Genomic DNA, 230,686 nt, shown 5'->3' with positions numbered 1-230,686 from the left:
CCAAAGCTTTTACTTTTTCATTAAGCTCTTCATCAATTTCAAAGAGCTTAATTTCAGATTTCTCTTTGCCGACTGCTGCAACAATTTCTTCTTGGAATGCAATCAGGCGTTTAATCTCTTCATGGCCGAACATAATGGCCTCAAGCATGATTTCCTCAGGAACTTCGTCCGCTCCCGCTTCTACCATGTTAATCGCATCTTTCGTGCCGGCAACGACAAGATTGATGTCGCTTTTTTCAAGCTGATCGACTGTCGGGTTAATGATAAATTGATCATCAATGCGTCCGACAGTAACCCCTGCAATCGGTCCTTCAAACGGAATATCCGATACAGAAAGTGCAAGAGATGAACCGAACATGGCAGCCATTTCTGAAGAGCAGTTTTGGTCAACACTCATGACAATGCTGATGACTTGAACTTCATTACGGAATCCATCGGCAAACAAAGGACGGATCGGACGGTCAATTAAACGGCTGGCAAGAACCGCTTTTTCACTTGGACGTCCTTCTCTTTTAATAAATCCGCCCGGAATTTTCCCTACCGCATATAATCTTTCTTCATAGTTTACAGTAAGAGGGAAGAAATCAAGCGGTTTAGGTTCTTTTGAAGCGGTTGCTGTACTAAGTACTGCTGTATCACCGTAGCGGATCATCACAGCACCATTTGCCTGTTTGGCAAGCTGGCCGGTTTCAACAGTAAGCGTTCTTCCGGCCCAATCTATGGTAAAGACATGTTTTTCTTGTCCCATACAATTACGAACTCCTCTCTTCGTTGTGTGAAATAATCAATTACTCCTATTATGAACGAAATGAATTGAACATATCAATGTCAAAGTAGTATGTAAAAGGATTTCAATGATTTGTTATAAGAAATTTCGCTTTAATACGATAAAAAAGCGGGAATCCTCCCGCTTTTTACGATTATCGACGTAAGCCTAGTTTGTTAATTAACTCACGGTAACGAGTTACGTCTTTATTACGCAGATACGTAAGAAGATTACGACGCTTACCTACCATTTTAAGAAGACCGCGACGTGAGTGGTGGTCTTTCTTGTGAGTACGTAAATGCTCGTTCAAGTTGTTAATTGAGTCAGTTAGGATAGCGATCTGAACTTCTGGAGATCCAGTATCAGATTCGTGTGTTTTGAACTCATTGATGAGTTGGTTTTTACGCTCTTGAGTAATTGCCATCCTGTTTCACCTCCAAATCATATTTAGCCCCAGTTACCTAGCAACCGTCGGTGACTTCGGATTGCCAAGCAATGGTTTTAAGACTACGAAAACTATCATACTAAAAATCGTGCCTATATGCAAATATTTTAGAATAAAATTTGCGTGCGTTGCAAGTTATTTCCGTAAATTGCTGAAATAACGGATGGCTTGCTGCTTATCTTTCTCAATTTGCTCTGTTAATTCTTTGATGCCATTGAATTTCCGCTCGCTCCGAATCCGTTTGTACCATTCGATTTTTATAGCGGCTCCATATACCTCTTGATCGAAATCAAACAGATTGACCTCGATGGAAGGCTGCTCAGGGCGCTTTTCATAAAACGTTGGCTTATAGCCAATATTGCAAACGCCATTGTAAACTTCGCCGTTCACTTCCGCTTTTACGGCATATACACCTGTGGGCGGGACGATATAGCTGTTATTTAAACCGACATTCGCTGTCGGAAACCCGATGGTCCGCCCTCTTTTATCACCATGAATGACAATTCCTTTAATAAAATAAGGTTGTCCAAGCAAGACATTCGCCAATTCAACATCTCCGTTTTGAAGCGCGGTACGGATATACGAAGAACTGATTTTTTTATCCTGCTCCGTTAATTTTTCTACCATTGTGCACCCAGCTTTTCCGTCTAAATCATCCGGCATGGTCTTCATTGTTCCCTTGCCGTATTTGCCGTACGTAAAGTCAAAGCCTGCCACTGCGTGCTGCACATTAAGGCCGATAATATACTGGTCTATAAACTGCTTAGGAGAAAGAGAAGCAAACACTTCATTAAATTTAACGACATACAGAACTTCTGTACCTAATTGTTCAATTTGATTTATTTTGTCTTCAAGAGGCGTAATCAGATCCTTAGGTTCCTTATCTCTGCCCAACACGTGAGAAGGATGGGGATGAAAGGTCATCACAGCCAATGTCAGACCTTTTTCTTCGGCTATTTGCTTCGCTGTGCAGATTACCTTTTGATGCCCGAGATGAACGCCGTCAAAATATCCTAACGCCATCACTGATTTTGCCTGCTCCTCTTTTATTAAATGATGAGGATGTGTAATATGTATCGTCTTCACAGAACGGTCACCTTTTTTCTATTGTTCGCTTTTTTGCATCAATACTTTTGCCGGCTTTAACAGCCCTTTTTTTGCAGGATGAGGGAAATAGATCGCCAAACAGGTTCCGGATTCAGTAAAGACGGCGATACGGTCTTCACTTGTCATTTCAGAAAACTGCTCGGGCGTCTCAAGCAAAGCCCCATTTTCTACTTTCTTAGCTAATGTATCACTTATGATCCATTTCGGCAAATGATTGAGCGCACGTTCAATAGGAACTGTATGCTCTTCCACGGTTCCGGATTGGGCCTGTGCTTCGAGCTCATCAAAAGTAAAGCATTCGTCGAGAGAAAAATCTCCGGATGCCGTACGGATTAAATGAGACATATGAGTCGGATATCCGAGCTTTTCTCCGATCATGACCGCCAGCGTCCTTACATAGGTCCCTTTGGAGCAAGTCACTGTAAACCGGAAGCTTGCGGTTTCTCCATGATGTTTAATCTCTGTCGTCAGGGCAATGTCTTCAATGGTTATCATACGTTTTGGACGTTCTACTTCAATCCCTGCTCTTGCGTATTCGTATAATTTTTTGCCGTTTACTTTTACAGCGGAATACATGGGCGGAATTTGTTCTTGTTTCCCCTTTAAACTGTTTAAAACCTTTTCTACATACGCTTTATCAATGTCGTGATTGACAGGCTTTGTTTCCACCGTTTCTCCGGTTTGATCCTCTGTAGTGGTTGAAAAGCCAAGCGTTATTTCTGCATCATACGTTTTAGATTTTTCAGTTAAGTATTCGACTATTTTTGTCGCTCTTCCTACACAAATCGGAAGCACGCCTGACACTTCCGGATCGAGCGTTCCTGTATGTCCTACTTTTTTTGTTTTTAACAGCTTTCGGATCTTCATGACACAGTCGTGCGATGTCATGCCAACAGGTTTATGTAAAAGGAGAACTCCGTTAACCATTTGCCTTTCACTCCTTCTTTTGAGCTTTTTTCTTTTAAACGAAGAAAGAGGACAGACGATATACGCCTATCCTCTCATTTTTTATTCAGATGGTTTCTCTGAATGTAATTCGTGAATCAGTGTTTCGATCCGATTCCCGTAATCGATTGATTCATCGAACTCAAATTCAATTTCAGGCGTTTTTCGAAGTCTGATGCGGCTGCCGATTTCGGATCGGATAAATCCTTTCGCTTTTGCCAGCCCTTTCAGCGCTTCTTCCCGTTTTTTCTCGTCACCGAGAACCGAGATATACACCTTTGCAATTTGCAAATCACCTGATACACGTACATCCGTTACTGTCAGAAAACCAATTCTCGGGTCTTTCAGCTTGCGGCTGATAATATCACCGAGTTCTTTTTTCATTTGCTCGCCGACACGGTTTGCTCTCATACTCAATTCAATCACCTCTAAGTTAAAACCACTCTGTCCTAGTGATCGTCCGTTCAATTTCAGGAAAAGAATCGATAAACGCTAGGACGCGTTGCAGTTCTTTTTCTGTTTGAACGCGAGAGGAAGAAACAGCGGCGATTCCGAAGCTGGTTCTTTGCCAGGTGTCCTGATAGCCAATCTCCGAAATCGAAACATTGAACTTGTTTTGAACCCTGGTTAAAACCCGCTTCAGAACGGCACGCTTTTCTTTTAGCGATCCTGCATCATAAATGATGCATTCACACTCCGCAAATCCGATCACGTTCTTTCAATTTCTTGCATGACAAACGCTTCAAGGATGTCACCTTCACGAATGTCATTGTATTTCTTAATTGTAATACCACATTCATAGCCTTGTGAAACTTCTTTCACATCGTCTTTAAAGCGTTTCAGAACATCTACTTCGCCTTCAAAGATGACGACGCCGTCACGAATTAAACGGAGGCCGCTGTCGCGCGTAATGGTTCCTTCAGTAACATATCCGCCGGCAATTGTACCGATTTTAGATACTTTGAATGTTTGGCGTACTTCTACTTGACCAATTACTTTTTCTTCATATTCAGGATCAAGCATACCTTTCATGGCAGCTTCAATCTCGTCGATTACTTTGTAAATGATACGGTGAAGTCGAATATCTACATTTTCAGCTTCAGCCGTACTCTTAGCATTTCCGTCCGGTCTCACATTAAACCCGATAACAATTGCATTGGAAGCAGATGCCAAGATAATGTCTGATTCAGTAATCGCACCAACGCCTGTATGGATGATTTTCACTTTAACGCCTTCTACTTCAATTTTTTGAAGTGCAGCCGTTAAAGCTTCAGCAGATCCTTGAACGTCAGCTTTTACGATGAGGTTGATGTCTTTTACATCACCTTGCTTAATTTGCTCGAATAAATCATCAAGACTGAGCTTCGCTTTATCGCTGCGCTGCTCTTCAAGCTGTTTCGAAGCACGGGCTTCACCGACAGAACGAGCTGTTTTTTCATCCTTAAAGACAAGGAATTGGTCTCCCGCTTGAGGGACATCATTCAAACCGGTAATTTCAACCGGAGTTGACGGGCCGGCAGTTTTCACACGGCGGCCAATGTCGTTAACCATTGCACGGACACGGCCAAATGTATTGCCGACTACGATCGGATCACCGACATGCAGTGTTCCAGTCTGTACGAGCAATGTCGCGACTGACCCTCTGCCTTTATCGAGTTCAGCTTCAATAACCGTTCCTTTTGCCTGACGGTTCGGATTCGCTTTCAGTTCCTCTACCTCACTGACAAGCAAAATCATTTCAACGAGCTCATCAATGCCTTTTCCAGTTAAAGCGGAAAGCGGCACAAAAATGGTTTCTCCGCCCCAAGCTTCAGGGACAAGTCCGTATTCCGTCAGTTCTTGCATCACACGGTCAGGGTTTGCGGATTCTTTATCTATTTTATTCACAGCAACGATGATTGGAACCTCTGCTGCTTTTGCATGGTTAATCGCTTCAACTGTTTGCGGCATGACACCGTCATCGGCAGCTACGACAAGAATCGTAATATCAGTTACTTCTGCACCGCGTGCACGCATTGTTGTAAATGCGGCGTGGCCCGGTGTATCCAAAAACGTGATTTTCTTGCCGTTCTCTTCAATTTGATAAGCGCCGATATGCTGAGTGATTCCGCCTGCTTCTCCTTCAACAACCTTTGTTTTACGGATGCTGTCAAGAAGCGTTGTTTTCCCATGGTCAACGTGGCCCATGATTGTCACGACAGGAGGACGAATTTCAAGATCCTCTTCATTATCAGGCTCTTCGTATTTTTCCAGCTCTGTTTCTTCAAGCACAATGACCTCTTCTGTTTCAACACCATATTCTGATGCAATGAGTTCGATTGTGTCTTTATCAAGCTCTTGGTTAATAGTTGCCATTACGCCAAGAAGCATCAGCTTTTTAATGATTTCTGAAGGCTCTTTGCCAAGCTCTTCAGCAAGTGCGCCAACTGTTAAAGTGCCAGAGAATGTAATTTTCTCAGGAAGCTCTTTTTTCGGCTTTACAGGCTTTTGCTGATGTTGGTTTTTATTATTGTTGTTGTTGCGTTTATTTTTTTTGTTGTTGTTATTCTTCTTGTTTTTGTTAAATTGATTATTCTGCACGTCATTCTTCTTTCCGTCTCGAATTTTATTTGGTTGATTTCCAGCTGATTGCTGATTAACCCCTTGTGGCTGTTTGTTTTTGTTCGTTTCTGCTGGCTTTTGAGATTTAGCAGCTGCGCCGCCTTTTTTATATTTGGCATCTAGCTTTTTAATGGCCTTTTCTTCAAGCATGGCCATGTGATTATTCACTTCTAAATCCATGTTCTTCAGTGCGGTCAAAATTTCCTTACTTGAAACATTTAACGCTTTTGCATATTCGTATACTCTCATTTTAGCCATTCGTTCACCCCCAAAAATATTAATCGAGCAAGCTGATCAGCTTATTCGCAAAACCTTGGTCAGTGACGGCGACAACGACACGGGCTTCTTTACCGATAGAGCGTCCAAGAACCGCGCGACTCTCGACTTTTTTATAAGGGACTTTATAATAATTGCACTTGTCAGTTACTTTTTTTGCTGTGTTAGATGATGCATCCTCTGTAAGCAGGACAAGCTTTGCACGCGCATTCCTGATTTCTTTTATTACCAAGTCTTCGCCTGACACGACCTTACGAGCTCGATTGGCCAGACCCAGCAAGGGAAACCATTCCATTCCAGACATTTTATTTTTTCACCTTTTCCGCCAGTTCCAGCAATTCATCGAAAATCTGGTCATCGATTTGTGATTGAAATTGATTTTGCAAAGTGTTTTTCTTTTTTGCTGCTAAGATGCACTCTTTATCCAGCGTTAAATAAGCACCCCGCCCATTCTTTTTTCCGGTCGGGTCTACTGAGATTTCGCCTTCTTTTGACCGTACAACTCGGATCAGTTCCTTTTTAGGCTTCATTTCACCAGTCACTACACATTTGCGTAATGGGATCTTTTTGTGTTTATTCACCTAAAGTCACCTCTTATTCATCCGATTCAGCAGTTTCAGGCTCCGTAAAGAGCGGCTCATCATCTTCTTCAAGTTCTCTCGGATAGATTCCAAGTTCTCTTGCGTCCGTTTCGCTCTTAATATCAATCTTCCAGCCTGTCAGTTTAGCAGCTAAGCGTGCGTTTTGTCCTCTTTTGCCAATTGCCAGAGACAGCTGGTAATCAGGAACAATAACAGTTGTCGCTTTTTCTTCTTCATTAACGATGACATCAAGCACTTTGGAAGGGCTGAGCGCATTCGCGACAAATTCTACAGGATCACTGGACCAGTTGACAATGTCAATTTTTTCACCTTTTAATTCATTGACGATTGCTTGCACACGCTGGCCTTTAGGCCCTACGCATGAACCGACAGGATCCACGTCAGGATCATCTGTGCGAACAGAAATTTTCGAACGGTCGCCGGCTTCTCTGGCAACAGATTTTAGCTCGACAGTTCCATCATAAATTTCAGGCACTTCAATTTCAAACAAACGCTTTAACAGGCCTGGATGTGTTCTTGACACATAAATCTGCGGGCCCTTCGTTGTTTTTTCTACTTTTGTGATATATACCTTAATGCGGTCATGGGGCTTGTAGCTTTCATTCGGCATTTGCTCATTAACCGGCAGCAAGGCTTCTATTTTGCCTAAAGACACGTAGATAAATTTATTGTCCAGACGCTGGACGATCCCTGTCATGATGTCTTCTTCACGGTCGATAAATTCAGAATAGATCACGCCGCGCTCAGCTTCGCGCACACGCTGTGTGACGACCTGCTTCGCTGTTTGAGCAGCTATGCGCCCGAAATCCTTAGGTGTAACTTCGATTTCGACGACATCGCCGACCATATATTCCGGATGGATGCCCTGTGCCTCTTCAATTGAGATCTCTAATCTCTGGTCGTATACTTCGTCAACGACATCTTTTCTTGCAAATACACGGATGGAGCCAGTTTCACGGTTTAGATCCACCCGTACATTTTGCGCTTGATTAAAATTCCGCTTATAAGCAGAAATTAACGCAGCTTCGATTGCTTCGATGATAATTTCTTTACTGATGCCTTTTTCTTTTTCAAGAATCGTGAGAGCATCTAATAATTCACTGCTCATTTAACGGTCTCCCCCCTTAAAACATTTGTATTCATTAGAATGTAACAGCTAATCTTGCATTAGCTATCTTTTCATACGGAATATTGATCCGTTTCTTTCTTGTTTTGATCGTGATCTCAACTGTCACTGTTTGTCCATCAAATTCAGCCAGTTCACCTTCAAACACTTTTACGCCGTCAATAGGCTCATACGTCTTAATGTATACGTTTTTTCCTAGTGATTTTTCGAAATCGGCTTTTTTCTTTAGCGGACGCTCAGCTCCTGGAGATGAGACTTCAAGAAAGTAATTTTGGCTGATTGGGTCTGCCTCATCAAGCTTTTCGCTTAAAGCTTCGCTTACTTTGGCACATTCCTCAATATCCACACCGTCATCGGAATCAATAAACACGCGAAGGAACCAGCTTTGGCCCTCTTTGACAAATTCAATGTCAACGAGTTCCAGCTGAAGGCTGTCTACGATTGGCTGAGCCATTTCTTGAACGGTGTCAGTCATTTTTTTGCTCATGTTCTTCCTCCTTGTGCTGTCGATCTCATATTCGTCTCGTCACTCTGCATAAAAACCCTGCTTCAAAAGAGCAGGGGCTAAAAAGTAAACGATGAACATGTCGAGACAAAATTCTCCTGTTCAATACAAAAGAGCGGGTTTCCCCACTCTTTGCCTCGGTAATCGTTAGCATTTCCAATAAAACTATACCATAACCATATTTTTATTGCAAATGGATATACGCTTACCTTCATACCTAAGCAAGTGACAGAAACTCTAATATTACGATGGCACTTTTTGCGCTTATGTATGCATAGAAGCAGAATTTCTGAGAAATTCTGCTTTCCATATTAGAACAGTGACAATTGGTTTTGATCAGGCAGTGATTCCAGACAGCCGTGGCGATCTAAGTACTCTAAAATCGTTTTTGATACTTTCCCTCTCTTTTGCAAATCTTCTTTTGAGAGGAATTCGCCTTCTTCGCGAGCTTTTACAATGTTCAAAGCAGCGTTCGTCCCTAACCCTGGAATAGAGTTAAACGGCGGAATAAGACTGTTGCCGTCAATAATAAACTCTGTAGCGCTGGAGCGATATAAATCGACTTTTTGGAATGAATAGCCTCTCTCACACATCTCAAGCGCTAATTCTAAAACAGTCAGAAGGTTCTTTTCCTTCGGTGAAGCATCGAGTCCTTTAGCGTTTATATCCTCCATTACCGCTCTGATTGCTGTAGAGCCCTTGATCATTGTATCAATATCAAAGTCATCTGCACGAACGGTAAAATAAGCCGCATAATACAAAAGAGCATGATGCACTTTAAAGTAAGCAATGCGGACTGCCATTAAGACATATGCCGCGGCGTGGGCTTTCGGGAACATGTATTTAATCTTTTTACAAGAATCAATATACCAGTCTGGGACATTGTTATTTTTCATTTCTTCTTCCCATTCAGGCGTTAATCCTTTTCCTTTACGCACGAATTCCATGATTTTAAAGGCAAGGGACGGCTCAAGGCCTTGATAGATTAAATAAACCATAATGTCATCACGGCAGCCGATAACCTCACTCAGCTCACAAATATTATTGTGGATGAGCTCCTGTGCATTGCCAAGCCATACATCAGTTCCGTGAGACAAGCCTGAAATCTGAACGAGCTCAGAAAAAGTGGTCGGCTTTGTATCTTCAAGCATCTGCCGGACAAATCGGGTTCCGAATTCAGGAATTCCAAGAGTGCCCGTTTTACAGCCAATCTGTTCTTCAGTCACACCGAGTGATTCGGTTCCCTGGAAGATCTTCATCACTTCAGGATCATCCGTCGGAATTGTTTTCGGATCTATTCCGCTTAAGTCTTGAAGCATCCGAATAACGGTCGGGTCATCGTGTCCAAGAATATCAAGTTTTAACAGATTGTCATGGATGGAGTGGAAGTCAAAATGAGTCGTTTTCCACTCTGAACCTGTGGCATCTGCCGGGAACTGGATCGGTGAAAAATCATAAATATCCATATAATCCGGAACTACGATAATACCGCCAGGGTGTTGTCCAGTTGTACGTTTTACACCTGTGCATCCCTGTACGAGCCGATCTATTTCGGCACCGCGCATATGAAGATTGTTGTCTCCGGCATAGCCTTTTACATAACCGTAGGCTGTTTTTTCTGCCACCGTGCCTATTGTTCCCGCACGATATACATTGTCTTCTCCGAACAATACTTTTGTGTAATTGTGTGCTTGCGGCTGATATTCCCCTGAGAAGTTCAAATCGATATCAGGTACTTTGTCCCCTTTAAATCCTAAGAACGTTTCAAATGGAATATCATGACCGTCTTTTTTCAAAGGCGTTCCGCAATGAGGACATGTCTTGTCAGGCAGGTCAAAACCAGAACCGACAGAACCGTCATTAAAGAACTCAGAATGCTGACACTCAGGACAAACATAGTGCGGCGGCAGCGGGTTTACCTCAGTAATCTCAGTAAGTGTCGCAACTAATGAAGATCCTACGGAACCACGGGAACCAACGAGATACCCGTCATCTAGTGAACGTTTTACAAGTTTGTGAGAGATCAAGTAAATAACAGCAAATCCGTGGCCAATAATACTCTTTAACTCTTTTTCAATCCGCGCTTCGACAATTTCAGGCAGCTCTTCCCCGTAAATGCTTCTTGCACGCTGATAGCTCATTTCTCTGATCTCTTCATCAGCGCCTTCGATTTTCGGCGTATATAAATCATCTTTAATCGGCTTGATGTCATCAACTAAAGAAGCAACCTTTTGGGTATTGGTGACTACGATCTCCTTCGCTTTTTCTTCACCTAAGAAAGAAAAAGCTTCAAGCATTTCGTCTGTCGTTCTGAAATGCACTTTCGGCAGTTCATGCCTATTCAGCGGATTTGCCCCGCCTTGTGAGGATATTAAAATCTTTCTGTAGATTTTATCCTCATCATTCAAGTAATGAACATTTCCCGTAGCAACAACCGGTTTATTAAGCTTTTCCCCCAGCTTCGTGATATTCGCAATAATTTCTTTCAGCGCTTTTTCATCACGGACCAGTTCAAGCTCCAGCAAGTGACGATACACTTCAGGCGGCTGAACCTCAAGGTAATCATAGAATGACGCGATATCTTCCACCTCTTCAGGCGATTTTTGCATCATTCCCTCAAAAACCTCTCCCCTGTCACAGGCAGAACCGATCAGCAGCCCTTCCCTGTATTTCTCAAGCTGAGATCTCGGAATACGCGGCACTCTGTAAAAATAATGAATATGAGAAAGTGACACAAGCTTAAATAAATTTTTAAGTCCCGTGCTGTTCACGGCAAGTAATGTTGCATGATACGGTCTTGATCTTTGATAAGCATTGGACTGACCCATATTTTCATTCAACTCATCATGGTACTGAATACCTTTTTCAGCCGCGTCTTTCAGCATTTTCAGAAGCAAATAAGCGGTTGCCTCAGTATCATAGATCGCACGGTGATGCTGTGTGAGTTCGATATCAAACTTTTTACAAAGTGTGTTCAACCGGTGGTTCTTAAATTCCGGATAGAGAAAACGTCCTAGTTCTAGCGTGTCAATGACTGGGTTTTTAGCTTTATCGACTTCAAGAAGCTTTTTATAGGCTACATTTAAGAATCCCATATCAAAGCTTGCATTATGAGCGACAAGGATATCATCGCCAATCCATTCTCTGAAATCTCTTATTACATCTACGACATCTGGAGCGTCTTGTAGCATATCATCAGTGATCCCTGTCAGCTCTATGATTGTGGCGGAAAGCGGACGATGCGGGTTCGCAAACGCCTCAAATTTATCAATAATTTCTCCGCCTTTTACTTTTACTGCAGCCAGCTCAATAATGGTATCGTATACAGCAGACAATCCTGTCGTCTCAACGTCAAAAACAACATATGTTTCTTCTTCGAGCAGACGATGTGCGGCATTATAAGCAATTGGCACGCCATCATCCACGAGATTCGCTTCCATCCCGTAAATCATTTTAATTCCATGCTTTTTGGCCGCAGAATACGCATCAGGGAAGGATTGAACGACAGCATGGTCGGTCAAAGCGATGGCCTCATGCCCCCATTTTTTCGCCTGTTCGACAAGCTTTCCGATACCCGTAACAGCATCCATTTGGCTCATTGGGGAATGAAGATGCAATTCCACTCTTTTTTCTCCTTCAGGTGCTGAATCTTCACGGGTTTTTGCTTTTATTTCGTTTACGTCATTAGCGATCATGACAAGGTCTCTGACAAATGTATCATTTTGAATGCTTCCGCGTGCTTTTACCCACATTCCTTTTTTCAGAGACTTCATCAGTGCCGCATCTTCTTTTTCACGTGCAAACATTTTGATCAAAATACTATTTGTATAGTCTGTAATTTTGAAGATACACAGCGTGCGCCCGCTTTTCAGCTCGCGCGTCTCCACATCAAACACATAACCTTGGACCGTAATTCTTCGTTCTTCGTCCATGATGCTGTCAAGTGTCCGGATTTCCTCGTTATCTTTAATTTGATAACCGATAACAAGAGGACCAGATGGTGCTTGGTCTTCATCACTTTCTTTATCTTTCTTCTCCATTTCAATCAAGGCCTGCATAGCCCGCTCTTGGTCTTCTGCAAGCTTTTGCTCCCGAAACTTTTGAACTTCCTGCTCGGATACAAATATTTCAGCATCAAGCTGAAGATCTGGAAAGCCAAATTGACGGTAGCCTGCTTGTATCATGGAACTGTATTTGTTCTTTAGCGCAGCCGCTTCTGTATCCGTTTTGGTTTTGACAATCAGTTTATTGCCCTTCAGCTTCGGTTTTTGCTGGTTTAAAAGACTAATAATCGGCGGCGAAATGCCCTGCAGTTCTTCAATGCAGCGTGACCAGTAGTCTTGAACGATACTTTCACTGACATCGGCATCCTGAACTTCAATTGAAGATGTCACTTTTGCTATGTGGGCAAACGATTGCGTCAGCCTCGTTGTTAATATGTCATATATTTGAAAAGGCAGCAAAGATTTAAATTGAAAATGAAAATGCCAAGACTTAGAAGCTTTGTGAATTGTCAGCTTTTTAATCTCGCCATGTTCAAAGTATGTCATGAAGGTATCATCTGTCATATTAATCTGCTGCAGAAGAATTTGAAACTGCCTTCTGTTTACTGATAACTGTTCCATTAAGACAGTATCCCTCCCTAAAAACATCATAAGTGAAGGTACCTCAGGCAATGAGGTACCTTCTATTATTTCTATTTTAACATGTTTTTTGATAAATCGTTATGGTGATTACTGCTTGCTGATAAACGCAGATAATTCGTCTACTGAAATCTCAGTTGACTCACCAGTTTGGCGAATTTTCACTTCGACGATTCCTTCGTCAGCCCGTTTTCCGACAGTGATGCGGATTGGAAGGCCGATTAGATCTGAATCAGCGAATTTTACGCCGGCACGCTCAGCACGGTCGTCATAGAGCACTTCATAGCCTTCCGCTTTTAAATCGGCATACAGCTTTTCAGCAAGCTCTCTTTGCCCATCGTTTTTCATGTTCAATGCAAGAATATGAAGATCGTACGGGGCAACGCTTTTTGGCCATATTAATCCTTTTTCGTCGTGATGCTGTTCAGCAATAGCAGAAAGCGTTCTTGACACACCGATTCCGTAACAGCCCATCAGCATTGGCTGCGCGCGTCCGTTTTCATCTAAATATGTCGCATTCATCGCTTCTGAATAGCGTGTTCCGAGCTTAAAGACTTGTCCGACTTCGATTCCCTCAGCAAAACGGATCGTTCCCTTGCCGTCTGGTGAAGGATCACCTTCTTTAATAAAACGAAGATCAGCAAATTCTTTAATTTGCGCGTCACGATTCACATTGACATTTTTATAATGATGATCTCCTTCATTTGCCCCGGCAACAGCATTAACCATTGCTTTCACAGCTTGATCGGCATATACTTCCACATCCTGATGAATACCGACAGGGCCTACAAAGCCTGGCTCTGTTCCGAGCTGCTGAATGACCTCTTCATGTGTGGCAAGCTCTACAACTTCTGCATGAAGCAAGTTTTTCACTTTAATATCGTTAACTTCATGATCCCCTCTTACAAGCACTAAGACAAAACGGTCATCAGCTTTAAACAATACTGACTTAATGCACGCTTCAGCCGAAACCTGCAAGAACGCAGTCAGTTCTTCGATTGTTTTCACGTTAGGCGTATGAACCTTCTCTAGAGCTTTAGGCTCTTCATCTGAAGGAACTTCCTGGTGAAGAACTTCAGCCATCTCGATATTAGCCGCGTACTGTGATTCATCAGAATACGCAATCGTATCCTCTCCGATCGCAGAAAGTGCCATAAATTCGTGCGTATCCTTTCCTCCCATTGCGCCTGAATCAGCGATAACAGGTCTTACATTAATGCCGCAGCGGGCAAAAATATTAGAATAGGCCTCGTACATTTTTTGATACGTTTCATCCAGGCTCTCTGCAGATGCATGGAAAGAGTACGCATCCTTCATAATAAATTCGCGGCCTCTTAACAAACCGAAGCGAGGACGTTTTTCATCTCTGAACTTAGACTGAATTTGATAAAGAGTCAGAGGGAGACGCTTATAAGATTTAACCTCATCGCGAACAAGCGAAGTGATAACCTCTTCATGCGTTGCCCCTAAAGCAAATTCACGGCCATGACGGTCTTTTAGTCTCATTAGTTCGGGACCATACGTATACCATCTGCCTGATTCCTGCCATGTCTCCGCCTGCTGCAATGCGGGCATGAGCATTTCTACGGCATCAATTTTCTCCATTTCCTCTCGAACAATCTGCTGAATGTTTTGAATCACCTTATACGCAAGAGGCATATAGCTGTATACCCCGCTCGTATTCTGTCTGATAAATCCTGCTCTCAGAAGAAGCTGATGACTTTTTGCTTCGGCATCAGCTGGAACTTCACGGAGCGTAGGAATAAGCGTCAAGCTTTGTCTCATTTCTTCGCACCTCTGATTGATTTACTTTTCGTTTACAAAAACAGCCGCTGGATATCGTTCCATGTGACAACCAGCATAAGAAGCATTAAGAAAGCTACTCCGATAAACACAACAAATGCTTCTTTTTCCCTGTTAATCGGTTTGCCCCGAATCGCTTCAATAAATAGAAACAACAGTCTTCCTCCGTCAAGTGCAGGAATCGGAAGCAGGTTGACAATCCCAAGATTAATGCTTAAAAACGCCGCAAACTGAAATAAGTTCACGATCCCTGTTTTCGCCACTTGGTCTGTCATGTCATATATGCCGACAGGACCTGACAACATATCGAGTTTAAATTGGCCTGTTACTAATTTGCTCAGATTGGTTAAAATGGCTTTGGTGACATCAACTGTTGATGTCGCGCCGTAAGCAACCGCTGAGAGTACGCCTTTTTCAGTCGGCGCATAGGAACCGAAACGTCCGATTGTTTTTTTGTTCTCATCTTTAACAGCTTCCGGAGTCACCGAAATATGAAGCGTTTTGTTATCTCTTTTTACCGCAACGTCCATTTCTTTCTCCGGGTTTTCTTTTACAGCGGAGACAATGTCAGTCCAAGACCTCATTTTCTCTCCGTTAATGCTTTGGATATAATCCCCTTCTTTTAGCCCTGCTTCAGCTGCCCGTCCATTGTCTGTCAGCTGCCCGAGCATAGGTTCATTTGACGGTACGCCTTGAATCAGCCCAAGCATCACTAAAATGACGTAAGCTAAAATAAAGTTCATAATCGGCCCTGCAGCAATTGCTTTAATCCGCTGCCATACAGGTTTGGAACCAAATTGGCGATTATACGGCGCAATCTGCACTTCTTCTCCGTCTACAATAAAAAAGGATGTTTCGCTGACAGTAAAGCTGGAAAGTTCGTCCTCTTTCCCCTGTTCATAACCGGTGATCTTCATGTCATGCTCTAGATCCGCTGTTTCCACTTCAATGACTAATGCATCCGGATATTTTTCCTTTTGATTGATGATGACTTTCTCAACTTGATCTTCCTTATTAAACAGAAGCCCGACCGTGTATCCGGGTTTCACCTCAATCATTTCCGGATCTTCGCCGGCCATACGAACAAATCCGCCGACCGGAAGCAGCCTGATCGTATAAACTGTTTCATTTTTTTTGAAAGAAAAAATCTTTGGACCGAAGCCGATCGCAAATTCACGGCAGAGAATTCCCGCTCTTTGGGCTAGCAATAAATGGCCCAGTTCATGGAAGAAAACGAGCGTTCCGAAAATAATGATAAACGCTATAACTGTATTCACGAACATACCACCTTATGTGAGTATTGAATTGACGTATCCCCGGGTATCTTTGTCCACTTCTTGAATGTCCGCCAGGCTCGGTTTTTTCAGTAATTGATGGCGGGTTAGTGCCTTTTCGATACAGTCTTCAATAGCCAAAAACGGTATCTTGCCAGCTAAAAAGGCAGCGACAGCTACTTCGTTTGCCGCATTTAGCACTGTCGGCATTGTTCCTCCTATTTTACCTGATTCAAAAGCAAATTGTAAGCATCGGAACCTGTCAAAATCAGCTTTCTCAAAATGAAGGCTGCCGATTTCCCATAATTCAAGCCTTTTCGCATCTGGTAATGGCAATCGGTCAGGATAAGTGAGCGCATATTGAATGGGGACTCTCATATCCGGAGTTCCGAGCTGTGCGATCACACTTTTATCATGGAACTCAACCATTGAATGGATGATGCTCTCCTTATGTAAAACCACATCAATTTGTTCATAAGGTATATCGAAAAGCCAGTGTGCCTCGATCACCTCTAATCCCTTATTCATCATTGTAGCCGAATCAATTGTAATTTTTGCACCCATTGACCAGTTTGGATGTTTTAATGCATCTTCAACTGTTACTGATTCGAGCTCCTCCCGCGTCTTGTCCCGAAAACTTCCGCCGGATGCCGTAATGATGAGGCGTTCAATGTTTTTAGCCTGTTCGCCTTGAAGAGCTTGAAAAATGGCTGAATGCTCACTGTCAACAGGCAGCAGCGGAACATCATATTTCTTAGCATGTTCTTTTACTATATGCCCTGCAGTGACAAGAGTTTCCTTATTTGCAAGCGCAATTGTTTTTTTCTGTTCAATTGCCTTTAATGTCGGGATAAGACCGACGCTTCCAAGCAAAGCGTTGACAACAATGTCAACCTCCTCCATCACTGCTGCTTCTATCAGTCCTTCTTCTCCCAGCCCGATTTGGCATTCAAAAGAAAAAGACATTTGTTTTAATTTATGATATGTATCCAGATCACCGACAGAGACAAACTTCGGCTGAAAGACCTCAATCATTGGAACGGCCTTATCAATATTTCTGCCAAACGACATAGATACCAGCTGAAATTGGTCTTGATGTGCACGCAGTACATCAAGAGTCTGTTCGCCGATTGATCCTGTTGCTCCTAAAAGACAAATATTTTTCAAAGTTGCCACTACTCCTATTCTTATTGCTGCATGATCAGTCTCATATTCATATTAGACTTTTTTATGAAAAAAGGGCAAGCAGAAAGTACAAGAAAGGCATGACAAACAAGAAACTGTCAAAACGGTCTAATATACCGCCATGCCCGGGAAGAATATTCCCAGAATCCTTTACATCGTAATGTCTTTTCAAGGCGGATTCCACTAAATCTCCCAGTTGTCCAAAAACAGACAAAAACAGCGTGATCAACAGCAGATAGATATAAGGAATCGGAAGTTGTGCAACAAGCTGAAAAATCGTCGCCAATACAAGTGCGATGACAATTCCGCCTGCAAACCCTTCCACTGTTTTATTCGGACTGATTTCAGGCCACAGTTTCCGCTTCCCAAGCGATTTACCGACAAAATAGGCACCGGAATCGGTGGACCAAATAACAACACACGCATAAAAAATGTATGTTAATCCGAATTGGTCAAGATTTCTGATTTCGATAAAATAATGAAAACACATTCCGATGTAAATTGCTGCAAGCGTAATAAACCCGACTTCATCAAAAGTAAAGGTGTTCTTGACCAACACTGTGTAAGTCAGCAATAGCAGTACCGCAAATAAAGCGATTTCCATTTTGGAAATCCCGTCCGCTTCAAAAAACGAATACTGGCTTGGCAATAAGAACATCCACAATAATAAAAGACCGATCAAACCCGGCAGTGAAACCAGCTTCAGCTTTTTCATCCGTAAAAGTTCAAAAAGCGCCACACTGCCCATAGCATAAATTAATATGGTGAACGGCAATTTCCCGACAATAACCAAAAATAAAAATACAATTGCTGCCAGAACACCTGTCAAAATTCTTTGTTTCATGTCCACCATCCTCTAAATTCCGCCAAACCTCCGGCCTCTCTGCTGAAACTCTCCTAACGCCTGCAAGAAGTGATCTTCTTTAAAGTCAGGCCACAAGACGTCAGTAAAGACAAATTCACTGTAGGCAACCTGCCATAGCATAAAATTACTCAGCCTTATCTCGCCGCTCGTTCGAATTAAAAGTTCAGGATCCTGCAAAGATTCAGTCATCAAATAAGTAGAAAAAAGCGATTCATCAATGTCTTCAATATTCAAAGAGCCTTCCTTCACTTTTTCCGCGAGTGATTTTGCAGCACTGACAATTTCAGTACGGCCTCCATAGTTAAGAGCAAAATTAAGGATCATTCCGTCGTTTTGCGCCGTGTCCTGTACAGCTTTTTCAATCGCACGTAATGTGTGCGCGGGCAAAGCCGTTTCATCCCCAATGATCCGAACCTGTACATTTTCCTCAACAAGCTCTGGAAGATACGTATTCAAAAATTCTTCCGGTAGCTTCATTAAAAAATCGACTTCCATTTTCGGTCTTTTCCAGTTTTCTGTTGAAAATGCATACAATGTCAGTACTTTGACACCTAATTCGTTTGCGAGCTTCGTGGTCCTTTTTACCACCTTCATCCCTTCATGGTGGCCTGCAATTCTGGGAAGAGAGCGTTTTTTAGCCCAACGGCCATTTCCATCCATGATAATGGCGATGTGTTCGGGAATTTCTCCCTTAAGTATGTCTTCTTTTGTATAACGTTCTAAGTTGGAAGCCGCAGTTTGCTGATTCTTCCAATTTTTGAGTATGTTGAGCATGAGATTCCTCCGTCACCCAAAAAGGTTACATTCCCTGCTGATAATCAATGTAATCAACAGTATTAACAAAAAAACCCCCTGTAAACATGAGAGGGTCTTTTCACTATTATCTATTGTACATAGTTTTTCATTAAACTTCCATGATTTCTTTTTCTTTGTCTTTTGTGACACTGTCAATTTTTGACACATATTCATCTGTCAGTTTTTGAACGTCTTCAGTGGAAGCACGCAGTTCATCCTCAGTAATGTCTCCGTTTTTCTCAAGTTTTTTGAGATCATCGTTAGCATCACGGCGAACGTTACGAACAGCTACTTTTGCTTCTTCAGCGTATTTTTTTACAACTTTCACTAATTCTTTCCGTCTCTCTTCTGTTAGTGCCGGAATTGCAATTCGAATCATATTGCCGTCACTTGTTGGTGTAAGACCTAAATCAGCTTTTAAAATCGCTTTTTCGATATCGCCGATTGCTGTTTTGTCGTATGGTGTGATAACGAGCATACGAGCTTCAGGCACGTTAATAGAAGACAACTGATTTAAAGGTGTCTGCGCTCCGTAATATTCAACCGTTACTTTATCTAATAATGATGGATTTGCACGGCCTGCGCGTACAGTAGCCAATTCGCGCTGATAAGCAGCAATTGCTTTTTCCATTTTTTCTTTTGTTTGAGTTAATACTTCTTTTGACACGTTATTTCCCCCTCACGATCGTTCCGATTGATTCACCGATAACGGCACGTTTGATATTTCCTTCTTCCATAATAGAAAAGACGATAAGCGGAATGTCATTGTCCATGCATAAAGAGGAAGCTGTTGAATCCATGACTTCCAGGCCGTCTTTAAGAACGTCAAGATAAGAAAGTGATTCATACTTAACAGCTGATTCATCTTTTCTAGGATCAGCATTATACACACCGTCAACGTTATTTTTAGCCATTAAAATAACGTCTGCCTCAATTTCAGCAGCCCGCAGTGCAGCTGTCGTATCAGTTGAGAAATATGGGTTTCCTGTGCCCGCAGCGAAAATAACGACACGTTTTTTCTCTAAGTGGCGTATCGCTTTTCTTCTTATGTACGGTTCAGCAACTTGTCTCATTTCAATGGATGTTTGCACTCTGGACTGGATTCCGAGTGTTTCCAAGCTGTCTTGAAGAGCAAGCGAATTCATTACTGTCGCCAGCATTCCCATATAGTCAGCAGTCGCGCGGTCCATGCCCAGGTCACTTCCTGTTTTTCCGCGCCATAAGTTGCCGCCGCCTACTACAACAGCCACTTCGACTTCAAGCTCAGCGATTTCCTTCACTTGCTTTGCAATGGATTGAATGACAGTCGGGTTAATTCCATTTCCCTGTTCTCCTGCCAATGCTTCCCCGCTAAGCTTTAATACGATACGTTTGTATTTTGGTTTTTCCATGATAACCTCCAAGTGTAAACATTGCCGTTTTCTATTATGCAAGAGAAAAAAAGGTTTGTAAATATAGTTTTAAAAATAGGGAACACAAAATGTGTCCCCTATACTGCCTGAAAAGACGCGACTTAGCCGCGAAATCTTTTCACCATTATTTTTTCACTTGGTTCATTACTTCTTCAGCAAAGTTTTCTTGACGTTTTTCGATGCCTTCTCCAACTTCATAGCGGACAAAAGTTTGAACAGTAGCGTTTTTCGCTGCAATAACTTGTTTCACTTTTTCATCTGGGTTTTTAACGAACGCTTGGTCTAATAGACAAATTTCTTCGAAGAATTTGTTCAGACGGCCTTCAACCATTTTCGCTACGATGTTTTCAGGTTTGCCTTCTTGGAGGGCTTGCTGAGTTAAGATTTGACGCTCATGATTTGTTTCTTCTTCAGATACTTGATCACGAGAAATGTAACGAGGGTTAACTGCAGCAACGTGCATTGCGATATCTTTCGCAGTTTCTTCATCAGTTGTACCGTTGAGAACAGTTAATACACCGATGCGGCCGCCCATGTGAAGGTACGCACCGAATGCAGAGCTGTCGTCTTTTGTGAGAACTGTAAAGCGGCGAAGAGTGATTTTCTCACCGATTTTAGCAACTGCGCTTGTGATATACTCTTCAACAGTTGAGCCATTTTCCATTTTTTGGCCCATTGCTTCTTCAACATCAGCTGGCGTGTTTGCAAGAAGGTGGTCAGCTAAAGTGTTAAGAAGCTCTTTAAAACCTTCGTTTTTCGCAACGAAATCAGTTTCAGAGTTTACTTCTAGGATAACGCCTTTGTTGCCGTCAGTTTTAATAAGAGTAGAACCTTCTGCTGCGATACGGTCAGCTTTTTTCGCTGCTTTTGCAATCCCTTTTTCTCTTAAAAGGTCAATTGCTTTGTCCATATCTCCGTCAGTTTCAGTTAACGCTTTTTTACAATCCATCATGCCCGCGCCAGTTTTTTCACGCAGTTCTTTTACTTGCTGTGCAGTAATTGCCATTTGTATTCCTCCTTATATGTTTAAACAAGAGTATGTATATTACACATTTTTCTTGAAAAAAGGTGATAAAAGGCAGTCCCTCTTATCACCTTTTGAATAGGTTACGCAGTTGTTGTTTCTGTTTCTGGTGCAGTTTCTTCAGCAACTTCCGCTTCTTCTTCGCCTTGCTTCGCTTCTAAGATTGCATCTGCCATTTTAGAAGTTAGAAGTTTAACAGCGCGGATAGCGTCATCGTTCGCTGGGATAACAACATCGATTTCATCTGGATCACAGTTAGTATCTACGATACCGATGATAGGGATGTTTAATTTGCGAGCTTCCGCAACAGCGATGCGCTCTTTGCGAGGATCGATGATGAATAATGCATCAGGAAGATCCTTCATATCTTTAATTCCGCCTAGGAATTTTTCAAGACGCTCTAATTCTTTTTTCAATTGAACGACTTCTTTTTTAGGAAGTACATCAAACGTACCGTTTTCTTGCATTTTTTCAATGTCTTTAAGACGTTTAATACGTTTTTGGATTGTTTCGAAGTTTGTTAATGTACCGCCCAACCAGCGTTGGTTGACATAGTACATGCCAGAGCGTTGAGCTTCTTCTTTAACAGAATCTTGAGCTTGTTTTTTTGTTCCGACGAAAAGGATTTTTCCGCCTTCAGCAGCAAGATTTTTAGTGAAGTTGTAAGCTTCCTCTACTTTTTTGACTGTTTTTTGAAGGTCAATGATGTAGATTCCGTTACGCTCCGTGAAAATGTAACGCTTCATTTTTGGGTTCCAACGGCGTGTTTGGTGACCGAAGTGAACACCAGCTTCAAGCAATTGCTTCATAGAAATGACTGACATGTTATTTCCTCCTAATATAATGGTTTTTTTCCTCCGCTTAGGTCATTTTTGTGCAGAACTGCCGCCTGCAGCACCCTCTGCATAAATCGTTAAGCGTGTGTATTTAACACCAAGACATAATATAACACAGCTTTATCCGACAATCAAGAATCCTTTACACCTTTGGAGCGAAATTTTAAAAATAGCTCGATTTCTGTCTTTCCGCTCTTCATTATCTGGGCAATTTGACTTGCCGAATATCCCTGTTCATATAATTCTATGACCTGGTCTTCAAATGATTGGACCTCACTGTTTACGAGCTCTTCCCGACGGTCAACCTCTGTAATCAGACCTTCAATATGTTCAGGAAGATTCTCTGCCTCTTGGACTGGATCCCGCTCTTGATATGTTTCAGAGGTCTGAAGGCCTGGCTTTTGGGATTCTTCATCTGATTGACTTGCAGATGAAGCTTTATTTTCTATCAGTTTCTCATTTTCTTCTTTTAATTCAAGCAGAAATGCCGCCAAGGTGTTTTCCGTCTCTTCAAGTATCTGTTTTTGCTGTTTTTCTGTTTCTTTCACTGCAGCGAGCCTCGTATACAGGATAATGACAGCGTACAGAAGAACGCCGTGGAGCGTAAAGCTTAAAAGCCATAATAGTGTTGACATGTTTTTCACTCGCTAACCATGAAATTCATTATTGTATCACTTTTTCCAGCAGATTCTTTAATTTAAATAATGCCTTTGAATGGATCTGAGATATGCGGGACGTAGAAAGATTTAATACTTGTCCGATTTCTGTCAGTGTCAACTCCTCTTTGTAGAACAAACTGACAACCAGCTGTTCTTTTTCAGAGAGTTCGTGAATTTTTTCCGCAAGCTGTGCAACCAGTTCATCCTTCATAATCTTTTCTTCAGGCGGAACATTTTTGTCATCTCTGATCATGACTTGAATGTTTTCCCCGTCATCTTGATCATGGAGCTTTTCATCAATTGACAGCAGATTTGCAAAAAAACCTTCATTCATTGTTGACACGACATCCTGTACCGTCATTCCGAGTTCCTCTGCAATTTCCGCGGGCGATACATTCCGAAGATACCGCTGTTCAAGTTTTTCAATTGCTGCTTCAACCTTTTTTGTTTTTTCGCGCGAGGTTCTGGGCAGCCAATCTTCTTTACGAAGCCCGTCTATGATTGCGCCGCGAATTCTAAACGAGGCGTAGGTATCAAATTTTAAGTCCCGGCTGGGGTCAAATTTTTCAAGGGCATCATATAAACCAAGCATACCAAGGCTCATAAGATCGTCTTTATGCACTGATTTCGGCAGTCCGACAGAAATTCTGCCTACATGATATGTGACAAGCGGCATGTAACGGCGCATTAAGTCGTCACCGGCTTTAGGATCTTTCCACTCTTTCCAGCGCGTCCAAAGCACCTGATCTTCATAATTCAAGGATTGCATTGTTATCCCCCTAATACCTTAATTAAATCGTTTTTTCACCTTGTTTAACAGTTCGAATATGCAGCATGCAGGACTTCGGTTCAAATTCTATCGTCCGGCCGCTTGAGCCGCCCGTATCTTCACTAATAATAGGAATATTAAATAAAGACAGCTGTTCTTTTATCGCTAATACATTTCTCGGTCCGATCTTCATCAAATCATTTGTCGATTTAAATTTAAACATCTCTGATCCGCCGGCCAGCTTTGCTTTTAATGCAAATTTCCGGCATCCCGCTTCTATCAGCATATCAATCGTGGTCTGTACGGCGGTGTCAGCGTACTTAGCCCGGTTGAGCTCGGCAGTTTTCGATAACGTCGAATCCGGAAGCATGACATGAACAAGACCCGCCGTTTGCTTTTCTTTATCATAAAGCACCAGCCCCACACATGAGCCCAAACCAGAGGTCCGGATGGTATCCGGGAAGCGGGCGATCTTCACGTCAGCAATCCCAACCTTTATAACAACAGCCTCAGTTGTACTCATAATGATGCACCTAAGGCGACAAAGAGCTTTTCAAATGAATCATAGTCCGGCAGCATAAACATATGCGCTTTCAGCTCCTGCTGATGGCTTTGGTCAAAAATTGACGTGTCGACAACAATGGCGTGTTCTCCAACCTGACTGAGCTCCATCAGCCCTTCGCTGATCACTGCTCCGAACATGTCCAAAGAGACTTCAGGAACACTTGGATAGAGCTGGAGTTTCGTCAAATCCGCCAAAGCTGTTAAATATGACCCCGCTAAAATATTGCCCAGTTCATGCAAAGCGGATGAGCTCATGTGGTCTTCACCTAAGTCCTCTATGTCAAAATCGGGGTTTCCAATCAGCTCTCTGATAAACTGCTCCGCCTGAAAAAAAGGCATTATAAAGAACATTGAACCCGTTAAATCGCCTTCCATTCTTAAAAAGATGCTGGCAACCGGGACATCGGCGCCGCCGAAAAAATCAACAAGCTCATCAAAAGACAGCAGCTTTGCAAATGGGACTTCCATATCTATCTTTCTATTTAACAGCTGGGCCATTGCAGAGGCGGAGTGGCCGGCGCCTATATTGCCGACTTCCCGCAAAATGTCCATCTGCTCTTCTTTGATTCCATTAAAAATACTCATGTCATAACCCCTTTAAGATTAAGCTTGATCGGGCACAGCGGACTGAGATGATTCTTTATCCAAAACCGCGTTCGCATCAATAATATTTAAGAGTCTGTTCTCTTGTTTCACAATCTGTTCGATCGACACATCCGTATCTTTCTGAACGCCTTCTGGAGCAGATTCTATTTCACTTTCGTGTACGGTAATCACATCATTCGCTTCATCCACAATCCAGCCGACTTCAATATCACGATAAGCAATAATGATAATTCGTGTTTCATCTGTAATTTCATACTCTGGCAAATTCAGGCGTTTTCTTAAATCAATAACCGGAGTCACCACCCCGCGTAAATTGATTACCCCGCAAATATATGGTTCGACGCCAGGTACCCTCGTTGGCTTTTGCCATTTTTCAATTGATTTCACCTGAGTGACGGAAATGGCATATTCTTTGCCATTTACCATAAAGACTATCATTTTTTCGCCTGTTTTAATTTCTGCAGTCATGTGAGACACCTCCTCGAATGGTTAAATAATCAGTGCATTACAATCAATAATGAGCGCTACTTCTCCGTCTCCTAAAATAGTAGCTCCGGAAATTGCAAAGACGTTTGTTAAATAATCTCCGAGTGATTTCAGCACAACTTCCTGCTGGCCAATAAAGGAGTCCACCACAAATGCAGTAGGTTTGTCGCCTTTTTTCACGACAATGATATGGAGCTGTTCCGCATCTTTTCTTGTATCTTCTATTTTAAACTCTTCTTTTAAATAAACGACAGGGACAATATGCCCTCTAAAGTCAATCACTTCACGGTCATGCGTTTGCAAAATGTCTTTTCTGTCAATAACTGCTGTCTCAATGATTGAAGAAATCGGAATGGCAAATGTCTCTTCTTCCAACTTAATCAGCAGAACTGAAATAATAGACAAGGTAAGCGGCAGCTGGATGCTGAATAGAGAGCCTTGACCCTCGGCTGATTTCACACTGACTGAACCGCCAAGAGACTCCAGTTTGTTTTTTACAACGTCAAGTCCTACACCGCGGCCGGAAATATCAGAAATTTGGTCAGCAGTTGAGAACCCCGGAGCAAAAATCAATTCGTAAATTTGGTTGTCTTCTAAGGTTTCAGCTTCTTTTTCCGTTATGACCCCGCGCTCAAGCGCTTTTTCCAGAATTTTTTTGCGATTAAGGCCTGCGCCGTCATCCTCTACTTCGATAAAGACATGGTTGCCGCTGTGATAAGCTTTAAGCACAACTTTTCCTGATTCCGGTTTTCCCTTTTGCAAACGTGTTTCCGGCGCCTCGATACCATGGTCAATACTGTTTCTGATCAAGTGAACGAGTGGATCTCCGATTTCATCAATTACTGTACGATCAAGTTCAGTTTCCGCACCGATGATCGAGAGTTCAATTTTTTTATTCAGCTCTTTCTGAAGCTGGCGAATCATTCTCGGGAATCTGTTAAAAACAGTTTCAACCGGGACCATTCTCATATTCAGAATAATCGATTGCAAATCTCCGGAAATTCTCGTCATTCGTTCAACCGTTTCAGTCAGTTCATTGTGCTCAAGCTCTTTCGCAATCTGCTCGAGACGCCCGCGGTCAATGACAAGCTCTTCAAATAAGTTCATTAAAGAATCAAGCCTGTCAATGTTGACACGAATTGTTTTAGATCCGCCGGCTGAATGCTTCGCCTGTTCATCGTTTTTAGCAGGCTGTTTTTGTTTCTCCTGCTTCGCAGGTACAGCTGCTGCTGGTGAATCTTCTTGCTTAGATTCTTCAGGCTTTTCAGCTGATGTTAAAGGAGCCCCTTGAATGACTTCAACATGCTCAATTTCCGACACGCCATTGATTAATTGTTCAATGTCTTCCGCTGATTGATGTGTTAAGAAACAAACTTGAAAGTCAGTTCCAAAATCTTCTGTTTCAAGCACTTCAGCACTTGGAATTGTTTTGGCTACTTCTCCGACTTCATTTAGTTTTTCAAACACCATATAGACACGAACTGCTTTTAACATACAGTTTTCGTTCAGAGAAATCTTGATTTCATATCGTTTGAAGCCTTGCTCCTCCGCTTCTTGTATAACTGTGCGTTCAAATTCATCATATTCCCAATCAGATGCTGAACTCTGTGCTTCTGCAGGTTCAGCGGAGGCAGCGGATTCAGCGTGTGCACCATTCACATCAAGCTTGGCACTCACTTCTGAGATATCTCTTTTACCATCCCCGCCATCAATAATAGACTGAACCATTGCTTCCAGGTGATCCAGAGCTTCAAACAAAATATCCAGCCAGTCTGAGGTGACTTCCATGTCTCCGTTTCGGATTGCATCCAGCACGTTTTCAAGCAGATGGGTAAGATGTGCTAAATCCGTGTAGCCCATCGTTGCGCTCATTCCTTTTAATGTATGGGCAGCCCTGAATATATCATGTACGAGCTGAAGATCAGTCGGGTCTTTCTCTAAAAGAAGAAGCTTTTCATTACATGTTTGTAAATGTTCTTTACTCTCATCAATAAAGACATCTAAATACTGATTCATATCCATTTGAATCACACCCTCTCTTTTTTCACACAGCTTGTGATGGATGCTGCGATATCTTCCACATGTTTAATCTCATGAATGAGACCCGCTTTAACAGCAGCTTTTGGCATCCCGTATACGACACAAGATTCTTCAGACTCCGCAATGGCTTTCACATTGCCGGCTGTTAGCATGTCCTTTAGCCCAGCAGTGCCGTCACTGCCCATTCCGGTCATGATAACCGCTACTTTTTCATAATCTGTCAGTTTCCCGACAGAACGGAATAAATAATCAGCAGATGGTTTATGACGGCTTGGTGTGTCATGGTTATCAAGCACAACCTGGAGTCCTTCGCTGTTTTTAATAACGGATATGTTTTTTCCGCCCGGTGCTATGTAAACACAGCCGTTAAGAGCTGCTTCACCATCTTTTGCTTCTTTTACCTGAATGTCAGATAAATGATTCAGCCGATCAGCCAAAGAAGCAGTAAACCCCTCAGGCATGTGCTGAACGACAACCACTGGTGCGTTCAAATCTTTAGGGAGCTTCGGTATCACCTTTTGTAACGCTCGTGGACCGCCTGTTGATGTGCCGATACACACAATTTGTCTGCCCGTGCCAGGTTTCGGTTTGCTTAATTCAGGCTTAACGACAGCACGCACAATAGGTTCGGGCCGAACTGTCTGGGAAACAGGACGTTTCCGCTTGCCGGAAAGTCCTGCCGCGACGACACGCTCAACTAATTGTTCTTTAATTTTGTATAGATCCAGAGATATTGAGCCTGATGGCTTTGTGATAAAGTCAAAGGCACCGATCTCCAAACAATTAATTGTGCATTCTTTACCTTTCTCGGTCTGGCTAGACACCATAATGACCGGCAAGTTATAAATCTCAATAATTTTGCGGAGCGTATCTGTCCCATTCATGACCGGCATTTCAACATCAAGAGTAATAACATCCGGTTTTAATAATTCAATCTTCTTAAGCGCTTCTTCTCCGTTTCTCGCAGTTCCGATTACTTCTATCTGCTTTTCCTCGGTCAGAAAATCACTTATCATTTTTCTCATAAAAGCTGAATCATCAACTACAAGCACACGAATCAAATTAAGCCCTCCTCATTAAAAAAGAAGATAATTTCTCAATAAATGTCTGTTTGTCTTCTTTGTGTCTCGTTTCTTCTCTTCCAAACAAGGCGTCCGCTAAAATACGGACTGACCGGCTGGCTTTTGCCTGAGGGTCTTTTATGAAAAAAGGAACCTGTTCGACAACCGCTTTGCTCACGATCACATCGTCAGAAACGGAACCGGCAAACTGAACCTGAACATCCAAAAACATATGAATTGTACGGGAGAGGCGGGCAAAAGCGTCAAGCCCTTCCTTTTGGTCACGGCACCGATTGACAGCCACCTTCATTGAAAGCTTATTTTCTGTCAAAACCAAGTGCTTGACAGCGCTGTATGCGTCCATAATGGCCGTCGGCTCGGGAGTTGTTATAATCAAAATATCTTCTGCTGATAAAATAAAAGGCAGTTGATCTTTTGATAAGCCCGCTCCCATATCAAACAGCACATAATCGAACTGGCTTAATGCATGAGAAAGTTCATTGGCAAAAAACGTCCATTTTCTCTGATCGAGCTGAAACATCACATCAAGACCGGTTCCCCCTGATATATACCGCAAACCCTTTGGGCCAATGGATAATGACTGGAGCAAAGGCTTACGATCGGTTAAAACATCAATTATCGTGGCAGACGATGAATTTCCTATTAATATATCAATGTTCCCCATCCCGATATCAAGGTCGATGAGCAGCACCTTCTTACCTTTATCCTGCAGCGCAAGTGCCATATTTAAGGTAATATTGGATTTTCCGACACCGCCCTTGCCGCTGATGACAGCAAGTGTCTTCGCTTTTTGTGAATAAACCATTGGCAGAACGCGCTCACGTTTTTCCATTTTCGCCCGTAAAGTTGCTGCTTGGTCATATCTGTTCATCTGCACAGCATCCTCACAAAACCAAGTGGAGATACAGTCTGTATATCCTCAGGCACATTCTGTCCGTTTGTCATAAACCCGACACCTATTTTTGATTCTGCCAGTATATTAAATACAGAACCTAAGGAAGTCGTTTCATCTATTTTCGTAAAAATATACTGATTGACAGGGACGGATGAAAACCGTTTGACAATATGCTTCATATCTTCATATTTTGCAGTCGCGGATAAAACAAGAAATGACTGAATGCTGCTCTCAAAAGGAATCGTTTCTTTCAGTTCATCAATGTATTGCGGGTCCTTGAAGTTTCTTCCGGCTGTATCAACAAACACATGATCATACTCAGAAAATAACTCCTTCGCCTGCTGAAATTCTTCTTTTGTATAGCAAACTTCCAGAGGAGCCTGCAGCAGTTCAGCGTATGTTTTCAACTGTTCAACAGCTGCAATACGATACGTATCTGTTGTAATAAAAGCGATTTTTTTATGTTTTTCAAGCATAGATATGGCTGCGAGTTTAGCCAGTGTAGTTGTTTTACCAGCCCCTGTTGAACCAAAGAGAACGATATATTTTGAATGAATTGGCTCCTGCCACTTGTCTGCTGAGGGCAGCATATCGCATAGTATTTCCTGAAGTTTGCCGACAACATTTTCTTCAGTCAAGCCGCCTGCTTCAACAGAGAAGCGAAGCAATTTTTTCAGAGTGTTCGTTTTCGTAGACTCTTTGATCCCTGTTTCTTGCAAAAGCTTTTCTGCTTTTCGCAGCGGCTCAGGAAGTACAGATTGATATGCTGAAAAATCACCTAGCTCCTGTTGCGCCGGAATTTGAGGGGGATATGTTCTCTCCTCTATTTTCGGACTGCTGACCGGAGTTTTTAATGTTTGTTTCGGTTCAGCTGCCTTCTGAGGCGTTTTTTTCTCAAGAAAGTCCTGATCCAATACAGCGATTACTTCAACAGCAGGCTTGTTGACGAGGCCAAACCATTTTCGCTTTTTAATTTTTTTTGAATTTAATATGACCGCTTCATTACCTAACTCTTTTCTGATGAGAAGTGCCGCTTCTTGCATTGAAGCAGCAGTAAATTTTTTTATTTTCATTAAATATCCACCACTCCAATGCTTTGTACCTCAACATTCGCCTCAAGTTCGTTATAAGAGAGTACCGGAAGATCAGGGAAGTACCGTTCCAGAAGCTGCTTCACATACATTCTGACAGGCGGCGAGCAAAGAAGAATCGCGGTTTCCTGACGTAATGAGAGCTGTTCAGCTTCTTTAGCGACAGAGCGCACTATACTTTCTGAAATATCTGGTTCAAGTGATAAATAGTTCCCGTGTTCCGTCTGCTGCACACCGTCTGCTATTGCTTTTTCTACACGGCCGGAACAAGTAACAACCTTCAACACTTCATTTTCTTTGGCAAACTGGGCTGTAATTTGTTTAGCAAGCGCTTGTCTTGTATACTCTGTCAAGAGATCAGAATCTGTTGTTAATTTCCCATAGTCAGCAAGTGTTTCAAAAATCGTTACTAAGTTTCGAATTGAAACTTTTTCTTTTAAAAGCTTAGCAAGCACTTTCTGAATATCACCGACAGACAATGGATTCGGCGTAACCTCTTCAACCAGGACTGGATACGTGTCTTTCAAGTGATCGATCAGCTGTTTTGTCTCCTGCCTTCCGATCAATTCGTGGGCATGCTGCTTAATTTTCTCCGTAATATGCGTTGAAACGACTGATGCAGGATCAACTACTGTATAACCAAGCATATCGGCTTCATCCTTTACCGCTTCGCTAATCCATTTAGCCGGCAGCCCGAATGAAGGCTCCACTGTTTCAATCCCTTCAATGAGATCGTCCTCAGGAGTAGGCGACATCGCTAAATAATGATCAAGCAACAGCTCGCCTTTTGCTACTTCGTTTCCTTTAATTTTCAATCGGTATTCATTAGGCTGCAACGCTATATTATCTCTGATTCGCACGACAGGAATGACAAGGCCGAGTTCCAAAGCCAACTGACGGCGTATCATAACAATTCGGTCTAATAAATCACCGCCTTGATTGGCATCAGCAAGCGGTATCAGGCCATATCCAAACTCAAATTCTATCGGATCTATATGCAGAAGCTGAACAACACTTTCAGGGCTTTTTAGCTCGTCCACCTCAGCCTCTTCCTCAAGAATCTCATCCACTTCTTCTTTTTCCTTACCTGATTTAGATAGTGTATATGCGCCAAAAGCAAGCAATCCCGCAAGCGGCCCCGTCAGAAGGATGCCGATCGGAGTGAAAATACCTAAAAGCATGATCGTAGCTGCTGCGACGTATAAAAGCTTTGGATACGCAAACAGCTGGCCTGTAATGTCATGCCCTAAGTTTCCTTCAGAGGCAGCTCTTGTGACCACAATACCCGTAGCCGTAGAAATTAACAGTGCCGGGATTTGCGAAACAATTCCATCCCCTACAGTCAGCATCGTAAAGTGTGAAGCAGCCTCTTGAATGGACATGCCCTGCTGAAGCATTCCGATCACGATTCCGAAAATAATATTGATCATCACAATGATGATTCCGGCAATGGCGTCACCTTTTACAAATTTACTGGCACCGTCCATTGCTCCATAAAAGTCTGCTTCTCTTGCCACTTTTTCGCGGCGATGCTTCGCTTCCTGTTCGGTAATCATCCCTGCGTTTAAATCAGCATCAATACTCATCTGCTTCCCCGGCATTGCGTCCAGCGTAAACCTTGCTGCAACCTCGGAAACACGTTCAGCACCTTTTGTAATGACGATAAACTGAATAATAATAAGGATGATAAATACAACGAGTCCAACTAATACATTTCCGCCGACAACGAAATTTCCGAAAGTCTCGACGACTTTCCCTCCTTCACCGTGTGAAAGAATTGAACGGGTAGTTGAGACGTTCAAGCCCAAACGAAATAGGGTCAAAAGCAGCAACAGTGACGGAAAAATCGAAAACTGAAGCGCTTCCTGCATATTCATTGTGGTGAGAAGCACGATCAACGCAAGAGAAATATTAATAATGATCAAAATACTTAACAGCCATGGAGGAAATGGAATCACCAGCATCGCCACAATGAGGACAACACTTATTAAAACGGATAAATCTCTTGTTGACATGCTGTTTTTTCTCTCCTTTTAAATCGAAAAATTCAATATACTTTTTGTTTTGTTTTATATACGTAAGCCAGAATTTCTGCTAAAACTTTAAAAAATTCTTCCGGCACTGCCTGGTCAATTTCCACCTGATCATATAACGCACGGGCAAGCGGTCTGTTTTCTACCATCATGACATCATGCTCTTTAGCAATTTTCCTGATTTTTAACGCCAGGTGGTCGACACCTTTTGCAACAATATAAGGAGCGTCCATTTTTTCTTCATCATATTTCAAAGCAATCGCATAGTGAGTCGGGTTTGTGATAATGACATCTGCTTTTGGAACTTCCTGCATCATCCGCCTCATAGCCATTTCCCGCTGTCTTTGTTTAATTTTAGACTTAATAATCGGGTCACCTTCAGATTTTTTGTACTCGTCTTTTATATCTTGTTTTGACATTTTGATATTTTTCTCATAATCAAATCTCTGATATAAATAGTCAAGACCAGCAAGAATCAACAATGCACCTGCACCGCTCAGTCCCATCCACAAAGTGAGTTTTGAAACGAAAGATAGTGCCTCTTCGGGTGTCAGGAGAGGAAGCCGGAGAATTTCTCCATAATGCAGCCAAAGCACAGCAAAAGCCGCAAAACCGACGACTACGATTTTCAAAATTGATTTAATCAGCTCTACAATCGCCCTCATACTGTATATTCGTTTAAAGCCTTTGATCGGATCCAGTTTTTCAAGCTTAGGCTGTATCACTTCAGCAGAAAATAAGAACCCAACCTGCATATAGTTGCTTACGACTCCTGCAACAAGAGCAACAAGCAAAATCGGTGCGAGTATTATGCCCATATCCTTTAATAAGCTGACAAACAATGTATGCACATTTGATTCTGAGAGCTTCATTGTGAGCGATTCGGTATAAAATGTTTCTATGAATGACAGCAGCCTGTCTCTCATATACGGACCAATTGCAATAAGCGAAAGGAATATTACCAGTAAAGAAACGGCGGTATTGACATCCGAGCTTTTGGCTACCTGCCCTTTTTTTCGCGTATCCTTCCGTTTTTTCGGAGTTGCTTTTTCTGTCTTCTCTCCCGCAAAAAACTGCAGGTCAACTCTAAGCTTCATTAAGAAACACCGACCAATGCTAAAAGATTCCGCATCGTTTCAATCGTTAAACTGAAAACATTCCGGACAACGACGAAGATAACGGACATACATACAATGAGCATGATGAAACTGACAGCGATCTTTAAAGGCAGACCGACCACAAATACATTTAACTGCGGAACAGTTCGAGCCACGATACCTAATGCTAAATCAACTAGAAACAAGCTGGCCACAACCGGCGCTGACATTTGAAAAGCGATAATAAACATTGCATTAAAGCTTTTCGCAATAAAATAGGCAAACTTTTCATCGCCGAAATTCGGAAATGCCTGATCAACTGAAATATACTGAAAGCTGTAGTAAATACCATCCAGCAACAAATGGTGGGCATTGACACTCAGCATAAACCAAAGTGCCATCGTATAGATAAACTGGCCAATCAACGGACTTTGTGCACCTGTTTGCGGATCAATAACGTTTGCTATTGAAAATCCCATTTGAAAATCAATAAACGAGCCGGCAATCTGCACTGCGGCAATCATCATATAAGCAATTAAACCCAGACATAGGCCGACCAAAGCTTCTTTAAACGCCAAAAGCATATAGTGCTCATCTATCTCCAAAGAGGGCGGTTTATCAATGGTGCTGAAACAAATGACCGCAAGAAAAAAAGCAAAACCTATGCGATGAACAGCTGGCACATTTCGATGTCCAAATAGCGGAATTGTTACAAAAAAAGCAGAGATTCTAATAAAAACCAATAAAAAAGCAGGAAATAAGTCAATAATTGAATTCATCTCTACATTACCCTGCAAAACGATTTAAATTAGAAAACAGCTCTGTTGTAAATGAAAGAATCGTCGACAGCATCCACGGACCAAAAAAAATGAGAGCCAGGAGAACCGCCACGATTTTCGGAATAAACGCCAAAGTCTGTTCCTGGATTTGAGTTGTCGCCTGAAATATGCTGACAATTAAACCGACCAGTAAAGCAATAGCCAATAATGGCCCGCTGATCATCAGCGTTACGTATACGGCTTTTTCCGCCATAGAAATTACAAATTCTGAACTCACGTTTAGCACCTACCCTAAAAGCTCTGAAGCAAAGATTTCACAATTAAATACCAGCCGTCTACCAAAACAAAAAGTAATATTTTAAAGGGCAGAGAAATCATAACTGGAGGCAGCATCATCATCCCCATTGACATCAAGACGCTCGCCACTACCATATCTATAATTAAAAAAGGGATAAAAATCATAAAACCTATTTGAAATGCTGTTTTAAGCTCCGATATGGCAAAAGCCGGAACCATTGTTGTTAACGGAATATCCTTTAATGATTCAGGTTTATCCATTTTCGCGTAATTCATAAACAGCGCCAGATCCTTCTGCCTTGTGTGTTTACTCATAAATTCTTTAATCGGTTCCTCAGCTTTCGTATACGCTTCATCCAAGCTGATTTTGTTGTCCATTAATGGGGTCAGCGCTTCTTTATTAATTTCTGAAAAAGTAGGAGCCATAATAAAAAATGTTAAAAACAGCGCAAGCCCGATAAGAACCTGGTTTGGGGGCATAGATTGCGTCGCAAGTGAAGTTCTGACAAATGACAGAACAATGACGATGCGAGTAAAACAAGTCATAAGAATCAATATTCCAGGCGCCACTGAAAATACAGTTAACAATAATAGTAATTTAACAGTCGAACTTACGTTTTCCGGATCGCTTGAACTGAAAATATTTATAAACTCATTCATGATGACGTGGGCCTTTCTTCTTTCCTTCAGAACGGTTTTGTTTTAACTCTTCAAGTTGCTCTTTTAATGCTTTTGAAAATGAAGGCAGTTTTTGCTGCGGCTGATGTTCAGAACTCTTAAGCGGCTTCACAAACTTTTGCCACTCTATTTTGCTTGACATTGCCTCTTCATGCTGACTGAGAATGACTTCAATCTCTTTTTCATCCTCAATTTCTTTCAGCAGCTGGATCGTCTCTCCTACACCGACGACGAGCACACTTTTCCCAACCTTGATCAATTGTATGGATCTGTTCTGGCCGACCGATGTGCCGCCAATATTTTCAACATATTGAAAAGGCTTTAGGAGCCGATTTCTTTTGTTCATGAGCTTAACCAGCCCGTAAATCAGCACGATAACAAACAATAAAGCGAAAATCATCTTTACAAAATCAAAAGCTGAGACAGAAGGAGCAGCCGCTCCCTCCGTCTCATCAGCAGTTTTTGTTGTTTTTTCTTTCTTTTGCTCTGACTTATCTGCAGTTTTTTCATCTTTCTTTTGAAACCATTCGTTTACAGTTGAATTATCAGAGTCTGCCGCGGCAGCAGCAATCGGATGTACACTCAATAAAACGAAAAAACAAATAAAAACGATAAAATATTGACTCTTTTTCAACAGTCGTACACCCTTTAACTTAATGTTTTGTTGATTGCTTCAAGCACACGGTCAGCTTGGAAAGGTTTCACAATGAAATCCTTAGCGCCGGCCTGAATGGCATCAATAACCATTGATTGCTGTCCCATAGCAGAACACATGATGATTCTTGCCTGCGCATCAATTTGTTTAATTTCTTTTAATGCTGTAATACCATCCATTTCTGGCATCGTGATATCCATAGTAACAAGGTCAGGTGAATGCTCTTTATATTTCTCTACCGCTTGTGCTCCATTTTCAGCTTCCGCCACAACTTCAAAACCATTTTTAACTAAAATATCTTTAATCATCATTCTCATAAATGCTGCGTCATCTACAATTAAAATTCTATGTGCCATAATCTATCTCTCTCCTTGTGTTTCGTTATTTTAAATTATTAATGCGCTCTGCCTGGCTTAAAATGTCAGTGACTCTCACTCCGAAGTTTTCTTCAATGACAACGACCTCGCCTTTGGCAACGATACGCTGATTAACTAAAATATCTACAGGCTCACCAGCTAATTTATCAAGCTCGATAATACTTCCGGCAGAAAGCTCTAAAATCTCTTTTACGCTTCTCTTCGTTCTGCCAAGCTCAACAGTAATCGAAAGCGGGATATCCAAAAGCATATCCAGATTATGAATAGGGGCTTGTACAGCTTCGTTTGGATCAAACGCGGAAAATTCCACCGGTGAAACCTGAACTGGCGCTGCTTTTTTTGCTGTTCCCTGCCTTTTTGGCGGCTGCTGCTGTTGCTTCGGTTCAATACGCGGCTCTGGCGTCACAGGCTCTTTCGGCTGTTCGTATGTAACTTCAGGCTGCACCGTTTCTTCTTCCTCTGCACTTTCTGAGTTCATAAGGCTTGAAATTAAATCTTTCGCAAATGTCAATGGGTAAAGCTGCATAATGCTGGAGTCTATTAATTCTCCCACCTTTAAGTTGAAAGAAACTTTCACCAGCATTTCATCATCAGGAATACGGTCTGTACCCTTTTCTTCAGTAACATCCAACAATTCAACCCGAGGAGGTGAAATATCAATTTTTTTACTGAATACAGTAGACATTGATGTGGCAGCCGATCCCATCATTTGGTTCATTGCTTCTTGAACCGCACTTAAATGGATTTCACCCAGTGAAGGGTCCGCACCTTTTCCGTCTCCCCCGATCATTAAGTCAGCAATGATCGCCGCGTCACTTTGTTCCACGACTAACAGGTTGCTTCCGCTGAAGCCCTCCGTATAATTCACTTCAATCGCTACATACGGTTCAGGAAACGCATCGCTGATTTTACTTCTTGGAATGACCGTTACGCTTGGAGTCGTAATATCGACCTTTTGATTTAAAAGCGTTGAAAGTGCTGTCGCAGAACTGCCGAATGAAATATTACCGATTTCACCGATCGCATCACGCTCCATTTCCGATAAGTCATCTACTTCCGGAACCTCTGGCTCATCAAGCGTGCTGCCAGTACCGTTAAGAAGCGCGTCAATCTCATCTTGAGATAATCTATTATTCTCCATCTTGTTCACCTCTTATGTCGTGATCTAAAATTTGCACTGCCTGTTTTCGATTCACCCGGCCGGCTTGTCCTAAAAATTTCGGCTTATCTCCGACCAATACAGTAAGAGGATCCGTGACTGATTTGTCCAAAGTTATGCAGTCTCCGACTTCTAAACTTAAAAACTCTTCTATCGTCAGTTCAGATGTGCCGAGCTCGGCCACGACAGGTATTTGTGCTGTCATGATACGTTTTTCAAGCGACTTTGTTTCCTCAGGCTTTGGCTCATTTCGGTCTGATTGCATCCAATAGTGGACTGAAAGCTTCGGTATGAGCGGCTCGAGTACGATATGCGGGATACAGAGATTAATGACACCGCTGATTTCACCAATTTGAGTATTGAGCGAGATCACCACGACTGTTTCATTAGGAGATACCATCTGAACAAATTGCGGATTCACTTCAAACTCAGTCATTTCCGGTTCAATATCAGCAATTGACTGCCAAGCTTCTTTATAATTACCCAGTGCATTTTCAAATAAATTAGAAATGATTTTTGTTTCAATTTCTGTCAAACTTTCAACCTTGTTATGACTGATTCCAATCCCGCCCATGACCCGATCCATCATCGTATAAGCTATCGTGGGGTTGACCTCCATCATAATTCTGCCTTCCATCGGATGGACATCAAATAGATTCAGAATCGTCATGTTCGGGATCGATCTGATAAATTCCTCATACGGGACCTGGTCAACAGAACTGACAGATATGTGAATATAGGTTCTGAGCTGAGCAGAAAAATGAGTGGTAAGAAGTCTTGCAAAATTGTCATGAATTCTCGTTAAACTGCGGATCTGATCCTTAGAAAACCGCAGCGCACGTTTGAAATCATAAACCTTGACTTTCTTCTCTTTTTCTTCTTTTTTCAGCTCTTCAGCGTCCATTTCACCTGTTGATATTGCAGAAAGCAGTGCATCTATTTCATTTTGGGAGAGAACTTCTCCTGACATTTTCCTCACCTCCGTATTCTGTCAAATTATGCTTTATTGCAGATTAAAGGAGGTAATATACACTTTTTCTACTTTTCCTTCTTGGAGGTAGCTATTTATTTTATCTTTTAGTTCCTTCTTAAAGGTTTCTTTTCCCTTGTCTCCCTCAATCTGATCAGCATTCGTATCAGCCAGCAGTGATATAACAGCGTCTTTCACTTGGAAATCACGTTTCTCAAGTTCTTCTTTTGATTTATCAGAATCAGTTTCAAGTTTAATAGCAAGACGGATAATGTTATCAGACTTTAAATTTGTTGTGATCTCTTCTACATCAACAGAAGACGCAACGATTTCATCAATACTTTTTTTCGTTTCACTTTTTTCGGACTTTCCGCCTAAAACAAAATAAGCCGCCGCCCCGAGAGCACCAATTACGATAAGAATAATTAGTAATATGATCATTAACTTTTTCTTCATTCCGGTTCCTCTATTCCTTGATCCATTGCAAATATTTGTATTTTTCGGTAGAAAGCTGCGATCTTTTCCAGAACAGCTTCTTCATCTTCTTTTACTACAAACTTCTTACCATTTGACAGAGTAATTGTAGTATCCGGAAAACATTCAATCTGTTCAATAAATAGCGCATTCAGTGTAAAGGGCTGCCCGTTCAAACGGGTTACTTTAATCATAAAACAGCGGAGAAGCGATTACTCGCCTCCCCTCCCTCCTTAACGTTTAAGGTTAACCAGTTCTTGAAGGATTTCATCAGATGTTGTAATAATTTTTGAGTTTGATTGGAATCCGCGCTGGGCTACGATCATTTCAGTAAATTCGTCAGTTAAATCGACGTTAGACATTTCGAGAAATCCTGATTTAAGAGCACCAGTTCCGCCGTCACCAGGCTGGTTCGCTGCACTGGCCGTTCCAGAGTTTAAAGATTCACGGTATAGGTTGCTTCCGATTTTATCCAATCCATCACTGTTGGCAAAAGTAACAATCCCGATTTGTCCCCCGTCTTGTGTTTTCCCCTCAGCATCAACAATTGACACCTTTCCATCAGAACCAATGCTAAAGCTTTGAGCATCAGTAGGAATTTTAATTGTTCCCCCATTCATATTTAACACATGGTAGCCATCACCTGTAACCAGTGTTCCGGTATTATCTAAATAGAAGTTCCCTGCTCTTGTATAAGCTGTCCCGTCACCTGTATCAATTCGGAAGTAACCGTCGCCGTCAATTGCTAAATCAAGTGTTCTTCCTGTACTTTGTGTCGCGCTTGTTGAATGAATTGTATCAATTGTGCCAGATGATGAACCTAAACCGATTTGCTTAGAGTTTGTTCCGCCGATTGTTGCACCAGCAGCAGAACCGCCGGCAATCGTTTGGCTTACCATATCTTTAAAGGTCACACGGCTCTTTTTGAATCCTACTGTATTTACGTTGGCAATGTTGTTACCGATTACGTCAAGCTTTGTTTGAAAGTTTTTCATACCGCTGATTCCAGAATAAAGTGAACGTAACATAATATATTCCCCCAGATGTTTTTATTTAGATGATTGTCCCACAGACATGACATTCGCAGGACTGATCTCGGTCCCATCATCAAGAACAAGATAATAATTTCCTTTAAAATGTTTAACAGAGCTTACTGTGCCTGTTTTATCTGTTGCACTTTTACCATCAGTCCAAGATACTTCTTTTCCCATCCAATCAACATACGTTGTAAACGGATCTTGGTTTTCAACGAATTGAGTCATTGTCGTATTCAGATTCATCATTTGCTCCAAGCTTGAAAAAGTCGCCATCTGGCTGATAAATTCTTTATCGTCAATCGGGTTAAGCGGATCTTGGTTTTGAACTTGAGTCATTAATATTTTTAAAAACTCGTCTTTCCCCAAGCTGCTGTTGTTCGTCGACACAGTGTTCGTTTTTTCAGGCAGTTTATATTCTGAACTTATAGAAGTCATTCTTCTTCCTCCATTTCAACCATCGACACTTCATCGAGCAGATCGCCAAAATCATTTGATTGCTTTTTCTGTCTTTGCTGTCTCTGCCCCTCTTGCTGCTGTTTCTGTTCATCAGCAAGCTGGCCGTATATCGGCTGATCCCCGCTTTGGACCGGAAGAGTAAAACGGTCAATTTGGACGGCCATATTCGGCAATGATTGTTTCAGCTGTGGAAGATGCTGTTCAAGCAATTCTTTTGCTGATTGGCTAGATGCTATGATTTTACTCTGAAACATTCCATTTTCATTTGTCAGCTTGATTGTGACAAATCCTAAATGTTCAGGGTTCAGCCGAATAGTGAAACTTCCCGTCGATCTGCCGAAAGGCGTATATTTCATCTGCTTCCACGCATTAATCACTTGATCAGCCACCGTTTTTGTTTCGGCATTTGGTATATCAGATGACATCTGCTGCAGATCAAGTGTTTGAACTCCTCCTATGCCCCGATACCCCGAAAACAGCATTTGGAGTCCTGATTTACTATCTACAGGCTGAATACTTCCAGAAACATCCGATGCATTTTTGCTGGATGAACTCTGCGAAAGCGGTGTGAGAACAGGCTTCCCAAAGTCTTGTGATGATTCGGATGATTTCGATAACAAGAAGGCTTTCAGCTGGCTTTCAGCTAGACTCCATTCTTTGGTCCCTTTTTGAGGAAGCATAGACATTTGGTCCATTAAGCTTTGAAAACTTTTCAGCTCTGACGCTGTCATGGAGTAAAGTTTTGAACTTGACTCAGCTTTAGTGAATATTTGCTGTTTAAGATCCTGAATGAGTTGTTGAGATACACCCTTTTTTTCTAATGCAGATAGGAATTGATCTCCATTTTGGTAAATGGCATGAGCTTCATTGCCATTCCCGCGATCAGTCAGCTTATTCCCTTCTACGAGCTGGCTAATGAACATCTGGATATAGATAAGCTCTTTAGCAGCATCGGATACTTCATTTTCCTGATTTGATTGCTCTGTATCCGACTTCAGTGCTCCATTAATGTCAGAAACAGAATCATTGGCATTCCGAGCCGTTTTAGCTTCTGAAAAGATTTTCTCCGTTTCTGTGAGCAATTGATCCGTCCCGTCTGACATTTTTGATTCAACTGCTTGCAAAAGATTTTGCAATATTTGCAGAGCATTCGCATCCAATTGCTTCCCTGTCAGTTTGCTTAATGTTTGCAAAAGATCCGCATTTTGTTTGTCTTGGTCTTCAGGACTTGCATTTAGCCATTCACCGATCTTTTTAAGCGCATCTGCTAAAAGCTGATCTTCGGAATTAGGAGTTCCCTTTCCTTGTTCTGAGAGTTCCTTCAATCCTGCCTCAGAAATAAGCCAGTTTTGAAAAACTCCCCGGCTACTTTTCATGTTTTTAGCGGCAGAACCCGTTGTGGTTTGCAGCAAAGGTCCCGCTAATTCAAGCAGCTTCACCTTTCATTCCCCCTATTCTTGGCTGGCAGCAATTTTTTCTGTATAGGTTGCTGCTTGCTCAGGAGTCATTTTCGCCAATATGTCAGCAAGCTGCTTTTTGCTTAGGCCATTCAATATTTTCAGTGCTTCTTTCTCCTTTAATTGGGCAATAATTTTAGCAGCCTTTCCGCTGTCCATGCTTTTGTACACACTGATCACTTTGTCATTTTCAGATGAAGCTTTCGAGTCTGCTGATCCTTCAGTATGATCTTCTGATGACTTTTTTTGATCCTCAGCTGTCTTTTCAAGTGAACGGATCTTTTGATTGAGCCTATCGATTTCCGATTTACTTGTTTCTAAATCTTTATTCAATATACCGATTTCACTTTTTTGATCCTTAATGGTCTTTTCCAGAGCTGCCGTATTACTGCTATCCTTATTTGATGCTGTGTCTTTTTTATTTTCGGTTTCAGGGACCAATTCTTTAAGAACCGGCGTTTTTGCCGCAGCATCCTGTATCGGCTTTAAGACATTGATACCAGCAGCCCAAAGAACAATCCCCCCTGCGATTAGTAGAAACATCAGCGGGAGGATAATGATAAGCAAAACCGAACGGAACTTACCTGATTCTTTCTTTTTGCCGGACATTACATTCGCTCCTAATGGCCTTGAATCATAAACTGCTTAATCGAAATATCGTCCATTTCTTTCATTTCTGCAGCTTTATCTTCAAGAGCAAACATTTTAAACTGTTTTTCACGCATTTTTTCAAACTTTTTCACTTCAATGTTTTTCTCTGTCAAAATTTCTTGTTTTTGATTCATTTGATTTCTTTTCATAATGACAAGCTTTTGATAGTGATAGATCGTATTATCAAGATTTGAGACAAATTGTTGGTAGTGCCTCATTTCTTGTACACTCATGCCGCTTTTTAATTTCTTTTCCTTATTTTGTTCTAGCAATTCTTTTTTGCTCATATTTTCATATAATTTTTCAGCAACGTTTTCAAATTCAGAAACTGATTGCTGATACTCGGATAAGGATTGGTCTTTTTCATTTTCTTTTAGTTCCAGTAGCTTTTGGAATCTAAATTGATAAGCCACGTTTATTCCTCATTTCCTGTCAAACTAGTTAATACAGCAATGCTTTCTTCCAATAAAGCCGGTTCGTCTGTTCCCTGCTTTAAAAATTGAATAAGCTGCGGATAAAATTGTATCGCTTCATCAATTTCTCTAGATGATCCTCTTTTGTAAGCTCCGATATTAATGAGATCTTCCGAATTTTGATATGTCGATAAAAGTTCACGGAATTTATTTGCCGCATCCAGATGCTGTTTTGTTGAAATGTTTGACATCACCCTGCTGATGCTTTTTAGTACGTTAACTGCAGGAAACTGGCCTTTATTGGCAAGCGCCCTGTCCAACACAATATGTCCGTCTAAAATTCCGCGTACGGTATCGGCAATCGGCTCATTCATGTCATCCCCATCTACCAACACTGTATAAAATGCCGTAATGGTTCCATGCTCGTTTGCACCTGTTCGTTCTAGTAAACGAGGTAAAATAGCGAACACTGAAGGTGTATAACCTTTTGTCGTCGGAGGCTCTCCTGCAGCCAGTCCAATCTCTCGCTGCGCCATTGCCACCCTTGTAACAGAATCCATCATAAACATGACATTTTGGCCTTTATCTCGGAAATACTCGGCAATTGCAGTCGCTGTATATGCCGCTTTCAATCTCATTAATGCTGGCTGGTCTGAGGTGGCAACGACTACAATCGATCGTTTCAGCCCCTCTTTCCCCAGATCTTTTTCAATAAACTCCCGAACCTCTCGTCCGCGTTCTCCGACAAGTGCAATGACGTTTAAGTCAGCCTCTGTCTGCTTGGCGATCATCCCCATTAAGGTGCTTTTTCCGACACCGCTTCCTGCAAAAATTCCAATCCGCTGGCCTTTACCGACTGTCAGCAAGCTGTCAATTGATCTGACTCCAACACCCATCTTTTCACGGATAGGCGGCCGTTTCATCGGGTTGGGCGGTGATTGCTCCGTTGATACAGGCGAAAGCCCTTTAGGCAGAAGTTTTCCGTCAAGCGGTTCTCCAAAAGCATCGATGACTTGTCCAATCAGTCCGGTTCCAACTTTAATCCGAAGTGATTCCCCAGTAGCTTCTACAATGCTGCCAGGTGCAATGCTCGCAGCCTCTAAATAAGGCATAAGCAAAATATTTTCTTCCTGGAAGCCGACTACCTCAGCTTTAATGACTTTCCCAGATTGTCCTTTTGCATAAATCAGGCACACGTCGCCAATTGAGCTTGCTGGCCCTTTTGATTCAATCATCAGGCCGATTACCCGCTTGACTTTTCCGTATCGTTTATACGAGTCTGTCATTTCTATACAATCTATCAGACTCTGTGTCTTCATTCAGCTGCACCTGCTTCCAGCGCTGTCAGAAGTTTATCTTTCAATTGCATCAATTGTGTGTCAACACTCGCATCTACCCTGCCAAAAGGAGTTTCAATATAACAGGTTCCTTTTTGAGCTTTTTCATCAGCATATATGCCAAGCCGGCATTCTTTATAAAGAAGCTGCTGGATTTCATCTTTTTGCTGAAAGATTGTCTCATAGTAATATGGATCAACATAAATTGATATATCGTCATATTCCTTCACTTCGTTTATAACCTGTTGTACAAGCAGGAGGAAAGCCTCTTTATCATCAGACTTTTGCTGCCAAACTTTTTTTGCTAGGGCAACGGCAAGCTCAACGATTTCTTCATTAGCGTCTTCAAGCTTGTCCTCAACAGCTTTTCTGGACATTTCAGTTATACTGTTTGCTTGGCCGATCAGTTCGGCATACTGTTTCATTGCCTCAGCTTTGCCCAGCGCTACTCCTTGTTCAAAGCCCTCGGCTTTTGCTTCTTCAATAAGCTTCTGTTTTTCAGTCGCCCAATTGTTTTTCTCCTGTTCAATTTGACGGCGAATATTTTCTATATGACTGTTTGCCTGCTCAGAAATCCGGTCAGCTTCCTCTTTCACTCGGGCCATAAGCGCCTCCGGGTTCTCTTCAGCCTGCAAAAGGTGAGAATGATCAATACGCACCTCTTGGATAGAAAGTTTTCTTTTTTCCTTTTGTGGAGAAATAGATGATTCTTGTTTAATGATATTAGACAATAATATCATCCCCTCCGCCTCTTGCTATCACAATTTCACCGGCTTCTTCAAGCTTTCTGACGATGCTTACAATTCTCGATTGAGCTTCTTCAACATCTTTCAAGCGTACAGGGCCCATAAATTCCATTTCTTCTTTGAAGGTTTCAACCATACGCTGTGACATATTGTTGAATACAATTTCTTTGACTTCCTCGCTTGCAACCTTTAATGAAAGGAGCAAATCGTCGTTCTCAACATCGCGAATGACTCTCTGAATGGCACGGTTATCAAGTGTGACAATATCTTCGAAGACAAACATCCGCTTTTTAATCTCTTCAGCAAGATCGGGATCCTGAATTTCCAATGAATCCAAGATCGTCTTCTCTGTCCCTCTGTCTACCCCGTTTAACACTTCCACAACAGCTTCAATTCCGCCTGTTTGTGTATAATCCTGAGTAAATGCAGAAGATAATTTTTGTTCCAGAATCCGTTCTACCTCATTAATTATTTCTGGAGACGTTCTATCCATGACCGCGATTCTTCTCGCAACCTCAGCCTGTACTTCAGGATTCAGCTCGGATAAAATTTGCCCAGCCTGCACTGGATCTAAATAAGACAAGATTAACGCCATCGTCTGCGGATGCTCTTGCTGGATAAAATTCAAAATTTGTTCAGGCTCCGCTTTTCTGGCAAAATCAAATGGTTTAACCTGCAAAGAAGAAGTCAGCCTGTTTAGAATGTTCTCCGCCTTATCCTCTCCAAGCGCCTTTTCCAGAACTTGTCTTGCATAGCTTAAACCGCCTTGAGAAATATAATCTTGCGCAATGGCTATATTATGAAATTCTTCTATGATTTCATCCTTTTTTTGATGATCGACGCTTCGAACACCTGATATTTCCAGAGTAAGCCTTTCAATTTCTTCATCGGTTAAGTGCTTATAGACAGAAGCTGACACATCTAACCCCAAGGAAATCATGAGAATGGCTGCTTTTTGTTTTCCTGTAAGCTTATCTTGATCACGTCTCGCCATTTCTAATTCCTCCTAATCCTCGGCCAGCCAGCTTCTCAGCAGTTTTGCAAAATCTTCCGGCTTGTCTTTCGCCATCTTTTCAAGCTGTTTTCGTCTGACTGATTCCGCTGTTTCATTTTCCTCTTCGTTGATATCAGGCAAATTGATTGGTTCTTGAGGAACCTCATACTCATATTCCTCAAATTCATCCTCTTGCGCCCGTTTCTTTCTGATAAGCATAATGATCAGAACAATGATCGCTGCGATTAAAACACCGCCTACAATATATGCCCACAGCGGGATACCTGAGGATTCTTCCGTATTTGTATCCAAATTGACTTTTCCGTCGAATGGCTGAACGGAAACAACAATCTTATTATTGATATCAGCATCAGATAAATTCTGATTTTGCGTTTCATCTTTATCCAAAGATGTTCTGACTACAGTTGAAAGGATTTTTTGTATATCATCCTGTCTTTCAGTTGATAGCGACGCAGTGTTTTTGGCATCAGGCGGCTCTACCATTACTTGAATCCCTAAATCTCTGACCTTATAAGGACTTTCAGCGATTTCTTTATGAATTCGGTTAACCTCGTAATTGATTTTGTTGCTGTTTTTTTCGTAGTTCCCGCTTTCGGTATTTTCACCGTCAGCCTTATAATTTGTAACATCTTCCTCGCCGGTTCCGGCAGTTCCGCCGTTGGTTGCACCGTCGCCCTGATATGTTTCAGATACCTTTTCAGCGCTGACTGCAATACCTTCCATGTTTTCTTTATCCACAGGTTCGACAATGTCTTCTGTCCGATTTTCTTTTGTGAAATCAATGTCTGCTGTAACGGAGACAACGACTTTATCTTGGCCCATCATCGTACCCAGCAGTGACTGTACATGTTTTTGAATGTCTTTTTCAACTTGAGACTTAATTCCTTGCTGAGAAGAATAACTATCCGCGTAGGACCCTGCATCGCTGTCTGATTTGTCGTAGTATGTAGAATTTTGGTCCATGATGACGATGTTATCTTCTTTTAGGTTTGGCACGCTTTTAGATACCAGATGATATAATCCGTTGATTTGGCTTTGATCAAGTGTATAACCCGGTTGAATCTGCAGAACGATTGATGCAGATGCTGCAGATTGCTCCTCACCGACAAACACAGCGTCTTTCGGGAGATTAATCATTACTTTTGAATTTTTAATACCGTCCATTTCATTGATCAAGTTTGACAGTTCTGTCTGTGTAGCTTTCACTTTCACCATATCAAACTCATTGTCTGTCAAACCAAAGCCGGCATTCTGTCCAAAAAACGAATAATCAATTGATCCCGTTTTAGGAAGTCCTTCTGCAGCCATCTGCACTTTCAAAGAATCAACCTGATCCTCCGGAACACTAATCACTGTACCGCCATTCGAAAGTTCGTTTGGAACTTTTTTTGCATCCAATTCTTTTTTGATTTGTCCTGCTTCTTCAGCAGACAAATCTTTGTACAGCGGCGCCATTTTAGAATTTGAAGCAAAAACACTAATAATAATTCCAATAATAATAATTGCCGCTAAAGCACTAACCATTAAAATCTTTTGTAGTTTAGATCTATTTTTCCAAAACTCACTCGTTTTGTTTTTCATTTGCATTAGAGTACGATTCATGTTAACCCCCGGTCATTCCACTCTTTCTCTAAATCGTCAGACCCCCTACATTTGCATTCTCATAATCTCCTGATAAGCTTCCACAGCTTTATTGCGGAACTCTGTTGCTGCAGTTAGAGAGATGCTAGCTTTTTGAGCAGCGATCATGACCTCATCAAGATTTACATCTTTTCCTGCAGCCAAGGCATTAGTCATGTTGTCAGAAGCTACTTGGGACTCATTTAACGAACTAATAGAGTTTTTTAAAAGCTCCGAAAAGCTTGTTTGATTTGAAGAATCTGTTTTTTGGCTATTGTTTACTTGATTTGTTGCATTTTGAGTGTTTTGAGTATTTTGAACCTGAAAAGGAGAAATTGCATTAATCACATTCATTCACCTACTTTCCGATTTCTAATGCCTTCATCAGCATTCCCTTTGTAGCATTCATCGCCGTGACATTCGCCTCATATGATCTGGTGCTGCTGACAAGATCAACCATTTCCTTTAATGGATCAACATTAGGCTTTTGTACATATCCTTCAGCGTTTGCATCAGGGTCTGTCGGATCATAGACAAGATTAAAATCCGAATCATCCTCCGTAATTTTTGAAACCTTCACACCGTTTCCAGCACTACCGCTTCCGCTCATTTGAGAATTGAGAATGGAAGAGAACGATTCACCTTTTGACTGAAGGGAGACCATTTTCCTTCTGTAAGGCACCCACTCTCCATTCACCTGCTTAGCTCTTGTCGTATCCATATTTGCTAAGTTAGATGATACAACGTCCATTCTGACTCGCTGAGCTGTTAAAGCCGATGCTGAAACATTTAAGCTATGAAAAGCTGTCATCATTTTCCTCCTGTTAATACGGTCTTCAGCGAATTAAATTTACCGTTCATTCTTTCAACCAAAGCTTGATAGTTGATTTGATTTTGCGCCAATTCTGTCATCTCTTTGTCAACATCAACATTGTTTCCGTTTTGCTGATACGATGTATCTCCGCTCGCAACAATTGAATAATTCGAATCAGTATCAGAAAAATCAACATGACGATAGTCTGTTTTTATCGCTTCAAGACGCGAAGATTCTTGATCTAATAAATTATGGAAAGAGACTTTTTTTGCCTTATAGTTCGGTGTATCTATATTGGCGATATTATTAGTTATGACTTTTTGCTTAATATCCGCTCTACTCAAGGCATTTTCAAGATTTTGTATCGTTCCAGAAAATAAGCTCAAATCCACTTACCTCCATTTCAGTTTTTTTCACCCTCAATATCCTTGTCGAGAATTGTAAAACTATATGCTTATTGTAAGAAATAACAGGCATAAAGTCTATGAAGTTCGTGTAAAAAAATGTCCTCACAATTATCTATTTTACAACTAGGTATAAAGTCCTAGATTGTTAGAACTACATTTCTCGCCTTGATATAAGCCTGAAAATAGCAGAATTTCTGTTTTTTCTCCTTTCTTTTCGGCATTTTTGAAACTTTTTGAAGAAAAATGCAAAATTTATTAAAATTATTACATAGAAAGACTTTCAACCCAGGAAATAAAGCTTATTGATTTCCTTTATTTGAAATAAAAAAAGAACCCTCAAAAAGGGTTCTTTTTGTGATTAATGAGATTTTAGATTTTCTAATTCAATTAAGAATTTGTTGTTTAGCACCTTGATATAAGTACCTTTCATTCCTAATGATCTAGACTCGATAACACCGGCGCTCTCCAGCTTTCTGAGTGCGTTCACAATAACAGAACGGGTAATGCCGACACGGTCAGCAATTTTACTTGCAACAAGAAGACCTTCGTTTCCGTCAAGCTCCTCAAAAATGTGCTCAATTGCTTCAAGCTCACTGTAAGAAAGCGAGCTGATAGCCATTTGTACGACAGCTTTGCTTCTTGCTTCCTCTTCAATTTCTTCTGCTTTTTCTCTTAGGATTTCCATTCCGACAACTGTTGCGCCGTATTCAGCTAGAATTAAGTCATCGTCATTGAATTGATCTTGTAAACGTGAAAGAATAAGTGTTCCTAATCTTTCCCCGCCTCCGATGATCGGCACAATTGTTGTTAAACCAGCTTGGAACAGATCTCTGTTCTCAACAGGGAAAGCAGTATATTCACTATTAATATCCAAGTTAGAAGATGTTTCAGGGACATTAAACAGATTTTTCGTATACTCTTCAGGGAATTGACGATCCTCAAGCATTTTTTTCATACGATCATTTTCAATTTGCTGGTTAATAGAATACCCAAGGAGTTTCCCTCTGCGGCTTACAACGAAAATATTGGAATCAATTACATCCCGCAGCGTCTCCGCCATTTCCTTGAAGTTTACCGGTTTCCCTGCCGCAGCTTGCAGCATGGAGTTAATAATTCTTGTTTTTTGTAATAAAGCCATGATAAATAATCCTCCTAAACATTCCTCATATTAAATTTTTCACAATATAAATTGACTTAAATCTTTGTTTTTGGCTATCGTTCCGAGCTTTTCTTCGACATACTGAGGTGTAATCGTTATTTTCTCCATCGTTACATCTGGAGCTTCAAACGACAAATCTTCTAATAGGCGTTCAAGTATTGTATGAAGGCGTCTCGCACCGATATTATCTGTGTCCTGGTTCACATGATAAGCAACTTCAGCAATCTTATGAATAGCTTCGTCAGAAAATTCAAGAGATATACCTTCTGTCTGCAATAATGCCTGATATTGTTTCAGCAGCGCATTATCCGGCTCAACCAAAATTCTCACGAAGTCGTCTACCGTGAGTTTGTTCAGTTCTACACGAATCGGGAAACGCCCCTGCAGCTCAGGAATCAAATCAGACGGTTTGGCCATATGAAACGCTCCTGCTGCAATAAATAATACATGGTCTGTTTTTACAGAACCATATTTTGTGACAACGGTTGAGCCCTCAACAATCGGCAGGATATCCCGCTGAACGCCTTCTCTTGAAACATCGGCAGAAGAAGATGCACCGCCGTTCTTTGCGATTTTATCAATCTCATCGATAAAGATAATCCCGCTCTCTTCTGCTCTCTGAACAGCTTCCTGGCTGACTTCATCCATATCGATGAGTTTGCTTGCTTCTTCATTCGTCAGGACTTTTCTGGCTTCTCTGACTGTCATTTTGCGCCGTTTCTTTTTCTTTGGCATTAATCCGCTCAGCGCATCCTGCATGTTCATACCCATCTGCTCCATACCCGAGCCCTGCAGCATGTCAAACATAGAAGGCTGCTGCTCTTCGACTTCTACTGTTACATAGTAGTCTTCGAGCTCTCCTAAAGCCAGCTGATGTGCCATTCGTTTTCTTTTTTCTTCGATGTTTGCTTCTTCCTGGCTCTCCGCCTCATCTTCACCATTCGGCTGGCTGCCTCCAAAAAACATTTCAAACGGATTTTTAACGCCAGATTGTTTTTTCTTCCCGGGAACTAACAGACGAACAATGCGTTTATTTGCATTTTCTTCTGCCTGTTCCTTTACTTCATTCATTTTCTCTTCTTTGATAAGCCGAACAGAAGTCTCCACAAGATCTCTGACCATTGATTCAACATCTCTGCCTACATAGCCGACTTCGGTAAATTTAGTAGCTTCAATTTTGATAAATGGCGCACCTGAAAGCTTAGCGATTCGTCTGGCAATTTCAGTTTTCCCGACGCCGGTAGGACCCATCATTAAAATGTTTTTCGGAACGACCTCGTCCTTCAGCTTTTCATCCAGAAGACTTCTTCTATAGCGGTTTCTTAATGCCACGGCGACAGCTTTTTTCGCATTTTGCTGACCGACAATATATTGGTCTAACCGATCTACAATCTGTCTAGGAGTTAACGGTTTTTTTTCCATGCGCCTCAAGTCCTTTCTATTCAAGCTCTTCCAGTATGATTTGATCGTTCGTGTAAACACAAATTTCGCCTGCTGTTTCTAACGCGGCTCTGGCAATCTCACTTGCAGACATGCTTTCACCGGCATGCTTTTTCAGTGCTCTTCCCGCTGCCAAAGCGTAATTGCCTCCTGATCCAATCGCGAGAATGCCGTCATCTGGTTCGATCACCTCGCCTGTTCCCGATACGAGAAGCAAAGTATCCTGATTCATAACAATCAGCATGGCTTCGAGCTTTCTTAGCACTTTATCACTGCGCCATTCCTTCGCAAGCTCAACAGCCGCCCGTTTTAAGTTGCCGTTATATTCTTCAAGCTTAGCTTCAAACTTTTCGAATAAAGTGAAAGCGTCTGCAACAGATCCCGCAAAGCCAGCAAGAACTTTGCCGTTAAACAGTTTTCTCACTTTCCGTGCCGTGTGTTTCATGACAACAGCCTGACCAAATGTTACTTGGCCGTCTCCGGACATAGCGCTTCGTCCTTTATGCTGTACGGCAAATATTGTGGTCGCATGAAAAGATGACATAAAGGGCCTCCTTTAATTTTTCTTAAATGCTCTTGGATGGTGAGACATATATGTGTTTCTCAACATTTCCTTCGAAACGTGCGTGTATATCTGTGTAGAAGACAGATTGGAATGCCCGAGCAGTTCTTGAACGCTTCTCAAATCCGCTCCTTCATTTAACAGATGCGTGGCGAACGTATGTCGAAGCATATGCGGATGGATATGTAAAGTGCTTGACGCTTTTTGAACAAGCCCGCTTAAAATATGTCTGATGCCACGGGCTGTAAGCGGTCCGCCTCTTTGATTTACGAATAATAGATCATGAGGTTCTTTTGCCTTCATCAGCAAGCACTGTCTTCCGCTATTCATGTATACCTTCAACGCTTCGCGGGCATAAGACCCAAAGGGGATATAGCGCTGCTTCTTGCCTTTGCCGTGAACAAGCACAGTGTCCATAAATAAATCAACGTCGTTAATAGTTATGGAACAGCATTCACTGACCCTCATTCCGGTGGCATAGAGCAGCTCTAACAGCGCTTGATCCCTCATTCCGGCCGGCTGGCTTATATCTGAAACTTCAAACAGCTCCTCAAGCTCTTTTTGATATAGAAACTTCGGTATCCGTTTCTCCTGTTTTGGCAGATGAACAAGCTGAAACGGATTTTCTTCAATAAGCTTTTCCCGCATCAGAAACTTATAAAAGCTTCTTAATGCAGATATCTTTTTGCTTATTGTTCTTCTCGATAAACCTTTTTCATAGGCTTCTGTCAAAAAAATCCTAGTATCTTGATATGCAGCTTCTTCAAATCCATTTATACCTTGAACGCGCAGGAAAGTCTCGAATTCTTCAATTGAATCCACATAATTCACAATAGTATATTGTGAATAATTTTTTTCAATTTGTAAATATTCAACGAATAACTTTACGAAATTCTTAACATTCTCCATGCCTAATACCTCCCCAGGAAGGGCTTTTAAATGGTATCACAAATCGCGCTCAGGTTGCAATCAATACCTATATTGTTTTCGAAATTGTTTGAATTGTTTCAATCGCACGGTTCGCGTATTGTTCATTTCGTTCTTTTTTATTTTTAATTTTAACTGGCAATTCTTTCAAAAGCCCAAAGTTTGCATTCATCGGCTGGAAGTTCTTCTGGTTTGTTGTTGTAATATAATGTGCCATACTGCCAATTGCTGTTTCCTGAGGGAAGATCACAAGCTCTTCTCCCAATACAAGCTTCGCCGCATTAATGCCTGCTACAAGTCCTGAGGCAGCTGATTCCACATATCCTTCTACTCCCGTCATTTGGCCTGCAAAGAACAGATCACTGCGGTTTTTAAATTGATAAGTCGGCTTTAACAGGCTTGGAGAGTTAATAAATGTGTTTCTATGCATCACGCCATATCTGACGATTTCTACATTTTCAAGTCCTGGAATCAACTTGAGAACTTCCTTTTGGTCTCCCCATTTTAAATGTGTCTGGAATCCTACAATATTATAAAGTGTTCCCGCAGCATCATCTTGTCTGAGCTGAACGACGGCATAAGGGCGTTTTCCTGTAACAGGATGCTCTAGACCAACCGGTTTCATCGGACCGAAAAGCATTGTTTTCTTACCCCGTTTTGCCATGACTTCAATCGGCATGCAGCCTTCAAAGAAAATCTCTTTTTCAAATTCTTTTAACGGCACTGTCTCTGCTGATGTTAATGCTTCATGAAAACGGTCAAACTCTTCTTCTGTCATCGGGCAGTTCAAATATGCTGCTTCACCTTTATCATAACGGGATTTCAGATACACTTTATCCATATCAAGGCTGTCTTTTTCTACAATCGGCGCCGCTGCGTCATAAAAATATAAATAGTCCTCTCCAGTCAGCTCCTTCAGCTGGGCAGACAGCGATTCAGATGTTAACGGACCCGTTGCGATGATAGTAGGGCCTTCAGGAATTTCAGTCACTTCTTCATTAATAACGGTTACGTTTGGATGATTTTTCACCCGATTTGTCACACTTGCGGCAAATTCATGACGGTCTACTGCAAGAGCGCCCCCGGCAGGCACCGAACATTCGTCAGCCGCAGCGATAATAGCTGAATCAAGTGCACGCATTTCTTCCTTTAATACACCGACAGCGTTAGCAAGCGTATTAGAGCGAAGAGAGTTGCTGCAGACAAGCTCTGCAAATTTATCTGTATGGTGCGCAGGCGTTTGTTTAACTGGACGCATTTCATACAATTTGACTTGAATCCCCCGTTTGGCAAGCTGCCATGCTGCTTCACTTCCTGCAAGTCCGGCTCCGATTACATTCACTGTTCGTTGGTTCATCTTTCACATCTCCTAGTTTATTATTCAAGGCCTTCTTTTAACACACAAAGAAGGTGAGCAAGACCCTGCTCACCGCTACTTCTGTGGTTCTTCCTTATAATCGCATTCCACGCATTGGACTTGTATGCCTTTTTTGAGTTTTTTCTCGACGAGCATTTTTCCGCATTTCGGGCATTTTCGTTCAATTGGTTTGTCCCATGATACGAATTCACAGTCCGGATAACGGTCACAGCCGTAAAACACCCGTTTCTTTTTCGATTTTCGCTCAACAATGTTTCCTTCTCCGCAGCTCGGGCACTTCACACCAATTTGTTTCACAATCGGTTTCGTGTTCCGGCAGTCAGGGAAGTTGGAGCAAGCTAAGAATTTACCGTACCGTCCCATTTTATATACCATTGGAGAACTGCACAATTCACAATCCTCTCCAGCATACTCTGGTTCAATCTCAACTTCCTTCATTTCCGATTCGGCTTTTTTGACGCGTTTTTCAAAATCGGTGTAGAAATTATCGATAATCTTGACCCATTCGGTATTTCCTTCTTCAACATGATCAAGATCTCTCTCCATTTTAGCTGTAAACTCAACGTTAATGATCTCAGGGAAAAACTCCATGATCAAGTCAAGAACGATCTGACCTAATTCAGTCGGAACGAAACGTTTATTATCCAATGCCACGTAGCCGCGCCGCTGAATAGTATCAAGTGTCGGAGCATATGTGGATGGACGGCCGATACCGCGTTCTTCAAGGGTTTTAACAAGCCGGGCCTCAGTATATCGCGGAGGCGGCTGGGTAAAATGCTGCTCAGGTTCTATATCTTTTGATAATACCGTGTCGCCTTCTTGTAAGTCAGGCAGCATCCGGTCTTTTTCTTCCATTTGATCGTCTTTTCCTTCAACATACACCTTCATAAACCCGGAAAACTTGACTTTACTTCCATTTGCACGAAATGTCAAACCGTTGTTTGTCAGGTCGACACTCATTGTATCGAGAACAGCCGGTGCCATTTGGCTGGCAACAAAACGCTCCCAAATTAATTTATACAGTCTCATTTGGTCTCTGCCGAGGACTGCTTTTAATTCACTTGGTTTTCTAAGAACTGATGTCGGCCGAATTGCTTCGTGGGCATCCTGGGCATTTTCATTCTTTTTCGCAGGCTTCCGTTTGCCGCCTAGGAACTCTTTTCCATAAGTCTGATCAATAAATGCAGCTGCTTCATCAACAGCCGTATTTGAAATACGGGTTGAATCCGTTCTCATATACGTGATCAGACCAACCGTTCCTTCTCTTCCTAAATCAATTCCTTCATATAATTGCTGTGCAATCATCATCGTTTTCTTCGCTCTGAAATTGAGCTTGCGAGCCGCTTCCTGCTGCAGGGTAGAAGTGGTAAAAGGCAAAGCGGGATTACGTTTGCGTTCCTTTTTGGTTACTTTTTCAACTGTATATTGATTCCCTTTGAGCTGAGAAAGAATCTCTTTTACATCAGCTTCACTATTTAAAGGAAGTTTTTTGCCGTTTTTCCCGAAAAAGCTCGCTTCAAAGGTTTCTTGACCTTTTAAGAACGTACCGTCAATTGTCCAATATTCCTCAGGCTTAAAGTCGTTAATCTCTTTTTCACGGTCAATAATCAAACGGAGGGCAACGGATTGCACGCGTCCTGCGCTAAGCCCTTTTTTGACTTTTTTCCATAAGATCGGACTGATTTTATATCCGACAAGCCTGTCTAAAATACGTCTCGCTTGCTGTGCATCCACTAAATCCATATTGATCATGCGGGGATGCTTAAACGATTCCTTAATAGCGTCTTTTGTAATTTCGTTAAACACCACACGGCAGTCTGAGTTGAGATCTAAATCAAGACTGTGTGCCAAATGCCATGCAATCGCTTCCCCTTCTCTGTCGGGGTCGGCTGCGAGATACACTTTTTTGGCTTTTTTCGCAGCCGTTTTCAGCTCTTTTAATACCGGGCCTTTACCTCGAATGGTAATATATTTCGGTTCAAAATTCTGTTCTATGTCAACTCCCATTTGACTTTTTGGAAGATCCCGGACATGTCCCATTGATGCTTTTACTTTATATTTTTTACCTAAGTAACGTTCAATCGTTTTCGCCTTAGCGGGCGATTCCACGATGACTAGATAATCAGACATTTTCATCCCCCTCAAGAGGTGTTCTCTCTCTTTTCAAGATATTTCAATTTTATTTTTGCAGCTGTCTTTATTTGGCTTTCAACATTTCATTCTTTATCATGAACGTCATTAATTAAATAGAAAACAATATGCAACTTTAAATCCTCACTATTATTAAATATTACAATACCGTTTGTCAAACGATAATTCAAAAGGGTTCCGTATATTGAACGTTTCTCTCAGGAAGTTCCTCGAAAATATCCTCTGCTGACCATATGGCTTTAGCCCCCTGCTGGATCAGTTTTATAGGACCTCCGGCGTAAGGGTCAAACAATGAACCGGGTACGGCAAATACCTCTCTCCCTTGTTCCAATGCTTGATAGGCAGTAATCAGCGAACCGCTTTTTTCTTTGCCCTGAACGACAATAACGCCTTCACTTAGTCCGCTGATAATACGGTTTCTCATAGGGAAATGCCATTTTTGGGGTTTAGTTTCAGGTGGGTGCTCTGACAGCAGGATATGGTGTTTAGCCATGTGATCTGCTAACTGAAGGTTTTCTCGGGGATAAATGTGCTGAAATCCGCCTGCAATGACGCCAATTGTCCGCCCCTTCGCCCTAATACTTGCAGCATGGGACATTCCGTCTATCCCAGACGCCAGTCCGCTGACAATCACCCAATCTTTACGACAGATCTCTTTTGTAAGATGATTGACAACTTGTTTCCCATAAGCTGTTGGATTTCTTGTCCCTACAATTCCAATTTTTCTCCCTTTCGAAAGAAGAGTCATATCACCTTTTGCAAACAGTACGGCGGGGGGATCATAAATGCTTTTAAGCCAGAAAGGATATTGCTTTGAAGAAATAGGGATGGTGTTAATGCCTTGCTCACGATAAGCAGCAAGTACATGCTGGAGCTTTGGATAAAATTGTTCTATTTCGTTTTTTAATGCAGCTGCTTTTATTTGATCACGAGTAACCGTTTGTAGCACAGGTGATGTCAGCGACATAGATGGATCGGCTTTCCACCATTTTAATAGAAGGGATGGGGATAATAATTGATTGATTCTGCAAATCGTTAGGCAGGCAGCGGCCTGATCCAATAGATTTACCTCCTTTTGTTAGAAAAAGCAGGAACAGCCTTGACGGCTGTCCCTTTTTTATTAATGCGTTTTACAAGTTTCGAACAAGTTCTTCTCTTTCAGCACCTTGATTAAGGTTTCACCCATGACAGAAGGTGTCTCTGCAACTTCGATTCCGCATGCATTAAGGGTTTTGATTTTTTCATCAGCTGTCCCTTTTCCGCCGGAAATAATGGCGCCTGCATGCCCCATGCGCTTCCCAGGAGGTGCTGTTTTACCGCCGATAAAACCGACTACCGGTTTTGTCATGTTGGCTTTTACCCACTCTGCCGCTTCCTCTTCGGCAGTACCGCCGATTTCGCCAATCATGATGACTGCGTGTGTGTCAGGATCTTCGTTAAACGCTTTTAAAACGTCAATAAAGTTTGTTCCATTTACAGGGTCGCCGCCGATTCCAACAGCTGTAGATTGCCCTACACCCGCTTCTGAGAGCTGGTGCACCGCTTCGTATGTTAATGTTCCTGAACGTGATACAACGCCTACATGACCCTTTTTATGGATGTATCCGGGCATAATGCCGATTTTACATTCTTCAGGCGTAATGACACCAGGACAGTTCGGCCCTATCAGTCTCGTTTTCTTGCCTTCCATGAAGCGTTTGACCTTCACCATATCCAAAACCGGGATATGTTCTGTGATACAAATCACGAGATCCAGCTCCGCATCTACCGCTTCCATAATCGCATCAGCTGCAAACGGTGCGGGCACATATATAACAGACGCGTTAGCGCCGGTCGTTTGAACTGCTTCAGCCACTGTATTAAATACAGGAACACCTTCCGCTTCTGTTCCGCCTTTTCCAGGTGTTACACCGCCAACGATATTTGTGCCGTATTCGAGCATCTGCTTCGTATGAAATAAAGCGGTAGAACCTGTAATCCCTTGCACAATAACTCTTGTATCTTTATTAATGAAAACACTCATTATTTGGTCCCCTGCCTTTCATTCTTTCTTAAACTAAGGATACGATTTTCTGCGCGCCGTCAGCCATTGATTCCGCAGATGTAATGTTTAATCCTGATTCACTAAGGATTTTCTTCCCTAGATCCACGTTTGTGCCTTCAAGACGGACGACAAGCGGCAATGTCAAACCAACTTGTCTAGTCGCTTCAACAACCCCTTCTGCGATGACATCACATTTCATAATGCCGCCGAAAATGTTGACAAAAATCCCTTTAACGTTTTGATCAGAAAGAATGATTTTAAATGCTTCCGTGACTTTTTCCGCGGTTGCACCGCCGCCCACATCAAGGAAGTTGGCCGGTTCTCCTCCATAATGCTTGATAATATCCATCGTAGACATTGCAAGTCCCGCGCCGTTTACCATACAGCCGATATTTCCATCAAGGGAAATGTAGCTTAGATCATATTTGGACGCTTCAATTTCTTTCGGATCTTCTTCATCCAAATCTCTGTATTCCATAATGTCCTTTTGTCGGTACAACGCATTGCTGTCAAAATTCAATTTTGCATCAAGCGCCATCACATTTCCGTCGCCAGTCACAACAAGCGGATTGATTTCGGCGATTGAGCAGTCTTTCTCAACAAACGCTTTATATAGTCCAAGCATAAATTTAGCAGCTTTTCCCACGAGCTCTTTTGGAATATTAATAGCGAATGCAATTTCTCTGGCTTGATAGCCTTGAAGGCCAACAGCCGGATCAATGACAGCTTTTTTGATTTTTTCTGGTGTTTTCTCCGCAACCTCTTCAATTTCCGTTCCGCCTTCTTCAGAAGCCATTAAAACGATTCTTGAAGTGGCGCGGTCAAGCACTAGACCGATGTAATATTCTTTTTTAATATCGCAGCCTTCTTCAATAAGTAAGCGTTTTATTACTTGGCCGTCCGGACCCGTCTGATGTGTAACTAGGGTCTTCCCTAATAGTTCTTCGGCATACGCTTTTACTTCGTCTAATGATTTTGCTATTTTTACCCCACCAGCTTTGCCTCGACCGCCAGCATGAATTTGAGCCTTTACGACATAAACCGAGCTGGATAAGCTCTTTGCACTCTCAACTGCTTCTTCTGCTGTAAAAGCCACTTTACCTTCAGGAACAGATACCCCATATTTTCTGAGGACTTCTTTTCCCTGGTACTCATGGATATTCATTTCCCATCCTCCTAACTTATGTAACAAAACTAAAATAGACTGCGCTTTCATTCTATAATAATACTGGAAGAATTGTCTACAGTTCGATGCAAAATCTTTTAATCCTTCTAAACATTCAAACTTTTACTTTATTAAAAACATAAATTTCAAAGAAGGATGGGGAATATTTTAGCTATTTTTTGTTTTTTACGCTTTCGTCCAATTTGTAAATGAATGAAAAAATCTCGGCTACCGTTTCATAAAGAGCTTCAGGAATTTGATCATCTACCGTCAAATGGCGCATTAATTCGACAAGGGTCCGATCTTCTTGAATCGGGACCCCTGCTTTTTTCGCTTCTTTGATAATGTTGTCAGCTACATGGCCCTTCCCTGTGGCAATCACTCTCGGCGCCTTGTCTTTTTGTTCGTCATAATGGAGAGCAACAGCTTTTCTGATCGGTGTCTGCTCTTTCATATTTTCACATCCACTTCCTGATCACTGATACTTGTTATATATTGATCGATTGAAGCCTTTTCTTCGGTGTGAACCCTTTTTTTAGCGTTTACCCCTGAAAGGCTGTACCCCATTTCCTTTAGCCCCTGTTTAAGCGCGGGCACCATCGGATCGATCGCAGCCTGCAGCTCGAAATCAGTCTCTATTGTAATGGTCATGACTTTTTGCTGTACCAAGCAATCAACGACGGTTTCTTTTAGTGTATCAAGCTGCAGCAAAAACAAAAGGCGGCAATGGGAAGGATCAAGCTTTCCATCCGCTTCTTTCTTTCCTTTAAACAGAACAGTCATGTCCTGAACCCCTGACTTCGAAAACATCGGAAATGACATTACAATTTGGCTGTATGATGGATGGTCCTGCTGCATGAAAAGCTGGCCATTTAATTTATGAAAAAGCTGATCGGCTTCTTGTTTGACTGGTTCGGCTACCTCATGCGATGCTCTTAAGGCAGAAAGAGCCAGCTTGATGGATTGCATTTCGCCAGATGTGACTGCGCTTCCTTGTTCAAACGCTTTAATGAACGCAACCTCGTCCCTTGCGCCGATTGCCATTTTCACTTTGGATAAGAAAGAAAGAACATCTGCCTTATCCGCCAAATGGGGTGCTGTCTGCTGAACAGCCTTTAAAAAGACTTCGGCTTCCTGGTCTGTGACTTGTGCCGCCTGTAAAACTGCTGAAGCTGCAAGTGACTTACTATCACCCGATGAAGCAGCCGCTTTAATCCAATTTGCTGCTTCTTTCACAATTTGGAGACTGTTTTTTTCAGCAGATTCCGTCAGCTTCACCAGCAGCTGGCGGGCTTCTTTAATTGGAATGTCTGCTGCTGTTTTAACAGGCTCTTCTTGTATGCTTCCCTGTTCTGCTGTGTGATTTGCAATCGGCAGGCTGGCTTTTCCGGGGGAGCCAGCTGGTGTGCTAAGCTCCCTGCTTCCAGCTGTATTCGCCGGAAAAGGTGCTTTCGTATTGTCGGTTAAAGAAATAAGCTTATCAATCAGCCGTTCTGCATGGACATCGATTTCACTATTTAAAAGCACCGTAACTGCTTCCTTTAGCTTTGACATCATTTGGCTCTGCTGAGGGTTTTGGTCGATTGCCTGTAGCAGCTGGGATACGTGCTGATGCAACGGAACAGGTGATTTCACAGCGTGAACACCATTCAAAATCTCGGAGTGAATGGGAAGATCACGCTTTAAAGCGAAGAGAACCGTTTCAACTGCTTTTTTTGTGTCTTGCGAAGGCAGCGTGTCCATCCAGCGGACAGCTGTTTTGATATCATTTTCTGTTACGGGTGTTTTGCTCTTCAGCATCGCTCCTGTCATTATGAGAGCTGCGTTTGACGTCTTCACTGACATGGCATTTAAAAGCTTGCCAGCTGCATCCTGAATGGTTTTAGGATTTTGATCAAAGCTTTGAACGACCTGAAGACGGCCTGTTTGCTCTGCCGTTTTTTTTTCGTAGGAAAACCAATAGTATGCCTGAGGACGAAGCTGGGTTTCAAGTTTTCCCTGAACAGTTTGATTGCCGACTTGGATCAGGGCATGCTGATCTCCTAGTAAACGAAGCACTTTTCCTAAGAGGAGACGCTTCTCCCCGTTTAGCGCTTCGTTTACTTTTGATGTTTCCTGCGGGACGGCTGTACGCCCGAAAAGGTGCTGCAACGCCTTTTGCACATCATTTCGTATGTTCATTTTAAAAAGGTGCCTCCTTGTCCATGTGATTTATCTGAAAGATTGAACAGGAGCGAAAGTTTTGCGGTGCAATTCAGTTGGGCCGTATGCAGCGAGAGCTTCCAAATGTTCTTTTGTCCCATAGCCTTTATTTTTTTCAAAGCCGTACATGGGATACGTTTCGGCATAAGCGCTCATCATTCGGTCCCTCGTCACTTTTGCGATACACGCACCTGCCGCAATAGACACGCTTTTGGCATCGCCTTTTATAATTGACGCCTGAGCCGTGTCGAGCGGAAGTGTCATTGCGTCAACAAGCAAATAATCAGGTGTAGCCGACAAATCCTGTATCGCTTTCACCATTGCCATTTTTGAAGCTTCATATATATTGATCTCATCAATCACAGTAGCTTCTACAATTCCTATCCCGACCGCCAGTGCTTCCTTCATAATAAGCTCGTAATATTCCTCGCGTTTTTTCTCTGAAAGCTTTTTGGAGTCTGTCAGCCCAAGTATTTCACATTCCTCTGGAAGGATGACTGCGCTGGCGACAACTGGTCCTGCCAATGGCCCCCGGCCGACCTCGTCAACACCTGCAATCAAGCGAAATCCTTTGTTTCTTGCCAGCCTTTCATAGGAAGTCATATTCACCCATTGTTCTTTCAGCGCTTTTTCTTTCGCTTGCTTTTTAAGCCATTGCTCTACAAGCGTTTGAACGCTTTTTCTCGGGTCGTTTTCGCATTGGGCAATAAATGGGTCTCGTGCATCCTTCACTTCCTGCAAACGGTCTTTAATGTCCTTTACGGTTAATGTATTCACTTTCTCTTCTCCCTTACTGTATGTATCGGTTCAGCCAAGAAAAAATAAAGACCCGCATTTCTGCGCGCCTTTACATCGTCGGCTGTTCAAATGACAGCCTGCCGAACTTTTCAGTGCGAATATCGCGAATGATGACTTCAGTCGTCTTATCATAGTTAATGAGCCCACCGCTCATGAGACAGCCCCGCTTTTCACCTATTGCATCAAACAGCTCGGCAATGTCCTCTGGGATCTCCTCAAGGCCATAACGCTCCTTGAGCCGTTCTGGGTAATGTTCTTCGAGAAAACGAAGACCAAACACGGCCACGTCCTGCAAATTGATAATCGAGTCTTTAATAGCCCCGGTGACTGCCAGTCTCAAACCGACAAGCTCATCCTCAAATTTAGGCCACAAAATTCCCGGTGTATCTAATAGCTCTAATTCTTTCCCAACTTTGACCCACTGTTGAGAGGTCGTAATACCAGGTCTGTCTCCCGTTTTTGCTATGTTTTTCTTTGCAAGCCGGTTGATGAGTGTTGATTTTCCGACGTTTGGAATACCGATAATCAAAGCACGAATCGCTCTCGGCTTCACACCTTTCGCACGCATCCGGTCAAATTTTTCTTGGAGGATCTCTTTTGATGCAGGCACAATTTGATTTAACCCTTGTCCATTTACAGAATTAATAGACAGAGAGCGGATCCCCTGCTTCTCAAAGTGCTCTTTCCACTGCTGTGTAACTGCCGCATCTGCTTTGTCAGCCTTGTTTAACAGCATAATTCGCGGCTTGTTTTTTAGAATATCTTCAATCATTGGGTTTCTTGATGACATTGGAATTCTGGCATCTACCAATTCATATACGATATCGATTAATTTTAATTTTTCGGTTACTTCCCTTCTTGCTTTTGCCATATGGCCCGGGAACCATTGAATTGTCATGTGACACGAACACCGCCTTTATCTTCAGTATGCATGATTCATTGTTGTCCTTTATGTATTTTACGATGCCTGTCCGGCATTTTCAAATTCTGTATAAAAAAAGAGCTTGTTACAGGTAACAAGCTCTTTTCGTTCGTTATCATTATCGTCTGATCTCTTTAATACGAGCCGCTTTTCCGCGAAGTTCACGCAGGTAGTAAAGTTTAGCACGGCGTACTTTACCGTAACGTACAACTTCGATTTTCGCGATTTTTGGTGTGTGTACTGGGAAAGTACGTTCAACGCCAACACCGTAAGAAATCTTACGAACTGTGAACGTTTCGCTGATTCCACCACCACGACGCTTAATCACAACACCTTCAAAGATCTGGATACGCTCACGGTTACCCTCAACAACTTTAACGTGTACACGTAAAGTGTCACCAGGACGGAACGCAGGAAGATCAGTACGAAGCTGTTCTTTTGTGATATCTTCAATTAGTTTTTGCATCGTTTTCAACTCCTTCCAACAGATGCTCTTGGCCACAAAAACCGGCACAGCGGAACATCGTTTTCAAGCTTGCAGCGGATAAGCCCGCTTAAGCCACAAGTAGTATCTTATCACAATTTCATAGCCTATGCAATAAAATCTATTCTTTTTCCCATTCAGAAATCCACTTTCTTTGCTGCTCTGTAAGCGGGTAGTCTTTCAACAGATCCGGACGTCTTAGGTAGGTCCTTCTGATCGATTCTTTATTCCGCCATTCTTCAATTTTTGCATGGTTTCCTGACAAGAGTGTTTCAGGCACTTTTAAACCTTTGTAATCTGCCGGTCTTGTATAATGCGGGTGCTCTAAAAGTCCGGTGCTGAAGGAATCCTCAATATGGGAAGCCTCTTTACCCAGTACACCCGGAAGCAGTCTGACCACACTGTCTGCGATCATCATTGCAGGGAGCTCACCGCCCGTCAGAACAAAGTCGCCAATTGATATTTCATCCGTTACCAAGTGCTCGCGAATGCGTTCATCATAGCCTTCATAGTGGCCGCAAATGAACAGCAAATGCTCTTCCTTTGCTAATTGCTCGGCTTTTTTTTGGGTAAAACGCTCACCTTGCGGGCATACGAGGATAATACGCGGAGCAGCGGCGGCCTTTGATGTCAGGTCCTCGACCGCGTCAAAAACAGGCTGGGGCTTGAGAACCATGCCTGCCCCGCCGCCATAAGGATAATCATCAACAGTATTGTGCTTGTTATCAGAGTACTCCCGGAAATTTACGACTTGAAACTGCACCGCATCTTTTTCCTGGGCTTTTTGAAGAATTGATGAGCCGAGCACGCCTTCAAACATTTCGGGAAACAGCGTCAAAAAGTCGATTTTCATTCGTCTATTAACCCTTCCATGAGTTCAATCTCAATTTTCTTTTCCCTGACATCGATATGTTTAACCACTGATTCAATGTAAGGAATGAGTGCGTCTTTTTTTCCTTTTCGTCCGATGACCCAAACGTCATTGGCTCCAGGCGTCAAAATTTCTTTGACCTTTCCGATGAGTTCGCCTTCTTCAGTAAATACTTCACACCCAATAATTTCGTGGAAATAAAATTCACCCTCATTCAGCTCTCCTAATTCTTCTTCAGGAACTTTAATGATTGCGTTTTTCAGCTCTTCTACTTCATTTAGGTTTTGTCTTTCTTTAAACTGCAGGAGATGAAATTGCTTATGCAGTCTATGTGTGTTTACCGTTACCTCCACTGGTTCGTTACGGCCGTCCATAAACAAATACAGCGTGTTTCCCGGCTTGTATCGTTCTTCGGCAAAATCTGTTTTTGAAATCACCCGCACTTCGCCTTTGATTCCGTGGGTATTTACGATTTTGCCTACGTTAAACCATCGCTTTGTCATATGATCACCTCTGGCGAATTTCAATTACTTTTCCGTCTTTTATGACGATGGTGTTCGCTGCTGTTTTCTCATGCCAGTCATCCCCGGCTTCAATCGTCAGCAGCGCATCGACTTCCTTTTCTTTCAACTCACTGCCAAGCGGCAATGTATGTACTTGGGCAATTTGAAAATCGATGATTTTCATATCATCTTTTCGCTTTTCTATTGCCTTTTTAAATTGTTCTATCATATCAGGGTTTTGCTGTTCTTTCTCATGTTTTCTAAGCTGAAAATAGAGCTGGCTGCATTCTCGTTCAAGCATTTGTTTCTTTTCGGCAAAAGAAGCTAAAAGCTTTTCTTTACTGCGCTCGGTTAAGACTTGCATAACGGCTACACGGTGAATAATTTGCATCGCACCAAGCTCCCCGCTTTTAAAACTTTTACTCGCCCAGGCTTTTCTATTTTGCCTAAGCTTCTATCAGTTTACCCTTTTTTTGCGTGTAAAAAAAGGGGAGGTGCCGGCCCTCTCCCTTTTAGTCAAATATTTCAAATTGAACTTTCTTAGAAGACTGTGCGCCAGCTGCAAATACAGCTGTTCGAATCGCTTTTGCAGTCCGGCCTTGCTTTCCGATAACTTTACCGGTATCTGACTTATGGACAGATAAGCGCAGCGCAATCTTTTGATCGGTTTCTTCTCTTATGACGCGAATGTCATCTGGATGATCAACAAGCGGCGTCACAATGTGGACAATCAAATCTTCCAAGTGTTGATCAGTCATTACTTGCCTTGTTTAGCGTTGTGGAATTTTTCCATGATTCCTTGGCTAGAGAACAAGTTGCGAACTGTATCAGATGGTTTCGCTCCAGTTTGAAGCCATTTAAGAGCAAGCTCTTCGTCAATTTTTACTTCCGCTGGTTTTGCAACCGGGTTGTAAGTTCCGACTGTTTCGATGAAACGGCCGTCACGTGGTGAACGAGAATCTGCTACAACAATACGATAGAAAGGAGATTTTTTTGCTCCCATACGTTTTAAACGAATTTTTACTGCCATTTTACTAGCACCTCCGAAAATATTTCAACAAGATAGTATATTAACAATGATAAAAGTGTTTGTAAAGTGTTTTTTCTTAACAACGGTTTTATCATGTATAACCGATTACATAAAAGGTAGCTTAAACCCTTTTTTCTTGCCTTTTGACATGTTTGTCATCTGCTTCATCATTTTTTTCATTTCATCAAACTGCTTAAGCAGACGGTTGACTTCCTGTACGGATGTCCCGCTTCCTTTTGCAATCCGCTTCCGCCGGCTGGCATTGATAATATCCGGCTGTTCTTTTTCAAGAACAGTCATTGATTTGATGATTGCTTCCACATGATTCAGCTGTTTTTCATCAACTTGGATGTTTTTCAGGCCTTTCATTTTACCTGCACCCGGCATCATTTGCAGAAGCTCATCAAGCGGCCCCATGTTTCTGACTTGCCCGAGCTGCTCCAGAAAATCGTCCAATGTGAAGCTCATCGTTCTCATTTTTTGTTCCAGCTCTTTGGCTTTGTCTTCATCAACGCTGGCCTGTGCTTTTTCAATCAATGTCAGCACGTCGCCCATGCCGAGAATCCTTGATGCCATGCGTTCAGGATGGAACGGCTCTAACGCATCAAGCTTTTCGCCCAAACCTGCGAACTTAATTGGCGTGTTTGTGACAGCGCGAATAGAAAGCGCAGCTCCGCCGCGTGTGTCTCCATCCAGCTTAGTTAACACAACACCGGTTAAACCGAGCTGTTCATTAAAGCTTTTGGCAACATTCACAGCGTCCTGACCGGTCATTGAATCGACAACCAGGAAAATTTCTTCCGGATTCGCGATTTCTTTGACGTTGGTCAGTTCATCCATCAGTTCATGGTCGATATGCAAGCGCCCTGCCGTATCCAAAATGACATAGTCATAATGTTCTTCCTTGGCTTTCTCAATAGCCTGTTTAGCTATTTCTACAGGACTGACCTGATCGCCAAGAGAGAAAACAGGCATATCAAGCTGTTTGCCGAGTGTTTCCAGCTGCTTAATTGCGGCTGGGCGGTAAATATCGGCAGCAACCAGCATCGGTTTGCGATTATGCTTTTTGCGCAGCAGATTCGCAAGCTTACCGCTTGTTGTCGTTTTACCGGCACCTTGGAGACCGACCATCATAATAACAGTCGGCGGCCTTTTTGCGACGGCGATTTTGCTCTCTTCGCCGCCCATCAGCTCAGTCAGTTCCTCTTGAACAACTTTAATGACCTGCTGGCCGGGCGTCAGACTTTTCATGACGTCTTGGCCTACAGCGCGTTCACTTACTTTTTTGACAAAATCTTTGACTACTTTAAAGTTAACGTCAGCCTCAAGCAGCGCAAGGCGAACCTCACGCATCATATCTTTTACATCTTGTTCGCTGACTTTCCCTTTTCCGCGGATTTTAGAAATCGTCTGCTGCAGTCGGTCGGCTAATCCTTCAAATGCCATAGTTTGCCGCCTCCTAATCTAATTTCTCAAGCGCTTCAATCAGAGCTGTAATTTCTTCCTCTTCTTTTGAACCGGAAGCAAGCTCCTTCAGCTTATTAAACATCTCTTTACGCTCCTGAAACTTTTTCAAAAGGAGCAGCTTTTCTTCATATTGTTCAAGCATCGCTTCTGTTCGTTTGATGTTATCATAAACAGCTTGTCTTGAAACCTCATATTCTTCGGCTATTTCGCCTAGGGAGAAATCGTCCAAATAATAAAGCGACATATAGCTCTTCTGTTTTGACGTCAACAACGACTGATAAAAATCAAACAGATAATTCATTCTCGTTGTCTTTTCGAGTGACATTTGAGCTCTCCCCTTTGTTAAGTCAAATCCCTTTACGATAACTTAGTTTACACGGTTTTATTGACACTGTCAAGTTTTTATCTTGTCAAAGCGGTGGTTAACTTTTTCCAAAATACGCTAAATATCATTCAATTTATTCCGATATTGTATATGAACCCTATTTAAAGGAGGATTTTTATGAAAAAAATCGGTTTATTGTTTATGTTATGTCTGGCAGCCCTGTTTACAATAGGTTTTCCGGCACAGCAAGCAGACGCTGCTGATGCACCTTATAAGGCTTCGATCACAAATATCAGCACAGATGGAGGGGTTTACGGTAAAATCAATTACGGACAAGGTCAATATTGGCGAGTCAAGTACAATATTACAGTAAGCGGCAAATTACTCGACCAAAACGGACAGCCAGTGCCAAACGCGCCCGTAAGATTTGAAGCGGACACGAAGGTCGGAAACACAACACAAACTGCTTCAGGAACCACTGATGCAAACGGAACATTTGAGGTTCCAATGTATTTGGGGCCAGCTGCTGGTTACTATACGTATTACACATCTGTTTCCGTTCATTACTATGACATCATCCCATTCAGAGTTTTTTCTGGTGAATCAAGACTGGTATCCACTGATAACAGCCTTTATCATTTCGCCTATCAAGTAAGAAGATAAAAAAGAAAAGGCCCCAAGATGTTGGGGCCTTTTTCTTAATCGTCGGCTTTTTCCACTAAATCTGAAAAGAGTCCGTACACATAGGATTCTGGATCAAATTCCTGGAGATCATCAACTTTTTCTCCTAAACCGACTAGTTTAACCGGAATGTGAAGCTCGTTGCGAATCGCAAGGACGATACCGCCCTTTGCCGTACCGTCAAGCTTCGTTAAAGCAATGCCGGTAACATTTGTTGCTTTAGAGAACTCTTTTGCCTGAGCCATTGCATTTTGGCCGGTCGTGGCATCAAGGGCAAGCAGCACCTCATGCGGAGCTTCAGGAACTTCTCTTTCGATAACACGTTTTACTTTTTCAAGCTCTTTCATGAGATTTACTTTGTTTTGGAGACGCCCTGCCGTATCACAAATTAATACATCGGCATTTCTTGCTTTCGCAGCATGAACAGCATCGTAGATGACAGCTGCCGGATCGCTTCCGGCCGTCTGCTTAATGACAGGCACTCCTGTACGCTCTCCCCATACTTCCAGCTGTTCAATGGCTCCCGCTCTGAAAGTGTCTCCGGCGGCAAGTACGACAGATTTTCCTTCTTGTTTCATTTTATGAGCAAGCTTTCCGATCGTTGTTGTTTTCCCGACACCGTTTACACCTACCAGAAGGATTACGTTTAAACGCCCATCCTGGATGTTCAGTTCTGAAATTTGCTCATCTCCGCTGTTATAAATCTCGACCAGTTTCTCAGAAATCACTGACTGGACTTCCTTTGGATCTTGAATATTTCTGCGTTTGACTTCTTTTTTCAGCTCATCTATTAATTCCATAACGGTTGTAAAACCGACATCCGCGCTGATAAGAACCTCTTCAAGCTCTTCGAAGAAATCCTCATCCACTTTACGGTAACGGGATACAAGATCATTCACTTTGTTTTGAAAGGAGTTTCTTGTTTTTTCAAGGCCATCCTTAAACTTTTCAGATACGGAATCTGTCTGTTTTGTGATTTTCTCTTTTAATTTTTTAAAAAAGCTCATCTTTTAACCTCTTTCCTCGTTACTGAACGAATTCTTTTGTTTCTTCCAGCTTAACGGAGATTACCTTGGAAACACCGGATTCCTGCATGGTTACGCCATAAAGCACATCCGCTTCCTCCATCGTTCCTTTTCTGTGGGTAATCACAATAAACTGGGTATCACTGCTGTATTTTTTTAAATACTGCGCAAACCGGAACACATTCGCTTCGTCGAGCGCAGCCTCTACTTCGTCAAGGACGCAAAACGGCACTGGACGAACCTTTAGGATTGAGAATAAGAGCGCTATAGCAGTAAGCGCACGCTCTCCGCCTGACAGGAGGTTTAAGTTTTGCAGCTTTTTCCCCGGCGGCTGAGCGATAATCTCGACTCCTGAATGAAGCAGATCGTTAGGATCGGTGAGCCTCAGTTCAGCTCGCCCTCCTCCGAATAAGGAGCGGAAAACTTGATCAAAGTGTGAGCGGATTTGGACGAATGTGTCGTTAAAGCGCTTCGTCATTTCTTCATCCATTTCTTCAATCACTTGGAACAAGGTATTTTTCGCTTCTGTTAAATCTTCTTTTTGTTCCGACAGAAACTTGTACCGTTCGTTGACCCTCTCAAACTCATCTATGCTTCCGAGGTTCACGGTACCCAGCTCTTCAATTGCGAGTTTAATCAGCTTCACGCGCTTTCTGGCTTCCTCTGGATCAGTTTCAAGCTGATATTTCTCTTTTGCCCCCTCAAAGGACAAGCTGTATTCCTCCCGTAAGTATTGGAGTAAATTATCAAGCTCGACTTCCATCCGTCCGAGTTTGACTTCTCCGTCTTTTAAGAGCGTTGTTTTTTGTTTATACAGGCGTTTCATTTCTTTCAGCTCACGCTCATACGTATCAAGCCCATGCTGAAGCTTGATGCGCTGATCGCGCCTTAATGCAATCAGTTCGATCGTTTTCGTTTTGTCATTCAATTTATGTTTTGCTGCTTCTTCCAGCTTTTCTTCGCCGCTGGTGCTAGATGACATCTCTGACGTTAAGAAGCTTAAGTCTTCTTTTGCTTCTTTTAACGCAAGCTCTGTTTCAGTGAGCTCTTTCTTTAATCTGGCAAGGTTGTCCTCTTCCCCCTTGCAAGCCTGCTCTTTTTTGGCCGCAGCGATCTTCAGCTCAGTCAGCTCGTTGGAGAGAGACTCTTTCGTTGAGGATTGCGTTTGTTTTTGTTTTGTCAGTCTGTCTATGTCCTCTTCAAGCTGTTTCATCTTTTCAGATACGGCAGAGAGCTCTTCTTCAAGCTTGCGTTTGCGCGCTTTTTTCTCTTCATCGCTTTCAGACAGAGCAGATTTTTCTTGGTCATAGAGCTCTAAATGGGTATTGATATTTTTCTCGGCAACTTGAAGTTCGTACAGCTGGCCTTTCACATCCTGCTGCTTTAACCTTAAGCCTTCCCCGGTTTCTCTTAAGTCAGCCAGTTTTTTCTCCATATCCTGAATGGATTGCTTAAGGGTTTTGACCTCTTGTTCAAGCAGTGCTGTTTTCTCTTCCATTTCAGCGAGCCGTTTCGTCACATCTTCTAGCTCCCGGCTTCTTCCAAGGAGGGAGTTATTTTTCTTTTTAACCGCGCCGCCCGTCATTGAACCACCGGGGTTCACAACATCTCCCTCAAGGGTTACGATGCGGTACCGGTGCCCGAGAAGCTTTGCAAGCTCGTTTGCACCCTTTAAGTCCTCTGTGATCAGAACGGTTCCAAGAAGATTCTGGATGACGCTTCGATACGCAGAATCAAATGTGACAAGTTCACTGGCAACCCCGAGAAATGATGAATGTCGGGCGGCTGTTTCCGCGTCACGGCTTTGAAGCTGGCGGTCTCTAATAACAGAAAGAGGCAGAAACGTCGCCCGGCCGAAGGAATTCTGCTTTAAATATTGAATCGCTTTTCGGGCAGATTGTTCATCGTCGGTCACGACATGCTGAGCAGAAGCGCCGAGCGCTATTTCAATGGCCGTTTCATACTTCTGTTCTGTAGAAATCAGCTCAAGAACCGCTCCGCGAATTCCACCAAGGCGCTCTTTCGCTTTCAGCACTTCTTTAACACCTTGATAAAAGCCGGAAAAATCTCCCTGCATCGTCTCAAGCATGTCCTTTTTTGATCTCGCTTGCTGAACGTATTGGTATGCCTGATACAGAGCGGATTCATTTTTTTCGTATTGGCGCTTTTTCTGCTCATATTTTGTCTGCATATCACGATATGCACCGACTTGACTGTGAATCTCCTGCTCAATTCGGGCAAATTCCGTTTCACATGCGGCTTTACGCGCAGAAATATCACGCCGTTCCTGCAGGTGCTTTTCATTGTTGTCCGCGAGTCTTTGCAATGTGACAGCGGATTGGGACATCTGGTCATCAAGAAGCTGGAGTTCGTTGCGTAGCGAAGCCTGGCTGTTTAACAGCTCAAAATAATCACTTTTCAGCTGCTCGATTTTCTCTTCGACATTTTCATTGTGAAGACTGAGAGCCTGCTGTTTTTCTTTTACTTGCGCCCTTAACTGCTTCACCTCAGCCTGAAGCGTTTCGAAGACAGCTTCCTGCTTCGAAAGCTCTTCTTTCAGAACCGTTTCTTTTTGCTGAAACTGAACGATGGCTTCTTCAAGCTGTTCTTGGTTTTGCACAGCGTTTTTCTTTCGTTCTTTCAGGACTTCTTTACGGCCTTCAAGCTTTTCCAGCTCCTCACTAGTTACCAGTAAAACTTGCTGGAGCTCATCTACTGACTCATCAAGCGCTTGTATTTTGTCCCTTGTATCCTCAATCTTTGCTTCTTTCGCAGAAATAGCAGACGATTCAGCAAGCTCTTCTTCTTTTGCCATCTGCACTTTCTCTTTAAGAGTCGACCATTTACCATGCAGCTCTTCGATATCATAGGCAGTCAGCGCAATTTCAACATGCTCCAGCTCTTTCTTTTTCTCAAGGTAGTCTTTCGCTATTGAAGCTTGAATTTTAAGAGGTTCAACCTGTCCTTCAAGCTCATGTAATATATCTTCTACCCGATTTAGATTGTCCTGTGTCTCAAACAGTTTATTTTCTGCTTTTTTCTTTCTCGTTTTATATTTAAGCACCCCGGCCGCTTCTTCAAAGATACTGCGGCGATCCTCCGCTTTGCTGCTCAGGATCTCTTCCACTTTCCCTTGGCTGATAATAGAAAATGCTTCTTTACCAAGCCCAGAGTCCATAAATAAATCAATAATATCTTTCAAGCGGCATGGCTGATTGTTAATCAGAAACTCACTCTCACCTGATCTGTACACACGTCTTGTGACACTCACCTCGTGGAAGTCAATTGGCAAGAAATGATCATCATTATCAAGAGTAAGCGTAACTTCAGCTAGATTTAATCGCTTTCTTGAATCACTCCCGGCAAAAATAATGTCCTCCATTTTTCCGCCGCGAAGAGAGCGTGCCGATTGTTCGCCGAGAACCCAGCGAATGGCATCCGTGATGTTGCTTTTTCCGCTTCCGTTCGGCCCGACAACCGCTGTCACGCCTTTAACGAAGTCTACGGAAATCCGTTCTGCAAATGATTTAAATCCTATAACGTCTAAACGTTTGAGGAACATAGCGATCCTCCTTATGTAATAAGTATTTCAATTCTATCATAAACATTGGTGAAATAAGACGGCATACATACTGAAATCCCCCTGAGTCATAAGGGGGATTTTATTGTTTCGTATGGTGTTTTTGCAATTTAGCTAAAGCTTCCTGAGCAGCGTGCTGTTCGGCTTCTTTCTTTGAACGGCCGTTTCCGACTCCGAGTGGTTCACCTTTTAGAGATACGATGGCTTCAAATTCACGGTTGTGCGCAGGTCCTTTTTCGTTAGAGATTTTATACTCCAGAGAGCCTTTGCCGTCCCGCTGCACGTATTCCTGCAGCTGGCTTTTGAAATCCATCACATGAGAAAAAGCACCATCGTTAATTTTAGGGAACACATAAACTTTTAAGAAACTTTCGACCGGCTCTAATCCTTGGTCAAGGTACAAGGCTCCGATAAATGCCTCAAAAACATCCGCCAATAGAGCAGGACGCTTTCTTCCGCCTGTCATTTCCTCGCCTTTACCCAACAGGACAAGATCGCCGAATGACAGCTCGTGAGCCAATGAAACGAGAGACGGTTCGCAAACAATTGCGGCTCTCAATTTCGTCAAATCTCCTTCACTCATAGCCGGGTATTTGGCAAATAAGAATCTGGAGATCGTCAGTTCCAAAACAGCGTCACCTAAAAATTCAAGCCTTTCATTATCTTCATACGGCTTTTTCCGATGCTCATTCACATAAGATGAATGTGTAAATGCTTGATACAAAAGCTTTTCATTTTGAAAGTGAACCGAAATCCGTTCTTGAAACTCTTTAAATTGTTCTACTTTTTTATAGAACTTTTTTTTATCTTTATAATGTGAGTGTTTTGACATAGTAACCTCCATAGGCACATCAGGTTCACCGCGCTTCTCTGACTAAACCGGATACAGCGCGCGTAAAAGCGGCATGCTGTAATAACTGCACGAATAAAGGGCTAAAGCCCCGCGTTTCGGCGGGACTTTTAGCATCAGCTTATTGCTGGTTTTGTATGTAGTTCACAGCGTCGCCGACTGTTGCAATCTTTTCAGCATCTTCGTCAGAAATCTCCATATCAAACTCGTCTTCAAGTTCCATAACAAGCTCAACTACATCTAGGGAATCAGCACCTAAGTCTTCCTTGAAAGAAGCTTCAAGTTTGACGTCTGCTTCATCAACGCCAAGGCGATCTACGATGATTTTCGTTACACGCTCTAATGTGTCTGCCATAGCAATTCACCTCCCCTCAAGTATTATAGTGGATTCGTTTTTAAAAAACTAGAGAAACTATGATGAAATTTTCGAGAAAAAACTTACATCACCATTCCGCCGTCAATATGAAGCGTTTGGCCTGTCATATAACGGGCTCCCTCTGAAGCTAGGAACGTGACAACACTGCTGACATCGCTAGGTTCACCAAAGCGCGCGAGCGGAATTTGTTTCAGCATTTCGTCTTGAACGTCTTTTGCAAGTTTATCTGTCATATCAGTTGAGATAAATCCTGGCGCTATTGCGTTTACCGTAATATTTCGGCTGGCGAGCTCTTTAGCAGAAGACTTGGTTAAACCGATGACGCCGGCTTTTGCAGCCACGTAGTTGGCCTGTCCAGGATTTCCGCTGACGCCGACGATAGACGATACGTTAATAATGCGGCCTGAACGCTGTTTCATCATTTGTCTTGTAACAGCTTTTGTGCAGTTGAAAACACCCTTCAGGTTAATGTTAATAACGTCATCCCATTCGTCTTCTTTCATTCTCATGATGAGATTGTCTCTTGTAATCCCGGCATTATTAACCAGAATGTCAATCGTAGAAAAAACTGATAGCGTTTCTTTTATCATGTTTTGTACATCTTCGGGATTTGATACATCCGCTTTGACAGCAATTGCGTTTCTGCCCATTGATTTGATTTCATCTACCACTTCATTTGCTTTCGCTTCATTGCCGGAGTAGTTCACGACAACATTGGCGCCGCTTTTTGCCAGATCAAGGGCGATTGAGCGGCCGATTCCGCGGGATGCGCCCGTGACAATAGCCGTTTTATCATTAAGCATTATCATTCTCCTCCTTAAGCGTTTGAATTGCCAGCTCGATCGTTTCCGGATCTGATACAGCAATTGTTTTTAACCGTCTATTTACTTTTTTCACAAGGCCTGAAAGCACTTTTCCGGGACCGATTTCAATAAAAGTCGTAACACCCTCTGCGATCAGCTTGTTAATGCTTTCCTCAAAACGAACCGGAGAGTAAAGCTGCTCAATAAGTTTTTCTTTGATATCTGCTTTTTCAGTCATCACGTCAGCAGAAACATTTGAGATGACCGGAACGTCAGCGTCTTTTATGTCACAGGCGTCCAATACCTCTTTCAGCTTTTCAGCAGCCGGTTTCATCAGTTCGGAATGGAACGGACCGCTTACTTCAAGCGGAATTGCGCGTTTTGCTCCGTTCTCTTTTGCCAGTTCAGATGCAAGCTCAACCCCTTTAGCTGTTCCGGAAATGACGATTTGGCCAGGACAGTTGAGATTCGCAAGCTGTACAAGGTTGCCTTCCTCTGTGACTTTATCGGTTACTTGCTTTAATGCTTCAGCATCCATGCCGAGAATCGCAGCCATTGCTCCTTCGCCAGCCGGCACCGCTTCATTCATAAACTCTCCGCGTTTTCTGACGGTATAAACAGCATCTTTGAAAGACAGAGCGCCAGCCGCAACCAGTGCAGAATATTCACCAAGGCTGTGTCCTGCTGTGAAATCAGGTGTAATGCCAGATTCTTTAAATTTCTCAAGAACAGCGATGCTTGTCGTAAGCAAAGCAGGCTGCGCATTGTATGTAAGTGTTAATTCTTCAGCAGCCCCCTCAAAAATAAGCGAGCTGAGTTTTGTTTCCAACGTTTCATCAGCTTTATCAAACAGACGCTTTGCAGCAGGCACCTGCTCATAAAGCTCTTTTCCCATGCCGATAAATTGTGATCCCTGACCCGGGAATAAAAATGCAATCTTACTCATGATGTAAAAACCTCCAGACTACTCATCTGTTTTTTCTTCTTTCACTTCTTCCTGAATGAGCGCAGCCACATTTTGGCTGACCATCTCTCTTGCTTGCCGAATCGCATGGAATACAGCATTTGAATCTGAAGAGCCGTGCGCCTTGATCACAGGCGCTTTTAAGCCAAAAAGACTTGCTCCGCCATAATTCGAATACTCCATTTTCATTTTCATTTCTTTCAATTTTGGCTTCAGCACAGCTGCTGCAAGCTTGGATGTCAAAGTAGACGTCATTACGTCTCTCATCATTTTAAAAATAGACAACGCAGAGCCTTCCAGCGTTTTGAGTGTAACATTCCCGGTAAAGCCGTCTGTTACTACAACGTCCGCCACATCATCTAAAAGGTCTCGCGCTTCCACGTTTCCGATAAAATTGATGTTTGCTGTTTCTTTTAAAATTTGAAACGTCTGCTTCGTCAGTTCGTTTCCTTTTTTATCTTCTGTTCCGACATTTAAAAGTCCGACTCTCGGTGAAGTGACACCGCGCACTTGCTGAGAATAAACAGAACCCATGATGGCATATTGAACGAGGTGCTCCGGTTTTGCATCGACATTGGCGCCGACATCAAGGAGAAGAAATCCGTCTCCCGAAACAGTCGGAAGTGTCGGGGCAAGCGCCGGACGGTCAATTCCTTTAATTCTTCCGACAATAAAGAGACCGGCTGTCATTAATGCACCGGTATTTCCTGCTGAAATGCAGGCGTCAGCTCTGTTTTCCGAAACCTCCTGCGCCATAAGAACCATAGATGAGTTCTTTTTTCTTCGCACGGCACGGACCGGTTCATCCGTAGGCTCAATCACTTCATCTGCGTGCAGCACCGTGATGCGATCTGATGTAGTTGTTAAATGTGATTCTATCGTTGTTTTGTCACCGACAAGTGTGATATGGAGATCATCATATGCCTCTATACCTTTTATAACTCCGTCAATAACAGCTTTGGGAGCGTGGTCTCCTCCCATTGCATCTACAGCTATTCTCATGCATGCTCCACCTTTATGAATGTTTTGAACGATACATGTCAAAGCGTCCAGAAAAAACAATTTCTTCGCCAACGTAGCTGTTCACTTCGACAACCGTTCTACCTTTTTCTTTTTCGACAGCCGTCACTTTCGCTTTTGCTACGACACGTTCACCCTGCTTTACCTGTCTTGTAAAGCGGATGTCTGCACTTGCAGTCAGCGCCAGCTCGTCATCAATGACTGCAACGGCCAAAGAATTCGCCTGTGCAAATAAATGGTGTCCTCTCGCAATCTGATTCCGGCTGAACACGTGCTCCTGTTTTATTTCTAAAATGGATATCGCCTGATCATCCAGCTCAAGGTCAATAATTTCTCCGATAACTTCATCAAGTGACAGGGACTTCACTTCGTCCTCAAGTGTTTTCTCTGCCACGTTCTTAATTCTTTCTCTCAGTTCAGGTATGGAAAGCTCTAAGCGGTCCAAACGTATCGTCTGGATGCTCACCCCGAATTTACCCGCTAATTCTTCATCTGTAATAAAGGGGGTTGCTTGAATCGTCTGCTGAAGTAATTCCTGGCGTTCTCTCTTATTTCTTCTCATATCTAAACACCATCCGGACAATTAAGACTAGGTACTAATAGTAGTATATAATTTCATAGATTGGAATGCAACGATTGTTTCTGGCTGAACACCAAAAACTTCTGATACTCAGCTTAATTTTTCCCCGTCCATTACTCCGCTCTTCAGCAATTCATCTCTTAACACAGCGTATTCCGGCTCCTTCCAGAACGCGTCAGAAGCCACAAGATTCGCAGCATCCTGCCTTGCCGTTTCAAGCGCTCTGTAATCATGAACCATGTCCGCCACTTTAAATTCCGGCATTCCGCTTTGTTTTTTCCCGAAGAAATCACCGGGACCTCTCAGTTCCAGATCCTTTTCAGACAGCTCGAAACCGTCATTGGTCTCCGACATGATCCTCATCCGTTCTTTCCCTGTTTCTGATTTTGGATCAGCCATCAGAATACAGAAAGATTGATGCTCACCCCGTCCAACACGGCCGCGCAGCTGGTGAAGCTGTGATAGCCCGAAACGGTCGGCGTCATAAATCACCATAATCGTTGCATTCGGAACATTCACGCCAACCTCCACAACAGTGGTTGATACGAGAATTTGACAGTGATTTGCGCTGAATTCTCTCATGACCTGGTCTTTTTCATCGGAATGCAGCTTTCCATGCATAAGGCCGACATTCCATTTTCCCCGAAAAATATCAGAAAGCATATTGTACACGTCAATGGCGTTTTGCACATCAAGCTTGTCTGATTCTTCAATCAGCGGACAGATGATATAAGCCTGCCTGCCTTGCTTTAATTCTTTTTCGACAAATGCCAATATACGATCCAGCATGTCATGTTTTACCCAATAGGTTTCGATTCTCTTTCGTCCAGCCGGCATCTCATCGATGACAGATACATCCATTTCACCGAACACTGTGATCGCTAACGTTCTTGGGATTGGAGTGGCTGTCATAAAGAGAACATCGGGATCCTGCCCTTTGTTCCGAAGCTTTTTGCGCTGCTCAACTCCAAATCTGTGCTGTTCATCAGTAATAACGAGACTCAGCGCCTTAAACTCCACCTCGTCTTGGATTAAAGCGTGGGTTCCTACAAGAATATCAATCTCACCCGCCGCAAGACGCTCAAGCAGTTCTTTTCGCCGCTTTCCTTTAACAGAGCTTGTCAAAAGAGCAACGCTGACGTCCCATTTTTCAAATAGCGAAACGAGCGAATCAGCATGCTGCTCGGCCAGAATTTCTGTCGGCACCATGAGCGCTCCTTGGTATCCGGATAGGATCGCGGCATACAGTGCAATGGCGGCGACTGCCGTTTTTCCTGATCCAACGTCCCCTTGAAGAAGACGGTTCATTCTGTATGGAGAAGACATGTCTGCTGTTATTTCGCGAAGAACGCGTGACTGGGCGTTTGTGAGGGGAAACGGGAGGCTTTTGATAAATCTCATGAGTTCTTCGTTTGAAAAACGCTGCCGTATCCCTTGTGTCTGCTCTCTTTCCGCCTTTCGGAACGCCTGCATTTTCAACTGAAACAACAAAAATTCTTCATAAACAAACCGCCGTCTGGCAAGCTTTAATGCTTCCCTTGTTTCAGGCTGGTGCATTGCTTTTAACGCTTGATAATAGTCAGGCAGTTTATAGCTTTTTCTTAGCTTTTCCGGAAGAGGATCAGGAAGTGAGTCTGCATATTGGGTCAGCGCCTGCTGAATAAAGCGCCTCATCATTTTGACGGTAACATTTTCTTTCACAGAATACACTGGTTCAATGCTTTGATCTTCTTGATGCGGCCCGTTTTTCAACTCCTGAACAGAGATGGTTTGGCGGTGCTTGTCCCATTTACCTGAGACCGTCACCACAGAGCCGAGCGAAAGCTGCTTCTTCAAATAAGGCCGGTTAAAACATACGGCTGTAATTAAATAGTGGCCGACCAGAAGCCTGAATGTCAGCCTGTTTCGTTTTTTTCCGTAATAGGTAAGAGAAGGCTCTGAATGAACCTTCCCTTCGACTGTGACTCTTTCATCATGCTTTACTTCTTCTAAATCCCTCAGCTCGTAGTCATCATAACGATAAGGGAAATAATTCAGAAGATCAGAAATGTCATAAATACCGAGTTCATTCAATGTTTTTTCTGTTTCCGGCCCAATACCCTTAATGTTAGCTATACTAGTTTGCTGATGTTGTATCACGTGAACCTAGCGCTCCTCCGAAAATTTTTTTCTCTAATTCTCTTCCTGTCGGTGTTGCCGCTAAACCGCCCTGGCCTGTTTCTCTAAGTGCAGTTGGCATAGTTTGGCCTATTTTATACATGGCATCGATAACCTCATCACATGGAATACGGCTTGTAATGCCCGCCAATGCCATATCAGCGGCAATCATCGCATTTGACGCGCCCATCGCATTCCGTTTCACGCAAGGCACCTCAACAAGCCCTGCAACAGGGTCGCACACGAGGCCTAGCATATTTTTTAATGTAATGGCCATGGCTTCCGCGCTTTGTTCGGGTGTTCCTCCTGCCATTTCAACAATGGCCGCAGCCGCCATGCCTGAAGCTGATCCAACCTCTGCCTGACATCCTCCGGCGGCGCCGGAAATGCTTGCGTTATTAGCCACGACAAATCCGAAAGCCCCGGCTGTAAACAAAAAGCGGATCATTTGTTCTCTTGTTGGATTCAGCTTTTCTTTTACAGCAAATAACGTACCGGGCACCACACCGGCAGAACCTGCAGTCGGTGTCGCACAGATGGTTCCCATGGCTGCATTTACTTCATTTGTTGCAACGGCTTTCGATACAGCATCTAAAATCAGCGGGCCAGACAGGCTTTTTCCTGATCGAATATAGGCCTGCAATTTAACGGCATCTCCGCCTGTTAAGCCCGTTTGGCTCGTAACTCCCTCGAGTCCTTTCTGAACCGCCGCTTCCATAACAGACAGGTTATGATCCATCTGCTGAAAAATGTCCTCTTTTGTTTTTTCTGTTACTTCCATCTCTTGAGCTATCATCACATCAGAGATCAATATTTGTTTTTCTTTAGTAATCTCAATTAATTCTTTTACATTACGAAACATAACTGGCTCCTCCTGACCCTTTTCGCTAGTCAGCAATCTTTGTCACTTGAATAATATTCGGCAGCTTCGACAGCTCGTCGAGAATGTGGTCGTCAATATTTTGATCGACCTCTATTGTCATCAGCGCAAGCTGGCCGATATCTTTCCGGGCTACTTCCATATGTCCTACGTTAATTGAAAATTTCGCCAGAACATTGGCAACACCGGCAATTGTGCCAAACTTGTCATTATGAACAACTAATATGGCCGGATGATTTCCTGACAGCCGGAGCTCAAAACCATTCAATTCTGTGATTTCAATCTTTCCTCCGCCAATCGAAATACCCGTCAGTTCCAGCTCACCCTTTTCATCAGAAATGGTGATTTTTGCTGTGTTCGGATGGACCGGGACTGCATCTTCTACCCGAAACTCTATATCAATTCCTTTAGCTTCTGCAATTTGTATAGCGGTTTTAATCCGTTCATCGAATGTATCAAAATCTAGCAATCCGCCGATAATCGCGACATCTGTGCCGTGGCCCTTATACGTTTCCGCAAACGAGCCGTAAAAAGATACAATGATGCGCTCAGGCTCTCTGCCAAATAAACTTCTGGCCACTCTCCCGATTCTAGCAGCTCCCGCAGTATGAGAGCTGGACGGACCGATCATAACCGGGCCGATAATATCAAAAACGCTTCTGTATTTCATGCTATTCCTCCTTATGAACCAGAGCTTATTAGCGCTTTGCTTCTAGACTAATTGATCAGATATAAAATGGCAAGCGGGCGCGTTACAGCGCTGCCGCACTTAAAAGCAGACATAAGAATAGAAGGGCAAATTGCCCTTCTATTCTGCTGAAACTATATACGAATACAGAGGCTGTTTCCCATTGTGGATCTCAACCTCAATCTCCTCGTACTTTTCACTGAGAAACGCTTCAAGCTGCTCAGCTTCTTCCTGAGACGCATCCTCACCATATAGAATGGTCACGATTTCATCATCTTCTCCGATCATTTCTGACAGCAGCATTTTCGCGGCTGACAGCTGATTTTCAGAAGTGCCGATAATCGTTCCATTCAGAATGCCCATAAAGTCGCCTTTTTTAATGTCTTTACCGTCAATATGAGTATCTCTGACTGAGAACGTCACCTGTCCGCTTTTTACTTGCTGAATGGCGCTTAGCATATTGGCCTCGTTCGCTTCAGCTTCTTGATCCGGGTTAAAAGCCAGCAGAGCTGACATCCCTTGCGGAACCGTTTTAGCAGGAATGACAAAAACCTGTTCATCCACTACGCTGGCCGCTTGGTTAGCAGCCATGATAATGTTGGAGTTGTTCGGCAGGATAAATACCGTATCTGCATTTACAGACTTCACGGCATCAACAATATCCTCAGTGCTTGGGTTCATGGTCTGGCCGCCTTCAATCACAACAGAAGCGCCAATGCTTTTAAATAGGTCTGCAATTCCTTCTCCCATCGCTACAGTCACAATGCCATACGGCTGTTTTGCCGGCGGTGTTTCGTTGTCTGCAGGTTTGCTTTCTTGACTGATGATAGAGGTATGCTGTTCTCTCATATTTTCTATTTTTATTTTGATCAATTCACCGTAATGCTGGGCGTAGTTTAACACGTTTCCCGGCTCTTCAGCATGAATATGAACCTTCGCCAGCGATTCATCCGCAATCACAAGCAGAGAATCTCCGAACTGGCTGAGGTCTTGCCTGAACGTGCCTTCGTCGAACTCTCTTTTTGTCTGATCAAGCCTAACCATCACTTCGGTACAGAATCCAAATTCAATATCTTCGGTATTCATCATGCTTTGCGCGCTCTTGTGATGCTCTGCGCTGACCATGTCGTCAAGTGACGGAAGAACTGCTTTCTGAGGTACAGTTTCACCTTTTAATGAAGCAAGAAAACCTTCATACACACAGAGCAGGCCTTTGCCCCCGCTATCGACAACTCCTACTTCCTTTAGGACAGGTAGCAATTCAGGGGTGCGGTTTAAAGACGCCTCTGCTTCTTCTGTCACTGCAGTCATCAGCGCAGTGATATCGGTTTCTTTTTCTGCTAAGATCATTGCTTTTTTTGCAGCGTCTTTTGCAACTGTTAAAATGGTGCCCTCTACAGGTTTCATGACAGCTTTATACGCCATGTCTACACCTGCTTGCAGCGCAGCGGCAAACTCAAGTGCATTAATTTCTTTTTTCGTTTCAATGTTTTTGCTAAATCCGCGGAACAATTGGGATAGGATAACTCCTGAATTTCCGCGTGCTCCCATGAGCAGCCCTTTAGATAACGCGGAGCCCACCTTCCCGATATCATCCGTATCCATTTGTTCAACTTCTCTTGCTCCGGAAGTCATCGACAGGTTCATATTTGTTCCCGTATCACCGTCCGGCACCGGAAACACGTTCAGTGCATCAACTGCACTGGCGTTTTGAGACAGATTCTGCGCTCCCGCAAGAATCATCTCGGCAAAGGTTCTGCCGTCTAATGTTCTGATAGACAATCCTACTCCTCCTAACTACGGGTTCGTCACTCGTACGCCTTGGACATAAATATTGACAGAATCCACTGCCAGTCCGATGGTTTGATTTACTGTGTACTTTACTTTTGTTTGGACATTATGTGCCACTTCAGAAATTTTCGTGCCGTAGCTGACAATGATATACATGTCGATATGTATCTGTTCTCCTTCTTGGCGAACTTGGACACCCCTGCTGAAATTCTCTTTCCGAAGGATTTCAGTCAGTCCGTCTTTAATCTGGTTTTTAGAGGCCATGCCGACAATGCCGTAACAGTCAACCGCCGCGCCTCCTGCAACCATCGCGATGACTTCATTAGATATATCAATCTGTCCGTACTTCGTTCTTAATTCAATGGACACACTAGTTCCTCCTTCGAATGCATAGAGTTACAGCTATTCTACTATATGGTTTCCATTATGAAAAGACCAGGCAATAATCGCTGGCCGTACCTCTACATATACTATAGCGCTGCTGTTTCCGCAAGATGTCAAGTGAATTTTCTTGAAAGATGATGAAACAATAGTTGCAAACGTTTTTTAGCTGTGGTAAATTATTTAAAGTATCCATATCGAAAGCATCTAAGATTATATGAATGTTAAAAAGTAGATGTTTTGTGCAAGTGAGGAGGGAAACAAATGGCACGTAAATGCGTTATCACAGGTAAAAAAACAACAGCTGGGAATAACCGTTCTCACGCAATGAACGCTTCTAAGCGCACTTGGGGCGCGAATCTTCAAAAGGTTCGTATCCTTGTGAACGGAAAACCTAAAAAAGTATATGTATCTGCTCGAGCTTTGAAATCCGGTAAAGTTGAGCGTGTATAACAAAATGAACGCCTGCCCCGATATGTGGCAGGCGTTTTTATGTGGTGAAAGAGGGCTTTGAACCCCTGGGCCTTAATCTTTTCTAAATGAGCCCAGCATCGCCCGGACAATTCCTCCTAAAAACTTCGGCAATTTAATGGTGTAAAATTTCATTTTTGTCCCCTCCTATAACGTCCCGTAACCGCCTTGTTCATTGTTTTCAGCAATTGAATGAAAGCACATGCTTAATCCGTGCTTCTTATCATTATTAATATGCCTTTTGCAAACGAAAAAGTACCTCGTGAATGAATGAGTTCGTTACTAATACATAGTGTTGAACCGAGCGTAATATGACAATTATTTAGAGGATATTTAAAACCGGTCAGGGTCAGCTCATGTATGTCTTCGGAAAACGGTATGAAGGAGATATATCGCTTATTTTCATCCTTCTCAATATCATATTCACCAGGAGGGAACATTTGAATATGATTTTGTTTGTCTATCAGCCTAATTTTTATGTTCGTTTTTACACCTCTATACAGAAGCTGAATGTTTCCTAAAAAATGATCAGCTCTGCCGCCTGTAATGCCGAAAATCTGAATAATATCCGGCTGCTTTTCCAGCGCCCAATCAAGGGCGAGGTCTAAATCTGTTTGATCTTTTTCTGCTTGATACACATGAAGGGCGGGAGCGGCTTTTTCTATTCGCCGGCGTTCTTGCTCGGTTATGCTGTCAAAATCTCCGAAGGCTTCAACAGGTATGATCCCTGCATCTAAGAGAGTGACGGTGCCTTTGTCAACACCGATCCAAAGCGTGTGTGCATCCGTATAGCCGGTTAGATCGGGAATGAGATTTTTCGGGCCTCCCGCAACGATATTAATTGTTTTCATCTCTGATTCCTTTCTCTGCATACAGGAAAAAGAGCTTAGGCTATTGTATGCCCAGCTCTTTTCTAAAGCTGCTTATTTGCTTCCTCTGATTTCAGAAATTGCTTTTTTGCGGTCAGACTGCCCATAAACAGCTGAACCGGCAACGAGTAAATTTGCGCCCGCTTCAATGACGAGCGGAGCGGTTTCTTTGTTGACGCCGCCGTCTACTTCAATTAACAGATCTTTTTTTCCTTTTTCATCCGCCATTCGCTTAACCTCTTTTATCTTAGGAAGGACTGAATGAATAAATTTCTGCCCGCCGAAGCCCGGGTTCACCGTCATTAAAAGAACAAGATCGAGATCGTCGAAAACATGCTCGATGACTTGTACAGGGGTATGCGGGTTTAGAACTACTCCGGCCTTCACTCCTTGCTCTTTAATGAGCTGGATGGTACGGTGCAGGTGCGGACATGCCTCAGCATGCACAGACAGGATATCTGCGCCTGCTTTCGCAAAAGCCGGGATATAACGATCCGGCTCTTCTATCATTAAATGGACATCGAGCGGCAGATCCGTTACCGGCCGGACGGCTTCTACAATCAGCGGACCGATTGTGATATTCGGGACAAAATGGCCGTCCATAACATCAATATGAATACAATCGGCTCCGCCTCTTTCTACATCTTTAATCTCATTGCCTAAAGCGGCAAAATCAGCGGAAAGAATAGATGGTGCAACCTTTATCATTATGCTAATACCTCGGCTTTCTGTCTTTAATCTCCGTCATAAATTCAACATAATGGTCATAGCGATACTGCTTTAATTCCCCGTCTTCAACAGCTTGTTTCACCGCGCATTTCGGCTCTTTCAGATGTAAACAGCCTCTAAATTTGCATGAAGCGCTTTTTTCTCTGATATCAGGGAAGGTATAGCCCAGCTCTTCTTCCTCAATGTCTGTAAATTCAAGCGAGCTGAATCCCGGCGTATCTGCAACCAAACCTCCGGACGTGTGAATCAGCTCCACGTGGCGGGTTGTGTGTTTCCCGCGGCCCAAATGTTCGGAAATCTCGTTTGTTCTCAATCCGAGCTCCGGACTGATCGCGTTGAGAAGCGAGGATTTCCCAACACCGGACTGACCGGCAAATACCGTTGTTTTATCCTGAAAATGCGGGATGATGTCCGTTAAACTGTCTTGGTCCTTAGAGGAGGTAAGGTATACGTCATAACCAATATTCCGATAGTCTTCTGCATAGGCTTGTATCGTATCTTCTGTATCTTGATCTTCAATCAGATCCATTTTAGTAATGCATATAATCGGCTGAATATCATTGGCCTCAACGAGAACCAGAAAGCGGTCGAGCAATGCCGTGCTGAAAGAAGGCTGAACCGCTGAGAAAACCAGGACCGCTTGATCAACGTTGCAAATTGGCGGCCTGATAAGCTCGTTGGTTCTTTCTTTAATTTCCATTAAATATCCTTCTTTGTCATTTTCAGCTTGATACACAACATAATCACCGACAAGAGGGGTAATTTTGTTTTTTCTGAAAATGCCTCTTCCTCTGCATTGTATTACTTTATCTGAATCCTCTGATTCATCCAGTACATAGTAAAAGCCGCTTAGCGCCTTAATAATTTTGCCCTCAGGCATATTTTCCCTCCTTGTTATTCATCTTTCGGATACTCAATGGTTTTGTAGCTGACAACTTTATTGTTTACCATTACTTGATAGTACCCTTTTTGGCCGGGTTCAATCTTTAGTTCGATCGTTCGTTCAGTCGGCTCTTTTATCTTAAATTCTTCGTAAGTGTCAGAGATGCTGTGATCTGCATCGTCAACCGCGATTTGCACTTGAAGCTCGTCCCCTTCATTTTCTGGTTCGTAGGGGATCTTGACCTTTTCTTTCACTGTTTTCGCAGGTTTTTTCTCTGGTCCGAGAGAGAATGTCACTTCAACTTCGTTTCCCGGCTTTACTGCCGTACCTGCTGCTGGTTTTTGTTTGACAACCTGTCCTTCTGGAACATCATCTGAGTATGCTTCTTTTTCTACAAGCTTCAATCCGTTGTCTTCCAGATATCCAGACGCTGCTTCTTTACTATAGGTTTTCAAGTCTCTAAGCGTAATGTCTTCGGGTCCGATACTGACTGTAAGTTTGACTTGATCTTCACTCGGGACAAGCTCAGTCCCTGCTGAAGGATTTTGGTCAATGACAGTGCCCGCATTTTTCTCGTCATTCACTTCATTTACTGTTACATGTTTAAACCCTTGGTCCTTCAACGCTTTTTTTGCCTGGTCGACCGTTTGGCCTGTCACATCACCGATCTCCGTTTTTGCTTTTCCGGTGCTCTTATAAAGGGTGACCGTGGCGCCTTCTTTGACTGTGGTATCCGCTTTAGGATCCGTTTTTACCATCAGGCCCTCTTCAATTTTTTCATCTGAGATTTCCAACACCTCGGAATCAACCTGTAAACCTTCTTTTTCCAAGAGCCCTGCGGCTTTTTCGTATTCCATTCCGGAGACATCAGGTATTTTGACATCCTTAGGCATGAAAAGCGACGGAAAAACAGTGACAGCAAGAATTCCAGCTGTGATAAAAACGAGGCATATCGTGAGCAAAACCCACGGCCACTTTTTTCTTTTGCCGTTTTTCTTTGTTTTGTTTTCTTGTGCGGTTGTCACTTCAGCTTCTTTTTCGCCAGCAGCTTTAGCAAGTTCTTCATCTTTAATGATAGGTATCGCTTTTGTCATTTCTTCATCTTCTTGAATCGTAAATTTCTTTTCATTGAGTCTGTCGGCATCAAAAGCTGTTTTTATGTCTGCTTCCATGTCTTCAGCCGTTTCGTAGCGATGAAAAGGATCTTTGGCAGTTGCCTTGAGTATGATGTTTTCAACGCTTTGGGGGACCGATGGATTCCACCTTTTTGCCGAAGGAGTTTCCGCTTGAAGATGCTTCAAGGCGATGCTGACTGCTGACTCTCCATCAAACGGAATACGGCCGGTTAAAAGCTCAAATAGAACGATTCCAAGCGCATAAATATCCGATTTTTTTGTGGCTAAGCCGCCCCGGGCCTGTTCAGGTGATAAGTAATGGACCGAGCCCAGAACTGAATTGGTATGGGTGATTGTGGTCGAACTTAGTGCCGTCGCAATTCCAAAATCCGTTACTTTGATATTTCCCATATGATCAATCAAAATGTTATGCGGCTTGATGTCTCTGTGAACAATCTGGTTTTGATGGGCATGAGCGATGGCTGAGACTATTTGCTCCATGATGTTCAGCGCTTCTTTAGGGTGAAGCGGCCCATTTGCTGTTATGTATTCTTTAAGCGTCATGCCTTCAACGTATTCCATGACAATATAATAAATATCATCTTCCTCGCCCAAATCGTAAATGCTGACAATATTCGGGTGATCGAGGCTTGATGCGGATTGGGCTTCTCTGCGGAAACGTCTGATAAATTCATTGTCATTTGCATAGTCAAACCGCAGGATTTTAATTGCGACTTCACGGTCTAGAATGATATCCTCAGCTAAATAGACGTTGGCCATTCCCCCGCCGCCTATAACGCGGAGAATTTGGTAACGCCCGCTGATCCGCTTGCCGATTAGCACTGATCTTCACCCTCTTCAACTTGTAAAGCAAGCTCAAGCAAAACTGCTGTTATGTTGTCTTCTCCGCCATTCTGATTGGCTTTGTCCACAAGCAGGTTTACTTTTTCCTGAGGAGCTGAATCGCTTTGCAGGATGTCTTTTAATTCAGTGCCTTCCACTTTATTCGTCAGTCCGTCAGAACATAGAAGCAGTTTGTCTCCGGGTTCTATATCAAAGGAACGGGTGTCAATACTGACTGACTGGTCTGTTCCAAGCGCCTTCGTCAACACATTTTTTCGCGGATGATGTTCAGCGTCTTCTCTGGAAATCTCTCCAGTGCGAACCAGTTCATTTACAAGCGAATGGTCTTCTGTCACTTGAACGAAATCACCGTCCTGAAGCAAATAGCATCTGCTGTCTCCGATATGGGCAACAGAAACCGTTTTCCCCGTAAAAAGCGCACATACAATCGTCGTCCCCATGCCTTGGCATTCTTCGTGGGCTTGAGCGTGATCGTATATTTTGCTGTTTACCGAAAGAATCTGTTCAATGAGCCATTTTTCACATTCCGAGGGCGCAGTTGGAATCGTCTCTGCTTCATTCCATTTCTCCCCCATGGCTTTCACAGCCATCTTGCTCGCAACATCTCCAGCAAGATGGCCGCCCATGCCATCAGCGACAACCGCTAATATAAATTCATCTTTCCCCTTGAATATCCCCGCATCATCTTCATTATGCTGGCGGATTTTTCCTGTATCTGTTTTTAAGGCTGTTAACAACCCTCATCACCTCGTCTCGTCTTGACGCTCCTTCGCGCGAAGCTGACCGCAGGCTGCGTCAATGTCATGTCCTTGCTCTCTTCGGATTGTGACATTTACTCCGCGGGATTTCAGCGTTTTTTCAAAAGCAAAAATCTGATCACGCGGTGTGCGCACATAGTCCCGTTCAGGCACGTAGTTTACCGGAATCAAGTTCACGTGGCATTTGACTCCTTCCAGCAAGTCGGCAAGCTCTTCGGCGTGTTCCACCTGGTCGTTTACGCCTCCGAACAGCCCGTATTCAAAGCTGATGCGGCGTCCTGTTTTATTAATATAATATTTAACGGCTTCCATTAGATCAGGCAGTTTATATGCTCTGTTAATCGGCATCAAACGGCTTCTGATTTCTGTGTTCGGCGCGTGCAGAGAAATTGCAAAGTTAATCTGCATTTGCTGATCAGCAAATTCGTAAATTTTCGGGATGATTCCACTCGTAGAGACCGTAATATGGCGAGCACCGATATTCAGGCCCTTGTCATGGTTAATGATTTTCAAGAAAGCGAGCATTTCGTTAAAGTTATCAAAAGGTTCGCCGATTCCCATGATCACGACAGAGCTGACGCGTTCATCCGTTTCATCAAGAGCTTTTTGCACTTTAACTACTTGAGCGACAATTTCCCCCGCTTCAAGGTTTCGTTTTAAGCCTCCAAGCGTTGACGCGCAAAATGTGCAGCCAATACGGCAGCCGACTTGTGTCGTTACACATACAGAATTGCCATACTCGTGTCTCATTAAAACGGTTTCGATGGTATAACCGTCATGAAGCTCAAACAAAAACTTCATCGTACCGTCTTGAGAGGTTTGTTTAACAGCCGTTTTCAGCGTTGTTAACACAAAGTGAGTGTTTAATTTCTCACGCAGATCCTTTGAGAGGTTTGTCATTTCTTCAAAAGAAGATACGCGTTTTTCATATAGCCATTCAAAAATCTGAGCCGCACGGAACGGTTTCTCTCCGTTGTCTGTCAGCCATTGTTTAATTTCGTCTAATTCAAAAGAATAAATCGACGGACGATCTGTCCGCAATTCTTTTCTTACTTTTGTTTTATTAAGTTCTGCCATTGCTTATCCCTTCTTTCTCATGCTGCAAATAAAGAAACCATCTGTTCCGAAATAATGAGGAAGGATTTGAAGCCTTCCATCCCGAACAAAGGGTCTCACCTTTTCAGGCAGCCGCTTTTCAAGAGACAAATCGGGTTCAAAATCAGGATGTTCTTGTATAAACGCATGTATTACTTCATCATTTTCTGTCCGGTCCATTGTACACGTACTGTAGACAAGAGTGCCACCTTTTTTTACTAATGGTGCGATTTCCCTCAGGATCGACAGCTGGATTTCAGCTAGACGCGCGCTGTCGTCAGGCTTTTTCGTGTATTTCATGTCCGGCTTTCTTCTGATAACACCGAAACCTGAGCACGGAGCATCAACCAATATCCGGTCAAACTGTTCGTTTTCAAACGTTTCCCCCGCTTTTCTCGCATCCATTGTCTCCGCATGAATGATTGTCAGGCCAAGACGGTTTGCCGCTTCTTTGATCAGCTTCACTTTATGTTTGTGAAGATCAAGCGACGTAACGCTCCCCTTGTTCTTCATTAATTCTGCGATATGAGCTGACTTGCCGCCAGGCGCCGCACACGCGTCAAGCACTGTTTCATCAGGCTTAGGATCAAGGGCGCGGGCGACGAGCATGGAGCTCTCATCCTGGATGGATACTTCGCCGTTTTGGAAGAAATGAGTTCCGGCAATTGATCCCTTTAAGAGCTTCACAGCATCTTCAGCGAGATCGCCTTTTTCAACTTCGATTCCCTCAGCAGCCATTTGGTCAAGCAGCTCAGCTCTGCCTGCTTTCATTTGATTGACACGCAGCGTCTGCTTCGGCGGAATGAGGTGGATACGGCAAATCTTTTCGGCCGCGTCAAACCCATACGCATCCGCCCACTCTTTCACAAGCCATTCCGGATGGCTTGTTTCTGTCGCCAGCCTGCGTACAGGATCTTCGATGGCGTCAAAGGATGGAACACCTTCGCGCTGGATAGAACGAAGCACGCCATTGACAAAAGAAGCAATGCCTTTGTGTCCGCGGATTTTAGCAATCTCAACCGCTTCATGGATGGCTGCCCTGTCTGGAATCTTCTCTAAATACTCCATTTGATATAAGGATAGGCGAAGAAGCTGAATCACCCACGGCTTTACCTTTTGAGGCTTATTGATAAACGGTTTAAGCATATAATCAAGCGCGATCTTATTTTGTAATGTACCATAGACAAGTTCAGTCAAAAGCCCTCTGTCCTGATCACTCAGTTCATTTGATTTAATGACCGATTTCAGCAGCAGGTTGCTGTATGCCTGGTTTTGTTCTAATTTGATCAGCGCCTCAAGGGCGATGTCACGAACACTAGTTTTTTTCATTGTTTACTCCTAACACATCACCGGCTTCAACATGAGCTCCTCGCACAAAGTCTTCGCCTTTCATTCGTTTCTTGCCTGCCGGCTGGAGTTCGGTTAATAACAGAGCCGTATCGTTACCTGTGGCAACGATAATCCCTTCCTTTTCAACCGCAACGACTGTGCCGGGCTCAGCTGTTGTTGGTGCCGGTATTTTTTTCGACGCCCATACTTTCAAGTTTTGTCCGTTTAGAGTCGTATAGGCAACAGGCCATGGATTTAAGCCGCGGATCTGGTTGTAAAGCTCTTCGCCCGTTCTGGACCAGTCGAGCAGCTCTTGCTCTCTTTTGATATTAGGCGCGTATGTCGCTTTCTCTTCATCCTGCTTTTCAGGTGAAATGCTGCCGGCAATAACGTTTGGAACCGTTTCAGACAATAGCTTCGCGCCAGCAACGCTTAATTTATCGTGCAGTGTTCCGACATTGTCGGTTTCTTCAATGTCCACTTCCACTTTTGAGATCATATCGCCCGCATCCAATTTTTCTACCATATACATAATGGTAACCCCGGTTTTCTTCTTTCCCTGCAGAATGGAATAATGGATCGGAGCACCGCCGCGCAGTTCCGGCAAAAGGGATGCGTGAACGTTAATGCAGCCGTATTTTGGACTGTCGAGAAGCTCTTTAGGCAAAATTTGTCCGAATGCCGCCGTTACAATCAGGTCAGGCTTTAATGCCAGCACTTTTTCAATTTCTTCTGTCAATCTGACTTTTTCCGGCTGAAGAACCGGGATGCCGTGGCGCAATGCCTCTTCCTTGACCGGAGGAGGTGTCATGACTTTTTTTCTGCCCTTCGGACGGTCCGGCTGTGTGACGACCCCCACTACTTCATATCCATCCTCTATCAGGGTTCTTAAAACAGGAACTGAAAAATCCGGCGTTCCCATAAATACGATTCTCGTCATCAAATCATCCTTCCATATCCGCTAGTTCATCTTCTGTATAGTATTTACTTATTTTAGATGTAAACAGCACACCGTCTAAGTGGTCCATTTCATGCTGCACGGCTCTTGCTAAAAAGCCTCGCGCTTCCAGAATGAACGGTTTTCCCTGACGGTTAAACGCACGCACTTTGACATAATCGGCACGTGTGACATCACCATAGACGCCAGGAAAGCTCAAGCATCCTTCAATTCCGGTTTGCTCGCCGCTTTTTTCTAAAATTTCAGGATTAACGAGATCAATTCTCCCTCTGTCATCCCCGATGTCTACAACGGCCGCTCTTTTTAAAATGCCGATTTGCGGCGCTGCCAGTCCGACACCATCCATTTCAAGCATGGTGTCGTACATATCATCAAGCAGTTTTTTTAGCTTTTTATCAAAAACAGTCACGGTTTCCGCAGGTGTTTCCAAAACCTCCGCAGGATGTGTGACGACCTTTTTTACTGCCAATTTGTTACCCTCCAAGACGTGAGATCTTACATCATCATATAAGGATTCATATCAATTGAAATCATTACATGTTTTTGTTCAATTTCGCGTTTATAATGTTCCAGTATCTTCTTCAATAAAGCGGATAACTGGGTTTCCTGTTTGTATTTTATCACGCATTGATAGCGATATCTATCTTTGATCCTGGCTATCGGCGACGCGCTTGGTCCGAGAATTTTCGTGTCAGCTCCGCAGTTTGCTTTCAAAAAATGAGCGATCTTTTCAGCTGTAACCGCTGCTTTCGCCACTTCCTCATGAGAAACAGTCACAAGAGCCAAATAGTAGTATGGCGGATAGGATTGCTCTCTCCTGTGCGCCATTTCATGCTGATAGAACGTTTCATAATCGTGTGTTTTCGTCAGCTGGATACTGTAATGAGACGGTGTATACGTTTGAATGATGACATGGCCGGGCTTTTCATGCCTGCCTGCCCGGCCGCTGACTTGCGTTAACAGCTGAAATGTTTTTTCAGCCGATCTGAAATCAGGAATATGAAGTGTTGTATCAGCACTTAACACTCCGACAAGCGTGACATTCGGAAAATCAAGCCCTTTCGCAATCATTTGCGTTCCGAGAAGAATATCCGCTTTTCCTTCTCCGAAAGCTGACAGTAATTTTTCATGGGCGCCTTTCCGTGATGTCGTGTCAACATCCATCCGAATCACTCTCGCACTTGGCAGCACTTTTGTCAGCTCTTCCTCCACTCGCTGTGTTCCCGTTCCGAAAAAGCGGATATGCTCGCTTGCGCATTCAGGACAAGTGTGCGGAACAGGCTCTTCATGTCCGCAATAATGGCATTTCAGCCTTTGGCCGTAACGATGATACGTCATGGAAATGTCGCAGTGCGGGCATTGCGGGACATAGCCGCAATCCCTGCACATCACAAAGGAAGAATAGCCCCTCTTATTTAAAAACAGCACCGCCTGCTCACCCTTGGCAATCGTTTCTTCAAGCTTTTCCATCAATTCAACTGAAAACATTGAACGATTGCCGTTTCTAAGCTCCTCTCTCATATCGACAAGCGAAACCTCAGGCATCACCCGGTGGTTAACACGGTGCTTCAGTGAAAGAAGCTCGTATACGCCCTTTTGCGCTCTTGCATATGACTCTAATGTCGGCGTAGCACTCCCTAATACAACCGGGCAGCTGTGATGCTCAGCCCGCTTGATTGCCACCTCTTTCGCATGATAGCGCGGCATTTCTTCCTGTTTATAGGAAGACTCGTGCTCTTCATCGATGATTATCATTCCGAGATTTTCAAACGGAGCAAAAATCGCGGATCTGGCACCGACGACAAGCCGTACTTCCTTCCGGTGGATTTTACGCCACTCGTCATATTTTTCTCCTGTGGATAAACCGCTGTGCATGACTGCCACCTGGGAGCCGAAGCGGCCCTTGAAGCGGTTGACCATTTGCGGCGTCAGCGATATTTCCGGTACGAGGACGATGGCTTCTTTTCCTTTCGCCAGTACTTTTTCAATTGATTGCAGATAAATTTCCGTTTTTCCGCTTCCTGTCACGCCGTGAAGGAGGAACACTTTATGGTCATCGCTGTCCAATGTCTCGCGTATGGGCTCAAAGGCAGCCCTCTGTTCGTCTGTCAGCGGCAGGGGCTCTGTTTTTTTGAACATTTTGTCCTGATAGGGATCTCTGTAAACCTCTTCATAGCTTTCCTTCAAAAGCCCTTTTTGGATAAGGGTTTTGATGGTTGCAGAGCTCGTGTCCGTTTTTTTGCACAATTCCGCTGCAGGAATTTTCACACCTTCCGGCTCAGAGATGAGAAAGTGAAGAATCGCCTGCTGTTTTGCTGCTTGGCGGGACAATCCCTCAGCCTGCTTAGCAAGCTCTTCTTTACTCGCATTTGCCTGAATATGCCTGACCATTTTTTTATTGGTTTTTTGCGCGACTTTATACGTCACGTCAATGGCCCCTTTTTGAACATGCCTTTGAATCAGTTTCAGCGTATCATGATCGGGTATATCTGAATACAGCAGCGTCTTTGTTTCAGAAAACAGCCGTTCCACTTGCGGCGGAAGATCGGCGCCGTGTGCAATTTTTAATTCTTTTTCATATTTCGCCTTTAAGGCGGCAGGCAGCATTGCTTGAAGCGCCGTTATTTTAAAAGAAAGCGTTTTGTCTGACAGCCATGATGACAGATCCATAAGCTCCTCTGTCAGAACAGGTGTAAGATCTAATAAATCCTCTACTTCCTTGACAGATTTTCCCGATAGGTCAGATGCTTCTTTGACTGCTGTCACAAACCCTTGAATCTTACGGGGGCCAAACGGAACAATGACCCGCATCCCCGTTTTGATCATGCCCTTGAGATGGTCTGGGATTTTATAATCAAAAGGCCTGTCTATATTTTTGGTGCTGACATCAACGATGACTTCTGCAAAATTCATGAGCGCTCTCCGGTTTGTTTTGAGAGGGCTGCGATCTCCTGAAGGATTTCAAAAGAAACATCGAGCTTAGACATGATCGGAAGTTCGCGTTTATGCCCGTCTTTGAGAAAGATTGTCACGATATTCGTATCAGCACCAAAACCGGCCCCATTTGCTTTCACATCATTTGCCACAATCAAATCAAGGTTTTTAGCGGCGAGCTTTTTACGTGCATAGTGTTCAATGTCTTGTGTTTCGGCGGCAAATCCGACCAAAATCTGCTCTTTCTTTTTCTCGCCCAATTCTTTCAAAATATCGACTGTTCTTTTCAGTTCTAAGGTCATGCCGCCGTCTTGTTTTTTCATTTTATGGTCAAATACTGTTTTCGGCGTAAAATCGGCTACCGCAGCTGTTTTAATGACTATATCGCTTGCGTCATACACAGAGAGCACAGCTTCGCGCATATCCGCAGCCGATTGAACCGGGATAAACTCAGCAAGGCCTTTAGGCTGACCAAGTGAAACAGGCCCAGAAATTAAGGTTACCCGTGCGCCGAGCTGAACAGCAGCCTCCGCTAGTGCGTAGCCCATTTTGCCCGTCGATTTATTGGTAAAAAACCGGACAGGATCAACCGCTTCCCGCGTTGGACCGGCTGTAATGACCACATGCTTGCCTTCTAAAGGAGCGGATGTTTCTTCAGCAAAATGTTTTTCGGCCAGCTTTACGATGTTTTCCGGCTCTTCCAATCTGCCTTTTCCTACGTAACCGCATGCTAAATAGCCCTCACTTGGCTCAATAAAACGATAACCGTCCTGATAAAGAACAGAAATGTTTCGTTTGACTGCCGGGTGGTCATACATATGAACGTTCATTGCCGGCGCGATCCAAACGGGAGCCGTTGCTGCCAACAATGTTGTCGTCAGCATATCATCAGCGATGCCGTTTGCCAGTTTTCCAATCACATTTGCAGTAGCCGGTGCTACGATAATCAAGTCAGCCCAGTCTGCAGCATCAATATGAGAAATAACGCTTGGATTTTGTTCTTTAAATGTATCTGTATAGACTTCGTGGCGGCTCAATGCCTGAAATGTCAGCGGTGAAACGAATCGGCAAGCGGATTCAGTCATAATCACTTTGACATTTGCTCCTGCCTGAACCAGCTTGCTCGTTAACGCACAGGCTTTATAAACAGCGATGCCTCCGCTCACGCAAAGTAACACATTTCGATTGTTAAGCAATAAATTCTCCCCCTCTGCACTTTACAAAACCGCACGGAAAAAAATAACAACCTACATGATATAGGTTGCTACTTGTGCTACTATTCGCGGTCTTCCTTTTCAAACGAAAGCAGGCCTGCATCAATTTCTTCTAAAGCTTTGCCTACATATTTGTGTGAAATCGTATGTTCAATCATTTGGTCTTTTTTGATTTGCATTTCACGTGCGCGTCTCGCAGAAACAGTCACCAGCGTATATTTTGAATCTAATTTATTCATTAAAGAATCAATTGACGGATCTAACATTGATTATTCAACCTCCAGCATTTTCTTATATCTTGGTGCAACGCGTTCACGCTTCAAATGTTCAGCAAGAACGATTGCTTTGATTTTATCGCAAGCCGTTTCGACATTATCGTTTTCAACGACATAGTCATAAGCATCCATCATTTCGATCTCAGCTTTTGCGGCTTTCATTCGATTTTCAATCAGAGCGTCTGTTTCTGTGCCTCGTGTCACGATTCTGTTTTTCAGTTCAGAAAGGCTTGGAGGCGCAAGGAAAATAAACAGGCCTTCCGGGAAAGCATTTCTCACTTGAAGAGCCCCTTGAACTTCAATTTCTAAAAAGACGTCTTTTCCATCTTGAAGCGTCTGTTCAACATAATCGACTGGCGTGCCGTAATAATTGCCGACATACTCTGCCCATTCAAGCAGCTTGTTGTCCGCAATCATTTGTTCGAATTCGTCTCTTGTTTTGAAAAAATAATCGACTCCGTTCACTTCGCCCTCTCTTGGACTTCTTGTGGTTACTGAAATCGAATATTCAAATTTTGTGTCTTCCTGCGAAAAGATCGCTTGTCGAACCGTTCCTTTACCAACTCCTGAGGGACCTGAGAGAACGATTAATAACCCTCTTTCTTTCATGCGGCAATTACCCCTGCCCTTCATCCATAATTTCTTCTTTAACAGAAAGTCTGTGTGCAACTGTCTCAGGCTGGACGGCAGATAAGATAATGTGATCACTATCCATGACGACAACTGCACGGGTTCTTCGTCCGTATGTAGCGTCAATTAGCATTCCGCGGTCTCTTGCATCCTGAATCATCCGTTTGATTGGCGCAGACTCCGGGCTGACAATCGAAATCATCCGATTGGCGGAGATGATATTGCCAAATCCGATATTAATCAGTTTAATCGTCATCTTCTACGTTCCCCCTGTAAAATAGACGTCTCTAGTTTAGCCTAGTAAGACCGTCTGTAAACAATACGCACAGTCACTATTCTATATTTTGCACTTGTTCTTTTATTTTTTCAATAGAACTTTTCATTTCAACGACAAGCTTTGTGATCTGATGATCATTTGCTTTTGAGCCGATCGTATTTGCTTCCCGATTGAGCTCCTGAACAAGAAAGTCGAGTTTGCGCCCGACAGCTCCGCCACTAGCTAATATATCACGAAACTGGGCGAAGTGGCTCTTCAGCCTTGTAATCTCTTCAGTGATATCAGAGCGGTCTGCAAAAATAGCGCATTCTGTTACAAGCCGGCTCTCGTCTAATACATCTTCAGTCCATTCTTTGATTCTGGCGTACAGCCGTTCCCGGTAACGAGATACGACATCTGCAGCCAGCAATTCAGTTTCTCTCACCAGCTCTTCAAGCTGGTCAATATGCATCAGGCAGTCTTTCGCTAAGAGCAGCCCCTCTTTTTCACGCATTTCACAGAGACCTTTTACCGCTTCTTCTGCAGCATCGATGATCAACGCCTCCAGCTTGTCATTTTGCGTCTGTTCTTCATGAACCTGGACGACATGATCAAGCTTAAAGAAATCCATTACATCGGGCTCTGCAGACAATTGATACCGCTTCTTCATATCTCTCGCGGCTGCGACAAACTCATCGAGCAGCGGCCAATCAATTTCAAGCCTTTTCTCAACAAGCATATCACTGTCAACGGATACGAAAAGCTCAATTCTTCCGCGCTGAATATGCTGCAGAATGGTCTGTTTCAGCTTATCTTCAAAATATAGCAAAGGCCTTGGCAAACGAGCGTTCACTTCTTTAAATCTGTAGTTCACAGATTTAAGTTCAACGCTTACAGAGAGATCGTCTTGTGTTTTGCTTGCACTGCCGAAGCCTGTCATACTTCGTATCATTTTAAAACACCCAATTCTTCCCTGTTCTCATAATAAAAGGGCAATAGACACGCTATTACCCCTAAGATTATATCATATGAATTTATTTTTTTCTTGTTAAAAGTGACCCCGCCAGCAAAAAAGTAGGGATGGCGGACATACCGATGACGAGCATCCAGTCCCCCGGCGTGATGGCTACAGTATGGAAAATCGGCTGAAGCGGCGGATAGTAGATTACTACAAGCATCAGCAAAATGGATGACAATACCGCGCCGATTAAATACAGGTTTTGAAACGGATTTCTAGAGAAAACAGAAGTTTCGCTGCGGCAGTCAAACACGTGAATAAGCTGAGCGAGCACCAATGTGGCAAACGCGATCGTCTGGGCATAAGCTAAGTTTTCCGGATTGCGGTGGTACACAATGATAAACGCTAAAATAGTGGCAACTCCGATTAAAAATCCTCTGGAAACGACCTTCCATCCTAGCTTGCGGGCAAATACCCCTTCTTTCGGATGACGGGGCTTGCGCTTCATGACGTCTCCTTCCGGCTGATCCATGCCGAGCGCCATTGCCGGCAATCCGTCCGTCACCAAGTTGACCCACAAAATCTGAATCGGAACGAGCGGTAAAGGAAGGGCGAGCAGCATCGCAAACAGCATGACAAGGATTTCTCCGACGTTAGACGCCAGCAGGTATCTGATAAACTTCCTGATATTTTCGTAGATGTTCCTGCCTTCTTTTATCGCTGATTTAATCGTCGCAAAATTATCATCTACGAGAACAAGAGATGATGCTTCTTTGGCCACATCTGTCCCGGTAATGCCCATAGAGACTCCGATATCAGCTTGTTTAATGGCAGGAGCATCATTGACGCCGTCTCCCGTCATCGCCACAATATGCCCGTTCTCCTGATAGGCTTTTACGATTTTTAGTTTATGTTCAGGGGAAACGCGGGCAAATACATATACATCCTCCACCACATGAGAAAGCTCTTCTTGAGAAAGTTCATTCAGCATCTTGCCGTCCATGATTTTGCCGCTTTTCGGAAGGAGGCGCAAGTCTTTCGCTATCGCTTTAGCAGTTTCTACATGATCACCTGTAATCATAACGGTCTTAATTCCTGCTTCACGGCATTCTTTTATCGCCTGTCTGACTTCCGGCCGCGGGGGATCAATGATACCTGAAAGGCCAAGCATGGTCAGATCTTTTTCCGCCTGCTCCATTGACGGTGTTTCGCCTGCTTTTATCGGCCTGTAGGCGACGGCTATCGTTCTGAGCGCCTGTGATGCCAAATGTCTTAATACCGCCTCTGTTTCTGCTTTTCTTTCATTTGAAAAAAGAGCCGCTGAGCCGTCATAATAAATACGGGAAGATCGCTGCATCAGTACATCCGGTGCACCTTTTGTAATGATATAGCGCTTTCTGTCTTGATCCTCTACGATGACAGTCATCATTTTCCGTGCAGAATCAAACGGAAATTCTTCGACCACCCGGTAGTTTGATTCAACAAACTCCTTTGAAAAACCGCCTTTTCTTGCCGCGGTGAGCAGCGCTCCCTCTGTCGGATCTCCGTCAAGCACATATTCGCCGTCTCTTTTCTCAATATTGGAGTTGTTACAAAGCGCTCCGAACAGAAGCATCTGCTGAAGCGGCTTATGTTCATTGACACTGATCTCTTTTTCGTTTAGTGTGAAGCTTCCTTTCGGTTCATAGCCGGCCCCTGCCACTCTCCATGTTTTCCCCCCGGACCAAACATGTGTCACCGTCATTTTGTTTTGGGTCATTGTCCCTGTTTTATCTGAACAAATGATAGACGCACACCCAAGCGTTTCAACAGCAGGAAGCTTTCTAACAATGGATTTTTGTTTAATCATCCTCTGTACACCAAGCGAAAGCGCCACTGTCACAATCGCCGGCAGCCCCTCCGGAATAGCGGCTACCGCTAACGAGACACCTGCTAAAAACATACTGTACAGATCATGACCCTGAATAACACCGACAGCAACGACAAGTACGGTCAGAAGCAATGCAACAACAATCAAAATCTTTCCGAGCTGCTCCAGTCTTCTTTGCAGCGGGGTTGACAATGTCCCTGCTGATTCAAGCATGTCGGCAATTTTCCCCATAGCCGTATTCATTCCTGTCCCGACGACAACCCCGACACCGCTGCCGCGGGTCACAATCGTTCCCATAAATGCCATATTGGTAATATCGCCGAGTGAAACATCCGGTTTTTTCAATTTATCAGCATGCTTCACAACCGGGATTGATTCCCCGGTCAGCGCTGATTCTTCTATTTCAAGGCTTCTCGCTTCAACAATTCGAACGTCTGCGCCAATTCTGTCCCCGCTCGTAAATTTCACAATATCCCCCGGCACCAGTTCCTTAGAAGGAATCTTTGTCCAGCTTCCTTCCCTTAGTGCCATGACATGCGGTGTTGAAAGCTCTTTTAAAGCCTGAAGGGATTGCTCAGCACGCCTTTCTTGAAAGAAACCGAGTATGCCATTCACAAACACAATCGCAATAATCGCAACCGCATCTACATATTCACCAAGAAATCCTGAGATTAACGTTGCCGCCAGAAGCACAAGCACCATAAAATCTTTGAACTGCGCGAAAAACAAGAGAAGCGCTGAAGTTTTTTTCCCTTCTTGCAGCTCGTTTGGTCCATGCTTGTCAAGGCGTTTTTTTACCTCTTTTTCTGTTAATCCTTGTTTCATGGACGTATTGGTTGCCTCTAGTAAATCTGTTTGTCCCATTTCATGAAACTTCATTCCGCTCGTCCACTCCCCTGCTCTCTTATAGAGATATCACTCTATAAGCATGCTTATTCTGACTCGTCCCATTTCATGCTATAATTATCGAATGCAGGAAGAATGAGAGGGTGTATTGCATATGTCGTTTGATGGCATGTTTACATACGGAATGACACACGAACTTAACGAGAAAATAATGGGCGGACGAATTACAAAAGTCCATCAGCCATATAAGCACGATGTGATTTTCCACATACGTGCCAAGGGAAAAAACCAAAAACTATTATTATCGGCACATCCGAGCTATTCACGGGTGCATATCACGGCACAAGCTTATGAAAATCCAAGCGAACCGCCAATGTTTTGCATGTTGCTGAGAAAGCATATCGAAGGCGGATTCATTGAGAAAATTGAACAAGCGGGCTTAGACCGCATTATGATTTTTCATATCAAAAGCCGAAACGAAATTGGCGATGAAACCGTACGAAAGCTTTATGTAGAAATTATGGGCCGTCACAGCAATATCATTTTGACTGACGCAGCAGAAAATGTGATTATCGACGGACTTAAGCATTTATCACCGTCAATGAACAGCTACCGTACAGTACTGCCCGGCCAAGATTATAAGCTTCCGCCTGCTCAGGACAAAATATCGCCTCTTGAGGCGTCAGAAGATGATATTTTGCGTCACCTCAGCTTTCAAGAAGGAAGGCTTGATAAACAAATTGTCGACCACTTTTCTGGCGTGTCTCCGCTTTTCGCCAAAGAAGCGGTTCACAGAGCAGGTCTTGCCAACAAAGTCACACTGCCAAAAGCGTTGCTGGCACTGTTTGCCGAAGTGAAAGAGCACCGTTTCATTCCCAACATTACGACTGTAAACGGAAAGGAATATTTTTATTTACTGGAGCTGACTCATCTAAAGGGCGAAGCGCGCCGTTTTGATTCATTAAGCGAACTGCTCGACCGTTTTTATTTCGGAAAAGCTGAACGAGACCGAGTCAAACAGCAGGCTCAGGATCTTGAGCGTTTTGTTGTGAACGAACGGAAGAAGAATGCCAACAAAATCAAAAAATTAGAGAAAACCCTGGAGTATTCGGAAAACGCGAAGGAATTTCAGCTTTACGGGGAGCTTTTAACCGCTAATTTATATATGCTGAAAAAAGGTGATAAACAGGCTGAGGTCATCAATTATTATGATGAAGAAAGCCCGACAATCACGATTCCTTTAAACCCGAACAAAACGCCTTCTGAAAACGCACAGGCCTATTTCACGAAATATCAGAAAGCGAAAAATTCGGTCGCAGTTGTCGAGGAGCAAATCCGGCTGGCACAGGAAGAGATCGAATATTTTGATCAGCTGATTCAGCAGCTTTCGTCCGCTTCTCCCCGGGATATCAGTGAAATCAGGGAAGAGCTTGTTGAGGGCAAATATTTGCGCCCTAAGCAGCAAAAGGGCCAGAAAAAGCAAAAACCGCACAATCCGGTGTTAGAAACATATGAATCCACCTCAGGCCTGACAATTTTAGTGGGTAAGAACAATCGTCAAAATGAATATTTAACGACCAGAGCGGCGGCTAGAGACGATATCTGGCTTCACACGAAGGACATTCCCGGCTCCCACGTTGTGATCAGAAGCAGCGAACCGGATGAGCAAACAATCATGGAAGCCGCGACAATTGCAGCTTATTTTTCAAAAGCTAAAGATTCAAGTTCAGTGCCTGTAGATTATACAAAAATCAGGCATGTCAAAAAACCAAACGGCGCGAAACCCGGTTTCGTCACCTATGACAGCCAGCATACCGTCTTTGTCACGCCTGATGCTGATACTGTCATCAAGCTCAAAAAAAGCTGAGCCGCATAAATAAAAGCCAGAGCATTTGTATGCTCTGGCTTATTTCTTTCTTCTCACCTGATAAAGCCTGTTCACTTCAGCAACAAAATCGCCGTCAATCAGCTTATCCACGTTTTCAGCAAGCTCTTTAGTGTGCTTTGGACTGGCTCCGCTTGTAGAAACAGACACAGTGACATGCCCTCTTTTTACGATTTTCGGCATATATACATTGCCAAGCTCAGCGTCACTGACACAATTGACAAGCTGAAAAGGCGAAGCGGATTGGGCAATTTCTTTGTTCACTGCCGCATTATCCGTCGCAGCAATAATGAAGAAAGCATTGAGATAATCTTCTTTTTCAATTGTCCGTTTTTCCCATTTGATACGTCGCTCTTCTGCCATTTGCTTGATTTCCGGTTCAACATCCGGACTGACGAGCGTTATATCAGCTCCCTCAGAAATCACCGTTTTCAGCCTTCTGAGAGCGATGCTTCCGCCCCCCGCAATGACAACCTTCTTCTTTTCCAGGCTAATGTGCAGCGGAAGCATATGAACCTCCATCAAAATCAAATTGTCCCTCAGGATTTGCCGCAGTTTCTCTCACACGGTTCAAAAATGCGTTTTTCACATGAGGATGAAAACCGATATAGGAAGAGAGGTAGACGTTCGGATTATGAGCTTTTAATTTCTGAACCTCTCGTTCGATTTCATTCATCAGCATACCCGTAAAGAGCAAATATGGAACGATAAAGGTTGTTATGCCGTCATCTTTTTTAAGTTCTGAAAAAACCTCTTTGTAATTCGGGCCGCATGCTGTCAAAAAGCACGGAATGACTTCCTTCACTGGAACCATTTCCTGAAGAAGATTAGCAATTCCGGTTACGTCTCTTTTGACATCTGGATCTGAACTTCCCCTTCCGATGAGCACCACTCTGGCATTTTCATACGGAACACCTATGTCTTTCATTCGGTGATATACAGCCTTGACTACTTCTTTGTCAATCCCGATCGGCTTTCCGTATGAAATACGGACTGATGGATATCGAGATGCAACACGGACAATTTCTTCCGGAATATCATGTTTTGCATGCGCAGCTGTTAAAAGAAGCAGAGGCACCACTGCGATATGAGTGGCGCCTTGCTTCACACATGCTTCAAATCCTGTCTCAATTGCCGGCTCCTGAAGCTCTAAAAAGCTGATTTCTTGTACTGGCACAGAGATGTGGGCCTTACATCCTTCCAAAAAGGCTGCGGCTTCTTGCTGCGCTTTTTTGACCCGGCTGCCGTGGCCGACATATAAAATTGCTTGTTTCATTTTTACAACGCCTCGCTTAAATCTTGTTTTTTCAGTTCAGATTCAAACCATTCCAGCTTATAGTGATAATTTACAACATTTCCAATGACAATTAAACTCGGATTTGTAATGTTTTCTTTTATCACCGTTTCTGAAAGGGTGTCAACTGTACAAAAAACAGATTTTTGCTTGTCCGTTGTTCCCCAATGAATAAAGGCTGCCGGCGTAGAACCGTCCCGGCCATTTTCAAGGAGTTTTCTCTCAATCTGCTGCACGTTTTTGATACCCATATAGATGACAAGTGTATCAATTCCTGTAGCCAGCGCTTTCCACTTTTCCTCAAAATCTTCTTCTTTTTTATAGTGACCCGTTACAAAAGCGACATTAGAGCCCGCCTCCCGATGAGTAACAGGAATTCCGGCATAAGCGGCTGCCGCGATTCCAGACGTAATGCCGGGGATGATTTCAAACGGAATTCCATTTTCAGAGAGGCATTCCGCTTCTTCCCCTCCTCTCCCGAACACAAAAGGGTCTCCGCCTTTCAGTCTGACAACCATTTTCCCTTTTTGCGCATACTTCACAAGAAATCGATTGATGGTTTCCTGCTTCATCGTATGAAAATCCGGAAGCTTCCCGCAGTAGATCAGGTCTGCTTGCTCTTTGGCATATTGTAAAATCTCTTTATTTACTAATCTGTCATATAAGATGACATCAGCTTTTTCAATGGCTTTCAGCGCTTTAATTGTCAGCAGATCAGGGTCACCGGGACCCGCTCCTACAATATATACTTTCCCCATCGTATTTCCCCCGATCTATTCGAGTTCTTCCAGAAGATTCGCTGTGATGATGTTCTCGCTTGCATTCCGGCATCTGAGAAGAACGCAGCAGATCATATTCAGCTCAATTTTTGTTTAACAAACTCGATCAGCTGATTTTTACACGCTTCACGGTCATGCTGTCCTGAATCAAGAACGAGCTCTGGAGCTTCCGGTTCTTCATAAGGTGAATCAATTCCTGTAAAGAACGGAATCTCTCCGTTTCTTGCTTTTTTGTAAAGTCCTTTCGGATCTCTTTGTTCACAAATATCAAGGTCGCATTTAATGTAGACTTCATTAAATTCGCCCGCTTCCACAAGCTCGCGAACCTGTTGCCTGTCCTCGCGGAAAGGAGAGATAAAAGCAGTAATCACAATGGTTCCCTGCTGAACAAAAAGCTTTGCCACCTCTCCGATTCGGCGGATGTTTTCTTTTCGGTCTTCATCAGAAAAACCAAGATCCTTATTTAAGCCGTGACGGATATTATCCCCGTCAAGCACAATCACTTGGTAGCCTTGCTCAAACAATTCTCTCGCAGCGGCGTTGGCAATGGTTGATTTGCCTGAGCCGCTTAACCCTGTCAGCCAGAGAATGGAGCTTTTATGCTTGTTTTTTTGCTGGTACTCTTCTTTTGTGATAGAGGCTTCATGCCATACAATATCGCGATTTGTCACTGCCAGTCCTCCTTAAGATACGCCTACTTCTTCTTTTTTCTTCATCCCTTTGATTAACACTTCTACGACTTCTTTTCGACTGAATTCAGCAGGCGGCAGCACACCGTCTCTCAGCATACCTCTTACCTTAGTGCCTGATAAAATGACGTGATGCTCTCTGCCATGAGGGCATGTTTTTGCTGTTCCCATATTTCCGCATTTTTTACAGAAGAAGCTGTGCTCAAATTTCAGCGGTGTAATTCCGAGTTCTTCAGGTTTAAATGTGTCAAACAGCTCCTGTGCTTCGTATGTTCCGTAATAGTCGCCTACACCTGCATGATCACGGCCGACGATGAAATGTGTGCAGCCGTAGTTCTTTCTGACAAGCGCGTGGAAAATTGCTTCTCTAGGGCCTGCATAACGCATCGCCGCTAAAAAGACACCAAGGAAAACGCGATCTTTCGGGTAATAATGATCAAGAAGCACTTGGTAGCTTTCCATCCGTACATCAGCTGGAATGTCATCAGATTTTGTTTCACCTACTAACGGATTCAAGAACAAGCCGTCTACTGTTTCAAGAGCCGTTTTTTGAATGTATTCATGCGCTCTGTGAACAGGGTTTCTTGTTTGGAAACCGACAATGGTTTCCCAGCCTTTTTCCGCAAACTGGCGTCTCGTTTCTGACGGTTCAAATGTAAATTCAGGGAACTGTTTTGAAGCTTTTTTAATCAACGTAATCGGCCCGCCGACATATGTATTGCCGCGGCTGAACAGCTTTTTAACACCAGGATGCTCCTGTTCATCTGTTTTGTACACATTGACAGCTTCTTTTTGTTTGTCAGGCACGTACAGATCTTCGATTTGGATAACGCCGTATGTTTCTCCTTCATACGTTAACTTTACCGTTTCACCAAGTGACAGTTCCGCTGCTTTTTGCGCATCGACCGGAAGCGTGATCGGAAGAGACCAGACAACGCCGGAAGAAAGACGCATGTTTTCGACTACAGATACGTAATCTTTTTCATTAAAGAAACCTTCAATCGGGCTGTATGCACCGATACCGATCAATTCCAAATCCGCGAAAGAAATTAAATCAAGTTCAATTTCTTTTTGGATGCCGCTCACATCATATGATTCATCTACTCTGTTTACTAATGTTCCTCCGTGTGGTGCTAAGCTCATAATATCCATCTCCTCCTAGTTAACTTATAAAATTACTCAGATTAATGATCAGATTCCCCCGCCTTGTTCGTGGACTGAGCGTCTCTCTTTACGAATGGCCTTTGTCAGGCTGACGGCACCCCCCGCCGCTAAAAGCACACTTACCATGATAAAGATCGAATAATAATCTGCTTTTAAAAACAAGGATACAAGCAGATAAGAAATCGATAAAGATAAAAACGGCGATACGATCCATACCTTCAGCATCGTTTGAACAACTTGTTTATGGAACACGTTCGGACCGTTTTTTGCCATGCCTATTCCGATAATAGACGATGACGTGACTTGCGCCAAGGGCACCGGCATCCCAAATACAGAACTGATGATCACCAGTCCGGCTCCTGTACCGGATAAGAGAATGCCTTCCCCTTTGGAGAATCTCGTAATTTTCTTCCCGTTTGTTTCTAGCACACGCCGGCCTAATAACAGTGCGCCAAGAGCAACAAAAGCTCCTCCATACAAGGTTCCTTTTCCGACATCAAGCACACCGGCAGCTACTAACGGGCCAACAGCATTCGCCACGTTATTCATGCCGGCAGAGAATGCTTCGAAAAATCCGGCAACTAACAAAACAACGCCGAGGATTTTTTGCTTTTTAGAAGATTTTACTTCAATCTTAAAATAACGAAACAGCTTAGATACGAAATAGGTGAAGCCGAAAGCGAACAGCGGGACAAAAACCCAAAATGACACAATGATCAGAAGATTGTTCACAAACAATACTTTATAAGCCACTCCCACGCCGACAACCGCGCCGACTGTTACTTCACTTGTCGACAAAGGAATGCCGAGCAGATTAGCAGTAAAGAGCGACAGGGCAGCAGCTCCAATAATGATGCAAACAATCGTCAGTGTAATCGTCTGCTCAGGAATAATGCCGGAGCTGATTGTTTTTACAACCTCGCCTCCGCCAATGACCGCCCCGGCAAAGACACCGACTGCGCATAGGATCAAAGCGTAGGTTTTCTTTTTGATGGCTCCGGAGCCGTAAGCAACCCCCATCGAAGCTGCAGCGCCGCTTGCACCAATATTCATCGCGAAAAACAAGCTAAATAAAATAGCGGCTAATTCCATTTTGCAGCTCCTTATTCATGCAGTCCGCATTCTGTTTTCGCCATACCATTCCATCTGCCTGAGCGCAAATCCTCTGCTGTAAAAGCGGGAGCAGTGCAAGGCGCACAGCCAATACTTGGATATCCTTGGTCATGAAGCGGATTGTAGTCCAGTTCATTCCGGGATGTGTATCTCCAAATGTCTTTCCAAGTCCAATGGATAAGCGGGCAAACTTTTACTGACTTGAATTTTTCATCTTTGTTTAAGAAATTCGTATTGGCACGGCTTGGCCCTTGATCACGACGCAGGCCGGAAAGCCAGGCTGGATGTCCTGAAAGCGCCTCTCTTAAAGGAACGACCTTTCTAAGATAGCAGCACTGATTCGGCTCTCTTTCCCACAGTTTGTCACCATGTTCTTCGGCTTGTTCCTCAAGGGTGAGGTCTGGTTTTTTCAGGATGATATTAAGACCCGGACAACGCTCTTTCACTCGTTCAATTGTTTCATAGGTTTCTTTAAAATGAAGTCCTGTATCAAGAAACACAATCTCTGCGTCTTTTTTCACTTTATAAATTAAGTCAATCAGAACGATTCCCTCAATTCCGAAACTGCAGGCATAAACAAGCTGATTGCCGTAATGGCCGTATGCCCATTTTAAAACTGACAGCGCTCCTTTGTAAGGATCGTCTTCCGGAAATGTAATCGTTGGTTCTTCCCAATTATCGTACGTTAACATTTCTTCTTTCCTCCTTTCGGAGACAAACAAACAGTAGCTTTCTGCCGGTTGTCTTTTCCCAATTGTAATGTGATTCGCGGCTGCTGATATCACAGACAGCCTTTTTTCCTCTTAAAATAAAAAACTTTCAATCCGGCGGAAAGAAAGACAGGAACAGCATGCAGCCCTTATCTTTCAAAATGGAATTCATTTTGCTGGAAGTAGCACCTTACAAACTATGCAGGTTGCCGGGCTTCATAGGTCCAGTCCCTCAGCCGCTCTTGATAAGTTTTTAGATTTGTAGTAAATTTTAGCACAATTCTAACATAAGTCAACCCGACTTTTTTTATAGGATTAATAAAAAAACAGGCCTCACAGCCTGTTTTCAAGTACAGCAAGGCTTTGAAGCCTCTTTACATCATTTGAATTTATTTTTTATTTTTTAAACCAATCTTTTGACTCGGGATTTCGTTTCCATGTTTGCAGCTTTTTTAGATCATCTGAATGAATATTTCCGTTTTCAAGCGCGACCTCTGTGAGCGTATCATAATCAGTTAATGAGTAGTATGGCAGTTCTGCCTTTGCGAAGGCTTCCTCCGCTTTAGGAAGTCCGTACGTAAAGATTGAGACGACACCAAGCACTTCACAGCCGGCCGCTTGTAAAGCTGCACAAGCTTCAAGCACGCTGCCTCCTGTGGAGATTAAGTCTTCAATGACGACTGTTTTTTGCCCTTCTTGCACAGCTCCCTCAATCTGATTGCCTTTACCGTGCGCCTTCGGCTTGCTCCTCACATAACACATCGGAAGATTCAAACGGTCAGCCGCAAGAGCAGCATGAGGAATACCCGCGGTTGCTGTTCCCGCAATCATTTCAGCTTCAGGAAAATGCTCTTTGACAAGCTTGCTGATGCCTGAGGCGACATCATTTCTGACCTCTGGGAAAGATAGCGTAAGGCGGTTGTCACAGTAGATTGGAGATAAAATGCCGCTTGCCCATGTGAACGGCTCGTTCGGGCGTAAAAATACAGCTTGGATGTCTAATAGATGTTTTGCGATGATTTGTTTCAAGATTTAATTCCCTCCCATTCAAGTCTGACAGCCTTATAGGCTTTTACCGGGTCTTCCGCTTTTGTAATCGAGCGTCCTACTACAATCGCTGATGAACCTTTCTCTCTTGCAATAGCAGGCGTCGCTACGCGGACTTGGTCATTCGCAGCGTCCTCAGACATTCTGATCCCCGGAGTGACAGTCAGAAATGAAGGCGACACCGCTTGATAAATGGCTTTTGCTTCATGAACAGAGCAGACCACTCCATCCAGTCCGCTCTCTTCCGCCTGTTTGCTGTAGTGCACAACCGTATCAATCAGAGATTTTTCGATCAGCAGTTCATCTTTCATGATTTGTTCAGATGTGCTTGTCAGCTGGGTTACCGCGATCAGTGACGGACGTTTTTTTCCAGCCGGCGTACCTTCTTCTAAGCCTTCGAGAGCTGCCTGCATCATTTTTTTGCCCCCGGCAGCATGAACATTGACGAGATCTACTCCGAGACTGGCAAGGCGCTTCATCGCTTTGTTTACAGTAGTCGGGATGTCATGAAGCTTTAGATCTAAAAACAGCTCGCAGTTTCTTTCTTTTAATTGTTTCACGATCGATGGCCCTTCTTGATAAAAAAGCTCCATTCCAACCTTTACAAATAACGGTTCTTGCTGAAAAGGAGCTAAGAACGCGAGTGTTTCTTCAGCTGATGCAAAATCAAGCGCGATGATGGGCAGGTTGTTTTTCATGATTCCAGCTCCTTCCGATGCATTCTTCAATTGATTGATAGCCGTATTGGCGCAAAACAGATGGGAGCTGTTCAATAATCTCTGGACATGCAAAAGGATTCACAAAGTTTGCTGTTCCGACAGCGACTGCGCTTGCTCCCGCGAGAAGAAATTCCAGGGCATCTTCAGCCGTTTGCACGCCTCCCATTCCGATAATCGGGATATTGACCATCTGGCTGACTTCATACACCATGCGAATGGCAACCGGCTTCACAGCAGGACCCGAAAGTCCCCCTGTTTTATTCGCTAATATCGGTTTGCCGGTTTTTAAATCGAGTCTCATGCCGATTAGTGTGTTGATCATCGTAAGACCGTCCGCTCCCGCTTCCTCGATCGCTAATGCAATTTCTGTGATATTGGCCACGTTCGGGGAAAGCTTCACATAAACGGGTACATCCGAAACCTCTTTCACCGCTTTTGTCAAATCGGCAGCCATTTGAGGATTCGTGCCAAAAGCGATTCCGCCTGTTTTCACATTCGGGCAGGAAATATTCAATTCAAGAGCATGAACATTAGGCGCTTTGCTAATATGCTCTGCAACTTCAACATAATCCTCGACTTGAGAACCTGCGACATTGGCAATGATCGGCGTATCAAACTGCTCAAGCCACGGCAGCTCATTATGCAACACACTATCCAGCCCCGGATTTTGGAGACCGATCGCATTGAGCATTCCAGCACCAGTCTCAGCTACCCGCGGCGTCGGATTCCCAAAGCGCGGCTCCTTTGTCGTAGCCTTAATCATGATGGCTCCAAGACAAGACAAATCATAAAAACGTGAAAATTCTTTTCCAAAACCGAAGCAGCCTGATGCAGGAATGATTGGGTTTTTCAAATCAAGTCCCGGCAATTTCACCTCTAGCATTACAGCGCCACCTCCTGAGCTTTAAATACAGGCCCGTCGAGACATACTTTTACATAGGATGTCTCACTTTCGTTTGTATGGCACACACACGCGAAGCATGCGCCGATTCCGCAGCCCATTCGTTCCTCCATGGACAGATATACTTCTTTATGGGCATATTCCTGTTTTAACGCCTTAAGCATCGGTGTCGGCCCGCAGCTGAGGAGGATATCAAACTCTAGATTTTTCCGTTTAATCACATCTGTGACAAATCCGGTTTCCCCGTAGCTTCCGTCAGCTGTTGCCACATACGTGTCTCCGTACTGCCGGCATTCTTCCTCGTAAAAAACATCCTTTGCCGATTGGAATCCTAAAACGTGGATGACATTTACCCCTTTTTCATTCAAGCGTTTCGACAGCTCTTGGAGAGGCGGCACACCTACTCCGCCTCCTACCAGCAAAGCCGTCTTTCCGGGTTGAACTTCATTAACAGGAAAGCCATTTCCCAAAGGCCCGAGGACATCCACAAATTCTCCCTGCTGCTTCAGTGACAAGAGTCTTGTCCCTTCCCCATCTACCCGATAAATGATGGTGACTTCATTTTTTTCAAAGTTGACGTCTGCGATGCTGATTGGTCTTCTCAAAAGAGGCGTAACCGCTTCGCTCACTTTAAGATGAAGGAACTGTCCAGGGGTTGTAAACCCTTGGACAAGCTCCCCTTTCAGAACCATTTGATACACCCGGTCTGCAATTTGCTGGTTAGAACATACTGTCAAATACGCTTTTTTCATATAGTGACTGCCGCCTCCTGATTTGTGTTGAGTGCCGGCATTTGATCAGCACGGAATGTCATGCTTTCCAGCACTCGCAATATCGCCTCTGCCGTATCTAAAGATGTTAGGCAGGCAACACCATTTTCTACTGATTCACGTCTGATTCTAAAACCGTCTCTTGCCGGCTGCTTTCCTTTTGTCAGCGTATTGATGACAAACTGCGCTTCTCCGTTTCTGATGACGTCAAGCAGGTTCGGGCCATCCTGACCGATTTTTCCGACGACCTTCGCTGGAATGGAAGCTTCTTTCAAGTAGCCTGCCGTTCCTTCCGTCGCTAAAATGTTGTAGCCGATCGCGTGGAACCGCTTAGCAATGGCAAGCCCTTCTTCTTTGTCCTTATCAGCTACTGTTAAAAGCACGGAACCGTAGTTCGGGATTTGAATACCTGAAGCAATCAAGGCTTTGTAGAGCGCCTTTTCAAGTGTCGAATCTTTCCCCATGACTTCACCTGTTGATTTCATTTCAGGCCCTAACGTAATGTCCACTCTTCTCAGCTTGGCAAAGGAGAAGACCGGCGCTTTTACAAATACACCTTGCTGTTCAGGCTGAAGGCCCTCTGTATAGCCAAACGCAGCCAGCTTTTGACCAAGAATGATTTTTGTTGCGAGATTCGCCATTGGGATACCCGTAATTTTGCTTAAAAACGGTACGGTTCTGCTTGATCTCGGATTCACTTCTAGCACGTACACCTCGCCTTGCGACAAGACGAATTGAATATTGAGCAAACCGACAATATTCAGCCCTTTAGCCAATGCGATCGTGTATTGTTCAATTTTTTTCTTGATGTCCTCTGTGAGAGACTGAGGCGGATAAACAGCGATTGAGTCTCCGGAGTGAACGCCCGCACGTTCAATGTGCTCCATAATTCCCGGAATGACGACTGTTTCACCGTCGGATACTGCATCGACTTCAATTTCTTTTCCTGTCAAGTATCTGTCAATTAATACAGGGTGCTGCGGATTGATTTTAACTGCGTTTTTCATGTAATGAAGCAGCTCTTCTTCATGATACACAATCTCCATTGCCCGGCCGCCAAGTACATAGGAAGGGCGTACCAGTACCGGGTAACCGATATCGCTCGCGATGCTTACCGCCTGATCAACTGATGTGGCTGTTTTGCCAAGCGGCTGCGGAACACCAAGTTCTCCAAGCGCTTGTTCAAATTTATCCCGGTCTTCTGCACGGTCTAAATCTTCTAATGAAGTTCCAAGGATTTTCACTCCGCGCGCAGAAAGCTCGTCAGCAAGGTTAATCGCAGTTTGTCCGCCGAACTGTACGACAACGCCCATTGGCTGTTCGAGGTCAATGATGTGCATAACATCTTCAATCGTAAGCGGTTCAAAATACAGCTTGTCTGAGATGCTGAAGTCTGTTGAAACGGTTTCCGGGTTGTTGTTGACAATAATGGCTTCATAGCCTGCTTGTTTAATTGCCCATACAGAGTGAACCGTCGCATAGTCGAACTCGACACCCTGACCGATTCGAATCGGACCCGAACCAAGCACCATCACACTTTTCTTATCTGTAACGACAGATTCATTTTCTTCTTCGTATGTGCTATAGAAGTATGGCGTTTCTGACTCGAATTCCGCCGCGCACGTATCTACCATTTTGAATACCGGCGCAATCCCCGCTTGTTTTCTCAAGCTGTAAAGCTCAGATTCTTTCATTTTCCACTCGCGGCTAATGTACTGATCAGAGAAGCCGAGTTCTTTTGCCCGTCTCAGCACATCCGTATTGCCCGCATTGGCCTTCAATTCTTTTTCAAACTGTACGATTCCGAACAGCTTATGCAAGAAGAAGACATCGATAGCGGAAAATTCATGGAGGTCTTCTACCGTGTAGCCTCTTCTGTACGCTTCAGCTAAGTAGAATAAGCGTTCATCACCGGCCTTTTTAATTCGCTTTTCAAGAAGCTCATCTGAAATGTCAGCGGCGTCCTTCAATTCAAGATGATACACATCCGCTTCCAGCGAACGCACTGCCTTCAGCAATGACTCTTCAAGCGTGCGGCCGATTGCCATGACCTCACCTGTCGCTTTCATTTGCGTGCCAAGCTTTCTGTTTGCTGATTCAAATTTATCAAACGGCCAGCGCGGAATTTTGGATACGACATAGTCAAGAGCAGGTTCAAATGCTGCATATGTTTTTCCTGTCACCGGGTTCATCATTTCATCTAATGAAAGTCCGACTGCAATTTTAGCAGCGAGCTTTGCTATCGGGTATCCCGTTGCTTTTGATGCAAGAGCAGATGAACGGCTGACACGCGGATTTACTTCAATAATGTAATATTGGAAGCTGTCTGGATCTAAGGCGAGCTGGACGTTACATCCGCCTTCGATCCCAAGCGCGCGAATCAGTTTTAACGATACATTCCGCAAGAGCTGATACTCGCGATCGCTGAGCGTTTGGCTCGGCGCGACAACAATACTGTCTCCAGTATGGATTCCAACTGGATCAATGTTTTCCATGTTACAAACGACAATGGCGTGATCCTGGCTGTCTCTCATGACTTCATACTCGATTTCTTTATAGCCGGCGATGCTTTTTTCAAGAAGACATTGGTGTACCGGGCTTAATTTCAAGCCGTTCTCAACGATTTCTTTTAACTCTGTCTCATTCGAGCAGATGCCTCCGCCTGTTCCGCCTAATGTATATGCCGGGCGGACAATGACAGGGAATCCAATTTGACTGACGAATTTTTCTGCTTCTTCGAGGGAGTGAATAATCTCACTTTCAGGCACCGGTTCATTCAGTTCATTCATTAATGTTCTGAACAAGTCACGGTCTTCAGCTTGCTGAATCGCAGACAGTTTTGTGCCAAGCACTTCGACGCCGCATTCTGCCAGAACACCTCTTTCAGAAAGCTCAACCGCTAGATTCAAACCGGTTTGGCCTCCGAGTGTAGGAAGAATGGCATCTGGGCGCTCTTTTCTGATGATTCGTGTCAGGAATTCAGGTGTGAGCGGTTCGATATAAACCCGGTCAGCCATTTCTGTATCTGTCATGATCGTGGCAGGGTTTGAGTTGACAAGGATGACTTCATAGCCTTCTTCTTTCAAAGCAAGACAGGCTTGTGTTCCCGCATAGTCAAATTCTGCTGCTTGGCCGATGATGATCGGTCCAGATCCGATTACTAAAATTTTGTTAATGTCTACGCGTTTTGGCATACCGCTTCCCCTTCTTTCTCTGTTGTTTCGATCATTTCGATGAATCTGTCAAATAGATGGTTGGCATCCTCAGGACCAGGTGAGGCTTCGGGATGATATTGAACCGTAAATGCCGGCAGTGTTTTATGCTTCAGCCCTTCAATCGTATCGTCGTTAATTGCGATATGCGTCACTTCCAGTTCTGTTTTACTGATAGACGAAACTGTATATCCATGGTTTTGAGATGTTAAGGCAACTTTTCCTGTAGCCAGCTCTTTTACCGGGTGGTTTGAGCCCCTGTGGCCGAATTTCATTTTTTCAGTATTCGCCCCGCACGCCAGCGCGAATAATTGGTGGCCGAGACATATTCCGAATAATGGCACTTTTCCAAGAACACCTTTAATCATTTCAATCGCTTCAGGCACATCCTTCGGGTCTCCAGGTCCGTTAGAAAGCATGATACCGTCCGGTTTCAGCTGAAGCACCTCTTCCGCTGTAATGTTGTAAGGCACAACGATGACGTCACATTTCCGTTTGTTCAGCTCTCTTAGAATCCCGTGTTTCATGCCGAAGTCAACCAAGACAATGCGTTTGCCTCTTCCCGGGCTCGGATATGCTGTTTTTGCTGATACTTGGGATACTTGATTTCTTGGCAATTCCGTTTCGTTCAGTCTTTTCAGCACTGCTTCGATATCTTCATCAGATGAAGCGAATGTTCCTTTTAGCGCGCCTGCCGTGCGGATCATTCTTGTCAGCTTCCTTGTATCAATCCCCTGGAGTCCGGGAATGTTTTTCATTTTTAAATACTCGTCTAAGGTGTATGCTGAACGCCAGTTGGAAGGCAGCTCACATAATTCTTTGATGATCAGCCCTTTGACAAAAGGGGTAATAGATTCAAAATCATCACGGTTAATGCCGTAATTTCCGATAAGCGGGTATGTTAAAGTTACGATCTGTCCGCAGTAAGAAGGATCAGATAAAATTTCCTGATAGCCTGTCATCCCAGTATTAAAAACGACTTCTCCCATGTTGTGTTCTAAGCTTCCGAAGGCTTCTCCCTCGAATACCGCTCCGTTTTCCAGTACTAATCGTCTCTTCATTTGACAATTCTCCCCTCTTCATAAGCAAGCTTCCCTGCCGCAATTGTAGCGACCGGCCAGCCGGTGCAACTGATGCCGTTGAATGGTGTATTTTTTCCTTTTGATAAAAATGTCTCTTTGTCTATAACTGCTTCTTTTTCTAAATCGATTAACGTAATGTCCGCAGCTTGCCCCGTTTGTAATGTTCCATATGGGAGACCGAACGCTTCGCATGGCTTGATTGTCATGTAGTCAATCAGCTGCTTCAGTGACCAGCTGCCATTTTTGACAAAGTGTGTGTAAAGAAGCGGGAATGCTGTTTCTAAGCCGACAATTCCGAATGGCGCCAGCTTCATTTCTGTGTTCTTCTCTTCTTCCGTATGCGGTGCATGGTCTGTTGCGATAAAATCAATTGTTCCGTCTAAAAGACCTTCAATTAAAGCAGCTCTGTCTTCTGGGCTGCGGAGCGGAGGATTCATTTTATAGTTTGTGTCCAGCCCCGGGATGTCCTCATCACAAAGCAGCAAATGATGCGGCGATACTTCTGCTGTCACTCTGATTCCCGCTTTTTTCGCATCGCGTACAACTCTGACAGATTCTTTTGTGCTGATATGGCATACATGATAATGGCAGTTTGCCGCCTCAGCCAGCAGCACATCGCGGGCAATATGAACCGATTCACACACAGAAGGAATGCCGTTTAGCCCGTTCGCTTTGGAGAATGTCCCCTCATGTACGCTCCCTCCGTAAATTAAGGAGTTGTCCTCGCAATGTGCAACAATCGCTTTGTCAATTGCGGCTGCCCGTTTCATCGCTTCATACATCATTCCTGCTGTCTGTATACCAACGCCGTCATCTGTAAAAGCAAATGCCCCGGCTTCTTTTAACGCTTCAAAGTTTGTCATTTCATCGCCGATTTGTCTGATCGTAATGGATGCATATGGAAGAACTCTTACGCATGATGTTTCTTTAATTCTGTTTTGCACCCATTCCATCTGCTCCTTTGTATCAGGAACCGGCCGCGTATTCGGCATTGCTGCTACTGTAGTATAGCCGCCGCGTGCCGCTGCTTTTGCCCCGGTTTCAATAGTTTCTTTTTTCTCTCCGCCCGGCTCTCTGAAATGCACATGGAGATCAACAAACCCAGGTGAAACGAGCAAACCTTTTGCATCAATTACCGTTTCATTATCCGTTGCATCAAGCTTGCCGATTGCGGTGATGGTTTCTCCAGTCACTCGGATATCCGCTTCTGTTTTTTCACCATTTTCGTTTAGTATCCAGCCGTTTTTAATGAGATATGACATACGCTGCTTCTCCTCTTTTCACATTGGTTTGTAAGGCACGCTGTATCACTGCCATTCTGATAAATACGCCATTTTGCATTTGCTTGAAGATTCTTGATTTTTCGCTTTCTACTAAGCTGTCATCAATCTCCACTCCTCTGTTTACCGGAGCAGGATGCATGATGATCGCATGCCGCTTCATACGCTCAGCCCGTTCTACGGTCAAGCCGTATTTGTTTAAATAGCCTTCCTGGCTGACAGCGGACTGATGTCGTTCATTTTGAATGCGCAGCAGCATGACAACATCGGAAGACTCAACTGCTTCATCCATTGAGACATACGTGCCGAATGTATTTTCTTCATCCTGCCATTCCGAAGGGCCGGAAAATAGGACCCGGGCCCCCAATCTTGTCAACACTTCCGCATTTGACCTTGCCACTCTGCTATGCTTGATGTCGCCGTGAATGGAGACGGTAAGCCCTTTGAACGTATTGAACTCTTCATAAATCGTCATTAAATCAAGCAGTGATTGTGTTGGATGCTGGCCGCATCCGTCTCCCGCATTCAGAATCGGAATGTTCACCTGGCTGACAAGCTCTTCATAATACTCATCCTCACTGTGCCTGATGACGCACACGTCCACACCGATTGATTCGAGCGTCCGGATCGTGTCATATAAGGTTTCGCCTTTTTGCACGCTTGTGCTCGTTCCATCAAGGTTTAGCACATTCATGCCCAGCTTTTTTTCTGCGACCTCAAAGCTGAACCGCGTTCTCGTGCTCGGTTCGAAAAACAGGTTTGCGGCAAACTTTCCTGTAAGCTGATTGTCTGTTTTTCCGCTTTTGAGATCTTGTGCTGTTTGAAGCAAATCTTTGATTTCATCAGCTCTGAGTTCACTCATCGTCGTTAAATGCTTCATGTTCTTTCCCCTCTCTTTTCAACTTAAGGCTGAAAAAAACCCCGGTCTAAGATAGACTCGGGGTATGGTTAAATAGAGGGCAGCATTGAAGCTTCCTTCTCTTCATAACCCTTCCAAGCCTCTCTGGACTTTCATTAAAAGGTTTTAAATATGAGGTTGTTCAGATGTGTCTGCCTGCTCTTCCTTCGCCTTCGGAAGAATCAGGTTTAAGATGACACCGACAATTGCGGCAAGCGCCATTCCTGACACTTGGAATCCGCCTTGAGATACTTGGATAAAAGCGCCTCCTACACCGATGACAAGGATTACTGATGTAATAATGAGGTTTCTGTTGTTTTCATAATCAATTTTGTTGTCAATCAGCATTCTCAGGCCGCTTGAAGCAATGATTCCGAACAGCAGGAAGGAGACGCCTCCCATGACCGCTGACGGCACTGAACTGATCAGCGCTGAAATTTTGCCGATAAAGCCGAAGCAACAGGCAATCACTGCCGCTCCTCCGATGACAAAGACGCTGAATACTCTTGTGATGGCCAGCACGCCAATGTTTTCTCCGTAAGTCGTTGTCGGCGGACCGCCGATCAGGGAAGCGAGGATTGTCGCCACACTGTCACCCATAATAGAGCGATGAAGACCTGGCTTTTTAATGAAGTCTTGTCCGACAACCTTGCTCAGCACCATTTGGTGGCCGATATGCTCTGACATTGTGACAAATGCGACAGGAACCATTGCGGCTGCGATGCCGAGTGTAACTGACGGTGAATAATCTTTGAACGGAATGATAAATTCAGGCACTGCAAACCATTTCGCGTCAAGCACCGGCTGGAAGTTGACAATCCCTTGAGTAAGGGCAAACAGGTATCCGCCGATGATTCCGATCAGAACCGGAATCAGGCTTAGAAATCCTCGTAAAAAAATTGCACAAATAATCGTAATTGCCAGCGTAACTCCTGCGACACTAAAGTGCTTTAAGCTGTAGACCAACTCACTCGCGTTCGGATCAGCATACATCGCCATGTTTACTGCAGTGCTTGCCAGTCCCAGCCCGATGACGATAATAACAGGCCCTACGACTACAGGCGGGAGAATCTTCATCAGCCATCCTGTTCCAAGCTGCCTAATCAATAAGGCAATCAGCCCGTACACCAGCCCTGCAAGAAACGCTCCAACCATTGCCGCTCCCGGCCCGCCGGTCGCTTTTACCAGAATGATCGGAGAAATAAAGGCGAAGGATGAACCGAGATACGCCGGAATTTGTCCTTTGGTAATAAGAAGGTACGCCAGTGTTCCGATGCCGCTTGTCACCAACGCCACAGCAGGACTCATTCCGACGAGCTTCGGAACCAAAATGGTTGAGCCAAACATGGCAAACAAATGCTGAAGGCTGAATGAAACCCAAGAGAAAGGTGTCGGGACATCCCTGACCCCTAAATTTACTTTTTTCTTACTCATGATGATTTCCCCCTGATTGTTGACTTTCATTTTAGGATGACTCAATGACTGTATAAAAAAACCTCTTTGCTTTTTTACGCAAAGAGGCATACAAAGACCTGCCGAATGCTTTTTGGGCCTTTGTTGTGCACCTCTTTGCAACCTCTCTGGATTGCCCTTAAAAAGGTGATCTATTATTCGTTTTCATAAATGGCGACGAGATCGTTTTGGTCTACCTCATCAAGCTGAACCATAACCTTTTCTGACTTTGATGTCGGGATGTTTTTCCCGATATAATCCGCTCGGATCGGCAGCTCCCGGTGTCCTCTGTCCACAAGCACTGCAAGCTGAATGGAGGAAGGTCTGCCTACATCAACAAGCGCATCCATTCCTGCTCTGACTGTTCTTCCGGTATACAGAACATCATCAACGAGAATGACTTTTTGATCTGTAATATCTACCGGAATATCTGCACCTTTTACAAGCGGTTCATCGTTGCTCGTTTTTTTAGAAAGATCGTCTCTGTAAAGAGTAATATCAATTTCACCGACTGTAACAGGGTTTCCCTCAATCTGTTCAATGCGTTCCGCAAGGCGTTTTGCCAGGTAAATCCCTCTTGTCTTAATGCCGACAAGAATGCAGTTATTCATTCCTTTATTGCGTTCGATCATTTCGTGAGCAATCCTGGTCAGCGCCCGTCTGATTGCCTGTTCGTCGAGAATGACAGCTTTTTGATTCAATGTGTGACACCTCACAGTTCATATAGAAGAAAAAACCCCTCCTGCCAGAGCATAGAGGGGTTTTAGGACAAGGTGCGCGCCTATACACGCATCCCGTCTATCCGTTATCCTTCTCAGCCTCTCTGGACTGTTTTAAAGAATCTATTCAGCTTCGTTTATTATTTCAGAAAAGAAACCCTCTGTCAACCGTTTTTTCTGAGGTTTTCGATTATTTCTGCCATATCCTCAGGAAGCGGCGCTTCAAATTCGACATATTCTCCTGTTCGTGGATGGTCAAAACCTAAAACTCCCGCGTGAAGCGCTTGGCCATTAAAGTCGATTGTTTTTCTTGGGCCGTATTTCGGATCGCCTGCTAATGGGAATCCAATATATTTCATATGAACACGAATTTGATGGGTTCTCCCTGTTTCAAGCTGGCATTCCACTAACGTAAAATCCTGAAAACGCTCTAGTACATGAAAATGAGTGACAGCGCTTTTGCCATCACGTGTCACAGTCATGCTTTGACGGTCTTTCTTATCTCGTCCGATCGGCGCGTCAATTGTGCCGTCATCGTGAGAAATAAGCCCGTGGACAACTGCCGTATATTTCCGCGTGACCGTTTTGTTGACCAATTGGTTTACAAGTGACTCGTGCGCCATATCATTTTTCGCCACCATTAATAAACCGGACGTGTCCTTATCGATTCTGTGAACAATACCCGGACGCATCACGCCATTTATTCCGGAAAGGTCTGTGCAATGAGCCATAAGGCCGTTTACAAGTGTGCCCGTAAGATGCCCGGGTGCTGGGTGAACAACCATTCCGCGAGGTTTGTTGACGACCAGCACATCCTGGTCCTCATAATAAATATCCAGATCCATAGGCTCTGCCAGGACGTCGAGCGCTTCCGGTTCGGGTACAGTGACGGTCACCTGATCACCCGGCTGAATTTTATAATTCGCTTTCACCGCGCTTCCATTCACGACAACCTGTCCGTCTTTTACCCATTGCTGAACCTGGGTTCTTGACCAATCATTCTCAGTCGATGCCAAAAATTTATCAATCCGCTCACTTTTTTGTTCTTCTGAAGCGGTTATATCAATTTGATTCATGCTATTGCTCCTTTTTCTTTTTCCCGCTGTCCAACAGCATTTGTATAAATAAAAGCATTACGCCGACACATAGTGAAGAGTCCGCGATGTTAAATATCGGGTAATTGTAATTGACAATAATAACATGGATAAAATCCACAACTTCCTGTCTGACAGCCCGATCGATAAAGTTGCCGATGGCACCGCCAAGCATAAGTCCGAGGGCAACGCCAAGAAGCCTTTGTCCTTTTGTATAACGCTGTATGTAATAAACAATACCAATAATAACAGCGGTTGTTATGAGGTAGAAAAACCACATTTGACCCGCTAATATCCCCCATGCAGCACCCGTATTGCGATGGGAGGTGATATAGAATACCTGATCAATGATCGGAATGCTTTGGCCAAGTTCCATGTTCTTAACAACTAGCCATTTTGTCAATTGATCGGCTGCAATAATAAGTAGTGCAATCATATAATACAGCACAAACGTTCCTCCAGTTTACGGTTACTTTAATCCATTATGCATTTTATCAATAAAAAGCACTGGAGTAAAGAAATATCAGGCATATTAACCGGCCAGACACTGTTATTCATACAGTGCCTGACCATATTCGATATCCGTTGATTTCCATATCGGAAGCGTTTTTTTCTCAAATTGGACAGAATAAAGAAAATCGTTTGCTGTTCGGGCCGTCGGCAGCACCGCTAGCTTTGAAAGAGGAATGGGAGCCCCGGTTTCTTCACAGTATCCGAATGTGCCGTTTTCGATTTTGGACAATGCAAGGAGAACGTCTTGAAGCTCTTCTTTAATATGATAGATCAGAGTTGCTTTTTGTTTATGATTGATTGCTGCTTGCGGGCTTGTAGAAACCTGAAAGCAAGAATACTCAAATAATCTCGACTGTAATTCTTCTTTCATCAGAAGAAGTTCCGTATAAATTGCGGTCAGTTGATCATTCATTCTTCACAACTCCTGCTCTTAACGTAGTACCTTTATTGTTGCCTATGAATGATGATCTAAAGCCCATAAGATTTTTCCTGCCGTTCTAAAGGATGTCACTCTTGGCACAAAAAAAGCCCGGCTTTTACGCCGGGCCCTTTTCATTATTTTTGATAGTATTTTTCAACGATTTCAGCGTTGCGTAATGAAAGTGTAGGATATTTCGGATTTGCACCTACATCTTTTGAAATCACACGTGATCTCTCACACATTTCGCCTTCCGCTTTCTCGACAGCGATTTTACCTGTCGCAAAGCTTTGCGCATCGTTCGGCGCATCATTTTCTTCGCTGATTGTCAGTTCAGACACAATAAACAGCTGAGAAAGGTTTTCTTTTATGGAAGCCAAGAGCTCTTTGTTTTCTTTGTTTGGATACAATTTCAGGTTTGCTTCCAAAGATTTACCGATAATTTTTTCATTTCGCGCAGTTTCTAACGCTTTTAGCACGTCATCACGAAGAGCCATAAAGCGGTCAAATTTTTCTTCAGTCACTTCACTGTTTGGAACCGCGATTGTTTCCGGCATATCGGTCAGCTGAACGCTCTGCTCTTCAACAAATGTTAAATGAGACCACAATTCGTCTGCCGTATGTGGAAGGATAGGCGCTGAAAGCTTCACTAATGCAAGAAGCGTTTCGTAGAATACTGTCTGCATGCTGCGTCTATCCGGATGATCCGCATGCTCGATGTAGACAATATCTTTTGCAAAATCAAGGTAGAATGAGCTCAATTCGATTGTGCAGAAATTATGAATGCTGTGATACACAACCGCAAATTCGTACTCATCATACGCTTTTTTCACTTTATCAATCAGCTTGTTCAGCTTAATCAGCATATACTGATCCACTTCACGAAGATCTTCGACAGCCACCGCATTTGTTTTTGGATCAAAATCGAAAAGGTTGCCGTGAAGGAAACGGAACGTGTTGCGGATTTTACGATATACTTCCGCAACCTGCTTTAGAATGGCGTCAGACACGCGAACGTCCGCCTGATAATCCACTGAAGATACCCATAATCTTAAGATGTCGGCACCAAGCTGTTTCATAACTTTAGCCGGAACAACAACGTTACCGATTGATTTACTCATCTTGCGTCCTTCTCCATCCAGTGCGAACCCATGGCTGAGCACACCTTTATACGGCGCTTTCCCTGTTACGGCTACTGCTGTAGAAAGAGAAGAGTTAAACCAGCCGCGATATTGGTCAGATCCCTCTAGGTATAAATCAGCCGGGCGAACGAGGTCATCACGTTCTTCAAGCACTGCTTGATGTGAAGAGCCTGAATCAAACCAAACATCCATGATATCCTGTTCTTTTGTAAATGTGCCGTTCGGGCTGCCAGGATGCGTAAAGCCTTCCGGAAGAAGATCCTTTGCTTCTTTTTCAAACCAAATGTTTGATCCGTGCTGTCTGAACAATTCAGAAACATGTTCAATGGTTTCATCTGTAATAATCGGTTCTCCGTTTTCAGCGTAAAATACCGGAATCGGCACACCCCACGCACGCTGTCTGGAAATACACCAGTCTCCGCGGTCCCGAACCATGTTGTGCAAACGCTGCTCGCCCCATTCAGGAACCCATTTGGTTTCTTTAATGGCATCCAGCAGGTCTGATCTGAAATCTTTAATAGACGCAAACCATTGCGCTGTCGCTCTGAAAATGGTTGGTTTTTTTGTTCTCCAATCATGCGGATAAGAGTGAGTAATGAATTCAAGCTTCACAAGTGCGCCTTTTTCATCGAGCTGCTGTGTGATCGCTTTGTTTGCATCATCATAGAACATGCCTTCAAACCCAGGAGCTTCGCTTGTCATTACACCTTTTTCATCAACCGGGCAAAGCACATCTAAACCGTATTTTTGGCCGATGATAAAGTCATCTTCCCCATGTCCTGGCGCTGTATGAACACAGCCTGTTCCGGCATCAGTTGTTACGTGTTCACCAAGCATAACGAGAGAGTCTCTGCCATATAGCGGGTGTTCAGCGATAATGTTCTCAAGGTCTTTCCCTTTGACCGTTCTTGTCACTTCATACTGATCAAATCCGCATGCCGATGCAACATTTTCGACTAAGGCACTTGCTACGACAAAGCGGTCTTCACCTACTGCAATCACGCTGTACTCAAGATCAGGGTGCACTGAGATTCCAAGGTTCGCCGGAATTGTCCAAGGCGTTGTTGTCCAAATGATGATGCGCTCGCCGTTTTCAAGAACGCCTTTTCCGTCTTTTACACCAAAAGCGACGTAAATAGATGCTGAACGTTTGTCTTGATATTCGATCTCGGCTTCAGCCAGAGCAGACTCACTTGAAGGTGACCAGTTAACCGGTTTAAGGCCTTTGTAAATGTAGCCTCGTTTTGCCATTTCACCAAATACGCGGATTTGCTGCGCTTCGTATTCCGGTTTTAATGTCACATATGGGTTTTCCCAGTCACCGCGGACACCAAGACGTTTGAATTGCTCACGCTGTCCCTCGATTTGCTTCCAAGCGTACTCTTCGCATAGTTTGCGGAATTCCGCTACTGACATTTCTTTGCGGTTGACCTTTTTGTTTTTTGTCAGAGCTGTTTCAATTGGCAATCCGTGTGTATCCCAGCCCGGCACATACGGTGCGTTGTAGCCGCTCATTGATTTATAGCGGACAATGAAGTCTTTCAAAATCTTGTTAAGTGCATGGCCCATATGGATGTCGCCGTTTGCATACGGAGGTCCGTCATGTAAAACAAATTTCGGGCGGTCTTTCGTCCGTTCCTGCACAAGACGATAGATATCCTCTTCCTCCCATTTCTTTTGAATATCAGGCTCACGGTTTGGCAAATTTCCACGCATCGGGAAATCTGTTTTTGGCATTAAGAGCGTGTCTTTAAAATCCATTTTCATTCCTCCACTGCATTTTTTCAGAAAATAAAAAAAGCCCTCTCATCCCATAAGGGACGAGAAAGCTTATCTCGCGGTACCACCCTTTTAGAAAAAGCCAGCATACGCTTTTTCCTCTTGAGCATCGTAACGTGATGAACGTCCTAACCTACTGTGAGTTCAGCAAGGAAACTAAAGGGCTGATCTACATGATTCCGGCCATCCCGGACTCTCACCATCTCCGGGTCGCTATGAAGGCCTGAAGGAAACATGACTGTCCCTTTCAACCGTTTTTTCATCTGAATTTATGAACGTATTATATTCGACAAGCTAAGAAAATGTCAAGATAATCAGAGAATTTATTCCTTTTCCTCAAATACAGCGTCGACTTCATACTCAAGGAGATGATCCCAATCGTCATTTTTCAGAAGATCAAGCTGAGCTTCAATCAGCATTTGGAAACGTGTTCTGAACACTTTAGACTGTTTTTTCAGCTCTTCAATTTCCATTGCAATTTTTCTTGATTTTGATAACGATTCGTTGATAATGCGATCAGCGTTTTTCTCCGCTTCCCGAACAATCAGCTTTGCCTCTTTTTGAGAATTGCGTTTTACGTCTTCAGCCGCTTCTTGAGCAACTAAAATTGATTTATTCAATGTTTCCTCAATATTGGCAAAGTGTCCGATTCTTTCATCTAGTTCATTGACTTTCGCTTCAAGCTCAGTTTTCTTGCGGAGAACAATTTCGTAATCTTTTCTGACTTGGGCTAGGAATTCATTTACTTCATCTTCATCATATCCGCGAAAACTTTTTGTAAACGTCTTGTTGTGAATATCATTTGGCGTTAATGGCATGATGCCACCTCCATTTTTACATTTCAGTACGGTTATCTAGTTCACATTATAAAACAAATTTCGCACAGATGGAGAAAAAAACTGAAAAACCGACTATTTTTGTCGTTCAAACGTAACTCTCCATTTGTCTTTTTTGGTTTTCCCTTCGATTTTTGTTAAGCTGCACCGGCCAAAACCTCTGATTGACAGCATGTCCCCTTCCGCGACTATGTATGAAGGATCTTCAACCACCTTCCAGTTCACTTTCACAAGGCCGTTTTTCACAAGCGTCTGTGATTTCTGGCGGGATTGCCTGCTCATAGAGGCGCAGACGGCGTCAAGCCTTAAAGAAGAAACCGTGTCATCTCTTATTTCGACATCAACTGCTGGAATGTTAAGGTCTGACAAGTCGATTTTCTCTAGGCTGACCGCCGCTTTGCCTGCTTGGGTCAGCTGTGCAGCCACAAAATCAGCGGTATCGGCTGAGACAATCAATTGCACTGCTGTCTCAGAAAACACGATGTCACCGAATTTTTGCCGCTTTAATCCTATGCCCATTAATGCACCAAGCAGAGAACGATGATCTACTGAGACAAACTTGTCAGCATAACGGACGTTAAACGCCTGCAGTTCAAAATCTGATTCTTCCGGAGTAATGTACTCTGGATACAGAATCGCCCGTTTCCGCTCCGCTCTGTCATAGCCGCCGGAAAAGGCAAGCCCGACATCTGCCTGTCCCGTAACAGCAGAGAGGATGACCTGCTCTCGGGGATCTAAAAAGTCGGTCAGCTTCATCCTGTACTGCTCCTGGACAATTCTTTTCCATTCGAGCGCTTGATCAATAAAGGCCCGCTCGTCTTTTCTGAAGTGCTGATATATATCGCTCATCGTCTTTCCCTTCTATGTAAAGAGGCTTGGCTGCTGCCAAGCCCCTATCAAACTGTCACATTAAAACGCAATCATGCGATAAAGTCCCCACAAGCCGGTTGTCGCAAACCGAAGCACAAGTATTGCTACGATTGGTGAAATATCCAGCATTGCAATCGGAGGAATGATTTTTCTGAATGGTTCGAGATATGGTTCACAAATCGAAGCCAAAAAACGCCCGACTGCTGTTTCCCTCGTACTCGGCACCCATGACATAAAAATATATATGATCAGGGCAAATGAGTATATTGTGATTAATAAGCTTAAAACCGAAAAAACTTGATAAAGGATCATCTCGCTTTACCACCTCTGATGTTCGTCTTCAGATATGAGCTCAGAAATTGTGCCTGATACATCTACGTTGTCAGGCGTGCAGAGGAAAATATCTGAGCCGATTCTTTGAATATCGCCGCCAATGGCATAAACGGTTCCGCTTAAAAAGTCAACAATCCGCTTCGCCTGGTCATGTTGTATCCGCTGAAGATTGACGACAACTGCCCGCCGGTTCTTCAAATGGTCGGCTATTTCCTGCGCCTCCGCATAAACGCGCGGCTCACTCAACACCACTTTAGAGGATTTCTGAACACTTTGCAAGCTCACTACATTCTGTTTGCCCGAAGGTTTATTCCCCGTATAAGCCGGCTTTTCTTTTTGCTCATGCTCCTCATGAGATTCCCGCTCTGTCTCAATATATTCATATTCGTATTCTTCATCTTCCATTGAGAAAAAGTTTTTCAGTTTATTTTTCATACTCATTGCTGTACACCCCCTGTTTCATTTCCGACTAACGATGAGCCGATTCTAATATAAGTAGCTCCTTCTTCAATTGCAATTTCAAAATCATTTGACATGCCCATCGACAGTTCAGTACACGGAGCGTTCGGCTGGTTCAGCTTCTGAACCTGGTCACGGAGTTCTCTCAGCGACCTGAAACAGCTTCTGATCTGATCTTGATCATCAGTCAGCGGAGCCATTGTCATCAGCCCGGCAACAAGGATATGTTCGAAACCGGAAAGCTCCTGTATGAATGGAATGACTTCTTCTTTTTTCATGCCGTGTTTAGAAGGCTCAAGAGAGGTATTGACCTGCACAAAGCATCGTACAGTACCTTCAGCCCGTTTTTCAATTTCTTTCGCTAATGAGAGCCGGTCTAGGGAATGGATATAGGAAACCGAATTGACGACAGATTTTGCTTTTCTTGATTGCAGACTGCCGATAAAATGCCATTCCGGATTCCCTTTTATCAATTCCTGTTTGCGGAGCAGTTCCGCATCCCGATTCTCTCCGAGGCAGGTGATGCCAGCATCTACTGCCTCCTGTGCTCTTTCAGGCGATACATATTTAGTGACTGCAATAACCGTAACTTCATCGGAGCTGCGGCCCGATCTGTTACATGCTTCGTTTATTCGTTCGTTTATATGTCGTAAATTATCAACAACACGCAAGATCTTTTATGCCTCCTTCATTCCGATAAAGGACATCATCCGTCCAGTTTTCCCCTGATCGCGGCGGTGAGAATAGAAAAGAGACGGCTCGCTTTCCGTGCATAAACCGCTGACAGAAATTTGTTCACTTGCCAAACCGCTGTCCATCAGTATAAGACGGTTCAGCTCTTTCAGATCAAGCTGATATTGTGCCTTTGCCGTCTGATTAACGGCAAGGTCTGCTGAAACCGGCAATGCGCGGACAGCATCCATTACGCGGTCGTCTACCGTATAGCATGCTCCGCTGATAGACGGGCCAATAACAGCGTAAATATCTGAGGGATTTGAACCTTCCTTCTCAGTCCATTGCTTCACCATTTCTCTGCCAATCTGTTTGACGGTGCCTTTCCACCCGGCATGGGCGACTCCGACAAGCGACTTAACCGGATCATAAAAGAAAAGAGGCACACAATCAGCAAAGCATAATGCCAAAAATACATTTTTTTCATTTGTATAGAGCCCGTCCGTTGCTTTTAGAGCCGTGTGATACTCACGGGCGCCTTTTCCCCTATCCCTCTGCGTCACTTTCTGAACGCGATTATCATGTGTCTGATCAGCGAATACCCAAGACTGCAAATCAGTATTAAACATATCGGCAATATATTCACGATTTTTAACTACATCTGCATCTTTGTCATGAACGTGCAATCCTGTATTTAACGATTCAAAAGGCTTTTGGCTGACACCGCCGTTTTTTGTCGTAAATCCGGCAATGACCTCTTTGTTGTTTTGATTCGTTTGAGCCCAGTCTTGTATCATGAGTGTCGAGGGTGTGGTAAGACTGAATGGGTGATATGTATTCATGATGATCCAACCTTTCGACAAACATTTAAAAAAGCGGAATTTCCCACTTATTTTACCACATCTTACTGCATACGTTGAGCGCCGATTTGCATATTTCTAAATGAAATGTGCCGGAAGAATCGAGACTTCCGGCATTTGCCAATCTGCGGCAGACAAGCAGGTTTATGCATGTGGTTCACTTAATCGGACCAAGATTACATCTTCCCCGATTTTTACTATATTTCGCCATGGAATGACCAATTCCTCTTCTTTTCCAAAAAATCCGAGAACTTTCCCATTTCCTCCTAGTATGATCGCCTGAATTTTACCAGTGGTCACATTGATATCAATATCACCAATACTCCCCAGCTTTTTTCCGTTTGAGACATTGACGACATCCTTTACCTGAAATTCTGAAATGCTGATCATTCCATCACGTCCTTTTTCCGTCCTTTTGTTCAAGTATATGAACGGGCAGGCTGAACCTTGTCAGCAAGAAGAAATTTTCATGTCATTGCTCTTTTTTCCGGCTGCACCAGCTGATGATAAAATCGAGTATAATTTTTGTATACTCTACTAGCTGCTCAATCGATACCTTCTCGTTCACAGAGTGTGCATTGTGCAGATCTCCAGGACCGTATATTACGCATGGAATACCGGCATCATACAGCCATCCGCCATCTGTAACTGATTGAGAAACGTCAATAATTGGACACTCCCGTTTCACTTTCTGATGAGAGGCAGTTAGCGCTAAGACGCCTGGGTGGCCAGGGTCAACTTCCAATGCCGGAAAAATTTCTCCTCTGTCTTCTATCATAGATGAGCCTCCCCACTTGAATACAGGGCGGTTTTCCCTAAGCCAAATATCACTGTCACTCAGCGGATTGACGTAATCTTCTATTTCCGCTGCCACTTGGTCATGGGTTTCATTCGGATAAAAATGGACTGTGATCCACAGCCGGCATTCGTCCGCTATAAAAGCCGCATGTCTGCCGCCTTCTATAACAGCCGGGTTAATTGTATTTGTTCCAGGTTTAAAGCCGGGATAACTTTTCATAATAGACCAGTGGCGCTCAAGTTCACCGAGCCCCGCAATGATTTTCGCCATTTTTTCAATTGCGCTTGCTCCGAATGTTCCTCCCCCTGCGTGGATCATATTCCGTCTCGTTCCATCATGAAATGTTTGACTGCTTTTGATTTCGATCCAGCCTGTAATGACACCGCCTTGGCCTTGAATATGCATATCGCTCGTATCCGCGACAATTGCAAAATCAGCGTGGTAGCCCCTCTTGCAGCATTCAAGCGTGCCGGCTTCTCCAACTTCCTCCCCGATAACCGATTGCAGAATCAGATCACCGGGAAGTTCAATGCCTGCTTCACGAATCAATTTGACAGCAAACAACACACAAGCCATTCCGCCCTTCATATCGGAAGCGCCTCGACCGATTAAGAGACCGTTTTTTTCAATTGGATGAAATGGATCATGCTCCCATTTTTCATCCTCTTTTACCTCTGCCACATCTACATGGCCATTGATAATCAGGCTATAATAATCTGCTGAATCTGTTCCTTTTAGCTTCCCTACAACATTGGGATCTCCAGGGTACACATCCCATTTGTCGATCGAGAATCCCAATTCATTTAAATATCCCGCAATCCATGACTGAATGCCCTCTGTATTTCTTGCAGGCGGAGCAGGTGTTTGATAAGAAATTAGCGTTTTCGCAAGCTGAATAAGCTCCTCCTTATGTTCTTCCACTTTTTTTTGCAAAGAGTCTATTTGTTGATCCAATGTAAATCCGCTCCTATTCTTTAAAATCAAATAAGCCGTTTCAAATGTGATGAAACGGCTTAATAAAAACAAACGGAGTCCGATGTACTCCGCTTTTCACCGCTTCCCTCCGCTGGCATGATCCAGATCAGGTCAAAAGGGTTGAGACAACGTCTCTCTCAGCTTCGCAAAGCACCCCTAGGATGAATCTATATATATTTGTCAGGCATTCGTTATCGGCTCAGCTCTAGTTAAAAACGGCCGATCTTGATTCCATAATACATGGATTGGCGTATCAAAAAAAGCGGAAAGTATTTGATTAGTAAGCATTTCCTTTATTTCTCCGGATCCAAAGACCTCTCCCTGTTTTAATAAAAGGGCTTTATCAAAGACAGGCAAAATTTCTTCAGCATGATGAGTCACATAAAGGATAGATGGTGCATTTTCTTTGTTTGCAATGTATGTAATCGTATCTAACAGCTTTTCCCGGGCAATAAAATCCAGTCCTGTGACTGGTTCATCCAGTATCAGCAGCTCCGGATCGGCCATTAGTGCTCTAGCAATCAATGCTCTTTGTTTTTCCCCTTGAGAAAGGGTTTCATAGCGGCGATCGGCATATTCAATTGCTCCCAAGTCCTCTAACAAACCAATCGCTTTTTCCCTGGTTTTCTTACTTGGCGTTTCATATAACCCAATCGAAGCGTAAGCTCCGCTCAAAGCAATTTCAAAGGCTGAATCTGCCGGATACAATTTTTGCTGAAGAGCTGCTGAGACGAGGCCAATTTTACGTCTGAGCTTTTCCCCAAGCTCTGTTTTGCCAAATTCATGGCCAAGCACCTGCATCTCGCCTGATGTTGGAAAATAATAAGAGCAAAGCATATTTAACAGCGCTGTCTTCCCGGCGCCATTTAGGCCGTAAAGCACCCAATTTTCCTTTTCTTCCACCTTCCAATGAATATCTCTCAGTATCCATTTCCCATTCCGTTTTAGTGAGACATTGTCAAGCTGCAAAATCATCGTGGTCCTCCTCTTTATTGCCTTTTATAATTGTTTTAATTTTCATAAAACTTTGTACGAACTAGGATACCTTACTTTTTCCAAAACGTAAACCATCCATAATCAATAGAAAAGCCTTTAAAACAACATCGTTTTAAAGGCTTTTCATTATTGATGAATATTTTTATTCATTTGTTTGATAGCCGCTTTTTCAAGTCTGGACACCTGCGCTTGAGAAATTCCGATTTCCTCGGCGACTTCCATTTGGGTTTTCCCTTGGAAGAATCGCTTTCTCAAAATCATTTTTTCCCTATCATTCAGCCTTCTCATGCCCTCTTTTAAAGCCAGCTCTTCAATCCATTGTGAATCTGTGTTACGCTCATCACTGATTTGGTCCATCACATAGATCGGGTCTCCGCCGTCGTTATAGATCGGTTCAAATAGAGAAACCGGATCCTGGATGGCATCAAGCGCAAATACAATTTCCTCATGCGGTACTTCAAGAACTTTTGCGATGTCTTCTGCAGTCGGCTCCTTGCTTGTCTCACTGATTAACCGCTCTCTTACCTGAAGCGCCTTGTAAGCGATGTCCCGGAGTGATCTTGAGACACGGATCGGGTTATTATCGCGTAAATACCTGCGGATCTCTCCGATAATCATAGGTACAGCGTATGTTGAAAACTTAACATTGTGGCTTAGGTCAAAATTATCAATGGATTTCATTAGTCCGATGCAGCCGACTTGAAATAAGTCATCAACATACTCCCCTCTGTTATTAAATCGTTGAATGACACTTAAGACAAGACGCAAGTTCCCGTTTACAAGCTTTTCTCTTGCTGAATCATCGCCTTCATCCTGCAGCTGCCTAAACAGCTTTCTCATCTCTTCATTCTTGAGTACTGGTAATTTGGAGGTATCCACCCCGCAGATTTCGACTTTATTTCTCGACACTTTTTTCCCTCCCTACAGGAGCTGCTGTACAACGTTAAGTATCTCCTTGGGTGGGAAAAATATGCACTGCACTCAGACCGAAAAACTGTCGAAATCAGGAAATCCCTGTAAAATCAAGGGGTTCTAACCATAAAATTTTTTACACCATTTTGTTGAACTCTTTTCTCAATCTTTTTATAATTCTTTTCTCAAGCCGCGAAATATAAGACTGAGAAATCCCCATCATATCCGCTACATCCTTTTGGGTTTTTTCTTCTTCACCGACAAGCCCAAACCGCAGCTCCATGATTTGCTTTTCTCTCTCATTAAGCTGTTCAAGCGCTTTTTTCAAAAGCTTTTTATCGACGTTAGCTTCTATGTCTTTAGTGATGATGTCATCGTCAGTGCCGAGCACATCAGAAAGCAAAAGCTCATTGCCGTCCCAATCAATATTAAGCGGTTCATCAAAGGAAACCTCTGAACGGATTTTGTTATTTCTTCTTAAATACATCAGGATTTCATTTTCTATACACCGGGAGGCATAGGTAGCAAGCTTGATTTTCTTTTCTGGATTGAATGTATTCACAGCTTTGATTAGACCGATGGTACCGATGCTGATTAAATCCTCTATATTAATTCCCGTATTTTCAAATTTACGGGCGATATATACGACCAGACGCAAATTGCGTTCAATTAGAATGGCGCGCGCCGCCTGATCGCCGTTTGGGAGCTTCATTAACAAAACCTGCTCCTCATCTTTAGATAATGGAGGCGGCAGGGCTTCACTCCCGCCTATGTAATAGACTTCATCACTTTTCAGCCCAAGTTTCATCAGCAGCTTATACCAGAGGTGCGTCAACCGTAATTTCAGTTTTTTCATCTTCCTCTCCCTTCTAAATGTCACGCCGTTTGAGTATGATAAGTAACGGACATTTGCGAACATTATGAAACGTGTTTGACAGCCTTGCCCGAAAGCATTTTCGGATGAATAATCGCGTCAAACTCTCCATCTGCCGACAGCTTTGTTGTGCTGATGCCGATTAAACATTTATCTGCAGAGATCATTTCTTCTTTTGTCATAATCGTTACGTGATCCGGTTTAACGCATAATAAAAATTGATTTTGCTGACCAACTCCCCTGTATGGAATCAACCTCATTTTATCTAAAAAGCGAAAGGAATCATCGAGCTGTTCGATGGCTTCCAATGGGTCTGTGTTTCGAATGATCATCGTTTCGGCTGTTCCGAAAATCGGCTCCAGTTTATCAATGTAAATGATCATTACCGGTGTTTTTGTAAGAGGATCGTACAGCTGATTACCGGAATCAATCAGGCCTCTGACATGAAGTGTTTGGCTGCCCAAATCTGCCTGCACGCTGACTCGTTCCTCATATTGAATGTTTTTTGTTTCAATATCTTCAATTCTTCTTTTAGAAAAAAACCATAATGCTGGAAAGCCACCAACAATAAACAACCAGCTGATCGGGTCTCCAAACCCTGTTTGATTGGTAATCATGACACCGTTTTGAACAATAGAATTTGACTGCAGCAAAGAATGGGCTCCGATAATTCCTCCCCCCATTAAAAAAGTGGCAAAATAAAAGGAAAACAAATTTTGAAAGAAAAACCGAAATCTTTTAAAGCCAAATGTCACCACCACAATCACAACTGAAAAAGCTAGCTTCCCAGCCGGATGTTCAACAATCGGCGAAAAAGGAGTAAACATCAAAAGGACAATACTGGAACCGATGAACGCTCCGCCTACCAGTCTTCTTTTTTTTACATGCCGTTTTAAAATAAATGCCGTGAGCAAAAGCAAAAGTGCATCAAAACAAAAGTTTAACAGCCAAATGACATCTAAATAGATTTTCACATCTGACTCCTTTCTTTCTTGCCTCACGCTGTTCCCCTTCTTGCTTCATAAGTATAAAGCAAGCTCTGTGGGAAAGTCTGTCAATTAATGTTGAGAGGAAAATACAATTTTTCAGGGAAATCTGCTTAATTTGTCGAGGAAGTATAATGAGAGGATATAAAAAAAGCTGCCAATGACGGCAGCTTTTTTCCACTTAATTTTCTGTGTTGATATTAAGTTTTCCATTCGCAGTTTTTCTTGTTTCATTTCCATAATCATCTCGGACGATCACTTCTACTTTTGCTCCTTTTGCTTTAATAGAAGAAGTGGCTGTCCAATAGCCTTCATATCTCCCCGGAGAGATTTCTCTTAACGGGAGTTCGGTGGCATTTTGCACACTCGCTCTTGCATTGGTCAGCGGCATACGAATGATAAACGTTGCATCTAAATCCTCAGCGCTTGAGAAAGCGATTTTCACAGATTCACCGGCTTTTAAGTTTTTATCCTCTCCCGGAATTAAGCCAGAAATGACAGGCTTGTCAAAATTGACATCAATGACAGCCTTTTTCGTCGTTTTGTTGCCTGCTAAGTCTGTAGCAATCACCTTGATTTCATTGCTTCCATTCTCCAAAAGAATCCGGGCTGAGTATGAACCATCAGTTATTGTTGCTTTTTTGCCATTCACCTTGACGTCTTTCAAATTGTCATCGGATACTGCCCCTTTGACAGTCAGCGTTTCTTTATTTGTTTTCCCGCCATCCTTTGGAGTGTCCAGCGTTAACTCAGGCTTTTCTTGATCAAGCGTGACCGTGATTGGGCTGGAGGCATCTGTTGTTCCGTTGTCAGTTGATGCAGTTGCCGTCAGCTCATTATCACCCTTGTTGAGTGTGATGCCTGTCTGGAACGTGCCGTCCGCGGCAGTTTTTGTTTCTCCTGCTTCTTTCTCATCATTATAAATGTGTACCGTTGTACTAGGAGAAGCTTTTCCTTTTACAGTGACGTTCTCCTTATTTGTGTATGACTTGTCTGTCGGTGAAGTAATCTCAGGTACAGCAGCTTCATAATCAACTAATGCGCGAATCATATAGTTGCCGTCCGCTTTGTCACCTGGCTGCCACTTTCCATCTATATACTGCCAGTTGCGGCCGGAATTCTGGCCGGTTTCATCCATTGCCAATCCAGGTGAATACGGATCAGGTTTTGACTGGATATATACGAGATAAAAGTCTCTATCGACCATAATCCCTTTTGAACTGAGATCTACCTTAGTCCACTCGCCATTGCGAAGAGCTTCAGCGTTAAATGGCCCGGCAATTTTCTTGCCCGGTGCTCCGTCTTTTCCTGTAGCATCGTATACCTCAACCTTAAACTCTGTTCCGCCCGGATCAGGGAACTCTGTATCCCAGAATCTGAACAGCCCTCCTGTAAGCATGCCTTTGTCCTTGCCGTCAGCGAGCGTCATTTTTACCGCCCATCCGTTCCCGGCAGCAAAATAGGAATTGGCATTCTCCGCCGTTCCGTCATCATATGCAATTTCACCCGGATAACCAACGAAAGGCTTCAATGCAGTTTCTTTTGTTACATCACCTTTTAACTCAACGGAAAATTCATCACTGTAATAACCCGGTGCAGCGACTTTAATCGTATAAGCGCCTTCATAGGCCTCCAGCGTATATTCACCTTTGTCGTTTGTCATAGCCGGTTCCACCGCAGCATCCTCTACAACATAAACGGAAGCGCCTTTTACCGGCTCTCCTGTCGTTTTATTGATGACCGTGCCTTTTAATGTGCCCTTCTTCATCTCTTCTAACGTAAAATTAGCTTGTGTCGTCTGATCCGTCTTTAAAGATACTTTTTGTGTTTTCGACTGATAACCATATGCTTCTGCCATAAGCGTATAGTCTCCCGCTTTGTGCTTCAGCGTGTACTGCCCTGTGGATTGATCTGAATATGTTGATTTTCCTGTTTCCACTACACTGACTTGTGCCCTGAGCGGCAAAACTTGAGGCTGTATAGCCTTGTTCTGATGTTTTACCGCTGTGTTTGCAGATGGCTTAGCCTTTTTCGGATTTACTGGCTTTTTCTTTTGCTTTCCAGACTGCTTTTCGACGCCCAGCTTATTCTTTTTGACTGTTTTTCCGGCTGATTTGTCAGAAAGCACTACATCATCAATATACCAGCCCTCTTTTGCAATGCTTTCATCAGATTGAAGGTTAAACATCACTTGAATGTTTTGGCCTTTATAAGCCGATAAATCAATTTCTTCCTCCGTCCAGCTTGATGTCTTTCCGTTATAGACACCAGCCTGCTCCCAATTCTTTTCACCTTCCGGAAGAACAAAAACGTAGCCGTAATCAAAATCATCCTCTAAATTGTGCCAGCTTTTAAATTGAAGGAACAGACTTCCTGAATCAGGTGCTTTAATAGGAGGCATAACAAGGTTCATGTTTGCTGAGTTGGCATAATTTCCTGTCAAATTCGTTCCATATACTTTTTCTCCGGATGCTGCTGTATTTGGGCCAGTTGACGGAACTCCCCATTCCCAGTTATTATTTGTTCCGCTCGCAACCCAGCCGCCGGGTGCAGTTTCAAAGTCCTGTTTATATCCCACCGTGATGCTTGGTTTCACTGTTACATCGTATACGTCAGACGAAACGACATGACCGCCAAAATCGTGAATCATCCACTTATAGCTTAGTTTAGTTCCTTTTATATCTGGGATCTCTGCCTGATACGTTCCTTTTAGATGATCACCGCTGATTCGTTTCGCCGTTATTTCTGTCCATTCACCTTGATCAAGCTTGTAGGACAGCTTTACAGATGTCACACTCACATTGTCTTCAGCTGTCAAAGTCAGTGGCAGGCTGCCACCTTCATAAGCTTCAGTTACTTTCTCATGCTGATAGACAGGAGGCTCTTGGTCATCCCCCTCTACAGAAACTTGTCCTTCCGCTTTCCCTAATCCATCTGTAACAGCGGATACAGCATCAAAAGCATTCACCAGACCATGGCCATATCCGTTATTCGGTGAATCAGGAAATGTTGAATCCGTGAGCGGTTCAGCCGTGCTGGTTAATATATCCTCCATCTCATCAACAGAAAGTGAGGCATTCGCCTGTTTCAGCAGTGCAGCAACAGCGGATACATGCGGCCCTGCCATTGATGTGCCGTCCCAACCATCCTCATATGTCTGACCGGGAACGGATGAACGAATATTAACGCCCGGTGCAGATATTTCCGGCTTTATTTCATCATATGGAGATGGCCCTTGAAGAGAAAAGTCAGCGAGCTTTTTATTGATATCAGTCGCTCCAGTTGCAAACGATTCTGGATAGTTTGCCGGATTTGCGATAGAACCAGGCCCGCCGGGAATAAAGAGATCCGTATTCCCCGCTGAAAACTCAGGGAAAATATCGGCCGCACGCCAGGCATTGACCATGTCTCTGTACCATTCATCAAGTCCAGAGCCCCCTCCCCATGAGTTATTGACAACATCAGGAGCCATTTCCGGGTGGGGATTTCCTTCCGCGTCCTTTGGTGCTAAAACCCATTCACCAGCTTCCAAAATGTCAGCATCAGTGCCGCCATCTTCAGAGAACGCTTTAACAGCAATCCATTTTGCGCCAGGCGCTACACCGATTTGATTTGTCCCATCCGGTTCAGAGCCCACCATCGTGCCTGTCACATGGGTTCCATGAGCCAAATCATCATAAGGGCTTGCCTCGCCTGCTACGGCATCATACCAGTTCATTTCATTTTCAGGCTCATTAGGATTTTCCGGATTATATCCGCGATATTTCTCTTTTAATGCCGGATGATTCCATTCCACCCCGGTATCAATGGACGCAACAACCGTGCCAGTTCCATCGTATCCAAGTGCCCAAGCTTTTGGAGCATCGATTTGGTCTACATTCCATTCCACACCGTCAGTTGCTTTAATAGCTTTCTGTGCTTTTTTCATATTAAATGGTGAGGATGACTTAAAAAGCTGCCGTTTCTCATTAGGAAGCACCTTCTCCACTTCGGGAAACTGCGCCACTTTTTCCATAACCTCTTTTGAGGCATGAACAGCAATCCCGTTCACCACATAATAAGAATGAATTTGGTCTGCATTTCCTTTATCTTTCTGGGTGTTCAAGTATTTTAGGACATCTTGCTGGGATTCATCGGCTGTGACTTTTAAAGATGACACAACAGCAGAACGCTTTTGATATTCCGTCTTAGCGGCAGACAGCTTCTTCGATTTCGCTTTTTTAACAGCCGCTTTTGCCGCTTTTTCTGTGTTAGCCTGATCTTTAAATTTAATCAGAAAAGTCGTTTTTTCTTTCTTTTTAAAGCTTTTCTTTAATGAACTCGAAATCTTGTTTTGAATGGATTCCGCAGATTGAAGCTCCTTTTTAACAGAAGGTGAGGTGACTTTACTGCTTGCCCCGGCTGCTCCCGGAAACAGCAGTGAACTGATGACAACTGTACTTAAAACAGAGCTGATGAGTCTGTTTTTCGTTTTTTTCTTCATTTTCATCCCCCTTTTTCAACATGCTTTTTAAAAAAAGTGTCGTCCCTCCTTTTAATAATGAATGGTTTGTCAGAACATCGCTGTATATTAACTGTAGACAATCTGAATTACAGATATTGTCGTTTCATGTCATTCAATTTCCATATATATGAAAATGATAAAAATGTCACAAAAATAAATGGGTCTAATTATCTGTTTTGTTACTAAGCGAAGGAAGCAATAGGGAAAAAGACTTTATAAGAAGGAAAGTGTGAAGAGAAAAACAAAAAAGGACAAAATCGAAAACGATTTTGTCCTTTACATTAGCCGCGTTTATTACGGTTTCTTAAGAATGTCGGGATGTCAAGCGTATCATCAGCCGGCTGTGAAGTATGACGGCTTACTGTGTTCTGCTGCTGAGGTTCCTCACGTTTTGGCTCACGCTTCGGAACACTTTGATTGTGTGTTTTGATGCTTTGATTTAAGCTTGGACGCTGAGGCTTCGTCACGTCCTTCTCTTGTTCGATAAAGCCGGTTGCAATCACTGTCACCACAATCTCATCTTTTAGATTTTCATTAATAACAGAACCGAAAATCATGTTTACGTCTTGATCAGACGCCGAAGCGACAATGTCTGCTGCTTCCTGAACCTCATATAGGCTGAGGTTTGTTCCTCCAGTGATGTTCATGAGGACGCCTTGCGCACCGTCAATGGCCGCTTCAAGAAGCGGGCTGGAAATTGCTTTTTTTGCTGCCTCTGCCGCGCGATTTTCCCCAGTAGCAATACCGATACCCATCAAAGCAGATCCTTTGTTTGACATGATTGTTTTCACATCAGCAAAGTCAAGGTTGATAAGACCAGGTGTAGCAATCAAGTCAGAAATACCTTGAACCCCTTGGCGAAGTACGTTATCCGCTTCACGGAATGCTTCAAGCATCGGTGTGTTTTTATCAACAATTTCAAGGATACGGTCGTTCGGGATCACGATCAGTGTATCCACCGCTTCTTTCATTGCCGAGATTCCGCCTGCAGCCTGAAGCTGTCTTTTGCGTCCTTCGAAGGTAAACGGTCTTGTCACAACGCCGACTGTTAATGCGCCTAAGTCTTTCGCAATTTGTGCGATAACCGGTGCGGCACCTGTTCCTGTTCCGCCGCCCATACCAGCTGTCACGAATACCATGTCAGCACCTTTAAGTGCTTCTTCAATCTGCTCTTTGCTTTCTTCAGCGGCTTTTTTCCCGACTTCCGGATTCGCACCTGCTCCCAATCCTCTAGTCAGCTTTGCGCCGATTTGCATTTTCACTTCTGCTTTTGACAGGTTAAGAGCTTGAGCGTCCGTGTTTACCGCGATATACTCTACTCCTTGCACTTCATTTTCAATCATTCGGTTAACGGCGTTGTTACCGCCGCCTCCTACTCCGATTACTTTAATTGATGCTAAGCCGTCTATGTTTGTTTCGAACTCCAACATGCTAAATCCTCCTAATCTGCCGAATGACTATCTATCTATTCCCAAAACATGCTTAATAGTTTTTTCATTTTGCTCTGTTTATTATGTTCGGCTTGTGTTTTTTGTTTTCCTTTTGGCCGCTGCTGCACCTCATTTTGGTGATGATGCTGCTCTTGTTCCTCAGATGATGAGACTGCGATTTCCTGTATCGCTTCTTCAGGCATCTTAAAGCCTATTTTTCTGCCTTGGATTCTTGCATTCCGGCAGGCGAATTGGATCAGGCCCACTCCCGTCATATATTGAGGATCTCTTACACCGATATAATTCGGGCTTGCCACTCTGACATTGTTTTGCAGCACATCCTGTGCCAAAGACATGACACCCGGCATAGCTGCTTGTCCTCCTGTCAGCACGAAGCCTCCCGGCAGATCGGTAATTCCCATACTGCGAAGCTCTTCTGAAACAATTTCAAGAATTTCCTCTACTCTCGCTTCAATGATATTCGCTGCTTCTTGCTGTGTAAATGTTTGTTTTTGATTGGTGCCTATAACGGTTACCTCAAATATTTCATCTTCCGAGGCTTCGTCATAGTAGGCATGTCCAAATTGCTTTTTCACGCGTTCTGCTTCTTCTGTTGACGTTCTCAATCCGATGGAGATATCTTTGGTGATATTTTCGCCTCCGAGAGGAATGACACGGGTAGAAGTGAGATGTCCGTTCTGGAATACGGCAATGGTTGTTGACCCTCCCCCTATATCAATGAGAGCCACACCAAGGTTTTTCTCGTCCTTTGATAATGCAGCAGAACCGGCTGCCAGCGGCTGAAGGCAAATATCAGTTATTTCAATACCAGCTCTTTCAACGCAGCGGAGTAAGTTATGTAAGATTGTTTTTGAACCGGTGATCAAGGTGCCCTCTACTTCTAAACGCACACCCAGCATTTTTTTCGGGTCGGTGATTTCATCTCTTCCATCTACGATAAACTGTTTAGGAATGACGTCAACAATCAGCTGTTCATGCGGTACGGAAACAACCTGTGCCGCCTCCATGACACGGCGTACATCTTCAACCTGAATTTCTTTATTTTCACTGGAAACTGCTACAACACCGTTTGTATCTTGAATATTGATATAATTTCCATTAACGCCGACAATAGCTTTTCTAAGCGGAAAACCTACCATTCTTTCAGCTTGGTCAAACGCTTTTCTTATAGAATGAACGGTCTCATCTATATCAACGATTGAGCCTTTTTTCAACCCTTCAGACGGTACATTTCCCACACCGATAATATTAAGGGAATCATCTGTCATTTCTCCGACGATCACTTTTGTATTGGACGTACCGATGTCAAGACTGACGTAAAGTTCATTGTTGTTCATTCTATGGCACCTCCTCACATTTCGATCATTTCTATTCTATTATTTGCGGAACAACAATACAATGAATGTGGCTTTACAAGTGTGTAACAAAAAATAACAACAGAATATTTTTATGTGCTTTTCACATTTTATGTTTATTGAAAATATTCGTTATATCCTATGTATATCCTCTTTTATATCACATTTTTTTTATTTTTTTTAGAAAGAGTCCACTTTGTTAGTAGATTTCTTCTGATAACGGCTATATTCTGAAATAATCTGACTCCAAATGCGAATATACCTGCTAAATACAAGTCTACACCAAGATGGACTCCCAGAAAAGCTAAACTTATTGCCAATATAATATTAAAAAAGAAACCGGAAACAAATACCATTTCATCATATGTACCTTGTAAATGCGCCCTGATTCCGCCGATTAATGTATCAAGTGCGGCAAGCACCGCAAGCGATAAATAGTTTGAGTATTCACTCGGTATCGTTAAGTTTGTCATTAGTCCAATCGCTATTCCGAGCACCAGTCCCAACACGGGCAGCCACATGACAATTCTCCTCCTTTTCAGTCTTTAAGCAGTTTCAGCTGTTGTACGTCCAGTGGTCTGTCATATGCTTTTAATGTTAGTTTGCTTTCAGATTTACCGGCTTTTAATGCTAAATTTTCAGATGCAAAAAGATCCTCAAGGCCTGACCCCTTCACTCTGCTGTGTAACATGTCCGGATCTTTGGCAAGCACTTTTACTGTTAAAGGATAATCGTCAAGGGCGTATCCGTCTATTTTTGTAGTGCCGTTTATATCTCTGATGACTGTATGATTCACAACTCTTCGCTCGTTAATCGAGATATGCTCTGCACCGTAGGAGTTGAGTTCATTAATCAGCTTTTTCAGCAAATCCGGAGGCGGATTTTCGACCGGCTCTCCTGTTAAGCTTTCAGAAAAAAGCGGGGAAATCGTAATGACAATTCCGCTACCTGTTATATCGGTCATGCCGGCTGTTTTTTTTAAGGATTGCAAGGTATTATTTAGCGCGGTTTCTTTTGTCATTTCTTTCGTTTGCGAATAGCTATTCAGCAGTTTGTCATATTTGTTTATTTCAGCCAGCAGCTTTTCCTGCTTCTTCTGCTCTGATGTCAGCTCTTCCCTAATATCCCACATATCTCTTGTATCCCGGACTTTGGGGTGCTTTAACGAATTAAACTGAACAGATATCATCAGGCCGAAGATGACCATAAGCACACTGATGCTTATGAAGGAACGCTTTATTTTCAATCTATTTCACCCGCTTTTTCAGTCATTCCTTCGTTTTCAGAATCGGTTTCATTTGTACGTTTTTCTCTTTTTCTGCCGACACAGAAATATGATCCATTGACAGCTGATCAATTAGGCCTCCTGCGATATTTAACGAGGGCAGCAGGACATCTGGATCTCCAATAGCGGATACAGTAAACGGAGCGGGATGCTGCACCCCGTCTACCGTTACCACAGGACCATTGCATTTGATATACGAATCATGCGTCAAACGCTGTCCATTAACGGCGACAGCTGCCGCTCCTGAGATATACAGTTCGTTTACTACTTGGAAGATATGGCTTTCGTGAACGATGTAACTATTCACATTCTCCCCTTCCGGTATGTATGACGCATCTTCCAATGTCACCTCAACGCCTTCTCCCTGCACACCGACTTCCCCAATATACATCCTGTATTTTTCTGTATCTTCGAGGACATTATAGTATTCCGACTTCTCTTTCTTCAGCTTATTTTCCGCCTGGCGGACTTTGTTTTGCTTTTGATATAATTCTTTTTCAAGCTTCTTATTTTCTTTCTCTTGTTTCAGAAGTTCATCTCTCAGCGCATATTCTTTTTTCCACTCTTCCGTCTCAGCCGCGCTTTTGTTGTTTTCTTTTGTCATTTGAAAAGAAAATGAAATCAAAAAGCCTGCGATAAGCATAATCAAGGAAAGAAGGACTGCTGATTTGCCCCTCAATTTTCATCTTCCTTTTTAGCAGCTTTATCGTTTTTCCCAAACTCTTCAAAATAGGTGGCAACTTCTAAATGAATGATTCCTTTTTTATTGCTGCTTAGCTGAGAAATGATAGAAGGATACGTCTTCATTCGGTCTGCAAACGTTTTAATAGATGCAGTGACAACATAACCGTCGTTCATGTACAACTTAATACGGTTTTCATCCATTTTTACAGGCGTATAATAAATCTCTGAAATCGACTGTTTTAACGAATTTGACAACGCATCGAGCTGCTTGGCCATTTGAGACCGCTTCTTCGCGTTTGTCCAATTCACTAAAATCGGTCCGGCATCATCCGGCGTTACTTCGTTTGGCAGAACTGAGCCGTTTTCAAGCACTTCATAGTACACATCGTCTTTTTCTAAATAAGCAATCGCTTTATATTCTTCGATTGCAATGTTGATTTTATTAGGAAGCGATTTGCTGATCTCCGCTTTTTTCACTAATTTATTTTGCTGAATCTTCTTTTCTGTTTTTTGCTTGTCCAAACTCCAAAACTCAGTATCTCCGCTGTTAATATCGGAAAGGTCGATAATTTCCTTTTTTGATACATTTTCATTCCCTGTAACAGAGATTGTTGATACTTTACTGATTGGTGTTTGCAGGTACACAATGATCAGCACCATAATAAAAAAGAGCATAATAAATGAAATGAGACGGCGGTTTGCCTTTTGTTTCCTCTGCTCTTTAATTTTAGGGATCCGCTCTTCAATGTTAACGATTTTTTCTCGGTCATGACCCGGGTTCATTGCCTGTTCACCTCATTCAAATGAAACAGCTGTTAAAAGTCTGTCTATTCCAAAACAAACGGCATACTATGATGCCGTTTGTCGTTTGCTTACAGTATATCATATGAACAGCTTCAGTCAGAACTTGAATCAGCGATTTCCGCCGATGATTTCAACCTCTGTGTGCATATCAATCTCGTATTTTTCACGGATTGTCTTTTTCACATGGTCAATGAGATCAAGCACATCTTTTGCTGATGCTCCCCCCGCATTGACGATGAAGTTTCCGTGCATCTCCGATATCTTTGCACCGCCGATTTGATATCCTTTCAAGCCTGCTTTTTCTACAAGGTTCCCGGCATGATTGGGAAGCGGATTTCTGAATATGCTTCCCGCACAAGGGCTTGAATACGGCTGTGTATTTTTTCTATAGTCTTTATTGCTTTGCATTTGCTGAACGATTGATTCCTTATCCTTCTGCTCCAGCTGCAAAACAGCTTCAAGGCAAACGCCCGGGCGTTTCTTTTGCAGTACAGATGTCCTGTAGCTGAAATCCATCTGCTCATTTGTCAGCCACTCAATCGTTCCGTCTTCAAACAAAATATGCGCTTTGACGAGGATCTCGCTCATATCAGAACCGTGAGCGCCGGCATTCATATAAACCGCTCCGCCGACTGATCCTGGAATGCCGGCAGCAAATTCCAAACCGGACAGGCCTTTTTTGCTCAATGATGTAGCAAGGCGGACCACTGAATAACCGCCTCCGACTGTTACTTGCTCCCCTTCAAGCTCCAAATGGTCAAGACCCGCACCCAGCTTGATCACTACGCCTCTAATTCCTTCATCTAAAACAAGAAGATTTGATCCGCGGCCGATGACTGTCCACTTCACATCATATTTTTTAATCACGTCCATGATGTCTTTAACAGCATCTACACTGCTTGGAATGACCAATACATCCGCAGGTCCGCCGATTTTCATCGTTGTATGATTCGCGAGCGGTTCATTTGCAAGAACCTTGCCGACTTCGCGTTCTTTTAATTCCTGTATCACTTTCTCCATCGTAAACCTCCGCATTCCATTTGCTTTTCTACTATTTTTTTAATTCCTCGAGTACGCTGTATAAACGGGCAGCCGCGTCAGGAACACCGAGTGACTTTGTTCGTTCGCTCATTTCCTTTAACGTTTGCTCATTCAGTACAATCCGGTCTAGCGCTTCAATCAGCTTCTCCCCGCTGAGCTCTGTTTCTTTCAGTACAATCGCCGCATCATGCTGGCCAAGAGACCTCGCATTGACCTCCTGGTGATTCGCTGTCACATATGGACTCGGGATCAGAACACTTGGGATTCCGAGAGCAGTAATTTCGGCAATCGTTGTCGCACCGGCTCTAGCCACAATGACATCAATGGCCTTTAAATACTCAGGCATTTGATGAAGAAACGGCTTTGTGACCATATTATCAGCGGCACCCTTGCTTTTCAGCTCATTCATTACTTTTTCATAGTGAACTTCGCCGGTGATATACAGCACTTGATAGTCTCTTGTTTTCAGCGCATCCTGCATGTCAATGACAGCGCGGTTAATCGGTGCAGCGCCTCGGCTTCCGCCGAAAATTAAGACCGTTTTTTTGTCTTCAGAAAGCCCAAATTCAGCCATTGATCGTCCCGTCTTTATTGAGACGACTTCAGAGGCTCTCGGGTTTCCCGTAAATACAACTTTCTCGCTAGGAAAATGTGATTTCGCTTCTTCAAAACAAATCGCTACTTTATTAACATATTTTGAAAGAAACTTATTCGTGATGCCCGGCAGGCTGTTTTGTTCGTGGACAATAGTCGGAATTCCCAATTTCGCAGCGGCATAGACAACCGGCCCACATACATAACCGCCCGTTCCAATTACGGCATCGGGCTTAAATTCCGCTAAATACGATTTACTCTTTTTGACGCCCTTCAGAAAACGCATCACAGTCTTGACATTTTCAAATGACAATTTTCTTTTAAATCCTGTAATTTCAATTGAACGAAACGGTATATTCTCCCGCTCAACAATTTTTTTCTCCAGCCCGTTTTCTGTTCCGATATATAAAAATTCCACATTAGGATGACGTCTTTGCACTTCTTTAATAAAAGCAAGCGCAGGATAAATATGTCCCCCTGTACCGCCTCCGCTTATTGCAATTCGCATTTCTTTTCCCCCAGTCTAAGTTTCTCTTTAACATAACGATAACCCTGTTTTGTTGGACAGGGTTATCGCATCAATTGTTTCCAAGCTTCATGTTAGACAGGAAGCTTGGACATACATTCGTTAATACCTCGAGTAGCGGCTTACATTCAGCAGCACACCAACTGCCATCAGCATTAGAGTCAATGAAGAGCCTCCGTAGCTCAGAAACGGGAGCGTGATGCCTGTTACAGGAATCAGGCCCGTGACTACGCCGATATTTATCATGACTTGAATGGCAATCATTGAAATAATGCCGACTGCGACAAAGCTTCCGTACAGATCAGGGGCACCAAGCGCAATTCTGATTCCTCTCCACAGCAGGACGCTGAAGAGGAGCAAAATAAGTGTTCCCCCGATAAAGCCCAGCTCCTCTGACAAGATGGCGAAAATAAAGTCTGTTTGCGGCTCAGGCAGATAAAAGAACTTCTGTCTGCTTTGTCCGAGCCCCATTCCGAACAACCCGCCGGGCCCCACTGCATAAAGCGATTGAATGATCTGAAATCCGCTTCCGAGCGGGTCTTCCCATGGATTTAAGTATGAGGTAATCCGCTTTATCCGATATGGAGCCGATAGTACGAGCCCGACAAATCCGCTGAGGCCGATCAGCCCGAGAAAGACGAAATGGGCGATCCGTGCGCCGGCTACAAAAATCATGACAATACAAGTTCCGACCATTACTGTCCCCGTTCCGAGGTCAGGCTGGCACATGATAATCAAAAATGCTGAAAACACGATGCCAAGTGCGGGGACGAACCCCCGTTTGAACGATGTGATGTTTTTTTGTTTTTCAGAGAGAAATTTAGCAAGGAATGCAATCATCGCAAGCTTCATAAACTCTGAAGGCTGTATGCTGAATGCTCCGACTCCGATCCAGCTTCTTGAACCGTTCCGCACCATTCCGACGCCCGGTATCAAAACAAGCACCAGAAGGAAAAAGCAGATAACCATCAGCAATTTGGACCATGTCCTCCAAGTCCAATAATCGACATTCATGATAAAAAACATAGCAATGACGCCGATTCCCGCAAACAAAAGCTGCCGTTTCGCGAAAAAGAATGAGTCGTCAAATTTATAATCCGCCCATACCGCACTCGCACTGTACACCATAATTAATCCGATTGTTAATAATAATAACGTAATGATGACCAATAACAAATCAGGCGATGTTTTTTTAGTAGTCAAAGCAATCGACACCCCAAGCTTAAAGTCATTAGGGCTGCCGATTTACTTCAAGACAAGCCCTTACTTAAGCATATGCACGGCATCTATAAACATGTCACCGCGTTCTTCAAATGTTTTGAATTGATCCCAGCTCGCACACGCGGGTGACAGCAGGATGACATCTCCTTCATTTGAGAGCGCAAACGCCGCAGATACTGCTTGTTCAACATTATCGACACGTTTGACATGTTGTATTCCCAGTTCATTGCCGAGTTTCTCAAGTTTTGGCGCCGTCTGGCCAAATGTAAGCACTGCTTTGACATGCTTCATATAAGGTTTCAAGTCATCAAAACCATTTCCGCGATCCAGTCCGCCCGCAAGCAGAATGACCGGCTTATCAAAAGCTGAAAGCGCCTTGCTTGTCGCCAGAATGTTTGTTGCTTTACTGTCGTTATAAAATTTGCGGCCATTCACAGTTGTGACATATTGGAGGCGGTGCTTCACACCAGTAAAGCTTGTCAGCACCTTTTTAACCGCCTCATTGGAAGCTCCTGCCGTTTTCACAACTGCAATAGCTGCTAAAATGTTCTCCAGGTTATGAGCACCGGGCAGTACAACCTCTTCCAGAGGAAGAATGGCTTCGCCGTTAAACATAATCATACTGTCTTTTACATATGCGCCCTGTTCAAGCGTTTTGCTGCCTGAAAACGGGACGATTTCGGCTTTTCCGGCTTCAGCAAGACGCACGACGGTTTCATCATCCTGGTTGACAATAGCTTTATCTGAAGCAGTCTGATGAAGGTATACTTTCTGTTTCGCTTTTTCATAGTTTTCGCGCGTATGGTGATAATCCAGATGGGCGTCAAATACATTTAAAATCAGGCTGATTTCCGGTCTGAAAGCGTGTGTTCCCATCAGCTGAAACGAAGACAGTTCAGTAACGATCCATTCATCTCCATCAGCATGATAGGCAACCTCACTTGCGACTGTGCCGATGTTTCCGGCAATCAGTGCTTTTTGCGAGTCTGCTTTGAGCATTTCGTAAATTAGCGTTGTCGTGGTCGTTTTACCGTTCGATCCGGTAATCCCGATAAACTTGGCGCTGGTCAGGTAGTAAGCGAGCTCAATTTCCGTCCAAACCGGAATGCCTCGTTTCTCCGCTTCCTGAACCATAATATTTTCATAAGGAATTCCCGGGTTTTTGATCAGAATCGTGATTTGATGCTGATCGAACAGAGAAACTGGATGCTCTCCGCAAACAACTTCGATTCCTTTTTCAGAAAGCTTTTGTGCCGGTTCATTTTCTTCAAAAGGCTTTTGATCATTGACTGCAACATAAATGCCTTTTTCATGAAGAATGGAGGCCGCCGCATATCCGCTTTTCGCAAGCCCAAGGATTAAAAAATGCTGTTTCTGTAAAAATTGATCATTTTCCACTTATAACCACACCTCGATGTAAATTCCTAAAACGGCAAGCAAAAGTCCCGCAGCCCAAAACGTCACGACTACTCTCCATTCAGACCAGCCGACAAGCTCATAATGGTGATGAAGCGGACTCATTTTAAAGATTCGTTTACCTGTCGTTTTAAAGCTGATGACCTGCAAAATAACAGATAATGTCTCGATAACGAATACACCGCCGATGATAACCAGCAGGATCTCTAATTTCGTTAAAATGGCAATGGTAACAATGGCTCCTCCCAATGCAAGCGATCCCGTATCTCCCATAAAAACTTTGGCCGGATGAGCATTAAATACAAGGAAGCCCAGAACTGCACCGACAACGGCAACTGAGAAAATCGCTACGTCATATTGAGACTGATTCCATGCCAAAATGGCAAAGGCGCCAAAGGCAATCGCCGCAGTACCGGATAATAACCCGTCAAGGCCGTCAGTCAGGTTAACTGCGTTTGATCCGCCGACTAGCATAAAGAGCACAAGGATAAAGTAAGCCCAGCCAAGATCAAATGATAAGTCAGTTCCAGGAATGCGAATATCAGTCGCAAAATTGTAATAATGATACACGGCGTAAAATACAACTGCAATAATAATTTGTCCGATCAGCTTTTGCTTTGATGTCAACCCAAGATTGCGCTTCATGACAACCTTGATGTAATCATCTAAAAAGCCAAGCAAACCGTAGCCTAGCGTAACAAACAGAAGCAGCACCATTTCGGGGCTTATTTCTGAAAACTTCTGTGTCATCACAATTGTTGTCACTATGATAGAAAGTATGATCATGACCCCGCCCATTGTCGGTGTCCCTGATTTTTTCTGATGTGATTTCGGTCCTTCTTCTCTAATACTCTGGCCGAATTTTAATCTTCTTAAAAACGGAATAAGAATCGGAGAGAGCAGAACACTAATTAAAAACCCCATTAAAATTGTAAACAGAATGACTTGCTCAAGCATTGTCCTTTTCTCCTCCTGTTTCTTTCAAACGACATACGTAGTTATCATATTCATGATTTTTTTCCATATGAAAAATCTTTTCAAGCTCCATTATTCAGTAACATCTCTTTCCTATGAATTCGTCTTATTCTTATTGAGTTCAACAATGGCTCTCGCCGCTACTTCAGCATCATCAAAATCGAAAGTTTCATTTCCGATCTGCTGATAGGTTTCATGTCCTTTTCCGGCAATGAGGACAACGTCGCCTTTTTTGGCATTGGCAATTGCGAAAAAGATCGCCTGCTCGCGGTTTGCAATACTGTGATAGTATGCGCTCTCTACTCCGGCTTCCATATCTCTTAAAATCGCGCGAGGATCTTCGCTTCTCGGGTTATCTGACGTGAAAATCGGCTCGTCAGCCAGCTCCACAGCAATTTTAGCCATTTTCGGGCGCTTCGTCTTATCTCTGTCTCCTCCGCAGCCGACAACGACAAATAGCTTTCCTTCCGTCATATCTCTGCATGTCTCCAGCACATTTTCAAGGCTGTCCGGTGTGTGCGCGTAGTCTACAATGACAGGAAACTCCTGCTGCTGATTGACCAATTCAAAACGGCCTCTTACACCATGCAATTCTTCAACGGCCTCAGTGATGATTTCAAACGGTATGCCTGCTGCAATACATGTTGCAACAGCGGCCAGCACGTTATACACATTAAATTGTCCGACGAGAGACATCGTGATGTGCTTCGTGCCTTTGTTTGTCACGAGATCAAAGCTTGTGCCCTGTGCAGTGATACTGATGTTCTTCGCCATCACATCAGCATCGTTTTTAATTCCGTATGTAGAGATATGCGCAGCTGTTACCTTTTCAAAATAAGCGCTCGCCTCATCGTCAGCATTCAGTACGGCACGCTTTGGATGTTGATGGTTGAAAGCCCCGCCAAGTTGGGAAAAGAGCAAGCTTTTTGCATGCCGGTACTCATCCATCGTTTTATGATAGTCCAGATGGTCCTGTGTTAAATTCGTAAACACGGCAATATCATAATCACAGCCATGGACGCGTCCTAAAGACAAAGCGTGAGAAGAAACCTCCATGATAGCAGTGTCAACGTGCTTGTCATTCATTTTCTTAAACGTTTTCTGCAGCGTGACGCTTTCCGGAGTCGTGTTTTTAACAGGAAGTGTTTCGTCTCCGATTTTCATGTACATTGTACCGATCAAGCCTGTGCGTTTTCCCGCTTTTCTCAGAATCTCATCGACCATGTGGGTCGTTGATGTTTTGCCGTTTGTCCCTGTTATCCCAATCAGCTGAAGCTTCTTCGTCGGCTGTCCGTAAAACGCATCAGACAAAACGCTGAGCGCGCGAAGTGACTGCCGGACAATAATAACAGGAACATTCACATCGACTTCTCTTTCTGCCACAATAGCCGCTGCGCCGTTTTCTACTGCTTTTTGCGCGAAATCGTGGCCATCCACCGTATACCCTTTTACACATACAAAAAGACTCCCTTTCTTTACTTCTCTGGAGTCCATCTCAATTGAAGTTATTTCAGGGTCTTGTGAGTCGTTTACAGAAGGTTCGGTTGTTAAGTATGTAAGCAGCTTTGTAAGTTTCATCGTATCAAACCTCTCAACATTCTAATTCGTTCTTTTTATCATTGAAGTCACATCAAATGATGTGGTAATGATTTTAAGCATACAGTTCATATTTTAGCGTAAATAAAAGGATACATCCAGCTAATATTGAAAGATATCAGCATTTTTTCTGCAATAAAAGAATAGGCAGTCCGAATCAATCGGCTGCCTCCTTTTCATCTTCTTCAGTCAAATACACGCGTATCTTTGAGCCTTCTTTTACTTTCGTTCCGGCAGCTGGCGATTGTTTAACGATTTTGCTCCCTTTCCCGGAAGCATCCACATTGAGATTCACCAATAGTGACTCAAGATCTGAGACAGACATCCCTACAACATTCGGAACTTCTATTGTTTTTGTGTCGTTCCATTGGTATTTTTTCTCGATTTGATTTTTCCGGGGCTTCACACCAAGTTCCGGCAGGCTGTCTCTCATAATATTTCCGACAATAGGCGCTGCAACCGTTCCGCCAAATTGAATCGTGCCTTTCGGGTTATCCACCGCAACGTAGACGACTAGACTCGGATCATCAGCTGGCGCGAAACCGATAAATGATACAATATGGTTGTTTTCAAGGTATTTTCCATCTTTAACCTTTTGCGCAGTCCCCGTTTTTCCTCCGACACGATATCCTTCTACAAATGCATTGCGGCCGGTTCCTTCTGCGACGACGCTTTCTAGAGCATAGCGGATTTGTTTGGATGTTTCCTCAGAAATGACTTGTTTCTTTGCGATTGGTGATTGTTTTTTGACCGTTTTCTTCGTAACAGGATCGATCCATTCCTTTGCAATATAAGGTGTGTAGAGGGTTCCTCCGTTTACAGCGGCGGATACTGCTGCAACCTGCTGAATCGGCGTGACGGATACTCCCTGTCCGAAAGCCGTAGTTGCTTGCTCCACCGGGCCCACTCTCTCAAGCGGGAATAAGATGCCTGTTCCCTCGCCTTGGAGATCAATCCCCGTTTTTTGTCCAAAACCAAAGTCTTTGATATATTTGAAAAGCTTTTCCTTTCCTAAGCGCTCGCCTAATTCAACAAACCCCGGGTTGCAGGAGTTCTGCACAACTTCCAGATACGTCTGCAGCCCGTGCCCGCCTCTTTTCCAGCACCGCAGTCTCGCTCCGTCCACTTCCGCGTGCCCTTTATCATAAAATTGATCCCGTTTCAAATTTACTTTTTGCTCTTCAAGGGCTGCTGCAAGTGTAATAATTTTAAAGGTAGATCCCGGTTCATACGTGCTCCATACTGGCAGATTTCGATTGTAGACGGACGGATCAACAGATTGGTAATCAGCAGGGTCGAAGTCAGGCCTGCTAGACATCCCCAAAATTTCTCCGTTTTTCGGATTCATGGCTACGGCAATCATGCCGTCCGGATGATATTTGGCCTCAGCGTTATCAAGCTCTCTTTCCATTATCGTCTGGACCTTTGAATCAACCGTCAGCTTCATATCAAGCCCATCCTTAGGCGGCGTATAGTCATCCGCTTCATCAGGCATTTTTTTACCCTTGGCATCTGTATAAAACTTAACAGAACCTTTTTCCCCTTTTAAATCATCGTCGTAATAGGCTTCAAGTCCAAGGAGCCCTTGGTTGTCAATTCCTGCAAATCCAAGCACATGAGATAAAAAGCTGCCGAACGGGTAATGACGGATACTGTCCTCCGCAACATACACACCTTTTAAATCAAGCGCTTTGATTTCTTTCGCCTTCTCATTTGAAATTTTTCTCCCTTCAGGAGTGATCTTTTCGATTGACGCTTTTTTTGTCACATGTTTATATACTTTTTCTTCTGACATATTGAGCACCGCCGCAAGCTGCTTGCTCGTTTTCATCGGATTCTGAACTTGGCGCGGCACGACGAATACGGTCGGCGCACTTTTGTTTGTTGCGAGCTTCACACCATTCCGATCCAGTATCTCGCCTCTCTCCGGCTCAAACGGCAAGTTCCGGCTCCAGGAATCTTTCGCCAGCGAAGTCAGTTTTTCGCCCATCACAAACTGAACATACCCCAGCCTTGTATCAATGATCAGAAACACGATCACGCCAAAAAGCAAAACAAATAATAAACGTTTTCTAACCGTTACATTCGAGACGCGCAAGAGACCGTTCACTCCTTATTTAGGCTTGTTTCATTTTATGCCTGAAATTGGACAGGTAGAACGATGCTCCTCTGAAGGCATAAAAAAAGAAAGCCTGCATAACGCAAGCTTTCTTTTTAATCAGGATTTTTAAACTTAACCTTGATTACGGTTTTGTCTTTGATTTCTTTGTCTTTCTTAACACTTTGGCTGACAGCGTAGCCTTGCCCGTTTACTTCAATATGAATTCCCGCGAGCTCACCGTACTGAAGAACCTCTCTTCTCGACCAGCCAGTCATATCAGGCATTTTGATTTTGCCGCCCGTTTTCAGGAAGACCTTTTGATTGGTGAGAACTTCCTCATCCGCTTTCGGATACTGTTCTTTTACAGCGACATCACTGCCAATGACAATTGGTGTGAGATTCTCCTCTTTTGCTTTCTTTTGAGCAGCAGCTACCGTTTGATCTGTTAAATCAGGCATTGTCTGCGCTTTTGTTTCTTCCTTATCTGAGTCAGATTTTTCAGTTGGTTCAATATTCAGGTAGTGCAGGCTGTTTTTCATTGTTGGGTTGAAGATTTCAGATACTGGTTCTGAACTGCTTTGTCCTGCTTTTAGTTGTGGCTGCTGTACAGCAACATAAATTAAAAGCTCAGGATCATCTTTTGGTGCCATACCCATAAACGAAAAGATATAGTTATCTGTGCCGTCTAAATATCCGCCTTTACCGGCTATTTGCGCAGTACCTGTTTTCCCGGCAACATCAAAACCTTCGATTTTATAAGCTTGCCCTGTTCCGATCTTCGATGTAACGACTTCTCCTAATATATCCCGCACCTTTTTCGCAGTACTTGCAGAAATTGGAGTTCCGGCTGATTCCGGCTTATTTTGATAAATAGTTTTATCTTTATCAGGGTCAACGATATGGTCAATGACATAAGGTTTCATCATTTTGCCGTCATTTGCAATTGCCGTTGCGGCCTGAATCTGCTGAATTGGTGTGACCGCAGACGCTTGGCCATATGCAGTTGACGCCTTATCAAATTCATATTTAAAGTTGATTTTGCTGGAGACTTCTCCTGGCAAATCAATACCTGTTTTCTGGTAAAAATTGAATTTGTGCAAATATTGATTGAGGCGGTCATATCCCAGCTTTTCTTTCGCCAGTTTCGCAAAAGCGACATTCGACGACCTTAGGACGCCGTCATGATATGTTGTCGGACCCCAGCCTACACCGTTATTGTGATCCTTAACAGGTGCTCCGCCAACTTCAAATGTCCCTGATTTATATTTTTCGTTCGCATTAAACACGTTTTCCTGCATCGCAGCAGCGAGTGTAAAGATCTTCATCGTGGACCCGGGTTCATACGCATATGAAATCAAATCATTATAGTAGTTTGTCACATCGCGCTTGTTCGGATCAAAGCTTGGGCGCTGTCCCATGGCAAGGACTTTGCCCGTTTTCGGATCAACGACTGCGGCCATGATTTTTTTCGGATTATACTTTTGCGCCACTTTTGTCATGCTGTCTTCCAAAAAGGTTTGAATTTTCTGGTCAATGGTTAAATATACATTGTCACCATTTTTTGGCGCTGTAATTTTATTTTTGCTGTTCGGGAGCTCCCAGCCGGATTTGTCGCTTTCATATGTCACATATCCGTCCCGCTCCTTCAAATACTTATCCAGCACTTTTTCTAATCCCATCGCGCCGGAAATTTCATTTGTTTCTTCATCAACCTCGGCATAGCCGATTAGATTAGATGCAAATACTCCGTTTGGATAGTAGCGTTTTGTATCCCGTAAAAATGAAATGCCCGGGAGTTTCATTTTTTCGATTTTTTGCTTTTGTGAATACGTAATATCCCGGCCAGCTGAGCCAAACTCGACTTGTTTTGCATCTTTATTTAAGATATCAAGGATGTCGGCCTTGTCCAAGTTTATCACTTTAGACAATGCTTCCGCCGTTTTTTCTTTGTTTACAACATGCTGAGGATGCTTGACATCAGTGGTCATTTTTTTATCGAGAATCGCAATCAGTTTATACGTCGCTGTGTCCTCTGCAATGACTTTTCCTTTTCGGTCTAAAATCGAGCCGCGGCTCGCTTCGATGGTCCGTTTCTTTTCATGCTGCTCTGTCGCTTTTGTCGCAAGCACTTCGCCGTTCGCTTTTCCGGTTATTTGAATATATGCCATTCTCCCCAGGATGACAAAGAAAAAGAGAGCGAAACAAATACTTAGAATCGCTGCTCCTCTATTCATAAATTTATTCTTTTTTGGCATTTGAATCATTCCTGTATGTTTTTCACTTTTTTATCTTTTAAATTCAAGCCGTTCTTTTTCGCAATGTCCATAATGCGCTGCGGTTTGCTTAAATCAGCAACGCTTTTTTCGAGGTCACCAATTTGCTTATTTTCGGATGAAATTTGCTCCTCAAGCTTTTGCACCTCAATATTGGTTTGATATGCCGCATACGCCTTCGATACGATCAAAAGCGATACGCTGAGCACCGCCGCAGCAAAGAGGACAAGAAGCACTTTTTCTCCGAGAGTAATGGAAGCCCTTTTCTTGACAATCACTTTTTTCTCAGGACTGATCGCATGCCGCTGCTGTTTCTCTGGTTGGTAAGCTAAATTGCTCATAGGCTGATGACCTCCTTTTAATTTTGCGTTCGCGTTTCGTTATTTTCTTTTTTCAGCAATCCGAAGCTTGGCAGAACGAGCCCGGTTGTTCTCTTCAAGCTCTTCTTGAGATGCCGTAATCGGTTTTCGTGTGATGAGCTTCAGCTCCGGTTCAAACTCTTCCGGTATAACAGGAAGCCCCGGAGGAAGTTCCGGAAGCGACGACTTTTCTTTAAAAGTGGTTTTGCAAATTCTGTCTTCTAGCGAGTGGAAGGTAATGACCGATACCCTGCCCCCTGGCTTCAGAACCTCAATTGCCTGCTCCAAAGCTTCTTCAAACACCCTAAGTTCATCGTTTACGGCAATTCTGATTGCCTGAAACACGCGTTTAGCGGGATGTCCGCCGCTCCTTCTCGCTGGAGCGGGAATCGCGTCTTTTATTAGATCGACCAGTTGGCCCGTAGTTTGAATAGGAGACTTCATTCTTGCCTCCTCAATTTTTCTGGCGATCTGTTTACTGAACTTCTCTTCTCCGTATTTAAAGAAAATACGGACGAGATCCTCATAGCGCCACTCATTAACGACTTCTTTCGCCGAAAGCGTAGCCGACTGGTCCATCCTCATGTCCAACGGTGCGTCATGATGGTAACTGAATCCGCGCTCAGGTGTATCCAGCTGCGGAGAGGACACCCCTAAATCAAATAAAATACCGTCTACTTCTGTAATGCCTTGTTCATTCAAACATTCTTTTAAATACCTGAAATTGCTTTTAATCAGAATGAGCTGTCCTTTATAATCGGACAACACTTCTTTAGCATGCTGTAATGCCGTATCATCTTGGTCAAAAGCGATTAAACGCCCCTTCTCGGATAACTGCTGCAATAAGTATGTACTATGCCCAGCTCCGCCGAGTGTGCAGTCTACATATGTACCGTCTGGTTTAATATTAAGTCCGTCTACGGTTTCACGAAGAAGTACTGTCTTGTGTTGAAACATATTGTGTTGGTCCCACCTTTTATCAGGATGAATTGAAATTGTTTTTAGAGTGTTATACACGAAGAATCATTATATATCAAACCCAATCATGTTTTCAGCAATTTCAGCAAATGAATCTTCTTGCTCTTCTGTGTATTGTTCCCAAATTACTTTACTCCACAATTCAATTCGATTAGAAACCCCGATAACAACACATTCTTTTTCCAGTTTGGCGTAATTCAATAGAGATGATGCGATATTTACCCTGCCTTGCTTGTCCAGCTCGCATTCAGTCGCCCCTGAAAAGAAGAAACGGGTAAACGCGCGGGCATCTTTCTTTGTGAGAGGAAGAGCTTTTAGTTTTTCTTCAATTTGTTTCCATTCGTGCATAGGGTAGCCGAAGAGACATTGGTCAAGTCCTCTAGTCAGCACAAATTGCTCACCTAGGCCTTCTCTGAATTTAGCGGGTACGATCATGCGGCCTTTCGCATCGATGGTATGCTGATATTCACCCATAAACATGATCTCTTGCCCCACTTTCTCTCCTTAACTCACCACTATTCACCACTTCGCTCCACAACTTCATTTTACACTGTTTACCCATAAAAAAAAACCCTGAACTATTCAGGGTTCTTTAAAACTTTATTTCAAAGTTTGACAACTTGATGTTGATTTTGAAAAGAAAATGGCAGATTCTTGAATGTCGTGAAGAATTTTGGACCATACCTGTTCAAATAATACATGATATTCCAAATCCGTTCTTGCGGCGCAAGAAGCGGCTTAATGCTATTTTGAATTCTTTCATAATCCTTCAAAACGTAGCCTTCTTTTTCTTCAATTCGCTTCGTCACTGTGCGCTCTAAGAATTGAAGCTGATCCTGAATAAAAGCGGCATTTTTCAGGAGTAAAGGTTCCATGCTTTGATCAACCTTTAACGCCTCCTGCCGGACCGTTTTGTGAATCGCTTCAATTTGGCTTTTCGCCTGATCCATCACCGCCGTAAACTCTTCCGGAATCTGGCGCTCGAAGTATGTCTCTCTTTGATTCTCCGTTCCGCGCTCAATCGCGTCTTGTAATGAGATATTCCGTTCAACCAGTTTTTTCTCAATATGCCGCTCAAGTATCGTAATGTTCAGCCTTGGCATGACAGGAGGCATTTTAAAGCCCATCACCGCAAAAGCCTGTTTGAGCTCGCCCCAATAATTGATTTCTCCAGGCCCTGCAATAAATGCTAAAGTCGGAATGAGAAATTCCTGCATTAACGGTCTCGTTACAACATTGTTGCTGAAACGCTCTGGATGTTCTTCCATATGTGTATGAAGTTCATCCATCGTCCATCCTAGATCAAGCTCTTTGATGACAAATCGGCCGTTGTCTTTTTCAATTAAAAAACGCTCTTCTTCGTATTCATAAAACAGATTCGCCTGCTCTTTTCCGGACTCGATAATCGGTTTGTAGCCTGCTTGACGCATGAAGGCCTGCTGATCTGATACAGCGCGGGCGAGTTCATCATTTTCTCGAAGAATCTTTTGGAACATGGCCGTTTCCAGCTTTTTAATCCCCGGATCTCCAGAATTTAATAAAACTAAGCCCTCTTCTTGGAACAAATCCGCGATCAGCAGCTCAAAGAAGTCAGTAAACGTAACAGATTCCCTTAAACATCGTTTCACATTGTCGAGAAGTGTATTCGTATGGTCTGTTTCTTCAAAAGCGGCAAAAACATCATCTATCCACGCGGCACACTTTTCCTGATCAAGCGATGTACTCGCTGCTGATGATTTCTTCCAATAAGACTGAGGCAGCTTTTTTTTCACAGGCCCATTCTCTTCAGATGTGTGAACAAAATTAATCTCATCCAAATCGTGGTCTTCTCCAGCCACCCAGAAGATTGGTATGACAGGCACTTGCAGTTCCTTTTCTTGTTGCTTTGCTAAAACAATGATTGAAATGATTTTATGTATGGTGTAAAGCGGTCCTGTTAAAAGTCCTGCCTGCTGTCCGCCGACTACAGCGGCACTTGACGGGTCCTTCAGCTTCTCAATAGCAGACTGCATCGCACTTGAACCGAATTTATTATGGTAAGAGGTTAAGTACGCCGCCAATTCCTCTCTTGCGAAAAACCGGGAAGATAAGTCTTCCAGTCTTTCGCGCCACATGTCCTTATGATGAATACTGTAATCAAAAAAAGAAGACATTTCTTCTTTGCCATCTATATAGTGCTGTACAAACACATTCTGATTTTTGATGGAAAGTTCAGTTAGCTGCATCTTCTAGAACTTCCTTTCTCCAATAAATAGTTAGTGATCCGAAATGAGTATAGCATGTTACCGAAAAAGCTCAAAAGACTTTGTTTGTATTTCGCTCCAATGCTTTGATGCTGCCATATAAAAACTCTAGGTGGACGGCATCAAGACCTTGAAGACTTGCTTCCTTCAATAAGTATCCGATAATGGCGTCAGCTTCCGTCTGCCGGCCTCTAATGACGTCAACCAGCATTGATGAACGATTCTCTTTCGTTTGTCCACAAACAGCCTGAACCCGCTCCCAAGCCTTTTCTTCATTTTCAAGTTTTAAAATGCGGCATGCCTCCTGAAATACCAGCTTCATAAAAGCCAGATAAGCTGGCGTTGTCAGCAGTTCTCCATTTTTCACCTGCAATAACGCAGTTAAAGGATTAATACACGCATTTACAATCAGCTTGCCCGTCAGCAGACGGTACCAATCCGTCTCATAATAAATCGGAAAGTCCGAATGGTTATGCTGAAACAAGATGTTCAGCCGGTCTGGTTCAGCATCGTCGAACGCGCTCCATTTTATCGCACCTAGGCCTGTATGATCAACAGCTGTATCCGATTTTCTTACAGCTCCGTGCTCAACGATTCCAACATAAATGGAATGGCCAACGTGCCAGTCTTTTAGGTCGTGGATATGCCCCATGCCGTTTTGCAAAAATAATATATTCGTCTTCCCGATTCGTTCAAGCGACGAAAAAACAGATTGAAGCTGATGCTGCTTCACTGTCACGACAAGCAGGTCAAAGTCCGAATTGATACTCGTGTCCGCACTGCAATCAGCCCTGAATTCCTCCCCGCCTTTATAAAGCCGGATTCCTTCAGACTGAATGGCCGCAGCCTGTTCTTGCCGCCTCGTCACAACAGTCACGTCGTGATAAAGTGACAAATAATAGGCGCATAAAAGACCGACGGAGCCTCCGCCGATAATTCCAATTTTCATGATGTCACACCCAATTTAGCATTTACGTATTATCATAGCAGAAGTAAGAAGAAATTACTTCTCAAAGATCCCATGTGCTTAAAATTAAAGTTTAAATATTTGGATTTTTTAAATAAAGCGTTTACAATATATGTAGAAACAACAAAGGGGGAGATTTGTTTGACAAAGGTAGAACGTCTGCTTATCAACTATAAAACGCTGGAAGAATTCAAGAAATTCAAAGAATACGGCATTCAGGAGCTTTCAATGCTTGAAGAACTTCAGGATAATATTATTGAAAATGACAGCACCTCGCCTTTTTACGGGATTTATTTTGGCGATAAACTTGTAGCACGAATGAGTCTGTATCAAGTTAACGGCAAATCGAATCCCTATTTTGACAACCGCCAGGATTATTTGGAGCTGTGGAAGCTTGAGGTTCTTCCGGGCTACCAGAACAGGGGATACGGGAGAGCCTTGGTTGAATTTGCAAAATCATTCAAAATGCCGATCCGGACAAATCCGAGAATGAAATCAGCGGAATTTTGGAACAAAATGAACTTTAAAACTGTTAAGTATGATATGGCGCGGGACAAAGGGGAAAACCCGCTCATCTGGCATCCTGATATGGATCATGAAATGACACCGGGAGAGTCTGCATAGAAATAAAAACAACCGGCCTATTCTTACTATAGGGCCGGTTCATTTCAGGCGTTTCTTTACGTTTCTTGAGCCGCTTTTTTCATTCTTCCGTCTTCCTTCGAAACAACCATTTTTCTGGCCCGATCCATGATATCGATCAGTGCCTTGTAATCCTCTTCTGTCATCTCTAGCTGATTCCGCAATGTCTGATTTTCACTCCGCAAATCCTCAAGCTCTTTTTGCAGCGATTGGATTTGCTCCTTCAATTTTTCCCTTTCAAGCTGAAATTCTTGTGCAGACGGTGCTTCTTTGAATTGTTCGAGAAATTGAATGACATCCTGAATGGACAAATCTCGTTTTCCTTCTGACGATGCCGAGGCAGTCTGCTTCATGGAATTCGGCATATTGACCGAATGAACGCCGATTTGCTTCCTCAGTTCTTTCCTTTGCTTTTTTGCAAGCTCTATACCTGACTGGTATTGTTTTCTCACATACGAGTTCCACCTGAAACCACAGGCTGCCGCGGTTCTGGTCAGCGCCCTTCCAACCTCCTCAAAGGCTGAAAGCTGTGTTCCTCCCTCTCGAATATGACGAAGCACCACTTCTGCCAGCAGCAAATCCTCATCCTGAGTCCAAGCATCTTGTCTTGTAATGGTCAAATTCAATCTCCCTCCATGTCAGCTTATTTATCTCATACATATGCCGGTAATAGATTAGATAGACTATTTGCACTCACAAATTTTCCGCAAGCTGACAGGAAGAGAAAAAGAAAAAGCGCAGGGCTTTCACCCCGCGCTTTTCTTATTAGTTACTTTTTACATTTATGTCTTTGCCGTTGTATGATCCGCATGCTTTGCATACACGGTGAGACAACTTCATCTCTCCGCATGACGGACATTCTGTCATACCAGGTACATTAAGTTTGAAATGTGTACGGCGCAATCTTTTCTTCATTTTAGAAGTTCTTCTAAAAGGTACAGCCATTATTCCCACCTCCTTAAAGAGTTAAGATTCATCATCTTGTTTTAAGAGCTTTTCAAGGGCTGCAAGTCTCGGATCAACTTGATTCTTCTTGTCTTCTTCCGAAATGACTTGCCAATCCTTTCCTTCTTGAGGAGCAGCTCCTTTTTCTTGTTCAGATTCACAAAAGATTTGCATAGGGATTTCTAAAAGAATTTCTTCTTTCACGATCGGAGTTAAGTCGATAGTATCGTCCTCAACAATATGAACGTCATCATCTTCTATATCATCCGTGTGATGAAATATAAACAGTTCTTTTGTTGAAATTTCAAATGGATACGGGACATCAACGAGTGTTCTTGAGCATGGCAAAATCATTTCGCCTGAAATTGTAAAATCAAACGAAACCTGTTTGGATTTGATATCCGCTCTGCCCTTCACCCGGACGGGAGAAATGCGGCGAATGTCAGAATTCAGCTTTGTCAGCTCATTTAACTCAACTGTTTCATCAAACTCAAAACTTTGTTTTGGCATTTGATGCAGCTGATAAATCGTCCATTTCATTTGTATCACCTCAGGAAAGCAACAAACATGATTATAGCTTTTAAGATTGTTTTTGTCAATATTTTTTCTTTACAGCATAATGCTGCCATTGAAGTATCGTTGACAGCGAAATATGCTATGCATACACTTAAAACAAAAATAAGGCGTAAGAGTTTTCATTTGCAAATGTACCATACGTTTTTAAACATAGCAAGAAAGGCGGAAAAAATATGAAAGCTGTCGGATTGGTGGTTGAATATAATCCCTTTCATAACGGTCACCTTTATCATGCCCAAACAGCAAAGCGGCAAACCGGATGTGACACGGCTATCGCGGTCATGAGCGGGCATTTTTTACAGCGCGGGGAACCGGCTGTTGTGTCAAAATGGGCCCGAACAAAAATGGCGCTGCAAAGCGGAGTTGATCTTGTCATTGAGCTGCCTTATCTTTATGCCGTGCAAAAAGCAGACATTTTTGCACGCGGCAGTGTTTCCATCCTGAACGAACTTGAATGTGAGGCGCTGTTTTTCGGGAGTGAAAATGGGGATATCAAGCCGTTTTTAGAAACAGCACAGCTTATTGATGAGCATAAACATATATTGAATGACCGAATTAAAGAAGAACTTAAAAAGGGGGCCAGTTACCCAGCAGCGGCGGCTAGCGCCTTCAGCTCCATTTTGCATACTGAAAGTGCACTTGACTTGTCAAAACCAAATAACATTTTGGGATACCAGTATGTGACCTCGATTCTAACCGGGGGATATCCTATGAAACCTTATACTACGGCACGGATCTCTTCGGACTATCATGATGCCGATCTCCCTGAAGGCGAAAACCACATCGCTAGCGCCACAAGCATCAGAAAAGCGATGACTGGCCAGAATCTCGAAGCCTGCCTTCGTTTTCTCCCTGCTGCCTCTGCACGTGAATTAGCAGCTTACCGCAAATCTTTCGGATTGTGGCATACACCTGAGAGCTACTTTTCTTACTTAAAATACAGCCTTTCAACTGTAACAGCACAGGAATTACAGCAAGTATACGAGGTGGAGGAAGGTTTAGAGCACAGAATTCTTCGTTCGATCAGAAAATCCAGCTCCTATCAGGAATTTATGGAACTGCTGAAAACAAAACGCTATACGTGGACAAGGCTCCAGCGGATGAATACACACATTTTAACCAGAACAAAAAAACAGGATATGCAAAAGCTGCTTGACAACGATAAGGCGCCGTATATCAGGCTTCTCGGCATGACGAAAAAAGGACAGGCTTATTTATCCGAAAAGAAAAAAGCACTGTCTGTTCCGCTTGTCAGCAAACTGTCCTCTTTCTCCCATCCAGCTCTCGATCTGGACGTAAAAGCAAGCAGGATTTACAGCCTGCCAATAGAAGAGCCGCTGAGAACTGAGTTTGACCTGCAGGAATACGGACATGCACCGATTCGATATGATGAAGATGAACAACACTTTTTAAATGTATAGAAAAAGCACCTGAGAATCAGGTGCTTTTCGCTTTCAGCTTATTCAAATAATCAATCGCATCCTGCATGGTATCAACAGGCACAATCTTCATATTCGAATCAATATCTTTTGCTGTTTTTACTGCGTTCTTATAATCGGAATTGCTGGCGCCGTTTTGATTTGGCGCGAAGAAAATGTCTTTTCCGGCTTTGTCTGCGGCGACGACTTTTTGATCAATGCCGCCGATCGGGCCTACTTTCCCATCAACATCAATGGTACCTGTTCCCGCAATATCGTAGCCTTTTGTTTCGTCTGGTTTTGTCAGCTGATTATAGATTTCAAGAGACATCATTAACCCTGCTGACGGGCCGCCAATATTTTCAATTTCAAAATCAATATCAGGCTCTACCTTCACGTTTCTGTCTGTATAAAGCGAAACTCCGATTCCTGCCCGATCCGGCTCATCAGGAAATTGTTTTAACGTAAGGGTGACACGCTTTTCTTTTTCTTCTCTTTCGATCTTTAACGTGACTTTATCTCCCGCTTTTTTGCTGCTGATATAATCAATCAGCTTTTCAGCAGACTGATAGTTTTTGCCGTCTGCGCTGATGATTTTATCACCGACTTCTATTTTCCCTTTTGCCGGCATGTTTTCTACAACAGAGCTTGCGTATATGCCGTTAAAGGAATAGCTGACTTTTTTTCCTGCCTTTTGATAGGCGGCTATAACCGCATTTTCTTGCGAGCTTTTCATCATTTGGAGCTGTCTTTTCATATACTCCTTATCTGACTCGCCTTCCTCCTTAATGCTCTCATCAGGAACAATTTCATAATAAGGGTGCATCTTTGCCCACACATATGTAAACGGATTAGCCGGTCCCACTTTAACAGTCATTAAGGACAGGCTTCCTTTTTCCGGGTAGCCTCCCTCCACTTTTATCAATGAAGCAAGCTCTGTCGCTTCTCCCGGTTTTGTAATATAGTATGGAAGTTTTATAAATGATAAAACGGCGATCAGTATGAGGATGACGAGCATCCAGCTAAAATGTTTTTTACGTAGCAAATTATGAGCCCTCCCAATTCTCTATTTCTTTTCTTATCTTGCTGATCATTCGGTTTGTCGCCTCTTCGCCTGCCGATATCATTTCTTCAATATTGGCAAACGAGCTTGAGCTGTATGTTTCAAGGGAAGGGCGAATCATGATATCTGCGGCAATTGTTTGATGCCGCACTAATTCATTTTGCAGTATATCCATACTTTGCATAATCACATCAAAAATATGCACTGCTGTTTCAGTTTTTCGAACCCTGGAAACATCCGAAGCGATGATAATATCAGCTCCCATGTCTTTCACAACAGAAACCGGAATTCGATCGACGACCGCGCCGTCTACAAGAAGGCGTCCGTCCAGCCGCTGCGGAATAAAGATACCCGGGATGCTGATGCTGGCCCTCACTGCATCTGACACTGATCCTTTTCGGAACACAACCTTTTCTCCCGTCTGTAAATCACACGCAACAATGCCCAGCGGGATTTGGAGCTCTTCAATCGGTTTTCCGAATGTATAAGCATGCACAAGCTGTCTGACGCGGTCACCTTTTAAAAAACCGAGCTTCGGCACCGTATAATCAGCATAAAGCCTTCGTTTAAAGGCTTTGGCTACTTTTTTCATCGTTGCCACGTCATGTCCGGCGGCATAAAAACTGCCCACCAAAGCGCCCATGCTGCTTCCTGCAATCATATCCACTTCAATTTGGTGCTTATGTAAACTGGAAAGCACACCGAGATGAGCGAGCCCTCTGGCCCCTCCCGATCCTAACGCTAACCCGATTTTAGGTTTGGCCAAAGCGTTAACCTCCTGCCTGAATTCCCTGTATACCGAATTCTATGGTCTAAACTGAACCCCTATGCTCGTATATTAGTACAAAGAATCAAGAGGACAGGTACTGCTTGGCCGTTTTACATCATACATTATTTTATCATGATATACATGTCATTGGGCATTTTTAGCATCGGGGAGGTAAGAATGAACTTGTCGAAGATTAATACACTTTTGATTGCCTCGTTTTTTCTTTTTTTAACAGCGACTGTCATCTCACATCCACAGGCCTCATTCGAAGCCTCTAAAACCGGGCTGTCTATGTGGTGGGAGGTTGTGTTTCCGTCATTGCTGCCATTTTTTATTCTGTCCGAACTCTTAATCGGCTTTGGCATTGTGCGGTTTGTCGGTGTTTTGCTTGAGCCTTTTATGCGGCCGATCTTTCGCGTGCCGGGTGTCGGCGGCTTCGTTCTTGCTATGGGAATGGCATCAGGAAACCCAGCGGGAGCAAAACTCACTGCCCGTCTGCGGCAGGAAAATCAGATTTCAAGAGTAGAGGCAGAACGGCTCGCGTCGTTTACCAATTCTTCAAACCCGCTCTTTATTTTCGGCGCTGTTGCCGTCGGTTTCTTTCAAAACGCGTCACTAGGCATTTTATTAGCTTCTGCACACTATTTGGGGAATCTTGCCGTCGGTTTAACAATGCGTTCCTATGGCCGCAAGGAAGAGCAGCAACTCAGAAGAAAGAAAACGATACCTTTCCCTTCAGTCAAAGATGCTTTACACGCTCTTCATACCGCCAGACTTGCAGAAAAACGGCCCTTGGGTAAAATTTTAGGCGACGCCGTTACGTCTTCTGTTCAAACGCTTCTTATGGTAGGCGGCTTTATTATTTTATTTTCTGTCTTCAATCGACTGTTGTCAGTGGTCCAGCTGACTGATGTTTTGTCTGTTTTCACAAAAGGAGCACTGACTTTGTTTCAGCTTCCGACTCAATTGGACATTCCGCTTTTATCAGGGATGTTTGAAATTACATTAGGCAGCAAGCTTGTCAGCGAGACAGATGTTTCTCTTCTGCAAAAAGCCATTATCGTCAGCTTTATTCTCGGGTTTAGCGGCTTTTCCGTACAAGCTCAGGTGGCAGGTATTTTATCGGAAACCGACATTAGATTTAAACCATTCTTTATCGCACGTTTGCTGCAGGGCGTTTATGCCGCTGTCTTCGTCATGCTTTTATGGAAACCTCTTTACACGGCATGGCATGATCCGTATCAGTATGTATTTAAATCTCTTAACAGCAGTGACATGCCAACTGCCTTTATAAACGGCTGGAATCTGCTTGTGCAGATCGGACCTGCTGTCACACTATGCGCGCTGTTTACGTACATTATCATTTTTTCTTACAGACTGACAAACGGAACAAAAAAAGGATGAGTCAAAACCCTCATCCTTGTCTGAATTTTTGCTGAAGCGCCAACTCTACTTCCGGCGGTACAAACTCTGATACCGAGCCGTTGTATCTTGCCACTTCTTTTACGATGCTTGAACTTAGAAACGAATATTGATTGTTTGTCATCATAAAAAACGTCTCAATAGATTCATCAAGCACCCGGTTTACTGATGTCCCCTGCATCTCGTATTCAAAATCAGATACAGCTCTCAAGCCTCTTAAAATCGCTTTCGCATTTTTTCTTTTTGCATAATCAATTAACAGGCCTTGCGATGTTTCAACTGTTATGTTCGGAATGTCTTTTGTGACTTCTCTCAGAAGCTCACACCGTTCTTCCACACTGAACAAAGGCTTTTTTGAAGAATTATTCAGCACACATACATACACTTGTTCAAAAATATGCGCCCCGCGTTTGATGATGTCCAGATGCCCGTAGGTCACAGGATCAAAACTGCCGGGACAGACAGCTATACTCGCCACCTCACTACCCCCTCTTTTTATAAATCGCCACACCTGTTAACCCATAAGTTTCTTTTCTTGTCATCACAAGTTCTCCTACGGTTTCGGGAAGCTCGACCTCTCTGTCATGCTCAGCGACGATAAAGCCGTCTTCTTCCAGCATTTGATATTCGTCAATCAGCGTTAAAAGTGCTTTCAGCTTTTGTTCCTTATACGGCGGATCGAGAAAAATTCCGCGAAAGCCGCTTTCTCTTTTAGCAGCAGCGTGCAAAGCACGTTCCGCATCATTGCGGTATACCTGTGCATGTTTTGTAAGCTCCAGCGTTTTCAAATTAGATTTTACCGTTTGAATCGCTTTAAAATCACGGTCAACGAATATACAATGCTCAAACCCGCGTGAAAGCGCTTCGATTCCAAGACCTCCGCTCCCTGCGAATAAGTCAAGTCCCCTGCCCCCGTCAAAATAAGGGCCGATCATATTGAAAATGGATTCCTTCACTTTGTCGGTTGTCGGTCTTGTTGATGTTCCGGGTACAGCCTTTAGTGAACGGCCTTTTTTTGATCCAGAAATTACTCTCATGTTCCACACCACTTTTTCTAAAAGCTATTTTGTATCTTTATTCGGCCGGACGCCGCTATGTACATAGAAAAAAAATCAATCCTATCTTAACATAAAGCATTCTTCCAAACAATGAACGCTAATCTTGATAAACAGGTGTATAGGCAGCATGATCCTTGTCCATACTATAAGCAACAGCATCTAGAGGATGTTGTTGCCAACCGCGGAGAAGACTTACGTTTCCCCATAAGTTCTTCCTCCGGTTTCTCCTCTCCCTTTGCCTTCTCCTTAACATATTAAGGAATAGAAGGACCCCGCAGATGCCTGCGGGGATTTTTTTATAGCTATATGCCGATTTTATAATCGTATTCTTTTGCCTTATCAAGCTTTGACTCGAATTCCAATTTTAAAAACGGTTTATAAGAAGGCTCCACTTTTTTCACAAATGAGTAAGACGCAATCTTGTCCATTGTTTTTTCAATTTGGTCCATATCACAGTACAGTACGACATATTTTAATCGTTTTGATACATAGTGCACATTCCCGAACTTCCTCAGCATTTTGCTCTGCTTTAGGGAGTGCAGATACACAACCATGCCCTGGCGCCTATTCTCCAATACAATCACCTGCCTGTTTTCTCTTATATGTAAAAGACGAGACGGCCAGTCTCGTCAGGACACTTTACATCCGCAGCTTCCGCCTGAACCGCAACCGCCTCCGCATGAAGACAAACCGTCAAAATAAGGGTTCCCAGTCGGAACTTTCACATGCTCCGAAACAGCTGTCCCAATCTCAACGCTGACCTCATCAAGAATGGACTGGAGCTCATTTTCAGCTCTCTTGAAGTCAGCCACCTTGTCGTTCAGGTCCAGCTCACGTTTGATCTCCCTCATTTTCCGGGATATTTCTCTATAGTCAGGATGATATTTGCCAAAACGCTGTACATCCTCATACTGCTCTTTTATTTTGATAAAAGAACGAATAATCCGACCTGCCTCTTCATCTTCCTGGAGACGCTTGTAACAATTGCGGTAGTTCTCAGCCGTCTCCGACTGCAGAATCATCTCGGCAAGCTGCTGAGCTTCACTTTGAAGCCGCACGGATTCCATCGTCGCATACATAACATGCACCTCCAGTTGTTAGTTTACCATGAAACCAGCCAATTGGAAAATGCTTAACCGCAGCCGCCAACAAAACCTTATGACCGCATGAAAAAAGACCCTTTTTCAGGGTCTTTTAATCTTTTGTCCGCATCGCTTGAAACATTTGCATCATCATTTGCGCCATTTGAATCCCGTTCGTAAACTGATTCACCCGATGCGGAATGGTTTTTTCATAAAAATTCATCATTTCAAGCTGAAAGGAGGACAGATCATCCGGTTTTCTTGAAAGCCTGCGGTACCATATCGGCTGTTCTCTGATGAATCGTTTCCGTTCTTCGTTTGCTAAAATATATTCCTGAACCTCTTTGCGCATATGAGCTCCCCTTTTTTAATCCTTTCGAAAAGAAAAAGGATGCTGTCCAGAACCTGGCTGAGAATGCTTCTGTCCGCTTCCGGAAAATGTATTAAGAAGGCTTTGCAACGATGAGATCGACTGGCTCATTTTATTGATTTGTTCGTTCATTTGATTGACATCCATCTTTTTCACCGCTGTCACCATTTTCGAGACAAAATCATTTTTTTGCGGTGTTTCAGGCACAGCTTCAGCAGCTGCTTCCGGTTCCCGATACGGATCCCAAATCGGGTCGCTCTCCCCGAAGAGGACCCAATTTTCATATACGTCCTGCCAGCTTCTTTGTTCTTTGCGCACTTCTTTTATCAGCTTGGGATGCTTTTTGACGAATTGTTTAAAGTCATTGATTGAATGATTGGCATGTTGATTCGCCACAATCCTCACCCCCTCCGAAAATCGTTACCTACTACAATGTATCGTTTTGTCGGGCATTGTGTTCGCCTATATTCATTCCCAAATGAATTTTTACCGATATCCCTATACACTGGTGAAAAAGCCTGACTGAAGGAATTGGAAACGGCCTTATCTGTAAGCTATCAGCACATTCATTCAGACCAGTTTGTATGGAAATAGAAAAAGCCGGGACCATTCGTCCGCGGCTTTCATTACCATCGCTTAATAAAATTTTGGGTGTAATATTTCCGGTCTACTCCGACACCAAGATGCGTATAATCTGAATTCAGAAGCGCTTTTCGATGGCCTTCGCTATTCAGCCAGCCTTCTACAGCAGCCGGACCGTCCACATAATTGTATGCGATATTTTCCCCCGCTTGCTGAAAGTCAACATGCCCTTCTTCTAAGCGGTCTTTCAGCGAGCCGTATTTTTTAGAGACATGGGAGAAATAATTATTTTCCTTCATATCCTCACTATGTCCAAATGCCACCTCCGCCGTTGGCTGATCCCACTCAAGCTTCGCAAGTCCATGTTTAAAGCGTATAACATTCGTCAAATCAAGGATTTGCTTTTCGCTCGTTGTTTGGATCTTTTTCCATTTCTCATCTGAAACGGCTTTCGGTTTAATTAATTCCCCGCGGTACACTACCTCATAAGGTCTTTGCTTTACAAAGGTTTGCGCATCAAACGCCCTGATGCTGGATAGCTTCCCCTCAAATTTGTCCATATACAGCTGGACATACATCTTTCCTACCTTTACAGTCGGTCTTGTATTGATATCTTCTTCAGAAAATTCAAACCGATAGGAATTTCCTTTATACTCTACATTCACAAATGGTGCCACCTGGGTGGTCTTGAATACTTCGCCAGTTGATTCTCCAATTTTGAAAGGCTTGGCGTTAATATCATTCCCAGCAGCGAATAATGTGACCACTTTATTGTTTAATACCCCGATCTGGATATATTGGTCCTTACCTTGATTGTATACCCACCAATCGTAATCATAAGCTGAAGGGTCAATGCGTTCAGGTTCCCCAAGCTTTTTCGTTACTTCATCGGCGGACTTGCCCATGAAGGACAATAATCCTGAGGTCGGCATATGTATTCGTTTGCCGCTTTGTGCTTCCTCATTTGACACCTGAGGCTCGCTGTCATTTGATTTCTTTTCAGGAACAGATCCATATTGAATAAACAGAACATAAGTTCCGCAAATAATCAAGAGGATAACCATTGCTCTCAATATATTTTTCAATCTATCACCCCCGTGGCGATTCACAATCTCTTGTTTACATCCCATTACAATACAGCCTATTTAACATGTCAAAGATTTATGTGTTAATGAAAAAAGCCTTCTTCTCTATTATCGCCTTCGGAAATATCCGATAAGGCGCTGCCGGCACGTTCATTCGTTTGCTCAGATAAAGAAAGATCACCAAGCGTGACAATTCCAGTCAGTTTTTTATTTTTTGTAACTGGTATTCTTCTGAGCTGATGCGATGCCATCAAATGAAGAACCTCATCGACTGAAGCATCTTCCTCCACACTGACAGGTTTTTCAGTCATCGCGTCAGTGATTTTTTGCGAGTTCGGTTTTTTGATGGCGATTCCTCTTAATACGAGATCGCGGTCGGTTACGATGCCGACCAATGTTTCCCCGTCCTCATCAACTACCGGAATCGCTCCTACATTTGCGTCCTTCATCTTTACTGCAGCTTCATATACATTATCTAATACCGTGCAATATTGCAAGTCGGCTGTCATCAGATCTTTTATTTTTGTCATCCGTTTAACCTCCTTTAGTCTAGTGCTATTGTCGTCAAAATTTAATTTTTGCATACTTTCAAAAGAAGAAGATTCATTGAAAGTTTAACGCTTTCATACTATGATTGTCAGGAAAGGTAATTTTTATAAGGAGGGGTCAGTGTTGAAGTTTACTGAAAGCGGACTTGAAGGGGTTAAGGCTGAGCTCAGCTGGCTAGACGACTTAATGGAAAGCAAAGGTCTTATCAGAGCGGGTCAATGGGATTACGAGAGAGTCACCTATGACAAGAAGTTTTCGACGATTGAGGGTACGTTTTACCTGCGGATACAAGGTATTGCGGCAGAAGGCGATGTCGGAAGCGGGCGCGCCGTGATTCAATTAATGTCCCCTCTCCTAGGAAAGCATTACTACCCTCATGGAGTAGAATATGGAGAAACGGAAGAGTTTCCCGTACAGGTTGTGACAAAAAGCAAGGCACTGATTCAGGACATAGCCAACATGTTAAAAACAGTTCAAATGTAACGAAAAGGTACAGCATATTTCGCTGTACCTTTTATGATATCGTCTGCTGAATATACGGCGGCTCCTCCTGCCCGTCCTTTTCCCTTTCTTTCTTCACCCATTGGAAAAAAATAATGGCCAAAAAAGTACCGTACACAATTTCCTGAATGATTTTCATCATGACTGCTCCGAGCTGCTGATCCTCTAACAAAGGCAGTGTATTCAACATCTCTGGCCCTGTTAATGGGACCTGCCCCATCATATCCGCTGGCACGCAAAGCCTCATTGCCTCAGCCCATAAAGCCGGATCTGTATAGGTGGCGTATAACGGTGCACCGCTGAACATGATCAAGGCGCAAGCAGGTGTGAGCAGCATACCGTCCGCCATAATATAACCCAGCTTCATCAAGCCGCTGAGCTGCCGTAGACGCTCAACCTTATGAACAAGCGGCCACCACATGAAGAACGCAAGCACAAAGATAAGCCAAGTGATTAATGTATGGTAAAACGGATCCGTTTTGACAGTATCAAATATAAGCGGTACATGATATAAAGAAAAAATGCCGTTAAACAAAAGCAAAGCAATTAAAGGCGTCGTAAAAAAGGAAAAAAACGGTTTGATTGAAGGCCTGAAAATGATTTTTTCCCAGAGCCATGCAGGAATTCCCGCGATTAACAGCGGCGGGACAACCAAATACAGGACGGCCATCTGCACCATATGTGCGCTGAACATAATATGTCCGAGCAGATCAACCGGGCTTCCCTCGGCTGCATATAAAAACAGCATCGCCGACAGAAAGCATACCATCTCTTTACCAGTTATTCGATTTGGCTTTGAAGACATTCGCCTGTAAAAATAGAGATAAAGCGCCGTAATGCCTAACAGGATACAAAAAAGATAAGGGCTCCACATCGCGCGAAACCCAAATATCTCCAACTGATTCATTTCTTCACCTCCGGCGGCTGTTCAAATTACCACCATATAATTGTCACAAACGCAAGCACAGTGATAAACGCGACAAACACCCCTGAATACAAAAACAGTGCCGGCGCCTCATGCCCTTTCTGATTCATATGCATGAAATAATACAGCTGAAAAATGACTTGAATTGCAGCTAGCAAAATAATGAAAGGAATCGTAAACCAGCTGCCGACACCGTCCGTGGCCACAGTCAGAAATGCAACAATCGTAAGACCGATCATTAAACCAAAAGACAGGACTTGATATTTCATCTCTCGGGCATGCTTTTTTTTCTTAAATTCAAGGTCGCTATTGATATGCCCTCTGCTTTTTTTATCGACCATGTTTATCCCACCATCCCCATTAAATATACAACGGTAAAGATGAAGACCCACACGACATCAATAAAGTGCCAATAAAGGCTGGCAACGTAAAACTTAGGCGCCGTATACAGATTCAGCCCTCTCTTGGCATTGCGGATCATAAGCGTGCTGATCCACATAAGCCCAAATGCCACGTGGGCGCCGTGTGTACCGACAAGCGTGTAAAACGCAGAACCAAGGGCAGAGCTTGTGATGGTAAAGCCAAATTCATGGGTGTAATGCTTGAACTCATAGATTTCCAGTCCTAAAAAGCCCGCCCCCAATAAAATCGTAATTCCCAGCCAAAGCTGCATCTTGCCGAAGGAAAAGTTCTTCATGTGGTACATCGCGTACACACTCGTTAAACTGCTCGTTAATAGAAGCATTGTGGCAATGAATACAAGTGTCACATCGAACATTTCCGTCGTAGGCGGATCACCGGCATTTGAATTCCGGAGCGCAAGAAACGTGGCGAAGAGAGACGCAAACAGAACAGTCTCTCCGCCAAGAAAAAGCCAAAAGCCTAAAAATTTATTTTTCCCTTCCAGTGTTACTTTTTCAGGAGAAGCTGGAAAGGTTTCTGCGGTGAATTTTTCTTGAACTTGCATTATGCCTTCACCCCTTTATCATCGTTCGGCAGTTCCTCTTTATGAATATGATAGCCGTGATCATCAATTACTGAACGAAGCAGCATCGTAATAAATGTGATGCCGAGCCCGATAAAGATCACCGGCAGGCCCCAAGCGTAATCACTTCTGTACAGCAGCCCGAACGCTGCGACAAAAAGGCCGAAGGAAATGACGAGCGGCAGGATCGAGCCGTTTGGCATATGAATATCATCAACCGGTTCCGCCGGCGTCATTGATTTGTGCCCTGCCTGCTTCTCAATCCAAAACGGATCAAGTCCTCTGACAAAAGGAAGCTGTTTAAAGTTATACTCCGGCGGCGGTGAAGAAACGGTCCATTCCAGCGTACGTCCGTCATGCCATGGATCAGCACCTACATATTCACCTTTTACCGATGTCCATATGACATTGACCAGCAGAAGAATAACAGCTGCCGCCATAAAAAACGCCCCGATTGTACTGATCAAGTTGCCGGTTTCCAGACCCTGTCCTGGCAAAAACGTATAAACCCGGCGCGGCATCCCCATTAAGCCGACAAAATGCTGAATGAAAAACGTGAGGTGAAAGCCGATAAAAAACAATACAAATGAAATTTTCCCCATCGTTTCATGCAGAATTTTACCGAACATTTTCGGCCACCAGAAATGAACACCGGCTAAAAGGCCGAATACAACACCGCCAATAATGACGTAGTGGAAGTGCGCAACCACAAAATACGTATCATGGAACTGATAATCAGCAGCTGCTGCTGCCAGCATGACTCCCGTCACACCGCCGAGCACAAAGGATGGGATAAATGAGACAGCATACAGCATAGCGGTTGTATACTTCACATTTCCTCCCCAAATCGTCAACAGCCAGTTAAAAATCTTAATCCCGGTCGGAATCGCGATAGCCATTGTTGCAACCGCAAAAATCGCATTTGCAATCGGGCCGAGACCAGTCGTGAACATGTGGTGCACCCAAACCATAAAGCCCAGAAAGCCGATGAGCACGATTGCAAAAACCATTGAAGAATAGCCAAACAAACGCTTTCTGGCGAACACAGGGATGACCTCAGAAAAAATACCGAATGCAGGCAAAATTAGGATATAAACCTCCGGGTGGCCGAAGATCCAAAATAAATGTTCCCAAATGACCGTATTTCCGCCAAGCTCCGGATTAAAGAAATTGGTTCCGAACAGCCGATCCAGCATCATGAGAGCCAATCCAACCGTAAGCGGCGGAAATGCGAACAAAATCAATGCCGAGGCCACAAATGTCGTCCATGTAAACAAAGGCAGCCTCATATACGTCATGCCCGGAGCCCTCATGTTGATAATCGTAGCCAAAAAGTTAATCCCGGCTATCAGCGTCCCGAGCCCCGATATTTGGAGTCCGAGGACGAAAAAGTCTATGCCGTGCCCTTTAGAATGAAGCGAAAGTGAGGCATATGACGTCCAGCCCGCATCTGGCGCTCCGCCCAAAAACCAGCTTAGATTTAAGAAAATGCCCCCGAAAAAGAAGAGCCAAAAACCAAGCGCGTTTAAAAATGGAAACGAAACGTCCCGAGCCCCGATCTGCAAAGGCACAACCGCATTCATCAAGGCAAATAAGAGCGGCATCGCAGCCAGAAAGATCATCGTCGTTCCGTGCATAGTCATTACTTCATTGTACGCTTGAGCACTGAGAAACGCATTTTCCGGCTTTGCAAGCTGAATTCTGATAAACATCGCTTCAATTCCCCCGACAAGAAAGAAGAATCCCCCTGCCACTAAATAAAGAATCGCGATTTTTTTATGGTCCACCGTCGTCAAATAATCCCAAAGCATAGATCCGCGCGTCCGCTTTTCTGTAAGCGCATTCAACATATGTGACCTCCCCCAATATCTCCCTTTCTTCCCTACTTGCTTTCCGCTTTTAAGCCTTTTAAGTATTCATAAAGCGCATCTGTTTCGCTGTCTGAGAGCTTTGGATATGTGCCTGTCATTTTGTTCCCCGGCTTTATGCTGTCAGGGTCCTTCAGCCAAGCCTTCACATTTTCTTTGTTGGCCTCTTTCACCCCTGCCACTTTTGTCCTTTCACCGAAGGTCGCCAGGTTGGGTGCCGTTCTAGCGGCTTCTGCACGCTTATCATTCGGCTCTACCGCATGGCAGCTCAGGCAGTTTTTCTCTTTAAACAGTTCTTCACCCTGCTTAGCCAAATCGCTCTCTGCTGTAGATTTATAGTTTTTCATTTCTTTTGTCCAGCCCTGAAATTCCTTTGCAGACATTGTCTTCACCTTAAAATCCATCAGGGCATGTGAAGGGCCGCAAAGCTCTGCACACTTCCCAAAAAACATATCTCCTGCCTCTTTGCTTCGTTTTGAATCAAATGTCAGGAAGAACTTATTTTCATTATCCGTATTCGTATCAAGTTTTCCTCCAACTGAAGGAATCCAGAAGGAATGTTTTACATCAGAGGCTTTTAAATTAAAATATACACGCTGATCTGTCGGTACAATCAGCTCCTGGCTTGTGATAATGCCGTAATCAGGGTACTCAAACTCCCACCAGTATAAATTTGCCCTAACATTGACTACAAGAGCATCCTCAGCTTTGCGGCCTTTCTTATCCATTGGTGATGTGTCCGCTAGCTCCAGCGTATATAATACAACAGGAATCACAAGAATAATGAGCAGCAAAATCGGGATCACGGTCCATGTGATTTCTAAAAATTTATTCCCCTCTACCTGTTTCGGTATCGTGTTCTCACCGACCCGTGATCTTCTGAATCTCACAATCACATAAAAGAAGATAACAGATACTACTGCAACAACAACCACCATAATCAATGTGCTGAGCACTGTCAGGTCATACTGTTTATCAGCCACCTCGCCAGCAGGCTTGAGCGTGGATAAAAAAGGTTTTCCACATCCGCTTAATAGAAGCGGCACTAAGGCTAATAATAAAATAAGACGCCAATGCTTTACCATTTCACCCAACCCCTTTTCTGGTCAATACAAAGGCGGAAAGCGGATCGAAATCTATCGCCATCCAACCTATCACCAATAAAGCACTTACATTTCCTCTTCTCTTAAATTATGAGTTTTTTTACTCAAAATGCCATCTATGTATAAAAGTAAAGCCGCCTGATTAAACAAGAGGTCAAGGCGGCATTTACTAGTTGTCATCGTTTATTTTGAAGCGATAAAACAAGCATCATATCTATTTTTTAGAAAAGCGTCAAGACAACCATGGCAACGAAATAGATTGTCATGTAGTTGAGCGAGTAAACGAACATCTGCGTTGCCCACTTCATGATATTCTTGGAGCGGAATCCCATTAAGCCAAGAATCAGCCAGCCGATATTTAACAGCAAGCCGAGAATGACAATCGGAAGACCCAGGCTACCAAGGAAAAACGGAAGCGGCATCAGGCACGCAACCCACACAATAATTTGTCTTTTTGTCACTTCAAAACCATATACGACAGGAAGCATCGGAATATTTGCAGCTCTGTAATCCTCAGTTTTCTTGATAGCCAATGCTAAGAAGTGAGGAATCTGCCAAATAAATAAAATCATGAATAACACCCATGCTACGACACCGATATTCCCTTCCACTGCCGTCCATCCAATAAGCGGCGGCACTGCACCGGAAACGCTTCCTACTACTGTGTTAATCGTATAGCGGCGTTTCGTCCACATTGTGTACAATACAACATACGTAAAGACTCCGATAAAACCGATAACAGCAGCCATGACAGTTGTCATCAGCAGCATGATCAATCCTAAAGCAACCAGCAAAATTCCAGACCATAACGCCTGACTCGGCTGAATTTTACCCGTAACCGTCGGTCTTACTTTCGTACGCTCCATAAGATGGTCAATGTCCCGGTCATACCAGTTATTGATCGCACAGGAGCCCGCAATAATCAGTGAAGACCCGATTAACGTAAGAAGAACGGTGTTTATATTGCCTAAAAAACTTAAACCGGAAATATGCAGTGCAAGCCACATTCCAGTGAAAGTCGTGATGAGGTTAGAATTGACGATCCCTATTTTAATAAGGGACAGAAAATCTTTCCATGCCGTTGTTTCTTCAATTTGTCCGTCTATAGCTGTATCATTTAAGATTCTGGAGTTAGCCATAACGTAAACCTCCCTTACAAACCTAACGCAGGAGAATAAAATAACCTGCAACTCTATCATACAAGATAACATCTTGTAAAAAAACATCCTATTAAATATTAAACGACAAACAGGAATTTATTTGTGAACTTTTTATGAATTTTACCAAAGATGAAGGCAATCTCCAAATCGGCATTACGTTTACCTTATTTCTATCAGACCCGGCATGAATAATCAAGTGTACATTTTCCAGAAGCCGTCATTCTATTATATTTTTGTGAACAAAAGGCTCTGGGAATTGCCACAAAACACATATTCGCTTACACTTGGAACGTATATAAAATTGCAGCAGTATGTTGAGAAGGTGAATATTGTATGAATAAAGCATTAAAAGCTCTCGGTGTTCTGACGACATTTGTCATGCTAATTGTTTTAATCGGGGGTGCCCTCGTTACAAAAACAGGTTCCGGCCAAGGATGCGGCAGACAGTGGCCGCTGTGTCACGGCCGTTTTTTCCCTGAACTGAATCCGGCTTCAATTATTGAATGGAGCCACCGATTCGCAAGCGGAATCTCTATTGTCCTTGTGCTAAGCCTTGCGTTTTGGTCATGGAGAAAAATCACGCCGATTTTCCGTGAAACAACGTTTCTCGCGATCATGTCAATTATCTTTTTATTTCTTCAGGCATTGCTTGGCGCATTGGCTGTCGTATTCGGTTCGAACGCGCTGATTATGGCGCTTCACTTCGGCATCTCATTAATTTCTTTTGCTTCAGTGCTTATTTTGACATTGCTCATATTTGAAGCTGATAAATCAGTCAGAACACTGGTTAAGCCGCTTCAAATCGGCAAAAAGATGCAATTTCACATGATAGGAATTTTAATATATTCCTATATCGTTGTGTATACAGGCGCATATGTAAGACACACTGAATCAAGTCTGGCATGTCCTGATGTGCCGCTGTGCAGCCCGCTGAACAATGGACTTCCGACCCAATTCCATGAATGGGTGCAAATGGGCCACAGAGCAGCAGCCTTACTGTTATTTGTATGGATTATTGTTGCCGCTGTTCATGCTATTATCTCCTATAAAGATCAAAAACAGATCTTTTGGGGATGGATCTCATGTCTTATTTTCATTACATTACAGGCACTGTCCGGGATTATGATCGTATACTCTGAACTGGCTCTGGGCTTTGCACTTGCCCACTCGTTCTTTATTGCCTGTCTGTTTGGCGTTCTATGCTACTTCTTATTATTGATTGCTCGTTTCCGTTACGAATCCAGGCAATCATAAGGACTCAAGACCAAAGCCTTAGGCGGCTTTGGTCTTTTTTCATGTCTTGTTTTGGCGCTTTATTGTTTCAATGGCCAGCCTTCGCTGAACTTGATGATCAGTGAGCGGCTCACTTCGGCCTGTCCCCTTTCTCATCGTGATTATAGAAATTTCATATGCATCTATAGTCCGCGAACATAAGTATTAAAGCCTTTTGGCCATTGGAAAATCAGATAGTGCTTAAAGAAATATGCATGGACTACTACAAAGCATCTAAAAAATTGGTGGTATATAAGCCTCTTTTTATTTTGGGCTTGTGACAGTACTCTATAATCTCTGAAGTCCCCTTATATCTCTTCTAACCATCTGTTTCACTCCACATTTTCTATATAAAAAACAAGAGTGTATATCAAATGATATACACTCTTTGTTTTTTATGCTTTTTCAATTTCAAGGAGCAGATCTCCCGTTTGGATCGGCTCACCATTTTTCACATGAACCTGCTTGATTGTTCCTGAGAAAGGCGCCTGAACCGTTGTTTCCATTTTCATCGCTTCATTAATCATCAAATGATCACCTTTATTGACTTTTGTGCCTGCTTCAGCCAATACCTTAATAACTGTTCCAGGCATGGAAGCTGCGATGTGGCTTGGATTTGTCCGGTCTGCTTTCAGCCTTTCCTGAACGGAAGACTTAATGCTTTCATCTTTAATGACTACTTCACGCGGCTGCCCGTTGAGTTCGAAATAAACGACGCGGGTGGCATCAGGCTGAGGCTCACCGATTGAAATCAGCTTAACGATCAGCGTTTTGCCGCGCTCAATTTCAACTTCTATCTCTTCACCTAATGTCATACCGTAGAAGAATGTCGGTGTATCTAATACCGAGATGTCTCCATAGCTTTCTGTCGTTTTCACATAATCAGTGAAGACTTTAGGATAAAGGGCATATGCCACAGCATCCTGATCTGAAATTTCCAAGTTATGCTGCTCTTTAAATTCCTGTTTGATCGCTTCAAATGACACCGGCTCAAGCAGTTCGCCCGGTCTGACTGTAATCGGCTCCTGCCCTTTTAAGATCAGCTTTTGCAGTTTTTCTGGGAATCCACCATGAGGCTGGCCGATATTTCCTTTAAAAAGCTCCACGACAGAATCAGGGAAATCTAAAGATTCACCTTTTTCGTAAACGTCTTTTTCAGTCAGATTGTTTTGCACCATGTAGAGTGCCATATCTCCGACTACTTTTGAGGAAGGCGTTACCTTGACGATGTCACCGAACATATCGTTCACGCGTCTGTACATTTCCTTGACTTCGTTCCAGCGGTCGCCAAGGCCTACTCCCTTGGCTTGCTGCTGCAGGTTGCTGTATTGGCCCCCTGGCATTTCGTGTTCATAAATTTCAGTATGCGGAGACTTCATTCCGCTTTCAAATTCACTATAATATTTACGCACCGACTCCCAATATTGGGACAGCAATTCAACGCCTTGGACATTCATTTCCGGACGGCGGTCGTTGCCTTCCATCGCATGATAAAATCCGCTCGCGCTAGGCTGTGACGTTAATCCCGCCATTGAGCTGACCGCCACGTCTATGATATCAACGCCGGCTTCAACAGCTTTCGCATACATATAAATACCGTTTCCGCTCGTATCATGCGTATGAAGGTGAACCGGAATGTCGATCGTTTCTTTCAACGCAGAAACGAGCTCATATGCAGCCTGCGGTTTTAACAGCCCTGCCATATCTTTAATCCCGAGAATATGGGCTCCGGCCGCCTCAAGCTCCTTCGCCATCGATGTATAATATGCAAGGTCGTACTTCGTCCGGTTCTTGTCAAGGATATCTCCCGTATAACAAATCGCAGCTTCTGCCACTTTGCCGGTATCCCTAACAGCATCAATGGCTAACGTCATCCCTTTTACCCAGTTTAAGCTGTCGAAAATACGAAACACATCAATACCGGATTGAGCTGATTGCTTCACAAATTCTTTAATCACATTGTCCGGATAATTCGTATAGCCGACCGCATTTGATGAGCGTAGCAGCATCTGGAATAAGGTATTCGGCACTTCTTTGCGAAGATCTTCCAAACGCTTCCACGGATCTTCTTTCAGGAATCGGTAGGCTACATCGAAGGTCGCGCCTCCCCACATTTCCATACTGAATAGTTCAGGCCATAACGCAGCCGTCGGATTTGCGATTTTTTTCAAATCATGCGATCTGATTCTAGTTGCCAATAACGATTGGTGGGCATCCCTGAATGTCGTATCAGTTAAAAGGACAGATTTCTGCTCCTTAACCCAATTTGCAAGCCCTTCTGCGCCTTTTTCATCGAGAATTTGCTTTGTTCCTTTGGCAGGCTGCTGATCAACGTCTACTTTTACGCTTAACGGTTTGTCAAACGCCGGTTTTTCTTTTTTCCCGATTCCGGGGAAACCGTTTACTGTCACATTGCCGATGTAAGTGAGCATTTTCGTTCCGCGGTCTTTTTGTTTAGGGAAATTAAATAATTCAGGCGTTGTATCAATGAAAGATGTATCATATTGCCCTGTCAGGAACTTCTCATGTTTTGCAACGTTCTCAAGGAATGGAATGTTCGTTTTTATGCCTCTGATTCTAAACTCCTGAAGGTTTCGCACCATTTTGGCAGCTGCCTGTTCAAACGTTAAAGCCCAAGTTGAAAGCTTAACGAGAAGTGAATCATAGTAAGGTGTGATCACGGCGCCCTGGAAGCTGTTTCCGGTATCAAGACGGACACCAAAACCGCCGCCTGAGCGGTAAGCCATGATTTTTCCTGTATCAGGCATGAAATCATTTTGCGGATCCTCAGTCGTAACCCGTGACTGAATGGCATAGCCGATTGTAAAAATGTCCTTTTGCTCAGGAATATTTACTTTTTTGCTGTGAAGGCTGTGCCCTTGGGCAACAAGGATCTGAGTTTGAACAATATCGACACCAGTAATCATTTCTGTTATCGTGTGTTCAACTTGTACGCGAGGGTTTACTTCAATAAAGTAGAACTCGTTGTTTGCAACAAGGAATTCGACCGTCCCCGCATTTATATAGTTTACATTTTTGGCAAGCGCAACTGCCGCCTCACAAATTTGGTCCCTTAATTCAGGTGACAGCGAGACACTCGGCGCCACTTCAATGACTTTTTGATGGCGTCTTTGAACGGAGCAATCCCTCTCAAAAAGATGGACGACATTTCCCTGCTTGTCTCCAATGACCTGAACCTCAATATGTTTCGGATTCTCAATTAATTTTTCTACATAAACTTCATCATTGCCAAAGGCTGCTTTCGCCTCTGATTTAGCACGCTCATATGCTTCTTTAACTTCACTTTCAGATCTGACAATCCGCATACCGCGGCCGCCGCCGCCAAGCGAGGCTTTAATGATGATCGGATAACCGTTAGCTTGTCCAAATTGTTCGACGGCTTCAAGCGTTTCGGCAGGACCGTCGCTTCCCGGAATCACGGGGATTCCCGCTTTTTCTGCCTGCTCACGCGCTTTTACCTTGTCACCAAACATATCGAGATGCTCGGATTTTGGACCAATGAATACGATGCCTTCTTCTTCACATCGTCTCGCAAAATGAATATTTTCAGATAAGAAACCGTATCCCGGATGAATTGCATCGACTTTGTTTCTTTTCGCAATATCAATGATACCTTCAATATCCAGGTAAGCATCAATCGGTTTTTTCCCTTCACCGACCAAGTATGCTTCATCCGCTTTGTACCGATGGTAGGAACCGGAATCTTCTTTTGAATAGACCGCAACTGTTCGAATATTCAACTCGGTACACGCCCGGAATATTCGGATTGCAATTTCTCCCCTGTTTGCTACTAATACTTTTTGTATCGATTGCTGAGACAAACTTTTCTCCCCCTTACCCGAATGGAATATAATCTATCATAGCGGAATATCCTTCCCCTGTACACACTTGTTTTTTACAGATAAACAGTTTTTTTGAGCTGTTTCTTTTTCATTCCCTTCGGCGCCAAGGGCTCTTTCTTTTTCTTATTCTCTGAATATTTCACAAACATGCTGATATTCGCTAATATCCCCATACTCCCCAGCAGCAGCACCAAAGAAGAGCCCCCGTAACTGATAAATGGCAGCGTAACCCCTGTAATCGGAATTAATCCGCTGACACCGCCAAGGTTAATAAACGACTGGATGGCAATCATGCTTGAAATGCCGATCGCCAGAAGACTTCCAAACGGGTCCTCACATTTTCTGGCAATATAAAAACCTTTTATGACGACAAAACCCAATAAGAAAATCACAAACAATACCCCAAAAATGCCGAGCTCTTCAGCAATGACAGCCATAATAAAGTCAGTGTGTGATTCAGGCAGATATCCGTATTTTTGGATACTTTCACCAAGCCCCAGGCCGAAAATGCCGCCTGAGCTGATCGCATAATAAGAATTGATCACTTGCAAACCTGATGAATTTGCATACTTAAATGGGTCTTCAAGACTCTCAAAACGCGCCAAACGGCCTTTAGTTAAAATTTGATCCTGATTTAAATAGAGAATCGGGCTGACTAAAATGAAAACAATTCCGCCGAGCAAAAGCAGCCTCACCAGCGTCTTTCCGCTGAATCCGGAGCACAAGATCATGCACGTCGCAATTAACCCTATAATCATGGCTGTACCGAAATCTGGCTGCATGGCAATTAACCCGCAAATTATAAGCGTCATGACTACCGGAGGGGCTACTCCCGTTAACAGATGGTCGATATAACTTTGTTTTTTTGCATATACGGCTGCAAGGTATAAAATCACGACCAGTTTCACAAACTCCCCAGGCTGAATACTCATTCCGCCGATTTTAAACCAGCTCTGCGCGTTTCCGGCAACATGCCCGAAAACAAACAGTGAGATAAGCGCAAGAACAGATACAAGCAGTATCCCCTTCTGAAACTTTTGATGGGCCAGTGCCTTGTAAGGAAACAACGCCATGAGAATAAATAGAGCGCCACCCGCAATTAAAGCAAACAGCTGCCGCATGAAGAAAAAATTACTGCTTACTCCATACCGGGAGACAGCTGTAATCATGCTTGAGCTGTATACCATCACTAAACCGAATCCGCATAATAAAACGATTGCGAATATCAGTGAGTAATCATAAGATTTTAGCATTTTTTTTAACATAACATCCTCTTCCCTGCTTCTAACTTCCATTATCTATGGTTTTTATGTATTTATCTTTTTTATTTTACTACAATTTATCAAACGAGACGAAGAATCTCTATACGATTCGGAAGGAATGTGTAAAAAAAGACCGTCTTTTATGAGATGAGAGAAAAATAGCGGTTATAAAAAAACCCAAACTGTTAATAAGTTTGAGTTTTATCATTTATTTAGCTGTAAACGCGTCATGTAAAGCAGACAATTCGCGTTCCAATGTGTATAAAAGGTCTTTACCGTCTTTTTCATCAACCAATCCCAGGCGGACAGCAAAATCGATTTCCCTCGAAAGCCCGAACATTTGAGTATCTAAAACCTCTTCATATAGAGGACATTGAGGCATCGTTAAGTTATCCATTTGTACTCGGATCAGCTTCAAAATCTTCTCAGCGTCCACTTTTAAGAGTTCAAAAGCTTTTTGCCGATGGTCAACTATCATCTCTGAAGCCAAAAGTATCCCTCCGTTCCCCAGGCGAGTACCTAATTCTTCTATTTATCATAAAGGGTATCAACAGAAAATGCAAGAGGATTTAAGCATATGACATAAATTAAAAAATACTCAGCCTGTACATCTCAGACATTATTTCCAAAAGCTTTACACCTGCAATGCTGTTCCCTTTTTCGTCTAATGCGGGGCCGAATATGCCGATCCCGAAATCGTAAGGCGAAATGCCCATAATCCCGCCGGATACGCCGCTTTTCGCAGGAATTCCGACCTTAATTGCGAATTCCCCGCTTGCATTGTACATTCCGCACGTCACCATAAACGTTTTGCAAATTCTAGCGACATCTTTTGAGATGACTTGCTCCCCAGTCTCTGGATGTCTGCCGTTCAATGCAAATACAGATCCGATTTTCGCTAAATCCAAGCTGTTCATCTCAATCGCGCATTGCTTCGTGTATAAATCCATTACTGCTTCTACATCATCTTCAAAAATGCCGTACTGCTTCATATAATAACACATCGCCCGATTAATCATTGAAGTGCTGTATTCAGATTCAGCCACTTCCCGGCAGTATGTAATCTCTTGGTTGTTTGTCAGCCTTCTGATAAAAGAAAGCAAATAATCAAGTCTCTCTTTCACCGTTCTTCCTCTTATCAGACTTGTCACTACCAATGCCCCGGCATTAATCATAGGGTTTAACGGCTTGCTCGGATTCACCGTTTCGAGCTTGATAATTGAATTAAACGGATCACCGGTCGGCTCCTGTCCAACATAACTGAAGACCTTATCTTTGCCGTATTCCATTAACACCAAAGCAAGGGAAAGGACTTTCGATATACTTTGAAGCGTAAATGTTTTTTCTACGTCACCTGCTGACAGACAAACATTATTGGAATAATAAATCGCCACTGACAGGTCGTGTTTATCAGCTTTTGCCAAGGCGGGAATATAGCTGGCTACCTCCCCCTTGTCCGTTACTTTTTTCGCCTTTTTCACTAAGGCTTCAAGCTCATCATTATGCCGGCATACCATGCAAACACCCTCGTTCCCTCAGCATTTCAATACACATAATTTGTACACAAAGTGACAATTCATGCGAAAACTTTTATAATTTTGAGAGAAGGGGGTCATATCATGAGCGTTATCCAAGTAAAAGGCAATGTTACATATCCAATTACCATTGATCCAAGCGTATGGATTTTTGATGATCGCAAATTTTCGTTTGACCGCAAAGGGGACAGTCAAGACACATATTTACAATCAGCCGGGGATGAATCAGACCTTGATCCGGAACGCGTCATCAGAGAGGGGCGAATCGCGCCGCCTACATTAAAGACGGAAAAGCAATATGAGAAGCAAAAACTGATGAACGGCAGTTTCGCAATGAGACTTGGGACTGTCCTGAAAAATGCTGAGCCGAACAGCTCTGCGACACAATGTGTATTTGTCACAAGTTCGGGAAAGGCCGCCGTTTCTCTGGAAACTGCTCTGAACAGTATTGTCCATTTCAGTGAGGCAGGCAAGCCGATTCAAGAAGGCGGCCCCGTGCATATTTACTTTGAAGACCCGGTCCATCACAAACAGCCGATTACCGATGTAAAAGAGATCGAAATCATTTAATGTTACAGCAAATCAGCTGCGAGCTGGGCGAGACCTGATCTCTCACCTTTTAACAGCTTCACGCTGCCTGAGATGGGTTGTCCTTTAAACCGCTCAACCACATAGGCCAAACCATTATTCAGACTGTCTAAATATGGGTGATCAATTTGTTCAGGGTCACCCATTAAGACAATTTTACTGCCTTCACCGACTCTCGTCAGCAAAGTTTTCACCTCATGCCTGGTCAAATTTTGCGCTTCATCAATGATAATAAATTGATCTGGAATGCTTCTCCCTCTGATATAAGTCAGCGCCTCTACCTGAATTGAGCCAATTCCCGCCAAAATAGCATCAAGCTCCCCTGGTTTTTTCGCATTAAACAGAAACTCTAAGTTGTCAAAAATCGGCTGCATCCAAGGCTTTAGCTTTTCCTCTTTTTCGCCTGGCAAATATCCGATGTCCTTGCCAACAGGAACAATCGGCCTTGCGACGACCAGCTTTTTGTATATTCCCAAGTCTTCTGTCTGTAATAGCCCTGCCGCCAAAGCTAAGAGCGTTTTGCCGGTTCCAGCTTTTCCGATCAGGGTGACAAGCGGAATATCTTCCCGCAGCAAAAGCTCTAATGCCATTGTCTGCTGTACATTTTTGGGCCTGATTCCCCATATATGTTCATCATCAAATACGAGTCTTTTTAATACCGTTCCGGTTTTGTCTGCAATTCCGACTGCCGAGGAGGATCCTCCTAGCTCATCCTTCATTAAAGCAAACTGATTCGGATAAAACGCATGCTGTTTCACATCGTTTACTGAAATTTGATTTTTCCCGTAAAAAGAGCTGAACAGCTGCTGGCTGATATATAAATCCTTATAGCCGCTGTACATTTCATCATTGTCCACAACCCGGTCATTCAAGAAATCTTCAGCAAGCAGTCCGATTGCGTCGGCTTTAACCCTGACCAGTACATCCTTACTGACGAGGATAACCGGCCTGCCATTTTCCTTGGTTTCTTCCTCGAGGCTCAAGTTTTTCGCAACGGCTAATATGCGATTATCGTTCGTCTTTTCAATAAAGATCTCTTGCAGCTGGTGAAACGAACGATGATTCAGTTCAATTCTCAGTGTGCCGCCGGTGTCAAGCGGTACATGCTCATGCAGCCTGCCCTTTTGTCTTAGCGCATCGATTAGCTTAGATACGTGCCTTGCATTCCTCCCAACTTCGTCCATATACCGTTTTTTTGAGTCAACCTCTTCTAAAACGACAGCAGGGATGACAACCTCATTTTCTTCAAAAGAAAATATCGCGTTAGGATCCTGTAATAACACATTCGTATCTAACACATAAATTTTACTCAAGTCTCAGCCTCCTGATATAAGGGTCAAAGTTCTTCCTGCTTCTCTTTTGATGAAAAAGATGAATGCCTGCTAAAATATATGTTTTTGTGCATAAAGATAGAAGGTTAATTCAACAATAAAATTAATGAAAGCATTTTAAGGAGGGAACCCGCAAGTGCGAATTCTTTTCATTATCATACAGCTGACACTTATCCTGTCCGCTTGTGCCTATCAACAAGGAAAACAGGGCCAGAATGTTGAAAAAGAATCAACAAGACAGCAGGAGACTAAACCGATTCACGTAAAGGACACAACTCAAGAAACAAAAGACAATGGAACAAGAACGGATATTGCCAAGCATCTTGTCAGCGTTGCTGAAAAAAACCCCGACGTCAAGGATGCAACAGCCGTTGTGCTGGGAGGCTATGCTGTTGTTGGGATTGATGTCGATGATACTTTGGACAGAAGCAAAGTGGAAACCATTAAATATTCTGTAGCTCAGGCGCTAAAGAATGATCGATATGGCGCCAACGCAGTAGTCATTGCTGATCCCGATACGGTCAGCCGCCTTCGCGAAATGAGCAGAGAAATCAGCGAGGGCCGTCCGGTAACAGGCATACTGGATGAATTAGCTGCAATTGTCGGCCGAGTGCTTCCCGAAGTGCCTAACGATGTGATTGACAATGAAGACGAACCGCAAACAAAGCAGCAAAATGACCAATTAAATAGAAAACAGCAGCAGGAAATGGAGAAGGAGCAAAACGATCAATCTGATCATCATATGAAAAAGAACAACAATGACTAAGCTATAGCCTTGCGCTTTAGCTTTTTCTTATTTTGGACAGCTTCTGATCCGTGCTATAATACATGTTAGTGAAAGAGGTGATATGATGAGGGTCAAATGTTCTATTTGCGATAAAATTGAAACAATTGATGATGATACCCTGATCGCGAAACGGCTTCGAAACCGCCCGATCCATACATATATGTGCCAAGACTGCCACGATCGGATTGCCAAAAAAACAGAGGAACGGCTGAAAACGGGAAAATTTACTTTTCACCCGGGACAGCAGAAAAAAGAAAAAGTCAAAAAATAAAGCGGCCGCTTAACCATACAGAACACAAAAAAAGACTCAGCTTTCAGCTGAGTCTTTTATGATTTTGCAGACTGTCCTTTTTTCGACTGATACAGCCGGATTTTGTAAATGATTAAAATCAGCGCAGCGACGACCAATCCTTCTGCCACGGGCAAAAACACCCCTAAAAAAGTCAAAACAGTGCAGCCCAACGCCAAAAATACATACACCACTGCAGATTTTAATACAGGAAGCCGTTTAGCAAATCCAAGCTTAAATACAATAACGGCCAACACAAAAATCGTGCCGTACAGCAGCCACATGCCTGCCGCAGGCTGCCGGTCTACTTGATATAGAGCGGCGAAGAACGACAGACGTTCGCTTACGTCATTCAAAAAGATTCCCTCCCCTGTAAACGTACGGGTTCTATCTATCTTTTCAAATTCTGCACGAGATTAAGACAATCCTGCTGTTTTTTTCTTTTTAGCTGCTTTTTCACGTTCGTTCTTATTGAGGATCTTCTTTCTTAAACGGATGGATTCAGGCGTTACTTCACAATATTCATCTTCGTTTAAGTACTCTAGAGACTCCTCAAGAGACATGATGCGCGCTTTTTTAATTGTAGTTGTCTGATCCTTTGTCGCAGAACGGACGTTTGTTTGCTGTTTCATTTTGCTGACGTTAACAACAAGGTCATTGTCACGGTTATGCTCTCCAACGATCATTCCTTCGTATACTTCAGTCCCCGGCTCAACGAAGATGACACCGCGGTCTTCAATTCCTTGAATACCGTATGATGTTGCTTTTCCGTTTTCCATTGACACAAGTACACCTTGACGGCGTCCGCCGACTTGGCCTGCCTGCATCGGCTGGTAGCTGTCAAACGTATGGTTCAAAATACCGAATCCGCGTGTTAATGATAGGAATTCTGTAGAGTAACCGATCAATCCGCGGGAAGGAACTGTAAAGATGAGACGGACTTGGCCGTTTCCGTTGTTGATCATATCAACCATTTCGCCTTTGCGGGCACCCATTGATTCCATGACAGAGCCAGTATGCTCTTCAGGAACATCAATTTGCACACGTTCAACAGGCTCACAGCGTACGCCGTCGATTTCTTTGATAATAACTTCAGGTTTTGACACTTGAAGCTCATAGCCCTCACGACGCATATTTTCAATTAAAATTGACAAGTGCAGTTCACCGCGTCCTGAAACAACCCAAGCATCAGGAGAAGCTGTCGGCTCAACACGCAAGCTCACATCCGTCTGAAGCTGTGATTGAAGACGCTCTTCGATTTTGCGGGCCGTTACATATTTGCCTTCACGGCCTGCAAACGGACTGTTATTCACGACAAATGTCATTTGAAGTGTCGGCTCATCAATGCGAAGCACCGGAAGCGGATCTTGATGGTCTACAGGACATACCGTTTCACCAACGTTGATATCTTCCATCCCGGAAACCGCAACGAGGTCTCCCGCTTTTGCTTCTTCAATTTCCACACGCTTTAAGCCTTGGAAACCAAAAATCTTTGTAACACGGAATGACTTTGCCGTTCCGTCAAGCTTCATAAGAGAAACCTGCTGTCCGACTTTCATTGTGCCGCGGAATACGCGTCCGATTCCGATACGGCCTACATAGTCGTTGTAGTCAAGAAGGGCAACTTGGAATTGAAGCGGCTCCTCTGCATTATCAACAGGTGCCGGGACATGCTTAATAATGGTTTCATATAAAGCTTCCATGTTTTCATCCTGTTGTTTCGGATCAAGACTCGCTGTTCCATTAATCGCGGAAGCATATACCACTGGGAACTCGAGCTGCTCTTCATTAGCATCAAGCTCAATGAACAGATCCAGAACTTCATCGATAACTTCCTCTGGACGAGCAAAGTCACGGTCAATTTTGTTTACAACAACAACAGGGTTCAGGTTTTGCTCAAGAGCTTTTTTCAGAACAAAACGAGTTTGAGGCATACAGCCTTCATATGCGTCAACGACAAGCACTACGCCGTCAACCATTTTCATAATCCGTTCTACTTCTCCCCCAAAGTCTGCGTGTCCAGGGGTGTCCAAAATATTGATACGTGTATCTTTATAGTTAATCGCAGTATTTTTCGCCAATATTGTAATGCCGCGTTCGCGTTCAAGATCATTAGAGTCCATTGCGCGTTCAGCAACCTGTTCGTTGGCACGGAACGTACCAGCCTGATGTAAAAGCTGATCGACTAGAGTCGTTTTCCCATGGTCAACGTGGGCAATAATCGCGATGTTGCGAAGATCATTTCGAAGTTTCACTTTTTCATCTCCTAAAAAAATTAGATAACTTTCATATTATATCACACATCCTCTTTAAAAGCGTCACGTTTTTCTGTAAACTTAATATAAGACGTAAAAGGGGATGGAATTTATGAAAAAAATGAATTGGCTTTTACTATTATTTGCATTTGCAGCGGTTTTCAGCATTATGCTGATCGGCGTCTTTATCGCTGAAAAAAGCCCTGCAGGCATTATCGCCAGCATTGTACTTGTTTGCGCTGTCATGGGCGGCGGATTTACATTAAAAAAGAAAATGCGCGAACAAGGCTTGCTTGATTAAAAGCATTGCCCCGCCGGCGACATTGTAATCAAAAAACACCGCAAAGAAAGCGGTGTTTTTCATTTCTTAAGCCTTATCTCCCCTGTTTCTTAGTCAGGAAGATGCAAAACAGCCTTCATACATAGACAATCGTTCTAACGATCACACGTGCAGCCTTCAAAAAGTAGTTCGGCAACGATACACATAAAATACCATAGCGCCTATTCCTCCACCGGAAACTACTCCCTATAATGGAATTTGTAGCACAATTCATAAAAGGGAGAGAAGAAACATGAAGAAAACATTTGTAAAAAAAGCTATGTTAACGACTGCCGCAATGACATCAGCTGCTCTATTAACGTTCGGTCCTGATGCAGCCAGCGCAAAAACACTGGTTGATAACACTGCTGTTCAACTCCAGCATCAGGCGAGCACTAACGAAGATCTCAATACATTCATTGATATATTAAATCAATGTATATACGAACAAGACGGTGTATATTATTTTGACAGCGAAAAAGCTGTCGAGTTAGGAATGACAAAAGAAGAGGCTCAGGTAATTGCTACACTCTGGGAATCGACATCAGAATTTTTCAGCATTGTTTCACAATGTGTGTATCTCGAGGATGGAAATTACAAATTTGATACAGAAAAAGCAGTTGAACTTGGCTTCACAGAAAAAGAAGCACTTGCACTTGAACAATTTTTCTCCGCTGTTTCTCTCAAGATTCACATTCTTCAAGCAGCCATTGTGCTACAAGATGATGTGTACAGCTATGATAAAGACGCAGCGCTACAAGCAGGTGCAACGCCACTGCAAGCTGACGTTTATGAAAAACTCTTCAGTGCCATGTCACAAGAACAGCTTTCCGCTATTTACGATATGATTCATCCCCAGGCTTAATGTGAAAAAGCGCTTGCCGGAATCGGACAAGCGCTTTTTTTATATCAGCAATTTGATGATCAGCATCATGGCAACCGCCGCTCCAAACCAGCAGGCAGCTTTCATGATAAGTAATCCATAGTACCTCTGTTTAAAACGCAGTTCTTCTTCCGGCAGATAAGCCTCCTCAACGGCCTGTTCGCTTTCCAATTCAAATGGCTCAGCCATCGTGTCATACATGTCTCTGCAGCTGCTGCACATTTTTAAATGCTCTTCTATAACGTGTTCCGTTTCTCTTTTACAATCACCTTCAAGATACAGAGGAAGCAGGTCTCTTACTAGAAAGCAGGTCATATCCGCTCCTCCTCTCTACTTTTCGTCATGTTTTTCTTAAGTTCTAATCTAGCCCGGTGCAATGTGGTTTTCACCTTAGAAAGACTCCATCCTAATATCTCAGCGATTTCTTCATAAGAAAGCTCTTGGAATTCTCTTAAAATCAAAACGGATTGATGCTGATCTTTTAACTTCAGGAGCTCCTGCCGCAGTGTTTCGCTTTTCACCGTCCGTGACAGATACTGTTCAGGCTGCTCATAAGTTGTTTGCGTTACCCCTTCATTTTTGCTGATATCAGTAAATTGGTATTTGACATCCCTGCGGTACCAATTGATAAAGGTATGATGCGCAATGGTGTAGAGCCATGTTCTGATGGAAGAATGCCCCCTAAACGAAGCCAGACCGTTAAGAGCTTTCACAAACGTGTCCTGCGCTAAGTCCTTGGCTGTTTCAAGATGATGAGTCCTTCTGAATAAATAATTTAAAATTTCTTGATAATACTGCCGATACAAGTCCTCAATGGAATCCCTATGCTTCATTAAAAGTAAAACCACACCGTCATCCAAATGGCCAATAAAATGAAACAGATATACATGGAAGACAGGTATACTTTCATATATCTGATTTGGCTTTCTTCTTCAGCACCGGGACTTCTCTTTAAACAAGTTTTACTCTTTAAGTCTTCCGCATTCTTTTGAAATAGGGATTCATGCTGTTTCATCCATTCCATTGATTCATCCTCTAGCTCTCCTTCTTTATACAGGTCGTATAAGTCTACAAAAACAGATTCTTTTTCTTTATGATTCATAAAGACTTTTCACCTCTTGTGTTTCTCCATCCACTACATAGGCATCATGGCGATTTGAACCAAACGGCTGAATAATGATCAGCCATGCATAATGCCGTTCATCCTCTCTTTGAACGATAATCGGACGCATACGCTTTTTGTAAATAACATCCTGATATAGAGAAGCTACCTTTTCGTAAGCCAATGTTCCATTACGATACGTATAGGGGAATGACTGATCAGGTGTATCGCTGTATACATAAACGTTTAGCTGACCTTGATCTTCAAAAAACTCATATGTTTTAGAAGAATCAGTATACATCACCATGTCACTCTGACTGCTTTTTTTCTTCATTTCTGATACATCAGCATCGAAGACCGTTAATACCTGCCGCTGCAGCCGGCTGTTAGTCAGTGAAATTTCCTTTTTCATTGGAATCGAGAGACTGTGTAAACTACCGGATTCTCCATCAAACTCCAATACAATTCCATCTTTTGTTTCAACTCTCACCATGCTTCCGAGCAGGCTGTCGCTTTCAATATCAGTGATCTGATAAGGCTGTTTTGATATGTTCAGCGCTGTAAACATTTGTTCCACTTTGTCGTGAATGTTTTGTTCTGTTATATGAACATGCAGAAGAGAGTCAAGCTGATAAATCGAAGGATCTTCACTAAACCCCATTAAGGTTTCCTTTTCCCAATAAAATACCGCGCCATCATCAGCATGATCTTTTTTATGAAGTTGATTTTTCAGGTAAATACGTACGACTGTCTGGCCGTCTTCTTGAGATACCTTTGTTTCGATATGATCCTTATGTAACACACGTCCGTGTCGCTCAAGGAAAGCGATGGACTTTCGCTTGTACTCCTGATTCGTTAGCTTTTTCCCATGCGCTTTTTGTAAGTATTCATAATTACGAATCAGCTGCGATACTTCATCTACCTCAGCTTTATAACTCTTGCTTTCAAATGAGTAGAAATAATGCACATCCATGTTTGTATCGTGCAAATAAAGTGTTTCATCCGTAGGAAAAAATGACTTTAGTATCTGTTCCGCTTTTTCTGATGAAATGTGCTCCCCGACATAATTGAATGAATCATGGACATTTATCGGTTTTGATACAGCGAAAGCAGCCGTTCCTATGTTATATATCGGATTTAACAGCAGGACAAAAAACACCATGACAGCCATCGTCACCCACTTATTCACACGCACATAAACCTTTCCTGACTTTTGGAACAGATGATAGCTCATCAAAAATCCCGCCATTGCCAAATAAATCGTATATGGCATTACTGCACCATAATCTTTTGAGATTTGATTGGGATATGGCGCAAGCAGCAAGACAAGCAGTCCGATAATCAGCGTATAAAATAAGCCTAGTAAAATCTTATTTGTTCTCCAATACAGCTTGAAAAACACAACATTCAACACAATAGAAAGAGTAATAATGAAAAACAAAAACACGAATGCAACTGGCTCGACTCCATCTGGATTTTCCTTCCAATACGTAAAGAAACTGAATATCATTTGTACGATTGGCAAACTGACAACGGCAAGGTCGAACGTATAAAACTTACCCTTTCCGCCATGATCACGCGGCATCAACATATAGTGAAAAGCCGTCAGCAGCACATATCCGTATAACAAAAAATGCAGCAGCGGCAACAGTTCTTTTCCGTCCTCTCTTAAGTAAGCGCTGGTGAAGTTTGTTGATTGCACCTGGTGAATAAGTTCAACAGACACTCCCGACAGCAGCACAATCCGCAACATAACACCCGCCAAGAACATTGTGCGCTGCAGGTTTATTTTGGGATGATGCACCAAAAGATATAAGCCCGCCAGAACAACAATTGACCATTGAATCAGCAGGGTGCTTTGTCTGCTTAATATAAAATAACGTTCGAAATGCAATACATAATGACTGAATAACTCCAACACGAACAACAATCCTTTACTTCTTATTAAGGCCTCATTCGGTTAGACAGCGGACTTTTCAAAAAGTTTCAAGTTGAAACAAAAATATCTCATCTTCCCCTTGATATGTAAAAAACATAACTCTTGAGTGAACCGTCACATGACACTTGACTCATCTTGATATTATTCAACAAAAACAAACACAGGACAATACTATCAATTTTGTCTAGTTATGTTAGTTTTTGTTGAGTATTCCAGAATGCTAGTTTAATATAACAATATAAAGTTTTCAGTATTTTCAAAAAGGGGGATTTATTGTGGGTTTAGGTAAGAAATTGTCTGTTGCTGTCGCTGCTTCGTTTATGAGTTTATCAATCAGCCTTCCTGGTGTTCAGGCTGCTGAAGGTCATCAGCTTAAAGAGAATCAAACAAATTTCCTCTCCAAAAACGCGATTGCGCAATCAGAACTCTCTGCACCAAATGACAAGGCTGTCAAGCAGTTTTTGAAAAAGAACAGCAACATTTTTAAAGGTGACCCTTCCAAAAGGCTGAAGCTTGTTGAAAGCACGACTGATGCCCTTGGATACAAGCACTTTCGATATGCGCCTGTCGTTAACGGAGTGCCAATTAAAGATTCGCAAGTGATCGTTCACGTCGATAAATCCGATAATGTCTATGCGGTCAATGGTGAATTACACAATCAATCTGCTGCAAAAACAGATAACAGCCAAAAAGTCTCTTCTGAAAAAGCTCTGGCACTCGCTTTCAAAGCTATCGGCAAATCACCAGACGCTGTTTCTAACGGAGCGGCCAAAAACAGCAATAAAGCCGAATTGAAAGCGATAGAAACAAAGGACGGCAGCTATCGTCTTGCTTACGACGTGACGATTCGCTATGTCGAGCCTGAACCTGCAAACTGGGAAGTCTTAGTTGACGCTGAAACAGGCAGCATTTTAAAACAGCAAAATAAAGTAGAACATGCCGCCGCCACTGGAAGCGGAACAACTCTAAAGGGCGCAACTGTTCCTTTGAACATCTCTTATGAAGGCGGAAAATATGTTCTAAGAGATCTTTCAAAACCAACAGGCACCCAAATCATCACATATGATTTGCAAAACAGACAAAGCCGCCTTCCGGGCACGCTTGTCTCAAGCACAACGAAAACATTTACATCTTCATCACAGCGGGCAGCCGTTGACGCACACTATAACCTCGGTAAAGTGTACGATTATTTTTATTCAAACTTTAAACGAAACAGCTATGATAACAGAGGCAGTAAAATCGTTTCTTCCGTTCACTACGGCACTCAATACAATAACGCTGCATGGACAGGAGACCAGATGATTTACGGTGATGGCGACGGTTCATTCTTCTCTCCGCTTTCCGGCTCATTAGATGTGACAGCGCATGAAATGACACATGGCGTCACCCAAGAAACAGCCAACTTGATTTATGAAAATCAGCCAGGTGCATTAAACGAGTCTTTCTCTGACGTATTCGGGTATTTTAACGATACAGAAGACTGGGACATCGGTGAAGACATTACGGTCAGCCAGCCTGCTCTTCGCAGCCTGTCCAACCCTACAAAATACAACCAGCCTGACAATTACGCCAATTACAGAAACCTTCCAAACACAGATGAAGGCGATTATGGCGGTGTACACACAAACAGCGGAATTCCAAACAAAGCCGCTTACAACACCATCACAAAACTTGGTGTATCTAAATCACAGCAAATCTATTACCGTGCGTTAACAACGTACCTCACGCCTTCTTCCACGTTCAAAGATGCCAAGGCAGCTCTCATTCAGTCTGCCCGTGACCTCTACGGCTCAACTGATGCCGCTAAAGTTGAAGCAGCCTGGAATGCTGTTGGATTGTAATATTAGGAAAAGCCTGAGATCCCTCAGGCTTTTTTGTTACATATCTTGATTTCTCTCTTCAGCAGAAACAACGAAAAGATGCTGTCATGAGACAGCAACCGCTTCTGATTTGCAAAAAGAGGGATGCAGCCGCAAGTGCGCATTTTATAAAAGCTAATGATTCAGTCCACATAATTGATAGACGAATTCTGCTACAGGTCACGTGGCTATGTGAAGGATCGCGCGTCCAGTTATGAGCAAAAACATTGACAAAAAAATTTATTTATGCTAAAATTTACTATTAATATATTTGTATGTATAATAAGATTCTCCTGGCCAGGGGAATCTTATTTTTTGTGGAGGATCATTTCATGAGGAAAAATGAGTCCAGCTTAACGTCTCTAATTTCAGCTTTTGCCCGTGCATATCACAGCCGATATGACACACCTCTTATTTTTGATGATTTTATCGCAAAAGATCTCATTAACGAAAAAGAGTTTATCGACATCAGTAAAAATATGATTCAAGGAATATCGTTTTTCAACAAAGAGATCGCCGAACGTCTTCAAAATGATCCTGAAAAAATATTAAAATGGGTTGCACAAATCCAGCTGTCTCCCACGCCCCTAGCACGTGCTTCTTATTGTGAAAAAGTCTTGCACAACGAATTAATGCTGGGAGCAAAACAGTATGTCATTCTTGGAGCGGGGCTGGATACTTTCTGCTTTCGGCATCCAGAATTAGAAAACAGCTTACAGGTTTTCGAGGTTGACCATCCGGCTACACAGCAATTCAAAAAAAATAAGCTGAAGGATGCAAATCTGACAATTCCGGGTCATCTTCATTTTGTTCCTATGGATTTCACCAAAACGTTTTCATATGATCCTCTTTTAGATGAAGGATTTAAGAACACAAAAACATTCTTCAGCCTTCTCGGAGTGTCTTATTATGTAACACAGGAAGAAAATGCAAGCTTGATAAGCAATTTATTTTCTCATGTCCCGCCTGGAAGCTCTATTGTTTTTGATTATGCGGACGAAACACTTTTTACAGCAAAAGGGACGTCGAATCGAGTTGAACATATGGTGAAGATGGCTGCCGCAAGCGGGGAACCGATGAAATCATGTTTCACTTATCAAGAGATTGAACATCTGTTAGAGTCATCTGGTTTACTGATCTATGAACATCTATCACCAGACGACATCAATGACCTTTTCTTTAGTAATCGAAAAGACAATTTGTCAGCGTTTGAAACGATTCATTATATTCATGCGGTAAAAAAATAATTTTCAAATCATCAGAAGCCTCTCAATGTTTGAGAGGCTTTTTATTGAACCCGCATGCAGCAAATAAGCTGCCGTTATCATACGGCAGCTTCTGCTAAAGGCTTCACCAAGATCATAAATGATTTGCCTTTCTCATCTTTTTCCGTTTTCAGCTGTTCAAAGCCGCATTGGCTTAAAAACAGTATCCATTCACTGCGCTCAATGGGAACTCCCGCAAACATCGCTTTGTGTTTGGCTCTAAGCAATTTGCTGATCTGTTCAATGATCATCTTCGCATGTCCCTTTTTTTCTTCAGCCGGGTCAATCAGGACCGTTCCGAGCCACGGCTTACCGTTTGAAGGAGACCACTCGAGATGGTAGCTGACGGCAACAGGCAGACCGTCTTTTTCCCATACAAGCCATGCCCCGTTGTACATGGAATAGGAGATGATATAGTCTTGTGCATCTTTATCTCCAAACTCCTCCTCTTTCCATACAGGATGAGCCTCCGCGAGCTTTTCTAACAAGCTGAGATCATCCTGCTCAAATGGCCTACTTCCCAGCATGAAGATACTCTTCAAATATCGTTTTATGTATAGATGGGTTTCCGGCTAGCACACTGTGGTTTTCTAAAAAGGTAAACGGCTCTCCTTCAATGGTCGTATAGATGCCTCCTACTTCATTTAACAGCACACAGCCGGCTGCGTAGTCCCATGGCGCAAGGCGCATCGTGATGTAAGCATCTATTCTTCCTGCCGCGACATTTGCCAGCTCTAAAGCGGCAGAACCGTATGAGCGTGTGCCTCTGACTCTTTTCACAAGTGGCGCTAACACACTTTGATCAATTCTTCTGTTTTCCGTTACCCATGTTGCATTAATGGCAAGAATCGCTTCTTCAATGACGGTTTCTTTTAAAGGAGCCAGCTTCGTATCATCCATATAAGCCCCTCTGCCGCTAAATGCGTGATACAGCTCATCGTGCACCACATCATAAATTAAGCCGATTTTCCCTTCACCGTTTTCAAAAATCCCAATGGAAATCGCAAAATTTCTTTGCTGGTGCACAAAATTCATCGTCCCATCAATCGGATCAATAATCCATACGACTCCCTCAAGTGAGTGGATTTTGTCTCCTTGCCCCTCTTCACCGAGTATCCGATGTCCCGGAAATGTTTCTTGAATTCGATCAATGAAAAACTTTTCGGTTTCTTTGTCAATATTGGTGACTAAATCATTCGGATTTGATTTCGTTTCAATTGTCAGGCTTTCATGCATGGATTGTTTAATTCTCGCGCCTGCTTCTCTTATCCATTTCTTTGCAATCTCATCAATTTCCGTCCAATTTGTCATTCGTTCGTACCTCTCTTCTATGTAGACCTTTTATTTTATAGGATACTGATAACGACAATGAAAAAGCAAGGAAAATGAAAAATATCCCTTCTCACGTAAAAACGAACCATTCATGCGGTTCGTTTTCACTATCGCTTTTTTACCCGTTAAGACGAATCCATTCTTTTCTAAGTCGCTCAAGTTTGTTTTTGCTTTGTTCAATCTGCTCTTCATTTTCTTTCTGCATTGCTTCATATAGGGTTGCCAATTCATAATCAACCTCTAGTCTCCAGACAGCAACACGATTGTTTTTCTCTTCCTTAAATCCCTCTTTTACAACTTGCCTCATTGTCTTTCGCCCCTTCCAGAGATCATTTGTTTGTAAAAAAGCATCCCATTTTGCCATTCAACAATGATTACTTCTTATATCGTATGATTGTTCTATTTACGCGCAACATGATTCTGAAAATTGTGTGTTTACCTATTCGTTTATTACCACATTTCCCCTTACTTCAAACGCACTCAATCTTTTTGAAGCTCGTATGAACTGTGATAAAATATGTATACTTAGCATGAAGGAGGAAAATCATGACACAAATGCGTTTCACTGAAGAGGACTTTAACACATTTACAATAGAAGGCTTAGACGCGCGCATGGAAGTATTAAAAGAGACGGTCCGTCCGAAGCTTACAGCTCTAGGCGAACATTTTGCCCCAACTTTATCAGCTTTAACCGGAGATGAAATGTTTCCGCATGTGGCAAAGCATGCAAGAAGATCCGTCAATCCCCCTGCTGACAGCTGGGTGGCGTTCGCAAACAGCAAAAGAGGCTATAAAAAACTGCCGCATTTCCAAATTGGTTTATGGGAAAGCCATGTCTTTGTGTGGTTTGCGATTATTTATGAATCCCCTATCAAAGAAGAATACGGCAAATTGCTTGAAATGAACCAAGAAACCATTACGAAAAATATCCCTGACAGCTTCGTTTGGTCTGCAGATCACACAAAACCGGGAGTACATAAACAGTCTGAAATGGACAAGGAACAGCTGAAGACACTGTTTGAGCGTTTGCAGACTGTAAAGAAAGCTGAGCTGTTATGCGGCATCCAGCTCCAAAAAGAAGAAGTGCTGAATATGAATAACCAGGAATTCCTTCAGCGTATCGACGATGCCTTTAAGCAGCTTGCTTTTCTGTACCGTCTCACCCAAAAAGTATCACAAGCATAAAAAAGAGCCGGGATATCCCCCGGCTCTTTTTCTTACATCTTAATCTTCGCGTGATCAGATTCTCTCGCCTGTTTGACCGTGCGATAAGGAGAATATGTACTTTGTTCCTCAAACTCGCCGCATAGCTTTTTTTCTTCGGCTTTCCCCGGTACAATTTCCTTGAAACGGCGGTAAGCTTTAAGCAGTTCTTCACGATCCGCCCCTTTTTCATATGCAAGCTCAACCTGCTGGAAAAATGCAATCACATCCACTGCTTCTTCGGTTGTCCAATCTTCATTCATCGGATATTGATACTCCATTTTCTTCACTCCTTGTAGATTTACTTCCCTTAAGAGAAAGCATCTTCATTTGATCATAAATTGTTCTTTACATTCTTTCAAGTTCATAATATAATTCATTTGTTTTACGTCTAAAAAACGGTTGAGAAACTGATTTTAATACACACTATTATGCATAGGTATGATTACAAAGGTGGGAAAACAATTGTCGCAACATGAAACACCCTTATACACAGGACTGAAAAAGCATGCAAGCAGACAGCCTGTTCAATTCCACATTCCCGGCCATAAAAAAGGGGCAGGAATGGACCCAGAATTCAGACAATTTATCGGTGAAAACGCGTTAAGCATAGATTTGATTAATATTGAACCATTAGACGATCTGCACGCGCCAAAAGGCATTATTAAACAAGCACAAGATCTGGCTGCTGAAGCATTTGGAGCGGATCATACATTTTTTTCTGTTCAAGGAACAAGCGGCGCCATTATGACAATGGTAATGGCTGTTTGCGGACCTGGTGATAAAATTATTATTCCAAGAAATGTTCATAAATCAATTATGACAGCTATTGTATTTTCCGGAGCGATTCCAATTTTTATTCATCCTGAAATTGACAATGAATTGGGTATCTCCCACGGCATTACACTTGAATCTGCTAAACGGGCGCTTACCGAACATCCGGATGCAAAAGGGCTTCTCGTCATCAACCCGACATATTTCGGTGTTGCAGCCGACTTAAAAAGCATCGTAGAACTCGCTCATTCGTTTGATGTGCCAGTGCTTGTGGATGAAGCACACGGCGTTCACATTCATTTTCACGACGAATTGCCGCTATCGGCTATGCAGGCAGGAGCGGACATAGCAGCGACAAGTGTACACAAGCTGGGCGGATCACTCACGCAAAGTTCGATTTTAAACATGAGAGAGGGCCTTGTATCAAAAGACAGAGTGCAATCCATACTGAGCATGCTGACAACTACGTCAACTTCTTACTTGCTTCTTGCTTCTTTGGATGTTGCCAGAAAACGCCTTGCAACAGAAGGCCACCAGCTTGCTGAGGAAACACTAAAGCTTGCCAATCAGACGAGAGATCGCCTCAACCAGATTGAAGGCATTTATTGTGTCGGTTCTGAGATTCTTGGGTCGAAAGCAGCTTACAGCTATGATCCGACAAAATTGATTATCTCTGTGAAAAGTCTTGGCCTGACAGGACATGACGTGGAAAAATGGCTTCGTGAATCCTTTAATATTGAGGTTGAGCTTTCTGATCTGTACAATATTTTGTGTATTTTCACTCCTGGTGACAGCCAAAATGATGCAGACCGGCTTGTAGAGGCTTTAACTGAGATCGCACAGCAAATGTCAGAACAAGATGTAACACATCAGCAAACTGAGGTTCTGCTTCCAGAAATACCTTTATTGGCAATGACTCCGCGTGATGCTTTCTATGCAAATACGGAAGTCATCCCATTAAAAGAAGCATCCGGACGGATTATTGCTGAATTTGTCATGGTATATCCGCCTGGTATTCCAATCTTCATCCCAGGAGAAATTATTACAGAAGAAAACATCAGCTACATTTTTAAAAACCTTGACGCAGGCCTCCCTGTTCAAGGACCTGAGGACTCGACTTTACATATGATCCGAGTCATCAAAGAACAAAAAGCAATTCAATAAAAAATAAAAAGCATGCGGCTTTAAGCCGCATGCTTTTTTTTACTCTTCATCAACAGGACATTGACATTGTCCGCAGCATGTTCCGTATAATGTTGTCACTTTCTCATCTTCAAAGTAATGAATGGCTTCGTTGCAATCTTGGCAAACAATCGTACCCATCTCTTATTCCCCATTTCTTTGAAATTTGAAAACGCTTAATTTCTTTTGTTGTTATTATATTAATATGTCACATTTAAAATGTCAACAACAAACTGTATAACACATTTTATTTCATCTCATCATATTCACCTTGTTTTTCCATTTTCCATCATACAATATCTTCTTCATACAGAAGCTTTACTCGATATATATGCCACAGCACATAATGTAATTGCACGTTTTCTTGAACTTTCATCCAAGAATGCAGCAAAAAATTCAATATACCCCAGGTTGCTATTTTAAACGATTGATATAATATGTAATCTCACTTTAAAAACGGTTTCAATTATATAACAATTAGGTAACAAGAAGCAGATTAAGCCGCCTCTCGTGATAAACTAAAGCTAGTTAACTACTGTTTATACAGAGGAGAAGATAGATGCGATATCGCGCGGTATTCCCCATGCTGATAATAGTATTTGCTTTATCGGGCTGTACGCTTTCCACCATCAATCCGATGAAAAAAAGCCGGATTGACAACATTCATCATACACAAATCCTGTTTTTTTCTGATGAGAACCAAATAGACCAGGAAGCGCCTTATTACGATGCACTGCTTGATTTAGAAAAAGATTATCCCGAGCAAATAGATAAAATGAAGGTCTATGATAAAAAAGAAGGCTGGGAAGATGAGATTGAAACTGTCCCTACCCTTATGGTTGTTGATCAGCGCCATGTCGTGGTGAAAATCGAGGGATGTGTGAAAAAGAAAGAAGACATCATTAAACCATTACAGCATGTGCTGTCAAAATAAAAAAACAGCCCTCGCTCAAAGCGGGGCTGTTTTTGATATGAAAATTATTTTACGATGTGAATCGGACTTCCGATTGCCACTTCAGCAGCTTCCATTGTGATTTCGCCCAATGTTGGGTGAGCGTGAATTGTCATTGCGATATCTTCAGCAGTCATGCCGCCTTCAATCGCTAAGCTTAATTCAGAAATCATATCAGAAGCACTTGCTCCGGCGATTTGCGCACCGATCACAAGACCGTCCTCTTTACGAGTGATCAGCTTCATGAAGCCGTCTGTTTCGTTAAGAGAAAGCGCGCGGCCGTTTGCTGCAAATGGGAATTTAGCAGCAACAATGTCAAGACCTTCTTCTTTCGCCTGTGCTTCAGTGTAACCAACTGATGCAAGTTCAGGCTCAGAGAAAACAACCGCAGGAATACCAAGGTAATCGATTTCTGCAGGCTCTCCAGCGATAGCTTCTGCAGCGATTTTACCTTCGTAAGATGCTTTATGAGCAAGCGGCGGTCCTTCGATGATATCACCGATTGCATAAATGTTAGGTACGTTTGTGCGGCACTGTTTGTCAGTTTTCACGATACCGCGGTCCGTCATTTCGATACCGACTTGCTCAAGACCAAGCTCATCAGTGTTTGGACGGCGTCCTACTGTAATCAATACGTAATCAGCATCAACAGTTTTTTCTTCGCCTTTTACTTCGAAAGTAACTGTTACGCCGTCTGGTCTTTCTTCAACGCCTTTAGCCATCGCGTTTGTATGGATTTCAACGTTGCCTTTTTTCTTCAGTCTGCGTGTAACGAGAGAACTCATTTGTTTTTCGAAGCCAGGAAGAATTTCATCTCCGCCTTCAAGAATAACAAGTTCAGTACCGAAGTTAGCATACGCAGTTCCAAGTTCAGTTCCGATGTATCCGCCGCCGATAACAACGAGCTTTTTAGGAATTTCTTTAAGAGCCAAAGCGCCAGTTGAATTCAGGACACGCTCACTATATTTGAAGTTTGGCAATTCGATAGGACGAGATCCAGTAGCGATGATTGCATTTTTGAACGTGTATGTTTGAGCAGAGTTCTCATCCATAACACGAACTGAATTGCTGTCTACAAAGTAAGCTTCACCTTTTACAACATCTACTTTGTTGCCTTTAAGAAGACCTGCTACACCGCCAGTAAGCTTGTTGACAACAGAAGCTTTCCATTCTTGAACTTTTGTGAAATCAACTGTTACATTTTCAGCAGTGATTCCCATGTCATCAGAATGTTTTGCATTCTCATAACGGTGACCTGCATTGATCAGCGCTTTTGAAGGGATACATCCAACGTTCAGACAAACGCCTCCAAGAGTTGCTTTTTCAACGACTGTTACTTTTTGTCCAAGCTGTGCAGCGCGGATGGCAGCTACATAGCCGCCAGGTCCCGCACCAATTACAAGAGTATCTGTTTCAATAGGGAAATCTCCTACTACCATAACATTACGCCTCCATTAAAATTAATTGTGGATCGTTCAGTAAACGCTTGATGTGATTTAATGCATTTTGCGCAGTTGCTCCGTCGATCATACGGTGGTCGAAGCTGAGAGAAAGAGCTAAGACTGGAGCTGCTACGATTTCGCCATCACGAACAATCGCTTTTTCTGCAATGCGTCCGATACCAAGAATCGCAACTTCTGGATGGTTGATAACCGGAGTGAACCATTGTCCGCCGGCAGAACCGATGTTTGTAATTGTGCAAGATGCGCCTTTCATTTCAGCTGGAGCAAGCTTGCCTTCACGAGCTTTTGTTGCAAGGCCATTGATCTCATCAGAAATTTCAAAGACAGATTTACGATCTGCATTTTTCACAACCGGTACAAGCAAGCCTTTTTCAGTGTCAGCAGCGATACCGATGTTGAAGTAATGTTTCTGAATAACTTCATCTGTTTTATCGTCAATTGACGTGTTTAAAACAGGGAATTTTTTCAGTGCAGATGTAAGAGCTTTTACAACGTAAGGCAAGTAAGTCAGCTTGATTCCTTGATCAGCAGCAACTTGTTTGAACTGTTTACGATGTGCAACAAGGTTTGTTACGTCCACTTCGTCCATTAACGTTACGTGAGGAGCAGTGTGTTTAGAGTTAACCATCGCTTTTGCAATTGCTTTACGGATACCGCTCATTTTTTCGCGTGTTTCTGGGAATTCGCCCTCTGGAGCTGGTGCAGCAGCCGGTTTAGCAGCTGTTTCTTGTGGTGCAGCTGTTTCTTGCGGTGCAGCTTCTTGCGCTCCTCCGTTTACAAAGCTGTCGATATCTTCTTTTACTACACGTCCGTTGTTGCCTGAACCAGTAACCTTACGGATGTCTACGCCTTTTTCACGAGCATATTTACGTACGGAAGGCATAGCGATCACGCGTTTGTTCGGGTCAACTTCAGCTTGATCCTGCTGCCCTGCGCCAGTAGCTTTTGCAGGCTCTTGAGCTTGCTCTTCTTTCGCAACGTCTTGTCCAGCTTCTGCAGTTGACTGAACTTGTGCTTCAGTTTTCGCATCGTCAGACTCGTCGCTGCCTTTAAATTGAAGATCTTCGTAACCAGGTGCATCAAACGTAATAATCGTTTGTCCAACAGTTGCAACCGTTCCCTCTTCAACTTTTAATTCTAATACTTTTCCTTTAACAGGTGAAGGAATTTCTACTACTGCTTTATCATTTTGGACTTCAGCCAGTACATCATCTTCGTCTACCTCGTCGTTAGGCTTGACAAACCATTTTACGATTTCGCCTTCGTGGATACCTTCCCCGATATCTGGAAGTTTAAATTCAAATGCCACAGTTCTCGACCTCCTAGTTTGATTAAGCAATTTTAAAGTTTACATCGTAAGCATTGAAAACAGATATATAATAGAGGGAAAACGTTCATCTTCCCTCTCGATTATGCAGTTTGATTAAAATTCAAGTACTTTTCTTGCTGTTTCAAGAACGTCTTTATGGTTTGGAAGCCATACGCTCTCCGCTTGAGAGAAAGGAAATACTGTATCTGGCGCTGCAACGCGAAGTACAGGTGCTTCCAAGCTCAGGATCGCACGGTCATTAATTTCTGCTACTACGTTTGCAGCAATACCGGCTTGTTTTTGTGCCTCTTGAACGACAATCGCGCGTCCTGTTTTTTCTACAGAAGCGATAATTGTATCGATATCAAGTGGGCTTACTGTACGAAGGTCGACAACTTCAGCAGAAATGCCGTCTTTTTCAAGCTCCTCAGCAGCTTTTAATGATTCATGAACCATTGCGCCGTAAGTGATGATTGAAAGATCAGTACCTTCACGTTTCACGTCAGCTTTTCCAAGCTCAATTGTGTATTCTTCTTCAGGAACTTCCTGACGGAAAGAACGGTAAAGCTTCATGTGTTCTAAGAAGACAACAGGATCATTATCTCTGATCGCAGAAATTAAAAGTCCTTTGGCATCGTAAGGAGTTGATGGAATCACAACTTTGATACCAGGCTGTTGTGCAACAAGACCTTCCAAGCTGTCAGCGTGAAGTTCAGGAGTATGAACACCGCCGCCGAATGGAGAACGAATTGTTACAGGTGAAGTCCAGCGTCCGCCAGAACGGTAGCGCATACGAGCCATTTGGCCAGAAACTGAATCCATTACTTCATAAACAAATCCGAAGAATTGGATTTCCATTACCGGACGGAAGCCGTTTAAGCCTAAACCAAGGGCAAGACCGCCGATACCAGATTCAGCAAGTGGCGTGTCAAACACACGGTCTTCACCGAATTCTTTTTGCAATCCTTCTGTCGCACGGAATACGCCGCCGTTTACACCAACGTCTTCTCCGAAAACTAAGACATTTTCGTCATTTTTCAGTTCTGTGCGTAACGCATCCGTGATTGCTTGAATCATTGTCATTTGCGCCATGGCTTACTTCGACTCCTTCTGTGTATAAATTTCAAATTGCTCCTCAAGGTTGTGAGGCATTTTTTCGTACATGATTTTCATTAAATCAGTTACTTTTTGCTTCGGTTCAGCATCAGCTTTTTTGATCGCTTGCTTAATTTCTTCTTTCGCATCCTCAATTACTTTTGCTTCTTCTTCTTCAGACCATAAGCCTTTGTTTTCAAGGAACGCACGGAAACGTACAAGCGGATCTTTTTGTTCCCACTCATTTTCGATTTCTTTTGTACGATATTTAGTAGGATCGTCACCAGCCATTGTGTGCGGGCCATAACGGAATGTAAGTGTTTCAATTAGTGTTGGACCTTCGCCGTTGATTGCGCGCTCGCGTGCTTCAGCAGTTGCTGCGTATACAGCAAGCGGATCCATTCCGTCTACTTGTACGCCGACAATACCGGCAGCTACAGCTTTTTGTGCAATTGTTTCAGCTGCAGATTGTTTTTCAACAGGAGTTGAAATCGCGTAACGGTTGTTTTGTACCACGAAGATCGCAGGTGCTTTATAAGCTCCGGCAAAGTTAATTCCTTCGTAGAAGTCCCCTTGAGAAGCTCCGCCGTCACCAGTGTAAGTGATTGCGACAGCTTTCTTACCGCGTTTTTTAAGACCTAGCGCAACACCGGCAGTTTGAATGTATTGAGCACCGATAATGATTTGTGGAGAAAGGGCATTCACATCATCAGGCATTTGGTTTCCTCTGAAATGTCCGCGAGAGAAAAGAAACGCTTGATATAATGGAAGGCCGTGCCAAATTAACTGAGGCACATCACGGTATCCAGGAAGAACAAAGTCTTCTTTTTCAAGCGCGAAATGCGTTGCAATCTGAGAAGCTTCTTGACCCGCAGTAGGAGCGTAAAATCCGAGACGTCCTTGACGGTTTAATGAGATAGAGCGTTGGTCAAGCACACGCGTAAATACCATGCGGCGCATTAGCTCTTTTAATTGATCATCAGTTAAATCAGGCATCGCCGCTTCATTCACGACTTCTCCCTTTTCATTTAAAATTTGGAACGTTTCGAACTGCTTTTTAATGGCATCAAATTGCTTCTTACTGTCAACGATAGCTTTTTTCGTTTTTGCAGCCATACTAAGTCACCTCTTCCTTTCTTTTAAACAGTCATTAGACGTGCATTCCTTTTATACATACAAACTTAGGGTACCCTAAAGTATCAGCAGTAAGTCGTATTATATTTTAGCCGATCCCCAGTTTGCCAAAACCTTTTATGTAGGATAGTTACACTCTGCTTTGAACTGTATTATTTCGAAGTTGTAAAAAACTAATACAACACCGCTTAACATGGATTAGTTTACACCAAATAAAGAAGAACCGTCAATCGTTTTCATCGCTGATTTTCAATAAATGTATTCGCTTTACATTTTCAACAAAAAAACAGATGCCAACCGCACCCAAAACTGTACTAGTATACCTTACTATGCTGTACTACAATAGAAATGAAAATTTTGAACGAAATCCGAATCGCATTTCATTCAAAAAAAGAGCTGATCGAGTCAGCTCTTTTTCACACGATAGCCTGCAGCATCATATAAATCTTCCCGGGCTTTATTATATTTTTCGGTTTGTTCATTAAATTCTCCGCTATATTTAAGGATCTTTTCATAAGAAGCATTGACTTTATCGATCTGCTGATCCAGATCAGCTCTTGTCAAATCTTTGTCTTTCAGCTGCATATACAGTTTTTTATTAAGCTCAAGTGCTTTTTTATACTCTTTATACATGGTGCCATATGATGTATATCTTTTCTCCATATGATTTGCTGCGGCATCGGCCTTTTCTTTTATGTCTTTTTCCTTAATATGTTCCGCTGACGTTTTTGCTTCCTCAAATTCCGTTTCCGATTTTTTCATGCTGTCATTTTCAAGCTTTAGGTGTTCTTCGCGCTTGCTGACATTTTCAAGCGCCTTATCAGATAAAGCAACAATTTTTTTATAATCATCCATATTGAGCTTCATAACACTATCGTAAAGCTGATTTTCTTTGGCCTCTAATTCTTTGAGTGTTTTTTGTTCTTCTTGAAACGGCTTTTCCGATTCCGCGGCTTTTTCTAATGAATGATGAAGTGAATCAACCGGGTCCTGTCCCATGCATCCTGTTAATATCAGTGCCATGGCACAAAAAGCTCCGATCTTCATTCCAGGCCGCCGTTTTATTGCGTCTTTCACGTTAAATCCCCCAATCTTGACAATTTCTACTATAGAATCCATGGGGACATTTGGCAATAGTCGTGCTGTATTAATGCAATACTGAAATTAAATCAAAAAAGTGAAAAATCAGGACAGATGACCATACAACTTTTTTGTTTTTACATAGGTTATATTAGACGCTATGCCTACTTATAAAGGCTCTGGCGTAATTAAAAGAGGAGGTTATGTAATATGTATGGATATGGTTACGGCGGAGGCTGCTGCAGTTATGGTGGTTACGGATATGGTGGCTACGGATATGGCTACGGCCGCACCTTTGCGCTAATCGTTGTTTTATTCATTCTGTTAATCATTGTCGGAGCTGCTTATTTAGGCGGAGGCTGTTGTTAACCACACAGCATGAAATTGACCAGCCATATACGGCTGGTCATTCGTTTCGTTGCACCTTTGTGAAGAAATCCGATATAATTTACATATTAAGCTTTAGGAGTGAAGTTTCTTGATTACTATGGAAAACATCGTACGTGACGGCCATCCAGCCCTCAGAGAGACTGCCGAACCTGTTGAGCTGCCTCCAACTGATGCAGAAAAACAGCAGCTGGCCGACATGATCGAATTTGTTAAAAACAGCCAAAATCCGGAATTAGCCGAAAAATACAAGCTGCGCCCTAGCGTAGGGCTCGCAGCTCCTCAAATTAATATCAAAAAACGAATGATCGCCGTTCATGCGGAAGATGCTTCCGGTAAATTATACAGCTATGCTCTGTTTAATCCTAAGATCGTCAGCCATTCAGTTGAAAAAAGCTACTTAACAAGCGGCGAGGGCTGCCTCTCTGTAGATGAAGCGATTCCCGGTTATGTTCCCCGCTATGCTCGCATCAGAGTAAAAGGAACAACACTAGAAGGCGAAAATATTGATATTCGTTTAAAAGGATTTCCGGCTATTGTGTTTCAGCATGAGATCGATCATTTGAACGGCGTTATGTTCTATGATCATATTGATAAGGAAAATCCTTTCAAAGAACCTGAAAATGCAATCGCAATTGAGCGCTAAAAGAAAAAACGGCTGGCACAATGCCAGCCGTTTCTTTATTTTAAAAGGCCCAATTCTTTGACAGCGTATGCAATTCCATCTTCGTCCACCGGCTTTGTTACAAAGTCCGCGATTTCTTTCAGTTCGGGAACAGCATTTCCCATAGCAACGCCTGTCCCTACATATTCAATCATTTGCAGATCATTTAATCCGTCGCCGAAAGCATATGTATCGCCGATATCAAACGGAAGACGCTCAATCACTTTTTTGATTCCTTCTGCCTTCGAACCTCCGTGCGGCAGAACATCAGTCGATAGCTCATGCCAGCGAACTAGATCAAACTCAGGAAAAGCGGCATAAGCTTTTTCTTCTTCATCCTGACAAAATAAAAGAAGCTGAAAAATTTCTTTTCCTTCATAAAAAAGGTCATCGGTCTCTGGGTAATCGGTTTTAAGGCTGCCGATTCCCTCGAGAACATGAGGGTGATCCGCAACAGTCGCTTTCATCGTGTCCTCGGCCATAAACACAACAGGATGCTTGCCTTCATCCGCCTGCTTTAATAATCGTCTGATTGCATCTTCAGGCAGCGGATTTTTATAAATCACTTGATTTTCAAAGACAACAAACTGTCCATTGTAGGAAATAAATGAGTGGATGCCCAGCTCCTCTAAAATCGGCTTAACCAAAAATGGAGACCGGCCGCTGGCAATAAACACATGATGCCCTTGGCGCTGCAGCTCCGCCACGGTTTTTCTCGTACTTTCCGGTATATTCTTATCATGATCATATATTGTGCCGTCAATATCAAAAAAGATTAATTTAGAATCCATCGCAACTTCCCCTTTATCGTCTTGGTCTGCAATTCCCACCCTCATCATACAAAAAGATTGTCATTCAGCAAACAATTTCGTTCAAAAATCATATTAAATTCCATTAATAACCACGAAAAGTCTTCCTCAATCTCCGTATACTATTTGTATAAAAGAACTCTGGGACAAATTTTTCATTAAAGGAGGGACTGGCTAATGCTGCGTAAATTAAGAAAGAAACTCAGAAGACAATGGAACGGAATGCTCCGTAAGAAAGCAATTGCCTGACAAGGGATCTTTCACTTTTTGAGAGATCCTTATTTTGCTCAAGGCTTTCCTTATATTCCGTTTTCGAATATAATAGAATGAGCGAGTCTAACATACGGCATTTAAGGAGAGATTTGGAATGATTTATAAGGTATTTTATCAAGAGAAGGCTGACGAAGTACCTGTTCGGGAAAAGACAGATTCACTTTATATTGAAGGCGTATCTGAGCGTGACGTCAGAACAAAGCTGAAAGAAAAGAAATTTAATATTGAGTTTATTACACCTGTTGATGGTGCATTCTTAGAATATGAACAACAGAGCGAAAATTTTAAAGTATTGGAGTTATGAGCGGTATGAAATTTGTAAAAAATGATCAGACTGCTGTTTTCGCCCTCGGAGGTTTGGGCGAAATCGGTAAAAATACGTACGCGGTGCAATTCCAGGATGAAATTGTACTGATTGATGCGGGGATCAAGTTTCCCGAGGACGAACTGCTCGGAATTGACTACGTCATCCCTGATTATACGTATTTAGTCAAAAACGAAGATAAAATTAAAGGGCTTTTTATCACCCACGGGCACGAAGACCACATCGGCGGTATTCCATACCTGCTCAGACAAGTGAATATTCCTGTATACGGCGGAAAACTCGCGATCGGCTTACTTCGGAATAAACTTGAAGAGCATGGATTATTAAGACAGACGAAACTGAACATTATCGGCGAGGATGATATTGTAAAGTTCCGCAAAACGGCTGTGTCATTCTTCAGAACAACACACAGTATTCCGGATTCCTACGGCATTGTTGTAAAAACGCCGCCCGGAAACATCGTACATACTGGGGATTTTAAATTCGACTTTACTCCAGTCGGCGAGCCGGCAAACTTAACGAAAATGGCCGAAATCGGTAAAGAAGGCGTTTTGTGCCTTCTTTCAGACAGCACAAACAGTGAAAATCCGGAGTTTACCATGTCTGAGCGCCGTGTAGGAGAAAGCATTCATGACATTTTCCGCAAGGTGGACGGCCGAATTATCTTCGCTACATTTGCGTCGAATATTCACCGCTTGCAGCAGGTAATTGAAGCTGCTGTACAAAATGGAAGAAAAGTTGCCGTATTTGGACGCAGTATGGAATCGGCTATCGAAATTGGACAGACACTCGGTTATATTAACTGTCCTAAAAATACGTTTATTGAGCATAACGAAATCAATCGTATGCCTGCTAATAAAGTAACAATTTTATGTACAGGAAGCCAAGGGGAACCAATGGCGGCGTTATCAAGAATTGCAAACGGCACACACCGCCAAATTTCAATCAATCCTGGGGATACAGTCGTATTTTCTTCATCCCCTATCCCAGGCAACACAATCAGCGTGAGTCGAACAATCAACCAGCTGTATCGTGCGGGTGCTGAGGTTATTCATGGCCCTCTTAACGATATCCATACATCCGGTCACGGCGGACAGGAAGAACAGAAGCTGATGCTTCGTTTAATCAAACCTAAATTCTTCATGCCGATTCACGGTGAGTACAGAATGCAAAAGATGCATGTCAAACTTGCAACAGATTGTGGCATCCCAGAGGAAAACTGCTTTATCATGGATAATGGTGAAGTATTAGCGCTTAAAGGCGACGAGGCTTCAGTTGCAGGAAAAATCCCGTCCGGTTCAGTGTACATTGACGGAAGCGGTATCGGTGATATTGGCAATATCGTACTTCGTGATCGCAGAATTCTCTCTGAAGAAGGACTTGTCATCGTTGTTGTCAGCATTGACATGGACGACTTCAAGATTTCAGCGGGCCCAGATTTGATTTCCAGAGGATTTGTGTACATGAGAGAATCTGGCGACTTGATCAACGACGCTCAAGAGCTCATTTCAAATCACTTACAAAAAGTAATGGAACGAAAAACGACTCAATGGTCTGAAATCAAAAACGAGATTACAGACACGCTTGCACCTTTCTTGTACGAAAAAACAAAGCGCCGTCCAATGATCCTGCCGATCATTATGGAGGTTTAAAAAAAGAGGCACTCCCTAAGGGAGTGCCTCTTTTTATTGCAGTGATATGTGTTGAAATGATTTTACATCGAATAAGCCCGTAGTCGTCATTTTAATATCAGGAATGACAGGCAACGCTAAAAACGACAATGTCAAAAATGGATTAAATCCGCCTGTGAAACCGATTAACGGCAATTTATCATGCAGCGTCAGCAAGCTTTGATTCACTTGCTCCGCAGAATGCTCGGATAATAACCCTGCAATCGGCAGCGGTACTGAATGGAGCTCTTCCCCATTTTTTATAATCGTTAATCCTCCGCCAATTTCCTGCAGCTTATTAACTGCCGCCGCGATATCCTCATCATTCGTTCCGACAGCAATAATATTATGGGAGTCGTGTGAAATGGTTGTGGCAATCGCTCCGCTCTTGAATCCAAAACCTTTCACAACACCAAGTCCGGTTTCTTTTAATCCTTTATGCCGCTCAACAACTGCAATCTTTAACAAATCAAGCTCAGTGTCAGGCTCAAATTCGCGGGCAACAGGAGCCGGAACTTGTACTAATCTTGTTTCAAGCTGATTTGGTATGATTTGAATGACATTGATCTGCTGCTCTGAATCGATTGGCATATGAAAATCCTGTTTGTTAAGAGGATCAGCAAGCTTAACAGAATCAAGCAGTGCCTGATCTGGTGCTGCAGTTGAAGCATGATCCTGATAGACCGCTTTGCTGTCTTCAGCAACAGTCTGCCCTTTTACCATCGTCATTGTGACAGTGACATTTTCCAGATCAGATACAAAGAGCAAATCAGCGTCAAAACCCGGGGCAATCGCTCCCTTTGTATCTAATCCGTAGCATTCGGCCGCATTGAGGCTTCCTAATTGATAGGCTAAAAACGGATCAAGTCCAGCTTGAATCGCCATTTTCACCTGATGGTTTACACTTCCCTCTGACAATAAATCATCCACATGCTTATCATCCGTACAAAAAAAGAACCGGCGTGCGTTCTTTTCATTCACCGCCGGCAGCACATTGAGCGTGTTTTTGGCGACTGATCCTTCACGCATCATGACATACATGCCCCTTCTGATACGATCAAGGGCTTCTTCCTTCGATGTTACTTCATGGTCATTTAAGACAAATGCGGTTCTGTAAATGTTAACGAGGTCTGTTGATAAACCAGCTAAATGACCGTCTATCCGTTTTCCTGCAACACGGGCATCGAGCAGTTTCTGAACCATGTCTTCTTCAGCCTGCTGAACCGACACATAATCCATAACTTCAGCCAGTCCTAATACTTCTTCTTCTTCATAAAAAGGCTTGAGATCGGCAGCTTTAAGAATTGCGCCTGATCGCTCAAAACTTGCGGCAGGCACACTGGAAGGAAGCATAAAATGGATATTCAGCGGTGTATGCCGAGCTTGTTCAAGCATAAACACAATCCCTTTTTCACCAGACACATTCGCGATCTCATGCGGATCTGTAACAACCGTCGTCACGCCATGAGGCAACACTGCTTTAGCGAACTCAATCGGTGTAACCATTGACGACTCAATATGTACATGTCCATCAATAAAACCCGGAACAATCATTTGTCCCTTTGCATCAATGGTATTTTCACCTTCATACTCACCGAGGCCTACAATAACTCCATCTGTAATCGCAATATCTTCATATATCCATTCTTGATTATATACGTCCATGATTTTTCCGTTCTTAATGACGATATCAGCTTTTTGTCTTTGGGCTGAAGCATTCAGCCTATTGACTAGCGCTTCTTTATTCAAATAGGCCCCTCCTCTTTTTTATTATATGGTACAATATGCTATCGGAACGCCTGTGCTTAGTCAATGAAATTTTAAGAAATTGGCGCTCAGTTCATTAAAGTTGTTATATTCTGATAATACGAAAAACCGCCCTTTGAGGACGGCTTATTTGACTGCTATTTAGTATGAAGAACTCTTTTTTCAAAACGGGAGATGTCTGTAACTGATCCAATAACAATGAGTATATCTTCTTGGTGGATGACTTCGGTTGCAAGCGGTGATACGATGACTTCCTTGCCCCTTTTTATGGCTACGATATTAATACCGTATTTTGCGCGAATATCTAAATCGAGAAGTGTATTTCCAGCCAGGCGGCTGTTAGCTACGATTTCAACAAGACTATGCTCTTCAGACAGCTCCAAATAGTCAAGTACATTGTTGGACACGATATTATGCGCAATTCGTTTTGCCATATCGCGTTCTGGGTGGACGATGTGATCCGCGCCAATTTTAGACAGCACTTTTTCGTGATAATCGTTCTGCGCTTTAACTGTAATCGTATGGACGCCAAGTTCTTTCAGAATGAGTGTCGTTAAAATACTCGCTTGAATATTTTCCCCGATTGCTACAATAACATGGTCAAAATTTCGCAGGCCTAAATTTTTCAGGACAGATTCGTCTGTCGAATCACCGATAACTGCGTGAGATGCAATCTTGGCATACTCGTTGACTTTATCTTCATCGATATCCATTGCCATAACCTCGACGCCTTCTTCGCTTAATGCTTTGCAAATACTGCCACCAAAACGGCCCAGCCCAATTACCGCAAATTCTTTTTTCATCGTGGTGCTCCTTTATATGACATGATATTGATCAAATTTTATCATATTCTTTTGTTACAGTGTTATCCTTTTGGCAGCGAATTCATATGCCGCTTGAGCTTTTCAGTAAACTCAGGCGACAAATACAGCTCCGCTCCGCGTTCGATTTCAATCTGATAGTGCTGAGGCGGGGCAATTTCCGCTTCTTTTTGGAGGACGAGAAAGGTTAAGCAGTCTTTGTAGTGCCTTCCGCCAGCTTCAACGTCTACAAATGCCGGCCGATACGTAAGAGATTCGACGCCCTCCCTTTTAAATAGATAGGAGAGAGCAGAATAAGGAATACGGTATAAAACGCCTTCTGTTGTTCCTCCGTCTTCCAACATGTCCGCTCTTGAACCGTCATCCCTTTTTAGCGTGAAGCGGGTTGTGTATCCTTTTAAAACAGCTCTTCCTACTGGATCTTGAAAATAGTGATCGACTCCCGCTTTTTGAAAGCGGGCATTATCCATGCATGATCCATAGGCAAAATAATAAATGGGATTTTTCGATTTGCTGATCATCTGATGTTCTTTCCAGTCGCCGCTGCTTATTTTCGTAAAACCGGCACACCCTTCTTTGTTCATAAAATAAATAAGCGCATTTTTAATCCCGACATCCGTTTCTACAAACACCGTTTGTTTATGATATCCTTGAAAAAATTGATCGAGCTTATGTATACACAATTCATCTGCTTCATATACTTCGCCGTATATATAGCCTTCGCCATTAAAAACAGCTGTGGGCCCCTCTTTTGCAGCAAACAAACTTCCCTTTGTTCTCGCCTGCTCATTGATACATGCCGATTGTGCCAGCAAATGATGGGTTTTTTCATGCTTTCTTAATGTCCCATATACAAACAGAAGCGAGTTCACTGTATTTTTCTCCTCTCAGCTGTCTGATTTTAAAGGCAAAACCACTTGAAAGACGCTGCCTTTTCCAGCTTCACTTTCGATTTTCAATTCCCCGTCATGTTCCTTCAGGATTCTCAAACAAATGGGAAGTCCCAGTCCAGTGCCCTTTTCTTTTGTTGAATAAAAAGGTTTGCCAATCTGCTTCAGCTTTTCCTGCGGCATGCCGTTTCCTTCATCCTTTACGCTTATCACTGCATGAGAGGCGGTTTTAGCAGTTGAAATGGTTACGACACCGCCCTTTGGCATTGCCTCAATTCCGTTTTTAATGATGTTGATAAAGACCTGCTTCAGCTGATTTTCGTCTCCATTAATCATACAGCCATCTGTCTCTTTGAAATTTTTCTCTATGACGATATTGGACAGAATTGCATTGGTATCAAGCAATGTCGTGACTTGTTTCAAGATCTCATTAAGCTGGTGTGTTTTAAATGTGATTGCCTGCGGTTTTGCAAGCAGCAGCAGCTCGCTGAGCACTAAATCGATTCTTTTAATCTCTGAAAAGATGATGTCAAAATAGTCTTTTCTGTCCGGATATTGTGTTTTCATAATCTGGAGGAAACCGCTGACAGATGTTAAAGGGTTTCTGACCTCATGAGCAATACCTGCGGCAAGTTCACTTGTGATTGATAGTTTCTGGGATTCCCTCGCCAGCCGTTCATTAATCTCAATGAGCTCATCTTCAGCCTCTTTCCGCTCAGTGATATCTGACATTGTACCCAGGCTGCCTGTAAATTGGTCATCCCGGTCATAGTAAAGTTTATAATGAACTTCTCCCCAAAAAATCGTGCCGTTCTTTGTCACGTATTTTGCCGTAAACATGCCAGAAGACGCTTTGTTTTGGATTTGGGTGTTAATGTGGTCGGCTACGTGCTTTTCTTTTATGAAGTAATCGTTATACATTGTTCCCATACATTCACTGATTGAAAAGCCGGTTATTGATGCCCACGCTTGGTTTAAATATGTAATTTCGCCTTTTGCATTCGTTTGAAATACGATTTCCTGCAAATTATCCATGATGCGGTTTTTTTCTTCAGAAAGCTGTTTATACTTCCATTCGTTATCCTTCATTTTCTTAACCAGCTGCTGTTTCTCATCAATATAATAAGCCAGCATCCAGACACTTACCAGCGTGACTGCAGTATACACAATATCAACAGGCCAATTAATCGGGTTTTTGCCTATAAAATAAAATAAATAATCCCAAAACATTATAAAAATCATTGCCAAAATGATGGAAATGATACGCGCTTGATATTTTCTCATATGACCACCTGCCGCTTGTGTTTCTCTACTTATTGTACCATTCTTCGACAAATAATTGAGTAAAATATGTAAAGTATCCCAAATCATTCATTACCAAATATCTTGATGTCTTATCTTAGGCGGCGGTAATCAAAAATTGGCACGCAAAAAAGGCGGAGATGACATCGCTCCGCCTTTTTTAGCATAATTTTATTCTTTTAAAGCGGCTTGAATTTCTTCGAGAAGCAGCTGTGCACCCTCAGGGCTTAGCGTAATTTTACCGTTGCCGTATTCTTTATTTTCTGAAGTGATTTCTCCAGTCATTAAACAAACGCCATGAGGTTTGTACTTTTTCAAGATAATTTTATCTCCGTCAACAAAAAACTCAATGCTGTCTTTTATGGCAATATCCAATGCCCGTCTCAACTCAATCGGCATGACAATGCGGCCTAATTCATCTACTTTTCTCACAACACCTATTGATTTCATAAAAACCCTTCTTCCTTTAAATGTTTCTTTTCTCATGTAATGTTTTAAGGATGTACCTCAATATATCGTAGACGAATGAAACTTTGAAAAAGTTTCCCGCTTTCTATAAGAATTACAAGATATTTTTTCCATAAAACCGAAAAATGTATTACTTCTGTTACACAGTTCCTTGATTTTTTACAAAAACATTTCTTTACCGACGCACACCCCCAAAAATCGCAGTATTTCTGAGAAACTTTAAATGTAGAATCATATTAAATTAGGATAGAGATTGGGTGAAAACATGTTTCAATCAACTGAAATCGGGATTGACTTAGGAACAGCTAATATACTTGTTTACAGCAAAAATAAAGGGATTATCCTAAATGAACCATCTGTTGTCGCAGTGGATACGACGACAAAAGCAGTGCTTGCAATCGGAGCTGATGCGAAAAACATGATCGGTAAAACACCGGGAAAAATTGTCGCTGTCAGACCGATGAAAGATGGCGTGATCGCAGACTATGATATGACAACTGACCTGCTAAAGCACATTATGAAAAAAGCCGCAAAAAGCATCGGCATGTCGTTCAGAAAACCGAACGTAGTCGTTTGCACACCATCAGGCTCAACAGCAGTAGAACGCCGCGCCATCAGTGATGCGGTGAAAAATTGCGGCGCGAAAAACGTTCATTTAATCGAAGAGCCAGTTGCAGCCGCCATCGGAGCGGATTTACCGGTTGATGAGCCGGTTGCCAATGTGGTAGTAGATATCGGCGGAGGGACGACAGAGGTCGCTATTATTTCCTTCGGTGGCGTTGTTTCCTGCCATTCTATCAGGATCGGCGGAGACCAGCTTGATGAGGATATCGTTTCTTTCGTCCGTAAAAAATACAATTTGCTGATCGGCGAACGCACAGCTGAGCAGGTAAAAATGGAAATTGGCCATGCTCTGATTGAACATATACCAGAGGCAATGGAAATTCGGGGACGCGACCTCGTGACAGGTCTTCCAAAAACCATTATGCTTCAATCCAACGAAATTCAAGATGCAATGCGTGAATCCCTCCTGCATATTCTTGAAGCCATCAGAGCGACACTTGAGGACTGTCCGCCTGAATTGAGCGGAGATATTGTTGATCGCGGCGTTATTTTAACAGGCGGCGGCGCGCTCCTTAATGGAATTAAAGAATGGCTCACAGAAGAGATTGTCGTGCCTGTACACGTGGCGCAAAACCCGCTTGAATCTGTAGCAATCGGCACAGGCCGTTCTTTAGAAGTGATTGATAAGCTGCAAAAGGCAATTAAATAGTCTTTACCCGCAAAATTCTCACACGCGGCAAATTTCTTGCTTCTTTTTTCCTCACTTCCTTCATATTGTGGGAAATGGAGAAACGTTAAGGAGGAAACAGATGCTAAGAGATTTAGGAAGAAGAGTAGCGATCGCAGCCATTTTAAGCGGAATTATTCTTGGAGGCATGAGCATTTCTTTGGCAAATATGCCTCATTCGCCTGCAGGCGGCACTGTAAAACTGAATCATCCATAATATTGAAAAACCCAAGACGTGTCGTTTTGGGTTTTTCACTTTGGGCTCCTTCTTTCCTTTATAGGATCATATTTGATATGATGAGAAAAAAGCTTGGAGGAATGATTCATGGATTCATTTTCACAGAAATTAAATACATATGCACAGCTGGCGGTAGAAGTCGGCGTTAATGTCCAAAAAGGCCAGTATGTAGTCGTAAATGCTTCAACAGACGTTCGGGATTTTGTCCGTTTAATTGTAAAACACGCATATGAAAAGGGCGCAAAAAACGTCACCGTGAATTGGCAGGATGACGAAGTCGCCAAATTAAAATACGAACTTGCGCCGTTTGAAGCATTTGAAGAATATCCTGAATGGGAAGCAAAAGGCAGAGAAGAGCTTGCCAAAAATGGAGCTGCTTTCATTTCTGTTGTGTCGTCAAACCCAGACTTGCTAAAAGGTATAGATTCCAAACGGATTGCGGCATTCCAAAAAGCAGCAGGCAAAGCATTACATACATACAGACAATATATTCAATCAGACAAAGTCAGCTGGACTGTCGTAGGTGCGGCATCAGCAGGCTGGGCTCACAAGGTGTTTCCTGGCAAATCAGAGGAGGAAGCGATCCACCTTCTGTGGGAAGAAATTTTTAAAGCGACGCGCGTAAATGAAGACAACCCGGTTCAGGCGTGGATCAATCATGACCAAAATCTTCATGAAAAAGTTGACCATTTGAACGAGAGACATTACGCTGCCTTACATTATCAAGCTGAAGGAACTGATTTAACAATTAAGCTGCCTAGGAAGCATGTTTGGGCAGGTGCGGGAAGCGTGAATGAAAGCGGCCATGAGTTTATGGCCAATATGCCGACAGAAGAAGTGTTCACGCTGCCGCAAAAAGACGGGGTTGACGGTGTGGTATCAAGCACAAAACCATTAAGCTACGGCGGAAATATTATTGAAAATTTCACCCTGACGTTTGAAAATGGCCGTATAGTCGACATTAAAGCTGAAAAAGGTGAGGATATTTTAAAAGAACTGGTGGAAACAGATGAAGGTTCTCACTATTTAGGTGAAGTGGCACTTGTTCCTTACGATTCGCCTATATCACAATCAAACATTCTTTTCTATAACACGCTGTTTGATGAAAACGCGTCAAATCATTTGGCGATCGGAAGCGCCTATGCCTTTAATATTGAAGGCGGAAAGCAGATGTCTCGTGAAGAGCTTGTCAAAGAAGGCCTAAATGAGAGCATTACACACGTGGACTTTATGATCGGTTCTAAGGATATGAATATTGACGGAATTACGGCAGACGGGAAAAGAGAGCCTATCTTCAGAAACGGAAATTGGGCTTTTTAAGTAAATAAAAGGAGGCTTTTCCGCCTCCTTTTTTTATTTTTCTGCTTCATACATTTGCAGATTCGCATAAACGGTTTCTAATACTGGTGCAGCGAGAGATAAACGTTTAGCTTTTTCAAGCAAAAATCCATGCAGGTGGTCGCCTTCTGTCGTTTGGCCGTTTTCCATATCCCGAAGCATGGAGGACTTCATATGATAAGACATGCTGGTCATCGTACGAAAGCTCTCTTCCTCAAGATCCGGATCAGCCGGAACACCTTCTTTTCGTAAAACAGCGCAAATTTCCCCAATAAGAGTTTGAGCCGTGTGACGTCCGGCTTCTGTGGCGAGGATTGGGCCAAGCGGTCGTTGAAATAACGTTGTGATCCCCGCTTGCGCTGCAATAAAGAGATACTTTTTCCAAATGTCCTTCTCGATATGCCCGCTAATGATGACTTCAGCCTTCACACCTGAAAATACCTCTTCAAGCGCTCTTATCCGCTCCGTACGCTCGCCGTTCCATTCTCCAAATACAAAACGATGTGATGCGCTCGTATGATGAATTTCTCCTTTGTTGTCTAAAGCACTTTCTATAAAACACAGGCCGCCCAGCACCTGTTCTTTTGAAAATGCCGCAAATAGCTGCTCATAGTGGCGGTACCCATTTAAAAAAGGGATAATGACAGATTCCTGATGGATAAATGGTTTGACATCGTCTATCACTTGACCAAGCGAGTATGCTTTAGAAGCAATGATAACGACATCAAATTGCCCTGTTTCTCCGGCACTGATTAGTTCGGGCTGAAATGATACATTCCCTTTTTCACTATGGATGACAAGCCCGGTTTTTTTCAGCTGCTCAGCTCGTTTTTGGCGCACGAGAAATGTCACATCATTTCCTTTCTCCGAAAGCCGTCCGCCAATATACCCACCTACTCCACCTGCTCCGACAACCAAAAATTTCATGTTGTGATCTCCTTTCATATTTAGGTATCAAAAAAAGCAGAGAAATCTCTGCTTTTTTTATTCCGCGTATAGTTCAGTCAATTTTTTCTGCACATCAGCATTTTCAAGGAACTCGTCATAGCTCATTTGCTTATCGACGATGCCGTTAGGTGTAATTTCTATAATTCTGTTGGCAATGGTCTGCACAAACTGATGGTCATGGGAAGTAAACAGCATAGCGCCTTTAAAGCTGATTAAGCCGTTATTGAGCGCTGTAATGGACTCTAGGTCTAAATGGTTAGTTGGCTCATCCAAAATTAAAATATTGGCGCCAGAAAGCATCGCTTTCGACAGCATACAGCGGACCTTTTCTCCCCCGGAAAGTACATTTGCTTTTTTGTGGACTTCCTCTCCAGAGAACAGCATCCGTCCTAAGAAACCGCGTAAAAAGCTCTCACTTTGGTCGTGCGGAGAATATTGGCGAAGCCAGTCTACAAGGTTCAGATCACTGCCTTCGAAATATTCGCTGTTGTCTTTTGGAAAATACGCTTGAGACGTGGTAACACCCCATTTAAACGTTCCGCTGTCAGCTTCCATTTCCCCGGAAATGATTTTAAACAGCGTAGTAACAGCAAGTTCATTTCGGCCAGTGAAAGCAATTTTATCTTCTCGATTCATAATAAAGCTGACATTGTCAAGCACCTTTACGCCATCGATTGTTTTTGTTAAGCCTTCCACGCGAAGAACATCATTTCCGATTTCCCGTTCCGGCGTGAAGTTAACATAAGGATAGCGGCGGGAAGACGGTTTAATATCATCCAGCGTGATTTTTTCGAGAAGTTTCTTTCTTGATGTAGCCTGCTTAGATTTAGACGCATTGGCGCTAAATCTAGCGACAAACTCTTGAAGCTGTTTAATCTGCTCTTCTTTTTTCTTGTTCGCTTCTTGAGAAAGCTTTAACGCCAGCTGGCTTGACTCGTACCAGAAATCATAGTTTCCGACATAGATTTGAATTTTGTTAAAATCAAGGTCGGCAATGTGGGTACATACTTTATTTAAGAAGTGGCGGTCATGGGATACGACAATAACTGTGTTTTCAAAGTTAATCAGAAATTCTTCAAGCCACTGGATTGCCTGAAGGTCCAAGTGGTTCGTCGGCTCATCGAGGAGCAGAACATCCGGCTTGCCGAATAATGCCTGTGCCAAGAGAACTTTTACCTTCTCCGAACCGCCGAGGTCTGCCATCTTTTTTGTGTGCAGATCTTCTGAGATACCAAGGCCTTTTAACAGGATCGCAGCTTCACTTTCCGCTTCCCAACCGTTCAGTTCCGCAAATTCACCTTCTAGCTCAGCAGCACGAATCCCATCCTCATCTGAGAAATCAGGCTTCATGTAAATAGCGTCTTTCTCCTGCATGACTTCATACAGGCGTTTGTGGCCCATAATGACCACTTTCAGCACTTCATACTCTTCGTACTCAAAATGGTTCTGCTTCAAGACGGCAAGACGCTCGCCAGGACTCATATGCACGTCGCCTGTCTGAGGCTCGATTTCGCCTGACAGCACCTTTAGAAACGTTGATTTACCGGCACCGTTTGCACCAATTAACCCATAGCAGTTGCCTGGGGTAAATTTAATATTAACATCTTCAAATAACTTGCGATCCGCAAACCGCAAGCTTACATTATTTACAGCAATCATTTATTATCCTCCATCATGTCTATCATCAATAAAAGTATACCATGAATGCAGGGCAAGAGAAATGATTCCCTGATAAAACAGAGAGAAAACACTTATACACCCAAACCAGCCAGCTGTGTTACAATTAAAGAGAGAGAATGCATCCGCTCGGAAAATTACACACTCTCATGGAGGAACACGTTGAGGCTTTTAACACTTACTGAATATTGCTTACTGATCTTTTTTACGGGCTTTTACCTTGCCGTAACAGGCTTTACCGCCAAAGATATCGGCTTATATATAGGCATAGCCCTTATTTACATATTTTCGCACATTTTTTCTAAACGGCTTTTAGAAAAGCGCGGAAAAGAGAACAAACAGGTTCACCTTTTCTTCAGTGTGCTAGCTATTATCGGTTCAGTGTTCATCACGGTTTTATGCATTGCATTGGTCGCTTCTTTTTCAAAATAAAAACGCCTGCTGTCCTAGGCCAGCAAGGCGTTTTTATTTTGTTTGACGCATTTCGTTAAACGGGAAAAAGACAAACTTCGATGTGCCGACAATTCGATCTTCCGCGATCAGTCCCAGCCCGTTTCGGCTGTCCATAGAATTTAGCCTGTTATCTCCCATGACAAAGTATTTGCCTTTCGGAACCTTAACCGGTCCAAAGTCTCCTGTCAGACTGACACCAAGTTTTTCTGCTTCCTTCTTGTTTTTAGACAAGTAAGGCTCGGCTACTTTTTTACCGTTTATATAAAGCGTGTCATCCTTCATTTGAACGGTTTCTCCAGGCTTTCCGATCAATCTTTTTACATAATGGATTTTAGAAGTTTCACCGTTGATAATAACGATATCTCCGCGCTTCAGCTCGCCGATATAGTTGACTGTTTTATTCACAAACAGCCTTTCTCCGTCATGTAATGTGGGATACATAGATGAACCTTCAACTAAATACGGTTCAAACAAAAAGTGACGGATCAGGAGAGCCAGCAGAACAGCGATGACAATCGCTTTACCCCATTCCAGGTACGTATTGGTTTTTTTCTTCGCCGTTTTCTCAGTATTCGTATTTTTTTCCTCGGTCAAAGTGTTTCCTCCTAGACAATTGCTATGTCAGTTGTTTCTCTTCTTTTACTTTATCATAAAAAAGAATAAAATACATAACTTAACCGCGCTCCCTGCCGGCCGGATAAGAAAAAGCGTCCTTTCGAACCAAGGACGCTTTTTTTCTTATTTTTCTGTAACAGGTTTTTTGACGATACCGAGGATAATTGCCATCACGACAGCACCGATCACGATACTTAAAAGGTAAAGCATCGGATGGTTTGTAATGAAAGCTACGAATACTCCTCCATGAGGCGCCGGAAGCGTTACTCGGAAGAATTCAGTTAATCCGCCGGCAACAGCTGCACCGACTACAGCAGCTGGTATGACGCGAAGCGGATCAGCCGCAGCAAATGGGATCGCTCCCTCTGTTACGAAAGCAGCTCCCATGAAATAGCATGTAATACCAGCTTCACGGTCACGCTGAGTGAATTTGTTTCTGAAAATGGTTGTTGCAAGTGCGATACCAAGCGGAGGAACCATACCGCCGGCCATGATTGCTGCATGAGGCGCATAGTTGCCTGCATCGATCATGGCGATACCGAACGTAAAGGCTGCTTTATTAAGCGGGCCACCCATATCGATCGCCATCATGCCGCCCAAGATAATACCCATTAACACAAGATTTCCAGTACCAAGGCTTTCAAGCCAGTTTGTTAAGAAATTCATAAATGCCGCTACAGGTGTATTGACGACAAATTGCATTAATACGCCAGTGATAAAAATACCGAACAGCGGGTAAATCAAAACAGGTTTTAATCCATCAAGTGACTGAGGGATAAACGTAAATACTTTTTTCAGTAAAATCACGACATAACCGGCAAGGAATCCGGCAATTAAGCCGCCTAAGAATCCAGCATTCGCTTGAGTAGCCATAAAACCGCCGACCATACCAGGCGCAAAACCAGGACGATCTGCAATACTCATCGCAATGAAACCGGCCAGAACTGCAACAATCAGTTTTAATGCATTGTCGCCGCCGATAAAGTTTAATGCTGCTGCAAACGTGTTGTAGCTAGGATCATTCGGATCAGCAGAGTGAATTCCCCAGAAGAATGAAATCGCAACGAGAATACCGCCGCCGACTACGAACGGAAGCATGTTGCTGACACCGCTCATCAGGTGCTTATAAAACGCGTTTCCGATACCGCTTCCAGACTTGCCTCTCGCTTCTTCATCATCGTTTGAAGCTGCTGAACCGCCGCCGCTGCCTTGATAAATCGGCGCATCTTGATTCATCGCTTTTTCGATAAGCTCTTGCGGACGTCTGATACCCGCCGTTACAGGAACTTGAAGTACGCGCTTGCCTTTAAAACGTTCCATTTCAACCTGCTTGTCCGCTGCGACAATGATTGCAGGGGCATCTTCGATTTCTTGGGCAGTGAGCTTGTGCTTAATGCCGCTTGACCCATTTGTTTCGACCTTAATTTCCACTCCAAGCTCTTTCGCTTTTTCTTTAAGGGCATCCGCAGCCATGAATGTATGGGCAATACCTGTCGGACATGCAGTAACCGCTAAAATTTTTCCTTTTCCGGCAGGTGCTGGTGCCGCTTCTTCTTCTTCTTCCTCTTCGTCATCATCTTTATCGTGCTGATTAATAATGTCGATGATGGCATCTTCAGACTCAGCTTCAAGGAGCTGCTTACGGATTTCTTCACGCATTAACAGCGTTGAAAGTCTTGACAATGCTTCAAGGTGAGTGTTGTTTGCGCCTTCAGTCGCCGCGATCATGAACACTAAGTGAGCCGGCTGGCCGTCTAATGATTCATAATCGACGCCGTCTTTTGAACGTCCGAACGCGATCGCCGGGTTGATAACGCTTGCCGTTTTCGCATGGGGG

At 43.2% G+C, this 230,686-nt stretch carries 234 protein-coding genes, 2 riboswitches and 1 other annotated feature (2 of these 237 only partly in view); of the genes, 27 read left to right on the top strand and 207 right to left on the bottom strand.

Annotated features, from left to right (window positions below; translation table 11 throughout):
* The 74 genes from pnp to KXZ66_RS08545 all read right to left on the bottom strand — a co-directional run.
* Window positions 1-748, bottom strand: the 5' portion of a protein-coding gene (pnp, locus tag KXZ66_RS08910; RefSeq protein ID WP_003231897.1) for a polyribonucleotide nucleotidyltransferase. The gene continues 1,370 nt to the left of window position 1, outside the view; 748 of the gene's 2,118 nt are visible here — the first part of the coding sequence; its start codon is at window positions 746-748; its stop codon lies beyond the left edge, outside the window.
* A gap of 172 nt (window positions 749-920) precedes the next feature.
* Window positions 921-1,190: a 30S ribosomal protein S15 gene (gene rpsO / locus KXZ66_RS08905; RefSeq protein ID WP_003220957.1), complete on the bottom strand. Its 270-nt coding sequence runs from the start codon at window positions 1,188-1,190 to the stop codon at window positions 921-923.
* A 156-nt stretch (window positions 1,191-1,346) separates the two neighbouring features.
* Window positions 1,347-2,297 (bottom strand): bifunctional riboflavin kinase/FAD synthetase, encoded by a 951-nt coding sequence (ribF, locus tag KXZ66_RS08900; protein WP_049140022.1) that lies wholly within the window; start codon window positions 2,295-2,297, stop codon window positions 1,347-1,349.
* Between the two features lie 18 nt (window positions 2,298-2,315).
* The gene (gene truB / locus KXZ66_RS08895; protein WP_049140020.1) at window positions 2,316-3,245 is read right to left on the bottom strand and encodes a tRNA pseudouridine(55) synthase TruB; all 930 of its coding nucleotides are present in this window, start codon (window positions 3,243-3,245) and stop codon (window positions 2,316-2,318) included.
* An 81-nt stretch (window positions 3,246-3,326) separates the two neighbouring features.
* Window positions 3,327-3,680, bottom strand: a complete 354-nt coding sequence (gene rbfA, locus KXZ66_RS08890) for a 30S ribosome-binding factor RbfA (protein WP_009967251.1) — start codon at window positions 3,678-3,680, stop codon at window positions 3,327-3,329.
* Between the two features lie 16 nt (window positions 3,681-3,696).
* Window positions 3,697-3,975: a DUF503 domain-containing protein gene (locus KXZ66_RS08885; RefSeq protein WP_003231905.1), complete on the bottom strand. Its 279-nt coding sequence runs from the start codon at window positions 3,973-3,975 to the stop codon at window positions 3,697-3,699.
* The gene (gene infB / locus KXZ66_RS08880) at window positions 3,972-6,122 is read right to left on the bottom strand and encodes a translation initiation factor IF-2 (protein WP_014479801.1); all 2,151 of its coding nucleotides are present in this window, start codon (window positions 6,120-6,122) and stop codon (window positions 3,972-3,974) included. Before infB ends, KXZ66_RS08885 begins: the two co-directional genes overlap by 4 nt.
* A 19-nt stretch (window positions 6,123-6,141) precedes the next feature.
* Window positions 6,142-6,444, bottom strand: a complete 303-nt coding sequence (locus KXZ66_RS08875; RefSeq protein ID WP_003220946.1) for a YlxQ family RNA-binding protein — start codon at window positions 6,442-6,444, stop codon at window positions 6,142-6,144.
* 1 nt (window position 6,445) lies between these two features.
* Window positions 6,446-6,721, bottom strand: a complete 276-nt coding sequence (gene rulR, locus KXZ66_RS08870; protein ID WP_009967250.1) for an RNase P modulator RnpM — start codon at window positions 6,719-6,721, stop codon at window positions 6,446-6,448.
* Window positions 6,722-6,734: 13 nt separating this feature from the next.
* Window positions 6,735-7,850 carry a transcription termination factor NusA gene (gene nusA, locus KXZ66_RS08865; protein WP_003231912.1) on the bottom strand — a complete coding sequence of 372 codons (1,116 nt, stop codon included), beginning with the start codon at window positions 7,848-7,850 and terminating at the stop codon, window positions 6,735-6,737.
* 34 nt (window positions 7,851-7,884) lie between these two features.
* Window positions 7,885-8,355 (bottom strand): ribosome maturation factor RimP, encoded by a 471-nt coding sequence (gene rimP, locus KXZ66_RS08860; protein ID WP_151870243.1) that lies wholly within the window; start codon window positions 8,353-8,355, stop codon window positions 7,885-7,887.
* 329 nt (window positions 8,356-8,684) lie between these two features.
* Window positions 8,685-12,998 carry a PolC-type DNA polymerase III gene (locus KXZ66_RS08855; protein ID WP_151870244.1) on the bottom strand — a complete coding sequence of 1,438 codons (4,314 nt, stop codon included), beginning with the start codon at window positions 12,996-12,998 and terminating at the stop codon, window positions 8,685-8,687.
* Window positions 12,999-13,106: 108 nt separating this feature from the next.
* Window positions 13,107-14,801, bottom strand: coding sequence for a proline--tRNA ligase (gene proS / locus KXZ66_RS08850; RefSeq protein WP_003231918.1), 1,695 nt, complete (start codon window positions 14,799-14,801; stop codon window positions 13,107-13,109).
* Between the two features lie 32 nt (window positions 14,802-14,833).
* Window positions 14,834-16,102: an RIP metalloprotease RseP gene (rseP, locus tag KXZ66_RS08845; protein WP_010886508.1), complete on the bottom strand. Its 1,269-nt coding sequence runs from the start codon at window positions 16,100-16,102 to the stop codon at window positions 14,834-14,836.
* Window positions 16,103-16,108: 6 nt separating this feature from the next.
* Window positions 16,109-17,260, bottom strand: a complete 1,152-nt coding sequence (gene dxr / locus KXZ66_RS08840; protein ID WP_003245155.1) for a 1-deoxy-D-xylulose-5-phosphate reductoisomerase — start codon at window positions 17,258-17,260, stop codon at window positions 16,109-16,111.
* A 61-nt stretch (window positions 17,261-17,321) separates the two neighbouring features.
* Complete coding sequence (gene cdsA / locus KXZ66_RS08835; protein ID WP_080474475.1) at window positions 17,322-18,131, bottom strand: phosphatidate cytidylyltransferase; 810 nt, start codon at window positions 18,129-18,131, stop codon at window positions 17,322-17,324.
* Window positions 18,132-18,134: 3 nt separating this feature from the next.
* Window positions 18,135-18,917 carry an undecaprenyl pyrophosphate synthase gene (locus KXZ66_RS08830; protein ID WP_003231925.1) on the bottom strand — a complete coding sequence of 261 codons (783 nt, stop codon included), beginning with the start codon at window positions 18,915-18,917 and terminating at the stop codon, window positions 18,135-18,137.
* A gap of 130 nt (window positions 18,918-19,047) precedes the next feature.
* Complete coding sequence (gene frr, locus KXZ66_RS08825; protein ID WP_003231927.1) at window positions 19,048-19,605, bottom strand: ribosome recycling factor; 558 nt, start codon at window positions 19,603-19,605, stop codon at window positions 19,048-19,050.
* Window position 19,606: 1 nt separating this feature from the next.
* Window positions 19,607-20,329, bottom strand: coding sequence for a UMP kinase (gene pyrH, locus KXZ66_RS08820; RefSeq protein WP_003220923.1), 723 nt, complete (start codon window positions 20,327-20,329; stop codon window positions 19,607-19,609).
* A 145-nt stretch (window positions 20,330-20,474) separates the two neighbouring features.
* Complete coding sequence (tsf, locus tag KXZ66_RS08815) at window positions 20,475-21,356, bottom strand: translation elongation factor Ts (RefSeq protein ID WP_003231929.1); 882 nt, start codon at window positions 21,354-21,356, stop codon at window positions 20,475-20,477.
* A gap of 101 nt (window positions 21,357-21,457) precedes the next feature.
* Complete coding sequence (gene rpsB / locus KXZ66_RS08810; protein ID WP_003220918.1) at window positions 21,458-22,198, bottom strand: 30S ribosomal protein S2; 741 nt, start codon at window positions 22,196-22,198, stop codon at window positions 21,458-21,460.
* A 143-nt stretch (window positions 22,199-22,341) separates the two neighbouring features.
* Complete coding sequence (swrB, locus tag KXZ66_RS08805) at window positions 22,342-22,845, bottom strand: swarming motility protein SwrB (protein ID WP_077670736.1); 504 nt, start codon at window positions 22,843-22,845, stop codon at window positions 22,342-22,344.
* Window positions 22,846-22,873: 28 nt separating this feature from the next.
* The gene (gene sigD / locus KXZ66_RS08800) at window positions 22,874-23,638 is read right to left on the bottom strand and encodes an RNA polymerase sigma-28 factor SigD (protein ID WP_032725704.1); all 765 of its coding nucleotides are present in this window, start codon (window positions 23,636-23,638) and stop codon (window positions 22,874-22,876) included.
* 22 nt (window positions 23,639-23,660) lie between these two features.
* Window positions 23,661-24,161, bottom strand: a complete 501-nt coding sequence (cheD, locus tag KXZ66_RS08795; protein WP_003244852.1) for a chemoreceptor glutamine deamidase CheD — start codon at window positions 24,159-24,161, stop codon at window positions 23,661-23,663.
* The gene (gene cheC / locus KXZ66_RS08790) at window positions 24,158-24,787 is read right to left on the bottom strand and encodes a CheY-P phosphatase CheC (RefSeq protein WP_003231935.1); all 630 of its coding nucleotides are present in this window, start codon (window positions 24,785-24,787) and stop codon (window positions 24,158-24,160) included. Before cheC ends, cheD begins: the two co-directional genes overlap by 4 nt.
* A gap of 18 nt (window positions 24,788-24,805) precedes the next feature.
* Window positions 24,806-25,276, bottom strand: coding sequence for a chemotaxis protein CheW (gene cheW / locus KXZ66_RS08785; RefSeq protein WP_003231938.1), 471 nt, complete (start codon window positions 25,274-25,276; stop codon window positions 24,806-24,808).
* A 21-nt stretch (window positions 25,277-25,297) separates the two neighbouring features.
* Window positions 25,298-27,316 carry a chemotaxis protein CheA gene (cheA, locus tag KXZ66_RS08780; RefSeq protein ID WP_014476817.1) on the bottom strand — a complete coding sequence of 673 codons (2,019 nt, stop codon included), beginning with the start codon at window positions 27,314-27,316 and terminating at the stop codon, window positions 25,298-25,300.
* A gap of 5 nt (window positions 27,317-27,321) precedes the next feature.
* Entirely contained in the window at window positions 27,322-28,395 is a 1,074-nt protein-coding gene (cheB, locus tag KXZ66_RS08775) for a protein-glutamate O-methylesterase CheB (protein WP_003245823.1), read from the bottom strand.
* Between the two features lies 1 nt (window position 28,396).
* The gene (flhG, locus tag KXZ66_RS08770; RefSeq protein ID WP_219144874.1) at window positions 28,397-29,293 is read right to left on the bottom strand and encodes a flagellum location/number ATPase FlhG; all 897 of its coding nucleotides are present in this window, start codon (window positions 29,291-29,293) and stop codon (window positions 28,397-28,399) included.
* Window positions 29,284-30,384, bottom strand: coding sequence for a flagellar biosynthesis GTPase FlhF (gene flhF / locus KXZ66_RS08765; protein ID WP_003231945.1), 1,101 nt, complete (start codon window positions 30,382-30,384; stop codon window positions 29,284-29,286). The genes flhG and flhF overlap by 10 nt, the downstream gene beginning before the upstream one ends.
* A complete protein-coding gene (flhA, locus tag KXZ66_RS08760) occupies window positions 30,384-32,417 on the bottom strand; it encodes a flagellar biosynthesis protein FlhA (RefSeq protein WP_043940115.1) in 2,034 nt (677 codons plus the stop codon). The genes flhF and flhA overlap by 1 nt, the downstream gene beginning before the upstream one ends.
* A gap of 32 nt (window positions 32,418-32,449) precedes the next feature.
* Window positions 32,450-33,532: a flagellar biosynthesis protein FlhB gene (flhB, locus tag KXZ66_RS08755; protein ID WP_014479790.1), complete on the bottom strand. Its 1,083-nt coding sequence runs from the start codon at window positions 33,530-33,532 to the stop codon at window positions 32,450-32,452.
* Window positions 33,532-34,311, bottom strand: a complete 780-nt coding sequence (gene fliR / locus KXZ66_RS08750) for a flagellar biosynthetic protein FliR (protein ID WP_141949456.1) — start codon at window positions 34,309-34,311, stop codon at window positions 33,532-33,534. The genes flhB and fliR overlap by 1 nt, the downstream gene beginning before the upstream one ends.
* 7 nt (window positions 34,312-34,318) lie before the next feature.
* The gene (fliQ, locus tag KXZ66_RS08745; protein WP_003220888.1) at window positions 34,319-34,588 is read right to left on the bottom strand and encodes a flagellar biosynthesis protein FliQ; all 270 of its coding nucleotides are present in this window, start codon (window positions 34,586-34,588) and stop codon (window positions 34,319-34,321) included.
* A gap of 14 nt (window positions 34,589-34,602) precedes the next feature.
* Window positions 34,603-35,268, bottom strand: a complete 666-nt coding sequence (gene fliP, locus KXZ66_RS08740; RefSeq protein ID WP_003245692.1) for a flagellar type III secretion system pore protein FliP — start codon at window positions 35,266-35,268, stop codon at window positions 34,603-34,605.
* Window positions 35,261-35,920, bottom strand: coding sequence for a flagella biosynthesis regulatory protein FliZ (gene fliZ, locus KXZ66_RS08735; protein WP_041335980.1), 660 nt, complete (start codon window positions 35,918-35,920; stop codon window positions 35,261-35,263). The genes fliP and fliZ overlap by 8 nt, the downstream gene beginning before the upstream one ends.
* 14 nt (window positions 35,921-35,934) lie before the next feature.
* Window positions 35,935-36,297, bottom strand: a complete 363-nt coding sequence (cheY, locus tag KXZ66_RS08730) for a chemotaxis protein CheY (RefSeq protein ID WP_014476812.1) — start codon at window positions 36,295-36,297, stop codon at window positions 35,935-35,937.
* A 25-nt stretch (window positions 36,298-36,322) separates the two neighbouring features.
* A complete protein-coding gene (gene fliY, locus KXZ66_RS08725; RefSeq protein ID WP_014479788.1) occupies window positions 36,323-37,459 on the bottom strand; it encodes a flagellar motor switch phosphatase FliY in 1,137 nt (378 codons plus the stop codon).
* A complete protein-coding gene (fliM, locus tag KXZ66_RS08720; RefSeq protein WP_219144873.1) occupies window positions 37,449-38,447 on the bottom strand; it encodes a flagellar motor switch protein FliM in 999 nt (332 codons plus the stop codon). The genes fliY and fliM overlap by 11 nt, the downstream gene beginning before the upstream one ends.
* A 33-nt stretch (window positions 38,448-38,480) precedes the next feature.
* Complete coding sequence (gene fliL / locus KXZ66_RS08715; RefSeq protein WP_043857501.1) at window positions 38,481-38,903, bottom strand: flagellar basal body-associated protein FliL; 423 nt, start codon at window positions 38,901-38,903, stop codon at window positions 38,481-38,483.
* The gene (gene swrD, locus KXZ66_RS08710) at window positions 38,900-39,115 is read right to left on the bottom strand and encodes a swarming motility protein SwrD (protein ID WP_003231966.1); all 216 of its coding nucleotides are present in this window, start codon (window positions 39,113-39,115) and stop codon (window positions 38,900-38,902) included. Before swrD ends, fliL begins: the two co-directional genes overlap by 4 nt.
* Window positions 39,116-39,154: 39 nt before the next feature.
* Complete coding sequence (flgG, locus tag KXZ66_RS08705) at window positions 39,155-39,949, bottom strand: flagellar basal body rod protein FlgG (protein ID WP_003231968.1); 795 nt, start codon at window positions 39,947-39,949, stop codon at window positions 39,155-39,157.
* Window positions 39,950-39,970: 21 nt separating this feature from the next.
* Complete coding sequence (gene flgD / locus KXZ66_RS08700) at window positions 39,971-40,393, bottom strand: flagellar hook assembly protein FlgD (protein ID WP_003231970.1); 423 nt, start codon at window positions 40,391-40,393, stop codon at window positions 39,971-39,973.
* On the bottom strand, window positions 40,390-41,853 hold the full coding sequence (locus KXZ66_RS08695) for a flagellar hook-length control protein FliK (RefSeq protein ID WP_064671380.1): 1,464 nt from the start codon (window positions 41,851-41,853) through the stop codon (window positions 40,390-40,392). The genes flgD and KXZ66_RS08695 overlap by 4 nt, the downstream gene beginning before the upstream one ends.
* 12 nt (window positions 41,854-41,865) lie before the next feature.
* A complete protein-coding gene (locus tag KXZ66_RS08690) occupies window positions 41,866-42,480 on the bottom strand; it encodes a MotE family protein (RefSeq protein ID WP_032725699.1) in 615 nt (204 codons plus the stop codon).
* A gap of 11 nt (window positions 42,481-42,491) precedes the next feature.
* The gene (gene fliJ, locus KXZ66_RS08685; protein WP_003231977.1) at window positions 42,492-42,935 is read right to left on the bottom strand and encodes a flagellar export protein FliJ; all 444 of its coding nucleotides are present in this window, start codon (window positions 42,933-42,935) and stop codon (window positions 42,492-42,494) included.
* 2 nt (window positions 42,936-42,937) lie between these two features.
* Window positions 42,938-44,254, bottom strand: coding sequence for a flagellar protein export ATPase FliI (fliI, locus tag KXZ66_RS08680; RefSeq protein WP_049140003.1), 1,317 nt, complete (start codon window positions 44,252-44,254; stop codon window positions 42,938-42,940).
* Window positions 44,251-45,003 carry a flagellar assembly protein FliH gene (gene fliH, locus KXZ66_RS08675; protein ID WP_049140191.1) on the bottom strand — a complete coding sequence of 251 codons (753 nt, stop codon included), beginning with the start codon at window positions 45,001-45,003 and terminating at the stop codon, window positions 44,251-44,253. The genes fliI and fliH overlap by 4 nt, the downstream gene beginning before the upstream one ends.
* Window positions 44,996-46,012: a flagellar motor switch protein FliG gene (gene fliG, locus KXZ66_RS08670; protein ID WP_003231981.1), complete on the bottom strand. Its 1,017-nt coding sequence runs from the start codon at window positions 46,010-46,012 to the stop codon at window positions 44,996-44,998. The genes fliH and fliG overlap by 8 nt, the downstream gene beginning before the upstream one ends.
* Before the next feature lie 12 nt (window positions 46,013-46,024).
* On the bottom strand, window positions 46,025-47,635 hold the full coding sequence (gene fliF / locus KXZ66_RS08665) for a flagellar basal-body MS-ring/collar protein FliF (protein ID WP_049140002.1): 1,611 nt from the start codon (window positions 47,633-47,635) through the stop codon (window positions 46,025-46,027).
* Window positions 47,636-47,680: 45 nt separating this feature from the next.
* Entirely contained in the window at window positions 47,681-48,001 is a 321-nt protein-coding gene (gene fliE, locus KXZ66_RS08660) for a flagellar hook-basal body complex protein FliE (RefSeq protein ID WP_003238544.1), read from the bottom strand.
* Between the two features lie 10 nt (window positions 48,002-48,011).
* A complete protein-coding gene (gene flgC, locus KXZ66_RS08655; RefSeq protein WP_021479294.1) occupies window positions 48,012-48,464 on the bottom strand; it encodes a flagellar basal body rod protein FlgC in 453 nt (150 codons plus the stop codon).
* Entirely contained in the window at window positions 48,464-48,853 is a 390-nt protein-coding gene (flgB, locus tag KXZ66_RS08650) for a flagellar basal body rod protein FlgB (RefSeq protein WP_049139999.1), read from the bottom strand. Before flgB ends, flgC begins: the two co-directional genes overlap by 1 nt.
* Before the next feature lie 379 nt (window positions 48,854-49,232).
* Window positions 49,233-50,012: a GTP-sensing pleiotropic transcriptional regulator CodY gene (codY, locus tag KXZ66_RS08645; protein ID WP_003220850.1), complete on the bottom strand. Its 780-nt coding sequence runs from the start codon at window positions 50,010-50,012 to the stop codon at window positions 49,233-49,235.
* Between the two features lie 39 nt (window positions 50,013-50,051).
* Window positions 50,052-51,455 carry an ATP-dependent protease ATPase subunit HslU gene (hslU, locus tag KXZ66_RS08640; protein ID WP_014476801.1) on the bottom strand — a complete coding sequence of 468 codons (1,404 nt, stop codon included), beginning with the start codon at window positions 51,453-51,455 and terminating at the stop codon, window positions 50,052-50,054.
* A gap of 16 nt (window positions 51,456-51,471) precedes the next feature.
* Window positions 51,472-52,017, bottom strand: coding sequence for an ATP-dependent protease subunit ClpQ (clpQ, locus tag KXZ66_RS08635; protein WP_003238555.1), 546 nt, complete (start codon window positions 52,015-52,017; stop codon window positions 51,472-51,474).
* A gap of 12 nt (window positions 52,018-52,029) precedes the next feature.
* Window positions 52,030-52,944: a tyrosine recombinase XerC gene (gene xerC, locus KXZ66_RS08630; protein WP_003231988.1), complete on the bottom strand. Its 915-nt coding sequence runs from the start codon at window positions 52,942-52,944 to the stop codon at window positions 52,030-52,032.
* A 67-nt stretch (window positions 52,945-53,011) separates the two neighbouring features.
* Window positions 53,012-54,319 carry an FADH(2)-oxidizing methylenetetrahydrofolate--tRNA-(uracil(54)-C(5))-methyltransferase TrmFO gene (gene trmFO, locus KXZ66_RS08625; protein WP_015715883.1) on the bottom strand — a complete coding sequence of 436 codons (1,308 nt, stop codon included), beginning with the start codon at window positions 54,317-54,319 and terminating at the stop codon, window positions 53,012-53,014.
* A gap of 75 nt (window positions 54,320-54,394) precedes the next feature.
* Window positions 54,395-56,470 carry a type I DNA topoisomerase gene (gene topA, locus KXZ66_RS08620; RefSeq protein WP_003245599.1) on the bottom strand — a complete coding sequence of 692 codons (2,076 nt, stop codon included), beginning with the start codon at window positions 56,468-56,470 and terminating at the stop codon, window positions 54,395-54,397.
* 187 nt (window positions 56,471-56,657) lie between these two features.
* Window positions 56,658-57,551 carry a DNA-processing protein DprA gene (gene dprA / locus KXZ66_RS08615; protein ID WP_049139995.1) on the bottom strand — a complete coding sequence of 298 codons (894 nt, stop codon included), beginning with the start codon at window positions 57,549-57,551 and terminating at the stop codon, window positions 56,658-56,660.
* A gap of 60 nt (window positions 57,552-57,611) precedes the next feature.
* Entirely contained in the window at window positions 57,612-58,514 is a 903-nt protein-coding gene (sucD, locus tag KXZ66_RS08610) for a succinate--CoA ligase subunit alpha (RefSeq protein ID WP_003238566.1), read from the bottom strand.
* A gap of 28 nt (window positions 58,515-58,542) precedes the next feature.
* Entirely contained in the window at window positions 58,543-59,700 is a 1,158-nt protein-coding gene (gene sucC / locus KXZ66_RS08605; protein ID WP_003244732.1) for an ADP-forming succinate--CoA ligase subunit beta, read from the bottom strand.
* 172 nt (window positions 59,701-59,872) lie between these two features.
* Entirely contained in the window at window positions 59,873-60,154 is a 282-nt protein-coding gene (locus KXZ66_RS08600) for a FlhB-like flagellar biosynthesis protein (RefSeq protein WP_003232001.1), read from the bottom strand.
* Complete coding sequence (locus tag KXZ66_RS08595; RefSeq protein WP_021479298.1) at window positions 60,151-61,881, bottom strand: hypothetical protein; 1,731 nt, start codon at window positions 61,879-61,881, stop codon at window positions 60,151-60,153. Before KXZ66_RS08595 ends, KXZ66_RS08600 begins: the two co-directional genes overlap by 4 nt.
* Window positions 61,882-61,911: 30 nt before the next feature.
* Window positions 61,912-62,679, bottom strand: a complete 768-nt coding sequence (gene rnhB, locus KXZ66_RS08590; protein ID WP_021479299.1) for a ribonuclease HII — start codon at window positions 62,677-62,679, stop codon at window positions 61,912-61,914.
* Window positions 62,680-62,749: 70 nt separating this feature from the next.
* Complete coding sequence (ylqF, locus tag KXZ66_RS08585; protein WP_021479300.1) at window positions 62,750-63,598, bottom strand: ribosome biogenesis GTPase YlqF; 849 nt, start codon at window positions 63,596-63,598, stop codon at window positions 62,750-62,752.
* 142 nt (window positions 63,599-63,740) lie between these two features.
* Window positions 63,741-64,088: a 50S ribosomal protein L19 gene (rplS, locus tag KXZ66_RS08580; protein ID WP_003220825.1), complete on the bottom strand. Its 348-nt coding sequence runs from the start codon at window positions 64,086-64,088 to the stop codon at window positions 63,741-63,743.
* Between the two features lie 139 nt (window positions 64,089-64,227).
* Window positions 64,228-64,959, bottom strand: coding sequence for a tRNA (guanosine(37)-N1)-methyltransferase TrmD (trmD, locus tag KXZ66_RS08575; protein ID WP_003232011.1), 732 nt, complete (start codon window positions 64,957-64,959; stop codon window positions 64,228-64,230).
* Window positions 64,956-65,480 (bottom strand): ribosome maturation factor RimM, encoded by a 525-nt coding sequence (gene rimM / locus KXZ66_RS08570; RefSeq protein ID WP_003232013.1) that lies wholly within the window; start codon window positions 65,478-65,480, stop codon window positions 64,956-64,958. Before rimM ends, trmD begins: the two co-directional genes overlap by 4 nt.
* A 4-nt stretch (window positions 65,481-65,484) precedes the next feature.
* Entirely contained in the window at window positions 65,485-65,871 is a 387-nt protein-coding gene (locus tag KXZ66_RS08565) for a YlqD family protein (protein ID WP_015715875.1), read from the bottom strand.
* Between the two features lie 121 nt (window positions 65,872-65,992).
* Window positions 65,993-66,238 carry a KH domain-containing protein gene (locus tag KXZ66_RS08560; protein WP_014476792.1) on the bottom strand — a complete coding sequence of 82 codons (246 nt, stop codon included), beginning with the start codon at window positions 66,236-66,238 and terminating at the stop codon, window positions 65,993-65,995.
* Window positions 66,238-66,510: a 30S ribosomal protein S16 gene (rpsP, locus tag KXZ66_RS08555; protein ID WP_003220815.1), complete on the bottom strand. Its 273-nt coding sequence runs from the start codon at window positions 66,508-66,510 to the stop codon at window positions 66,238-66,240. The genes KXZ66_RS08560 and rpsP overlap by 1 nt, the downstream gene beginning before the upstream one ends.
* A gap of 105 nt (window positions 66,511-66,615) precedes the next feature.
* A complete protein-coding gene (gene ffh, locus KXZ66_RS08550; RefSeq protein WP_014479771.1) occupies window positions 66,616-67,956 on the bottom strand; it encodes a signal recognition particle protein in 1,341 nt (446 codons plus the stop codon).
* A 13-nt stretch (window positions 67,957-67,969) separates the two neighbouring features.
* Window positions 67,970-68,302, bottom strand: coding sequence for a putative DNA-binding protein (locus tag KXZ66_RS08545; RefSeq protein ID WP_003238590.1), 333 nt, complete (start codon window positions 68,300-68,302; stop codon window positions 67,970-67,972).
* A gap of 177 nt (window positions 68,303-68,479) precedes the next feature.
* Here KXZ66_RS08545 and KXZ66_RS08540 point away from each other — a divergent pair, with 177 nt between their 5' ends.
* Window positions 68,480-68,965 carry an Ig-like domain-containing protein gene (locus tag KXZ66_RS08540; protein WP_151870246.1) on the top strand — a complete coding sequence of 162 codons (486 nt, stop codon included), beginning with the start codon at window positions 68,480-68,482 and terminating at the stop codon, window positions 68,963-68,965.
* Window positions 68,966-69,000: 35 nt separating this feature from the next.
* On the opposite strand, the gene ftsY is transcribed toward KXZ66_RS08540, so the two are convergent.
* The 13 genes from ftsY to KXZ66_RS08475 form a co-directional block, all read right to left on the bottom strand.
* Window positions 69,001-69,990 (bottom strand): signal recognition particle-docking protein FtsY, encoded by a 990-nt coding sequence (gene ftsY / locus KXZ66_RS08535; protein WP_003232026.1) that lies wholly within the window; start codon window positions 69,988-69,990, stop codon window positions 69,001-69,003.
* A 19-nt stretch (window positions 69,991-70,009) separates the two neighbouring features.
* On the bottom strand, window positions 70,010-73,570 hold the full coding sequence (gene smc / locus KXZ66_RS08530; RefSeq protein ID WP_049139989.1) for a chromosome segregation protein SMC: 3,561 nt from the start codon (window positions 73,568-73,570) through the stop codon (window positions 70,010-70,012).
* Between the two features lie 100 nt (window positions 73,571-73,670).
* Window positions 73,671-74,420 carry a ribonuclease III gene (gene rncS, locus KXZ66_RS08525; RefSeq protein ID WP_003232030.1) on the bottom strand — a complete coding sequence of 250 codons (750 nt, stop codon included), beginning with the start codon at window positions 74,418-74,420 and terminating at the stop codon, window positions 73,671-73,673.
* A 139-nt stretch (window positions 74,421-74,559) separates the two neighbouring features.
* Window positions 74,560-74,793 (bottom strand): acyl carrier protein, encoded by a 234-nt coding sequence (gene acpP, locus KXZ66_RS08520; protein ID WP_003154310.1) that lies wholly within the window; start codon window positions 74,791-74,793, stop codon window positions 74,560-74,562.
* Window positions 74,794-74,876: 83 nt separating this feature from the next.
* Window positions 74,877-75,617, bottom strand: coding sequence for a 3-oxoacyl-[acyl-carrier-protein] reductase (gene fabG, locus KXZ66_RS08515; RefSeq protein ID WP_014476789.1), 741 nt, complete (start codon window positions 75,615-75,617; stop codon window positions 74,877-74,879).
* Window positions 75,610-76,563, bottom strand: coding sequence for an ACP S-malonyltransferase (gene fabD, locus KXZ66_RS08510; protein ID WP_049139986.1), 954 nt, complete (start codon window positions 76,561-76,563; stop codon window positions 75,610-75,612). Before fabD ends, fabG begins: the two co-directional genes overlap by 8 nt.
* Before the next feature lie 18 nt (window positions 76,564-76,581).
* On the bottom strand, window positions 76,582-77,583 hold the full coding sequence (gene plsX, locus KXZ66_RS08505) for a phosphate acyltransferase PlsX (protein ID WP_038828221.1): 1,002 nt from the start codon (window positions 77,581-77,583) through the stop codon (window positions 76,582-76,584).
* Window positions 77,584-77,596: 13 nt separating this feature from the next.
* Window positions 77,597-78,163, bottom strand: a complete 567-nt coding sequence (fapR, locus tag KXZ66_RS08500; protein ID WP_003232044.1) for a transcription factor FapR — start codon at window positions 78,161-78,163, stop codon at window positions 77,597-77,599.
* Between the two features lie 108 nt (window positions 78,164-78,271).
* Window positions 78,272-80,320, bottom strand: a complete 2,049-nt coding sequence (recG, locus tag KXZ66_RS08495; RefSeq protein WP_032725686.1) for an ATP-dependent DNA helicase RecG — start codon at window positions 80,318-80,320, stop codon at window positions 78,272-78,274.
* Window positions 80,298-81,200 carry an L-serine ammonia-lyase, iron-sulfur-dependent, subunit alpha gene (gene sdaAA / locus KXZ66_RS08490; RefSeq protein WP_032725684.1) on the bottom strand — a complete coding sequence of 301 codons (903 nt, stop codon included), beginning with the start codon at window positions 81,198-81,200 and terminating at the stop codon, window positions 80,298-80,300. The genes recG and sdaAA overlap by 23 nt, the downstream gene beginning before the upstream one ends.
* A gap of 25 nt (window positions 81,201-81,225) precedes the next feature.
* Complete coding sequence (sdaAB, locus tag KXZ66_RS08485) at window positions 81,226-81,888, bottom strand: L-serine ammonia-lyase, iron-sulfur-dependent subunit beta (RefSeq protein WP_003232050.1); 663 nt, start codon at window positions 81,886-81,888, stop codon at window positions 81,226-81,228.
* A gap of 138 nt (window positions 81,889-82,026) precedes the next feature.
* Window positions 82,027-83,688, bottom strand: coding sequence for a DAK2 domain-containing protein (locus tag KXZ66_RS08480; RefSeq protein WP_003245033.1), 1,662 nt, complete (start codon window positions 83,686-83,688; stop codon window positions 82,027-82,029).
* A gap of 15 nt (window positions 83,689-83,703) precedes the next feature.
* The gene (locus tag KXZ66_RS08475; protein WP_003232054.1) at window positions 83,704-84,066 is read right to left on the bottom strand and encodes an Asp23/Gls24 family envelope stress response protein; all 363 of its coding nucleotides are present in this window, start codon (window positions 84,064-84,066) and stop codon (window positions 83,704-83,706) included.
* 276 nt (window positions 84,067-84,342) lie between these two features.
* Between KXZ66_RS08475 and rpmB the strand changes: the two genes are divergently transcribed.
* The gene (gene rpmB, locus KXZ66_RS08470; RefSeq protein ID WP_003221548.1) at window positions 84,343-84,531 is read left to right on the top strand and encodes a 50S ribosomal protein L28; all 189 of its coding nucleotides are present in this window, start codon (window positions 84,343-84,345) and stop codon (window positions 84,529-84,531) included.
* 72 nt (window positions 84,532-84,603) lie between these two features.
* Here rpmB and spoVM read toward each other — a convergent pair whose 3' ends face one another.
* The 17 genes from spoVM to KXZ66_RS08385 form a co-directional block, all read right to left on the bottom strand.
* On the bottom strand, window positions 84,604-84,684 hold the full coding sequence (gene spoVM / locus KXZ66_RS08465; protein ID WP_003221545.1) for a stage V sporulation protein SpoVM: 81 nt from the start codon (window positions 84,682-84,684) through the stop codon (window positions 84,604-84,606).
* A 71-nt stretch (window positions 84,685-84,755) separates the two neighbouring features.
* Window positions 84,756-85,400, bottom strand: coding sequence for a thiamine diphosphokinase (locus tag KXZ66_RS08460; RefSeq protein ID WP_038828214.1), 645 nt, complete (start codon window positions 85,398-85,400; stop codon window positions 84,756-84,758).
* Window positions 85,401-85,472: 72 nt separating this feature from the next.
* Window positions 85,473-86,126: a ribulose-phosphate 3-epimerase gene (rpe, locus tag KXZ66_RS08455; protein WP_014476784.1), complete on the bottom strand. Its 654-nt coding sequence runs from the start codon at window positions 86,124-86,126 to the stop codon at window positions 85,473-85,475.
* Between the two features lie 4 nt (window positions 86,127-86,130).
* Window positions 86,131-87,027: a ribosome small subunit-dependent GTPase A gene (gene rsgA / locus KXZ66_RS08450; RefSeq protein WP_038828213.1), complete on the bottom strand. Its 897-nt coding sequence runs from the start codon at window positions 87,025-87,027 to the stop codon at window positions 86,131-86,133.
* A gap of 14 nt (window positions 87,028-87,041) precedes the next feature.
* Entirely contained in the window at window positions 87,042-88,988 is a 1,947-nt protein-coding gene (gene prkC, locus KXZ66_RS08445; RefSeq protein ID WP_041850842.1) for a serine/threonine protein kinase PrkC, read from the bottom strand.
* Window positions 88,982-89,746: a protein-serine/threonine phosphatase PrpC gene (prpC, locus tag KXZ66_RS08440; protein WP_041850843.1), complete on the bottom strand. Its 765-nt coding sequence runs from the start codon at window positions 89,744-89,746 to the stop codon at window positions 88,982-88,984. Before prpC ends, prkC begins: the two co-directional genes overlap by 7 nt.
* A 6-nt stretch (window positions 89,747-89,752) precedes the next feature.
* The gene (gene rlmN, locus KXZ66_RS08435; protein ID WP_021479310.1) at window positions 89,753-90,844 is read right to left on the bottom strand and encodes a dual-specificity RNA methyltransferase RlmN; all 1,092 of its coding nucleotides are present in this window, start codon (window positions 90,842-90,844) and stop codon (window positions 89,753-89,755) included.
* Between the two features lie 3 nt (window positions 90,845-90,847).
* Window positions 90,848-92,191: a 16S rRNA (cytosine(967)-C(5))-methyltransferase RsmB gene (rsmB, locus tag KXZ66_RS08430; RefSeq protein ID WP_049139978.1), complete on the bottom strand. Its 1,344-nt coding sequence runs from the start codon at window positions 92,189-92,191 to the stop codon at window positions 90,848-90,850.
* A complete protein-coding gene (fmt, locus tag KXZ66_RS08425; RefSeq protein ID WP_021479312.1) occupies window positions 92,178-93,131 on the bottom strand; it encodes a methionyl-tRNA formyltransferase in 954 nt (317 codons plus the stop codon). The genes rsmB and fmt overlap by 14 nt, the downstream gene beginning before the upstream one ends.
* Window positions 93,132-93,135: 4 nt before the next feature.
* A complete protein-coding gene (def, locus tag KXZ66_RS08420; protein ID WP_015383630.1) occupies window positions 93,136-93,618 on the bottom strand; it encodes a peptide deformylase in 483 nt (160 codons plus the stop codon).
* Window positions 93,619-93,644: 26 nt separating this feature from the next.
* The gene (gene priA / locus KXZ66_RS08415; protein WP_219144872.1) at window positions 93,645-96,062 is read right to left on the bottom strand and encodes a primosomal protein N'; all 2,418 of its coding nucleotides are present in this window, start codon (window positions 96,060-96,062) and stop codon (window positions 93,645-93,647) included.
* A complete protein-coding gene (gene coaBC, locus KXZ66_RS08410) occupies window positions 96,059-97,279 on the bottom strand; it encodes a bifunctional phosphopantothenoylcysteine decarboxylase/phosphopantothenate--cysteine ligase CoaBC (protein WP_219144871.1) in 1,221 nt (406 codons plus the stop codon). Before coaBC ends, priA begins: the two co-directional genes overlap by 4 nt.
* An 80-nt stretch (window positions 97,280-97,359) precedes the next feature.
* Window positions 97,360-97,563, bottom strand: a complete 204-nt coding sequence (rpoZ, locus tag KXZ66_RS08405) for a DNA-directed RNA polymerase subunit omega (RefSeq protein WP_003221520.1) — start codon at window positions 97,561-97,563, stop codon at window positions 97,360-97,362.
* Window positions 97,564-97,566: 3 nt separating this feature from the next.
* Window positions 97,567-98,181 (bottom strand): guanylate kinase, encoded by a 615-nt coding sequence (gene gmk, locus KXZ66_RS08400; protein WP_003232083.1) that lies wholly within the window; start codon window positions 98,179-98,181, stop codon window positions 97,567-97,569.
* Between the two features lie 7 nt (window positions 98,182-98,188).
* Window positions 98,189-98,458, bottom strand: a complete 270-nt coding sequence (gene remA / locus KXZ66_RS08395) for an extracellular matrix/biofilm regulator RemA (protein WP_003154355.1) — start codon at window positions 98,456-98,458, stop codon at window positions 98,189-98,191.
* Window positions 98,459-98,534: 76 nt separating this feature from the next.
* On the bottom strand, window positions 98,535-99,410 hold the full coding sequence (locus KXZ66_RS08390; protein WP_009967215.1) for a YicC/YloC family endoribonuclease: 876 nt from the start codon (window positions 99,408-99,410) through the stop codon (window positions 98,535-98,537).
* 82 nt (window positions 99,411-99,492) lie between these two features.
* Window positions 99,493-102,165: a calcium-translocating P-type ATPase, SERCA-type gene (locus KXZ66_RS08385; protein WP_015252116.1), complete on the bottom strand. Its 2,673-nt coding sequence runs from the start codon at window positions 102,163-102,165 to the stop codon at window positions 99,493-99,495.
* Between the two features lie 121 nt (window positions 102,166-102,286).
* On the opposite strand from KXZ66_RS08385, the gene rqcH reads away from it, so the two are divergent.
* A complete protein-coding gene (gene rqcH, locus KXZ66_RS08380) occupies window positions 102,287-103,999 on the top strand; it encodes a tRNA modification protein RqcH (protein WP_021479315.1) in 1,713 nt (570 codons plus the stop codon).
* 39 nt (window positions 104,000-104,038) lie between these two features.
* Here the strand turns inward: rqcH and sirC are convergent, their stop codons facing one another.
* The 53 genes from sirC to KXZ66_RS08115 all read right to left on the bottom strand — a co-directional run bounded on the left by sirC (window position 104,039) and on the right by KXZ66_RS08115 (window position 162,719).
* The gene (sirC, locus tag KXZ66_RS08375; RefSeq protein ID WP_015715866.1) at window positions 104,039-104,527 is read right to left on the bottom strand and encodes a precorrin-2 dehydrogenase; all 489 of its coding nucleotides are present in this window, start codon (window positions 104,525-104,527) and stop codon (window positions 104,039-104,041) included.
* Entirely contained in the window at window positions 104,508-105,293 is a 786-nt protein-coding gene (sirB, locus tag KXZ66_RS08370) for a sirohydrochlorin chelatase (protein ID WP_049139974.1), read from the bottom strand. Before sirB ends, sirC begins: the two co-directional genes overlap by 20 nt.
* Before the next feature lie 2 nt (window positions 105,294-105,295).
* On the bottom strand, window positions 105,296-106,069 hold the full coding sequence (gene cobA, locus KXZ66_RS08365) for a uroporphyrinogen-III C-methyltransferase (protein WP_029946173.1): 774 nt from the start codon (window positions 106,067-106,069) through the stop codon (window positions 105,296-105,298).
* A gap of 98 nt (window positions 106,070-106,167) precedes the next feature.
* A complete protein-coding gene (cysC, locus tag KXZ66_RS08360) occupies window positions 106,168-106,761 on the bottom strand; it encodes an adenylyl-sulfate kinase (RefSeq protein WP_015252120.1) in 594 nt (197 codons plus the stop codon).
* 12 nt (window positions 106,762-106,773) lie between these two features.
* Entirely contained in the window at window positions 106,774-107,922 is a 1,149-nt protein-coding gene (sat, locus tag KXZ66_RS08355) for a sulfate adenylyltransferase (protein WP_003245745.1), read from the bottom strand.
* A gap of 48 nt (window positions 107,923-107,970) precedes the next feature.
* On the bottom strand, window positions 107,971-109,035 hold the full coding sequence (cysP, locus tag KXZ66_RS08350) for a sulfate permease (RefSeq protein WP_014479750.1): 1,065 nt from the start codon (window positions 109,033-109,035) through the stop codon (window positions 107,971-107,973).
* 11 nt (window positions 109,036-109,046) lie between these two features.
* On the bottom strand, window positions 109,047-109,748 hold the full coding sequence (locus tag KXZ66_RS08345; RefSeq protein WP_151870248.1) for a phosphoadenylyl-sulfate reductase: 702 nt from the start codon (window positions 109,746-109,748) through the stop codon (window positions 109,047-109,049).
* A 164-nt stretch (window positions 109,749-109,912) separates the two neighbouring features.
* A riboswitch (SAM riboswitch) is annotated at window positions 109,913-110,018 on the bottom strand.
* Window positions 110,019-110,162: 144 nt separating this feature from the next.
* Window positions 110,163-110,795, bottom strand: coding sequence for an orotate phosphoribosyltransferase (pyrE, locus tag KXZ66_RS08340; protein ID WP_015715860.1), 633 nt, complete (start codon window positions 110,793-110,795; stop codon window positions 110,163-110,165).
* Window positions 110,792-111,511, bottom strand: coding sequence for an orotidine-5'-phosphate decarboxylase (pyrF, locus tag KXZ66_RS08335; RefSeq protein ID WP_003232107.1), 720 nt, complete (start codon window positions 111,509-111,511; stop codon window positions 110,792-110,794). The genes pyrE and pyrF overlap by 4 nt, the downstream gene beginning before the upstream one ends.
* Window positions 111,480-112,415, bottom strand: a complete 936-nt coding sequence (locus KXZ66_RS08330; RefSeq protein ID WP_021479320.1) for a dihydroorotate dehydrogenase — start codon at window positions 112,413-112,415, stop codon at window positions 111,480-111,482. Before KXZ66_RS08330 ends, pyrF begins: the two co-directional genes overlap by 32 nt.
* Entirely contained in the window at window positions 112,415-113,185 is a 771-nt protein-coding gene (gene pyrK / locus KXZ66_RS08325) for a dihydroorotate oxidase B electron transfer subunit (protein ID WP_032725668.1), read from the bottom strand. Before pyrK ends, KXZ66_RS08330 begins: the two co-directional genes overlap by 1 nt.
* Window positions 113,182-116,397: a carbamoyl-phosphate synthase (glutamine-hydrolyzing) large subunit gene (carB, locus tag KXZ66_RS08320; protein WP_049139971.1), complete on the bottom strand. Its 3,216-nt coding sequence runs from the start codon at window positions 116,395-116,397 to the stop codon at window positions 113,182-113,184. The genes pyrK and carB overlap by 4 nt, the downstream gene beginning before the upstream one ends.
* On the bottom strand, window positions 116,382-117,476 hold the full coding sequence (locus KXZ66_RS08315) for a carbamoyl phosphate synthase small subunit (protein WP_003232115.1): 1,095 nt from the start codon (window positions 117,474-117,476) through the stop codon (window positions 116,382-116,384). The genes carB and KXZ66_RS08315 overlap by 16 nt, the downstream gene beginning before the upstream one ends.
* A complete protein-coding gene (locus tag KXZ66_RS08310) occupies window positions 117,473-118,759 on the bottom strand; it encodes a dihydroorotase (protein ID WP_151870249.1) in 1,287 nt (428 codons plus the stop codon). Before KXZ66_RS08310 ends, KXZ66_RS08315 begins: the two co-directional genes overlap by 4 nt.
* Complete coding sequence (locus tag KXZ66_RS08305; RefSeq protein ID WP_049139966.1) at window positions 118,743-119,657, bottom strand: aspartate carbamoyltransferase catalytic subunit; 915 nt, start codon at window positions 119,655-119,657, stop codon at window positions 118,743-118,745. Before KXZ66_RS08305 ends, KXZ66_RS08310 begins: the two co-directional genes overlap by 17 nt.
* Window positions 119,658-119,801: 144 nt before the next feature.
* Window positions 119,802-121,109 (bottom strand): uracil permease PyrP, encoded by a 1,308-nt coding sequence (gene pyrP / locus KXZ66_RS08300; protein ID WP_049139965.1) that lies wholly within the window; start codon window positions 121,107-121,109, stop codon window positions 119,802-119,804.
* 173 nt (window positions 121,110-121,282) lie between these two features.
* Window positions 121,283-121,828: a bifunctional pyrimidine operon transcriptional regulator/uracil phosphoribosyltransferase gene (gene pyrR / locus KXZ66_RS08295; RefSeq protein WP_003232127.1), complete on the bottom strand. Its 546-nt coding sequence runs from the start codon at window positions 121,826-121,828 to the stop codon at window positions 121,283-121,285.
* Window positions 121,829-122,010: 182 nt separating this feature from the next.
* Window positions 122,011-122,922, bottom strand: coding sequence for an RluA family pseudouridine synthase (locus KXZ66_RS08290; protein WP_219144870.1), 912 nt, complete (start codon window positions 122,920-122,922; stop codon window positions 122,011-122,013).
* 1 nt (window position 122,923) lies between these two features.
* Window positions 122,924-123,388: a signal peptidase II gene (gene lspA, locus KXZ66_RS08285; RefSeq protein WP_003245047.1), complete on the bottom strand. Its 465-nt coding sequence runs from the start codon at window positions 123,386-123,388 to the stop codon at window positions 122,924-122,926.
* A gap of 102 nt (window positions 123,389-123,490) precedes the next feature.
* On the bottom strand, window positions 123,491-123,865 hold the full coding sequence (gene ylyA, locus KXZ66_RS08280; RefSeq protein ID WP_014476755.1) for a sporulation-related RNA polymerase-binding protein YlyA: 375 nt from the start codon (window positions 123,863-123,865) through the stop codon (window positions 123,491-123,493).
* A gap of 143 nt (window positions 123,866-124,008) precedes the next feature.
* On the bottom strand, window positions 124,009-126,774 hold the full coding sequence (ileS, locus tag KXZ66_RS08275) for an isoleucine--tRNA ligase (RefSeq protein WP_041850853.1): 2,766 nt from the start codon (window positions 126,772-126,774) through the stop codon (window positions 124,009-124,011).
* A 52-nt stretch (window positions 126,775-126,826) separates the two neighbouring features.
* Window positions 126,827-127,053 (bottom strand) — a binding site (T-box leader).
* Between the two features lie 62 nt (window positions 127,054-127,115).
* Window positions 127,116-127,610: a septum site-determining protein DivIVA gene (divIVA, locus tag KXZ66_RS08270; protein ID WP_003221468.1), complete on the bottom strand. Its 495-nt coding sequence runs from the start codon at window positions 127,608-127,610 to the stop codon at window positions 127,116-127,118.
* 93 nt (window positions 127,611-127,703) lie between these two features.
* Complete coding sequence (locus tag KXZ66_RS08265) at window positions 127,704-128,477, bottom strand: YlmH family RNA-binding protein (RefSeq protein WP_015383612.1); 774 nt, start codon at window positions 128,475-128,477, stop codon at window positions 127,704-127,706.
* Window positions 128,478-128,537: 60 nt separating this feature from the next.
* Complete coding sequence (locus KXZ66_RS08260; RefSeq protein ID WP_003221463.1) at window positions 128,538-128,810, bottom strand: YggT family protein; 273 nt, start codon at window positions 128,808-128,810, stop codon at window positions 128,538-128,540.
* Between the two features lie 6 nt (window positions 128,811-128,816).
* Complete coding sequence (gene sepF / locus KXZ66_RS08255; protein ID WP_014479735.1) at window positions 128,817-129,272, bottom strand: cell division protein SepF; 456 nt, start codon at window positions 129,270-129,272, stop codon at window positions 128,817-128,819.
* Window positions 129,269-129,961 (bottom strand): YggS family pyridoxal phosphate-dependent enzyme, encoded by a 693-nt coding sequence (locus tag KXZ66_RS08250; RefSeq protein WP_014476752.1) that lies wholly within the window; start codon window positions 129,959-129,961, stop codon window positions 129,269-129,271. Before KXZ66_RS08250 ends, sepF begins: the two co-directional genes overlap by 4 nt.
* A 6-nt stretch (window positions 129,962-129,967) precedes the next feature.
* A complete protein-coding gene (gene pgeF, locus KXZ66_RS08245; RefSeq protein ID WP_015483207.1) occupies window positions 129,968-130,804 on the bottom strand; it encodes a peptidoglycan editing factor PgeF in 837 nt (278 codons plus the stop codon).
* A gap of 162 nt (window positions 130,805-130,966) precedes the next feature.
* Window positions 130,967-131,212 carry a YlmC/YmxH family sporulation protein gene (locus KXZ66_RS08240; protein ID WP_003232153.1) on the bottom strand — a complete coding sequence of 82 codons (246 nt, stop codon included), beginning with the start codon at window positions 131,210-131,212 and terminating at the stop codon, window positions 130,967-130,969.
* A gap of 82 nt (window positions 131,213-131,294) precedes the next feature.
* Window positions 131,295-132,575 (bottom strand): N-formyl-4-amino-5-aminomethyl-2-methylpyrimidine deformylase, encoded by a 1,281-nt coding sequence (gene ylmB / locus KXZ66_RS08235; RefSeq protein ID WP_219144869.1) that lies wholly within the window; start codon window positions 132,573-132,575, stop codon window positions 131,295-131,297.
* An 87-nt stretch (window positions 132,576-132,662) separates the two neighbouring features.
* Window positions 132,663-132,764, bottom strand: a riboswitch (TPP riboswitch).
* A gap of 12 nt (window positions 132,765-132,776) precedes the next feature.
* Complete coding sequence (locus tag KXZ66_RS08230; protein WP_049139960.1) at window positions 132,777-133,571, bottom strand: ABC transporter ATP-binding protein; 795 nt, start codon at window positions 133,569-133,571, stop codon at window positions 132,777-132,779.
* Window positions 133,572-133,718: 147 nt separating this feature from the next.
* Window positions 133,719-134,501, bottom strand: a complete 783-nt coding sequence (sigG, locus tag KXZ66_RS08225) for an RNA polymerase sporulation sigma factor SigG (protein WP_009967190.1) — start codon at window positions 134,499-134,501, stop codon at window positions 133,719-133,721.
* Between the two features lie 139 nt (window positions 134,502-134,640).
* A complete protein-coding gene (gene sigE / locus KXZ66_RS08220; RefSeq protein WP_003221446.1) occupies window positions 134,641-135,360 on the bottom strand; it encodes an RNA polymerase sporulation sigma factor SigE in 720 nt (239 codons plus the stop codon).
* A gap of 62 nt (window positions 135,361-135,422) precedes the next feature.
* Window positions 135,423-136,352, bottom strand: a complete 930-nt coding sequence (spoIIGA, locus tag KXZ66_RS08215; RefSeq protein WP_003232163.1) for a sigma-E processing peptidase SpoIIGA — start codon at window positions 136,350-136,352, stop codon at window positions 135,423-135,425.
* Between the two features lie 193 nt (window positions 136,353-136,545).
* Entirely contained in the window at window positions 136,546-140,847 is a 4,302-nt protein-coding gene (locus KXZ66_RS08210) for a bacillopeptidase F (protein ID WP_124073201.1), read from the bottom strand.
* Window positions 140,848-141,149: 302 nt separating this feature from the next.
* On the bottom strand, window positions 141,150-142,298 hold the full coding sequence (ftsZ, locus tag KXZ66_RS08205) for a cell division protein FtsZ (RefSeq protein ID WP_003232167.1): 1,149 nt from the start codon (window positions 142,296-142,298) through the stop codon (window positions 141,150-141,152).
* A 35-nt stretch (window positions 142,299-142,333) separates the two neighbouring features.
* A complete protein-coding gene (gene ftsA / locus KXZ66_RS08200; protein WP_003232169.1) occupies window positions 142,334-143,656 on the bottom strand; it encodes a cell division protein FtsA in 1,323 nt (440 codons plus the stop codon).
* Window positions 143,657-143,829: 173 nt separating this feature from the next.
* Window positions 143,830-144,195: a small basic family protein gene (locus KXZ66_RS08195; protein WP_003238683.1), complete on the bottom strand. Its 366-nt coding sequence runs from the start codon at window positions 144,193-144,195 to the stop codon at window positions 143,830-143,832.
* Between the two features lie 17 nt (window positions 144,196-144,212).
* Complete coding sequence (locus tag KXZ66_RS08190; RefSeq protein WP_032725658.1) at window positions 144,213-144,920, bottom strand: DUF881 domain-containing protein; 708 nt, start codon at window positions 144,918-144,920, stop codon at window positions 144,213-144,215.
* A 22-nt stretch (window positions 144,921-144,942) separates the two neighbouring features.
* Window positions 144,943-145,638: a DUF881 domain-containing protein gene (locus KXZ66_RS08185; RefSeq protein WP_015483203.1), complete on the bottom strand. Its 696-nt coding sequence runs from the start codon at window positions 145,636-145,638 to the stop codon at window positions 144,943-144,945.
* On the bottom strand, window positions 145,635-146,426 hold the full coding sequence (divIB, locus tag KXZ66_RS08180; RefSeq protein WP_021479335.1) for a cell division protein DivIB: 792 nt from the start codon (window positions 146,424-146,426) through the stop codon (window positions 145,635-145,637). Before divIB ends, KXZ66_RS08185 begins: the two co-directional genes overlap by 4 nt.
* 129 nt (window positions 146,427-146,555) lie before the next feature.
* Window positions 146,556-147,467 (bottom strand): UDP-N-acetylmuramate dehydrogenase, encoded by a 912-nt coding sequence (gene murB, locus KXZ66_RS08175; protein ID WP_003232182.1) that lies wholly within the window; start codon window positions 147,465-147,467, stop codon window positions 146,556-146,558.
* Window positions 147,468-147,498: 31 nt separating this feature from the next.
* Window positions 147,499-148,590 carry an undecaprenyldiphospho-muramoylpentapeptide beta-N-acetylglucosaminyltransferase gene (murG, locus tag KXZ66_RS08170; protein ID WP_032725656.1) on the bottom strand — a complete coding sequence of 364 codons (1,092 nt, stop codon included), beginning with the start codon at window positions 148,588-148,590 and terminating at the stop codon, window positions 147,499-147,501.
* 120 nt (window positions 148,591-148,710) lie between these two features.
* Complete coding sequence (gene spoVE / locus KXZ66_RS08165) at window positions 148,711-149,811, bottom strand: stage V sporulation protein E (RefSeq protein ID WP_010328062.1); 1,101 nt, start codon at window positions 149,809-149,811, stop codon at window positions 148,711-148,713.
* Window positions 149,812-149,871: 60 nt separating this feature from the next.
* The gene (gene murD / locus KXZ66_RS08160) at window positions 149,872-151,227 is read right to left on the bottom strand and encodes a UDP-N-acetylmuramoyl-L-alanine--D-glutamate ligase (protein ID WP_120028068.1); all 1,356 of its coding nucleotides are present in this window, start codon (window positions 151,225-151,227) and stop codon (window positions 149,872-149,874) included.
* Window positions 151,228-152,202 (bottom strand): phospho-N-acetylmuramoyl-pentapeptide-transferase, encoded by a 975-nt coding sequence (mraY, locus tag KXZ66_RS08155; RefSeq protein ID WP_003232192.1) that lies wholly within the window; start codon window positions 152,200-152,202, stop codon window positions 151,228-151,230.
* Between the two features lie 111 nt (window positions 152,203-152,313).
* A complete protein-coding gene (locus tag KXZ66_RS08150; protein ID WP_219144868.1) occupies window positions 152,314-153,798 on the bottom strand; it encodes a UDP-N-acetylmuramoyl-L-alanyl-D-glutamate--2,6-diaminopimelate ligase in 1,485 nt (494 codons plus the stop codon).
* A 175-nt stretch (window positions 153,799-153,973) separates the two neighbouring features.
* Window positions 153,974-155,914, bottom strand: coding sequence for a stage V sporulation protein D (locus tag KXZ66_RS08145; RefSeq protein WP_003245048.1), 1,941 nt, complete (start codon window positions 155,912-155,914; stop codon window positions 153,974-153,976).
* 116 nt (window positions 155,915-156,030) lie between these two features.
* Complete coding sequence (pbpB, locus tag KXZ66_RS08140) at window positions 156,031-158,181, bottom strand: penicillin-binding protein 2B (protein ID WP_003232198.1); 2,151 nt, start codon at window positions 158,179-158,181, stop codon at window positions 156,031-156,033.
* Complete coding sequence (ftsL, locus tag KXZ66_RS08135; RefSeq protein WP_003232200.1) at window positions 158,178-158,531, bottom strand: cell division protein FtsL; 354 nt, start codon at window positions 158,529-158,531, stop codon at window positions 158,178-158,180. The genes pbpB and ftsL overlap by 4 nt, the downstream gene beginning before the upstream one ends.
* Before the next feature lie 39 nt (window positions 158,532-158,570).
* Window positions 158,571-159,506, bottom strand: a complete 936-nt coding sequence (gene rsmH / locus KXZ66_RS08130) for a 16S rRNA (cytosine(1402)-N(4))-methyltransferase RsmH (RefSeq protein ID WP_014479723.1) — start codon at window positions 159,504-159,506, stop codon at window positions 158,571-158,573.
* A gap of 69 nt (window positions 159,507-159,575) precedes the next feature.
* A complete protein-coding gene (mraZ, locus tag KXZ66_RS08125) occupies window positions 159,576-160,007 on the bottom strand; it encodes a division/cell wall cluster transcriptional repressor MraZ (protein ID WP_003221402.1) in 432 nt (143 codons plus the stop codon).
* 125 nt (window positions 160,008-160,132) lie between these two features.
* The gene (gene bshC / locus KXZ66_RS08120) at window positions 160,133-161,752 is read right to left on the bottom strand and encodes a bacillithiol biosynthesis cysteine-adding enzyme BshC (RefSeq protein WP_103803453.1); all 1,620 of its coding nucleotides are present in this window, start codon (window positions 161,750-161,752) and stop codon (window positions 160,133-160,135) included.
* A 70-nt stretch (window positions 161,753-161,822) separates the two neighbouring features.
* The gene (locus KXZ66_RS08115) at window positions 161,823-162,719 is read right to left on the bottom strand and encodes a 2-dehydropantoate 2-reductase (protein WP_219144867.1); all 897 of its coding nucleotides are present in this window, start codon (window positions 162,717-162,719) and stop codon (window positions 161,823-161,825) included.
* Window positions 162,720-162,878: 159 nt separating this feature from the next.
* On the opposite strand from KXZ66_RS08115, the gene KXZ66_RS08110 reads away from it, so the two are divergent.
* On the top strand, window positions 162,879-163,361 hold the full coding sequence (locus KXZ66_RS08110) for an N-acetyltransferase (RefSeq protein WP_014476736.1): 483 nt from the start codon (window positions 162,879-162,881) through the stop codon (window positions 163,359-163,361).
* A gap of 56 nt (window positions 163,362-163,417) precedes the next feature.
* Here the strand turns inward: KXZ66_RS08110 and gerR are convergent, their stop codons facing one another.
* From gerR to KXZ66_RS08095, 3 genes are all read right to left on the bottom strand, one after another.
* Window positions 163,418-163,999 carry a sporulation-specific transcriptional regulator GerR gene (gerR, locus tag KXZ66_RS08105; RefSeq protein WP_015383592.1) on the bottom strand — a complete coding sequence of 194 codons (582 nt, stop codon included), beginning with the start codon at window positions 163,997-163,999 and terminating at the stop codon, window positions 163,418-163,420.
* A gap of 145 nt (window positions 164,000-164,144) precedes the next feature.
* A complete protein-coding gene (rpmF, locus tag KXZ66_RS08100; RefSeq protein WP_003154457.1) occupies window positions 164,145-164,324 on the bottom strand; it encodes a 50S ribosomal protein L32 in 180 nt (59 codons plus the stop codon).
* Window positions 164,325-164,345: 21 nt separating this feature from the next.
* A complete protein-coding gene (locus tag KXZ66_RS08095; RefSeq protein ID WP_014479718.1) occupies window positions 164,346-164,864 on the bottom strand; it encodes a YceD family protein in 519 nt (172 codons plus the stop codon).
* 27 nt (window positions 164,865-164,891) lie between these two features.
* Here KXZ66_RS08095 and KXZ66_RS08090 point away from each other — a divergent pair, with 27 nt between their 5' ends.
* Window positions 164,892-165,077: a hypothetical protein gene (locus KXZ66_RS08090; RefSeq protein WP_103803451.1), complete on the top strand. Its 186-nt coding sequence runs from the start codon at window positions 164,892-164,894 to the stop codon at window positions 165,075-165,077.
* Window positions 165,074-166,321 carry a nucleotidyltransferase gene (locus tag KXZ66_RS08085; RefSeq protein ID WP_021479344.1) on the top strand — a complete coding sequence of 416 codons (1,248 nt, stop codon included), beginning with the start codon at window positions 165,074-165,076 and terminating at the stop codon, window positions 166,319-166,321. Before KXZ66_RS08090 ends, KXZ66_RS08085 begins: the two co-directional genes overlap by 4 nt.
* A gap of 16 nt (window positions 166,322-166,337) precedes the next feature.
* Here KXZ66_RS08085 and ddcP read toward each other — a convergent pair whose 3' ends face one another.
* Window positions 166,338-167,363 (bottom strand): protease DdcP, encoded by a 1,026-nt coding sequence (ddcP, locus tag KXZ66_RS08080; RefSeq protein WP_003245451.1) that lies wholly within the window; start codon window positions 167,361-167,363, stop codon window positions 166,338-166,340.
* 1 nt (window position 167,364) lies between these two features.
* Entirely contained in the window at window positions 167,365-168,147 is a 783-nt protein-coding gene (locus KXZ66_RS08075; RefSeq protein ID WP_021479345.1) for a patatin family protein, read from the bottom strand.
* A gap of 180 nt (window positions 168,148-168,327) precedes the next feature.
* Between KXZ66_RS08075 and spoVV the strand changes: the two genes are divergently transcribed.
* A complete protein-coding gene (gene spoVV, locus KXZ66_RS08070; RefSeq protein ID WP_014479716.1) occupies window positions 168,328-169,554 on the top strand; it encodes a dipicolinic acid transporter SpoVV in 1,227 nt (408 codons plus the stop codon).
* Window positions 169,555-169,564: 10 nt separating this feature from the next.
* Here the strand turns inward: spoVV and coaD are convergent, their stop codons facing one another.
* The 8 genes from coaD to KXZ66_RS08030 all read right to left on the bottom strand — a co-directional run bounded on the left by coaD (window position 169,565) and on the right by KXZ66_RS08030 (window position 174,279).
* Complete coding sequence (coaD, locus tag KXZ66_RS08065; RefSeq protein ID WP_003245283.1) at window positions 169,565-170,050, bottom strand: pantetheine-phosphate adenylyltransferase; 486 nt, start codon at window positions 170,048-170,050, stop codon at window positions 169,565-169,567.
* A gap of 4 nt (window positions 170,051-170,054) precedes the next feature.
* Window positions 170,055-170,609 carry a 16S rRNA (guanine(966)-N(2))-methyltransferase RsmD gene (gene rsmD, locus KXZ66_RS08060; RefSeq protein ID WP_021479346.1) on the bottom strand — a complete coding sequence of 185 codons (555 nt, stop codon included), beginning with the start codon at window positions 170,607-170,609 and terminating at the stop codon, window positions 170,055-170,057.
* A gap of 323 nt (window positions 170,610-170,932) precedes the next feature.
* Window positions 170,933-171,205 (bottom strand): YlbG family protein, encoded by a 273-nt coding sequence (locus tag KXZ66_RS08055; protein ID WP_009967171.1) that lies wholly within the window; start codon window positions 171,203-171,205, stop codon window positions 170,933-170,935.
* A 54-nt stretch (window positions 171,206-171,259) separates the two neighbouring features.
* A complete protein-coding gene (gene ricF, locus KXZ66_RS08050) occupies window positions 171,260-171,709 on the bottom strand; it encodes a regulatory iron-sulfur-containing complex subunit RicF (protein WP_003221370.1) in 450 nt (149 codons plus the stop codon).
* A 115-nt stretch (window positions 171,710-171,824) separates the two neighbouring features.
* Window positions 171,825-172,064 carry a YlbE-like family protein gene (locus KXZ66_RS08045; RefSeq protein WP_003232231.1) on the bottom strand — a complete coding sequence of 80 codons (240 nt, stop codon included), beginning with the start codon at window positions 172,062-172,064 and terminating at the stop codon, window positions 171,825-171,827.
* Window positions 172,065-172,079: 15 nt separating this feature from the next.
* Complete coding sequence (locus KXZ66_RS08040; RefSeq protein ID WP_032725642.1) at window positions 172,080-172,478, bottom strand: YlbD family protein; 399 nt, start codon at window positions 172,476-172,478, stop codon at window positions 172,080-172,082.
* A gap of 230 nt (window positions 172,479-172,708) precedes the next feature.
* Window positions 172,709-173,749, bottom strand: coding sequence for a CAP domain-containing protein (locus KXZ66_RS08035; protein ID WP_032725641.1), 1,041 nt, complete (start codon window positions 173,747-173,749; stop codon window positions 172,709-172,711).
* An 83-nt stretch (window positions 173,750-173,832) separates the two neighbouring features.
* Window positions 173,833-174,279 (bottom strand): CBS domain-containing protein, encoded by a 447-nt coding sequence (locus KXZ66_RS08030; RefSeq protein WP_003221362.1) that lies wholly within the window; start codon window positions 174,277-174,279, stop codon window positions 173,833-173,835.
* Between the two features lie 139 nt (window positions 174,280-174,418).
* On the opposite strand from KXZ66_RS08030, the gene KXZ66_RS08025 reads away from it, so the two are divergent.
* Window positions 174,419-174,781 carry a YugN family protein gene (locus KXZ66_RS08025; protein WP_003232238.1) on the top strand — a complete coding sequence of 121 codons (363 nt, stop codon included), beginning with the start codon at window positions 174,419-174,421 and terminating at the stop codon, window positions 174,779-174,781.
* Between the two features lie 31 nt (window positions 174,782-174,812).
* On the opposite strand, the gene ctaG is transcribed toward KXZ66_RS08025, so the two are convergent.
* The 6 genes from ctaG to cyoE form a co-directional block, all read right to left on the bottom strand.
* The gene (gene ctaG, locus KXZ66_RS08020; RefSeq protein ID WP_015715837.1) at window positions 174,813-175,706 is read right to left on the bottom strand and encodes a cytochrome c oxidase assembly factor CtaG; all 894 of its coding nucleotides are present in this window, start codon (window positions 175,704-175,706) and stop codon (window positions 174,813-174,815) included.
* 26 nt (window positions 175,707-175,732) lie between these two features.
* A complete protein-coding gene (gene ctaF / locus KXZ66_RS08015; RefSeq protein ID WP_003232242.1) occupies window positions 175,733-176,065 on the bottom strand; it encodes a cytochrome c oxidase subunit IVB in 333 nt (110 codons plus the stop codon).
* Window positions 176,066-176,067: 2 nt separating this feature from the next.
* Window positions 176,068-176,691, bottom strand: coding sequence for a cytochrome c oxidase subunit III (gene ctaE, locus KXZ66_RS08010; protein WP_003232244.1), 624 nt, complete (start codon window positions 176,689-176,691; stop codon window positions 176,068-176,070).
* A complete protein-coding gene (ctaD, locus tag KXZ66_RS08005; protein ID WP_032725638.1) occupies window positions 176,691-178,559 on the bottom strand; it encodes a cytochrome c oxidase subunit I in 1,869 nt (622 codons plus the stop codon). The genes ctaE and ctaD overlap by 1 nt, the downstream gene beginning before the upstream one ends.
* 32 nt (window positions 178,560-178,591) lie before the next feature.
* Window positions 178,592-179,662: a cytochrome c oxidase subunit II gene (gene coxB / locus KXZ66_RS08000; RefSeq protein ID WP_014663859.1), complete on the bottom strand. Its 1,071-nt coding sequence runs from the start codon at window positions 179,660-179,662 to the stop codon at window positions 178,592-178,594.
* A 239-nt stretch (window positions 179,663-179,901) separates the two neighbouring features.
* Entirely contained in the window at window positions 179,902-180,819 is a 918-nt protein-coding gene (cyoE, locus tag KXZ66_RS07995) for a heme o synthase (protein ID WP_003232250.1), read from the bottom strand.
* Between the two features lie 354 nt (window positions 180,820-181,173).
* Here cyoE and ctaA point away from each other — a divergent pair, with 354 nt between their 5' ends.
* On the top strand, window positions 181,174-182,094 hold the full coding sequence (gene ctaA, locus KXZ66_RS07990; protein ID WP_021479351.1) for a heme A synthase CtaA: 921 nt from the start codon (window positions 181,174-181,176) through the stop codon (window positions 182,092-182,094).
* 413 nt (window positions 182,095-182,507) lie between these two features.
* Here the strand turns inward: ctaA and pyc are convergent, their stop codons facing one another.
* The 4 genes from pyc to glsA all read right to left on the bottom strand — a co-directional run bounded on the left by pyc (window position 182,508) and on the right by glsA (window position 188,754).
* Entirely contained in the window at window positions 182,508-185,954 is a 3,447-nt protein-coding gene (gene pyc, locus KXZ66_RS07985) for a pyruvate carboxylase (protein WP_032725637.1), read from the bottom strand.
* Between the two features lie 74 nt (window positions 185,955-186,028).
* On the bottom strand, window positions 186,029-187,240 hold the full coding sequence (ftsW, locus tag KXZ66_RS07980; protein WP_021479353.1) for a cell division protein FtsW: 1,212 nt from the start codon (window positions 187,238-187,240) through the stop codon (window positions 186,029-186,031).
* Between the two features lie 205 nt (window positions 187,241-187,445).
* Window positions 187,446-187,727, bottom strand: coding sequence for an Fpa/YlaN family protein (locus tag KXZ66_RS07975; protein WP_003245286.1), 282 nt, complete (start codon window positions 187,725-187,727; stop codon window positions 187,446-187,448).
* A gap of 97 nt (window positions 187,728-187,824) precedes the next feature.
* Window positions 187,825-188,754 (bottom strand): glutaminase A, encoded by a 930-nt coding sequence (gene glsA, locus KXZ66_RS07970; protein ID WP_003232263.1) that lies wholly within the window; start codon window positions 188,752-188,754, stop codon window positions 187,825-187,827.
* Between the two features lie 102 nt (window positions 188,755-188,856).
* On the opposite strand from glsA, the gene KXZ66_RS07965 reads away from it, so the two are divergent.
* A complete protein-coding gene (locus KXZ66_RS07965; RefSeq protein WP_003245279.1) occupies window positions 188,857-189,342 on the top strand; it encodes a hypothetical protein in 486 nt (161 codons plus the stop codon).
* 2 nt (window positions 189,343-189,344) lie between these two features.
* Here KXZ66_RS07965 and KXZ66_RS07960 read toward each other — a convergent pair whose 3' ends face one another.
* A complete protein-coding gene (locus KXZ66_RS07960; protein WP_003245272.1) occupies window positions 189,345-190,673 on the bottom strand; it encodes a PhoH family protein in 1,329 nt (442 codons plus the stop codon).
* A gap of 154 nt (window positions 190,674-190,827) precedes the next feature.
* On the opposite strand from KXZ66_RS07960, the gene KXZ66_RS07955 reads away from it, so the two are divergent.
* Both KXZ66_RS07955 and KXZ66_RS07950 read left to right on the top strand, forming a co-directional pair.
* Window positions 190,828-191,457 carry a YhcN/YlaJ family sporulation lipoprotein gene (locus tag KXZ66_RS07955; RefSeq protein WP_021479356.1) on the top strand — a complete coding sequence of 210 codons (630 nt, stop codon included), beginning with the start codon at window positions 190,828-190,830 and terminating at the stop codon, window positions 191,455-191,457.
* A gap of 82 nt (window positions 191,458-191,539) precedes the next feature.
* Window positions 191,540-191,749, top strand: a complete 210-nt coding sequence (locus KXZ66_RS07950; RefSeq protein ID WP_080351412.1) for a YlaI family protein — start codon at window positions 191,540-191,542, stop codon at window positions 191,747-191,749.
* A 56-nt stretch (window positions 191,750-191,805) separates the two neighbouring features.
* On the opposite strand, the gene KXZ66_RS07945 is transcribed toward KXZ66_RS07950, so the two are convergent.
* Window positions 191,806-192,123 carry a YlaH-like family protein gene (locus tag KXZ66_RS07945; RefSeq protein ID WP_003232274.1) on the bottom strand — a complete coding sequence of 106 codons (318 nt, stop codon included), beginning with the start codon at window positions 192,121-192,123 and terminating at the stop codon, window positions 191,806-191,808.
* Between the two features lie 60 nt (window positions 192,124-192,183).
* Window positions 192,184-194,022: a translational GTPase TypA gene (gene typA, locus KXZ66_RS07940; RefSeq protein WP_003232278.1), complete on the bottom strand. Its 1,839-nt coding sequence runs from the start codon at window positions 194,020-194,022 to the stop codon at window positions 192,184-192,186.
* 112 nt (window positions 194,023-194,134) lie between these two features.
* Here typA and KXZ66_RS07935 point away from each other — a divergent pair, with 112 nt between their 5' ends.
* Window positions 194,135-194,323, top strand: coding sequence for a YlaF family protein (locus tag KXZ66_RS07935; protein ID WP_003245500.1), 189 nt, complete (start codon window positions 194,135-194,137; stop codon window positions 194,321-194,323).
* 271 nt (window positions 194,324-194,594) lie between these two features.
* Entirely contained in the window at window positions 194,595-195,206 is a 612-nt protein-coding gene (locus KXZ66_RS07930) for a hypothetical protein (RefSeq protein ID WP_049139912.1), read from the top strand.
* Window positions 195,207-195,245: 39 nt separating this feature from the next.
* Here KXZ66_RS07930 and sigQ read toward each other — a convergent pair whose 3' ends face one another.
* Genes sigQ through KXZ66_RS07910 form a run of 4 tightly spaced genes read right to left on the bottom strand, consistent with a single transcriptional unit; the run spans window position 195,246 to window position 198,256 of the window.
* A complete protein-coding gene (sigQ, locus tag KXZ66_RS07925; protein ID WP_003232283.1) occupies window positions 195,246-195,539 on the bottom strand; it encodes an anti-YlaC sigma factor ylaD in 294 nt (97 codons plus the stop codon).
* A complete protein-coding gene (gene ylaC / locus KXZ66_RS07920) occupies window positions 195,536-196,057 on the bottom strand; it encodes an RNA polymerase sigma factor YlaC (protein ID WP_032725760.1) in 522 nt (173 codons plus the stop codon). The genes sigQ and ylaC overlap by 4 nt, the downstream gene beginning before the upstream one ends.
* Window positions 196,057-196,326 carry a hypothetical protein gene (locus KXZ66_RS07915; protein ID WP_003232287.1) on the bottom strand — a complete coding sequence of 90 codons (270 nt, stop codon included), beginning with the start codon at window positions 196,324-196,326 and terminating at the stop codon, window positions 196,057-196,059. Before KXZ66_RS07915 ends, ylaC begins: the two co-directional genes overlap by 1 nt.
* Window positions 196,316-198,256, bottom strand: coding sequence for a hypothetical protein (locus KXZ66_RS07910; protein ID WP_151870252.1), 1,941 nt, complete (start codon window positions 198,254-198,256; stop codon window positions 196,316-196,318). The genes KXZ66_RS07915 and KXZ66_RS07910 overlap by 11 nt, the downstream gene beginning before the upstream one ends.
* 284 nt (window positions 198,257-198,540) lie before the next feature.
* Between KXZ66_RS07910 and nprE the strand changes: the two genes are divergently transcribed.
* Both nprE and KXZ66_RS07900 read left to right on the top strand, forming a co-directional pair.
* Complete coding sequence (gene nprE, locus KXZ66_RS07905; RefSeq protein ID WP_014479700.1) at window positions 198,541-200,106, top strand: neutral metalloprotease NprE; 1,566 nt, start codon at window positions 198,541-198,543, stop codon at window positions 200,104-200,106.
* Window positions 200,107-200,456: 350 nt separating this feature from the next.
* Window positions 200,457-201,371, top strand: a complete 915-nt coding sequence (locus KXZ66_RS07900) for a class I SAM-dependent methyltransferase (protein ID WP_049139907.1) — start codon at window positions 200,457-200,459, stop codon at window positions 201,369-201,371.
* A 77-nt stretch (window positions 201,372-201,448) separates the two neighbouring features.
* On the opposite strand, the gene KXZ66_RS07895 is transcribed toward KXZ66_RS07900, so the two are convergent.
* The 3 genes from KXZ66_RS07895 to KXZ66_RS07885 form a co-directional block, all read right to left on the bottom strand.
* Window positions 201,449-201,877, bottom strand: coding sequence for a GNAT family protein (locus KXZ66_RS07895; RefSeq protein WP_076457950.1), 429 nt, complete (start codon window positions 201,875-201,877; stop codon window positions 201,449-201,451).
* Between the two features lie 25 nt (window positions 201,878-201,902).
* A complete protein-coding gene (gene suhB, locus KXZ66_RS07890) occupies window positions 201,903-202,700 on the bottom strand; it encodes an inositol-1-monophosphatase (RefSeq protein ID WP_151870253.1) in 798 nt (265 codons plus the stop codon).
* Between the two features lie 139 nt (window positions 202,701-202,839).
* A complete protein-coding gene (locus KXZ66_RS07885) occupies window positions 202,840-203,028 on the bottom strand; it encodes a hypothetical protein (protein ID WP_009967148.1) in 189 nt (62 codons plus the stop codon).
* A gap of 239 nt (window positions 203,029-203,267) precedes the next feature.
* Between KXZ66_RS07885 and KXZ66_RS07880 the strand changes: the two genes are divergently transcribed.
* Complete coding sequence (locus KXZ66_RS07880; protein WP_014479697.1) at window positions 203,268-203,906, top strand: YktB family protein; 639 nt, start codon at window positions 203,268-203,270, stop codon at window positions 203,904-203,906.
* Between the two features lie 32 nt (window positions 203,907-203,938).
* Here KXZ66_RS07880 and KXZ66_RS07875 read toward each other — a convergent pair whose 3' ends face one another.
* On the bottom strand, window positions 203,939-204,205 hold the full coding sequence (locus KXZ66_RS07875; RefSeq protein ID WP_003245382.1) for a UPF0223 family protein: 267 nt from the start codon (window positions 204,203-204,205) through the stop codon (window positions 203,939-203,941).
* 184 nt (window positions 204,206-204,389) lie between these two features.
* On the opposite strand from KXZ66_RS07875, the gene speA reads away from it, so the two are divergent.
* On the top strand, window positions 204,390-205,862 hold the full coding sequence (gene speA / locus KXZ66_RS07870) for an arginine decarboxylase (RefSeq protein ID WP_017694801.1): 1,473 nt from the start codon (window positions 204,390-204,392) through the stop codon (window positions 205,860-205,862).
* Between the two features lie 39 nt (window positions 205,863-205,901).
* Here speA and KXZ66_RS07865 read toward each other — a convergent pair whose 3' ends face one another.
* Window positions 205,902-206,021, bottom strand: coding sequence for a GapA-binding peptide SR1P (locus tag KXZ66_RS07865; protein ID WP_003232305.1), 120 nt, complete (start codon window positions 206,019-206,021; stop codon window positions 205,902-205,904).
* 418 nt (window positions 206,022-206,439) lie between these two features.
* On the opposite strand from KXZ66_RS07865, the gene slp reads away from it, so the two are divergent.
* On the top strand, window positions 206,440-206,814 hold the full coding sequence (slp, locus tag KXZ66_RS07860) for a peptidoglycan-associated lipoprotein Slp (protein ID WP_003245672.1): 375 nt from the start codon (window positions 206,440-206,442) through the stop codon (window positions 206,812-206,814).
* Window positions 206,815-206,858: 44 nt separating this feature from the next.
* On the opposite strand, the gene lpdA is transcribed toward slp, so the two are convergent.
* The 5 genes from lpdA to KXZ66_RS07835 form a co-directional block, all read right to left on the bottom strand.
* Window positions 206,859-208,271 (bottom strand): dihydrolipoyl dehydrogenase, encoded by a 1,413-nt coding sequence (gene lpdA / locus KXZ66_RS07855; protein WP_003232309.1) that lies wholly within the window; start codon window positions 208,269-208,271, stop codon window positions 206,859-206,861.
* Between the two features lie 4 nt (window positions 208,272-208,275).
* Window positions 208,276-209,604, bottom strand: a complete 1,329-nt coding sequence (pdhC, locus tag KXZ66_RS07850) for a pyruvate dehydrogenase complex dihydrolipoyllysine-residue acetyltransferase (RefSeq protein ID WP_003232311.1) — start codon at window positions 209,602-209,604, stop codon at window positions 208,276-208,278.
* 114 nt (window positions 209,605-209,718) lie between these two features.
* Window positions 209,719-210,696 carry a pyruvate dehydrogenase complex E1 component subunit beta gene (gene pdhB, locus KXZ66_RS07845; protein WP_014113660.1) on the bottom strand — a complete coding sequence of 326 codons (978 nt, stop codon included), beginning with the start codon at window positions 210,694-210,696 and terminating at the stop codon, window positions 209,719-209,721.
* 3 nt (window positions 210,697-210,699) lie between these two features.
* Complete coding sequence (pdhA, locus tag KXZ66_RS07840) at window positions 210,700-211,815, bottom strand: pyruvate dehydrogenase (acetyl-transferring) E1 component subunit alpha (protein ID WP_003222294.1); 1,116 nt, start codon at window positions 211,813-211,815, stop codon at window positions 210,700-210,702.
* Between the two features lie 423 nt (window positions 211,816-212,238).
* Window positions 212,239-212,910 (bottom strand): YkyA family protein, encoded by a 672-nt coding sequence (locus KXZ66_RS07835; protein ID WP_101502073.1) that lies wholly within the window; start codon window positions 212,908-212,910, stop codon window positions 212,239-212,241.
* 213 nt (window positions 212,911-213,123) lie between these two features.
* On the opposite strand from KXZ66_RS07835, the gene KXZ66_RS07830 reads away from it, so the two are divergent.
* Window positions 213,124-213,282 (top strand): YjcZ family sporulation protein, encoded by a 159-nt coding sequence (locus KXZ66_RS07830; protein WP_014476697.1) that lies wholly within the window; start codon window positions 213,124-213,126, stop codon window positions 213,280-213,282.
* 109 nt (window positions 213,283-213,391) lie between these two features.
* Window positions 213,392-213,946, top strand: a complete 555-nt coding sequence (gene def, locus KXZ66_RS07825) for a peptide deformylase (RefSeq protein ID WP_151870254.1) — start codon at window positions 213,392-213,394, stop codon at window positions 213,944-213,946.
* Window positions 213,947-213,981: 35 nt separating this feature from the next.
* Here the strand turns inward: def (KXZ66_RS07825) and KXZ66_RS07820 are convergent, their stop codons facing one another.
* Window positions 213,982-214,755, bottom strand: a complete 774-nt coding sequence (locus KXZ66_RS07820; RefSeq protein WP_015252170.1) for a Cof-type HAD-IIB family hydrolase — start codon at window positions 214,753-214,755, stop codon at window positions 213,982-213,984.
* Between the two features lie 385 nt (window positions 214,756-215,140).
* On the opposite strand from KXZ66_RS07820, the gene rnpZA reads away from it, so the two are divergent.
* A complete protein-coding gene (gene rnpZA, locus KXZ66_RS07815) occupies window positions 215,141-215,350 on the top strand; it encodes an RNA polymerase subunit omega 1 (protein WP_003222303.1) in 210 nt (69 codons plus the stop codon).
* Window positions 215,351-215,355: 5 nt separating this feature from the next.
* Complete coding sequence (gene rnjA / locus KXZ66_RS07810; protein ID WP_003245660.1) at window positions 215,356-217,023, top strand: ribonuclease J1; 1,668 nt, start codon at window positions 215,356-215,358, stop codon at window positions 217,021-217,023.
* 33 nt (window positions 217,024-217,056) lie between these two features.
* On the opposite strand, the gene ade is transcribed toward rnjA, so the two are convergent.
* The 5 genes from ade to abhA form a co-directional block, all read right to left on the bottom strand.
* Window positions 217,057-218,790: an adenine deaminase gene (gene ade / locus KXZ66_RS07805; RefSeq protein ID WP_032725625.1), complete on the bottom strand. Its 1,734-nt coding sequence runs from the start codon at window positions 218,788-218,790 to the stop codon at window positions 217,057-217,059.
* Between the two features lie 155 nt (window positions 218,791-218,945).
* Entirely contained in the window at window positions 218,946-219,611 is a 666-nt protein-coding gene (ktrC, locus tag KXZ66_RS07800) for a Ktr system potassium transporter KtrC (RefSeq protein ID WP_003222311.1), read from the bottom strand.
* Between the two features lie 62 nt (window positions 219,612-219,673).
* Window positions 219,674-220,501, bottom strand: a complete 828-nt coding sequence (locus KXZ66_RS07795) for a gamma-glutamylcyclotransferase family protein (protein ID WP_128740304.1) — start codon at window positions 220,499-220,501, stop codon at window positions 219,674-219,676.
* A 15-nt stretch (window positions 220,502-220,516) separates the two neighbouring features.
* Window positions 220,517-221,803: a two-component sensor histidine kinase KinC gene (kinC, locus tag KXZ66_RS07790; RefSeq protein ID WP_003232333.1), complete on the bottom strand. Its 1,287-nt coding sequence runs from the start codon at window positions 221,801-221,803 to the stop codon at window positions 220,517-220,519.
* 189 nt (window positions 221,804-221,992) lie between these two features.
* Window positions 221,993-222,271, bottom strand: coding sequence for a transcriptional regulator AbhA (gene abhA / locus KXZ66_RS07785; RefSeq protein WP_003244728.1), 279 nt, complete (start codon window positions 222,269-222,271; stop codon window positions 221,993-221,995).
* A gap of 283 nt (window positions 222,272-222,554) precedes the next feature.
* Between abhA and mreBH the strand changes: the two genes are divergently transcribed.
* The 3 genes from mreBH (at window position 222,555) to KXZ66_RS07770 (ending at window position 225,138) form a co-directional block, all read left to right on the top strand.
* Window positions 222,555-223,562, top strand: a complete 1,008-nt coding sequence (gene mreBH / locus KXZ66_RS07780; RefSeq protein ID WP_003245743.1) for a cell shape-determining protein MreBH — start codon at window positions 222,555-222,557, stop codon at window positions 223,560-223,562.
* A 100-nt stretch (window positions 223,563-223,662) separates the two neighbouring features.
* Window positions 223,663-223,797, top strand: coding sequence for a protein YkpC (locus KXZ66_RS07775; protein WP_003238865.1), 135 nt, complete (start codon window positions 223,663-223,665; stop codon window positions 223,795-223,797).
* A gap of 108 nt (window positions 223,798-223,905) precedes the next feature.
* Complete coding sequence (locus KXZ66_RS07770) at window positions 223,906-225,138, top strand: aminopeptidase (RefSeq protein WP_003232341.1); 1,233 nt, start codon at window positions 223,906-223,908, stop codon at window positions 225,136-225,138.
* Between the two features lie 33 nt (window positions 225,139-225,171).
* On the opposite strand, the gene KXZ66_RS07765 is transcribed toward KXZ66_RS07770, so the two are convergent.
* Entirely contained in the window at window positions 225,172-226,083 is a 912-nt protein-coding gene (locus KXZ66_RS07765) for a ketopantoate reductase family protein (RefSeq protein ID WP_032725622.1), read from the bottom strand.
* A gap of 57 nt (window positions 226,084-226,140) precedes the next feature.
* Window positions 226,141-227,763, bottom strand: a complete 1,623-nt coding sequence (locus tag KXZ66_RS07760; RefSeq protein ID WP_003232344.1) for an ABC-F family ATP-binding cassette domain-containing protein — start codon at window positions 227,761-227,763, stop codon at window positions 226,141-226,143.
* Between the two features lie 180 nt (window positions 227,764-227,943).
* Between KXZ66_RS07760 and KXZ66_RS07755 the strand changes: the two genes are divergently transcribed.
* Window positions 227,944-228,213 (top strand): hypothetical protein, encoded by a 270-nt coding sequence (locus KXZ66_RS07755; protein ID WP_003232345.1) that lies wholly within the window; start codon window positions 227,944-227,946, stop codon window positions 228,211-228,213.
* Between the two features lie 33 nt (window positions 228,214-228,246).
* Here the strand turns inward: KXZ66_RS07755 and sipT are convergent, their stop codons facing one another.
* Both sipT and KXZ66_RS07745 read right to left on the bottom strand, forming a co-directional pair.
* Window positions 228,247-228,828 (bottom strand): signal peptidase I sipT, encoded by a 582-nt coding sequence (gene sipT, locus KXZ66_RS07750; protein WP_003232348.1) that lies wholly within the window; start codon window positions 228,826-228,828, stop codon window positions 228,247-228,249.
* Window positions 228,829-228,972: 144 nt separating this feature from the next.
* A protein-coding gene (locus tag KXZ66_RS07745) for a PTS fructose transporter subunit IIABC (protein ID WP_038829599.1) crosses the window boundary here: on the bottom strand, window positions 228,973-230,686 show its 3' portion. It continues 194 nt past the right edge of the window; only the last 1,714 of its 1,908 coding nucleotides appear in the window; its start codon lies beyond the right edge, outside the window; the stop codon is at window positions 228,973-228,975.

It is taken from the genome of Bacillus sp. LJBS17 (assembly GCF_019334685.1).
GTDB lineage: Bacteria > Bacillota > Bacilli > Bacillales > Bacillaceae > Bacillus > Bacillus subtilis.
Note: the sequence above shows the minus strand (reverse complement) of the source record. Positions and strands in the feature narration are given on the sequence as shown.

Bases quoted from the DNA above. Each gene is read 5' to 3' on its own strand.
- KXZ66_RS07915 (WP_003232287.1), bottom strand. From the start codon at position 196,326: ATGAATCATAAAGAAAAAGAATCTGTTTTTGTAGACTTATACGACCTG.
- KXZ66_RS08385 (WP_015252116.1), bottom strand. From the start codon at position 102,165: ATGAAGTTTCATGAAATGGGACAAACAGATTTACTAGAGGCAACCAAT.
- sigQ (WP_003232283.1), bottom strand. From the start codon at position 195,539: ATGACCTGCTTTCTAGTAAGAGACCTGCTTCCTCTGTATCTTGAAGGT.
- KXZ66_RS07760 (WP_003232344.1), bottom strand. From the start codon at position 227,763: ATGATTGCTGTAAATAATGTAAGCTTGCGGTTTGCGGATCGCAAGTTA.
- plsX (WP_038828221.1), bottom strand. From the start codon at position 77,583: ATGAGAATAGCTGTAGATGCAATGGGAGGAGACCACGCTCCCAAAGCT.
- sirC (WP_015715866.1), bottom strand. From the start codon at position 104,527: ATGCTTCCGCTGCACATTAGCCTGGAAAAGAAGAAGGTTGTCATTGCG.
- spoVV (WP_014479716.1), top strand. From the start codon at position 168,328: ATGAACTTGTCGAAGATTAATACACTTTTGATTGCCTCGTTTTTTCTT.
- pgeF (WP_015483207.1), bottom strand. From the start codon at position 130,804: ATGAATACATATCACCCATTCAGTCTTACCACACCCTCGACACTCATG.
- clpQ (WP_003238555.1), bottom strand. From the start codon at position 52,017: ATGTCATCTTTTCATGCGACCACAATATTTGCCGTACAGCATAAAGGA.
- tsf (WP_003231929.1), bottom strand. From the start codon at position 21,356: ATGGCAATTACTGCACAGCAAGTAAAAGAACTGCGTGAAAAAACTGGC.
- KXZ66_RS07830 (WP_014476697.1), top strand. From the start codon at position 213,124: ATGTATGGATATGGTTACGGCGGAGGCTGCTGCAGTTATGGTGGTTAC.
- rlmN (WP_021479310.1), bottom strand. From the start codon at position 90,844: ATGGCAGAACTTAATAAAACAAAAGTAAGAAAAGAATTGCGGACAGAT.
- KXZ66_RS08460 (WP_038828214.1), bottom strand. From the start codon at position 85,400: ATGAAAACAATTAATATCGTTGCGGGAGGCCCGAAAAATCTCATTCCC.
- KXZ66_RS07865 (WP_003232305.1), bottom strand. From the start codon at position 206,021: ATGGGTACGATTGTTTGCCAAGATTGCAACGAAGCCATTCATTACTTT.
- swrB (WP_077670736.1), bottom strand. From the start codon at position 22,845: ATGTCAACACTATTATGGCTTTTAAGCTTTACGCTCCACGGCGTTCTT.
- cyoE (WP_003232250.1), bottom strand. From the start codon at position 180,819: ATGGCTAACTCCAGAATCTTAAATGATACAGCTATAGACGGACAAATT.
- rqcH (WP_021479315.1), top strand. From the start codon at position 102,287: ATGTCGTTTGATGGCATGTTTACATACGGAATGACACACGAACTTAAC.
- infB (WP_014479801.1), bottom strand. From the start codon at position 6,122: ATGGCTAAAATGAGAGTATACGAATATGCAAAAGCGTTAAATGTTTCA.
- ftsL (WP_003232200.1), bottom strand. From the start codon at position 158,531: ATGAGCAATTTAGCTTACCAACCAGAGAAACAGCAGCGGCATGCGATC.
- sucC (WP_003244732.1), bottom strand. From the start codon at position 59,700: ATGAATATCCATGAGTACCAGGGAAAAGAAGTCCTCAGAAAATATGGG.
- KXZ66_RS08560 (WP_014476792.1), bottom strand. From the start codon at position 66,238: ATGACTGATCAACACTTGGAAGATTTGATTGTCCACATTGTGACGCCG.
- KXZ66_RS07935 (WP_003245500.1), top strand. From the start codon at position 194,135: ATGAAAAAAATGAATTGGCTTTTACTATTATTTGCATTTGCAGCGGTT.
- fliI (WP_049140003.1), bottom strand. From the start codon at position 44,254: ATGAAGACACAGAGTCTGATAGATTGTATAGAAATGACAGACTCGTAT.
- swrD (WP_003231966.1), bottom strand. From the start codon at position 39,115: ATGATTAAAGTAACCCGTTTGAACGGGCAGCCCTTTACACTGAATGCG.
- topA (WP_003245599.1), bottom strand. From the start codon at position 56,470: ATGTCTGATTATCTAGTCATCGTGGAATCGCCCGCTAAGGCGAAAACG.
- KXZ66_RS08600 (WP_003232001.1), bottom strand. From the start codon at position 60,154: ATGAAAGAGCAGACACCGATCAGAAAAGCTGTTGCTCTCCATTATGAC.
- KXZ66_RS07880 (WP_014479697.1), top strand. From the start codon at position 203,268: ATGACACAAATGCGTTTCACTGAAGAGGACTTTAACACATTTACAATA.
- fabD (WP_049139986.1), bottom strand. From the start codon at position 76,563: ATGAGTAAGATTGCATTTTTATTCCCGGGTCAGGGATCACAATTTATC.
- murB (WP_003232182.1), bottom strand. From the start codon at position 147,467: ATGGAGAAAGTGATACAGGAATTAAAAGAACGCGAAGTCGGCAAGGTT.
- ctaA (WP_021479351.1), top strand. From the start codon at position 181,174: ATGAATAAAGCATTAAAAGCTCTCGGTGTTCTGACGACATTTGTCATG.
- ctaF (WP_003232242.1), bottom strand. From the start codon at position 176,065: ATGGTCGATAAAAAAAGCAGAGGGCATATCAATAGCGACCTTGAATTT.
- KXZ66_RS08240 (WP_003232153.1), bottom strand. From the start codon at position 131,212: ATGATCAGCATTTCAGAATTTCAGGTAAAGGATGTCGTCAATGTCTCA.
- smc (WP_049139989.1), bottom strand. From the start codon at position 73,570: ATGTTCCTCAAACGTTTAGACGTTATAGGATTTAAATCATTTGCAGAA.
- fliF (WP_049140002.1), bottom strand. From the start codon at position 47,635: ATGAATCGTACTCTAATGCAAATGAAAAACAAAACGAGTGAGTTTTGG.
- cysP (WP_014479750.1), bottom strand. From the start codon at position 109,035: ATGGAATTAGCCGCTATTTTATTTAGCTTGTTTTTCGCGATGAATATT.
- flgG (WP_003231968.1), bottom strand. From the start codon at position 39,949: ATGTTACGTTCACTTTATTCTGGAATCAGCGGTATGAAAAACTTTCAA.
- fliL (WP_043857501.1), bottom strand. From the start codon at position 38,903: ATGAAGAAAAAGTTAATGATCATATTACTAATTATTCTTATCGTAATT.
- gmk (WP_003232083.1), bottom strand. From the start codon at position 98,181: ATGAAAGAAAGAGGGTTATTAATCGTTCTCTCAGGTCCCTCAGGAGTT.
- fapR (WP_003232044.1), bottom strand. From the start codon at position 78,163: ATGAGAAGAAATAAGAGAGAACGCCAGGAATTACTTCAGCAGACGATT.
- divIVA (WP_003221468.1), bottom strand. From the start codon at position 127,610: ATGCCATTAACGCCAAATGATATTCACAACAAGACGTTTACAAAAAGT.
- KXZ66_RS08595 (WP_021479298.1), bottom strand. From the start codon at position 61,881: ATGAACATACGAAATGATGTGCAAAAGGCGTTGCAGCACCTTTTCGGG.
- nusA (WP_003231912.1), bottom strand. From the start codon at position 7,850: ATGAGCAGTGAATTATTAGATGCTCTCACGATTCTTGAAAAAGAAAAA.
- sdaAB (WP_003232050.1), bottom strand. From the start codon at position 81,888: ATGAAATACAGAAGCGTTTTTGATATTATCGGCCCGGTTATGATCGGT.
- rseP (WP_010886508.1), bottom strand. From the start codon at position 16,102: ATGTTCGTGAATACAGTTATAGCGTTTATCATTATTTTCGGAACGCTC.
- KXZ66_RS08310 (WP_151870249.1), bottom strand. From the start codon at position 118,759: ATGTCATATCTCATTAAAAACGGCTGGATACTAAACGAAAATGGTGAA.
- sdaAA (WP_032725684.1), bottom strand. From the start codon at position 81,200: ATGTTTCGTAATGTAAAAGAATTAATTGAGATTACTAAAGAAAAACAA.
- hslU (WP_014476801.1), bottom strand. From the start codon at position 51,455: ATGGAAAAAAAACCGTTAACTCCTAGACAGATTGTAGATCGGTTAGAC.
- KXZ66_RS08540 (WP_151870246.1), top strand. From the start codon at position 68,480: ATGAAAAAAATCGGTTTATTGTTTATGTTATGTCTGGCAGCCCTGTTT.
- xerC (WP_003231988.1), bottom strand. From the start codon at position 52,944: ATGGAGAATGTTAAGAATTTCGTAAAGTTATTCGTTGAATATTTACAA.
- KXZ66_RS07885 (WP_009967148.1), bottom strand. From the start codon at position 203,028: ATGAGGCAAGTTGTAAAAGAGGGATTTAAGGAAGAGAAAAACAATCGT.
- KXZ66_RS08095 (WP_014479718.1), bottom strand. From the start codon at position 164,864: ATGAAATGGACGATTTATCAGCTGCATCAAATGCCAAAACAAAGTTTT.
- KXZ66_RS08305 (WP_049139966.1), bottom strand. From the start codon at position 119,657: ATGAAGCATTTAACGACGATGAGTGAACTCAGAGCTGATGAAATCAAA.
- KXZ66_RS07900 (WP_049139907.1), top strand. From the start codon at position 200,457: ATGAGGAAAAATGAGTCCAGCTTAACGTCTCTAATTTCAGCTTTTGCC.
- rpsO (WP_003220957.1), bottom strand. From the start codon at position 1,190: ATGGCAATTACTCAAGAGCGTAAAAACCAACTCATCAATGAGTTCAAA.
- flhA (WP_043940115.1), bottom strand. From the start codon at position 32,417: ATGTCAACAAGAGATTTATCCGTTTTAATAAGTGTTGTCCTCATTGTG.
- trmFO (WP_015715883.1), bottom strand. From the start codon at position 54,319: ATGAACCAACGAACAGTGAATGTAATCGGAGCCGGACTTGCAGGAAGT.
- cheW (WP_003231938.1), bottom strand. From the start codon at position 25,276: ATGACTGCAGAAATTAAAACAGGCGAAAAAATGATAGTCTTTATGGTA.
- cheC (WP_003231935.1), bottom strand. From the start codon at position 24,787: ATGAGTATTTTTAATGGAATCAAAGAAGAGCAGATGGACATTTTGCGG.
- acpP (WP_003154310.1), bottom strand. From the start codon at position 74,793: ATGGCAGACACATTAGAGCGTGTAACGAAAATCATCGTAGATCGCCTT.
- rsmH (WP_014479723.1), bottom strand. From the start codon at position 159,506: ATGTTTCAACACAAGACAGTACTTCTTCGTGAAACCGTAGACGGACTT.
- pbpB (WP_003232198.1), bottom strand. From the start codon at position 158,181: ATGATTCAAATGCCAAAAAAGAATAAATTTATGAATAGAGGAGCAGCG.
- pyrK (WP_032725668.1), bottom strand. From the start codon at position 113,185: ATGAAAAAAGCGTATTTGACAGTATGTTCTAACCAGCAAATTGCAGAC.
- KXZ66_RS08330 (WP_021479320.1), bottom strand. From the start codon at position 112,415: ATGCTAGAGGTGAAATTGCCGGGACTTGATTTGAAAAACCCAATCATT.
- pdhB (WP_014113660.1), bottom strand. From the start codon at position 210,696: ATGGCGCAAATGACAATGATTCAAGCAATCACGGATGCGTTACGCACA.
- pyrP (WP_049139965.1), bottom strand. From the start codon at position 121,109: ATGAGTAAGAAAAAAGTAAATTTAGGGGTCAGGGATGTCCCGACACCT.
- cobA (WP_029946173.1), bottom strand. From the start codon at position 106,069: ATGGGGAAAGTATATATTGTAGGAGCGGGTCCCGGTGACCCTGATCTG.
- ftsW (WP_021479353.1), bottom strand. From the start codon at position 187,240: ATGTTAAAAAAAATGCTAAAATCTTATGATTACTCACTGATATTCGCA.
- KXZ66_RS08290 (WP_219144870.1), bottom strand. From the start codon at position 122,922: ATGAATCAAATTGATATAACCGCTTCAGAAGAACAAAAAAGTGAGCGG.
- fabG (WP_014476789.1), bottom strand. From the start codon at position 75,617: ATGCTTAATGATAAAACGGCTATTGTCACGGGCGCATCCCGCGGAATC.
- suhB (WP_151870253.1), bottom strand. From the start codon at position 202,700: ATGACAAATTGGACGGAAATTGATGAGATTGCAAAGAAATGGATAAGA.
- KXZ66_RS08045 (WP_003232231.1), bottom strand. From the start codon at position 172,064: ATGCGCAAAGAGGTTCAGGAATATATTTTAGCAAACGAAGAACGGAAA.
- KXZ66_RS08195 (WP_003238683.1), bottom strand. From the start codon at position 144,195: ATGTGGCTGCCCGTGTTGGGACTGGTGCTCGGAATAGCGATTGGACTA.
- ffh (WP_014479771.1), bottom strand. From the start codon at position 67,956: ATGGCATTTGAAGGATTAGCCGACCGACTGCAGCAGACGATTTCTAAA.
- ylaC (WP_032725760.1), bottom strand. From the start codon at position 196,057: ATGAAGCATAGGGATTCCATTGAGGACTTGTATCGGCAGTATTATCAA.
- ylyA (WP_014476755.1), bottom strand. From the start codon at position 123,865: ATGAATGATCAACTGACCGCAATTTATACGGAACTTCTTCTGATGAAA.
- carB (WP_049139971.1), bottom strand. From the start codon at position 116,397: ATGCCAAAACGCGTAGACATTAACAAAATTTTAGTAATCGGATCTGGA.
- rpsB (WP_003220918.1), bottom strand. From the start codon at position 22,198: ATGTCAGTCATTTCTATGAAGCAATTGCTTGAAGCTGGTGTTCACTTC.
- ktrC (WP_003222311.1), bottom strand. From the start codon at position 219,611: ATGAAAAAAGAATTTGCGGTAATTGGGCTGGGCCGTTTTGGTGGCAGT.
- flgC (WP_021479294.1), bottom strand. From the start codon at position 48,464: ATGACAGCTTTTCATAGCTTAAATGTTTCAGCATCGGCTTTAACAGCT.
- rimM (WP_003232013.1), bottom strand. From the start codon at position 65,480: ATGACAAAGCGATGGTTTAACGTAGGCAAAATCGTAAATACCCACGGA.
- coxB (WP_014663859.1), bottom strand. From the start codon at position 179,662: ATGGTAAAGCATTGGCGTCTTATTTTATTATTAGCCTTAGTGCCGCTT.
- cheY (WP_014476812.1), bottom strand. From the start codon at position 36,297: ATGGCACATAGAATTTTAATTGTAGATGACGCAGCATTTATGAGAATG.
- fmt (WP_021479312.1), bottom strand. From the start codon at position 93,131: ATGACGAGAATCGTATTTATGGGAACGCCGGATTTTTCAGTTCCTGTT.
- rnpZA (WP_003222303.1), top strand. From the start codon at position 215,141: ATGATTTATAAGGTATTTTATCAAGAGAAGGCTGACGAAGTACCTGTT.
- mreBH (WP_003245743.1), top strand. From the start codon at position 222,555: ATGTTTCAATCAACTGAAATCGGGATTGACTTAGGAACAGCTAATATA.
- fliY (WP_014479788.1), bottom strand. From the start codon at position 37,459: ATGGAGAATAATAGATTATCTCAAGATGAGATTGACGCGCTTCTTAAC.
- ileS (WP_041850853.1), bottom strand. From the start codon at position 126,774: ATGGATTTTAAAGACACGCTCTTAATGCCAAAAACAGATTTCCCGATG.
- KXZ66_RS08265 (WP_015383612.1), bottom strand. From the start codon at position 128,477: ATGAGCGATATATATCAGCACTTCAGAAAAGACGAGCGGGCCTTTATT.
- rpsP (WP_003220815.1), bottom strand. From the start codon at position 66,510: ATGGCAGTAAAAATTCGTTTAAAACGTATGGGAGCAAAAAAATCTCCT.
- KXZ66_RS08315 (WP_003232115.1), bottom strand. From the start codon at position 117,476: ATGAAGAGACGATTAGTACTGGAAAACGGAGCGGTATTCGAGGGAGAA.
- rpe (WP_014476784.1), bottom strand. From the start codon at position 86,126: ATGATAAAGGTTGCACCATCTATTCTTTCCGCTGATTTTGCCGCTTTA.
- rsmB (WP_049139978.1), bottom strand. From the start codon at position 92,191: ATGAAAAAAACTAGTGTTCGTGACATCGCCCTTGAGGCGCTGATCAAA.
- fliG (WP_003231981.1), bottom strand. From the start codon at position 46,012: ATGGCGAGACGTGATCAAGATAAGCTTACAGGAAAACAAAAAGCAGCC.
- KXZ66_RS08690 (WP_032725699.1), bottom strand. From the start codon at position 42,480: ATGTCCGGCAAAAAGAAAGAATCAGGTAAGTTCCGTTCGGTTTTGCTT.
- rplS (WP_003220825.1), bottom strand. From the start codon at position 64,088: ATGCAAAAACTAATTGAAGATATCACAAAAGAACAGCTTCGTACTGAT.
- lpdA (WP_003232309.1), bottom strand. From the start codon at position 208,271: ATGGTAGTAGGAGATTTCCCTATTGAAACAGATACTCTTGTAATTGGT.
- murG (WP_032725656.1), bottom strand. From the start codon at position 148,590: ATGCGAATTGCAATAAGCGGAGGCGGTACAGGGGGACATATTTATCCT.
- sucD (WP_003238566.1), bottom strand. From the start codon at position 58,514: ATGAGTGTTTTCATTAATAAAGATACAAGAGTTATTGTGCAAGGGATT.
- remA (WP_003154355.1), bottom strand. From the start codon at position 98,458: ATGACGATTAAACTGATTAATATCGGATTTGGCAATATCATCTCCGCC.
- rsgA (WP_038828213.1), bottom strand. From the start codon at position 87,027: ATGCCTGAGGGCAAAATTATTAAGGCGCTAAGCGGCTTTTACTATGTA.
- kinC (WP_003232333.1), bottom strand. From the start codon at position 221,803: ATGAGAAAATATCAAGCGCGTATCATTTCCATCATTTTGGCAATGATT.
- KXZ66_RS08855 (WP_151870244.1), bottom strand. From the start codon at position 12,998: ATGGAACAGTTATCAGTAAACAGAAGGCAGTTTCAAATTCTTCTGCAG.
- cheA (WP_014476817.1), bottom strand. From the start codon at position 27,316: ATGGATATGAATCAGTATTTAGATGTCTTTATTGATGAGAGTAAAGAA.
- priA (WP_219144872.1), bottom strand. From the start codon at position 96,062: ATGAATTTTGCAGAAGTCATCGTTGATGTCAGCACCAAAAATATAGAC.
- fliP (WP_003245692.1), bottom strand. From the start codon at position 35,268: ATGAATGAGTTTATAAATATTTTCAGTTCAAGCGATCCGGAAAACGTA.
- KXZ66_RS08260 (WP_003221463.1), bottom strand. From the start codon at position 128,810: ATGATCCTTTATCAAGTTTTTTCGGTTTTAAGCTTATTAATCACAATA.
- rnjA (WP_003245660.1), top strand. From the start codon at position 215,356: ATGAAATTTGTAAAAAATGATCAGACTGCTGTTTTCGCCCTCGGAGGT.
- ftsZ (WP_003232167.1), bottom strand. From the start codon at position 142,298: ATGTTGGAGTTCGAAACAAACATAGACGGCTTAGCATCAATTAAAGTA.
- fliR (WP_141949456.1), bottom strand. From the start codon at position 34,311: ATGAATTCAATTATTGACTTATTTCCTGCTTTTTTATTGGTTTTTATT.
- ylqF (WP_021479300.1), bottom strand. From the start codon at position 63,598: ATGACAATTCAATGGTTCCCGGGCCATATGGCAAAAGCAAGAAGGGAA.
- KXZ66_RS08545 (WP_003238590.1), bottom strand. From the start codon at position 68,302: ATGTCACTCGAAAAGACAACGAGAATGAATTATCTGTTTGATTTTTAT.
- sepF (WP_014479735.1), bottom strand. From the start codon at position 129,272: ATGAGTATGAAAAATAAACTGAAAAACTTTTTCTCAATGGAAGATGAA.
- KXZ66_RS08230 (WP_049139960.1), bottom strand. From the start codon at position 133,571: ATGATTTTGCAGCTTGACAATGTCTCACTAAAACGGAATGGGAAATGG.
- proS (WP_003231918.1), bottom strand. From the start codon at position 14,801: ATGAGACAAAGCTTGACGCTTATTCCTACGCTCCGTGAAGTTCCAGCT.
- mraZ (WP_003221402.1), bottom strand. From the start codon at position 160,007: ATGTTTATGGGTGAATATCAGCATACCATCGATGCGAAAGGCCGCATG.
- KXZ66_RS08830 (WP_003231925.1), bottom strand. From the start codon at position 18,917: ATGCTCAACATACTCAAAAATTGGAAGAATCAGCAAACTGCGGCTTCC.
- ctaD (WP_032725638.1), bottom strand. From the start codon at position 178,559: ATGTTGAATGCGCTTACAGAAAAGCGGACGCGCGGATCTATGCTTTGG.
- truB (WP_049140020.1), bottom strand. From the start codon at position 3,245: ATGGTTAACGGAGTTCTCCTTTTACATAAACCTGTTGGCATGACATCG.
- KXZ66_RS08390 (WP_009967215.1), bottom strand. From the start codon at position 99,410: ATGATACGAAGTATGACAGGCTTCGGCAGTGCAAGCAAAACACAAGAC.
- KXZ66_RS08875 (WP_003220946.1), bottom strand. From the start codon at position 6,444: ATGTCTGGAATGGAATGGTTTCCCTTGCTGGGTCTGGCCAATCGAGCT.
- rncS (WP_003232030.1), bottom strand. From the start codon at position 74,420: ATGTCAAAACACTCACATTATAAAGATAAAAAAAAGTTCTATAAAAAA.
- KXZ66_RS07765 (WP_032725622.1), bottom strand. From the start codon at position 226,083: ATGAAATTTTTGGTTGTCGGAGCAGGTGGAGTAGGTGGGTATATTGGC.
- pyrF (WP_003232107.1), bottom strand. From the start codon at position 111,511: ATGAAAAACAACCTGCCCATCATCGCGCTTGATTTTGCATCAGCTGAA.
- pyrH (WP_003220923.1), bottom strand. From the start codon at position 20,329: ATGGAAAAACCAAAATACAAACGTATCGTATTAAAGCTTAGCGGGGAA.
- ftsY (WP_003232026.1), bottom strand. From the start codon at position 69,990: ATGAGCTTTTTTAAAAAATTAAAAGAGAAAATCACAAAACAGACAGAT.
- KXZ66_RS07930 (WP_049139912.1), top strand. From the start codon at position 194,595: ATGAAGAAAACATTTGTAAAAAAAGCTATGTTAACGACTGCCGCAATG.
- trmD (WP_003232011.1), bottom strand. From the start codon at position 64,959: ATGAAAATCGACTTTTTGACGCTGTTTCCCGAAATGTTTGAAGGCGTG.
- spoVM (WP_003221545.1), bottom strand. From the start codon at position 84,684: ATGAAATTTTACACCATTAAATTGCCGAAGTTTTTAGGAGGAATTGTC.
- KXZ66_RS08090 (WP_103803451.1), top strand. From the start codon at position 164,892: ATGATTATAGCTTTTAAGATTGTTTTTGTCAATATTTTTTCTTTACAG.
- ftsA (WP_003232169.1), bottom strand. From the start codon at position 143,656: ATGAACAACAATGAACTTTACGTCAGTCTTGACATCGGTACGTCCAAT.
- KXZ66_RS07965 (WP_003245279.1), top strand. From the start codon at position 188,857: ATGAGCGTTATCCAAGTAAAAGGCAATGTTACATATCCAATTACCATT.
- KXZ66_RS08085 (WP_021479344.1), top strand. From the start codon at position 165,074: ATGAAAGCTGTCGGATTGGTGGTTGAATATAATCCCTTTCATAACGGT.
- KXZ66_RS07875 (WP_003245382.1), bottom strand. From the start codon at position 204,205: ATGGAGTATCAATATCCGATGAATGAAGATTGGACAACCGAAGAAGCA.
- flhF (WP_003231945.1), bottom strand. From the start codon at position 30,384: ATGAAAATAAAAAAATTTACTGCTGCTTCAATGCAAGAAGCGGCACTT.
- divIB (WP_021479335.1), bottom strand. From the start codon at position 146,426: ATGAACCCGGGTCATGACCGAGAAAAAATCGTTAACATTGAAGAGCGG.
- KXZ66_RS07950 (WP_080351412.1), top strand. From the start codon at position 191,540: ATGATGAGGGTCAAATGTTCTATTTGCGATAAAATTGAAACAATTGAT.
- ricF (WP_003221370.1), bottom strand. From the start codon at position 171,709: ATGTATGCGACGATGGAATCCGTGCGGCTTCAAAGTGAAGCTCAGCAG.
- bshC (WP_103803453.1), bottom strand. From the start codon at position 161,752: ATGCAGCTAACTGAACTTTCCATCAAAAATCAGAATGTGTTTGTACAG.
- rsmD (WP_021479346.1), bottom strand. From the start codon at position 170,609: ATGAGAGTAATTTCTGGATCAAAAAAAGGCCGTTCACTAAAGGCTGTA.
- KXZ66_RS07820 (WP_015252170.1), bottom strand. From the start codon at position 214,755: ATGGATTCTAAATTAATCTTTTTTGATATTGACGGCACAATATATGAT.
- ctaG (WP_015715837.1), bottom strand. From the start codon at position 175,706: ATGAATCAGTTGGAGATATTTGGGTTTCGCGCGATGTGGAGCCCTTAT.
- pdhA (WP_003222294.1), bottom strand. From the start codon at position 211,815: ATGGCTGCAAAAACGAAAAAAGCTATCGTTGACAGTAAGAAGCAATTT.
- KXZ66_RS08210 (WP_124073201.1), bottom strand. From the start codon at position 140,847: ATGAAGAAAAAAACGAAAAACAGACTCATCAGCTCTGTTTTAAGTACA.
- sigE (WP_003221446.1), bottom strand. From the start codon at position 135,360: ATGAAAAAACTGAAATTACGGTTGACGCACCTCTGGTATAAGCTGCTG.
- flgD (WP_003231970.1), bottom strand. From the start codon at position 40,393: ATGACTTCTATAAGTTCAGAATATAAACTGCCTGAAAAAACGAACACT.
- cdsA (WP_080474475.1), bottom strand. From the start codon at position 18,131: ATGGTGGACATGAAACAAAGAATTTTGACAGGTGTTCTGGCAGCAATT.
- fliM (WP_219144873.1), bottom strand. From the start codon at position 38,447: ATGTCAGGAGAAGTTCTCTCCCAAAATGAAATAGATGCACTGCTTTCT.
- KXZ66_RS08030 (WP_003221362.1), bottom strand. From the start codon at position 174,279: ATGACAAAAATAAAAGATCTGATGACAGCCGACTTGCAATATTGCACG.
- KXZ66_RS08345 (WP_151870248.1), bottom strand. From the start codon at position 109,748: ATGTTAACGTACGATAATTGGGAAGAACCAACGATTACATTTCCGGAA.
- mraY (WP_003232192.1), bottom strand. From the start codon at position 152,202: ATGCTTGAGCAAGTCATTCTGTTTACAATTTTAATGGGGTTTTTAATT.
- sat (WP_003245745.1), bottom strand. From the start codon at position 107,922: ATGAGCTTAGCACCACACGGAGGAACATTAGTAAACAGAGTAGATGAA.
- flhB (WP_014479790.1), bottom strand. From the start codon at position 33,532: ATGAAGCTTAGAGTTGACCTGCAGTTTTTTGCGGGAGAGAAGACAGAA.
- sigD (WP_032725704.1), bottom strand. From the start codon at position 23,638: ATGCAATCCTTGAATTATGAAGATCAGGTGCTTTGGACGCGCTGGAAA.
- rpoZ (WP_003221520.1), bottom strand. From the start codon at position 97,563: ATGTTAGATCCGTCAATTGATTCTTTAATGAATAAATTAGATTCAAAA.
- cheD (WP_003244852.1), bottom strand. From the start codon at position 24,161: ATGAGTACAACTGAGGCTGTTGTTATAAAGGTTGGGATTGCTGACGTG.
- KXZ66_RS07775 (WP_003238865.1), top strand. From the start codon at position 223,663: ATGCTAAGAGATTTAGGAAGAAGAGTAGCGATCGCAGCCATTTTAAGC.
- rimP (WP_151870243.1), bottom strand. From the start codon at position 8,355: ATGAGCAAAAAAATGACTGACACCGTTCAAGAAATGGCTCAGCCAATC.
- KXZ66_RS08150 (WP_219144868.1), bottom strand. From the start codon at position 153,798: ATGAAACTTACAAAGCTGCTTACATACTTAACAACCGAACCTTCTGTA.
- KXZ66_RS08565 (WP_015715875.1), bottom strand. From the start codon at position 65,871: ATGCAAATTATTCACCGTGTAGCCGTTATGCAAGTCTTAACCGAGCGC.
- KXZ66_RS08115 (WP_219144867.1), bottom strand. From the start codon at position 162,719: ATGAAAATTGGAATTATCGGCGGAGGCTCCGTCGGTCTTTTATGCGCC.
- rpmB (WP_003221548.1), top strand. From the start codon at position 84,343: ATGGCACGTAAATGCGTTATCACAGGTAAAAAAACAACAGCTGGGAAT.
- slp (WP_003245672.1), top strand. From the start codon at position 206,440: ATGCGATATCGCGCGGTATTCCCCATGCTGATAATAGTATTTGCTTTA.
- sirB (WP_049139974.1), bottom strand. From the start codon at position 105,293: ATGAAACAAGCAATTTTATATGTCGGCCACGGCAGCCGGGTCAAAAAA.
- ctaE (WP_003232244.1), bottom strand. From the start codon at position 176,691: ATGCAAGTTCAAGAAAAATTCACCGCAGAAACCTTTCCAGCTTCTCCT.
- abhA (WP_003244728.1), bottom strand. From the start codon at position 222,271: ATGAAATCAATAGGTGTTGTGAGAAAAGTAGATGAATTAGGCCGCATT.
- rpmF (WP_003154457.1), bottom strand. From the start codon at position 164,324: ATGGCTGTACCTTTTAGAAGAACTTCTAAAATGAAGAAAAGATTGCGC.
- glsA (WP_003232263.1), bottom strand. From the start codon at position 188,754: ATGGTATGCCGGCATAATGATGAGCTTGAAGCCTTAGTGAAAAAGGCG.
- codY (WP_003220850.1), bottom strand. From the start codon at position 50,012: ATGGCTTTATTACAAAAAACAAGAATTATTAACTCCATGCTGCAAGCT.
- KXZ66_RS07770 (WP_003232341.1), top strand. From the start codon at position 223,906: ATGGATTCATTTTCACAGAAATTAAATACATATGCACAGCTGGCGGTA.